The organism is Paenibacillus aceti (assembly GCF_003614185.1).
GTDB lineage: Bacteria > Bacillota > Bacilli > Paenibacillales > Paenibacillaceae > Fontibacillus > Fontibacillus aceti.
Genome location: NZ_KZ987724.1, coordinates 5,252,668 through 5,446,124 on the forward strand (window position 1 = coordinate 5,252,668; position 193,457 = coordinate 5,446,124).

Genomic DNA, 193,457 nt, shown 5'->3' on the forward strand with positions numbered 1-193,457 from the left:
CATTAAAGCGGTACGCGAGCTGGGTTCAGAACGTCGTGAGACAGTTCGGTCCCTATCTGTCGTGGGCGTAGGAAATTTGAGAGGAGCTGTCCTTAGTACGAGAGGACCGGGATGGACGCACCGCTGGTGTACCAGTTGTTCCGCCAGGAGCATAGCTGGGTAGCTAAGTGCGGAAGGGATAAGCGCTGAAAGCATCTAAGCGTGAAGCCCCCCTCAAGATGAGATTTCCCAAGTAGTAAGACCCCTTGAAGACGACGAGGTTGATAGGCCTGAGGTGGAAGTGCAGCAATGTATGGAGCTGACAGGTACTAATCGGTCGAGGGCTTATCCAAAAAACATCTAAATCTGCAAAATGAGTTTCGTATCCAGTTTTCAAGGATTAACCTTGAACGTTTGGTGGCGATGGCGGAGGGGTTCCACACGTACCCATCCCGAACACGACCGTTAAGCCCTCTAGCGCCGATGGTACTTGGACCGAAGGGTCCTGGGAGAGTAGGAAGCCGCCAAGCGAAACCCCTTAGGGGGATTTTTTTTCGCCGGTGTATTTATACATACTAGTTCGTTGAATCGTGTTCCTTTAATGAGGGCCCTTAGCTCAGTTGGTTAGAGCGCACCCCTGATAAGGGTGAGGTCGGTGGTTCGAGTCCACTAGGGCCCATTTTATATCAGTATGGGGCCATAGCTCAGCTGGGAGAGCGCCTGCCTTGCAAGCAGGAGGTCAGGAGTTCGATCCTCCTTGGCTCCACCAATATTCCCTGATAGCTCAGTTGGTAGAGCACTCGACTGTTAATCGAGTTGTCACAGGTTCGAGTCCTGTTCGGGGAGTTGCTTTCCCAGAAGGTGAAGATTTTGCTATTGAAGCTTAATCCATTCGCTTTCTGGGGACCCTAAACACATGGAGAGGTGTCCGAGTTGGCCGAAGGAGCACGATTGGAAATCGTGTAGGCGTCACAAGCGTCTCGAGGGTTCGAATCCCTCTCTCTCCGCCATGATTATCTAGCATGTTATATTTAATGTAAGGCCCGTTGGTCAAGGGGTTAAGACACCTCCCTTTCACGGAGGTAACAGGGGTTCGAATCCCCTACGGGTCACCAAGTATGGAGGCTTAGCTCAGCTGGGAGAGCATCTGCCTTACAAGCAGAGGGTCAGCGGTTCGATCCCGTTAGCCTCCACCATATATTCTAATTGACGCGGGGTGGAGCAGTCCGGTAGCTCGTCGGGCTCATAACCCGAAGGTCGTAGGTTCAAATCCTGCCCCCGCAATTAGCTTCAAGTTTTTTACAACTCAATGAACAACATTATGGCGGTCGTGGCGAAGGGGTTAACGCACCGGATTGTGGCTCCGGCACTCGTGGGTTCAAGTCCCATCGATCGCCCCATTTAATCTCAAAGTAGTTGTTGGGGATTAGCCAAGCGGTAAGGCAACGGACTTTGACTCCGTCACTCATAGGTTCGAATCCTATATCACCAGCCATTTTATGAGCCATTAGCTCAGTTGGTAGAGCACCTGACTTTTAATCAGGGTGTCGAAGGTTCGAGTCCTTCATGGCTCACCAGTATTCTTCAGGAGAATACATTGTGTATGTGCGCGTGTGGCGGAATGGCAGACGCACCAGACTTAGGATCTGGCGTTTCACGACGTGGGGGTTCAAGTCCCTTCACGCGCACCATACTTTGCGGACGTGGCTCAGCGGTAGAGCATCGCCTTGCCAAGGCGAGGGTCGCGGGTTCGATTCCCGTCGTCCGCTCCATTTGCGCCCTTAGCTCAGCTGGATAGAGCGTTTGACTACGAATCAAAAGGTCAGGAGTTCGAATCTCTTAGGGCGCGCCATTTCAATTCAATAACATCATGTTTAACGGGATGTAGCTCAGCTTGGTAGAGCACCTGGTTTGGGACCAGGGGGTCGCATGTTCGAATCGTGTCATCCCGACCATCATTTTGCGGGTGTAGTTCAATGGTAGAACTCCAGCCTTCCAAGCTGGTAGCGTGGGTTCGATTCCCATCACCCGCTTTGTACCTTTTAAGACTCGAAACCCTTATTTCAAGGGTTTTTTGTTTCCATAAAATTCGATAAAGCCCAAACTACTTTCTCGTAGGGGGCGTATTGTGGGGCGAATTTCTGGTTTGTTGATCAAAGTTCTCCTCGAGTATCGCTGTACTCTGAAATAAGTTTGGAATCAATAATACGTCATTAGCAAGCAGATCGGGGATACATTCAATAGATTAGCAGCTAAGCTTCCCCAATCTAATGTTTGATCGAGCCCCTTATCAAGGTGCTTTTTATTTCCCTGCAGGGGGCGGAAAAAGAAGAACACCGACATCATTCGTTCGGTGTTCTTTCGGTTTTAGCTAGTTGGAACCCATACGCCATTTTGGCCGGTATGCAAATTTTCGCTATGGTAATGTGGGAATTCGGGTCCGTAGTAATAGGTACCAGCTGAATCAGAGTATGCACAGTTTGGGGGATTGCATATAACCCCGGGAGCATAATCTGAGGTGGTATCAGCTTTTGCAGCAGCTCTGGTAGTAGTTGAGGCCAGATAAGGGAAGTACCCACTCTGGAGAATGATGTACAGGAAAATGAATAACACTAATATAATCACCGGTGAAGTATCAACTTTGCTCGTACTCAATTGTTTACCTCCTTCAGGTAAATAGTTATTGCAAGATATGAGCGGAGTGGGCTTTTTGACCTGGTCATTTGACCATATTGCGGAAAATTAATAAAAAAGAGCTATGATCATGTCAGGAAACGTGGAGCAATAAATACCGTACTCATGTTGATCTTGAGCTTCTGCTGCTCGGGGCATGGACAGGGAACGGGTAATTGATGAGCAAACTCCTAAACGTTCATAGGAAAATCCCAGATCAATGAAGATCGGTGGGATTGTTGTTTATTCCATATGGCATTCTTATTAGTGATGATGTTCATGGTGGTGGTGTCCGGAGGCTTCAGCCTTCACGGTACACAGAATCGAATTGTCATGACGATGGGCAGAAGTCTCTAATTGAATTGTCATATGATGAATGTTCTTATGTTCAAGCTCATGTTCGATTTGACGGAGCAATCGCTCACTGTCAGCAATGGACATTTGATCATTTACAACTGCATGGCAGGAAAGAGCATTTAACCCGCTTGTAATCGACCAGACGTGCAGGTCATGAACGCTTTGAATTCCTTTTGCATGTTGGAGCGTTTGAATCACTTCGTTCATATCTACATTTTGCGGAGTTCCCTCCATCAGGACATGGAGCCCGGACTTCATAACATAATAACCGCTGCGTAATACGAGTGCGGCAACAATGACACTGGCGAGTGGATCTGCCCAGCCCCAACCGAAGAACATAATCAGCAGCGCGGCAATAATCGCACCCACAGAGCCAAGCATATCACTAATGACATGCAGATATGCTCCACGCATATTCAAGTTTTCTTCCACATCCCCACTGCGCATCATAAACCATGCTACAAAAATATTAACCAGCAAACCAATTGAAGAGATGATCAACATGCCGGTTGAAGCCACTTCAGGCGGGTTTTGAAAACGCTGGATCGCTTCATAGAAAATATAGATTGCAATGAATACGAGCGTCACCCCGTTAAGAACTGCGGCTAATATTTCAAATCGTTTGTAGCCATATGTTTTATTGTAGTTGGCCACCTTTCCGCCGAGGGTAAAAGCCAATAGTGCCACACCAAGTGAGATGGAGTCACTTAACATATGGCCTGCATCAGATAATAACGCAAGGCTGTTGGTAATAAATCCTCCAAATGCCTCAATGATCATATATCCTGTAATAATAATAAAACTTATCAGTAATGCTTTTTTATTTGCACCATGTGTATGGTCATGTCCATGATCGTGTCCCATTATATGTCTCCTCTGCATTATAGATGTACAGCATGCTCAATGGCTTTCCCCAGCAGGTTCATAACGTGATCATCATCTTCTGAATAATACAAGGTAGTGCCTGCTCTTCTAAACTTGACCAATCTTAAGTTTTTCAAAAAACGCAATTGGTGGGAAACGCTCGATTGGCTTAGATTTAGTATCTCCGCAATTTCATTGACGGAATGCTCCCCTTTACACAATAAATGCAAAATGCGGATTCTTGTTGGGTCGCTCAACGCTTTGAAGGTTTGTGAAACGACAAATAACGTTTCTTCATCCAGATTCTGCGCTCCGTCATGAAATGCTTCTTTGTATTCCTGCTCTTCACTCATTTATTACACCCCTCTGTAAGGAAAATTAGATGTATATGAACATATACTCATATTGTCATACATAGATTATAATACTCTGCACGGAATGTCAATCCGCAGGTTTCACATTTATTTCAGTCTTGCCGTTTCTCCAAAGGATCAATCATATGATCATGGGCTCCTCGATTCTCGTTACACTAATCCATCTCTTACATCCTACTTTTATTCAAATATCTAAAATAAAGAGGGATAAACCTTTAATTTGATAAGTTGTTATGTAAACGCTTTATTTCTATAATTTACAAGTAAGGAGGTGAAAAATAGAATTTTCAGGAAGAAAAAACAGTAAAAGTTACGTACTGCAAGTAAAACCGACAGAAGGATGTAGGGTAGGGCGTAGTTGCAATAATATATTAAGGAGGTATTCTATGTTCAAATTTAATAGGAAAATAATGACGGCATTACTCGTAGCAGCGATGAGTTTTAGTATGTTTGCAGTGACCTCCAGTGCAGCAACAGACTATTGGCAAAATTGGACCGATGGTGGCGGAACCGTTAATGCGGTTAATGGATCTGGCGGCAATTATAGTGTGACATGGTCAAACTCCGGCAACTTTGTTGTGGGCAAAGGCTGGGGTACGGGATCACCATCCAGAACCATCAACTACAACGCTGGCGTCTGGGCACCAAATGGCAACGGATATTTGACGCTTTATGGTTGGACAAGAAACTCGCTTATCGAATATTACGTTGTAGATAGCTGGGGAACTTACCGCCCTACTGGAACGTATAAAGGCACTGTATCAAGTGACGGGGGAACGTATGACGTTTATACAAGCATGCGGTACAATGCTCCTTCCATTGACGGTACACAAACTTTCCAACAGTTCTGGAGTGTTCGTCAGTCGAAGAGAGCGACAGGAAGCAACGTTGCTATTACGTTTAGCAACCACGTTAATGCATGGAAAAATTATGGAATGAATTTGGGCAGCAGCTGGTCTTATCAAGTGTTGGCTACAGAAGGATATCAAAGTAGCGGCAGTTCTAACGTAACGGTGTGGTAACAGGTCGACTGTAACCAGGTCGATGAACAATGCCAGGCCGTAGCTTCAAAGTTAAAGTTCTAGAGCTTTCTTAACGCTGAATAGCGCCAAAGGCCTGCCGGCCCACAAGCCGGCGGCCTTAATATATTTATTATCTTCTGTAAATGTCCAAGCTTAACCACTTTTTTCATCTATTTAAAGGAGATATATCCATGAGAAAATTATTCACTTTCCTTCTAGTAGCCCTAGTATTAGTAGTCAGCGCTTGCTCACAAGAGAGGTCTGGGAAAAATGACGCCAATCCCGGTCTTGTCTTTGTAGAAGGTGGGGCAATGACGAACACGAAGTCCAACTACTATGGAAAAAGTGTAACCATATCAAATTTCTACATTGGTAAATATGAGGTCACTCAGAAAGAGTGGGCCGAGGTTATGGGCTACAATCCATCCGGATTCCAGGGAGACCATTTGCCGGTTGAAATGGTAACCTGGTATGACGCGATTGAGTACTGCAATCAGCGAAGCGTCAAAGAGGGCCTGGAGCCATACTACAATATCGATCAGAACAACCAGGATCCGAACAATATGAGTGAGAACGATAATATGAAATGGATAGTAACGATGAATGAAGGGGCTAACGGTTACCGATTGCCGACCGAAGCCGAATGGGAATATGCTGCTGGTGGAGGTCAGTTGAGCAAGAGCTACACCTACAGTGGAAGCGATAAGGCTGATGATGTAGCATGGTATTGGAGAAATGCCGGAAATAAATACTTATCAGGGGACTGGAACTGGCCAATCATAGAAGATAATAAAAATAAAACCCAATCTGTTGGTGCCAAAAAGGCTAACGAGTTAGGGCTCTACGATATGTCAGGCAATGTAAGGGAATGGTGCTGGAACTGGTATGGGGAAGATCTGGACAGCAGAAGCGGATCTTTTCGGGTGGTGAAGGGCGGCGGCTGGATCGGTGATGTTAGCAACAATGAGATTGCTTTCCGCGGCAAGTTCGAGGCGAATGGCCTTGGCCCTGACCAAGGGTTTCGAGTGGCTCGCAGTGAGTAGAATGGATAGGCCGCCATTTCACGCCAGTGACAAGTTGGTGGGGATGGGGGCTTTATTCAATTACAATTCCTATCTAACAATATCCCTGTTTGTCCAATTTTTAGGAGCGGCGGTCGTGGGGGCTGTGGAATGGGACTTCAGGTATGGCATATCTTTAAAGCTCCTCCATGGCAGAAAGCGTAACATTTTTAATTCACACATCAGGTCGATTTGGCTATTGTAAGCAACTTGTTTCTGTTTAAAATTAGGAGTAGATTAAACAATCAATAAAAGGTGAAACCGCCTTTTCGAAATACGTTAGGAAATAATAAGGGGGATCCATTAAATGGACTATACGAAGCTTGGAAATACTGGATTGGATGTATCTCGGATCTGTCTTGGTTGTATGGGCTTCGGTGATGCAGATAAGGGGCACCATCGTTGGGTGCTTCGTGAGGAGCAAGCTCGCCCAATAATCAAAAAAGCTTTAGATAGTGGAATCAATTTTTTTGATACAGCGAATGTATATGCCGACGGGACAAGTGAGGAAATTATTGGAGGGGCTCTAAAGGATTATGCCAATCGAGATGAGATTGTTCTAGCAACCAAGGTTTATAACCGCATGCATCAAGGGCCAAACGGAGCTGGACTTTCCCGCAAAGCGATCATGAGCGAAATCGATAAGAGTCTTAAGAGATTAAAAACCGACTACGTCGATTTGTATCAAATTCATCGTTGGGATTACAATACACCTATTGAAGAGACGATGGAGGCACTGCAGGATGTTGTTAAGGCTGGTAAGGCGAGATACATTGGTGCTTCTGCCATGTACGCCTGGCAGTTCCTGAAGGCGCTGCATGTGGCTGAGAAAAATGGGTGGACACGATTTGTATCCATGCAGAATCATTTAAACCTCATATACCGTGAAGAGGAACGGGAGATGCTGCCACTTTGCAAGGAAGAAAAAATCGGAGTGATTCCTTACAGCCCGCTCGCGGGAGGAAGACTGGCGCGCGAGATAACAACATACCGTGCTGAAACTGATCAAATTGCAAAACAAAAATATGATACAACAGCGGATGCGGATCAAATAGTTGTGGATCGGGTTGTAAGTCTCGCAGAGAAACATGGCGTTCGTCGCGTTCACATCGCACTTGCTTGGCTTCTGCATAAAGAACCGATAACTGCTCCCATCGTTGGGGCAACAAAAATCTCTCATCTCGAAGATGCGGAAGCGGCTCTAACCATTAAATTAACAGCCGAAGAAATTGCGTTTTTGGAAGAACCTTACGTACCGCACCAAGTCGTTGGCCATTATTAATTGAATTATTTGGTACCGCACAGTTTAGCGAATACATATGGAAAACGGGCTTGACGTGTTTTTAAGTCATTGACTGTAGTGAAATAGGGTTCGTCCAGCGAAGCAAATTATCACATAAGGTTACGTAGGAGGTAACAGTTCTGAGCGTTACCTCCTGCTTAATTCCTATTTGAGGAACTTACCTTATGAAATTTTCGGAAAATGCTTTTATTCGATCTACGAAAATTCCTTTCAATTGATCCGTTCCTTCTTTTGGTGCAGCGTGAGCCTTATAACCGCCAAACGATTCAATGCAGATAGCTGCTTCTTTTAGATCGGCGGGGATATTCCGTTCTATTATTTCTTCAGTCTCCTTTGGCTTCTCGTTACAAATGAAGTAACCCATTCTTTTTTTCAATAACTCTTGATGATTTTTTTTGATAAAATCACGAATCGGTTTATATATTTTTCCGTCCCGAACTCCCGCTCCTAAAATGATACGATCGAAATCCTCGATAGCGGGTTTCTCCATTTGAATATTACAAGTTGCACAGTTTGGAATCTCTTCAGCAAGCACTTTTATGCATTGCGCCGCGGCTCCTGTTTTCGTAGCATAGATAACTAGTACAGCCATTTAATTCATCCCTTATCCTTGGTTTTTAGGTGTTTTGTAACAAAACATTATCGCGAGGAGGAGCTATTGCGTGCTTGTAAATGAAGCTGATGAATTTGCTCCTCTAAAACGGCGCTTGCTTTATTCAAGAATTGTGTAATGAGCTCAAGCTCTTCATCTGAATACGATGAAGCCAGCTTGACCATCGCTGCGTGGAGCAGAAGGTATGTCTTACGAACTTCTTCTTTATCCTCATATAGTGGTACAATAATCACTTTGCGACGGTCATGGGGGTCAGGTTGTCTTTGCACAAATCCGTTTTTTTCCAGCCGGTCGATTAATGAAGTAACGCTGCCTGTCGTAAGTCCGGTTAGCCTGGACAGTTCTCCGGCAGTGATAGGACCTTTTTCATGCAGGATATCAACGGATAGAAAGTCATTATTGTAGAGACCTAAGACAGCAGCTACACTTTGCTGGTAAAGTATCGTTCTGTTTCCTAATCCGCGCATACTCATCGTCAGGTTTTCTTGCAACTCCGAGGGTTGTTCAGGTATATTGCTTGACAAAAATAGCCCTCCTTGAATTTTAATAAATCTTGATGATCAAGATACTTAATTATCAAAATACTTTAATATGCTTTTGCTGTCAAATATTTAGCGATAATTGAGATTGCTTTCCACGGCAAGTTAGAGGCGAATGGCTTTGGTCCTGACCAAGGGGTTTCGAGTAGCTCGCAGTGAATAGATAAGGTATATAGCAAAGCAGTTGCGCTTGGACATATTAGACAAACATTGATGTTATAATATTGGGAAGAAAATGATGGAGAGGGACCAGCTATGGACACGAACAAGATAACCTATGAATCAATCGATCATTATATTTCCACGTTTCCACCGGACATTCAGGAGATTCTGGAGAAGATCCGCCAGGTCATTCGTGAAGCGGCACCTGAAGCTGTGGAGAAGATCAGCTACCAAATGCCGACATTTGCGCAACAGGGCAATGTAGTCCATTTTGCAGCGTTCAAGAATCATATTGGCTTCTATCCGGCACCTAGCGGGATTGATGAATTTGAGCAAGAGTTAGCACCTTATAAAGCGGGTAAAGGAACGATCCAGTTCCCTTTCGGCCAGCCAATCCCCTATGACTTGATCACCAAGATTGTGAAGTTCCAAGTGTACGAGAATATAGCCAAAGCCGAACGTAAGGCGAAGCAGAAGAAAAAATAATGTTCTCCGCGGCCGAGGCTGCCATTTAACCCTAGCGATAAGCAGGTAAGAATGGCGGTTTTTTTGCGTGGTAAGAGAGGTAGAGCCTTTGGGTACATATTGTAATTAATTAACAATTAAAAACCCTGTTTATTGAGTCCTTCTTATATACGGAGAGGCAGGAATGTGAGATAATCATAAATGTTTTTTTGCTAAAATAGCCAAGAAGGGAGGAGAACTAGAATGAATGCCATACATCAGCAGGTATTTGATATTTTGAACAGGATGGGAATTGAATATGGGTTTGTGGAACATCCAGCCGTATATACAATAGAAGAAATGGAGCAACTCCCAATAGACAATAGGGAAGCGATTGCGAAAAATCTGTTCATCCGGGATGACAAGAAGAAGAGATATTTTATCATCGTGCTGCAAAAGGAGAAGACCGTTAATCTGAAAAGTTTAAGACAAGGATTAAACTGTCGACCGCTTAGCTTTGCTTCCGAAGAGGATTTGCACAGATACTTGAATCTGAATAAAGGAGCTGTTACCCCCTTAGGGATTTTGAACGATGAGACTCGTAGAGTAGAGGTTGTAATCGATCAAGATATTTTGCAGTTTAACCAAGTTGGAGTACATCGGAATGATAATACTGCAACCATCTGGCTTCGTCCGCAAGATTTAGAAGCAGTCATTAAGAGCCGAGGAAATAAGATTTGTTACATAGAAATCTAGGGCCTGCTAGACTCTAGCGGGTCTTTTTTTGACTTTTTAAGGCAGAGGAATAGAGGAGATTTTTGTTTGACAGAAATAATGGTTTCATCCATAATGTTATTCATACTAATCTTATCTGTTTTATATGAGAAGGGGGAAGAGGCATGAAAAGGTTCCAATCATCTGTAAGAAAATCAATTTGGGCAGGGACATTGGCAGTTCTATTGTTGGTATTAATTGCGGGATGCGCCGGAAACAAAAATGCTCCTGCTGCGAATAAAGATGCTCAGCAAAATGCCAATCAGGAAAAGAACCAAAGTGCTAATACAGGCGAGCCTGCGGCGGGAGGTACCTTTGTCTACGGGCGGCCGGCTTCCGTAAATTCGCTTGATCTGCATAATCAGATTACAGCAAACAATGCTTTTGCCATTGATAAAATATTTGAACCCCTCGTTGCCTTTGATAGCAAAGGCGAGATTGTCGATTGGCTCGCCAAGTCGCATAACATTAGTGACGACGGGCTGGCCTATACCTTTGTGCTGCGCGATGGCCTGAAATTTTCCAACGGGACGGATGTTACTGCGGAGGACGCCGTATTCTCGCTGCAGCGGCATTTGACTGTTGGCGGTCCACTTGCTATAGCGGCCAAGGTTGACACCATCAAAGCGGAGGATAATCACACGCTGGTCATTACGCTGAAGGAGTCGTATACCCCGTTCATCTCCGAGTTGTCCAACTTCTCCAACGGTATCCTTCCGAACAATTTCGGTGGGGTTTCTGAGGAGGAGTTCTTCAAGAAGCCTGTGGGCACAGGGCCCTTCGTTGTAGAGCAATGGGACCCGGCTGGCGATCTGACTTTTGCCAAGAACCCGTACTATTGGCAGGAAGGGAAGCCGTATATGGATAAGCTGGTCTACAAGCTGATAGAAGACGACAGTCAGGCGATCAATCAATTGAAGGCGGGAGAGATCGACGGCATCGAATCGCTTGCTCTGCAAAATGCCGAAGAGATCAAAAATGGCGCTGACACTACCGTAGTAACAAATGGCAGCTGGGTGACTGAACAGTTGTTCTTCAATACGTTAGATCCACATTTCTCCGATGTTCATGTTCGCCGGGCTCTAGCCTTGGCCATCGATCGTGAAGGCTTGACCAAGGCGCTAACCTTCGGCTATGCGCAAACGGCGAATTCATTGCTGCCAACGGCAATCCCATATCATTCAAATGATACGATCAAAGCGTTGAACTTTGATTTGAATGCTGCCAAGGAGGAGTTGGCCAAATCAACCTTCCCTGATGGATTCAGCACAAAATTGCTTGTAGCCTCCGGCAATAGTACAAGGGCCCAAGAGGCGCAAATTATCCAGGCAGCCGGCAAGGAGATCGGGATTAATATCGAGATTGAATCGATTGAATTAGCCACTTTCCGGGAACGATTCTTTGCTTACGATTTCTCGGCTATGCTTAACAGCGGGCAAGCGGATTCTCCTGATGCGAACTCGATTATCGCCTTCCAGACCGATCCGGAAGGATTCAGTAAATCGTACTGGACGCATTATACGAATGAGGAAGTTACCAAGCTCCTGCATGAGGGGCAGAAGACGTCGGATGGGGATGGCCGTGCCAAGGTCTATTCTGATCTGCTGCAAATTGTTGCGGACGAAGTGCCGTACATCCCGCTTTATTATCCGGATATTCTGAAAGGCGTTCGTTCTACAGTCGATGGCTTCGTCGTTCTGCCTAACGGTAGTGTTCGCTTCGAAGAAGTTCATATTAAACAATGATGAGAGTAAGCAAGACGTTAAATAAATCATCGGGAGGCGCTGTATCCGGCAGTTGGCTCATATGGGCTGTTATCCGCGCGTTAGTCGTGATCCTTTGTGTGATGACAGCCGTATTTTTCATCATCCGAATTGTTCCGGGGGACCCCGCAAAAATGATTCTGGGAGAATATAGCACGCCTGAGGCTATCCAGAAGATGCGTCATACGCTGGGGCTGGATCTTCCTCTATGGGAGCAATTCTTCCGCTTCGTAAAGACGCTGTTCACTCAAGGAGATACGGGAAATTCCATTATTGCCGGAACCTCAACCAGAGCTTTAATCGTCGAACGGGCTCCCGTTACCCTGCTTCTGATTGGGATGGCTTGTGTTCTGGCAGTGGTGGTTGCGCTTCTATTAGCTGTGCTCGCTGCTACACACAAGGATCGGCTTGCGGATCACCTAATACGTGTTATCCCTACAATAACGCTGGGCATGCCCGTTTTCTGGGTTGGCTTGCTATTGATCCTGCTCTTTAGCGTCCGTCTTCACTGGTTTCCTGTTGGCGGAATTGGGGAAGGCTGGACCGGAACTTTATACAGTCTTACACTTCCGGCGATTACCGTCGCTTTTTCGCAGATCCCTACACTGGTTCGTTCATTAAGAGCGCAGTTGCTTGAGGTGCTGGAGTCCGATTTTGTAGTTACCTTAAAAGCTGCGGGTATACCGAGCCGGGTAGTTCTGTTTAAGCATGTGCTGCGCAATTCGGCTCTTCCGACACTGATGCTGCTTGGCGTGAATATTTCTTATCTGATCGGCGGTACGCTGGTCGTTGAACAGGTATTTGGCATTAAAGGGATTGGTAGCTTGCTGTTCAGCTCCATCGCGAAACGGGATTTCCCGGTTATTCAAGGAATAGCGCTATATTGCGCGGTATCTGTTGTGATCATCAGTCTTCTGATTGAAATTATATCCTGGTGGCTTGATCCCAGAACGAGGGGAAAACAATGAATTCTATCCAAATAGACTCTCCAAGGCCTATGGGCGGAAGGAAGATAAGCGTAGCAAGCCGGGTATGGAACACTCCCTCACTTCTGGTCGGAGGCCTCATGTTTGCCGTACTTATCGGGCTGGCGGTTTTTATTCCTTTCATTAGTCCTTATCAGCCCTCGGAGCAAAATTTAAGCGCCTTTTTGCAGCATCCGTCTGCCGAACATTGGCTGGGGACGGATCAACTTGGGCGCGACTTGTTTACGAGATTGATCTATGCAGCGCGAACTGATCTAAAAATTATGGTCTTGGCGGAAATCATTCCATTCTGCACGGGTGTATTTCTTGGCATGCTGGCAGGTTATTACGGCAAATGGCTTAATACCCTTATTTCGCTGCTGACGGATACGCTGATCGCGTTTCCTTTTTATTTGATCGTTATTATCGTGGCTTTTGCCAGCGGGGCGGGAGAACGAGGCATTTATATCACTTTTATGCTGGTAGGATGGATCGTATTTGCCCGTGTGGTCAAGGGTCTCAGCGCTTCGTTCCGTGAACAGGAATGGGTCGCATCCGCACAAACTTTAGGATTGCCTGGAGTGAGAATCATCCTGCGCCATTTGCTGCCTAATGTGCTGCCGCAAGCGATTGTGGTCCTGATGACAGACATGATCGGCCTACTTGTGGCTATCGTTACGCTCGGTTATCTCGGCATTGGTATTACACCACCTACCCCGGATTGGGGGACGATGATTGCGGATGGGCGTTCCTTTATTACGACAGCTTGGTGGCTCTCGGCAGTTCCGGGTCTGGCTGTAGTGTATACGGGGATTGCGTTGTCTCTGGTGGGTGACGGCTTGGCAGACTTATGGAGGAAAAAATAATGGCTGCTAACACGGTGTTACAGGTTGAGGCCTTATCGTTGGCCGCAAAATCCAAGAAATTAGTCGAAAATGTCAGCTTCTCGTTGGGTAAAGGAGAGAGCCTCGGTCTGGTTGGCGAATCGGGCTCTGGCAAATCACTTACGCTGCGTGCGATTCTCGGATTGCTTCCCCGCGGTATTGAGCAGACGGGAGGAGTCATCAAGAGCGACGTGAGCAGCGCTATGGTATTTCAAGACCCGAGAGGTGCTCTGGACCCGCTCTGCCCGGTTGTGGCCCAGGTGGCGGAGGTCATTTATTATCGGCAAAAAGCAAGCCGGAAGGCTTCTCGCATTCAAGCGCTCGAATTGCTCGAAATGTTGGGCCTCCCCGATTCCTTGAAGAAATCAGATCGCTATCCGAGTCAGCTCTCGGGCGGTCAATGCCAACGGATCGTCATCGCTATGGCCTTGGCATGCAAGCCGGGCATTCTGCTCTGTGATGAGCCGACGACGGCGCTGGACGTGACTGTACAACGGCAAATTATCGAGACAATCACAAGTTTGCAGCGTGAACTAGGATTTGCCATGGTGTTTGTCACTCATAATCTCGCGATTGCCGCATCCCTATGTCCCAAGCTGTGTGTAATGAAAGAGGGACAGATAGTGGAGCATGACGATACGCTCCGTCTTTTGCAAAACCCTACTAATCCTTACACGCGGATGCTGCTTGATTCGGTGCTTCCTTTACCGGAGCTTGAAGGGAGTGAACAGTGATGGAGCCAGCTTTGCAGTTGAAAAATATAACGGTTCAATATGGCGGGTTTACTGCGCTGGACCATGTTGATCTGAATATCGAGCGGCATACGACCCTTGGCCTAGTCGGAGAATCCGGCTCGGGGAAATCTACCCTGGCCCGTGTCATTGCCGGCTTGATCGCTCCCGATGAGGGGGAGATCGGGCTAGGATCGCAGCCATTGAAGAAGAAGAGAAGCCGTGAGCAGCACAAAAATGTGCAGATGATCTTTCAGAACCCGGATGCGTCGCTGAATCCGAAGCATTCGATCCGGCAGATTTTATCTGAAGCGCTGTTATTTCATAGAATCGTTGAGCGGCGTCAGGTCGAACAGAGGTGTAAAGAGCTCCTGGAGCGTGTTCATATTGAAGAGGGAGCTTTGGACAGATATCCTTATGAATTTTCCGGGGGCCAGCGGCAGCGGATTGCGATTGCGCGCGCATTAAGCGTGGAGCCAAGCCTGCTGATTGCCGATGAACCAACGAGCGCGCTGGATGTGTCTGTTCAACGGAGTGTGCTTGAATTGTTTCATACGCTCAAGGAGGAGCTTAATCTCACCATGCTGTTTATCTCCCATGATTTGGGGGTTATTCATGCGATCAGCGATAACGTAGCGGTTATGAGGCAGGGGAGAGTGATAGAGGTCAATTCCAAGTCTAAATTCTTTGTCCGGCCCGAGACGGATTATAGCCGTGAGCTGTTGTCCGCAGTGCCGCGAATACCAACATCAAGCAGATCAGGAGGTTCATATGAGCAGAGAATTTAAAGGCTATGTACCGCTCTCACAAGTCGAGTTCGATACACTTACCGGGCTGTTCTCCAAACTTTTGCATACGCAGCATCCGCCTGTCATCATTCCCGGGGAAGCGATCTTGGGTATTGAGGCGATGGCAGCAGGGATCGCTGCGCCCGGCAGGACGATTTTGAATATAGTAACCGGCCCTTACGGAAGCTTATTTGGAGGTTGGCTTGAGCGTGGCGGAGCAACCGTTGCCGAGGTGAAGGTTCCTTTTGATGAAGTGGTTACCGTAGAGGCGGTTGCTGCAGCGATTGAGCGGTTTAAGCCATGTGCGCTTTCTTTTGTCCAAGCAGAAGTGGTTACAGGCGGGGCGAACCCCGCTGAAGAGATATTAAAGCTTGCCCGCGACTACAACCTTATTACGGTGATGGATTCCGTCTCAGCGGTCGGGGGAGAGACACTACGGGTGGATGATTGGGGTGTCGACATTGTGGCAGTAGGTGCGCAGAAGGCTTTGGCCGGACCTAACGGCGTTAGCGCGGTCGGTGTCTCACCACGCGGCTGGGAATTCATAGAGTCCAATGCAAATGCGCCGCGTAATTCGATCTTATCCTTGCTCGATTTGAAGCCAGTCTTAGATGATGGAGAAGCGCCAGTGCGTGTTCCTGCTAATCTTCCAACATTGGAGGCCAGGGCACTAATCGCAGCTTTGACCCTTGTTGAGGAAGAAGGCTTGGCACAAGTTATTCGACGTCATCAATTGGCTGCATCCTCTGCCGTTGCCGGCATTAAAGCCTTGGGGCTTGAGCCTTGGCAGAAGGATCGCAGATATTATTCCAAGCTGACGACGACGGTGCGAATTGCCGATGAGCAGAGTTTGCTTATCGAGCGTCCTATTGGCATCGTGGCCCCGGGGGATGGTGAATTGTTCGGCCAGCTTCTGCGGATTAACCATTTCGGGGCTAATGCTAGTCGGCAAAGTGTGGAGGAAGCGATTAAGGGAATCGGTAAGTTAGTAGAAGGGGACGCGGATGCCGCGGTTGAGAGGGTCCGGCAGGTTTGGGAGGCAGGACATGATCAATAAGCATCCGCGGGAGCAAACCTTTAATCGCATATTTATAGCAGGGATCGAGGGAAGACGCTTCAATATTGTGATCGAAGATGGTCGATTCTCCTCTATTGTAGAAACGGAACAGGATCATGATGAGTTGGCTCCGTCGGGACAAGATCTGTGGATCAGTCCGGGGGTCATTGATCTTCATACCCACCTGGCTTGGACGGACTTTGATCATGATGATCAATTGAAGCGCGATGCCCGGGAGATTGAAGCTATGCAAGCTGAAGCCTTTGCGGCTACACTGCGGACCGGTGTAACGACGGCGCGCGATGCGGGCGGGCTCCTTCCAGGCACCGTGGCCCATCTCGTTCAGCATTATGGACAGCCCCTAAGGGTGCAGGCCAGCAGTGATATGCTGGGGGCAGCGGATGCCCGCGGGGTGAAGTATTTGGAGCAACGTATGAAGGAGATCTTCAATACAGGGGCAGGCTGGATTAAGATTATGGCGACAGGCGGTCTTGGTGCACCTGCTGAAAAAGTGCTTGATCCGAATTTTTCGCAGGAAGAGTTCTCTTTCATCGTCCGCCATGCGCATGCACATCATAAAAAGGTGATGGTTCACACCTGGGGTGGAGTAACGATTGACTGGTCTATCCAGGCCAAGGTGGAATCCATCGAGCACGGAATGTACCTGACTGAGGATCAGGCGAACGGGTTAGTTCAATCCGGCGTAGCTTATGTGCCTACTGCTTCAATATATCGCATTGCTGCTGATCCGTCAGGCGTGCTGGCATTGCCTCCGGTCATTTGTGATCGCGCCGCTCGCGCTGTGGAAGCCCATCCTAATGCGATTCGCTATGCCAAGGGGGCGGGAGTCCGCATCGGATTTGGCACGGATTATGCCACGCCCGCGCTTCATGGATACAACCTTCAGGAGCTGGACACGCTGCTGGATTATGGGTTGACCCGGGCTGAAGCGTGGCAGGCAGCCACGGCGGATGCCGCCGAAATTCTCGGCAGCGGCCACGAGTTGGGACAAATCGCCGAAGGATATGTGGCCGATGCGATTATTTATGATGCCGATCCATATCAGGCAGCTGACGCGGCTCAGCTTCGGCAGAGCATGGTCTCCGTCATTACCGGGGCCGCCGAAGCGGATTTGGTATAGGGCGTTGCTCCGTTAGAGTCTAGCTCGCAGCCTTGGGCGCTGCTACGGTATGCGACCAGAGTGGAACTCTGGTGAAACAAGGCATCGTTATTTTGAGCCCAAAGGGTCACCTGGGTCTCTACCGAAATGAGGTATCGTTATTTGAGCTAAACGGACACCCTAGAACTCTAGTGAAACGAGGCATCGTCATTTGAGCCCAAAGGGGCATCGTGAAACTCTAACGAAACGTGGTATCGCTATTTAGCCCAAAAGGGGCCTCTGAAAAATCTAACGAAACAGGGTATCGTTATTTAACCCAGATAGGCCCTTAAAGCCTGTTTTTGCTCCAAATAACGATACGTAGTTTCGTTAGATTTTTTTGTCGCTATTTTTGTGGAAATAACGATTTGTAGTTTCGTTAGAGAAACTCACGGGTGTAGCTTTAGGCTGAGCGGCCAATTGATTCGCATTAGCATTCTCTACAACCAGAAATTAAGGCGGTTTTAGCTGTTGTACCCGTTCATCCATCGGTTTATTTCCCACTACTTTTATCACCGAGACTTATTCTAACTCAGCAAAACGCTGATGCAACCCGATCTCGTCACTAAGCGACAGATCGAACCACTGATTACTCATCCCTTTTTCTCTCCATTAGTCTCATTTTCTTGTCTTGACCTTCACGTAACGTGATCCTTTAAGCTATTTTTGAGAGGCCGACCGCTTCAAAATGGAAGCCATAAATCCGCCCCTCCATAACTCAAAGAAGGGATCATTTATGAAAATTACTGTTGAAGACACTTTAGAACAATATGAGAAGCTGTATGGCTTGGAACCTTGTAACAGAGAGGACTTTTTCCGTTATACGATGATGAAACCGTTCGAGGCGATGTGGAAGTTTATCAATGTGCCGCTTTGCGCTAAAGAGCCGGGCGGTTACGACGTCGTCATGGCAGCGAAAATGCTTGGGTACCTGGACTTAAGCGAGACGGAGACGGGGACTCAAGTTTTACAGAAATTAAAAGAGATCAGCGCCTTATCTACTGCAAAGGAAACGTTGCAAACGTGCATAGACTTTACGCTCCAATATGGACTGAAAATCCATACTGACGAGCTGAAGCTTGGCCTATACATCGCCGATCCCTACAAACTGGAATTGGTCAACGGATACTCCGGATTTGGAGGAATCCCTGGATTTATCCAGGTTGCTATTCACCCTAACGAGTATAATATCCCCAGGATTCCCGCCGTGATCGCGCATGAGTTTCATCATAACATTCGGTTTTCCTATTTTGACTGGGATCAGGGAAACGTGACAGTGGGAGAGTATTTAATTATCGAGGGTTTGGCGGAGTCGTTTGCTCGGGAATTGTACGGACAGGATTCATTAGGCCCTTGGGTAACTTCGCTGAATGAAGAGGATGTGCTGTATTCCATCCAGGTGCTGAAAAACGCGTTGAATATCAAGGGCTTTGCCGAGGTCAGCAGTTACATGTTTGGCGATATCTATGCAAAAGAACAGGGGTATTCCCCTGTTGGATTATCTCCATATGCAGGCTACGCGATAGGTTACAAAGCGGTGCAGTCCTTTATGAACCTTAATCATATAGGAATAGCAGAGGCTACGTTGCTGCAATCGGATGAGATCATTGAGCATTGTGGGCTATTTGATTGAACGGATGATGAAGTGTATCATATCAGCGAGCTTCAGTACAAGAAGAAAATGATAGCTCTTTTGGATCAAATTATAGAACAATGGGACACGGCTTACGCAGTCGGTGTCCCTTTATATTCCTTTCACATGGATGTTCGTATACTTGCTTTCAACCAGCTTAAAGAAATCGGTTTGATTTTCAGACCTTTGCTAAGCTTGAATATTACTATTTGATATGAAAATAAATAACACTTTATTGAAGAACATTATCTGTTACGACTCGTGTATCAGATTGATACTGAATGTAACTAAGCAACAGTTAATACAGAAGAGGCCAATAAATAGCAATGGGATTACCATCGTGGTTTCAAAGTGCAAGTGAGCAGAGGTTGGATTAGGTGGCGACCTGGATTGAGCGTCAACTCGAATTGTGTAAATTCGGTGTTGAATACGTGCTGCATTTGATAACCAATATGAGCCCCAGAAAACTCTAACGAAACGTGGTATCGCTATTCAGGCCAAAAGGGGCACCTGAAAATTCTAACGAAACAGGGTATCGTTATTTAGCGAAAATAGTGGACCAAAGCCTGTTTTTAGCCCAAATAGCGATACGTAGTTTCGTTAGAATTTTTTCACCCTGTTTTCTGCCCAAATAACGATATCCAGTTTCGTTAGATTTGAACCGCGCGCCCTTTTCTAGCCCAAATCGCAAAATGGAGCTTCGTTAGAGCGCTCCCCAGGGTGTGCGAAGGGATGCGAATTTGATCCAGCGGTCGCCTTGTTTTTGCACTCGCTTACCGAATGACTCGCCATATTTATCACTCGAAATGAACGGGCTATTGATACACCCAGATGTTGGTGACGGTCATTACCGCTGGCAGCGCTGTTTCGTCGACCGGGACATTATCATACCAGCCGCCTACAGCCAGGTTAAGCACCAGATAGAACTGCTCATCAAAGGGAGTGATGCCGGGCCGCAGTTCACATTCGGCGTAGCAGTGACCATCGATCAGCCAGCGGATCGAGTCGGCGTTCCATTCCATCGCGTAATCGTGGAATTCGTTGATAGTTCCCTTCTCAAGCTGGTAGGAGAACTCATCGGTAACTTTATGATCCCAATCCTTCCCGTAGTGAAGGGTACCGAATATGTGCTGGGGCAGGCGGCCCTTGGCTTCCAGCATATCGATCTCGCCAGAAGCGGGCCAAGGGCCGTAAGCCTGTTGCTGCGGGAGCAGCCAAACGGCAGGCCATAGTCCATGACCAACGGGAAGCCTGGCGCGAACAACGAGCTTGCCGTAACAGAAGGAGAAATGATCCTTTGTGTCTATACGAGCCGAAGTATAGGCAAAGCGCTGTCCGTTTGCAAGGGTCTCCTCACGGCGCGCGCATAAGTTTAAGCCGGACTGATCTATATACAGATTATGATGATTCCCCGTGTAAAACTGCTGTTCCCCGTTCCCCCAGCCTGGTGCCAGAACATGGCCCAGATCATTCAGCAAGTCGTTGCCCAGGCGAATATTCCATTCCTTCAAATCGGTAGGATGATGTACAAAATCCTGCTGCCAGATTAGTTTATTCATTACATGCACGCTCCTTCCATTTTTTATAGCATACTTCATCCAGACCAAGGGTCAAACGAATCTAAAAAAATGGGATACAGCCCAAAATGATGGCCTTTTTTTCCTATGTGTATTTTCATACGATGGAGTGGAAGGGGGCAAGGCACTATGTTCCAACAGAAAACAGAACGAATCAAGACCTTTATGAGACAATGGCAGCTGCAGAGCATGGTTATTCCGGGGATTGTCTGGATGTTTATCTTTTGCTACATCCCTATGTTTTGGCTAATTATTGCGTTTATGGACTACAACATTGCCAAGCCTATGTTGGAATCGCCCTTTGTAGGGATGAAGCATTTTCAGGACTTTGTAACGGACGACCGTTTCTGGCGATCGATCCGCAATACGCTGGGGATGAGCTCGATTCGTCTGGTGCTGGGCTTTCCCATCCCCATTTTATTTGCTTTACTGCTTAACGAGATCCGCAGCATTCGCTTCAAACGCACGGTGCAGACCATCTCCTATTTACCGCATTTTATTGCCTGGACGATATTCGGCGGCATAATGCTCAATTGGCTGGGGGAGGGCGGTGTGATCAACCAGTTGATGATGGCTTTGGGAATCCAGCAGCGTGAAATTCTGTTTAACAGCGACCCTAAATACTTTTGGTGGATCGCCTTTTTCTCCGATACGCTTAAAGAGACCGGATGGAGCGCCATTATCTACATCGCTGCCATATCTGGCATAGATCCTGGGCTATATGAAGCGGCGGAACTGGATGGGGCGAATCGCTGGCAGCGAATGTGGTACATTACCATCCAGTGCATTCGTCCTACCATTGCCATTTTGTTCATTCTCGCCGTCAGCGGGCTGCTGGGCAGCAACTTTGAACAGATCTTCATGCTGAAGAACAACATGAACATGAAAATGGCGGAAAGCATAGATCTCTACATCTATAACATGGGGCTCGTCTCCGGACGATACTCCTTTTCAACGGCCGTCTTGTTTGCCCGCTCTATTGTGGCATTAGGGCTGCTGTTCCTGGCTAATTTCACATCGAAAAAGCTGAATGGCGAAGGCATTTTTTAGGAAAGGGGGGGATGGAGCCATGGGAAAACGCAGAAAACTTCGCGGCATCAGCCTGTTTGGTGTCTGTAATACCCTATTGATGCTGGCAGTTTGCTTTATTACACTGTATCCGATGTATTTCGTATTCATCAACGCGCTTAATGCGCCGGAACAGGCTTTGCTTGGCACCGTGAACTGGTTCCCGAAAGCGATCTCATTGGACAGCTACCGCGTCGTATTTAATGATGAGCACTTGATGAACGGATTTCTGGTCACCACCTTGCGTACCGTAATTGGAACCGTAGTTCACGTCTTGTTTACTGCTATTGTGGCCTACGGCATGAGTAAATCCAATCTGATCGGCCGTAAGATATACATGAAAATTGCTTTGATTACGATGTTGTTCTCCGGCGGCTTAATTCCTACATTTATACTCATGACCAAGCTGGGGCTCTATGATAATTTCCTGGTTTTCATCATACCGGCGATGTATACCTTTTTTGATATGGTTATTTTCATCAGCTTCTATCGTACAATCCCTGACAGTCTGGAAGAGTCCGCAAAGGTAGACGGAGCTTCCGATTATGGGGTACTGTTCAGAATTGTGTTGCCCAACAGCATGGCCGTCATTGCGACCATCTCGCTATTTGCAGCCGTATACCATTGGAACGACTACTATCAGGGGGTTCTGTACATCCGTTCGCAGGACAAATTACCGCTGCAGACGATGCTATACAAAATTATCGCCGAAAACTCCATGTCGTTCATGCAGCAGCAAGCCATGGCACAATTCGGAGCGAAGCTGCCCGGTAACTCTATCAAGTTTGCTTCCATGATGGTGGCGACTCTACCGATTCTTGCGTTCTATCCCTTTATCCAGCGCTATCTGGTCAAAGGCGTGATGATCGGCGCTATTAAAGGGTAAGCGTCATTTGTCCAAATAACCGCAACCGAAGCAACCTAAGATTTGCTAGGACAGATGATTTATATACAACCATTATCGTTAGCAAGAAAGGATGATCATGTAATGAGACACAAGCACATGAAGCGAAGCATGGCCTTAATCATGGCTGTTGTTCTGATGCTGAGCCTGGCTGCATGTACGGGAAGCAAGAATAGCTCCAATAAGCCGAATTCCCCGCCTGCAGACAATAAGCCCGAGAACACGCAAAATGAGGTCAAGCTGAATCCGGATGAGCCCGGCTGGAAATTGGATACGAGCCCAGTAGAGTTGTCGTGGTTTGTAGGCGCTTCCTGGTATGGCCGTTCCTGGGGGGAGAGCCTGAATTCCAAGTACATTACTGAAAAAACAGGCGTAAAAGTGAACATCGAAGTTCCCTCCGGTGAAGCTAATGAGCATATTACCCTGATGATGACCTCCGGTAAGCTTCCGGACCTGATTACTATGGGCTCTTGGGAAACCGCTGTCAAAAAGCTGTGGGAAGGCGATCATGTGTATGCCTTGAACGAGCTGGCAGACCAGTATGACCCCTACTTCTTTAAAGTAGCCGGGGACGGTACGCTGAAGTGGTATAAGCAAGAAAACGGCAACACCTATGGCATTCCTAATGATTCATACAGCCCGAATCTGATGCATGAAACCGGGATGACTGCAGCCAACCAGACCTTCCTGGTTCGGAAAGACCTGTATGAGGATATGGGCAGTCCGGACTTATCTACTCCGGAAGGCTTCCTGAATGCCCTGCAACTGCTCAAGGATCAGTATTCCGAGTACAAAGGCCAGCCGATTAGCCCCTTCTTTGCCCAGGGGAATGTGCCTTACGGGATGACAGAGTATTTGCAAAATTTGTTGGCTGTCCCGCATGAAAAAGACGGCAAAGTCTACGACCGTATCACCGACCCGGATTACCTGACTTGGCTGAAGACATTCCGTACCGCCTATGAGCGTGGACTGATTAATGTAGATTTTCTGGTAGATTCCGATACCCAGGTCGAGGAAAAAACGAATAATGCCCGTTATTTCATGATGGTTCGCGAGTGGACCGGAATGACGGCGGTGAACCCGATGCTGGCGGCAAGCAGCAATCCGGACTCTTACTACATTGCCGTTGATGGGCCGAAGAACAGCAAAGGTGACAGCGCCAAGCTATTCCCAGGGAATATGGATGGTTGGATGGTCACGATGATTAGCAAATCCTGCGAGAATCCGGAGCGTGCTATTCGCTTTCTAACCTACTTGGCTAGCGAGGAAGGGCAAAAGGATTTATTCCTCGGTCAGGAAGGCGAGACATGGGAAATGGTTGACGGCAAGCCGCAGCTAAAGGCGGATATGGCCCAATTGCTGGATTCCGATATCGAGAAGCTGGAGAAGGAATACGGCATTATGGATACCTACTGGATGATGCGCAACCCTGTAATCGTCGATCAGTGGAGACCGGAGAAAGCCTCAGTCATCAAGCAAATGGCCGATTTCGCCAATGCCCAGGCTGATATTGATGGCGGCATTTACAAAGGATTGGATCCTCTTGGCGATTCCGATGTAGCAGTAAACTGGGCGCGTATCTCTCAAAATTGGGAAGAGGTTATGCCAGAACTGATTACCGCCAAGGATGAGGCTGCCTTTGATAAGATCTTCGAAAGCTTCCTGGCCCGCCGCACAAGCTACGGTTATGACCAGGTGATGGAATACCGTCAGACCGAGCTGGATGCACGAAAGGCTAAAATGGCGGAGTAATCCGGTCTCGTTATGTTGGAATGGATGCCGGCTACATAATGGTGGCTGGCACCCCCACTCCTACCTTCTCTACAAAATGAAGTCAGATGACTTTACGGGCGGGATGTAATATATGGTATATTACAGGGAAGTGGGGGGCACCTAAAATGATGGAATTATTAACAAAAGTCAGAAAAATATACCGTAACTCTCGCATATCTCAAAAGTTGTTCTTAACCTTTAGCATGCTGATAGCTATACCTGCCATTGCAGTATCCTTTTTATTTATACGTATTCAGGAAGCCCAGCTATATAAAGATGCAATGTCTAATGGAAGCAGCCATATCTCACGGATTGATGAGAAGCTGCGCAGTAAAATGGACATAATTGAAAACGCTTCCTCTACGGCATTGACGCAAAAATCCTTTGTAGATTTTATCCATTCCAATATGCGCAGCGATGGTCTGCGGCTGGTAAAATTCAGGCAAAATCAATTTGAGCAGATGCACAACATTATTCAGAGCAATGAGATGATTAGCGAACTCAGCTTCTATGTTGATAATCCTGACCTGTATGAAATCTGGCCGGAAATCTACCATTATGACAAGTTCACGCCGCAAGATTATTGGCAGACACTCCGGGATGAGGGAGGAGCAGCTTACCGCATATTTGCGTTTCAGGATGGGGAGCACACGCTCTCTTACTATCGACTCGTACGTCTTCAGGGTCAGCAGCAGAAGCGTCCCAGCATTATGGAAATTCGCACGCCGCATAATCTGTTTTTCAACGATCTTCTGGAAGAGACAGGAGGAGATTTCTTCTCTGTCGTGATGGAAGGAGGCGATGCATCCCGTTATATCTATAATCCTCAGCATTCATTCTCGCAAGCAGCTGGAGAAGAGCTGGAGCAAATTCTAACCAGCATCCATCGGCAGCTGGATACGCTAGAGCAGAATAGCCCTCTGAAGGTTCAGGTAGGAGGTCAAACCTATTACGCTGTATACCGCTATCTTGTTCCGCTGGATGCCTATGTGGTAGATATTGCTTCACATCAGGCACTGATGAAGGGCCCGCGCAGCTGGTATGCGCTTGTAGTTGTCATTACCCTCTGCGTGCTGTTGCTATTGATGCTCATGGTATCACACACCACGCGGCGCCTTTTTCGCCGGTTGGACAGCGTGCTCTCTTCTATGCGTAAAGTTCGAAAAGGGCAGCTGGATGAGAAAATTGATACAGGGCTGGAAGAAGACGAAACCGGTGACGAGATTGATGAGGTCGCCATTACCTACAATAAAATGCTGGATGAGATTAAACATTTGATGACCCAGGTCGTTGATAAACAATTGATCGCCAAAAACGCACAGCTGCATTCGCTCCATTCGCAAATCAATTCGCATTTTCTCTATAACGCGCTGGAAGCGATTCGGATGCAGGCGGAGGTCCAGCAGCAGCCGGTGATTGCCGAGGCGCTGGTATCGCTAGGTTCATTGCTCCGCTACAGCATGAAATGGAACGGAGATACCGTATCCCTTGGAGAAGAGCTTGCCAACATCCAGAGTTATATCAAATTCATTAACTTTATGGAGGGAGAAGGCTTCGTATTAACGGAGATACTCCCCCAGGAAGTGCTTCTCTACGCGATTCCGAAAATGTGCATGCAGCCCATCGTTGAAAACGCCGTTCATCATGCGGCGCCCAAAGGCGGCGGTGTGCATATCCAGATCACCGTCCGGGTGGAGAATGACAACCTGTTGCTGATCGAAATCGCCGATGACGGCGTGGGCGTCGATCCTCAGACATTGGCCGGCTTGCAAGCTGTATTGCTGGGGGAATCGGATACGCCAATCGTTGCCGGCAAGAACGGATTGGGCTTGGGGAACGTGCATAAACGCTTGCAGTTGAACTATGGCAAAGGCTATGGACTTTGGATAGACAGTGTGCAGGGCGCCTATACTCGCGTAACGATAAGGCTGCCATGGGAAAATGGGAATCTGGGGGGATGGTAGGGATGATTAACATTTTGATTGCCGATGATCAGAAGCATATTCGCGATGGATTGCAGGCTATGCTGCAGCAGTTTCCCCTGGAGCTAGGTTCTATTTACTGCGCTGCCAATGGGGTGGAAGCCCTGCAATTGCTGCGTCAACAAAACATCCAGCTGGTGATTACCGATATCCGGATGCCGGATATGGATGGGCTTGAGTTAATGGCCCGCACCAAAGAGGAGCGTATTAAGGTGGATTATCTGATTATCAGCGGTTATAGTGATTTCGCCTATGCCCAAAGAGCCATTGCCCTCGGAGCGAAGGCCTACCTGCTCAAGCCTGTGAAGCGGGAGGATCTGCAAGCCTCGATCGAGCATGTCATGCAGGAGGTAAGAGCCAGGCAGGCGCTGTCACGCAATATGAAGCATTTGTCTCGCCTGGCTAAGGAGACAGATCGGAAAGAGCTGAGCATGTATATGCAAGGCGCGGCTAACGAAGAGGCATGGATTCTTCAGACTCAGCAGCAAAACCCGCAGCTGTGGAAGAACTATCGCTTGTGCCTGCTGCGTGAGAAGCTGTGGATTAACCAACCGGGAGCAAGCAGTTCCCACAGCATGGAATCAATAGCCTACCGTGTATATGGCAAGCAGGGCTGCATCTGTCTGCAGCATAGTCCACAGCTGATCCTTGCTGTAGACGCATCTGTGGATACGGATGCTTTGCCAGCTGCTCTCAAAGCCGAGCAGATTCGCGCTATTTCAGTGATGACGAGTCCGCAGCAAGGATTAAAAGAGCTGCCGGCCAGCTATGTTCAAGTGATGGAGCTTTACCGCAACAGTTACCTGTTCCCCGAGCAGGACTGTATTTTGCCGGCTCATACGGAGGGACTGGCGCAGCAGTGGCAGCTTCCCTATGAGGAGATTTACGCGCTGTTCCAGCTCATAGGCACCAGAAACAATGTAAAAATCACCGAAGGGATATCCAAGCTGTTCCATAAGGATGTGCTGCAGCGTTATCACATTCGTTATACCCAGGACCTGGGCCGCGTGATGATTCAGATGCTGAGGGAATATGAGCGAGTGATCCGGCCCTACATGGGAGAAGAAGCGTTAGATATAAAATGCTTGCAGAATCTTTTCGATTATCCGGGCATTCGCGACTATATACAGGCGCTGCAGCAGCAGTTGCTTAGGCTGAATCAATTTTATTATGAATTCAAGTGCCATTATCGCAATTCGCAGGACTTAAACGAAGCGATCCGTTTTATCCATGAAAATTACTATAAACCTCTGGATTTAGCCATGGTATCCAACCATGTGTCGCTGAATTATGCGTATTTTTCAAACCTGTTCAAGAAGAATATCGGCAAAGGCTTTGCGGAATACCTGCGCGATGTGCGTATGGGAAAAGCCCGGAAGCTGTTGGCCAAGACCGAACATAAAGTTGTCGAGATCGCTGCTATGGTGGGGTACGAGAGCTACAAGAGCTTTACGCGGGCATTTCGCGATGTGATGAACATGCAGCCCACGGAATATCGCCAACTGATACGGCGCAAGCCTGAGCAATCATTTTTAGAGGAGGATGAATATGAAACGGTGTAGGGAAAAGGTGTTTTCCTTGGTTCTGGCAACAATTCTGATCGTGAGTATGGGATTATTGCCGGCCCCAAAAGTCCAGGCAGATGGAGCGGGGACGACAGTTAGCTCTATGTCTTATTTCTCGCCAGCAGACGGACCTGTGATCTCAAAATCGGGAGTCGGGCAAGCCAGCTATGGGTTTGTTATGCCAATATTTAATGGAGGCTCTGCAACCTGGAATGAGGTGTCCGCTGACATTGGTGTAAACGTGAAAGTGGGCAGCAATTGGGTCGACATTGACAGTGCCGGCGGCTTTATTTACAACCAGAATTGGGGGCATTGGAGCGATGGCGGCTTGTACGGCTATTGGTTCACTCTCTCGGCAACCACGGAGATTCAGCTGTACTCCAAGGCTAACGGGGTTACACTGGACTATACACTCGTATTTCAAAATATCAACAAAACAACGATCACTGCCATGTCACCGACACAAGGACCAGACATTACAGCTGGATTTACGGGCGGTGCGGGCTTTACTTATCCTATTTTCAATAATGACTCAGCCATAATCTATGAAGCCGTGGCCGATGATTTGAAGGTGTATGTGAAGCCTCTAAACAGCAGCACCTGGGTTGATATTGACAATAATGCAGCCAGCGGCTGGATTTACGACAGCAACTTTGGACAATTCACCGAGGGTGGCGGCGGCTATTGGTTTACCGTTACGGAGTCTATTCAGGTGAAATTAGCGTCCAAGACCTCCTCGGCCAACCTGGTGTATACGATCTATTTTAATGAACCTGTGAGGAATTCCTATACGATTACCCCTTATGATGGAACGACATACACAGCGGATGAAAAAGGGGTTATTGGCATACCGCTGCCTAAAATCGACGGGGGAGCGCCGATTGGCACCGAGCTCGGAAACTTCGTATATCAGATCAATGTCAACGGACAATGGGTAGATATGTCGAACTCGGCTCAGAGCGGATTTGTATATGCGGGTAACGGCTACAATAACATGTCGGATGCCAATCAGTGGGGATATTGGGCCGATTATATCTATGGGCTGTGGTTCCAGCCGGTACAGGAGGATATACAGCTGCGTATCGGTTATCCGCTAAATGGGCAATTGGGCGGAAGTATCGGCAGCAACTATGTCTACTATACTTTCATCGGCAATCCGAATGCTCCGCGTCCTGACGTAACCGATCATGAGGATATCGCCATCGGTACTTCAAACGATCCGTCGATTGCGGGCATGACGCTCATTTGGCAGGATGAATTCAATGGAACTCAGTTGGATGCCAGCAAGTGGAATTATGAACTAGGCTATTATATTGGTGATGATCCTAATAGCTGGGGTTGGGGAAATGCGGAGCTGGAGCACTATACGAATAGTGAGCAAAATGTATTCGTACAGGATGGAAAGCTGAATATCAGAGCCTTGAACGATCCAAAGTCTTTCCCGCAAGACCCGAATCGTTATGCGCAGTACTCTTCAGGCAAGATTAATACCAAAGGCCATCTCTCGCTGCAGTATGGCAGAGTTGACTTTAGTGCCAAATTGCCTACAGGCAATGGAATCTGGCCGGCCTTGTGGATGCTTCCGGAAGATGAAGCCTATGGTGCATGGGCTGCTTCCGGGGAAATCGATGTGATGGAAGCGAAGGGACGGTTGCCTGGAACGACCAGCGGTGCGGTGCATTTTGGCGGCCAATGGCCGGTGAATAAATATATTGCCGGCGAATATCACTTCCCTGACGGGCAAACCTTCGCCAATGATTTTCACGTATATACCTTGATCTGGGAAGAGGATAACTTCAAATGGTATGTGGACGGCAAATTCTTTTTTAAAGTTACCAGAGATCAATGGTATTCGGTAGCTGCGCCTAACAATCCGAACGCGCCATTTGATCAGCCTTTTTACATTATTATGAATCTGGCGGTTGGCGGTCATTTTGACGGCGGGCTGGCTCCGAGTCCTGGCGACATCCCGGCAACAATGCAGGTGGATTATGTGCGCGTCTATAAGCCAGGCGGCGGCGAGAATCCCGGGAACATTCCGGTGAGCGGCATCGCTTTGAATCAGACCGATGCCCAGGTGGAAGTAGACCAGCAGGTACAGTTACATGCCAATGTGACGCCAGCGAATGCAACGAATAAGCAAGTCTCATGGACTGTATCCAATGCCAGCGTTGCCTCCGTAAATCAGAACGGCGTGGTGACTGGGCTGGCTCCGGGGACGGCTACAGTAACCGCTGCAACGGTCGATGGCAATAAAACAGCCGTCTGCACCATTACGGTTCTCCCGAAGGCGCCTGCGGTTGTTATCATTGGTGACGAAGTGCGCGGACTGAAGAAGACAGGCGATAACTTGCTGTTTTATGTGAACGGGGCAACCTTTGCCGATTTGCATTACAAGCTGAATAACGGGGGCCAGTTAAACGTAGCCATGATGCCAACGGGGGACGGCAATTATACCTATCCTATCAATAATTTGCAATACGGGGACACGATTGAGTACTTCTTCACCTATAATCCGGGACAAGGGGCGCTGGATACTCCATGGATGACATATGTTCATGCGGTGACTCAAGGAACAGTGGAGTAAATTGAGGAATGGGGGCTGGAGCAAGGTTAAATCAAGCTAAACCAGTCTAGTCTAGTCTGGCCATGGCTAAGCGTGGCTCAACTAGGTAAAACGTAACCAGACCAAGATAAACCTGAACGAGATCAAGTGAGAAAAAGCCAGAACAGAACGGGAACTAGACTTCGCTAAGGTGGCTGAACCAAGGAAAGTCATAGCTAGACTTCGCTAAGCCGGTTAAACCAAGGTAAATCATAGCTAGATTTCGCTAAGGTGGCTGAACCAAGGAAAGTCATAACTAGACTTCGCTAAGGTGGCTGAACCAAGGAAAGTTATAGCTAGACTTCGCTAAGCCGGTTGAACCAAGGTAAATCATAGCTAGATTTCGCTAAGCCGGTTAAACCAAGCCAAACCATAACTGGAACTAGCTAAGCCTGTTAAATCAAGCTGAATCATAGCTAGATCAGGCTAAGTTTGGCTAAACTAATCAAGCTAGTCAAAACCCAACAAGACCAGACTAAAACCAGAACTAAGCCCTGCTTGTACGCATTAACCCAAACCGGTTTTTGAATTGCAGAAAGGGCGTCTCCAAGCCGAAAGACCTTGGGGACGCTCTTTTTTTGCATAAAGGTTGGAAACAGCTTGTTCGCCAGGGATTCTAATGTGCCAAGTTGATTTGTATAATGAAATTATTGGTAACCAGAGTTGTGGATTAGGCAGGGAATATGTGGCAGCAAGATTCTAACGAAACAGGGTATCGTTATTCAAGCCCAAAAGGGCAGCTAAAAATTGTAACGAAACGTGGTATCGCTATTTTGCTAAAATAGGGGCTTAAGGCGAGAATTTACCCCAAATAGCGATACACCGTTTCGTTAGATGTGAAAACCTTCTTATTTCGTGGCAATAGCGATATGTAGTTTCGTTAGCGTGAAGTGGAGCAGAAAGAAATAAGTGGACAGAAAAGTGAAGTGATAAAGATGTTAAGTCAAACCCGGGAAAAAGACTTGAGTAAAATGATGAGCAAGATCCTTCGGCACACGCCTGAGGACTTTGGCGTTGTCCTGGATCCGGAGGATGGCACGTGTTCGATAAGCACCTTACTGGCCGCCATTCAGGCCCAGTCCAGGTGGTTGTGGGTGAAGCAGGAGGATATAGAGCAGGTGGTTCGCAATTCGGACAAACAGCGTTTTGAAATTAAAGCCGACCGTATCAAGGCAAGGTATGGGCATAGTCATGATAAAATACAATATGCCCCGGGAAACCCTCCGGCTATTTTATACCACGGTACGAACATGAGGCATTGCCATTCATTTTGAAGGAAGGACTACGCCCGATGGGCCGGCAGTATGTTCATTTGTCGGAAGGCACCCATTTTGCAGCGTTGGCAGGAAGCCGAAGGGGAGAACTGGTCATGCTTCAGGTTGATACGTCAGCTGCACAGCAGCAGGGGATCATTTTCTATGACGCGGGTAATCAAGTTTGGTTGTCAGATCAAGTGCCGCCGGTCTGTCTTTCGGTTACAAAGTAAAAAACGCACTGTCATGGATACAAACAAACAAATGGGCTCCTGCTGCACAGGGGCCCATTTTGCGTTTATGATCCCTGATGCTCAAGAGGCGTGCCGTGTTGTTCCGTGTTGAATCAGATCAAGTGCCGCCGGTCTGTCTTTCGGTTACAAAATAAAAAACGCACTGTCATGGATATAAACAAACAAATGGGCTCCTGCTGCATAGGGGCCCATTTTGCGTGTATGATCCCTGATGCTCAAGAGGGGTGCCGTGTTGTTCCGTGTGGAATCAGATCAAGTGCCGCCGGTCTGTCTTTCGGTTACAAAGTAAAAAACGCACTGTCATGGATACAAACAAACAAATGGGCTCCTGCTGCACAGGGGCCCATTTTGCGTTCATGATCCCTGATGCTCAAGAGGTGTGCCGTGTTGTTCCGCGTTGAATCAGTTCATTATCCATCTGGTGATTCATTTCTTCCAGCGGCTGCTGCTCAATCTTCTTGATCAGGATGCGGGCAGCCAGCATGCCCATTTCATAAATCGGCTGAGCTACCGTAGATAATTCCGGGTAGACCATTTCTCCAAGCGGAATGCCGTCATATCCAATGATTTGTACCTGATCCGGTACACGAATCCCGCGTTTTTGCATCACGCGAAGCGCGCCTATCGCCATTAAGTCATTGCCGGCAAAGATGCCATCAATATCAGGGTGTGTCTCAAAGATTTTATTTACTGCTTCTGAAGCCTCTTTTAACTGAAAATTTCCGTTAACAATAAGCTTAGGGGTGAACCAATCTAAATCTTCAACCAGATCGAGATACCCCTGGCAGCGTTCCTCTGCAATCCATAATCCTTTTGGCCCCCGAATGTGCATGATCTTGGTACAGCCTTGCTGCAGCAAGGCTTGTACGGCCAAACGCGCACCCTCGCGATTTTTCGAAGAAATAGTGGGTACCGTCTGGAAATTGAAGCGATCCAGGGCAACCAACGGAACCTGTAACTGGTCTATCTCATTCGAGGACAAGGTATTTGTAGCCATAATAAATCCGTCAATGTATTTTTGTTTTAATGTTTGAATGTATTGTCTTTCCACGGCTGGGGAATCATTGGTATTGCAAAGTATCGTAGTGTATCCGTACATTTGCGTTACCTTCTCCACGGCAAGCGCAAGTTCATTAAAGAACGGATTCGTAATATCAGGTACGATGAGAGCGATCGTTTTGGAGGATTTCTTGGATAAACTACGAGCAATATCATTGGGTGTGTATTGTAACATTTCGATAGCTTCATGAACTTTCTGGACCGTATCTTTATGAACATACCCCTTCTGATTAAGGACGCGAGAAACGGTCGCCACGGAAACCCCTGCTAATTTTGAAACATCTCGAATCGTTGGGATTGTTCTCAGCTCCTTTTGTTACTACTTTCTATACTACTATACTTAATAAATATCAGGTATTCAACTGCATCAAACTCCAAAATTAGGATACCGGTTACACAATATTTTATGAAACATGTTACCGGTTCCACATTATTCACATCAATTCTAATAATTTCAAGGAATATACGTATTGACAGCGTTTTAAGATACGTATATTATGATACTCAAATGAGTAACCGATTACACATTTAATAATACGTCGGAAATTGAGAGTCTGGAAATACTCTATTACACCAATTGAGAGGATGTTGAACCGTATGACTGATAAGAAAATCCCTATTATCATTGATACCGATCCAGGGATTGATGATGCCGTTGCTATCGGAGTAGCGTTATTCCATAAGAAGTTGGATGTCAAGCTTCTGTCAACCATTGCCGGGAATGTCTCTGTTGAAAAAACGACGAATAATGCACTCAAACTGGTTGAATTTTTTGATAAGGACATTCCGGTTGCCAAGGGTGCCAATAAACCACTATGTATTCCTTATGAGGACAGCAGCCATATTCATGGAGAATCGGGGATGGGCGGATATGAATTTCCTGAACCGAAGAAGGCGATTCATCCGGAGCATGCCGTTAATGCAATCAGAGAGATGATCATGAATAGCGAAGACAAAGTAACCCTTGTTCCGATTGGCCCTTTGACGAACATCGCTTTATTCCTGACCTTATATCCGGAATGCAAATCACGGATTGAACGGATTGTGCTGATGGGCGGTTCAGCATCTGCGGGCAATCATACGCCAACGGCAGAATACAACATCTTCGCCGATCCGGAAGCTGCCAAGATCGTATTTGCTTCAGGGCTTGATATTACGATGGTAGGACTGGATGTCACAAGCAAGGCCACCTTGAGCCCGGACAATGTAGAGACGATTCGCGATTTGAATGAAACGGGCAGAATGATGTATTCGATGTTCCAGCATTATCGCGGTGGCAGCTTGAGGACTGGGCTGAAAATGCATGATTTATGCGCAATCGCCTATATTGTTAATCCCGAATTATTCAAAACTCAAGTTTGCTTCGTAGATGTCGAGACGTCAGGCACATATACCGCAGGGACTACGATTGTAGATCTGAAAAATCGATATCATAGAGAGCCAAATGCAACGGTGTGCTTGGATATTGATGTAGACGCTTTCAGAGCGTGGGCAGTAGAGCAGTTAGCTAATACCCGATAAAAGGCAGCATTTAGAGAGGAGAATCACTTTGGTAGAACTCATATTCGGTTTAGTTGTAATCGTGCTGGCGGGCTGGATGATTTATAAGAAGGTCAATGCTACGGTTGCATTATTCATTGCGGGTATCCTGCTTCTGTTTGGAGCAGCTATTATGGGGCACCCTGTGTTGCCTGAAGAAGCGACGACTGGCTCTATATGGCTGGATCCGATCAAATCGATTACGCAAAGTTTCGTCAACAACCTGGGAAATATCGGGATGACGATCATGGTTCTGTTTGGCTTTTCGTCGTATATGACTCAGATTGGCGCGAACGAAGTTACAGTCCGCACCTTGATGAAGCCATTATCCGGCATTAAATCAGTTTATGTGTTAGTTCCGGTTATTTTTATCGTAGGGAACCTGTTGTCTCTCGTCGTTCCAAGTGCATCAAGTCTGGCCGTACTTCTGATGGCAACATTGTATCCGGTTCTGAAACGTATCGGAATGTCCGCGCTTACAGCAGGTGCTGTAATTGCGACAACAGCGACGATTATCCCGACTCCTCTAGGTGCGGATAATGTCATTGCGGCTGAGACCTTCGGTATCAATCTGATGGATTATGTATTGAAATATCACGCTGCCATTTCGATTCCTACGTTGATACTCATGACGATTGCACATTACTTCTGGCAGAAATATTTGGACAAGAAGAATCCGGAAACCGATGATATCGATGAATCCAAGCTGACTGCATTACGTGAGGATTTGCCTCCGGCGTTCTATGGGATTCTGCCGATTCTTCCGCTGATTCTGATCACAGTATTTGGTATATTTATTAAATCGATTAACATTGGTCTGGTTGAGATCACGTTTATTTCTCTGATCGTTACAGTTATTATTGAAATTATTCGCAAACGTAAAATCCAGCAAGTGTTCGATGAGCTGATGGTGTTCTTCAAAGGTATGGGGAACGGGCTTGCCATGGTCGTAGCGCTGCTTGTTGCGGCAAGCTTGATGGTTGATGGTCTGAAGGCGCTGGGCATTATTGATATGCTGACCAATTCGGTAAAAGACGTCAATGGGGCAGGAATGATCCTGATGTTCGCTTTCTCAGGGATCACAGCGCTTATTGGTCTGATCAGCGGCGGCGGTCTTGCCGTATTCTACGCTTCGATCGGTTTGCTGCCGGATATCGCACACAATGTGGGTATCAATGGAGTTATGTTGGCCATTCCTATGCAATTGATTGCTAACCTGGTTCGCTCGGTGTCACCGGTAGCTGCAGTTATCATTGTTGTCTGCAGTATTATTGGCAAGAGTCCGATGGCGATTGTGAAACGGACCTCGGTGCCAATTATCGTTGGTATTATAAGTACGTTAGTATTGTCTTATGTGATGTTCTCGTAAAACTGCCCTGAATTCCTGAAATAGATAAACAGAGAGAATATTGTGATTTGGATAGGAGCGAAGCACAAATGAAGAAGATATGCATACTTGGGAGCATCAATATGGATTCCAGCTTATTGCTGGAGTCCCTCCCTGTTGAGGGTGAGACTATATTTGCAACGGACAAAATGGTTGGGCCAGGGGGCAAGGGCTTCAATCAGGCCGTATCGGCTGCAAGGCTAGGAGCGACGGTGCAATTTATCGGTAAAATCGGGCAGGATGAGAATGGCAAGCAGCTTATGGCCACAATGCAACAGGAGGGCATTCTTACAGACCATGTTTATACCGATCCGCATTTGCCTACAGGAGAAGCCCTGATTTTGTTTGCCAACAACGGCAGCAATATGATTGTGGTCAGCGCCGGGTCCAATATGGGGCTGACAACACAGGAAGTTGACCTGTCCAGAGAGAATATCGGGTCATCCGACGTTATTGTCGCCCAGTTTGAAGTTCCGATTCCTGTCATAGAGCATGCTTTTGCATTAGCTAAAGATGCGGGGAAAATCACTGTGCTTAATCCTGCGCCTGCAAAAGAAATTCCGGCCGGATTGCTCAGCGTTACGGATATTCTTATCCCGAACGAAAGCGAGATGCATATCCTGACAGGATGCAATACCACCAGTGAAGATGAGATTGTACAAGGCGCGCATAAGTTAATGGAGCAAGGCGTCGGTTGTGTCATTGTTACGCTGGGTGAACGCGGCAGTCTGATTTGCCATCCGGAGGGCTCTATCGCTGTTCCGGCTGAAAAAGTACAAGCTATCGATACTACGGCGGCGGGCGATAGCTTTATCGGAGCGCTTTGCACCAGATTACAAGGGAATCATCTCAAATCATTGGACAACATTATAGAAGCCGTTAAATTCGCAAGTAAATTTTCATCGATCGTAGTTCAACGTAAAGGGGCATTCCAGTCGATACCTTATGCTCATGAACTTACGAATGGATAGAAATGAGTGGATAGAATGAATATTTTATGGGGACTGCTGGGCTGTTTCGTTGTTTTCGTGATCGCCTATTTGATGTCAGACCATAAGAAAAATATCAATTATCGCACCATTTGTATAGGTTTTCTTATTCAATTATTGTTTGGCTTTATCGTGCTGAAATGGGATCTCGGCAAGCAGGTGATCAGAGCGATATCAGGGGTTATTACGAACTTGTTCCACTACGGGTATGAAGGTCTGGGCTTTGTATTCGGCAGCCTGGCCGACAAGACGATGCCCACAGGCAATATCTTTGCGATTCGCGTGGCCATGCTGGCCGTCTTTATTACTCCTTTGATCGGTATTTTATATCATTTTGGGATCGTCCAGATTTTTATGCGTGTCATTGGCGGGGGACTTGGCAGATTGCTGAAGACAAGCCGGTCTGAATCTTTAGCGGCAGCGGGGAATATTTTTCTGGGACTGCAGGAAATTCCGATTATGATCAAGCCTTATATGAAATACCTGACGCGATCGGAAATGTTCGCGGTTATGGTTGGCGGACTAGCCTCTGTTGCCGGCGGGATCATGGTCGCTTATGCTGCGCTCGGGATACCTATGGAATATTTATTATCCGCGAGCATTATGTCGGCTCCTGCGGGGCTTATTATAGCAAAGATTATAATTCCGGAACGGGAAGTACCCGTCAAGGTTGATATACATGAGCTTGAAGAGAACAAGTCGGGGAAAAAGGAAAGCATCGTTAACATTATTTCAAAAGGCGCTTCTTCCGGTATGAAAATGGCGCTGCAAATTGTGGCTATGCTGATCGCTTTTATATCGATGGTGGCTTTGCTCAACGGGCTGCTTGGGTGGATCGGCGGATGGTTTGGTTTTGGCGAACTGTCACTGCAATTAATTCTGGGCTGGATCTTCTCGCCTATTGCCTTTGCGATTGGTGTTCCTTGGTCAGAGGCTACTATGGCAGGAAGCTTCCTGGGACAGAAGCTTGTGATGAATGAAATGATAGCCTTTGGTTCTTTTGCTGAACAGATGGGACATTTGTCAGACAAGACGGTTGCTATCGTTAGCTTTGCCCTCTGCGGATTTGCCAATATCGGCTCCATGGGGATCATGCTGGGTTCATTTACTTCATTATCCCCTGAGAGAAGCAGTGAGGTAGGTGGGCTTGCATTTAAGGCGGTCATTGCAGGCTCGTTGGCTAATTTGCTGAGCGGGGCAATTGCAGGCATGTTCTTTTAAGCGAAATCAACGCAATGCATCCAATAATCGCTTTAGTCGATTGAAATAATCCTACACGGACTCTGGCGACTGGCAAGCTTGAATAGTTATTGCAAAATGATAGGCTGCAAACGAAATCGGGAATCAGGTTTCCTCTGAAACAGAGCTGTTCCCGATTTTTTGCGGCCTTTTTTGGTCATCCGGGCTGGCCCACGCAAGTCCCTCCCTTTAACCAACTATACGTTCAGCACCATCTCTACCTTCGTGAGATGCTCTTCCATCCGCTGGGAGGCAAGGGGTTCGTCTTGAACGGAAATAGCTTCATAAATCAGCTGATGCTCATTCCATAGCTGCAGTGCAGAGGCGCGTTCGCCGAACAGCCACATGCGCCGGGTGCTGCCTATATGCTTGGCACATTCCTGATGGAACAGGGCAAGCATCGGGACCAGAATCGGATTGTGGCTGGCTTCAGCCAGATAGACATGGAATTGTAAATCCTCCTGCTGACTTCTCTCTTCATCGTCCAGATATTTTTCCATCAGCTTCAGACAAGTGGACATTCGTGTGAGATCCTGTTCCGTTCTTCTTCGCGCCGCGAGTGCGGCTGAGCCGATCTCAACCAGCTTGCGAGCCTCGATCAAGGAGCGGAGCGAATCCATATCGGTGAGGGAGCTGAGCAATTGCTCGGCCGGATTGTGCTCCGGCCTGCGTGCGAAGGTACCTCCACCGTGACGAATATCGAGCCAGCCCATCGCTTTCAGAGCGCTTTGGGCCTCGCGGATCGTGGACCGCCCCACTTGGTATTGCTTGGCCAGCGCCTCCACCGAGGGAAGACGCTGCCCTTCGGCATAGCTGCCGTCTTTTAATAGCTGGAGCAGATGCTCTGTAACGAGTTCGGCCCCTTTTTTCATTTGGATAGGGTACATGATGGATTTCTCCCTGCTTGTTGATGTGAATAAGCTGTATAATCCTCAAATTCTATATTCCTTCAAATTTTAAATTAAGTCTATACATACGCTTTCATTATAAGGTATAATATCCCAAAAGTCATCAGATGACCTGAACAGTTATCCGAATCTAAGCTGCTTCTGTCCAGAATAATTGCTATTGGTTACCGATCAATTCATGGCAATCATCGATTTGTGTGGATTCGACTTCATCTACGATGAAGACAGGAAGAGGAGAGGTGTAAATGATATGCTGGATTCTGAGGTAAGACAGTCATTGCTTCAATGGCTTGGCCAGGAACGGTTCCGAGAGGATCAGGAAACTTTGGTCACCCATTCTTATGATGCTACCCCTATGCTGCAATCGCTGCCTGATGCGGTGGTCTATCCGGAGACGACGGCTGAGGTGCAATCTATATTAAGGCTTGCCAATGAACATCACATCCCAATCGTTCCGCGAGGCGCTGCGAGCAATCTATGCGGCGGCACTGTCCCTGTGCAGGGAGGCATCGTCGTAGCCATATCGCGGATGAATAAGCTGCTGGAGCTGGATACGGACAACCTGACGGCTACCGTACAGCCTGGCTTGAATACGAGGAAGTTCCATCAGGAAGTGGAGCGGCGGGGACTGTTCTATCCGCCAGATCCGAGCAGCATGGTCATCTCTACATTAGGCGGCAACATTATGGAGGGCGCAGGGGGCTTGCGAGGTCTTAAGTATGGCACAACCAAGGATTATGTGATCGGTCTTGAAGCGGTGCTTCCCTCCGGGGAAATAATCCGTACAGGCGGCAAGCTGTACAAGGATGTAGCCGGTTATGACCTGACGAAGCTGTTAGTGGGTTCCGAGGGAACTCTGGCGTTAATTACGGAGGCGACTTTAAAGCTTCTGCCTGCTCCAGGAGTACGTCAGACGATGCTGGTTGCCTTTGCAGATATTTATGGGGCGGCTCGCTCGGTCTCGCGGATTGTTGGCGCGCGGATTATTCCGGCCACGCTGGAAATTATGGACCAGGCCACGATATGTGTGGTAGAGGATTATAATCATATCGGTCTGCCCACGGATGTGCAGGCTATATTGCTGATTGAGCAGGACGGTCAGGAACCGGAGCAGGTGAAGAGGGAGATGACTGATATCAAAAATATCTGTGCGTCGGAAGGGGCCACAGAAATTCGTATGGCACAGGACGAGGCTGAAGCGGAGCAGTTGATGATGGCTCGTCGAAGCGCATTATCTACGCTTGCCCGCATCTCGCCGACGACGATCCTGGAAGATGCGACCGTTCCGCGATCTGCCATCGCCGATATGATCCTGGCAATTAACCGGATTGCTGAGAAGTACCGTGTCAACATATGCACCTTCGGGCATGCCGGGGACGGCAATTTGCATCCTACTTGTACGACAGATGCTCGTAATGAAGAGGAAATACACCGCGTTGAGGAAGCTTTTGCGGAGATCTTCGAGGAGGCGATCTCGATGGGCGGGACGATTACGGGCGAGCATGGGGTCGGAACGGTAAAGGCTCCTTATCTGGAATGGAAGGTAGGGACTGCGGGGATCAGCGTGATGAAGGGCATCAAGCAGGTTTTCGATCCGAACGGCATTATGAACCCGGGCAAGATCTTCGCCAAGCCGTCCCGTAAAAGGCTGGTGATCTCAAAATGAGCAGCCCTAATCCCAAAAAAGAGCGAGATTCATCCTTATTAATGCTACAGCAGGAGCTTACGAAGCAGCTGGATTATAATGAGCTAATGAATTGCATGCGCTGCGGCTTCTGCCAGCCTTCCTGTCCGACCTATCAAGAGACCGGCATCGAAGCTGCGTCGCCGCGGGGGAGAATTGCGCTTATGAAGGCGGTAGCTGACGGTGTAATGGAGCCGAATGAGTCGTTCCGCCAGCAGATCAATCTATGCTTGGGCTGCCGGGCCTGTGAGCCCGTATGCCCATCCGATGTGAAGTACGGTCAGCTGCTGGAACAGACCAAGTCGGTGCTGTTCGAACAGCCGTTTCACTCTGCCAAGACCAAGAAGATGAGTGGGCAGAGGGAAACTGCACCCGGGCCCGGTTATAGCTCTAAATCGGATCGGCCTCCGAACATGAAACGGCTGCATAAGCTGGTTAAGCCTGCCTTCAAGAGCCATCATCGCATGTTGTCTCTTAGCGCTCTGCTAGAGAAATATCAGCGCTCCGGATTACAGCGTTATGCGGCGAAGAAGAAGCTGCTTCGATTTTTGCCAGAGCATTTCCAGACCTTGGAGCGTATCCTGCCGCAGGCTGACAGTCAAGGCGTAGTAAAACGGGTGAAGGCCAGCTTGCTGCCAGCCAAGGGAGAGCGGATCGGAACTGTGGGCATGTTCCGCGGCTGTATCATGGATGTGCTCTTCACCGAAACGAATGTGAATACGGTGAACCTGCTGAGAGAATCCGGGTATGATGTGGTCATTCCTGAAGCGCAGGGCTGCTGCGGAGCATTGTTCTCTCACAGCGGCGATCTGAAGACCGCTCGGCAGTTCGCCAGGAGGAATATCCAGGCCTTTGCCGAGGCCAAGGTCGATTATATTGCCTCTAACGCTGGAGGTTGTGGAGCCATGCTGATTGAATATGATCATCTGCTGAAGGATGATGCGCTGTGGAAACCGCAAGCGGAGCATTTCTCACAGCAGATCAAGGATATAAGCGAGCTGCTGCTCCGTTCAGAGCGATGGAACTCATTAAAATCTGTAGGTGCAGGGCCTGACGATCAAGAATTCATTTCCCAAGAACGTCCCGATCACACACCTCAAGATACAGTTACTTATCAAGACTCCTGCCACCTGAGGAATGTCATGAAGGCAGGCCGGGGACCAAGGCAGCTGCTTCACCTTCTGCCCGATTTGAATTATGTAGAGCTTGAAGGTGCGGAAGGCTGCTGCGGTTCAGCCGGGATTTATAATCTGATGCAGCCGAAGATGGCGAATGATATTTTGGATCACAAAATGGATAAAGTGAATGAGACAGGGGCATCGATCATTCTGACCAGCAATCCCGGCTGTCTGCTGCAGATGAAGATTGGCGTTGAGCGGGAGCAGGCACAGGATCGTCTGAGGGTGATGCATGTGGTTGATTATTTTGCGGAGAAAGTCGAGAAAGTAATGAAATAAGAGTTCATCTCGCGCCCTTAGGGGCGTTTTTTTATATTCATATAGCTGCTTGCTCGTTGACAACGACACTACTCTGCGTTATTATGTAGCGGTACTCAGTAATATTAAGTACCTCAACACATGTCAATATTGTTCTTGTGAGGTGTATGTGTTTGGATAATCTAAGTGAAATGCTCAAAGGAGTGTTGGAGGGAATGGTGCTGGAAATCATCGGACGGGATGAGATTTACGGTTATGAGATTGTAAAGCGGCTCAATGCTCTTGGTTTTGAAGGGATTGCCGAAGGCACCGTTTATGCTTTGTTAGTACGACTGGAAAAAAACAAGCTGGTTCATATCGTGAAAAAGCCGTCCGGAATTGGTCCGCCAAGGAAGTTCTACACTCTCAATGAGCGAGGGCGGGATGAATTGATGTCATTTTGGGCACGATGGGATTTCTTAAACGAACGTATCCAAATTTTAAGAAATAAAGGAGGCAATGAAGGATGAGCTTCAGCAATGAAACACTTCGAAAGATAGATCAGTTTGCCAAGGAACAGGCGCAGCATTATCTGGAGGAGGCGGAGATGACCTATCTGGAAAAGCTGCGGGCCAAAACCAATCAGACCAAACATAAAATCGGCAGGAAATTAACCAGATTTAAGAGCAGCTCGGATCAGGCGCATGAGGCGCGTAATGATATGATCCTCTACATGAGCGATCTGATATCTCAGGGCTTATCGGAAGAGGAAGCTTTTGAAAAGGCAAGGGATAAGCTCGCGGCTTCAGGTGATTCTGATTTCCAAGCCGATCTTCATGAGCGTTTCCGCCAGTATTATGAAAATCGTGATCCTGCAGACTATGAGGCTGTCGGATTATTCTATGGCGGGTTCCTGTTTTTAGGTGTTGCTATCGGTTCCCTGATCGGGTTTCTCACTAGTGGAGGCGTTCCTGCCTTTATGCAAAATGGATGGATCTATACGCTGATCGGTACCGGGGTTGGAGCGATTATTGGCATAGGGCTGGGAGAAATAAGCCATGCGCTTATATCTATGAAGAGAAAGTAGGTGCTGTTTATGTCCTATATGAAAACGGCTCGCCGCAAGAAAGATTTGGGCATCACCGGCTGGATGGCGAAATGGTATGACAATAACACCCGTAAGTCGCGTCTTTCGGAGATGCGGGAATATGCTGATATCGTAAGCGGATATGTTGAAAATGGAGCGGAGTTGCTGGAAGTCGCTCCTGGCCCCGGCTATCTGGCCATCGAGCTAGCGAAGCAAGGCTACTCGGTAACCGGCTTGGAAATCAGCGCGGATTTCGTGGAGATTGAGAAGCGTAACGCCAGAGAAGCTGGCGTAAATGTAGACTTTCGGCAGGGAAATGCCTCTGCAATGCCCTTGGCCGATGGCGTTTATGATTTCATAATTTGCTCCGCTGCGTTCAAAAATTTCAGCGAACCACTGAAGGCTTTGCAGGAAATGTATCGTGTTATCAAGCCCGGCGGTGCGGCGCTTATTCTGGACATGAACCACGAAGCCACGAGTGAGGATATCGAGAACGAAATTCAAAAATCCGGTATGAAAGGCTTTGATCGCTGGTTTGTCAAACTGTCGTTCCAAACTTTTTTGAAGAACGGCGCCTATACCCGCGAAGGGTTCGAGGATCTGATAGCGCAGACAGACTTCCCGAAACATAAGATCGAAAAACACGGAATCGGCTTTCAAGTCTGGCTGTATAAACCAGAGCAGGACAGCCCCAAAAGTATGATTTAACATACCTCCTGTGGGGCTGCCCTCATTTAAAAATATCTGTTATTTTTCGCTTAGCGTCTCCTTGCGGCCAGGCAAGAACTTATTCAGCAAGATAGCCGCCAGGGAAGCGGCCAGGATTGGCGAACCCAGCAAATATTGCACGAAGGTAGGCAAGGAATACAAGTAATCCTTCGGAATAAGCACTAATGCCAAGGTTAGAATCATCGGAATGGCGACGATGTACATCTCTTTCTCGCCGATCCGCTCGTTCTTCATGACCTGTATGCCGTTAATGGCGATAATGCCGCAGACAATGCAGAATACGCCGCCGATGACAGCCGTCGGGATCGATGCAATTAGAGCAGCCAGCTTACCGGAACAGCCAAAGATAACGAACCAGCCACCAACGGCAAGGAAGACTCGGCGGCTGGCAATCCCGGTAATGGAAATAATGCCGGCATTGGTGGAATAGCCTGTAACCGGAGTAGAGCCGAGCAGAGAGGCGATCAGACAGCTAATGCCTTCGCCGATGACCCCTCGGTTAATATTTTGATCGGTTAACGGTTGATCGATGACATTGCTGACAGCGAACCAGGTCCCCGTTGTTTCAGCGAGCAGCACCAGATAAATAATGACCATCGTGATAATAGCCGAGAAATTGAAGGAGAAGCCGAAGTCGGCAAAGGGGATCTGCGGCATGCTGAACCAGTTGGCTTGGCTAACTGCCGAGAAGTCCAGTACTCCCATAAAATTAGCAGCGATACATCCGCCGATTAATGCGAACAGGACGGACATAATCCGGAATAATGATCCTTTGGTCCCTAGCAGGGAACCGAGGATTACAAAGATCAGCAGCACTGCGCCTGAGATTAGGGCCAGCATCACGTTCTGATTGATCGTCGCATCAGCGGCTTCATAAATATTGTCCCTGATCCCCACTGGCAATAAAGACAGACCCACAATAAAAATGATCGTGCCGCCCACAATCGGCGGAATGAAGGATTTGACGATCTTATTGAACACGCCGCTCATCCCCAAAATAATAACGAGAACCGCACCGACAAGGCTGGCGCCCAGCACGGAATTCCAGCCTAGCTGCCCGCCTCCGCTGGCGGCATAGATGCTGACAATTGCGCCAAGCGGAACATACGAAGGACCTTGAGCGATCGGCAGCTTCATGCAGAAGTAGCTCTGCACAATCGTGGCTAACCCCGCAGCGATAAAGGTAGATTGGATCAGTGCGCTGGACTGGTTGGATTGCAAGCCAATCAGCATGGCGATCAGGAAAGGAACCACATAGACGTCCATTGCTAATACATGCTGCAAGCCCAGAAGGGCGGACTTGCCAAATGATACCTTCTGATCGGGCAGAACTGTTAGCTGCGATGAATGGGTTTGAGCTTGCCCCTGGTTGACTGCTTCTGTTTTCACTGGGATGTACACCTCGAATATTATAGTTTTTTTGTATTTTAACGAGAATGAACCTTCATACCCTGTACCCATACTTCACGGATGTTTTCAGGTCTGGCCAGATAGATGATCTTCTCAAAAATCCCATGCCAGTCTTCATTCTCATCAAAGATCGGCAGCTTGGCAGAAGGCATTTTCGTATCGATGATCTGTACATCCCACGCATAATTCTGTTCAAGGCGACCGATCGGCAGGCTTAGACTCTCACCGCCTCCGGCTGTCGCCAGGTAGAACGCTTCATCGACCGTAATCCGCGACTCCGGAACACCGCGCTTATGTGCGGGGAGGGAAGGTCAACACCATCCTCCAGCATTCTCGAAGAGATGACGGCTTGTCTTATATTATCGAACAGACTCGGCGAGAAACCGCCGGATATGTCCGTGCCCAGCCCGATATCAATGCCTTTGCCATGGAAATGGGCAACCGGAATAACGCTATTGGCAAAATAGGCATTCGAGATCGGGCAGTGTGCAATCGCGGTTCCAGTCTCTGCGAATAAATCCGCATCAGGCTCGTCCAGGAAATTGCAATGCGCCATAACCGACTTCTCCCGTAGCAGGCCGAAATCGCGCAATGCAAAGGCATCATTTTTATCCAATCGATCCCGAACATAACCATGCGCCCAATCGCTTTCACTGCAGTGTGACTGGACATAGGCGTCATATTTGTCAGCAAGCTTGCCCAGGCCTCGCAAAGCTTCATCCGTACAGCTGGGAATGAAGCGTGGTGTTACTACGGGATAGACGCCCTGCTTTGCGGTTTTGGCTAGTTCCCGAACGGCGAGAATAAAATCCTCCGTATCCGCCAGTGCTGAATGGGTATCTGCATCACGGTAATATTCCGGGTTTTGCGCCGGATCATCCATCACCACCTTGCCGACGAGTCCGCGTTGTCCTTTCTTCACACAGAGCTCAGCCAGCAATAGACTGGCCTCTTTATGCACGGTAGCAAAATACAGTACGGTCGTTGTCCCGTTCGCGAGCAAAGTGCTGACCAGATCCTCATAGACTTTCTCGGCGAAATCAAGATCCGCAAATTTGGATTCCAGCGGGAAAGTGTACGTATTCAGCCAGTCATAGAGCGGAATGTCCAGGGCTGTCCCGGATTGCGCCCATTGCGGTGCGTGCACATGCAGATCGATGAACCCGGGCAGCAAATACTGGCCCTCAGCCAAACGACGGAAGTTGCTCTTGCCTTGATAGGCCTCCAGCAAAGGCTGGTATTCCGCATCCTCCGGAGCGATGACCTTCTTGATCACGCCCTCTGCATTGATCGCAAACAGATAGTCTTTTAATATTTGAACTTCTTTGGCAGATGTACTGGAAAAAGCAGTTCCTTGAAATAATTGCATATATTGTTCCATAGTTACCGCCTTAATGTTCGTATTTTCATATGATAAAAGCTATTATAATCCGTTAAAACAGATTAGTCCATAACAAAAGACGAATATAGATAACGACTTGTTTAATTGTTGTAGGGAATTCGTTCATTATCTGTAAAATAGAGAGTAAATAATAAAGACGTATCGCTTTATTCTGCATGCAGGTTAAGCGATACGTCTTATTGTTCTGCTCAGGACTAAGGATCAGCTTTCTAACTTTCTAATTAAGAAGGCATTATGATGGCTTTTGTTACATTTAGCTTAGGATAGGAAGTCATAAATTCCGGCAGTTCCTCAAGGTCAATACGATGGCTGATAAGCGGCTCAATTTGCACAATATTCTGCGCAATGAGTGTAATTGCTTCCTCATGGGTGTACGGGTTGATAAAAGAGCCCATAATTCGCAGCTCTTTGCTAAAGACATCGAAGGGCGAGAAGGATGCTTGCGCATCTGGCGAGGCAACTCCGAAGATCAACACCTGTCCTCCTTTACGCGCTGCTTTAATGGCTAACTCGACTGATTCAGTTCGCCCGACACATTCGATGACGAGATCTGCCGAGCTCAGCAGTCCCGCAGCCTCAGTTGGATCAAATGGTGACACGACATTGTCAGCGCCAAGCTTCAGCAGTGCCTCCCGCTTGTTCGGGTTTGGCTCGCTCACGGTGATGTGCGCAACGCCTGCTGCCTTGACAAGCTGGAGGAACAACTGTCCAATGAAGCCGCCGCCTGCGATCAACACATGATGATTCGCCCGCAGCTCCAATTTCTTGTAGCCGTGCAGCACACAGCCAAGCGGCTCGACCATTGCTCCTTCAAGCATACTTAAATGATTCGGTAGCTTGTAGCAGTTGGAAGCGGGAACGATGCATCGCTCAGCCATTCCGCCGTCCCGTGTCACACCAACGGCATTTAGCTTGTCGCACAGGTGAGCCCGCCCATTACGGCAATACTCGCATGCCCCGCAATAGATATTCGGATCAACGGATACCCGGTCTCCCTGCTGTAGAGTAAATACAGCTTCGCCTACGGCCAAGACGACTCCCGAGAGTTCATGGCCCAGCACAATCGGGGGATTTACCTCAGCTGAGCCTGGGTGACCGTGATAAATATGCTGGTCTGTACCGCATATGCCGCAGCAAGCAATTTGAAGCAGAACTTCATGTTTGCCGAGTGCTGGTTCACTCCACTCTTCAACTTTCATATTTAATGCTCCGTGAAGAACTGCAGCCTTCATGCTCCTCATCTCATTTCTCAATAATATTAAAACCGTGTGATGCTATCCCCATTAGTATTTAAGGCGGACACGCGAAGTGTCTCCCAAGGGATCGTCTTGCCATTGACCTGCTTAACTTGAATCTCTTTGATCTGGCCTGGAAGCAGGTCGAAGAAGTTGTCATTCATGACGAACCATTCTTCGTCGAGTTCAAGCTTGACCATACGAGCTGCCTGATCTGTCGATATCCGGACAAGATCGGCTGACTTGTCAACGCTTACCCGCAGCTGCGCTGGATTGAATCGCATGTCCTTATAATCGCGCAAGTAGATGAAGTTATCCTCGGTAATAGAGCTTGCAGAACTGGCTACACATACAACATCTGCGGCATTGGCTTCGGCTGTCAATTCCATTTCCGTTAGCGCAGCAATCTGAAGCTTGCTATTTGCAGGTACCGATACGTCGAATTCGTGGATGGACAACACCGATCCATCCATGCGATACACCGTTAGCCGTACTGTATCTTTGTAGTCATCCAGCCTGTCGTTAATTACCCACAATATCAGGTCTTTCCCCGCATCATGATCCGCAGTGATCAGCACAGGGGCAAAAAACTTGCGCGCATAGTGATACGCCGCCTTCGCGAGTCCATAATAGTCGATAACAGACCAGCTTGTTCCCGGCCAGCAATCGTTCAATTGCCAGAACAGAGCCCCGCTTGTCTCCGGTTTGTTGCGGCGGTAGTGTTCGATGCCGTATTTTAATCCTTCCGCTTGGGTTAGCATAGAGTAGTCCAGATACTCTTCTATATTCCCCGGAGCACCTGTAAATCCTTCCATGAGCAGAATTCCCTTCGCATGATGGATATCCTTATTGCGGTACTTCATCTCATCGCTGCCCCAGAAGAATTGATTCTCGGGGATGTTGCGCTGCAAAGTGTAGCGATTGGATGATGCATGCATGCCGAATTCGCTTGCGAATCGGGTCGTGTCGCCTTTGAACTTCTTGAAGGATAAACCGTCCATGCTATAGTCCTGCAACTGCGGCTGACCGAACTCCCGTGGTTCAATATTGCCATGCCACACTTGCCAGTTATGAGTGTCGCCTTCCTCACGCGAGTTGTGGTCATTCCCCCCGTAAGGAGAACTTGGCCAGAAAGTCCGTGTTGGATCTAGCGTCTCCAGCAGAGCTGGCATCAGCTCGTGGTAAATCTTCTCGCCATAAAATGGATGAGGGATCTCTCCGCTTGAACGAAGCGCCTCGTACAGCCAATCGTTCTCGTTATTCCCGCACCATAAAGCCAGGCAAGTTCGACTACGCAGTCGTTTTACGACTTGCTCGATCTCCCGCCGCACATTATTCATGAAGTTGCGATTATAGTCCGGATATAAGGCACAGGCAAACATGAAGTCCTGCCATACCAGTAAACCAAGCCGATCACATTCATCGTAGAAAATATCGCGTTCATAGATGCCGCCTCCCCAGACACGCAGCATGTTCATATTGGCGTCTTTTGACATATGAATGAGATGTTGGTATCGAGAATCTGGCACAGCAGCCATGAAGCTGTCGATAGGAATCCAGTTGGCTCCTTTGGCAAACAGCTTTACACCATTTAATACGAAGGTAAAGGTCTGCTGTCCATGTTCATCCCGCTGCATAAGTTCAACCGTACGGATGCCAAATGGCTGCTCATGTACGTCAACAGACTTTTCGTTATATAGAAGCGTTACTTTCAAATGGTATAAATACGGTACACCTAGGTCGTGCGTCCACCATAAGGATGGGTTTGAAATGTTTAGATATGCTTCGCTACTTAAGCTATATGCACAAATTGCACCGTCTTGGACCAGTCCATTACAACGATCGAATGGGATTATTTCTGAGGCGACCCGGTTGTTTTCGGTATCGATCAATTCCACATAAGCCGAGCAAGGCTTGTCTTTGTTGAATGACAATACGTCTACTGTTACTTCAACAGCTGCTGCCTTGTCCGTTATTGTTGATGTGCGGGCGAATACGCTATCTATATAAGCGTTGCGGCGCTTGAGGAGATGTACCCCCTTCCAAATACCTGCACATACAAGCCGTGGACCCCAGTCCCATCCATAGTGGTATTGAGCCTTGCGTGTCCAAATTCGCTTCTTGCTGAAACCGGACCAATAATATTGCATTTTGGCTTGAGCATGCAGATGTACGGGATCAATTTTGACGGCAAGGACATTCTTGCCTTTCTTCAATTCACGTGTAACTTCAAATGAATGGGCAATAAACATATTGTCAGTGGAGCCAAGCTCCACCCCGTTCAGGTACACAGTTGCATAAGTATCCAACCCATCGAAGACCAATTCAATGCGTTCCTGGTCATCCTGTTCGCCAAACCACTCAAAGGTGTTGCGATACCACCATACCTTGTCCTCGACCCAGCGCGACTGTTGATCGTTATGTCCATAGAAAGGATCTGCAATAATCCCCCGCTCGATCAACGTGCTGTGCACATCGCCAGGTACTTTGGCAGTCATCCAGAAATAGTCAATATACTCGGGAGAGGCAACCTCCAAATCGCGAGCTTCACCTACATCGAAATCCCGCAGCTTCCAGTTCTCTTGTAGTTCCATATAATTCTCCATTCCGAAGCAAGCCAAAAACCTGAGGCTATACTTATAGTTCCATGATTGAAACTGTCATAATAACATTACAAAAAAATGATAATGTGAATGAATTTAAATTACAAATGATTAGTAATCTCATTACTAAAACATTATTGATTAGCCTTAATTTAATGTCAAATAAATTGCTGTCAAAGGGAGTATAGTTTTTAACAGTACCATTAATACTAATATTGACCGCTTTTTTTTGTAACGTTATAATTATTTGTAATGTTTAAATTTGAATTTGGAAAGGAGGGACTCTCTGATGAAATCTAAAGTAACAATGCAAGATATTGCTGATCAGCTCAATCTCTCCAAAAATTCTGTATCACAGGCTATATCCGGCAAGGATGGAGTAAGCGAAGAGACGAGAAAGCTAATTCTTGATACAGCGGAACAAATGGGTTATATCTACCAGGCGGGACGCAAGAAGAGCCAGACGGATCAGTCTGGATATATTGCTTTAATTGCATCCGACTTTGCTTTTGCCCAAAAGGGCTTTTTTGGTGAAATCTACTTAAGCGTGGAGCAAGAGACGAGACAGCGTGGTAAACAATTGCTAATTCAATCCATTAGCCAAGAATCCGAAGAAGCGCTGATCCTGCCACCCATATTAGAGAATCAAGGTGTAGAAGGTATACTTATCCTCTCTCATCTAAGTACACCTTATATGAATAAGGTGATTTCCAAAGGGCTCCCAACCGTACTGATCGACCATCATTATCCGGCTGTAAAGGCAGATTGCATATTGACGAACAATCGCTTCGCAGCCTATGAAGCCATTCATTATCTGACTGAGCTGGGTCATCGGAATATCGGTTTTGTGGGCGACATCAATTTTTCTCCAAGTTATTATGAACGATATGAGGGATTCCGACTCGCGATGCGGGAAGCTGGGCTTGAAATGCGCAAGGAATGGCTCTTGCTGGATGCAACGGAACAAACTGAATATATGATGAATGCCATCAAATCAATTGCTGATCAACCCACGGCTTGGTTTTGCGTTAACGATGGTCTTGGCTTCATTCTAAATTCGACGTTACAGCAACAGGGCTTTCAAATTCCGCAGCAGGTATCGATTTGCAGTTTCGATAACGGGCAATTGTCCCAATTATCTACACCACTAACTACGACGATGGGAATTGATTTGAAGACATTTGGACGCAAGGCTGTGGAGCAATTATTCTGGAGAATGGATCATAAGCACGAGCCATTTGTGGAAATATTGCTGCCAACTATGCTGATTGCTAGAGAATCGACAACGAGACCAAGAGAGTCAAATGTTTTGATATAATGCTTTGGAACAGACTGCATGGAATTTATTCCTGCGGTCTTTTTTTGTGCTCTTTTACTGTAATTATTAATAATCCTTTGTAATGTTTAAGGTTATCTTTGGGCTATTACTAAGGAAAATTTATAGAAATATAGCTATAATAAGCCCTGCTAACTTTAAAATGTCACCTTAAAATAATGACAGAGAACATTACAAATGTGATTATAGTAACTTGATTTATTTTGATGATAATGTACAATTAATGTTACAATGAGGATTTGGATCATAATCTAATAGATGGATAATCTAAATTTTTTTAATGAAAAAGGATAAGAAGGTGGTCTAAACTAACTAAAATATTTTGTTGGAGAAGCATTAATGGTGGTAATTTACGTTTGACAAGCGGAATTTTATGTTTAATAATGTTTTTAACCGCTTACAATAATTTATAGTAATTAATTTTGTAACGTTACTATATCTTGTTTGTAATACAGGGATAAAAGGAATGAAGTGAGAGCATTTTATTAATGAGGAGGCTATACTATCATGAAAAGGAAACTTTTGCTAATTCTTGCTCTAACTGCGATGGTTGCTAGTGTACTTGGAGGATGTTCGAAAGGCGGAGGTGCTGAAAGTGCAGATGGAGTAATCTCCATCGATTTCTGGGCAGCGCCAAATCCACCCCAACAAGTATTCTGGAAGGAAATGGCTGATAAATATGCTGCCGTTAACCCTAAGGTGAAAGTTAATGTAAGTGCCATCAAAGAATCTCCAAGTTCCGAAGCAAGTATTCAGGCGGCAATTGCAGGCGGCAATGCGCCTACGATTTCCGAAAATATCAACCGTGGCTTCGCCGCTCAGCTGTCTAACAGTAAAGCGCTTGTCGCACTTGAAGAACTGCCACAATTCAAGGAAATCATTGAAAAACGCAACATGGCAGAAACGATTAAGCCTTGGGAATTTGCTGATGGTCATCAATACGTGCTTCCGATCTACTCCAATCCGATGCTGATCGGCTGGCGTACAGATATTCTTAAGGAAATCGGCTATAATGAGCCGCCAAAAACATATAGTGAAGTACTTGATGCAGCAAAGAAGCTAAAAGCAAAATACCCTGATAAATTCATGTGGGGGAAAGGTGCTGACTTGGCTGATCCTACGGCCTGGAAGCGTTGGTTTGATTTCTTCATCATGTATAACGCTGCTTCCGATGGCAACAAATTTATCGAAGGCTCCAATTTTGTAGGTGATGAGAAGGCCGGTATAGAGATGCTTACGTTTGTAAGTGATCTTGTGAAGGAGAAAGCGGTCCTTACCAAGCAGGCAACAGACCCATTTGAAACAGGCTTGGGTGTGTTCACCGATATCGGTCCATGGACGTTTGATATGTGGAAAGAAAAATATCCTGAATTGAAATACAAAGAAAACTATGATCTTACGTTGCCTCCGGTACCAGACAATATGGATCCGGCTGATTCCAAGACTTATGCCGATGCGAAGGGGCTTGTGATCTTTGCAAGCGCTCCGAAAGATAAACAAGAGGCTGCTGCAGAATTCCTCAAATGGGTATATTCCGATAGTGCCAATGATGTTGCTTGGTTCCAAAAAACAAACTTGCCTCCTGCGCGTGACGACTTGATGGAGCTTGAAGAGTTCAAAAATGTCATAGCAGAGAAGCCAGAGCTTGGACCTTTTGCAGAAGCTGTATCCAAGGCAGTTCCTTCTATTGATAATCCACGCTTTAATGAACTGCAAACGTTGATTGGTTCAGAAGCTTTTAACAAAATTGTTCGTGGCGAAATTGATCCGCAGACGGCTTGGAATAATATGAAGAAAGCCATTGAAGGGGAACTTCAGCAATGATCAATAAACAAAATAATCGGTTGGGCTGGCTCTTTGCCAGTCCCTACCTTATTTTTGGACTTATATTTTTCCTGGGCCCGCTCGTCTGGTCGTTCTATCTTGCCTTTACAAATTGGGACTTGATAGCACCGACGTATGATTTTGTGGGGTTCAAAAACTTTGCGAAGGCATTGGCATCACCGGGTGTACAATCTTCGTTCTGGGTTACGTATAAGTTCATGCTGCTATTTGTGCCACTTGTTACTGTGATGTCTTTGGCAGTAGCTGTATTGGTACAGGGGTTGCCAAAGTTAAAGAGCTTGTATCTGATTGGCTTCTTCTTGCCATATCTATCTTCAGGGGTTGTATCTTCTCTGATTGCCAAAGGCTTTTTGTCTTATAACAGCCCTGTAAATCAATTTTTGCGCAATACCTTTGGTTGGGATATTGACTGGCTTGGATCACCTATCTCAGCCCTTGCTATTGTAGGAATTATTCTGGCCTGGAAATTTACCGGTTATTATGCGCTCATACTAACCTCAGGTCTTGAGAGTATTGATCGTGAAGTGTATGAAGCTGCCGCGATTGATGGTGTTACGGATCGTCAGCGGTTCTGGAAAATTACGTTGCCGCTGTTATACCCAGCTCTCTATACAACCTTAATATTATCCTTTGGGGTCACTTTCGGAATATTTACAGAGGTGTACCAGTTAACAGGCGGTGGGCCAAACTATGCAACGAATACATGGCAGATGGAGATCTACAATCAGGCCTTTACGAATCTGCAAGCAGGATATGCATCCGCAATTGCTATCCTGGCGTCTGTAGTGACCTTTATCTCCATTTTCGTGATTAGAAAACTTCTGGAAAGTTGGGGTAAGCGAAATGGTTGGGTCTAAAAGAAAAAGCAAACTTCGTCTTTCAATCCGATATATTGTTGCGACAGCGCTGTTGCTTGTAATGGTCTACCCTTACCTGTATATGGTGCTTAACTCCTTTGCAGATTGGACACAGATTGATAAGCAGCTTGTACCCTCGAAATTTACGTTGAAATCATATGGATGGTTGTTCACGGGTGGAGAAGTTGGTATTGCCAGACCATGGGTGAACTCATTTTTTAACAGTATTCTTGTGTCCTTGGCATCTACGGCTCTTATGATGTTGTTTGGTGTCATGGTAGCATATGCGCTGTCCAAGCTGAATTTCAGAGGACGCGATACGGTGAATAACTTTGTATTGTTCCACATGTTCTTTCCGGCGATTATACTGCTCATCCCTCAGTTTCTCGTGATTCAAAAGGTGGGGCTGTATGATACGTACTGGGCTATGATCATTCCAAAGGCTGTCAGCTTATGGGCGATCTTTATGTACACCAACTTCTTCAAGGCAATTCCTACTGTATTCATTGAAGCGGCAAAGCTTGATGGGGCCTCTGATTTCAAGATTCTGTATCGAATTATGATGCCGATGTCGAGGTCTATCACAGCTGTCATCTTCTTATTCTTGCTGATGGAACGTTGGACAGAACTCCTATGGGATATGCTTGTTGTGCGCAGTGATAATATGCTGACCCTGAACGTACTCTTATCCCAAATGTTCGGACCTTATGGAAGCTATCCGGGTCCTTTGTATGCAGCATCCGTAATTCTTACGGTTCCGATTATCATCATGTTTGCGATCTTTGGTAAGAAGTTCAAGGAAGGCATGCAGTTTAGTCTTAAATAATAGGGTGCCATTATTTTTCATCCTGATGAGCATAGCATGAGGTGGTATTGTGGGAGCAGCGGAGATAGATTCCAAGGTTTTGTGGTGGCGCCGTACTGTTTTCTATGAGATTTACATGCCAAGCTTTTGCGATGGCAACGGAGACGGCGTGGGTGATTTTGTGGGGATAACTTCGAAGCTGGATGATCTAAAGACATTAGGGACCGACGGCATATGGCTAACCCCGTTCTACAAGTCGCCAAAAGTGGATAACGGCTACGATATTGCGGATTATTACAACATGGATCCTGACTATGGAACGATGAAGGACTTTGATGCTTTTATAGAAGCCGCTCATCAGCGTAATATCCGCGTCATCGTGGATCTTGTATTGAACCATACTTCTTCCTCACACCCGTGGTTCCAAGCGTCCAAATCTTCTAAGGACCATCCCAAGCGTGATTGGTATATCTGGAAAGACCCTGTAGATGAAGGCATGCCGAACAACTGGGAGTCTTTCTTTGGGGGTCCGGCCTGGGACTATGACGAAGCAAGCGGACAGTATTACTATCATGCGTTCGCAAAGGAACAAGTCGATTTGAACTGGGCAAATCCAGAAGTCAGAGAAGCCATGAAGGAAGTGATGGGCTTCTGGTTGGATAAGGGCGTAGATGGATTCCGCCTTGATGTCATTAACTTTTTGAAAGTGTCCGCTCAATTCCCAGACAATCCGTATCAGGACAATGGAGAGCAGGATCATCGATATGACAAGGATCAGGACGGAATTCTGGATACGATTCGAGAAATTTGCGAATTCGTTCATCAGCGTGAAGGGGTCTTTATGGTTGGTGAAGTAGGTTCTGAGGATATGTCGCTCCTGAAGCGGTATAGTGGGAATGGTCTTCTTGATGTTGTGTTTAACTTCAACCTGGGTAGTCAGGAGCACTATCAGCCGAACCAGCTGATGGATCAAATTCTTCTGATGGAACAGGTACATCGCCCAGATCAGGTTCCGACCTTGTTTTTCAGCAGTCACGATATGGCAAGGCATATTAGCCGTTTTGGCGAAGGGAATCCTGAACTTGAAGTGCTTCGCGCAAAGCTGATGGCAACCTTTATGCTTACAGGTAAGGGTGTCCCTTTCCTTTATTACGGAGAAGAGGTCGGGATGAGGGATTATTACTGCCCTTGTATTGAGGATATGAGGGATATTCAAGGGCTAACGCATTATCAGTTGGCAAAAGCAGAAGGGTTGTCGGAAGAAGAAGCGCTTCGACGCGCGAATGAGAAGAGCCGTGACAAATCGCGTACCCCGATGCAGTGGGACGGAAGCGAATATGGAGGCTTCTCTAATGTGAAGCCGTGGATCGCGATGGGACCGGGCCATAATCAGATTAATATAGAGGCTGAGCGGACAAAATTGGATTCGATCTATATTTATTATCAGCAACTGCTAATGCTTCGTAAAGATCATCCCTCGCTTGCTGAAGGGGGCTACTCCAATATCGAGTGTAGAGGTAATACGTTGATTTATACGAAAAATATATCAGAAGACGTATCATTTGTTGCGCTCAATTTTGGAGCAGAGTCTGTGGAAATAAGCCTGGCCGAAGTGGAGAACCTTTCGCTTCAATTTGCAATTGCCTCACAGCCTCTGGAGGATGACCAAACAGATAGCAAGATCATATTGCAGGGTCATACTGGCGCAGTATGGATCAGCCGTAAATAAGTTTTTATATTGATCTTATTTTAGTTATTTCATTGATATAGCAAGGGTAAAGAGCAACGAAAACAGGATAGGAAAGGGAGAAATCCACCATGGCATTGTATAAATCCGATGTGAAAACATGTGAAACGTTATTGAAGGAGTACCAGGCGAAGGATTCACTGGCCAAAGACCCAGTAAAACTGAGCTTTACTGGTGTAGGTAACAAGGATGTATATAACATTACGGCTCCTTTTGAAGACCAGGGCGAACTGGTTATTGCAGGCCGTGTGGAATCCAGGGACAGCGAACATTCTGAAATTCATTTCTTTGTTGAAAAGGGTGGGGATTGGGTGCCCCGCGAAGGTGCGCCTGTATTTACCCTTCAGGATCCATTTTTCACTTTTATTCATGGTGAGCTTGTTCTAGGCGGTGTTCAGATATTTCCGCATCCTACACAAAAAAATGCGTTGATGTGGCGGACGGTGTTCTACAAAGGGAGAAGCATTCAGCAATTGACCCCATTTTTTGTTGGTCCGGATGCCATGAAGGATCTTCGTCTAGTGGAGCTTTCCAATGGAGAAATCGGCGTATTTACTCGCCCTCAAGGAGAGAAAGGTGGACGCGGGAAGATTGGCTTCACAACAGCCAGGAGCCTCCAAGAGCTGTCGATCGCACTGGTGAATGACGCCCCGCTGCTTCAAGATCAATTTGTTGATGAGGAATGGGGCGGAGCCAATGAACTTCATATCTTGAAAAATGGACTTGTTGGCGTTCTTGGTCATTTTGCCTCGTTTGATGATGAAGGAAATCGTTATTATTATCCGATGATATTTGCGCTCGATCCTGCAACAGGAGAGTATTCTGACATTGAACTGATAGCGACTCGTAACAAGTTCCTTCCAGGTGCAACGAAGCGTCCGGATTTGGTCGAGGTTGTATTCAGTGGTGGATTGGTGCGAAAAGCGGATGGAACAGCTGATTTGTATGCGGGTATCAGTGATGCTGAAGCGCATCGCTTGACAATTGCTGATCCATTTTTGAAATTTGAGCAAAATTAAGCTTAGGATTGGAGTACGAGACACCATGAATATCTATAGATACGAAGAGAACCCACTGATAACACCTGCCGATGTTAGGCCGCATCGGGATGATTTTGAGGTCATTGGCGCATTCAATGCAGGCGTTGCCGAATACAATGGAGAGATTTTATTGTTGCTTCGTGTGGCAGAACGTCCTATCAGCAAGGATTCGATGATTGTGAAAGCTCCTGTATATAATGTGGAAACGAAGCAGCTTGATATTATCGAATTGCGTAAGGATGACAAGCGATATGACTTCTCCGATCCACGCGTTATTCGCAATGTATCGAAGAGCGCGACGTTCGATTATTTGACCAGCTTATCATATATCCGTATTGCTCGCAGCAAGGACGGGCATCGCTTTACAATTGACGACGAACCGTTGGTATATCCATCCCAGTCCCTTGAGACGTTTGGGATCGAGGACCCGCGTGTGACCCAAATCGGGGATACGTATTACATTTACTTCTCCGCTGTATCTCCGGTTGGTGTTGGCGAATCGATGGTATCGACGAAGGATTTCATAAACTTGACTCACCATGGCATGATTTTTGGACCTGACAACAAGGATGTATTGATCTTCCCGGAGAAGATTAACGGTAAATTCTATGCGCTGCATCGTCCCACGACGAGGAGTACTGGCAATCCGGAGATGTGGATCGCTGAATCTGACAATTTGCTGTATTGGGGCAACCACAAGCACCTGGCAGGTCTTCGTGAAGGCATGTGGGATAGCGGCCGAATGGGCGGAGGCGCAGTTCCATTTAAGACGGAGAAGGGCTGGCTGGAACTTTATCATGGCGCAACACTGGATCATCGCTATTGCATGGGTGCGCTCCTATTGGATCTGAACGATCCATCCAAGGTGCTTGCCCGCTCTGAGCAGCCGATTATGATGCCAGAAGCTGATTATGAAAAGAAGGGCTTCTTCGGCGATGTTGTCTTTTCCTGCGGAGCTGCTGTTCATGGCGATGTTGTGAGAATGTATTACGGTGTATCTGATACATCGATGGCATGTGCCGAACTTAGCGTACAAGAAATTCTCGACAGCTTAAAATTTGAATAAAATATACGGCGCTGATCAATAAGGGACGCCGGCTTAGAACAAACCCCACCATATCTCTGGTGGGGTTTTAGGTTTAAACGGATAGCAACCTGTACTTTTATAATCTTAAGAGAACACATCCAGCCCTTCCATCCTGGACAGGTAGAGCTTGATACGCTGGCGGATGTCTCCAAGCTCTGAATAAGTGACGTTTAGCGCAGTGTGGTAGCAGAAGCTGGGGAAAATCTCGCGATAGACGAAATAACGTGATGGCAGCTTAACCTTTCCATGTCCATTCCATTCCGCCGCGCTTTTGAGGCTAGGGATACTTAATGTATTTTGCCGAATGGTCAGCTGGGTGTTGTCAGACATCATGAAGTTAATAAAGGCTTGAGCTGCCTGCTTATTCCTGGAGTTCCTGTGAATCGCCAGGCCGATGGCAATGACCAGAGTCCGGGGCGTGCCCAGATAGGGCAGCGGCGATATATCATAGGAGAAATCGACGTCCTTGATCTTGTTCAGGCAGAAGTAAGACGTCAGGATCATCGACACCTTCTGCTGGCAAAATAGCATCTCAGCATCGTCATCATTCTCCGATCTGAACGGCGGAAAAACCTGATCGAGCAGTTCCTTAGATATCTGCAAACTCTCGGTAAGCGCGGCTTCATCAAGGTTCAGCTGCTTGTCCTCACCGTTGCTGCGATGAAAGCGGACGTTATTCTGCAGCAGGAAGATAGGCCAGCGATTATCGGATAAATAGTGGAAGAAGAACCCGTGGCGAACTGTACCTTCGGCGAGTAACTTCGCGGTTTTTTTGACGGTATCCCATGTCCAGCTGCTGTCTGGTTCCGCTAGTCCCTTCTCAGAGAAATGCTGTTTATTGTAGCAAAGAATGATCGGCGAGAATAAGAAGGGCTGTACATATAAGTTCCCATCACGCATAAAAGGTTCCGTCAAGACCGGATAGACCCCTTCTATCGGCTGCAGCGGCTCTAATAGCTCAGGTGGGCTGTCAGACTCTGCAAACAGCTCAAAATTCTGATTGTTAATCGCCATTACATCAATGTCATCGGTCTCCATAAAATCTCGCATCGTTGGTTTCGCGTGGCTTGAGGGCATCGGGATCATAGTGACGCGGATCAGCGGATGCTGCTTATGAAATTCGTCCACCAATGCCTTGAGATCAGCTTCCTCGAAAAGCGAGGGATAATATCCGAATTTAATGGATACCCCGGCAGGTGCTTGCCGAATACGATTTCCTACGCGCGGTATTTTCTCAATGAACCCTTCAGATACCAGTAGATCCAATCCCTTGCGTACGGAGTTCTTGCTTAATTGAAACCGCTCGGCTATATCGTTCTCGGAGGGGAGAAAGCTTCCTTCTGCCCAAATTCCGGTTATGATTTCGTTCCTTAATGAAGCCAGCATTTCCTCATAACGTCTTCTAAAGGTAGAGCGCTTGGGACCTTCCGTCATTTCTATACACCTCTATTCCAATAAATACCTTATTATCAAATGATTAATTATATCATTTCTAAAGAAAGGTCAAAAAGTCCACTTTTGATACGAATAGCGATCGAGGCAAATTCAAGGCTGAGCGTCCGCGACACTAATATGGTTCTTGTGTTCAAATTACAATTGACAGCGTTTTCTAACTTAGATTATAATCTGTTGTGAACCAGATAAGCAACATAATTATGTGATTGAAATTAATGATATATTTTATTCTTATAATGACAAAGGAGGGTTATAGCCTGTTTAATGCAGGTTTCTGGAATTATTATGTTATACATCTGGTTCATAGTGGCGGATGTGTTCTCACCTCAAGTGTGAATATTCGTGGATGAATCATAGAAAGGCGGCGTTCCAATATGGAAGCATTGAAAATTCTTGTCACGATGCCGAAGGGCGAAATCTTTGATACCTTCTTCAATGAAGATTTAAAATCGAAGCTGGAAGAGATCGGCGAGGTCATCTGGAATGATAGCACAGCACAATATACCAAATTCCAAATATGTGAGAAAATCAAGGATGTCGATATCTGCGTTACAGGCTGGGGGACGGTGACTTTTGACGAAGAAGTATTAAATCACGCCAATAAGCTTCGTCTAATTGCACATACAGGCGGTTCCGTTAGACCCTATGTTACGGATGCGGCATATGATCGCGGGATTCGTGTGGTAAGCGGCAATGAAGTGTTCGCCGAGTCGGTAGCAGAGAGTGTAATTGCTTATGCATTGGCATCTTTGAGGGATATTCCGCGTTATTCCGGCGATTTGAAGCGGGGAATCTGGCCATCAGGCTTCTATAATAAAGGGCTGTTAGATAAGACGGTAGGCTTGGTAGGCTATGGCATGATCGCGAAGATGGTTGTTGAGATGCTGAAGCCGTTCCACGTCAAGATCAAGGTGTTCTCTCGTCATATTTCTCAGGAGGAATTGACGAAGCATCATATGGAGAAGGCGGAGCTCCCTGAAATATTCTCGACCTGCGATATCGTCTCTATTCATAGCGGCATGACACAGGAAAATTATCATCTGATTACAGAAGAACTGCTTAATATGATGCCTGAAGGTGCTCTTCTTATTAACACGGCACGCGGAGCTGTCATCGATGAAGAAGCTTTGTGCAGAGTGCTTGTGAAGGAGAAGATTCATGCGGTACTTGACGTATACGAAGTTGAGCCGCTGCCGGCTGATCATAAGCTGTTAGAAATGAGGAATGCTATTTTAATGCCGCATATGGGTGGGCCAACGATTGACCGACGTTTGATCGTAACTCGCTCAGTAATTGGAGATATTAAGCTCTTTTTGCTAAACAAGCCTATGAAGTGCGAAATCGATCGCGCCTATGCGGCCAAGATGTCGACCCATTAGAGATTAGAGATAAATAGGAGGGATAAGGATGGAGGTATTCGTCAAGGGTGCGCCGGAGGATGCTCAGGATATTATAGACTTTGCGGATATGGTTTTTAGTAAAAATTCGGGACCACATGATTTTGCTCAATTGGTTCCAAAACTCTATAGTGATGGAGCCGATACGCAGAAGTATCACTATCTGGTCAAAGAGAATGGGAAGATCAAGGCGATGGTCTGCGTACTGCCGGTTACCTGCAATGTAGCAGGCATACCATTGAAGGTTGGATGCATCGGTTCCGTATCCGTGCATCCGCGTTCGCGTGGCAAAGGCTATATGCAGAAGCTGATGAACATGGCAGTGGAAGACATGAAGGCGCAGGGTTATTCCATGAGTGTTCTTGGTGGTCAACGCCAGCGGTATGAGTTTTTTGGCTATGAGCCGGCAGGGATCAAGCTTGAATTTACGTTAACCTCAGATAATATTCGCCATAAATACAAAGGGCTGGATTCAAGCGGAATTCGCTTTGAACCTTTGTTTGATGATAGTTCGCAGCTTGATGATGCTTATCAGTTGTATCAGCAAGGGGTCGTCAACGGGGCTCGAACCAAGGGGCAGTTTGTCACTATTTTGAGAACATGGAAAGCAGAGCCGCTGCTTATTTTAGAGAATAGCAAGTTTATTGGATATGTGGTCTTGTCTAAAGAGGGTAACGGCGTACATGAGCTTGAAATGATTGACCCTACTCTGCTGCCGGTAGTTAGCAAAGCGCTGAGTGCAGAGAGAGGGCTTGACGAGCTTCATTTTACGGTTCCTCCCTATGATCTTGGGAAGATCGCCTTATTAGGCGATGTATGCGACTGGTATAGAACTAGCTTTGAATATAATTATCATATTATGGATTATCCCTCGGTGATCGAGGCGTTCTTGAGATGCAAAGCGCAGAGCAGGATGCTGCAGGACGGCCGTATTGTACTTGGAATTGAAGGCTCTGACATTGTAGAAATCGTTGTGCAAAATAATCAGGTCGTCGTGAACAAATATGATCCTGACCCTACAGACATCCAGGCGCAAATGACCCTGACGAAACGGGAGGCCACTGCTCTGTTTTTCTCTCCGTTAAGCGAATATACGAACGGGAAGCAGACAACACGGCCATTGAACCTTCCTTCGGGCTGGTTGCCACTGCCTTTGTATATCCCGTCATTGGATATCTGCTGACTTGGAAGCCATAAAATGATCTGGAAAGCATAAAAACAACTTTGAGGTTGAGCTTTCAACTTTTCGCACCGCGCGCAGCTCCCAGCGCGCGGTGCATTGCTGTATGACGGCGGTCGGCCAAACCACATTAAGAAGTTGTTTTTTGCCCCAATTGTTGGATAGAGATCGCTTAAACAGTTCGCCGTCGTTTCGTACATCTAACGGAACTCCAAGCCCTTATTTGCGGGAAAAAAGGGTGATTAATTTTCTAACGGAAATGTGAGGCGTTATTTGCTTCAATCGAGCTGAAAAAGGGCGAGAAACACAAAATAAGGTACTCTATTTCCGTTAGATATTGCCAGGCCGTGATTTTGGCGAAATAGCGGCATGTATTTCCGTTAGGGAGAGGAGGAATCAGGAGGAAGCCGTAACTTTTGATGATACGCCGAGCCCCAGGATCTCCGCAGGACTAAGGTACGATGATACGCCGCACCCGGGATTCCCGCAGAACTAAGTTTCAATGATACGCCGCACCTAGGGCTGCCGCAGAACTAAGGTTCGATGATAGCCGCACCTAGGGCTACCGCAGAACTAAGATTTGCTGAAATCTCGCCCCCCAGGGCTGCCGAAGAACTAAGTTTCGATGATACCTCCGCCCCCAGGACCTCCGCGGAACTAAGATTTGCTGAAATCTCGCTCCCCAGGGCTGCCGCAAAACTAAGATCGATGGTGTGCCCGCGGTATCTTCGCAGAGGATAGGTCGCTTAAGCAGCTCGCACACTTATTTCTAACGGAACTCCAAGCCCTTATTTGCGAGAAAAGAGGGTAATTAATTTTCTAACGGAAATGTGAGGCGTTATTTGCTTCAATGGAGCTGAAAAAGGGCGATAAAACGCAAAATAAGGTACTCTATTTCCGTTAGATTCTGCTAGGCTGTAATTTTGGCGAAATAGCGGCATGTATTTCCGTTAGGGAGAGGATAGCCAGAAGGGAGCCGTAACTTTTGATGATACGCCGCCCCCAGGACCTCAGCATAACTAAGGTTCCATGATACCTCGCCCCAGGACCTCAGCAGAACTAAGATACGATGATCCCCCGCGCCCCAGGATATCCTAAGTTCTGATGATGCCCCGCTGCCAGACCTCCGCAGAAAGGAGATAGAGAGCCTGCTTCTGCGGGGGGAGTACCATGTCGATGTCCCGCCTGCCGACGAAGCTGTTTGTCTACCATCCGTCGAATTGGAACGACGCTGGGTGAGTGGGGCGGTTGGAGAAAAGAAAAGCGCCGCTCACAGCCCAATTTCCCAGGGAGTAAAAAATTTTAGTAGTAATTCCGAGTAATCTGATGTAAAATGACAGAAATAAATTTTTCGGAAAATGCTGAGAGTGCAAAGAAGTCTAGAAAGGGTTGGGCATCATGATTACTTTATCCAATATTCAAGTTACCTTCGAAACGGGATCGCAGTCAGTAACCGCCGTTCGGGATGTCAGCTTACACGTTGATGCGGGAGATGTGTATGGCATTGTCGGCTATAGCGGGGCTGGGAAGAGTACGCTGGTCCGTGTGATTAATCTGCTGCAGCGGCCTACGGCAGGAACCGTTGAGGTGAATGGCCGCGATCTGCTGGCCCTGCAGCCCAAGGAATTGCGCTCGGCAAGGAAGAAAATCGGGATGATCTTTCAGCATTTTAATCTGATGAACTCCAGAACGATCTATGACAATGTGGACTATCCATTGAAAAGCTCCAAGCTATCCAAGACCGAGAGAGATCGGAAGGTTAAGCAATTGCTGGAATTGGTAGGCTTATCGGATAAGCTGAATGCCTATCCCTCCCAATTGTCAGGGGGGCAGAAGCAACGGGTAGCTATAGCAAGGGCGTTGGCTAATGATCCGGAGATCTTGCTATGCGATGAAGCGACCAGCGCTCTGGATCCAAAGACGACGCTATCTATTCTCGAGCTGCTGAAGAAATTGAATCAGACGCTGGGTCTGACGATCGTCATTATTACGCACGAAATGCAGGTCGTGAAGGAGATCTGCAACAAGGTGGCCGTGATGGAGGCCGGAAGAATTGTGGAACAAGGCGATATCGTCTCGATCTTCAGCCGCCCGCAAAATACGCTGACTCGCGATTTCATCAATACAGCTACCCATATCGATCAGACGCTGGAGAAGCTTACGCTCCATCCGTCTCTCGTTCATCTGAAGGATAACGATATGCTGTGCAAGATTTCCTACATCGGCGATAGCACAAGCGAACCGGTTATTTCCGAGCTTACCGCCCGGTATCGAGTGAAGACGAATATTCTGTTCGCAAATGTAGAGATTTTACAGCAGACGCCGATCGGCAATCTGATTGTGGTTCTGTCAGGCTCCCCTGGCGATCTGGAGGAAGCTCTACTCTATTTGCAGGCAGCCCAGGTCGATGTTGAAACTATCGATTCCCGACTTCTTGAGGACAGAAAGGTAGGTGAGCCTGTATGAGTGAGTTTTTTACAAAGTATTTCCCTAACATCTGGAATTTAAGAGAGGATATCCTGATAAGTACTTATGAGACGATTTACATGGTGGTCGTTACCTCGTCATTTTCCGTGTTATTCGGGATACTGCTCGGCGTTGTCCTCGTCGCTACAGACCGGGGAGGGATTCTGGAGAACAAGCTGGTGTACAGTGTTCTGGAGAAAATTATTAACCTGTTCAGATCCATTCCGTTCATCATTCTTATCGCGGTTGTCGTGCCGCTGACCCGTCTTATTACGGGGACATCGATCGGCATGAATGCCGCAATCGTACCCTTGGTCATCGGTATCGTGCCTTTCTATGCAAGGCAAATCCAGAATGCGCTGGTCGAGGTCGATCCCGGAATCGTGGAAGCAGCACAATCCATGGGATCGGGGCCGATTGAGATTATTTTTCGCGTATATTTGAAGGAAGGTCTGACCGGAATTATCCGCGCTTCCTCGGTGACGATTATCAACCTGATCGGACTTACGACGATGGCTGGAGCGATTGGCTCGGGCGGCTTGGGCAGCCTGGCGATCAATAAGGGGTACAATCGGTTCCAGTCCGATATTACGCTCGTAGCTACAATTTTGATCTTGATTCTAGTATTCGTCTGCCAATTCATCGGCGATTATTTTACCAAAAAGTCAACGCATTAACACGAGAGCTTAACAGCGGTTTATACAGTATGCCGCTTCTAGCGGAGTACTGAATGAAATATATAACACTACAAAAAAAGGACTGAAGAACAATGGCAAAAGTAGAAAGTTTTCAATTGGACCACACTATCGTAAAGGCGCCTTATGTCAGGGCAGCAGGGCTTGAGCATGATGAGAAGGGCAGCACGGTACAAAAATACGATTTGCGCTTCCTGCAGCCGAATAAAGACGCGATTCCTACTGCGGCGCTTCATACGCTTGAGCATCTGCTCGCTACGTATATGAGAGACGAGGTTCAAGGGATTATCGATATTTCTCCAATGGGATGCAGAACGGGTTATTATCTGATTCTCTGGAATGAGCATGATCCGGAAGAGATCGCCTCCGCACTGGAAAGAACGCTGAAGCGTGTACTGGAAACGACAGAGGTTCCGGCTGTATCCGCACTGGAATGCGGCAATTACAAGGATCACTCCCTCTTCTCCGCACAGGAGTATGCAAAGATTGTATTGGATGCCGGAATTAGTAGAGACCCGTTTGAGAGAGTACTGTAAAGCCTATGATTACGCTGGATTTATCGTATCAGACGGCGGTTGTAACCGGCGGAAAATCGGGAATCGGGCGTGGCATCGTGCAAATTTTGCTGCAAAGCGGCGCCAGAGTCATATCCGCCGATCTTGCTTATGACGAGGAATATAAGGGAGTAGATGGACAGTTGTTTGAGTCCCGCCTGGATCTGTCCAAATCAGAGGATATAGAACGCTGGTCCCGGCTTGTTCTGGAACAGGCCGGTGTTCCGGATATTGTCGTAAACTGTGCAGGCACTTCCACCATGGATTATGTAATTGACAGCAAACTGGAGGATTGGGAAAAGGTATTCTCGATTAACTCCACGGGGTTATACCTGGTATACAAAATATTTGCAAAGGCGATGGTCGATGCTGAAAAGCCGGGAAGGATCATCCAGATCGCCTCGCAGGCCGGTAAGAACGGTTATCGGGCGATGGGCGGATATTGTGCATCCAAGCACGCGGTTCTGGGCTTGACGAAGGTCATGGCAATTGAACTGGCGCGAAATAACATCCTGGTAAATGCGGTATGTCCTGGGATTGTGGAGACCCCGATGAAACATCGGGAGCGGATCGAGGGCGGAATCATCCGCGGGATGACCGCCGAGGAGATCTATGCAGAGGACTGCTCTCAGGTTCCACTGGGGAGAACCGCCGAGGTTCAGGATGTTGCCAATGTTGTATTGTTCCTGGCAAGTCCCTTGTCTTCCTATATGACAGGACAAGCGATCAACGTAACCGGCGGCATGACTATGCACTAGAAATAAACTATGCACTAGAAATAGATAATGCACTAGGATAGATCAACTCGGGATGACTTCATCCACGCCAATGAAGGGTTCAACTTATGAAGATATAAAGGGGGAGAGATCAAATGAGTAAAAGAAAGCTGTGGGGTGGCCTCGCGCTCGGATTGGTATTGATGCTGGTGGTTGCAGGCTGCGGAAGCAAGTCGTCCGGCGACGGGGAGAAGATCGTGGTAGGCTCGATGGGCTCTGACGCTCAGATTTGGAAGCATATTGCTGAATCCCAGGCGGCCAAGGACGCCAAGCTGAATATTGTTGTTAAGGAAATCAATGGCGGCGTTGAGATGAATAACGCGACCAAAGAGGGCGAAGTCGATGTGAATGCTTTTCAATCGTGGGCTTACCTCGTCAGCTACAATAAAGACAGCAATGCCAACCTGGTAGCGGTAGCGACTACTTATCTTGAACCAATGGGCATCTACTCACAGAAGATTAAGGATATTCAGGAAGTTCCGGACGGTGCTCTTGTAGCCCTGGCGGACAACCCGGCCAATACGGCCAGAGGTTTAAGCCTGCTGCAGGCTGCCGGATTGATCAAGCTGAAGGATGGTTTTGATCTGGGGACGGGAACGGCAAGCGATATTGTCGACAACCCTAAAAACCTGAATTTCAAGCTGATCGATGATACAACAGGCCCGCGTGTCATTCAAGACGTGGATCTGGTGTTGATCAGCAATACGGTCGCTCTGGAAGGCGGCTTGAATGTGCTGAAGGACTCTTTGTTCCATGAGGAAATCTCCGTAGACACGAAGAACAGTATCAATATACTGGCGACTACCGCGGAGAAACAGAATGATCCTGGTATTTTGAAGTTAGGCGAATTGTATCACAACGAGGATACGCAGAAATATATTGAGCAGGAGTTCGGCGGCACGAAGGTGCCTGTAGATAAGCCGATCTCATATCTGCAAGAATAGAGAGGGCCCTATGCGGATTGCTATCATAACAGCGATGGAGGAGGAAATGGCTCCTTTTCGCAATCAGGCACAAATTACGGCCAGGACCCAAGTAGGCAAGGTGATTATTGAGGAAGCGGTGTACCGTGGTCAGTCTCTGATCCTCGTGGAGAGCGGCATCGGCAAGGTGAACGCTGCCGTCGCAACCACGCTGCTGATCGAACGCTATCAGCCGGATCTGATTCTCAATTCCGGCTCGGCGGGCGCGTTTGGCGCAAAGCTGAACGTCGGCGATGTCGTCGTCGCTACACAATACATGTATGGCGATGTCGATGCTACCTGCTTCGGCTACGAGCCGGGGCAGGTTCCACAAATGCCAGCGAAATACGACCTTGACGCAGCCTGGCTGGATCACGCGAAGGAAGTGGCGGCAGCGGCTGAGCTTCCGTATTCCCTGGACTTCGGATTAGTATTGACGCTGGATTCATTCATGAGCGAGCCTGAGCGGGTGGAAGGCATCAAATCAACCTTTCCAGCCGTCAAGGTATCGGATATGGAAGGCTTAGGCATTGTACAGGCTGCCGCGCAGTATGGAATCCCGGTATTAGCCGTGAAGGCCGTATCGGATATCGCCGGGCATGGTGATGTAACGGCCAACAGCTTCGATGATCATCTCGATGATGTGGCCACACATGCCGCGCACTTTACCGATCTGCTGGTTCAGCAGCTTCAGTCGGTCTATGTCGGGAGCTGAGCGAGCTTCTGCAACGGTAAGCCCTAGGTGAGGGCATTAGAGTAGCCCCTGTGTCACAACTGATGTTAAGCGATAAAGCCTGCAGATCTGCAGGCTTTATCTTGAATCCTCTTATTTGCCTTCCTCTAAGGCTAGCTTCAGCAGATGGTCGGGTATCTTGAACTTCTCGTTATTAATTAACAGCTCATTAATAAAGTTCGTCTCAGAATGGTGAGCCAGCTTGATCTGATTCACTTCGCGATGAAGCTGCTCCATCTTCTGATCGAGCTCATAGGCAGTATCGGCCGCCAACTTCAAATCCTTCAGCAGCTCATCGGGCACGGACTCGTTGCATTTATAGAAGATTTTATGCTCCAGACTGGCCCAGAAATCCATGGCAATCGTACGGATCTGAATTTCCACACAGACCGGCTCTACCCGGTCGGACATGAATACGGGAACCTCGACGAGCAGATGCAGACTTTTATACCCATTGGGCTTCGGATTCTTAATATAATCTTTGACCGCGACCGTCGTCAGATCCTTCTGGCTTTGCAGCATATCGCTGATCCGGTAAATGTCCGAGATGAAAGAGCAAGTGATCCGAATCCCAGCTATATCTTTAATCGTGTCCTTAATATTCTCCAGCGAGTTGATGCCGCCTTTGCGGTACAGCTTCTTCATAATACTCTCTGGGGTCTTCAATCTGGACTTGGTATGTTCAATGGGATTGTAATCATGCAGCAATTGGAATTCTTCCTGAAGAATATCGATCTTCGTCTCTACTTCCTGCAGCGCAAATTTATACATCATTAGGAATCTTGTTAGCTTTTTTTGCATAGCCTTCATCTGATCAATTGGATTATCTATCATGACTGGTCTTCCTTTTCATTGTAATGTTAATAAATGCATAGCTCTATTATAGCCTAGTCTAAAACCTGATTTCCAGAAAGCCGGAAGTATGCCGGAACTTTAGCGCAGGAATCATAGCAGATGTGGTGGAATATAACTAGGGTGTATGATAGATAGACTAGCCTTTATTCTAAAAATGAGAGAGGGAAGATGCAGAAGATGAAATTCAGTGAATATACCTATGAACGTCCGGATGTTAAGGAATTCGAAATGAAATTCAAGGAGCATTTGAATTCCTTCATTTCTGCGCACAGTTATGAAGAGCAGGATCAAGCGATGTCCGAGATCAATAAGCTGCGCAGCGAGTATGATTCAATGCAGCAGATCTCAATTATTCGCCATTCGATCGACACGAATGATGAGTTCTATAAGGCAGAAAATGATTATTATGACGAGGTTGACCCGATCGTTCAGGAATTTATTAATGATTATTACCGTGCGCTGGTAGGCTCGAGGTTCAGAGCGCAGCTGGAGCAGAAATGGGGACGGCAATTATTTCAGTTAGCTGAATTGTCGCTCAAGTCGTTCAGCCCTGAGATTATCGAGGATTTGCAGCTGGAGAACAAGCTGCAGACAGAATATACTCAACTGATCGCTTCGGCGAAGATTCCGTTCGAGGGAGAGGAGCGTACGCTCGCACAGTTGGTACCTTTCATGCAGTCTACCCATCGTGATCTCCGCAAAAGAGCTGAAGAAGCGCGGAGCAGCTTCTTGGCGGAGCATGAGCAGGAGCTAGACCGTATATACGATGATATGGTGAAGGTTCGGACGAAAATGGCGAAGAAGCTGGGCTATGACAATTTTGTCGAGCTTGCTTATGCACGGATGAGCCGGACTGACTATAATGCCGAAATGGTAGCTAAATTCCGCGACCAAGTGCATAAATATATCGTGCCTGTAACCACGAAGCTGAAGGAGCGCCAGCGTGAGCGCATCGGAGTCGAGTCATTGCTCTACTATGATGAGAATATCAGCTTCAAATCCGGGAATGCGACGCCGAAGGGAGATCCGGACTGGATTGTAAATAACGGCAAGACGATGTACGCTGAGCTATCGCCGGAGACCGATGAGTTCTTTAAGTTTATGCAGGACAGTGAACTGATGGATCTCGTCAGCAAAAAGGGGAAACAGAGCGGAGGCTACTGTACTTATATCAGCGAATATGGTGCGCCGTTTATTTTCTCGAATTTCAATGGGACTTCGGGCGATATCGACGTGCTGACTCATGAAGCTGGCCATGCCTTCCAGGTATATGAGAGCAGACGCTTCCAGGTGCCAGAGTATAGCTTCCCAACGTATGAAGCCTGTGAAATCCACTCGATGAGTATGGAATTCTTCACCTGGCCATGGATGAATCTCTTCTTCAAGGAGGATGCGGACAAATACCGCTTCGATCATCTGGCAAGCGCCTTGATCTTCATTCCTTATGGCGTATCGGTCGATGAATTCCAGCATTTCGTGTATGAGAATCCGGATGCAACGCCAGCGGAGCGCAAACAGGCCTGGCGCGACATTGAGCGCAAATATTTGCCGCATCGGAATTATGCCGATAATGATTACCTGGAGCGCGGCGGTTTCTGGCAGAAGCAAGGCCATATTTACACCACGCCATTCTATTATATTGATTATACGCTGGCGCAAATCTGTGCTTTTCAGTTCTGGAAGAAGATGCATGAGAACCGCGAGGCGGCCTGGGCGGATTACCTGCACCTTTGCCGTCAAGGCGGCAGCTTGTCCTTCACTGAATTGGTGAAGGTGGCGGGGCTGATCTCGCCGTTCGAGGAGGGCTGTGTCACCTCGGTCATCGGCAGTATTGAGGCCTGGCTGGATGAAATGGATGATAAGGCATTGTAGAGACATCTGGTAATGGTAATAGGGTATATACGCATTAAAAGTCGCCAATTTGGCGACTTTTTTTAAATAATGTACTGTATTGCAGGTGCATAAGGTGAGCAAGACAGTATCTGAATATGGAATAATATACAAGGAGCTCATAAGGTTATTTTGCTAATATAACTGTAACAGTCCAACTAAACATCATAATATTGGGGAGAGATAAGAATGAAGAGAGTCATCCTATTAGGACTTATTTTACTGCTTTTTACTGGAGGGACGGTTGCCAGTGCGGCACCAAGTACATATCGTGTCTTAGTCAACGGATATATTGTCACAGATAATACACTGACGCAGTCAGGAACTACTTTAGTTCCATTCAAAATCATATTTAAAGAATTAGGATATGAGGTAACTTATAAAGCAGCGGCCAAGACCGTTCAAGCTGATAAAGAGGGAACTTCAATTACATTAACAGTTGGTAGTACTAAGGCACTTGTCAATGGAAAAGAAACTAAGCTGCCGGTCGCTCCAAAATCTGTCAATGGGGTTACTTATGTACCGCTTCGTTTTGTCGCGAATGTATCCGGTGCGAAGGTGGCATATGATAATGGGCGTAATGCGATTCAAATCGGTGATCAAATTGCCTGGACACAACTAGATAAGCCATCCTTCCAAAATGCTAAATGGGGAATGACTATAGATCAGGTGAAAAAATCGGAAACCACCCCCCTATTGGAAGAGGGTACCAAAAGACCATACCTTCACTATCAGAAGACGAAGTTTGCCGGTTTTGACGCCAACGCTATTTATTTATTTTCGAGTCAACGGACGCTAGACCAAGGGGGATTTTTCATACAAAGCTCCAGTGGGAATAACTACGTACAGGATTATAGGACCTTAACCGCATACTTGACTAAGCAATACGGAGAGCCAACCTTTGAAACTTTGGAAATTTATAAGGAAATGAACGTTGACTATACGGATGAAGAATGGAATCAGTTAGCCTATAGTGATGATGAGTTTGCTTTTGTTGCTAAATGGAGAACAGTCGATTCCGAGGTTATGCTCATAGTTAAGCCGAATTTGCAAGAAATCAGCGATATCCAAATTTCCTACGAGAGCTGGTGGGAATTATAGGACAGTAAATAGATACCTACATTCATCACCTCACCGGACTTATGTGGACTTCAGAGGCGGCCTGGGGGATTACAGCGCGTACCGATGCAGGTACGCGCTGGTTGTATTTTATTTTCTTTAGAAAAAAGTCTCCCAGAACGTGGCCACCGTCAAGCCGATCAGAAGCGCAACCATCAACCACCCCCAAATTCTGCCGAACAGCTTGGTTCGATACTGTCCCATCAATTGCTTATCGCTAGTCATCAGCACCATAAATATGAGCAGGGGAAGCATCAATATTCCGCCTATGACTTGTGTGACAATGGAGATGAGGTTCAGCGGCAAATTCGGAATCAGGATCGCTGCTGCCGCAAAGACCAGGCTACCGATATATACGGCATAGAACTTGGGCGCTTCGGTTATTTTGTCGTTCAAGCTTTTGGACCAGCCGAACAGCTCTGCGATACTCCAGGAGGAAGAGAGGGAGACGGTGATGGAAGCGAGAAATCCCGCATTGAACAGGCCGAGTCCGAACAGAATCGCAGGCCATCTTCCGACCACATTATCAATCGCGCTGATCATCTCCGCCGGACCGGCTTCGCTAATATTCTGTACATGGCCGAATAAGGCTGCCCCGCAAATGATAATGCCAGCCGCGATAATGACCTGGATCATCGAGCCGATCGCTGTATCCAACCGGCTGAATCGCAGATCCTTGGCAGTGACGCCTTTATCGATCGTTCCGCTGCCTTGGAAGAAGATCATCCAGGGAGCGATCGCGTTGCCGATCGTAGCGATAATGAACCACACGAGTCCATCCTTTAAGTATTCAGGTACGTTCCAGGTGGCGAAAGCGCGTCCGATATCGGCCATACTGGGATGGGTCATGGCGGCGACGATGAGGAAGACCACATTGAGAGCGCCGATGAACAGGGCCATCCGTTCCTTGGTCCAATAGCCGGTGAACAGGACGAAGGCGATAATGAGCAGCAGACAGACCAGAGAGCTTAGCCATAACGGGAAACCTAACAGCACTAATCCGGCCGTCATGCCGATAAATTCGGTGATCAGCGTCAGCAGATTTTCAAATGCCAAGGTAGAAATATGATAGTAACCCCAGAAGCGCCCATACCGTTTCAGCGCCAGCCTTGAGAAGCCTTCCTGGGTAACCGCCCCCAGCCGCATGCTCATCTCTTGAATCGTGTAGGCCAGCGGCGCCAAGCAAATCACGAGCGGTACGAATAGGCCTATACCGAATTGCGCTCCCGTCACCGCATAGGCGATTACACCTCCCGCGTCATTATTGGCAATCGCCGCCAGCAATCCAGGACCTAGCAACGCCCATAGAATCCACAGAAAGCGACGCGGCCCCTTTTTAGGGCGATCCACCATCTCTTTGAACTTGGAACGACTCTCTTCCGCTTGAACTTGACTCATGTACGTTCTCACTCCCTCTTGGATGTTAATCATGTTGCAGTCTATTCAGGAGTGTTGAGAAAAGTGCAACGAATTTTGAGCTTATTGCAATAAAGGTTTGCTTCTTAGGCAATGATGTCAATTGTTCCAGACGGACTTAAGCCCATAAGATCCACAATGAGCAACCATTGCTTAGCCTATGGGCTTTCTAATGAACTATCTTAAGTTATGGATTTATGAAGCGGAATCGTCGGTCCGGGACAGACGCTCCATCACAAGCTGGACGGCAATCGCATCATCGACGTAACCGATCGGGAATAAATAATCGGGGATGATATCGACCGCAGAGATGAAATACAGTAATCCGCTGCCGAGTACAGCCTGCTCTTCAGGAGATACGTCCTCGTGGCAATATTGCTCGAACATCCGATTCAACTTCTCAATGAAGGGGCCGGCGCCATTCACCTGCTCTACCTTGGAATGAAAGTCATTGTGTATCATCTGCTTGCCTTCGGTAGTCCGGGCATATTGCTCGTACTTCTCTAATTCCTGCTGCACACGTTCCGTGGTGTACTGCGAGTCGAAGTTGGATGAGGAGGCCAGGATGTCTTGAATCGTATTAATGGAGTAGTGCAGATCGGTGAGCCGTTCTTTTTCCAGCTCATTGCCCTCCAGCAGGGCCGCTTCAACGAGCATGCCCATCGGGACATGCAGATGCTCCGCGAATAGCTTCAGGTGGCTTGGCTTGGCAGATTGCTTGCCATTTACGATCCGAGATATCGTCGCTGTATCGATTCCCGTCAGCACACTCAGCTTCCGCATGGACAGCGAGTTCTTCTGTAGCAACGATTTAAGTACGACACCAAAATTGGATTCCATTGGCGAACCTTCCTCCTCTCTGACCATCATCCCTCTGCTTAGATCAATATATGTTGAAGGAACGGCCTTGTTCATATTTTGTTTCCCTGAAGGGAGTGAATTGTTGATCATTTCTCAACATTTTGCCCTATTGAGATGCACCGATCTCAACACGGCTCATATCCTGTTACTACGACGATAATAACGAGGTGTATGCGAGATGTATCATTGTATTATTTGCTTGCGATCGAGGCTGGAGCTGGCTCCAGAGGATTGGATATTCGGAAAAGAACTCTGCATCAGGCAAAGGTCAGGAACTGAACTGCAGTTGGGAGTCTGTGGTCACTGTAAGCATGAATGCGAGGAGTTAGAGCTGAGTGGCAGGATGAAGAGAAGGAATCCATCGGCGCCCCCCATCGCCCAGTTCCAACTAACGATCGATCATTGGCTGTCTGTATATAATTATATGGCTAAGTTTCAGCAATAGAATGGCAACCAATTAAGTATCACGCCCTCCCCTATGCCACTCGGCACCTGGAAAGCCTGCCCTACTAAGCTGTAACGAAACGATTTCGTAGCAATAACGATATGGAGTTTCGTTAGAGCTCCGGGCCAGATTGTCCATACGATATAGTTAACAGACTCGCGGCAAAAGCCCTGATATCCTTGTGGGATAAGGGATGCAACCACTGGTTGACACTTTGTCAGCTTAACTTGGTAGTCATCCGTAGGGTGATTTTATATGCTGGTCTTGAGGTGATGGATCATGAATTTAGCAGAGAAGCTGCAAAGTTACAGGAAACAAAAGGGGATGTCTCAGGAAAAATTGGCGGAGGTCATCGGGGTATCCAGGCAAGCGGTGTCCAAGTGGGAATCGGGGCAATCCTATCCTGAAATGGATAAAATGATTGCGCTAAGCGATCTGTTCCAGGTCAGCATAGACCATCTAGTGAAGGATCTGTCCGCGGATAGAGGCGCTCTGGCACTCGATCCTGCCCCTGGCAATCAAGCAACTCCTGAAGAATCGTCCCCTTCAAGTACGATCTATGTAAGAAGCTATTTGTACCACTATGAATACAAGAGCAAGGCGACACTGTTCGGGTTACCGTTAGTTCATATTAATTATGGCCGGGGAAAAGTATACGTCGCCAAAGGGATCATCGCGGTGGGCAATATTTCGATCGGCCTCTTGTCGCTGGGAATTTTCGCGCTCGGCGGTATTAGTATCGGGGTGTTGTCGGCGGGTCTCATTTCGTTGGCGGCATTTTCTCTTGGCTTACTGTTGGCTGTCGGTGGTGTGGCGGCAGGAACCTTTGCAATGGGCGGCGTGGCGCTCGGCATCTTTGCCTTTGGCGGCCTGGCCATGGGCATGTTCTCCGTCGGCGGCGCGGCGATCGCTTCCCGGATTGCTATCGGCGGATATGCGAATGCACATATTGCTATAGGGAACGTTGCAAGGGGAGCCTACACCATACTTGTGGAAGATAGTCAATTCAGCGTTATCTATGCCGATCAGGTCAGAGCGCTGATTCATCAGGAATATCCGGGATTATGGAGGCCGATCGTGGAGTGGCTGGTTTGTCTGTTTGCTTAGAGCCTGAATGGAAGCCGGGGATGGCGGAAGAGGCCGCCAATTTCATGCAGGAATTACAAGCTCATCTTAAAATAAAGGATATATGAATTTTGGGATGAAGTAATTATACTTAAGCTTATAGTAATGTAAGGGAAGGATTGAATAACAGATGGCTACGATTAAGGATGTGGCAAAATTAGCGGGGGTTGCATTGTCGACCGCTTCTTATGCATTAAGCGGCAATAATAAAGTCAGCGCCAAGACCCGGGAGAAGGTGCTGGAGGCGGCTCGGCAGCTGAATTATCACAAGAATGGTTTTGCCATGGATTTAAAACGTAGCCGCACGAATACAATCGCCCTGATTCTTGCGGACCTGTCGGGGCCCTTCTACTCGGAGCTGATTCGCGGTGTTCAGGAGGTAGCCTTGTCCAATGGCTATGATCTGATCGCTTGCAGTTCGATCGGTGGGGGGGACTCGACCGCGGTCCGGTTTTTACGTGAGAAGAGGGTAGATGGAGCTGTCGTGCTGGCTTATAACATGTCCGATGAAGTAATGCAGGCCTCGGCGGGGGCTGGCTTCCCGATCATCGCCATGGATCGGATCATTTCGGGTGAAGGCCTGATCAGCATTATTGTGGATGGGGAGTCCGGGGGATACGAAGCAACCCGCTACTTAATGGATAAGGGGCACCGCAAAATCGCTTATATAAGCGGGCCATCTAATTCCTTCGCCAACTCGCTCCGCTATCAAGGATTCCAGCGGGCGATGCAGGAGGGCGGGCTGGAAGAGCAAGCGAAATGGCGGATTAGCGGAGGATTCGTCCGCGATGGCGGATATAAGGCAACGAAGATGATGATGATGCAGGGGGAACTCCCTACGGCTGTATTCTATGGAAATGATGAAATGGCGATCGGTGGACTCAAGGCTTTGGAAGAGGGCGGAATCAGGGTACCGGAGGATATATCCATTATCGGGTTTGACGATATCCAATTGACAGAATTCATTCAGCCGCCGCTGACTACAATACGTCAGCCGATGTATGAATCCGGTTCACTCGCGGGCCATCTGCTGTTTCAGATGCTGAACGGCGAGGAAGTTGACATGTTCTATAAACTGAATGTCAAATTGATCGAGTGCCAATCGGTGAAGGATAGAAGCAAGGTTCAGTCTGAATAGCAGGGGGGCGGCGGTATTCTGGCCGTAGCGCTTAAACATTTTGGGTGAATTAAATATTTTACTCGAAACGTTTCGATTTTCGTGGTAATTTATTAATACATAATCTATTTATATGAATTGATAAATGATTCAAAACGATTCGTTATATCGAGTGGAGGAATTCATCCGTGACAAGTCAACGTATTATGAATTTATTGAAGGAAATGACGCTGGAAGAGAAGGCAGCCCAACTAATGCAGCTAGTAGCTGCTTTCTACGATGACGGTGATGAAGGTCAGATTACGGGACCGATGGAAGCGATGGGGATTAGCGAGGCCGAGGTGAATCGAGCAGGCTCTGTGCTGGGTGTCTCTGAAGCGGAGAAGATCATTAAGATCCAGCAGGCTCATCTAGCCAAGGATAGATTGGGGATACCGCTCTTGTTCATGGCGGATATTGTCCATGGCTTCAAGACGATCTTCCCTATTCCGCTGGCGATGGGCTGCTCCTGGGATACGGAGCTGGCGGAGAGCAGCGCCGCGGTAGCTGCCAAGGAGGCGGCGGTATCAGGGCTGCATGTCACCTTTGCCCCGATGGCAGATCTGGTCCGTGACCCAAGATGGGGCCGGGTGATGGAATCGACCGGCGAAGACCCTTATCTGAACGCTCTCTTCGCAAGAGCGATGGTTAGAGGCTTTCAGGGTAGCGACTTAACCCGTGATACAAGCCATGTGGCCGCCTGTGTGAAGCATTTCGCTGCTTACGGGCTTGCTGAGGGCGGAAGGGATTATAACACGGTCGATTTGTCAGAACGCAGCTTGCGCGAGTATTACTTGCCGGCCTATAAGGCGGCGCTAGATGAGGGCTGCGAGATGGTGATGACCTCGTTCAACACGGTCGATAGCATTCCGGCCAGCGGAAATCGCAAATTGATGCGCGATCTGCTGCGCGGGGAATGGGGCTTTGACGGCGTGCTCATCTCGGATTGGGCGGCGATCCGGGAGATGATCGCTCACGGTGCAGCTGAGGATGATCGCGAAGCGGCGCTCAAGGCGATTACGGCAGGAGTCGATATTGAAATGATGACGCCGACCTATGTCCATCATTTACCGCAATTAGTCGCTGAAGGCTTGGTGGATGAGGCGCTGGTCGATGAAGCGGTGATTCGCATCCTGGAGCTGAAGGAGAAGCTCGGCTTGTTCGACAATCCGCTGCGCGGTGCCGATCCTGAGGCGGAGCGTGAAGTAATCTACTGCGATGCCCATCGCCAGGTCGCGCAGGAGCTGGCCACGAAGTCCTGTGTTCTGCTCAAGAACGAAGGGGTGCTTCCGCTGCATCGGGAACAGAAGGTAGCGGTGGTCGGGCCGTTCGCACAGAACGGTGACATCCTCGGCTCCTGGTCCTGGGCAGGGTCGCGGGAGACTGCGTTACAGCTCGGCGCTTCGATGGTGAAGCTGGCTGGCGACAACGTCGTGCTGGCTGAAGGCAATGGCATCATGTCGATGAGCAAGGAGCAATTGCAGCAGGCGGATGCCGCGGTGCAAGAAGCCGATGTGATCGTGCTCGCCCTGGGCGAAGCCTCTGAGATGAGCGGTGAAGCGAGCAGCCGCAGCAACATCCAGCTGCCTGGGGCCCAGCTTCAGTTAATTCAAGCGATGAAGCGACATGGGAAGCCGCTGGCTGTCGTTCTGTTCAACGGGCGCCCGCTCGATTTACATGGAGTGATCGATCAAGTCGATGCTGTGCTCGAAGCCTGGTTCCCGGGCAGTGAAGGCGGAGCGGCGATCGCCGATTTATTATACGGAGTCGCTAATCCGTCCGGGAAGCTGACGATGTCATTCCCTTACGCGGTGGGACAAATTCCGGTCTATTATAATCACTATAATACGGGTCGTCCGAAACCAGCGGAGGATACAGAAGAGAAGTATGTGTCGCAGTATCTGGATATCCCTAATGCGCCGTTGCTGCCTTTTGGCTATGGATTAAGTTATACGACCTTTGATTATAGTGCGCTTGAATTATCGTCTGAGGTAATGACACCGGAGCAATCACTTAAAGTGACTGTAGAGGTGCGTAATACAGGTGAGTTAAGGGGTGTAGAGACCGTTCAGCTCTATGTTCGCGATATCGCCGGCGAAGTCGTCCGGCCCATGAAGGAGCTCAAGGACTTCCACAAGGTAGACTTGGCCCCGGGAGAGACCGCGAAGGTAGTGTTTGAGCTTGGCGAAGATAAGCTTCGCTATTATCATAGTGACCTATCATTTGCCAGCGACGCTGGCAGCTTCGAGGTATTCGTCGGACCGAACAGTCGCGATACACTGCAAGCGAGGTTCCGTCTTATTAAATAAGTATGACCATACAGCCACTGATGCGCAGTCTCTTGCGCTAGGTGGCTGTAATTCATTTCATGGTTCGAAAGCCCTGATTTTAATATAATCTATCCATGAGGAAGGAAGTGGCTCGGGAGGGAGAGACGAAACTTGAATGAGCAACAGAAGTACCGGATTATATTGCAGGGAATGACCAGCAACAATGTCGCGAAGACCTGCCAGGAATTCGGCATTTCCCGTACCCTGTATTATCGCTGGTACAATGCTTATATTCAGCAGGGAATGGCCGGGTTAAGCGAGAAGGAGCGCAGACCAGTAATGCCGAATCAGGTGGACCGACGCACGGAACGGCTGATTCTACAGTATGTGGCGCGTTTTCCGGAGGATGGGCCGAGACGAATTTACTATGAACTGCAGGAGGAGGGAATACGTGCAGGAGAATCCGGGATATACAATGTGCTGCGCAGGCATGGGCTGAACCGCCGGGAGGAACGGGAGAAGTATGCAGCGGAGATAAGAAGCCGGAAGGGTAGACGAGCAATGAAGACGGAGGCAGGCCGAGCTGTACCGATGAGTGGCAGCGATTATACGGGAGCTGGAGTCGGGGGTGCCGGGACAAGGGGGAAGGAAAGGAACAAGCCGCCTCAGCTCGACTATCGGATGGAGCATCCAGAACATGCGTATCCCGGCTATATATGTCTGCAGACCATTCAATATTTAGGCAAGTTCCCGGAGGTCGGCAGGGTATATCAATATATCATTCTCGATGCTTACTCCAGACTGGCTCTGGTCAAGCTGTACAATCAGAAGTCGTCGATTCACCTGATCGATTTCATGCGTTTCAAGATTATGCCTTTGCTCAGAACCTTCCATCTCAAGATCGATCATCTGGTCGCCAATCGAAGCCAGGAGTTCTCGACCGTCTGGGAGAGGGGAACCCATACATACACAGATTTTTTACATAAAAATAACATCCATTTCATTCCCTTTAGCGCCGGACATGAAATATTCCAACCCTTGCATGAATTCGCCGCAGTATTGATGAACCGTTTCTATCAGCCACTCTGGCAGGAGGGACAGACCGATTCTTTTGCCGTACTTGAGCAGCGTCTCGACCAGTTTATGAAGCATTATAATTACATCCGCCCCCTGGAGGAAGGAAGCAGTAAAGGGCAGATTCCTTCGGATATGGTGCTGAATTACAGAGGAATACAGGAACCATTGCCACTATGGCTGTACACGAGGAGATGATGGAGCATGGGGATGGCTGGAAAAGAGGAGCATATCGGGATCGTAGGTGCGGGGATTTCTGGTCTGGCACTAGCCTATGAATTAGAGTCAAGGGGCTATCGCTATGTAACTGTAATGGAGCAGTCCGATCGGGTCGGGGGCAAATGCTGCTCGATAGAGTATAAGGGGAGAACCTATGAAATGGGGGCGCTGATCGGCCTTCCCTCCTATCAGATGACGATGGAGTATATGGAGCAATTCGATCTGCTGGAGAAGGGACCGCTGCTGGACAGGGGCTTCTTCGATCCGGATGGCAGTAAAATATCGCAAATCCCGCTCGAGCAAATGCCTGATTTTGCCGATGAATTCAAGCGTCTGCCCTCGCTTATGAGCAAATACGAGGCTATCAGACAGCCGGGGTTCAGACAGGTTCCGCCAGAGCTGTATAAGCCTTTCTCCGCTTGGTGTGATGAGAATGGATTGACCGTGTTAAGACAGGTGTTTATGCATTATTTTTGCGCGTTCGGGTTCGGCAATATGGATGATGTTCCTGCGGCTTATGTGATGAAGCTGCTCAACTACGATAATCTGGTGTCATTCATTGAGATCACACATATGATTTCATGGCCCGGAGGCGTTGTTGAACTATCCAAAAGGATGGCAGACTGTGCTTCCGATCTGAGATTGACCTGCGAGGTACAGCGTATTGGGAAGAAGGAGGGGACGGGCCAGCTTAAAGTTGTGACGAATCAGGGGACGCTATATTTTGATAGATTGATCTATACAGCGCCGTTGCAGGAATTAGTACATAAGATGGAGCTGGATGCGGAGGAGTGCAGGCTGCTAGAGAACATAGTATATGAGCGCTTTCGTGTCTATGCTTACCGGGTCGATAACATGCCCAAGCTGTCGGGCTATATTCCTGGCAATATGGGGCAGGGGCATAGAAGGCATATAAGGCCGTTGCCGAGCAGAACTAGGCTAGGGATTGGAGAACAGTGATATAGGCTGTAAAAATGTAAGGGGCTGTCTCAAAAGTCGAGCTTCCGACTTGCAAGACGCCCCTTTTGCGCGCCCTAAAACGTGAACATCCCCTTGTAACGGACAATGATGTCCATTACAAGGGGATTTGTCGCGAGTGGCTTCATCCCCCAAAAGGCTTCATATCCAGCGTATCGACTTTCTCGTTCTTGATGTCCACGCCCATCTGCTTCATAATATCGCGGTAGTGGCCGGCGCGGCGCTGTACTGGGCTGCCCTCGGTTTCCCCGAGATTAGCTTCCAAGCCGTTGAGCACCATGATCGTGATGCCGAAGCCCGGGCTATCCAGACCTAATTTCTTGTCCTCTGGACTAGGCTTCCATCTGCCGACCATGACGTCATGGGCGGAAGGCTTCGGCGCTTGAGGTGTCATCCAGAACAGGATGGCGGTCATGTAGCCAACTTTGCCGTCCTGCGCCACGATCTCGGGATGGTCGAGCAGGACGCTCTTGTCTCCGTAGATAATGGAGCTGAACAGGCCATAGTTGAAGTTCCAGCTCAGCATAATTGGCCCACGGCCGTAATAACGCTTGCCCTCTGTTCCCGGGAACAACTTGGCGCTGGCCGGATCGACGAAGGCGTCCATATTGGCGCCGGTCCTGCCAGCGATATTCTCATTCCAGAACAGCCCCCATTTGAGAGGTCCGCCGGGAGCGGTCGCCCATCCGCCGCCAGTCTCATGTGACAGGTTGGCGAGGAATGCAGCCAGCTCACGCTTGCGGTCTTTCTTGAAGCCTTCCTTCAGGAAGGTTCCGCAATCCACAATCACTGTGTCTATAGGCTTAAGCTTATTCGCGGCCGAATTGAAGTCATCCGAGCGAAGCACCAATGTCTCGACCTTGGCCTCTTTATCCAGTCGATGAATCTCTTGCGCAGATGTGCCTGCGCGGGTACTTATTTTGATCTTAACATTGGAGACTTCTGCCACAGCATTTAGAAGATTGTCATAGGAGAAATAATCGGTTTGATCCGCTTTATAGTATTCTTTGCCTTCCGCGACCTTGAACCATTCCTTGGAGCCCAGTCGGTAGGGAAATAATTGTTCAAAATCTTCTTTGGAGAGAAGTGCCTTGACCGCTACAATCGCTTGATCCGGTAAGTAGTCGGGATCGATGTCATCCCATTCCCGGGCCATATCGATCCGGCTTAGCAGCCGGTTCTCGCCGACCGCCAGGGAGCTGCCTGAATATTGAACCGGCGTGACAATCGGTGAGTTCGCAGAGGCACTGGCCGCTGCTCCGGAGGTATGTAGAGCTGAATTCGAGCCGTATGCCGCAAGAGGGGCGATCAGGAGCGAAGTACCTAGAGCGAGGGTCAGGACGGGACGTAACACCTTCTTCATCAGAGGATACTTACGATTGGACATGCACATTCTCCTTTATGGATTATTTTTGGATAACGCTTACATGGTAGCAACGAGGGAGGTTGTTTGTATATAGGCGCTCTTGCCCACGAAGGTATACGGATACGGCATTCGGTATATATCAGACAGATGTACGGATAATCATGGAGATGACTATCAGCAGGGAGGCTGTTGTAGAAAGGGAGCGGTCCTCTTGTCGAAAAGCTGCTGTTTCGTTCCCTAGACTTATGTCTGTAAGATTAGCTGGACTCGGGCGTGATAGGAAATTAGAATCCGGGATAAAATCTTACAAAGAGGGGGTAATATCTTCTAATCGTAGGGCTGCTGGACGAGCGATATTGGCAGATATCCTATTTCACGAATAATTGTTAGAATATATAGAGAGAAATTATCTAATAAAAGTAGGTTGTTCAAATGGATCAGGATAAGCAAAGATTAAGTATTGAAGCCGCCAGATTATACTATCTTTCGGATTACAGCCAAATGGATATTGCCTCCAAGCTGGGCGTGTCCCGCCCGACCGTCTCCCGCTTGCTGCAATATGCGAAGGAACAGGGCTATGTGCGTATCGATATCTCTGATCCTCTGGAGGATCTGAATGAGCTCGTCTCCCGGCTCAAGCGTAAATATGAGCTGGAGACGGCGCTGGTGTGCTATTCCCCAGTTAACGAATATAAGGAAATCCAGAAGAACATCAGCAAGGCGGCGGCGGATTATCTGCATGAGATTGTCCAGGATGCGGATATTATCGGGGTGACCTGGGGCAGGACGATGCATGCCGTTGCGCTTTCGCTCCAGCAGAAGCAGGTCCGGGGCGTCGAGGTGGTGCAGCTCAAGGGAGGCTTAAGCCACTCGCATGTGAATACTTATGCCGCCGAAACAGTGAACCTGTTCGCATCGGCTTACCATACGATTGCCCGCTATTTGCCGCTGCCCGTCATCTTCGATAGTGTCGCCTTGAAAGAGATGGTGGAGAAGGATCGGCATATTCACCGCATTATCGAGCTTGGCCGCCAGGCGAACATCGCGATATTCACGGTGGGTACGGTCAATGATGATGCGCTCTTATTCCAGCTGGGTTATTTCAATGATGCAGAGAAGCAGCTCTTGCAGGATAAGGGCATCGGCGATATATGCTCCCGCTTCTTCGATGCGGAGGGCAAGCTATGCAGTGAAGAGATTAATAATCGCACGGTAGGGATCGATCTGCCGGATTTGCGCCATAAAGAGAAGTCGATTCTCGTCGCGGGCGGGCAGCGTAAGATCGAAGCGATCCGCGGGGCACTCGTGGGCAAATACGCCAATATTCTTGTGACAGATCAATTTACCGCGCAGGCTCTATTGTAGGCTGAACATAATTTCATGACGTCACTTACATTTGTTCAGATCGCATGTTATGATACTCTTGAAATCAATAAATGGAATCAAATTAATTAATTTGAAGGGGTGTACCAGCATGAACATAGCTCGTATGATCGACCATACCTTGTTGCGTGCAGATGCGACGCAAGCGGAAATTTCCAAGTTGATTGATGAAGCGAAGCAGTATCAATTTGCCTCAGTCTGTGTCAATCCGACATGGGTCGCTTATTCTGCCGAACAGCTCGCTGGCACGGAGGTTAAAGTGTGCACAGTCATCGGTTTCCCGCTTGGCGCCACTATTTCCGAGGTCAAAGCGTTTGAAGCGAAGAAGGCGATCGAGCAGGGAGCACAGGAAGTAGATATGGTCATCAATATCGGCCAATTGAAAGCTGGCAACGATTCATTCGTTCAACAAGATATTGAAGCGGTAGTGAAGGCGGCTGCAGGTCAGGCGCTGGTGAAGGTGATCATCGAGACTTGTCTGCTTACAGATGATGAGAAGGTTCGTGCCTGCGAATTGGCCGTCAAGGCAGGAGCAGATTTCGTGAAAACCTCGACTGGCTTCTCCACAGGCGGCGCGACGGCGGAAGATGTTGCGTTGATGCGTAGAACAGTTGGGCAGCAGGTCGGTGTGAAGGCCTCCGGCGGTGTTCGTAGTCTGGAAGACGTGAACCGAATGATCGAAGCGGGAGCGAGCAGAATCGGCGCCAGCTCTGGCGTAAGCATCATGAAGGGCCTTACGTCATCATCTTCTTATTAAATCGCATATATGCAGGCTGTTGAAGAAGACGGTTCAGTCTGCTGTAGCTCTAACGAAACTCCATATCGTTATTTTCGCAAAATCAGCACTCCCTCAAATCTAACGAAACACCCTATCGTTATTCGGGCAGAAACACGTCATTTAGCCCCTGATTTACTCTAATAGCGATACTACGTTTCGTTAGATTTTGAAATCGCTGCTTTTGGTGCAAATAGCGATGCCTTGTTTCGTTATAATTTAGTCTGGGCAGTGTACATTGTACAATTGCTCGAAAGGAAGGATCGGCCTATGAAGGATAAATTGATTCAAGAGGCCCTGGAAGCGCGGAAGCAGGCCTATACGCCATACTCTCATTTTAAAGTGGGAGCTGCGGTGTTGGCGGACGGGGTTATTTTCCGGGGATGTAATGTGGAGAATGCATCTTATGGCTTGACGAATTGTGCTGAACGAACGGCGGTGTTCAAGGCTGTTTCCGAGGGAAAAAGAAAGATTGAAGCGATCGCGGTCGTCGGGGATACAGAAGGGCCCATCACCCCATGCGGTGCCTGTCGCCAAGTGCTCGCTGAATTCTGCGATAGTGATACCAAGGTCTATTTGACGAATCTAAGCGGGCAGACAGAGGAATGGACGATGTCCCGTCTGCTGCCTGGGGCGTTCTCTGCTGCGGATATGGATAAGGAGAAGGGGTAAGCAGCTTCTCTGTTTGATTTGTAAGCGGTAACAAGAATTCGCGGCTTTCTCTTCCATCGGCCTCAATATGGCCGGAGCCGTGAGAGGCTAAATGAGCAACAAAGTGATGTCGTGGCACGCTTTGGCTTACGTTTGCTGTATGACACTACTAGGGTAAGTGTTTTTTCTACAGATAGGATTTGTCTATTTGCAGAAATTGGTTTACCTTAATTTTATGAGGATGCTCCAGCGACTGCATAGAGTGTGTAGCGTTGTGGATTCCTATAGGTATGAATTAATCCAGGGAAGGGGAGCACAACAATGAAATCATTCAAGAGAATTCACCTGATCGTGATGGACTCCGTAGGGATAGGAGAAGCGCCGGATGCGGCGCAGTTCGATGATGTAGGCTCGGATACGCTAGGTCATATCGCAGAGCAATGCGGGGGCCTGAATATGCCGAATATGTCGAAGCTGGGACTGTCCAATATCCGTCCGATCCCCGGGGTAGCTGTCGCCGACAAGCCCCAAGCGTATTATTGCAAAATGCAGGAGACCTCCCGCGGCAAAGATACGATGACAGGTCACTGGGAGATTATGGGCCTCTATATCGATACCCCGTTCCGTGTATTTCCAGACGGATTTCCGGATGAGCTGATCCAGCGGATCGAAGCGAAGACCGGGCGCAAAGTAATCGGCAATAAGCCAGCCAGTGGTACAGAAATTATTAAAGAGCTCGGTGAGGAGCATGTGAAGACCGGGGCGTTAATTGTATATACATCCGCCGATTCTGTGCTGCAAATTGCCGCCCATGAAGAGGTCGTTCCGCTTGAGGAACTGTATGAAATTTGCGAGTTTTGCCGGGAGATTACGAGAGATGATCCCTATATGCTGGGACGAATTATCGCCCGTCCGTTTGTAGGTGAACCTGGCAACTTCACGCGCACAGCGAACCGTCATGATTATGCCCTTAAGCCATTCGGGCGTACGACGATGAATGAATTGAAGGATCAAGGTTTCGAGGTCATCTCTCTCGGTAAGATCTCCGATATTTATGATGGCGAAGGCATTACGAAGGCGATCAGAACCAAGTCCAATATGGACGGTATGGACAAATTTATCGCCACTCTAGATGAATCATTCACAGGCCTTAGCTTCATTAACCTGGTGGACTTCGATGCTCTGTTCGGGCATCGCCGCGATCCGAAGGGATATGGGCAAGCGCTGGAGGAATTCGATGCGCGACTGCCAGAGGTATTCGCCAAGCTGGGCGAGGATGATCTGCTGCTGATTACGGCGGATCATGGCAATGATCCGACTTATAAAGGAACGGACCATACCCGGGAATATGTGCCGCTGTTGGCCTACTCTCCACGGTTTACAGCGGGGGGAAGCGAGCTGCCGTTACGCGGTACATTTGCGGATATCGCCGCTACGGTAGCAGATAATTTCGGCGTGACTCCTCCTGAATATGGGGAGAGCTTCCTGGCTGATTTGAAATAATTAATCATTGGAGGAATAGGAAATGAGCGTACACATTGGGGCGAAGCAAGGCGAAATTGCAGAGACGATATTACTGCCGGGGGATCCGTTGAGAGCGAAGTTTATCGCTGAGACTTATTTTGAGGATATTACTTGCTATAACGAAGTGCGGGGAATGCTTGGGTTTACCGGAACCTACAAGGGCAAGCGCATCTCGGTACAGGGTACAGGCATGGGGATTCCGACAACGAGTATTTATGTGAATGAACTGATTAATGAATATGGTGTCAAAAATTTATTCCGGGTAGGTACCTGCGGCGCGATGCAGGAGCATGTCCATGTGCGTGATGTCGTGCTCGCTCAGGCTTCCTGCACGGATTCCAGCATGAATCGTCATGTGTTCGGCGGGTATGATTTCTCGCCGATTGCCAGCTTCTCGCTGCTGAAGGCCGCTTATGAGAACGGCGCTGCCAAAGGGCTGACACAGCATGTCGGCAACATCTTCAGCTCGGATATGTTCTATCGCGATGATAAGTCAATTGTGCAGAAGCTGATGGATTATGGTGTGCTTGCGGTAGAAATGGAGACAACTGCTCTGTATTCTCTAGCCGCCAAATTCGGCGTGAATGCCTTGACGATTCTGACGGTCAGCGACCATCTGTTGACTGGAGAAGAGACGACGGCGCAAGAGCGCCAGACGACCTTCCACGATATGATGGAGGTTGCGCTGGAGACGGCTATTTCTCTGTAAAATACCGTCTTAACAACATCTCACCCGGATGCCTCATCCTGGACAATCATTAGTTCAACTTAATTTAGAGTAGAACTTGGGATATACATCAGGAATGGCAACAATACTCTTTGGAGAGCGAGGAAATCGATGATGAGAATGGTTGATTTGATTGCGAAGAAGCGCGACGGCAAAGAGCTGACGACAGAGGAGATCAACTTCATTATTGAAGGTTATACGAACGGGGATATCCCGGACTATCAGATGAGTGCCTTCGCTATGGCGATCTATTTCCGTGACATGACGGAGCGGGAGCGGGCCGATCTGACGATGGCGATGGTGAATTCCGGGGATACGATCGATCTGTCGGCGATTGAAGGCGTTAAGGTGGATAAGCACTCCACTGGCGGCGTGGGCGATACGACGACCCTCGTTCTGGCGCCTCTCGTTGCTGCGCTGGATATTCCGGTAGCGAAGATGTCCGGGCGCGGACTGGGACATACAGGCGGTACAATCGACAAACTTGAATCGATTGAAGGCTTCCATGTAGAGATCAGCAAGGACGAATTCGTGAGCTTGGTCAACAATCACAAGATCGCGGTGATCGGCCAGACCGGCAATCTTACGCCAGCGGACAAGAAGCTGTATGCGCTGCGTGACGTTACGGCAACGGTGAACTCGATTCCGCTGATCGCCAGCTCGATCATGAGCAAGAAGATTGCCGCCGGATCGGATGCGATTGTGCTTGATGTGAAGACCGGCGCGGGTGCATTCATGAAGACGCCGGAGGATGCGAAGGAACTGGCGCATGCGATGGTCAGCATCGGCAACAAGGTCGGGCGCAAGACGATGGCGGTCATCTCCGATATGAGCCAGCCGCTGGGCCGTGCGATCGGCAACTCGCTGGAGGTACAGGAAGCGATCGATACACTGCGCGGGCATGGACCCGCGGATCTTGAGGAGCTTTGTCTTGCCCTGGGCAGACAAATGGTGTATCTCGCTGGCAAAGCATCCTCGTTAGAGGATGCCGAGGAGCAGTTGAAGGAAGTGATCCGCAATGGTCAGGCGCTGGATAAATTCAAGGAATTTATCGCGAACCAAGGCGGAAATCCTGAGGTGGTGGATCATCCGGAGAAATTGCCGCAGGCCGCGTACCGGATCGAGGTTCCGGCTCGTGAAGACGGTGTTGTGGCCGAGATTGTGGCCGACGAGATCGGAACGGCAGCTATGCTGCTCGGCGCAGGCCGTGCGACCAAGGAATCGGAGATCGACCTTGCGGTCGGCCTGATGCTGAACAAGAAGATCGGCGACGCCGTGAAGGCGGGCGAATCCCTCGTCACCATCCACGCGAACCGTGAGAACGTAGACGATGTGGTCGAGAAGATCTACGCCAACATCCGGGTCTGTGATCATGCTGAAGCCCCCGTGCTGGTGCATGAGATCGTGACGGAGTAAGGATAGAGCAGTATGTATAGATAGCGAGCCGAATTTAGGCGCGTGCAGAGCAGGATTACCAGGCCTTTGGCCCGGAATTCTGCTCTGTTTTTGTTACGAAACCATGCCAAACCCGCTAACGAAACTGTGACACGCTATTTGCCCGTAATCGAGGACTTTTTCAATCTAACGAAACACCATATCGTTATTCAGCCTCAAAACGCCCTTTCCACCTCTAAATCCGCCCAATAACGATCCCCAGTTTCGTTAGAATTCCCAGACACCCATTTTGGCTCAAATAGCGATTGTCAGTTTCGTTAGATTTTCGTTAGATTTTCGTTAGAGTGCAGGGGTTCCGTGCAGAATGTCGAATCATCCATATATAAGGGAAATATTGTATTTATGAGTCGGAGATACTTTTGTCTATCGGGGAGGAATAATTAATGCAGTCCATAGCCCATATACGGGAAAGTGATCGTAAGATTCAGACGGTTGAGGAGCATTTGCTAGAGGTTATGAAATTGGCGGAGAAGTATGGAGCGAAATTGCATGTCAGGCATATTGCGGGGTTAGCGGGATTGTTGCATGATTTAGGCAAGTACACCCATCGATTTGTGGAATACATACTGGCTGCGACCGATTCAAACTCTGCGACCAAACCGAGAAGAGGCGAGGTCGATCATTCAACGGCTGGGGGGAAGCTGCTATTCGATTTATTTCACAATAAGGATCACGGTCCTTATAAGATGATTCTTGCAGAGATCGTTGGCAATGCGATCATCTCGCATCACTCCTATCTGAAGGATTTCTGCGGTCCAGACTGGGAGTCGGAATATTTGAAGCGGGTCAAGGAGAAAGTGACAGGACTAGAGGAATACGAGTTGAGTAAAGAGACATTTTTCGAAAATGTAATGAGTGAGCGCGAGTTTAATGACTATGTAGACCGTGCGGCGACCGAGCTGGAACAATTCCTTCAACAAAATAATCCCCAGAACTTTGAATTAAACTGCATGTTTCTAACCAAGTTTATCTTCAGTATGCTGATTGATGCGGATCGTACGAATACGAGGGGATTTGAAGCAAATCAGCCCGATGAAGAAGAACTGGATACGAATGAGCTATTTTCACTTTATTACACCAGATTGATGAAGCACATCGTTGGATTGAAAGATCGGAAGGGTGAAAATCCGAATATAAATCTGTTAAGAAGCAGAATGTCTGACCTATGTGAGCAGTTTGCCTGGAACCCATCGGGGATATACACATTGTCCATTCCTACTGGGGGAGGAAAGACGCTGGCTAGTTTGCGTTATGCGCTAAGACATGCCCAGGAATTCGATAAGCGAAGAATCATTTATGTGCTGCCATATACGACCATTATTGAACAAAATGCTGAAGAAGTTCGTAAGATTCTGGATGATCGGGATCATATTCTGGAGCATCATTCCAATGTGGTAGAAGAGGATAGCCAAGATGAAGACGATGAGTTGCAGGATGGTTACGTAACAGCTGGGCAAAGGCTGAAGCTGGCCAAAGACAACTGGGATGCGCCAATTATTTTTACGACGATGGTACAATTTCTGAATGTGTTCTATGCAAAGGGAAGCCGTAATATCCGCAGACTCCATAATCTATCCAATGCTGTCATTATTTTCGATGAGGTTCAGAAAGTGCCTACGAAATGCGTCTCCCTCTTTAATTTGGCGCTTAATTTCTTGAAAGAGTGTGCTGGGTCAAGTATTGTACTCTGTACGGCAACCCAGCCTGCACTTCATTATGTAGAGAAGGAACTACATCTTAATCAAGAACCTGAAATGATCACTTCTATTGATGATGTGATTGAGGCTTTCAAGCGTGTGGAAATTGTGGATCGTACGATGGAGCCGCTTAATACAGAACAATTAGCTGAATTTGTCCTTGAACGCTTTGATGATCCGAATGGCATCAACAATGTATTGGTCATTTTAAATACGAAGACGGTTGTTAAAAAGCTGTATAACCGACTGAAGGAATTTGAAACTTCGATCCCGATCTATCATCTTAGTACATCCATGTGCTCGAAGCATCGAAGTGATAGATTAGACAAGGTTAAGGAGCATTTAGCAAAAGAAGAGAAGGTCATTTGTGTCAGCACGCAGTTAATTGAAGCCGGGGTGGATATCAGCTTCGACTGTGTCATCCGTTCTTTGGCTGGTTTGGATTCCATTGCGCAGGCGGCTGGAAGATGCAACCGCCATGGAAAAGATCCATTGCGTCAGGTGTATGTCATCGATCATTTAGAGGAGAATCTAAGTAAGCTGCCCGAAATTGAGGACGGGAAGAGTATTGCTCGGACCTTGCTTACGGATTTGAGACGAGATTCGAGCGTGTACGGAGGGCATTTACTGTCACGTGCCGCAATGGAAAGGTATTTTGAAAGTTTCTATACGGAACAGGCAGCAGATCTTGATTATGACATAAAAGAATTAAATAGAAGGAAGATGACGGAGCTGCTATTTGGTCCCAAAGGTGACTCTGATTCTTATTATGCGGATTATAGACATAATAAAGGGGTAAATCTTCCTCTGATGCTGGCCAATAGCTACGGAACTGCTGCTAAGTATTTCGAAGTCATCGATCAAGCGACGACATCGGTAATTGTCCCTTATGGTGAGGGGGAGCGGATCATTACGGATTTGAATGGAAGTCCTTCCATTGATGATCTGACCACACTATTACGATCTGCACAACAATTTACGGTTAATCTATACCGTCATGAGCGTGACCATTTGATTGAGAACGATGGAATCGAGAGCTACTTCGAGGGGCAAGTGTTAGTTTTGCATGAGCGAGCCTATAACGAAGAATTTGGCTGTGACATTGAAAATGATAGCTCCATGGCCTTCCTAGGCTATTAATCAGAGGGAAAAAACCTATCTTCGCTGTTAAATGGCGAGATAGGTTCCCTAATAAAATGCTATATCTTTCAATCCGCGCTAATCACTAGCGACGCTTTATTATAGCATAAAACTGGTGGGCTTAAAATTGAACCTATTAGAATGAAAATTTCATATATCATTTAATTGATAATTCATATAACATTTAATTAGAAATTTGTTGACTCTGATATTTGGAAAGGATACAATATAGGCGTAAGGAAAATATAGGAAGGAGGTAAAACGTGATTAGAAATAGTGTGGAGTTCGAAGTGTATGGGGACTATGCTCTTTTTACTGACCCCTTAACGAAAATGGGCGGGGAGAAGCTGAGCTATCAAATCCCCACATACCAGGCCATGAAAGGTATTCTTGAAAGCGTTTACTGGAAGCCGACCATCATGTATATCATTGATGAAATTCGTGTGATGAACCCGATCCGTATGGAATCCAAGGGAATTAGACCGATTGACTATAGCGGAGGCAATACGCTTGCGAATTATACTTACTTGCGGGATGTCCGCTACCAATGCCGTGCTCACTTTGTGTTTAATCTGAATCGACCTGATATGGAGTTCGATCGTAACGAGCATAAGCATCACAATATCCTGAAGCGATCGATCAAAGCAGGGGGAAGAAGAGATATTTTTCTCGGAGCCCGGGAATGTCAAGGTTATGTTGAACCATGCGTATTTGGTGAGGGAGAAGGATTCTACGACAACTACGAGGGCGAGATTCATTTTGGAACGATGGTCCACGGGATCAATTATCCGGATGAGACGGGACGGAATGAAATGGAGACCAGGCTCTGGAATCCTGTAATGAGGAACGGATATATCGAGTTTATCCCGCCCGAAGATTGCCTACAGGTGCGCAAAATTTCGGATATGCAGCCGAAGATTTTCAATACATCCAATGTAGAATCTGTCCATGATGTGCTGGCGCAGATGGAAGAGGGTGAGAGGCTGTGAGCTGGCTGCTGGATTTATATGAAACTTATAAAGCTAATTCGGGGCGGGTTGGCGTTAAGGAGAAACGATTTATAGACAGGGAGCAGCAGAAGTTCATTGAATACACCTTGCTACCCATCTCACATACAACGCAGACTGCGCATATTGAGGTGAGAGTTACGGAGAGCGGAGACTTCCATTCCGCAGAGGTCATCGACAAGAATGATGCCAATACGCTGATTCCTTGTACGGAGGATTCTGCAAGTCGGGCAGGCTCCAAGGTAGCCCCTTATCCACTGCATGACAAGCTTAGCTATGTAGCAGGTGATTTTACCGCTTATGGTGGTGTAATCAAGAAGGAAGAGCCCTTCAGAGCTTATATTGAGCAGTTGGCAGATTGGGCGAACTCTCCGAATGCACACGAGAATGTGAGGAGCATCTATACTTATCTGAAAAAAGGACGGTTAATCGAGGACCTGGTCGCGGATCGCAAGCTGGCTGTGGATGAACAGGGGCATTTAATAGGCAAATGGGATAAGAAATACGCATCCCTCTATGAAGAAAAACCAGCGATTTTCTCTTCTCTGGCCGGAGAGCAGTCAGACGCTTTTATTCGCTTTACTGTACATTCCACGCGACGGGCTATGAAGAAGACTTGGGACGATCCGGAAATGTACGAGTCCTTTGTGCAGTATTATAACCACAAGTTAGGTGATAAGAAGCTCTGCTATGTGACTGGCGAGATTATGCCCGGTACAAGCAAGCATGCTAACAAAATCAGAAATCCGGCGGATAAGGCAAAATTAATCTCGGCGAATGACAAGACCGGATTTACCTTCCGGGGACGTTACAGTGATAGTGAAGAAGTGGCTAGTATCAGTTACGAAGTGTCACAGAAGGCGCATAACGCGCTCAAATGGCTGATTCATCGGCAAGGGAAGGTCATTGATCAGCGGGTGTTCCTGGTCTGGTCCAATGGTGATGATTCAGACATCGTTCCACCAGAAGACGATACGTATACCTTCCTTCCAGGAGTGGCAGCTACGTTAGCTCAAGGGAAATCCTTCACAAATGATCTGTTAGCCGAGGAGTTATGGAAGGCGCTGGGCGGCTATAAGAACAAATATGCTGATTCTAAGGCGAAGGTCAGTCTACTGGTGCTAGATTCAGCAACAACGGGCCGGATGGCTGTATTGTATTATCGCCATATGGCTCAGCAGGATTATTTTAAGCGATTGGTGGATTGGCATTCAACCTGTGTATGGCTGCACCGCTATCAGAAGAATCAACAGGGGGAGTTTGTGATCTTCTACGGAGCACCAGCGACGCGAGATATCGCCTTCGCGGCCTATGGCTCCAAAGCGGGAGATAAAGTCGTAAAGGGCTTAATGGAACGAATGCTTCCCACCATTATAGACGGACGTCATATACCGATAGATATTGTCAGAAGTGCATTCCAACGGGCTTCCAATCCTGTATCGATGGAGAAATGGGAGTGGGAGAAGACGCTTAGCATAACATGTGCCTTGATAAACTATGGATTGATTCAGAAGAAGGAGGGATACGAGGTGGCGCTAGATAAAGAAAATCAGGATCGGGATTATCTGTTTGGACGGTTGTTGGCTGTTGCGGATGTGCTGGAGAGACGAGCTCTGGGTAATGAGGAGAATCGGGCTAGCAATGCTATTCGATATATGAATTCTTTTGCCCAGCATCCGGCCCGAACGTGGACAACCATTCAAGCGAGTTTACAGCCGTACCAGGCACGTCTAGGTGCGAAGGGGTATTATTTGTCCGGTCTGATCGATGAGATTGCTTCTAAGCTCAAGTTTGAGGATTTTAATAATAAGCCATTGTCAGGTAAGTATCTGTTGGGCTTCTATAGCCAAAGACATGATCTTTATCAAAAGAAAGAAAAAACAGGCGTAGCAAGTGTAGATACCGCTGAACAATCCAATGAAGAGGAGATGGAATAAATGTCAATTCTGGATCATAAAATTGATTTTGCTGTAATTTTCTCGGTAACAAAGGCCAATCCCAACGGAGATCCGCTGAATGGAAACAGACCGCGGCAGAACTATGACGGATATGGGGAGGTTTCGGATGTAGCGCTGAAACGTAAAATCAGAAATCGCCTGCAGGATATGGGGGAATCTATTTTTGTACAATCCAATGATAGAACAACGGATTCTCTGAAAAGTCTGCGAGAGCGTGCGGATGCGAATGAAGCTTTAACTAAAATCATGAAGTCCAAATCCGTCTCCAGTGAAGAGTTTGCCAGCGTGGCCTGTGAGGAATGGATCGATGTGCGTAGTTTTGGACAAGTGTTTGCCTTTAAAGGCAGCGGGGAAAAAGGGGTCTCTGTCGGCGTAAGAGGCCCGGTATCCATCCATACAGCGACTAGCGTGAGCCCGATCGATATCACGAGTATGCAAATTACAAAAAGTGTGAATTCGGAGCCTGGAGATAAGAAGGGTTCGGATACAATGGGGATGAAGCATAGAGTCGACTTCGGTGTATATGTATTCAAAGGTAGCATCAATACTCAATTGGCTGAGAAGACCGGATTTACGAATGAGGATGCGGAGAAGATCAAGGAAGCGCTCGTCAGTCTGTTCGAGAATGATTCCTCGTCTGCCAGACCGGAAGGCAGCATGGAGGTTCATCAGGTTTATTGGTGGGAGCATTCCTCCAAGCTAGGTCAGTATTCCTCGGCTAAGGTACATCGCTCATTGTCTGTTAAGCCACGTAAGGACGAGCCTAAGTCTTTTGAAGACTATGCTGTTGAATTAACCGAATTGGACGGACTCCAGGCTGAGATCATAGATGGCCGTTAATTCTGAAGATGATTATCTCATGTTGTCGGGGATACAGCATTTTCAATTTTGTCGAAGGCAGTGGGCCTTGATCCATATTGAGCAGCAATGGGAGGAGAATGTCAGAACCGTTCAGGGGCAGTATCTCCACCGCAAGGCGGATCAGCCCTTTGTCAGAGAGAAGCGGGGCGATAAGCTCGTCGTAAGAGCGATGCCGGTGAAATCCGATGGCTTGGGAATAACGGGAATCTGTGATGTGGTCGAGTTCATCAGGGATGATCGGGGCGTTGAGATTAGCGGAGCAGAAGGCAAATATATCGCTTATCCAGTGGAATATAAACGGGGAAAGCCGAAGAAGGATGATGCGGACATTCTACAGTTAACTGCACAGGCGCTATGCCTGGAGGATATGCTGCTCTGTGAAATCGACACAGGTTATATGTTTTATAATGAAATTAAACGTCGTGTTGAAGTAGCTCTTACTTCAGAGATGAAGGAGAAGGTACGATCCGTCGTTCGTGAAATGCAGGATTATTATCGGCGGCGGTATACTCCAAAGGTCAAGGCAGGCCCCCATTGCAAAAGCTGCTCCCTTCAATCGATCTGTCTGCCCGAACTTATGACCAAGCGCAGCGTGAAGAGTTATATCGAAGGGAAGATCAGAGAATGAGGAAGCTGCTGAATACGCTGTTTGTCACACAGCCGGAGGTGTATTTATCTCTGGATGGCGATAATATCGTACTGCTCAAGGATCAGGAGAAATTAGGCAGAGTGCCGCTTCACAATCTGGAGTCTATTGTAACCTTTGGTTATACCGGGGCTAGTCCGGCTTTAATGGGGTACTGTGCGGAACGGAATATATCTATTGTTTTTCTGAAAATGAATGGTGAATTTCTGGCCAGGGTCATTGGAGCGAGCAAAGGGAATGTTGTGCTAAGGAAGAAGCAAAGTCTTCTCTCGGACAACGAAAGGGAATCTGCGGTGATCGCCCGTAATTTTATCATCGGTAAAATCTACAATCATAAATGGATGATCGAGAGAATGACTCGGGATTATCCGCTGCGGATTGATGTTGCGGAATTCAAGGAGGCCTCGGAGCATATGTCCTCCATGATGACTGCGATCAGAGAGTGCGAGGATCTGGAGCAGTTACGGGGCCTGGAGGGGCAGGCGGCACTTAGTTATAACAAGCTGTTTGACCATATGATCTTGCAGCAGAAGGAGGATTTTTCTTTCCGTACTCGTTCACGCAGACCTCCGCTGGACCCTGTAAATGCGATGTTGTCGTTAGCATATACGTTGCTGGCTCATGATATGACCTCTGCTCTCGAGGCCGTCGGATTGGATGCGTATATCGGCTTCCTGCATCGCGATCGTCCTGGACGAGCTTCTCTGGCACTCGATGTGATGGAAGAATTGCGCGGGATTTATGCTGATCGGTTCGTACTGTCCTTAATCAATAAAAGAGTAGTCAGTGCGGGGGATTTTGTCCGTAAGGAGAACGGAGCCGTACTGATGACCGATGAAGCTAGGAAGGACTTCTTGGCGGCCTGGCAGACTAAGAAACAAGAGAGTATTGTGCATCCTTTTCTGGGCGAGAAAATATCCTGGGGGCTGGTTCCCCACGCTCAAGCTCTGCTGTTAGCCCGATATCTGCGCGGCGATCTGGACGAATATCCGCCGTTTCTATGGAAGTAGGTGTAGACGATGCTAGTATTGGTCACTTATGATGTAGGTACGACGCATAGTGCTGGGCAGAGAAGACTGCGGCAAGTGTCCAAGGTATGCCAGAATTATGGACAGCGCGTGCAGAACTCCGTGTTTGAATGTGTAGTGGATGCCACAGAATTTGAAGTTCTGAAAATGAAACTGATCGACATCATCGACGAAGAGCAGGACAGCCTACGATTCTACCAGCTTGGCAACAACTATAAGAGCAAGGTAGAGCACGTCGGAATTAAGGAATCCCTCGATCTCGAGGGCCCCTTAATCCTGTAGATGACTCCTGTAAATCCGTGGTGCGAACCCCAAGCGAACATGATTTCCCTAGGGGATTCGCACCACGAAAATCATGGATTATATCCATGTATGTAATAAAATGTAATTATGAGAAACTCTTAAAAGTAGTTTTTTTATGTAAAATGCGGTTTTCGGGCTCTTTTTACCCGAAAATCGGAGTCGCATCCTTCGTGGATGCGTGGATTGAAAGAAGAAAACTTAACCGCTTGGAATCGGGTTGAATTGTCGCATCCTTCGTGGATGCGTGGATTGAAAGACCCGTTCTGTCATTGGTCAACTCAAAACGGTGGAGTCGCATCCTTCGTGGATGCGTGGATTGAAAGTCATTTTAAGGAGGAATCGTGATGAGCGAAGTTAAAGTCGCATCCTTCGTGGATGCGTGGATTGAAAGTTTATCTCCGACCCTATCCCGGACGTACACATCGGTCGCATCCTTCGTGGATGCGTGGATTGAAAGCTAAGCGCCGGGCCGCCATTTCCGCCGCTCCGCCCGCGTCGCATCCTTCGTGGATGCGTGGATTGAAAGCGTTACCTAAGACAGAGAGAGCAGCAGAGAAGTTTGTCGCATCCTTCGTGGATGCGTGGATTGAAAGCACAATTGCTGCGCTCCAGTTGCCTGTGTTGGTGGTCGCATCCTTCGTGGATGCGTGGATTGAAAGACGTATCGATCCGCAGCCTCAAGTTTGTAACTCTGTCGCATCCTTCGTGGATGCGTGGATTGAAAGTTGGATCCCCATAAGCAAATCCATAGGATTCCGGCCAGTCGCATCCTTCGTGGATGCGTGGATTGAAAGGTTTCTCTGCCTCTGCTACATGGAGGGCTACAATGTCGCATCCTTCGTGGATGCGTGGATTGAAAGCGAATCGCAAAAAAGCAGTAACTCCTTCCCCAGCAGTCGCATCCTTCGTGGATGCGTGGATTGAAAGTGAATTGCCACAGAAGGTTGAAAAGATAATACCTCGTCGCATCCTTCGTGGATGCGTGGATTGAAAGATGTCTACTCCTCCCCTGTAAACCAATCAAATCCTTGTCGCATCCTTCGTGGATGCGTGGATTGAAAGATGAATATGGTCTGCGATATGATGGATTAATGGGCGTCGCATCCTTCGTGGATGCGTGGATTGAAAGTTAAAATCTTGGAATCGATTTGAAGCACGCCCAAGGTCGCATCCTTCGTGGATGCGTGGATTGAAAGCACCTACTCTAGCTTTGTCCAGCAGCTTATCTGCAGTCGCATCCTTCGTGGATGCGTGGATTGAAAGGGGCATGTGTACCTATAGCACAGATATTGACGGGTCGCATCCTTCGTGGATGCGTGGATTGAAAGTATTCCGTCCTGTGCTAACCCGTCCATGCAACGATCGTCGCATCCTTCGTGGATGCGTGGATTGAAAGGTTTGTGTCATCTCCTTGTTGTTAATTCTATTATGTCGCATCCTTCGTGGATGCGTGGATTGAAAGTCGCTTCGCCCCTTGACGGACCTGTGCCTGGAACAGGTCGCATCCTTCGTGGATGCGTGGATTGAAAGCCGAATCTCGTCCTCATCAATGCGTTTAATCCGGTCGCATCCTTCGTGGATGCGTGGATTGAAAGTTGCTTCGCGATCTTGATTGCCATCCTCTGAATCCGTCGCATCCTTCGTGGATGCGTGGATTGAAAGCATCTGGCTTTTTACAGCCTTCATGGCCATTAGGAGTCGCATCCTTCGTGGATGCGTGGATTGAAAGTACACAAAATATGGACAGTAGTTGCGTGGAATATAGTCGCATCCTTCGTGGATGCGTGGATTGAAAGCCTAGTTGGCTGCTATTCAAAAAGATTAAAGATGGTCGCATCCTTCGTGGATGCGTGGATTGAAAGCGGAAGGGAAAACGTATACGAAAAGGCACGCTGCGTCGCATCCTTCGTGGATGCGTGGATTGAAAGAAAGAGTCCGGCGCTAAAGTAATTGATACCTTTGCGTCGCATCCTTCGTGGATGCGTGGATTGAAAGAGGCATTAGACCATCTGCAAGATTGACCCTGACCTCGTCGCATCCTTCGTGGATGCGTGGATTGAAAGATTGAAGAAGGATGGGCTCGTCAGGAGCCTGAAAAGTCGCATCCTTCGTGGATGCGTGGATTGAAAGCGTGTGCTGGCGCATTTGGGCCGCCCTGATCTCTGGTCGCATCCTTCGTGGATGCGTGGATTGAAAGGCAGTGGGGTGATTTTCTTAAGCGATGAAACAAGTCGCATCCTTCGTGGATGCGTGGATTGAAAGTCTCCCCATGCACGAATAGTGTAATAGAATCGGTCTTGTCGCATCCCCCGTGGATGCGTGGATTGAAAGGCAAAACGCCATGGCCTGTCTATCGCCAATTGTTGTCGCATCCTTTGTGGATGCGTAGTTTGAAAGCCACCATGCTTTCTAGATCCTCAACGCTTGGCTTGTCGTATCCTACGTGGATTCATGAAAGTAGTTTGAGTTTTGTTAGCGGATCGAGCATGTTTACCCGTAGGTATAGTTCCCAGAGTAGGTACTCAGCTTGAGTGTACGGCTTTGCATGAGAAACTAGTTGTGAAAGAAACAGAAATAAATAACCCGATTTTAGTAATGGAGGAGAAGTGTCTAGAAGAGTTGAATATAATATTGATCAGTTTAAAATAAATGATCTAAGACCGATAAACATTAAGTGCGAACCCCAAGCAAACATAAAATCCCTGGGGGATTCGCACAAAAAAATCTTGATTTTTATCCAAAAATGTGATTAATAAGCAATTATAAAATCTCCAGTATTTTAATTTTAGTAAGAAAGTACCGACTTTTGAATATTTTTGTTCAAAATCGGAGTCACATCCTACACGGATGTGTGGATTGAAAGGTGCGACTTGCTCCGATACTTGTCCAACAATTTCCGTCACATCCTACACGGATGTGTGGATTGAAAGATAAGTTGCCCAGTAATTCAATGCGATTACGATTCGTCACATCCTACACGGATGTGTGGATTGAAAGGACATACACAATTGGCAAATCCGTTACGACTGGTCACATCCTACACGGATGTGTGGATTGAAAGTTTATACGATACACGCCATTAATCTTCGTTTTGAGTCACATCCTACACGGATGTGTGGATTGAAAGCCCCCTATCCAAAAGCGGCCGCCAAGATTTATCAAGTCACATCCTACACGGATGTGTGGATTGAAAGTTTAGGAGGTGATGATTTGAATTTGTTGCCATTAGTCACATCCTACACGGATGTGTGGATTGAAAGTTTTCTTCTACCACGGTCTTTCCCTCCTTTTTTCGTCACATCCTACACGGATGTGTGGATTGAAAGTCGCCTTTGCTCATGTCTTACTCACCCCCTTTCCCGTCACATCCTACACGGATGTGTGGATTGAAAGTCTCAGAGAGAAAATAGTAAAAGGAGACACGTGAGTCACATCCTACACGGATGTGTGGATTGAAAGCTCTAAGTCTGGATGTAAGTAAATAAACTTTTCGTCACATCCTACACGGATGTATGATTGAAAGTAACTTGATATTATGGATAAAATTACCCTAATTGCATCTTTTATAAATAAAACAAGACTTCCTCCACAGGTATAGAATGCGGAAGAAGTCTTGTTCAATTTTGATATAGAAGTTTCATCCTTATTGGGTTAAGGGAGCACGGTTGTTCAACGGTTGCCGAGTTGTTCTTCGATTTCTGCTATGATTGTCCGTCCGCCTTGATCATACCAATCCTTCACGAAATCATCGAAGGAATCGACGGGGATTTCACCAAGAACGATTTTGTAGAAGGTTTCGTTTTCGAATTTGAATAAGGTATCCCATTTCTGCTCCATAGTTGGTGTCATGGATGTAAATTGATTGTAGACCTCTCTATCCATTTGCTGCGTGACAATTTCGCCACCATATAGATAGGCGTGGGGAGCGGCCCAATCGCTAACATTCATCTCTGATCGTTGCTCTCTTCTCAGCCATCTGTTGTAATGTCCCATCATTTCGGGGGATAACGAATATGGCGAGGCTTTCCCCTCAAGCACTTGAACTAGCTCCTTATACTTGCGGGAGACGGCATCGGCATAATCGATGGTTAAATAAAGGGGAGAGAGTGTAATAATCATCGCCGGATCCAATTTATTATACTCTTCATCCGGCAGACGGGAGTCTGATAAAAGCTGGTTCGCATAGACAATCACTGCTTCGGGGTGGGCGAACCCTTTGCGCACGACCAGGTAATATGAACTGACTGGCATTCTCTCTGTGTTATAATGGCCATCGGCATCTGCAATTAAATAAGGCCGCCAATCGGCTGCCGGATCCTCTTTCACTGCTTCGACAATGTTCCAGGGAGCGAACCACGGACCGAAGAACATGCCGCTTCGGCCTGCAACTAACAGATCAAGCGGTTCCGTCCGGTAGGGAAAATCAGGGTCAATTAAGCCGGATGCATACATACTACGAATTGTACTAAGCGCATGCTTCGTCTCGGGTTGGGTGGAGCCATAGACGATCCGCCCGTTGTCATCCTGCATCCACAAACCCGGATAAGCATTATGTGCGGCAAAAATCCCCGTAAAATTAAATATGCCAGCTAAAGCGTAGAGATTTGTTTTGTTTCCGGATAATCCGACCGTATCCTTTAGACCATTGCCGTCGGGATCATCTTCTACGAATGCTTTTGCAATCGCTATGACGTCCTCCATGGTTTGAGGTGGTGCCAGATTGAGTCGGTTCAGCCAATCTTGCCGCACCCACAGCATGCTAATGGAATCAGCATGAATCGAAATATTGGGAAGCGCCATTAACCTGCCATTGATCGTCGCATTTTCCAGCACGCCTTCCCCGGAAGAAGAGTAGATCTCTTTCAAAAGAGTTGAAGCATATTTGTTATAAACATTGCTTAAATCTTCGATTTGATCGTACTCAGCCAACTGCCTGAACATCGGTTCGTCAACGATCATGGCATCCGGCAGTACATTGCTTTCGACAGCTAAATGGAGCTTCTGCGTGTAATTATCGTCGGAAGCGTACCAATCCACCTTAAATTTAATATTTGTCTTCTTATAGTAGTATTCGGTAAATGAATTGTTCTCGATCGTTTCGCCTTCCCGCAGCATCAGACCGGGCGGAACATTTTTAACGATCGACATCTCTACAGGATACGGAAGTCGGAATGGATTCACGGGCGAATCCTGGGTGGTATCGGATGCACCTTCGTCTACTGGGTCCGCCGCAAGGTCGGCAATTTCCCCATGGTAGCATCCCGTCAGAATCATCCCGGAGAACAAAGGCAAGAGCAGTATAAAGAACATTACTCTTGCGGTTACAAGCCTTCGCTTCGCGCTATCGCCGTTACCGCTCTTTTTCATCGCCAATCCTCCTCGACTAGTTCAATGCAGAGATTCTACCTATAATTTGCGAAACTCACTTGGCAGCATCCCGGCCCAGTTGCGAAACACTTTGGAGAAATACTTTTCATTTGGATAGCCGGATTCCATCGCCACCCAATGAATTGGCTTATTGGTCTGCCGCAACAATTTCTCCGAATGCTTCATCCGCACTTCTCTCGTATAATCATTAAAAGTTTGGCCTGTAATATCACGAAAACAGCGGCTGAAATAGCTTCGGCTCATTCCCACTCGTTTAGCTATGTCAGGCAAAGTGATATCGGATTGGAATTCGTCTTGAATGATCGCCTGTGCTTTAACAATGCAATGTATCATCTCGGGTGCATAGGGGATTTCGGCGATTCGACTTCCTACCGCAGTTCTGAACCGTTCAATCCAGGCTAACCAATCCTCCCAGGTTTTCATTCGGTCCACATCGGGTGAGGAGTATGAATTTGGCGTCAGCAATGTCCACTTCTCGCATCCTTTCGTCAATTCGTCTTGCAGCCGGGCGGGAGAAGGCTTAAGCAGCAATGTTTCATCAATTAACGTCGCCCATTCTTCAGCATCGATTGTCCAATTTCCCTCTGCCCATCGACTGAGCAGAGCTTCTGCTCGTTTCTGTTCATCGGAAGCCTGTAACGAGATTTCGAGGCTCGGTAACTGTCCATAGAATGATTGCTGAACGTCCTCTTTTCCCTTACGTTCGCGAATTCTCCGCAGCACTTCATCCATCTTCTCATCTTCTAATTCTATCTTCGTGATATAATCGATCGCTCCCAGCCGAAGCGCTTCTTGAATATAATCGAATTTATCGTGGAAGGTAAGCACGACCATATGGATATGAGAGTAGAGTCGCCGGACTTCTCGCATTAATTCAAGCCCGGACATGACGGGCATATGCAGGTCGGTAATTAACAGATCGACGGGATGACCTGCCATAAATTCTAGCGCTTTCTTCGCACTCTCCGCTTCTCCCACCACTTCCATCCCATGAAGCTTCCACGGCATCATTGCAATAAAGCCTTTACGCACCAAATAATCATCGTCCACAACAAGCACCTTGGTCATTCGCTTCGTTCCTCCTCGCTGGCAATAGGCAGGGTTAATGCAATGCATGTTCCCTTGCCGACTTGGCTGCGAATGTCGAGATTTGCCCGTTCGCCGTATTTGAACTTCATAATCCGATGGACATACCGCAGACCGATGCCCATTCCCACCTGCTTACTATTCTCGCCTTCTAACAATTTCAGAATCTGTTCCTCTGTCATCCCGCTTCCGTTGTCACACACTTTCAATACGATATATGTATCTCCTTGTTTGGAAATATTCACTTCAATTCTCCCGTCCTCCTCATTCAGACCGTGGTATAGTGAATTTTCGACCAACGGTTGTAGAATAAATCGCGGAATAGGCAGATCCAGTGCGTCGGGCTCAGCATACATTTGCACATTAAATTGAAAATTGTAGCGAATCCCTTGCAGTGTCACATAGTTTCTCAGTGCATCCATTTCTTCCTTAATCGTTGAAACCTCTTTTTTACCAAGATTATAATAGAGCACCTTCGTTAACGTCGAGACGAGCCGATCGATATCTTGCTGCCCGTTGGCACGCGCCAGCCAGCGAACCGTGTCCAGGGAATTGTACAGAAAATGAGGGTTGATCTGATGCATGAGCTTCTCCACTTCAAGCTGCGATTTTCTCTGCTCATTAGCGGTCACTTCTGTAATCAATTCGCTGATTCGTTGACTCATACCTCGAAATTCTTCATGTAATCGCTCGAATTCGATCGTAGTAGCGCTTGATTTCAAGGGGCGGGCACGAGCATATTCGTGATTGTCTTTGAAATGCCGGATGTCTCTGCTGAGCAGCATCAGTGGTCGGTAGACGCTTCGCCAGATAAGCCAAGCCAGTAAAAGACCTAGCGCGATAGACAGAATGGCAAACAGAATATACTGTTGCACCCATTGATGAATTTCATGATTGTAAGTCGACTTGGAAATGACAGCTACCACTTTCCAGCCTTGGTTACTCTGTTCCTCGAAGAAATAATTGTCCCTGCCCGTCGTATCCTTCATTTCTTGCTCAAAAAGCGAACCAACCGGGAATTCGGCGGTTTGCTGGCTATAAGCAATTCGATTCTGGTTGTCGATTAGGAGAGTCGAGAAATTCCTTTCGTGTGTATTTAAAATTTCGTCTAGCAGCTTGGGGTCCGTTTCAATATATAAAAATAAATCATCCCTTTCAGGTAGTCGTACCTGTCTTGAGATAGATAACACGTCGTTATTATCTAGCGTACTAACCGATGGATGCGGATTAAAGTAAGTGATTGTTTTGAATTTCATCATCACTGAGAGGTGATCTATATTAAAATCGTCGCGCACACTAAAGGTTTCGAATAATTTCATATCCGTCGTATCCGTTGACTGGAAGAAATAGAACATCAGGCCGATCGAAGGATTCGTAAAGTGCACCAGATTGATCTGGTTCGATATCTCTTCGTGCAGCGCCCGTTTCTCGTAATGACTTGAAAAATTGATATATCGTTCAATGTTTTTACCCACTCTGCCGTCAAAGGTCAACTGCTGTGAAACATGGTTTAACTGATTCAGTGTATTTTCTATGGATGTACGTATTTGCTGTAAGTTGTTAATCACACCTGTTTCCGCTTTATTTTTCAAGATGGAGTACATGGAATAGTAGGAGATCGGACCGATGAATGCGAGCGGAATGATCGTAGAGAGTAATAATAGAAGCGTTAGTCTATGTTTTAAAGAACGGAGTCCGGCTAATCCCATAAGCCTGTGTCCTGTTCGCATGCTGCACACCGCCTCATGTCCGTTTAAGTTCGTATTCTATTATATCACGCTATATAAGGATGAATTGACGGCATGAAGTGAACTAACGTCTCATTCAGGTGCATTTTTGTCTAAATTATTGTGACGCATTCGTCCATTGTAGATCATTGTCCCCTGCAGCAAAGACCGCTTATGCCCTTTGAGCGAAGCTTCTCTGTATATAATGAAAGCGCTTGAAAATATATGAGAAAGTTAGACAAGTTGAAGGAGGTAACAAAAATGAAAAAACAGTGGTTCGCGGGGCTGTTGGTACTGATCATGCTTTTGTTGCAAGCGTGTTCAGACGGGAGCGGCTCGGGTGATTCTCCTGCAGCAGCAGATAAGGGGGGCGAGGGGGACAAAGTCACCATTACTTATGCAATGTGGGATAAAAACATGCAGCCCGCTTATGAGGAAATTATTCGGAAATTCCAAGATGCCAATCCGAATATTGAAGTCAAGTTGGAGCTTACGCCTTGGGAACAATATTGGGTGAAAATGGAGGCGGCAGCTACGGGCAGCGCTCTGCCCGATGTGTTCTGGATGAACGGTCCCAACTTTATGAAGTACGCGCTGAACGAGATGATTGCTCCAATTGGAAATCGGGTAGCTGCGGATGGGATTGATTTGAATAATTACCCGAAAGCGTTAATTGACCTGTATACCTACAACGGACAGCCTTATGCATTGCCAGGATATTACGATACTGTAGCGCTTTACTATAATAAGAAAATATTCGACGATGCTGGCTTGCCTTATCCCGACGATACTTGGGATTGGGCCAAGCATAAGGAGGTAGCCGCTTCATTGACGGATCCTTCTAAGGGGATTTACGGTTTCAGCGCGGAATTGTGGAACCAGGGCGCTTTCTATAATACGATCTTTCAAGCAGGCGGATATGTAATATCTCAAGACAAGAAATCGTCCGGATATGATAAACCTGAAGCGATCGCCGGACTTAAATTTTTGACCAATATGATCCAGGAGGGAATTTCCCCTACCTTTGCTCAGCTAAGTGAGACGCCGGGGCATACGCTGTTCGAATCGGGTAAAAGCGCTTTGTATTTCGGAGGCTCCTGGTATCAAGGGGCTCTGATGAAAGCGGAGGCGCTGAAAGGTAATATCGGCGTTACTCTGCTGCCGAAAGGGGAGAAGCGCGCTACGGTTATGCATGGCGTGGGCTATGCTTTATCCGCAAAAACCAAGCATCCTGAAGAGGCCTGGAAATTCGTCAACTATTTGGGCTCCAGAGAAGCAGCAGAAATTCTAGGAGCTACGGGTACAACGATTCCAGCGTTTAAAGGCACGGAGGGCGCTTGGGTGGAGTCCAATCCCGAGTTGAACTTGCAAGTGTTCATAGATTCTACGGAGTACGGTGTGCCGTTCCCAGTATCCAAGCTGACTTCCCAATGGCAGGAGAAAGAGACTGAAATATTGGGAAGAGCTTGGGAAGGATCGATGAGTATTGAAGATGCGGCTAAGCAGTTGGCCGAGGAGATGAACAAAATTCTATCGATAGAATAATAATTGGCAAGGGCTCGCTGTCGGCTCTGTATCGATACGGGGCCGATTACTATCTTATTTCGAAGGAGAGGTTAAGGAATGAACGCCGAGCATGCAAGCAGGAAGAGCACCGGTATAAGCGGCAATTCCCCCCGACCTCACAGGGGCTTAAGTACGTTCAAACGTCAAGATTATACGTGGGCTTACCTGATGATCGCACCGACAGTGATCGGTTTGCTGATTTTTTATGTGTGGCCTGTTTTTCAAACGATTTTTTTCAGTTTTACGGAGTGGGGCGATTTTGGAAAATATCACTGGTCTGGTGTCGACAATTACAAGAATATGATTCAGGACAGGGAAGTTCTCATGGCATTCCGCAATACGTTTGTCTATACCCTGTTGGTCGTGCCTGTATCGATTGCGTTATCGACGATCATTGCGGTGATGCTTAATCAGAAAATCAAGGGGCAGTCGGTTTACCGCACGCTTTATTTTTTGCCTGTTGTAACGATGCCAGCGGCCATCGGTATGGTCTGGAAATGGTTATACAATACCGAGTATGGTCTAATTAATTATTTGCTCAGTTTGTTGTCTATCAATAAAATAGCGTTCGTTACTGACGCGAATATAGCGCTCTATTCGATTATTGTTGTCGCAATCTGGAGCTCTCTTGGTACTAATATTGTCATTTTACTTTCTGGTCTTCAGGGGATATCCAGCTCATATTACGAGGCAGCGGAGATGGACGGAGCCGGCCCATTGGTGCGCTTTTTCTATATTACACTGCCGTTGTTGACGCCTACGTTGTTTTTTGTGACGATCATGGGATTGATCGCCGCATTTCAAGTGTTCGATTTACTATTCATAATAGTGCAAAATGCAAGCCCTTCCGTGCTGGAGAGCACCCAGAGCGTCGTGTATCTATTCTATAAGTATGCATTTGTGACGAATAATAAGGGTTATGCTGCCGCCATCGCTGTGACGATGTTCGTTGTCATTTTAATAATTACCTCGGTGCAAATGAAATTACAGAAAAAATGGGTTCACTATTAACAAGGAGGGGGAAAGGGAATGTTCGGACGAAACCGTATGCTTGGTCGGCTTGCCATTCACACCGTTCTATGTTTCGGAGCGCTACTAATGGTAGGACCTTTCATCTGGATGCTGCTTACATCGGTCAAGACGTTTAGCGAAGCGGCTCAAGTGCCCCCTGTCATCTTTCCGTCCCGGGTCATATGGGAAAATTACACGGAAGTTTTACGGGTGCTGCCCTTTGATAAATACTACTTCAATACCGCGATCACTACGATCTCGCGAACCTTGGGGCAGGTAGTTTTATGTTCCATGGCTGCTTACGCCTTTGCGAGAATTGAATTTCCGGGAAGAAACTTGATCTTTATGCTTTGTTTATCGGTGTTGATGGTTCCCGGTCAAATTTTCATTATTCCGCAATTTCTTATTATGAAGGATTTGGGCTGGCTGAACTCGCTTCAAGCTTTGATCGTTCCGGGTATCTTTAGCGCATTCGGTACGTTTCTGCTCAGGCAATTCTTCATGACTCTGCCCAAGGATGTGGAGGAAGCTGCGAAATTGGACGGCTGCAATCACTTCCACACTTATTGGCGCATCATGCTGCCGATGGTGAAGCCAGCACTTATTGCTTTAATAATTTTCACTGCGTTGGCTTCCTGGAACGAATTGCTGTGGCCGCTGATCGTGAACACTTCGCCGGACAAGATGACATTGGCTGCCGGGATTGCGTCGTTGAAAGGACAATACACCACCGATTATCCAACGATGATGGCAGGTACTTTAATGGCGACATTGCCGATGATTGTGATGTTCATTGTGCTGCAGAGGTACTTTATCGAAGGGATTGCCTTGACTGGGTCCAAAGGTTGATTCTAAATGAACCAGAGTGTGCCTTTAACCAAGGTTTCATCCATATTTCGGCCTGTTCTAGTAAATTCCTGCGATAATGCAAGCTGTTTCCATGGATAGACCCGATTCCAGAGCTGCGTAGGTTTGTTGGGGCGAGTGTCTATGTGCATAGTGAGGCGACTTCGTATGTGTTCGTCCGTAATTTTACGGTGCGGTTGACGGAGGCGCGTATTGCTGGGGAGAGGCCGTATCGGCCTTTTTTTTACGCGAGTATGTTCATTTTTTACTACATATCACAGATCACTTCCCTCTTTCAACAAGAGTGGTATAATAGGACGGCATAGCTTTTTTTTCGAGGAATAGGGTAATTGGACAGAATAATGCCAAAGAAGTGATGATGCGATGAGCAGTAATACAATGGCTAATTTGAAGCGAAAATCGATATTTTTACTAAATAAATATTTCACCGGGGATTCCCTGGATTATAAACAAATTATAGCTATCATTATTCCGATCCTGGTTGACCAGGCTTTTATTATTTTGATGAGCTTATTGAATACTGCTATGGTCAGTTCGTCTGGGGTTGCAGCGGTCAGCGCCGTCAGCATGGTTGATTCGCTGAATATCTTCCTCATTAACGTGTTCGTGGCTGTAGCTACCGGCGGTACGGTGATCGTGGCGCAATATAAGGGGAGCGGGAATGACCAGATGGTCTCCAAATCCGCGGCTCAGGCGATTTCTGCGGTAGCGATTATATCTCTGTTTTTGAGCGCGCTTGTCATTATATTTCATATGCCGACCTTGAATCTGTTGTTCGGACGAGCGGAAGCTGATGTGCTTCAGAATGCGAAGATCTACCTCATCGGCAGCTGTCTTTCTTATCCGTTCATTGCGATATTTCAAGCGGTGAACGGCGCGCTTCGCGGTGTGGCTGAGACCAAGGCTTGTCTGGGACTGTCGCTGATTATGAACGTCACCTTCCTGATCCTGAACGTACTGTTTATAACAGTATTGGATATGGGAGTTATGGGACTGATTGTATCGATGCTGACGGCCCGGATCTTAGGTATGGTCGCTTCGCTGATCTATCTGTTGAAGTATAACCAGACCCTACGTTTTAAAATTAAAAATGCCCTGCGGCTCAACTTTTCCATCCTGAAGAAGATTATGTTCATCGGGATTCCGTTCGCTGCTGAGCAGATGTTCTTCAATGGTGGCAAGCTGTTGACGCAAACCTTCATCGTGCAATTGGGGACGCTGGCGATAACTGTGAACGCGATTGGCGGTTCCATCTCCTTGCTGTTCCAAATCGGCGCTAATGCGCTAAGCATCGCTATTGTAACGGTAGTGGGCCAATGTATTGGGCGGAGAGATATTGCGGATGCCAGAAAATATGTCAAATCATTTCTCGGACTATCTACGGTATTTTTCATCATTAGCGATCTCATTCTACTGCCGCTGTTCCCGTTGATCGTCAGACTGTTCTCGCCACCTGCGGAGATCATACCGACGATCTTCCAGTTAACGCTGCTGATTGCGATCGCACAGCCTTTGTTCTGGTCGTTCAGCTTTATTACGCCATCGGCGCTGCGGGCTGCCGGAGATTCCAATTTCACCTCGATCTCCTCGCTGCTCTCCATGTGGCTGCTTCGTGTTGTATTGGGGTATTTTCTCGGAATCACCCTCGGATTTGGCATTATGGGCGTATGGATCGCTATGGTTACTGAATGGGTGGTTCGGGGCTCAGTATTTATGTGGAGGTTCAAGGGCGAGAAGTGGTACAGTCGCAAGTTGATTTGATTGGAACACTCGGCAAGGGTTCAGGTCATTCGGAATATTAAATTTGATCATTGTTAGCGAAATCGCTGATGCTCGGATTAAGAGCATCGGCGATTTTTTTGCTTTCTGAGGGTTGAAGCTCCAGCCACTGGAGGTTGTATGCTTGGTTCGAGTAAGCAGCACGAACAGTATACAAGGAGGTTTTAGGTTTATGAGATCTATTGAAATGTTATCAACGATCTTCAATGTTTTATTGCTCGGTTGGATCCTATTTGCGAGAAACAAGACACAGCGAGGACTGCTCATTGGATTTGGTGTTTCTGCTATTCTCGTACTGGCGCATGTGATCGTCGAAGGGATGCGTTGGCAGATGATTCCGGTCTATGCTTTGACTTTGCTCCCCATTCTGGTGTTGGCCTGCAGACGGTTATTCAAGCCACTGAAAGAGAAGGATGGCACTAAGAAAAGATCCTGTATTCGCTGGATATCCACGATAGTTCTGGGCACTCTGTATTCAGCTATCGCCATCGCGCTACCATTCCTGTTGCCGGTCTTTACTTTCGAGCAGCCAACAGGTCCGTACAAGGTTGGTACGGTTACTTATGATTGGAAGGATGAACAACGGGAAGAGACCTTTACATCAGATCCTGATGATAAACGTGAGTTGATGGTACAGATCTGGTACCCTGCCGATGCGCAAACGAAGGGCCGTACAGCCCCTTACATTTCAGACGCGGATGTTTTTGCCGAGGGATACAGTACAATTTTGAATTTGCCGAAGGTTTTGTTCACAACGTTCGGCTATGTGAAGACATATGCCATCCAGTCTGCTGAGTTGTCTCAGGTGGAATCGACCTATCCTGTACTTCTGTTCTCCCATGGATTTAGTGGGCACAAGAATCAGAACACCTTCCAGGTCGAGCAGCTAGCCAGTCATGGTTATATCGTGGTCGGGATCGACCACACCTATAGCAGCACGGCATCTGTCTTTGCGGATGGGCGAGTGGCTCCTTATGTGCAGCAGGATTCGAACTCAGCCTCGTATCTGGATCAAGCTAATGCCGGATGGGTGGAAGATGCGAAGTTTGTGCTCGATCAAGTAGAGAGATTGGCGACCAATGATCCTGATAACCGTTTTACAGGACGGATGGATCTGCAGAATGTGGGGATGTTCGGTCATTCCTTTGGTGGAGCGACGAGCATGCAGATGCTCATGGAGGATGAGAGGATCAAAGCGGCTATGAATCTAGATGGTGTCTTGTATGGCAAGCAGCGGATTCCGGCCGGAGGGTTGGAGAAGCCGTTCCTCATGATGAGTGCGGATGGATCATTGAATAGTGTGCAGCTGATACAAGAACTCGAACTCAGACAGATGATGGAAGGACTGCTTGCGCGGTATGAACATGTAGCCGAAGGCGGCAACTACTGGATGAAGCTCAATCATATGACGCATATGGGTTTCACGGATTTATATCTGCTCTCACCGCTATATGAGCAGATGGATGGTGTGGATGTACGACACGCTCACCGCTTTATTAACGCGTACTCCCTGGATTTTTTCAATCATTATTTGAAGCACCAGCCACTTCAGCTATTAGAGCAGAACATCGGCGAACATCCGGATTTCACGCTGCAAAAAGACTAAAGTCACATTAAACATTGGAATCGTTGAGGGCGCTTGGCCCTCGATGATCCGCGATGATTCGCATGGAGCGATTATTTTTGCCGAAGCCGCCATTGGATGCCTTGATATAAAAGAAGGTTCCCTTTATACAGCTGGTGGTACTGTGGGCTGATGATGGCACATAATGTGTTGCACCGTTCCAGATGCTTGGTTTGGGTGCTCTCAAAATATTCGACAAAGTACCGAAAGAAGTCTTCATCAGGATCTAACGGATCGGAATTTGCATACAGTACGGCCATATCTTCCACAATGGACTGAACCTCCTTGCTCCCCGCAGCGCATTTATTCTTCCATGCATGATTCAATCGCTCCTGAATATGCTTCAGCTTATTTCCCCAGGTGGCAGCATTATAGCGGGGCTGTTGTACAATTCGTGCGAAGAGCAGCTCGACCCGCTTGAGATCTGCTATAAATTGAGGATCGTTGAGGAGCTCCTGCAGTTCCTGCCAGGCGGCTGCCTGCTTGGCCGAAGTCTTGGGGTGATCGACGACGAACTTGTTAAAATAATATAAAAGAGGGTCCCTCCACTCGCTGAGGACGCCCTCGAATAAATGGGCCTCTTCCACTTTGGCCGTGATGAACTGTCTGCGCTTCTCAGCATTAACCTTACGCGCGTTCACCAAATCATGGATGTATCGCAGTGAATCGTCCCCATGTGCCTCTGCTTGACGCAAGATGGCTATCATATTGGCAATCGTGTTCGCCTGTGTCTCTAAGGACTCGATCTGCCAGGCCAGTGCTTTCTCGACAGTTAACTCGCCTGCCATCAACTGATAAATTTCATCAATGCCAAAATCCAAATAACGTAAGGTGGTAACGAGTTCTAACCGCCATATATCATCTGCCGAATACAGTCGATGCCCGCCTTCCGTATAGTCGGTAGGTTTGAGCAGCCCAATCTCGTCGTAGTAGCGAATCGTTTTGACGGTGGACCTGGTCATTTTAGCGACTTCACCGATAGGATACTTCTTGTCCAAATGATGACACCCCCTGTTTGCATTATACGACCTGCGCCCCATAACGGAGATGAGGCTATTCTGCTATGATATAATAAATATACCTATATAAGGAAGCCTTCTATAGAGAGATAGGGAGAGGATCGGATGAGGAGAAAAATTTCGCTGCTGTTTAATCTGGTGTTTTTTATTCCAGCCGTCATTTTAAGTATCATGGTGTGGAAGGATTATTCGGGCCAGCTTGAGGATCAGATTACTCGGGAGCTTTCAGCCGAACGGGAACTGTTCTTTCTGGACCACGGCAATAAAGCGTTGGGGATTACACAAGCTGATGACAGCGGACTGAAGGGTGAACTTTACGACGTTAAAACAGAGAGGCTTATTAAAGAGATCCCTCTCTATTCCAATATACATAGCCAGGTTGTGGCAGCATATCAAAATGGCCGCTTGCTTCTGGTCACGAATAACGCCGAAGATCGGCTGATGATGAATATGATCGATTCCGCAGGCACCGTACAGGAACTGGCACAAGGGCAACTGAATTTATCCGGATTCGTGGATAGCAATGTGTATTCATGGCGGGGCCGGGTCATCGTCTTCGGAACGGATAATAAAATGCCCTATATCGCCGAGGTGCAGCAGGGGAAACTGCACAAGGTTGATCTGAACGATAAGGAGTTGCTACCTTCCAGGCCCATATCTATTTATCCGGTTCGTGAGAGCTTGGAGAGTGGTGCGGCTCTGCCCATGTTCCAGCTGTCACTGCATGATGGACGGACAGCCTATATCAGTGGAGTGCTGAACGATCAGGGTCTACCGTTGACCTATGTCCAAAAGAGTGAAGATGGCCCTTTCGATGTGGAAAAACGCGCAGCGCATCAATTTGCGGAACAGTATGGACGGGATCAGAAGGAACTGCTTAAGGTGGACATTGAATACCCCCAACAAGCCCGGTATTATGATGCGGCAGCAGAGAAATGGGGCGCTGTACTGCCCACGCCAATGCCAGTATATCAGGCGAAGCTGTATCTGCTGAACGAGGAGGAGACCCTGATTGTCGGCTCCAATACGAAGGACGAGGCTGAGGGGCATGTGCTCGGATATCTGTACAACGAGAAGACGAAACAGTTCACGGATGTAGCGGCGATCGTGTCTCTACTTTCTTATGATCAGTTGGACGATCCCGATTTGTATTTCTATAAGGATGCCGGGGAGGATGTGCTGTATTACTCCAATTCGGCCGCTCCTGCTGCATGGATGAATGTGCGCGAAGGGGGATTTGGACTTCTCTATCCCGAGAAGGTTACACAATGGCAGCTTAACCGGGCAGAATATCAGAAATCCTTCCAGACCTTCATGGCTTATTTCAAGCAAGGAAATGAGACGGTGGTTAATTGGGTAATCTGGATCATTATTCCCCTCCTCATGTTTGGGGTAGCTGTTACGTTGCCGCTGATCTTGAACAGGATTTATCAGCAGAAGCTCAAACGGGGGGTTACGACCACAGGCACAATTATCCAAATGTCCGAGACAGGGACCTATATTAATAATCAGCCGTTAGTACGGTTTAGGGTACGTTTTCAGGATGAGGGACTGACGAAAGAGGTAGAGATCAAGAAAGTCCTCTCTCATTTGGATCAGGTACAGGTTGGGGATTTGGTGACGATCAGCTATGATCGCAGCAAGAACAAAGCTCTATTCCTTAGCTGGTCAGATGATATACCGTCTGATACAGGGCGGAACTGAACCGGGAGCCAGGTACGAGTCGATCATGAAGGAGAGATGAAGATGGAGACTTCAAAGGCCATTCATTTGTTAAAATGCCACGCATATGCGCAGGATGATACGGATTTACCGAAAGTATCTGGGGGCTTCCTCGGCAGTCTTCGACCATTTCGGGGTGAGCTGAAGGAAGAGAATTTCCATGAAATGATGATTGTTATACGAGCGCTTGCTGCAAAGCTGGGGGAGCCAGCGCTGGATCGTGAGATGATAGCCTGCTTGTGGAGCATTTGTAAGCTTGGGCGCGCGTGGGCGGTGGAGCCGGAAGGGATGCTGCGTTCGAATGATTTGATGACTGATGAGCAGGTTGAACGTATGGAGAATTGGCTCGATCTGATCTCCTATGCCGTTATGATTTTGCTGGACGATGGGGGCGAGGAAGAAGCATTCTGGGGCTATCGCGAATATGTCTCGGAGCAGCTTGCACCGCTGATGGCGGAGCTTGATGATTTGCTTCCAGAAAAGGCGCTGGAGGCTGAAATCCAGGAGCTGCATGGCGAGTATAAAGAGCGGACAGGGGCGGACGAAGAGAGATTGGCTGCCTTTGAAGCAAAATTCGAGGTGCTGCTGCCCGAGGATTTCCGTAGCTTCTATCGTCTTAAAGACGGTAGTGGGTATGCGTTTCATATCATTTATACGGGGGATGCCGCAATGGACGAATGTATTCCCTTTTACCTAATGTCTCTGGATGAAATGGAGAAGACCAAGAGCTATTTTTGCGAACGGGACGAGCTTTTGGCACAGTATTATTCCGCAGAAGAGATTCAGCGGCTGGCTCCAGAGATTAAGCCTTATTTATTTCATAAACAATGGGTTCCGTTTGCGACCATGGCCGGTGGCTCTCTATATTTAATGCTCGACCTCGATCCATCCGATCAAGGGACATATGGGCAGGTTATCAGCTATGTGCATGACCCGGATTTTGTCTATTATGTAGCGGGTTCCTTCACAGGTTTGCTGCGTGAATCGAACCGGAATTTGAGCTTGATGGATGAAATCGAGTATTGAGCGGGGAGGAGTGACCCCGAAGGAGGCAGTATATTGAAGCAGGTTATTGTCGATAAAATAATGGAACTGGAGCGGGAGCACCAGGTTAAGGTTTTGTTTGCGGTGGAGTCGGGCAGCCGGGCTTGGGGGTTTCCGTCTCAGGATAGTGACTATGATGTACGGTTTGTCTATATCCACCGACCAGAGTGGTATTTGTCCATCGATGAGAAACGGGATGTGATCGAGCTTCCGATTAACGAGCAGTTGGATATCAGCGGCTGGGACATTCGCAAGGCTTTGCGATTATTCCGGAAGTCGAACCCGGCGCTGATGGAGTGGCTTGTCTCGGAGATCCGATACTATGAAGCCTATGGTTTCAGGGAAGAATTGCTTGCATTAAGAGAGCAGGTCTTCTCTCCCCAAGCTTCGGTCTATCACTATTTGCATATGGCAAAGGGGAATTTCCGGGAATATCTACAGGGCGAGCAGGTGAAGATCAAAAAATACTTCTACGTGCTTAGACCGATCCTCGCCTGCCGATGGATTGAAAAGTACAATACGAGTCCGCCGATTCTGTTCCAGGAGCTGGTTCAGGATCTGGTGACGGAGCCAGAGCTGCGAGCCGCGATTGAGGAGCTTTTGCGCAGGAAAATAGCTGGCGAGGAGCTGAATCTCGAGCAGCGTGTCGATGTGATCCATGAATTTGTTGAACGGGAGCTCGAGCATCTATCCGAGTTCGCCAAAGCGGTGCAAGCCAAGCTTGCAGATCCGACAGAGCTTCTGGACGAGTTGTATCGGAAGTACTTGCAGATTGCTTGGGAGTAAATGAATATTCCTAACGAAACGCCATAACGCTATTTGAGCGAAATTGAGGCTTTAAGCGGCTATTCCGGCTAAATAACGATACCCAGGTTCGTTAGAATTTTGAAAGGCCCTTTTTGCTGCGAATAGCGTTACTACGTTTCGTTAGAGCTCGTTAAGCCAGGGCGCTCGCTTATTCCCAACGATAATGCCCCAACAGTTCCTCCGCATGGCTACGGATCTGCTCCACGATTTCCTGGGGTTCGATGACCCGGGCCTCCTTCCCCAATTGAGCAAAAAACTGAGCGGTAAACGGAATTTCATTGTGGTCAATCACCGTGTCGATCAGGCCGACGATTCCATCCTCACGCTCCTGCTCAAGCAAGATCGGCTGATACCAGGGCTTGCTCTGACTTTTCCTGATGCCCTCGCGGGTTAATTCCACCACCAGACGGACGGGCGAGGAGATCGTATAGCTCTGAAGCCACTCCATCAGATTTGTTCCTGCCTTGTAAGTATCCTCAGTAACCTTTATTGATAGAATACGATCCACTCGAAACAGTTGAATCCTACTCTTGTCCATATCATAAGCAGGTGTATACCATAATCCGTCATTTGTATAAACCCCGATCGGTGCCACGTTTCTCGATTTGTCGCCGCTTCTGGATTGATACTCTATAGTGATAACTCGGTGCTCTGTCGCGGCTTCGACCAGCTCTTTTAAATAGGGGGCGCGTAGGCCGCGCTGCGGATTCCAGAAGGATAGCACGGTTTCCAATTGACGGATCTTCTCCCGGGTATCCTCCGGTAGCGCGACAAGCAGCTTTCTTGAAGCAGATTCAATATCGGCATCAAAAGGCAGGGATTCGTAGAACGTCAGAGACCGAAAGGCGAAGAAAATAGACAACGCTTCATTCTCATCGAATAAAACCGGCGGCAGCACCCTGTTCTTCAATGTGCGGTATCCACCGTTGCGGCCTTGCTCCGTGTAGATCGGCACGCCCATTTCGCTGATCTCCAGTAAGTAGCGATGTGCGGTACGGACGGAAACGCCGAACTCATCGGCGACCTCCTGGGCCGTGAAGCTCCGCCGGGAATTCACATACATAATCAGGTCGAACAGCAGCTTGGTCTTGGACAGGATAATCACCTCATAATCCCTTGTCTAAACTAGACAATTATTGACATGTTAAGAGTATATACTGTTCCTTGCAGGTGGTCAAAGGACCTGAAAGGAGTGCAGGACATGAATTCAGAGAATACAGAATCGGGCAGCAAGATCAAGGTGATCGGCGCGCGGGAGAAAAACCTCAAAAATATTAACGTCAGCATCCCCAAAAAACAGATCACCGTATTTGCGGGTGTCTCCGGCTCCGGGAAGTCGGCGCTCGTATTCGATACGTTGGCTGCGGAATCGCAGCGTCAATTAAATGAGACCTATTCGAGCTTTATCCGGCATCGTCTTCCTCATTATGGACAGCCGAATGCGGATGCGATTGAGAATCTACCGGTCGCCATCATTATCAATCAGAAGCGGATCGGCGGAAATTCAAGATCCACGGTGGGCACCATCACAGATATTTACTCTTTGCTCCGCCTACTCTTCTCCCGGATTGGCCAGCCTTATATCGGTGAAGCGGAGGCCTTCTCCTTCAACAATCCGCAGGGGATGTGTGAGAAATGCGAGGGACTTGGCATCGCGAAGGAGATTGATACCCAGCGCCTGTTGGACCGGGAGAAGTCATTGAATGAGGGCGCGATTCTTTTTCCGACTTTCACGCCGGGTGATTTCCGCTGGAAGCGGTACGTCTGCACCGGATTATTCGACAATGATAAGAAGCTGAAGGATTATACGGAAGAGGAATGGGATACGCTGCTGTACAAATCTGGCTTCAAGCCTCCCCATCCGACAGAAGGATGGCCGATGACCTCGCTGTATGAAGGGGTGATTCCTCGCATCATCCGCAGCTTCCTGAGCAAAGATTCCAGGGACTCCAAGCTCTATAAGCAGGAGATTGAGCGTGTGGTGAAGGAAGGGGTATGTCCGGAATGTCAGGGCGCGAGGCTGAACCCCCAGGTATTGGCCTGCCGGATCCGCGGGAAGAACATTGCCGAGTGCACAGCAATGCAGGTCAGTGAGTTGATTGACTTCATGCATACGATCGAGGAGCCGGTGGCGGAGACGATTGTGGCCGCTATTACGCTCCGTCTGCGGCAGATGGTGTCCATCGGCCTGGGGTATTTAACCCTGAACCGCGAGACAGCGACCCTATCGGGCGGCGAATCCCAGCGAATCAAAATGGTGCGGCAGTTGGGGAGCAGCTTAAGCGATCTGGTGTATATTTTCGATGAACCGAGCATCGGCCTGCATCCGCATGACATCGAACGGATTAATACGCTGTTTAAGCGATTAAGAGACAAGGGAAATACCATCGTCATCGTCGAGCATGACCCGGATGTGATTGCGATCGCCGATCATGTGATCGAGATGGGACCGAAGGCGGGAGTGGAAGGCGGACATGTGGTCTATGAAGGGGACTTACCAGGCTTGAGCGCAGCAGAGACATTAACAGGCCAATTTCTAAGGCAGAAGCCCACTTTGAAACGAGAAGTCAGACAGCCTGCCCGCTGGCTATCGATCCGGCATGCTTCCGCACACAATCTAAAAAACGTAGATGTCGATATTCCGGTCGGGGTGATGACAGTCGTAACCGGAGTGGCCGGGTCAGGCAAGAGCACGCTGGTGAACCGGGTGCTCCCCCAATATATTCAAGATTCGGCTTATATCGATCAAGAGCCTATCCACGCCTCCAGCCGTTCGAATATCGCGACTTTTACAGGTATATTCGATCCGATTCGCAAGCTGTTTGCCGCCGCCAATCGGGCGGAGATGTCTCTGTTCAGCTTCAATTCGCAAGGGGCTTGTCCCGAGTGCAAAGGAGCGGGTACGGTATCGACGGATCTGGCCTTCATGGATTCCATTGAGACGGTATGTGAAGCGTGCGAGGGGCGAAGATTTAAGCCGGAAGTTCTGCGCTATCAGCTGCGCGGCAAGAATATCAGCGAAGTGCTGGAGATGACTGTGGAGGAGGCAAACCTCTATTTTGTGGAAAAGGATATTCTGCAGACTCTACAGCGATTACAGGATACGGGAGTTAGTTATGTGTCACTAGGGCAGCCGCTAAGCACCTTGTCGGGAGGTGAACGGCAGCGGGTCAAGCTAGCCAAGGAAATGGACCAGCGCAGGCAAGTGTATGTACTTGACGAGCTGACGACAGGGCTCCATATGTCGGATATCCGCAAGCTGCTAGTAACGGTGAACCGTCTGGTGGATCAAGGCAGTACTGTCATCGTGATCGAGCATAATCTCGATTGGATGACACAAGCGGACTGGATCATCGATCTGGGCCCGGGAGCGGGGCAGCAAGGCGGTGAAGTCATATATGCTGGTAAGCCGCAGGGGCTGCTGCATTGCGAAGCATCGCTGACAGGAAGGTGCTTGCGGAGATACTTGCAACAGTGATCAGGCAGTATGAGAGGTCATGTCTGTCCTAAATGCCGGATCCCCACATATAAATATGTGAAGGGAGAGTGAGGCGAATGGATAAAACAGTGAAGCAATACTACCAGCTTAAACAGCAGCAGAAGGAGATCGAGCAGCAATTGACCGAATTACGCAGCGAGATTATCAACCAGTGTACCGAGCAGGGGCTGTCAGCCCTCGAAGCCGGACATTACAAGGTGAAGCTGGTGCAGCAGGAGCGTAAAGAATATGATGATCAGAAGCTGTACGAAGCGCTGCCGGACCCCGAAGTATGGCGCATGCTGTCTAAGGCAGACCCGTCCAAGGTAGCTAGCTTGATCAAGCTGCGGGTTATCTCCGAAGAAAGTATTAAAGGAACCTATTCATTGAAGAATGTGACATTGCTTCAAGTAGACAAGAAATAAAGCGAGTCCAAGCGATTACGGGGCAGGAGGCCCCGTAATCGCTTGGACTTTTTTGCTCGTTCACTCTGTATAAGTGCAAATATGCAACTATATGACTCCTAAAGGCTCTCTGTAGAAGAAATAACTGCTTTTATGCAACTAATTGGCGGGGTTTCTTTCTATTCGCGGTTAAGGCGAGGAAATAGTAGCATAAGCGCAGTTATTTTCTAATTTAGGAGTGAATTCACTGGGGATAATTGCACTTCTGCAGCTATTTATTCCAGACCGTATCGCTACTACTAACATATTTAGACATAAACCGCGCTATTATCACCCTCTCAGTAGGAAGAAAAGGAGAGCGTTGTCGGGTTTTAGTGTATTATCTCGATAAATTTAATTGTATTAATAGGAGGAAATTTGTAGGAAATATAGAAGTTAATATGATACACAGCTTGGCGAACGAATCTAGGAAAAAATTTTTGAAGGAGATGAGAGTGCTTGAAGAGGAGAATGATAGGTAGTTTGCTAAGCTTCTTATTAGCCTTCACGCTAATACTGCCTGCAGTAGGAGCGCAAGAAGGCGTCTCGCCGGATGCGGGCGGAACGAAGAGGATCATTTCACAGTTAGATCCGGAGAAGGTCTCGCTGGAGTTAAGCGGCCTGGATCAAAGAACTCCACTGAAGAAGCCATCTCAGAGCGCCGAGGCGCTGGGATCGGCGAAGCAGCAAGGCAATGGATTGCAAATTGAGAAGAGTAACCCCCTTGAAGCGACAGCGAATCAAGCGATTCAACCCCAGAGCTATGTTCCCCTCTCAGATAGTACAGAACGCATTTCCGTCATCGTAGAATTACAATCCGAGCCTGTGAAGGTACATGAGGCGAATCGAAGCCCAATGAGCTTCGGCATCGCGCCTTCTTCTCATCTGTTGAAGGTGAAGACAGAGCATCTGAGTTTCAAGAAAGCAGCAGTAAATAAGCTGGATGCTGATATTAACCACGAATATAGCAATATATTCAATGGCTTCTCGTTGGAGATCGCTGCTGACCGGGTGGATGATCTACTGAACATTCCTAGCGTCAAAGCCATCTACCCGAACAACACCGTGTACGCTACGGAGGAGACAGAGCTTGGCGATACAGTTGGAGTTCCCGTTGGCAGTGTACCGTTCATTGGCAGCGAAGCCTTCTGGCAGGACGGTTTTAAAGGGAAAGGTCTCAAGGTAGGGGTTATCGATACGGGTATTGCCCATGATCACCCGGATCTTGAAGGAGCTGTAAATCGGAATAATATAGGTTATGATTTCGTGAATAACGATGGTGATCCTTATGAAACAACGAAGGAAGACTATGAAAAGGCTCATGCACAAGATCCTAGTATCCCGGAATTTGATCCTGAGACCGGTAAGCCCTACTGGACTTCACATGGAAGCCACGTCTCTGGTGTGATCGCTGGCCGAGGCGTAGGTGCGGATGGCCAACCAGGGATTACAGGAGTAGCTCCAGAGGCGGAAATTCACGCTTATAAGGTGCTTGGTCCCTATGGTAAAGGCTCAACGGCGAATGTGATCGCTGGGATTGAGAGAGCTGTAGCAGACAAGATGGATGTCATTAACCTGTCGCTCGGCTCAGAGACGAATAATGAGAAATCCGCAGATTCAGTCGCTGTTAACAATGCGATGGTCGCTGGCACGATTACGGTCATCTCGAACGGCAATAGTGGTCCGGCAGAGGCGACAGTCACCGATCCAGGGACGGCTGAGCTGGTTATCTCCGTAGGCGCATCGAAGCCACCGCTGGTCACGCCGATCCTGAAGATCGAAGGAACCAATGAAGAGTTCGAGGTAGATACTTTTGATAAATCTTCCGGGATTGAGAACTTAACAGAATCCTATCAGCTGGTCGATGTGGGAGTTGGTAAGGTAGAAGACTATGCTGGCAAAGAGTTAAGCGGGAAAATCGCTTATATTCAGCGTGGTGAAATTTCCTTTAGCGACAAAGCGCTCAATGCTATCAACTCCGGCGCTATAGCTGCTTTAGTCTATAACAATGCTCCAGAGGCGTTGGAAAGTGGTACCTTAGGCGATGTTGACGTAACGATTCCGATATATACTCTCTCTGGCACATACGGTAATCAGATTAAGGGTTTACTGGGGACTAATCCGAATTTAGAGGTAAATTTTGATACAAAAATTGAAAAGGATATTATTGCGGGCTTCAGTTCCCGCGGTCCATCCAAGCCATCCTTTGCCATCAAACCGGATATTTCAGCGCCCGGGCTCGGGGTACGCTCCAGTGTCCCGGATTATGAGGGATGGTATGCAGCCCAGAACGGAACAAGCATGGCCGCGCCGCATATTGCTGGGGCCGCAGCTTTGCTTAAAGATAAGTATAGTGGTTTATCTCCGTTCGACATTAAGTCGCTCTTGATGAATAATACTGTGAAGATGACGGATCGTGACGGTAACCCTTATACCCATATGGACCAAGGGGCGGGCCGGGTCGATCTGAATCGAGTATTGCAAGCCAAGGCGGTTGCCGAGGTCGAAGCGAAGACGAACGCAGTCAAGGATGGCGTGAATTTTACCCATTATACAGGCAGCCTTTCCTATGGATATGTGAATCATGGGGAGAGCGCGGAACGCAAGGTGATTGTTAAGGATATTGCGAATACGAATTCATCTTATACGATTAGTACGGAGTGGCGTGATCCTTCTTCTACTCCAATTGAGATAACATTGTCTGAGGAAGAAGTTGAAGTGTCTGCGGGTGGGACAGCTACGTTCACAGTAACCGCTACAGTTGCGACCGAAGCTGTAGATCAGCGTTATGAGGGTGAACTGATCCTGACCGAGGCTGGCGGACATGTGATTCAACTGCCGATTGCCATCTACGTAGGCGAGGCTCCACAACCGATCGATGTGGTGACTAACCTGCAACTGGTGCCGAATATATTCTCACCGAATAATGATGGTTCCGTGGATACTGCGAAGGTTTCCTTCCGGATTAACGAGTATACCGAATACTTCTCATTGGACGTATTCTCGTTAGACAATGTGTGGTTGGGTACGATTATAGAGACGGATGAAGGAATCAAACCGGGCAGCTATAACTTGACAGAGGGCTGGAATGGTACGGTCTATTATGGTACGGAAGAAAGGAAGCTAGCCGACGACGTATATGTACTTGTTCCATTTGTAGGAAATCTGTATGATGAACCGGTTCCGGTAGAATCACAGGTTAGTCCGTTTATTATTGATACCGAGGCTCCAGTGTCTGAGCTAGTGAGCCCAGAAATTGCTGTTAACCGGGGGATCGGAACGATTTCCGGGAAGGTCACTCATGATCTGCTGATCGACTTGAACGATTTATTTAATCTTCCGCTTCGTGAGTTGATCGGTGTTGCAGCGCTTTATGAAGATAGCCATGGAGAACTGCAGCAGGTGAACGGTCAGATCGATGATGATGGTAACTTCTCGATTCAGGTACCGGTAATTCCGGGAGAAAATAGCTTCGAAGTGTATGTCTATGATATTGCAGGCAATGGTATGAATGAACCGGCGCATATTGTGAATTACAATTTAACGGATAACGTAACACCTGTTCTTACACCAGCAGAGGTGGAGGAGAATGGGGATGCCACGCTTAGTGTTAACTTCTCAGTGACGTCCGCCGTTTACTCGGCGAAGTTCGATCTGCTCTACAGCAAGGAACTGACGGATATTAATGTAGCGGAGAGCGAGGAGCTGAAGGAGTACCAAGCGCAGCACAACCCAGATCAAGAGCTGACAGTAACATCGGCGGTCTATGATTACAGCGAGGAATTGAACAGGTATGAGTTCTACACGAGTCTGAATGATGTAGACGGCTACGTTGGCCAAGGCTCGCTGGCTAACTTCAAGATCCATGCGATTCCAGCGGGGCAGTATGCTTTTGAGCTTGCTAATCTCGTGCTGCTGGATCGGGACGGCAATGAAGTTCCGGTAAGTGTGAACGATAAGGCGGAATTGACGGTTCAACCTGTTCAACAGCCGGAATTGTCTGTTGCTCCGCAGTCCTTGTCGTTAAAGACTGGCGAGAGCAGCAAGCTGACCGTTAACTATAAGGCTGCAGATGGTTCGGTAACGGATGTCACTTACGAGGCAGCGTACGCGGTAAGCCATGTGAATATCGCTGCGGTGGAGAAGGGCGTAGTTACGGCCAAGCAGAAGGGCAGTACGGATGTTGAAATTACGTACGAAAATCTGAAGGTTAACGTCGCGGTGACCGTAACGGAATCAAGCCCGGGCGGCGGTAACAATAATGGAGGCGGCAGTAGTGGTGGCGGTAGCAGCAGTGGTGGAGGATCATCAACACCAACGCCTGCACCGAAGCCATCAACTCCAGATGATAGAACAGTCAAGGAACCGCTCAAGGCAGGTGAGCCAACGGTTCTGAAGCTTGCCGGTGGCTTGACGGTGACGATTCCAGCAGGGGCGATTACCTCGCAGGAGGCTGCATTCGTTCAAGGCAGCGCTGCTTCCAAGGAAGATACGGAAGCTCTATTGAGGGGCTTGCAGCTGGGTTCAACGATCAAGGCGCTGGGTATATATTATGATTTCTCTATTCTTGATAAAGACGGAAAAGCGCTTGACAACATCTCTTTCAGCAAGCCGGTAGAAGTGTCTGTTCCGCTTGAAACACTTAACCCTGGCAGCTTGAACGGCGAGAAGATCAATCTGTTCAAAATCGGCGATAAAGGCGTGTTGAGTGGACACACCGGTCGTCTGGCGGATGGTAAAGTGGTCGCTCATTTGAACAGCTTCAGCCGCTACATGTTCATGGCCAAGAATATCGTCTTCAAGGACGTAACGACGGCGAATTATCCATGGGCGGTGAAGGAGATTGAAGTGCTGGCCTCCAAGGATATCGCTACGGGAACTAGTGCAGATGCATTTAGTCCTGGCAAGCAGGTAACACGGGCCGAGTTCGTCTCCTTATTAGTCAGAGCCCTGGAGCTTGGCAAGAGTGAGAACAGCAATACACAGTTCAGCGATGTTGAGTCCGGAAGCTGGTACTATGATGCGGTGCAGACCGCGGTATCGGCGGGATGGATCAACGGCTACGCAGACCATACCTTTGCACCGGACAAGAATATCACTCGCGCCGAAATGGCGGTGATTCTGTCCAGAGTGCTGCAGCATTTAGGCGTGACTGAAGGAACGGATGCATCTGTTCCGGAATATGCCGATCAGGCGGAGATCCAGGCCTGGGCCAAGGCTGCGGTTGCACAGGTAGCGAAGCTGGGCATTATGCAGGGCCGGGGTGAGACCCGCTTTGCTGCGCAGGAGCATACGACCCGCGCCGAAGCTGCGGTAGTAGTCTACCGGATTTTCAAGGGCTACACCAAATAATCAGCGTCATTATAAAACAACTGTCGGGGCGATCTCCGGCAGTTGTTTTTGTTAGCGCGAACTCGAAGTTCTGTTAGTAGAGGAAGGAAAACCGCAGCTATGAAGAGAAAGAGGTAAGAAGAGGAAGAAAGCGGATGCCTATGCAGCGAGTCTTGGCCGTGCTGGGGGGAAGCAAGCCAATCGTAAGGTGTCACTCTCAGCCGCAAAGCTGCAACTCAAATGTCATAAGAGTAACTCGACCGAGCACAGGCACAATTCAGTTGCAATGGTGCAATCTAGCCGTACCAGCACGCAATCCATCATGCCGAAGTCAACTTAACTCTATCATGCTGGAATGTGGTACGTGTTACCTTGGGTTAATGGCAGAACTTTGACTAGAATGGGGAATTGCTAATGAGAAGCTGGTTTACCAAGCATAAGAACGACTCGATTATAAAACTGAACAAGCCGGACGAGCAGACTCAGAAATGCTCCAGATGTAAACGGCGCAAGAAGCTCACATTTTATGCTAATGATTACGGCGTGGTCCGGGGGCTATGCAAAGAGTGCAGGAAGGAAATTGGCGACAAAGAGGAGCTGTATCCGATTTAGTAGATTAGGGTCAGGCTAGGGCTATTGGGGGGAAGTCTCGATTACTCCAAAGCCAGCAAATATCAGACTATTGAAGTCCTAACGAAACAACAGAGCGTTATTTCCTTAAAAATAGCGATAAAAAATTTAACGGTACACAACGCTTGCAGAAATGGTAATCATTTGATTCCAGGAAATTTGTCGAATATAATGGAAAGTATACAAGTTACTAAATACTAGCGCAGAGGTACGTGAACAATGATTAGAAAAATGGAGTTAAAGGACAGAGAAGCTTTTGTCGCAATGGCCAATGAGTTCTATCATTCAGATGCGGTATTGCACAGCATTCCTGAGAGCAACATAGAGAAGACCTTCGATGAGCTCATGGCGGGCAGCCCTTATATTGATGGTTATATCTTTGAATGTGACGGGGAGAAGGCCGGATATTCCCTGCTCTCGATCACTTATTCGAATGAGGCCGGCGGGCTTGTCGTCTGGGTCGAGGAGATTTATATTTTGCCGAAGTTCCAGGGCAGAGGCATTGGCAAGGAGTATATGGACTTTGTTGAAGAGGCTTATAAGGACAAGGCAGCGAGAATTCGCCTAGAGGTCGAGGAAGAGAATGAACGGGCGATTAAGATTTATGAGAAAAAGGGCTATAGACAGCTCGATTACTTGCAAATGTACAAAGGTAAATAGAAAACGTAAGACGGTAGCGCGAGTTATCTTCTTAGGACGGGGATCATTCATAAGGCCTTGATATAGGCACGGGATGATCCCTGTTTGATTTTCATGGGATTAATTTTCAAGGGGAAATACGAGGGGCTGTGTGAGAGAAAAAAATATCGTCTCATGGCGTTCTAACGGTGATTTTGTTATAATATCCAATTAAATCTATTAACTCTGCTCTGGTGAGAATAGTGCGCATTGGAGTAGGACAACAACTGAGTGGGAGGAATTCATAAACATGAGTACATCGCAGTTCTTTGCCAGACCACAGCTTGCCGACTGTGTGCCAGACCTAGTTGCTACGGCTAGAGGAGATAAGAAGGCCACGCTTGTCATCCAGAATGCGAAGCTGGTTAACGTATGCTCAGGAGAAATTCAGGATGGAATATCGATCGGTGTTCAAGGCAGCCGGATTGCATTTGTAGGGGCCGATGCCAGCCATTTGATCGGTGACGAGACGAAGGTGATCGATGCTGCCGGTCGTTACGTAGCTCCTGGCTTGCTGGATGGACATTGCCATATTGAGAGTAGTCAAATTACACCTACCCAATTCGCCCGGGCCGTTCTTCCGAAGGGGACGACAGGCGGATTTTTTGATGCGCATGAGATTACGAATGTACTAGGGCTGCCGGGTCTGAGACTTATGCTTGATGAAGCCAGACAAACCCCACTCGCAGCATATATGCAGGTTGCTTCCTGCGTCCCTTCAACCGGGCCGGATATGGAGACAGCAGGTGCTGAGATCGGTCCTGAAGAGGTTGCCGAAGCCTTCACTTGGGGCCCTGATATGATTGCTCTGGGAGAGGTTATGAACTTCCCGGGCGTTGTATTTGGCGATGAGAAAATGATTGGAGAGATTCAGGCGACGCTGCGGGCTGGTCGAGTAGCTGACGGTCACTATACATGGCCGGTGGATGACTGGAGAATCTCCGCCTATGCGGCTAGCGGAATTACAGGCTGTCACGAAAGCGTGAATGCCGAGGATGTTATCGAGCGTGTCAGAAGAGGCATGTATGCCAAGATGAGACGCGGCTCGGCCTGGCATGATGTGGCTGAATCGATTAAGGCGCATACGGATTATAACATTGATACACGCCGTATGATGCTCGTGACGGACGACCGTAGTCCAGAATCCCTCGTGGATGAAGGGCATATGGATTTCGTCGTTCGCCACGCGATCTCGCAGGGGGTTCGTCCGGTGACTGCCTTCCAAATGGCGACGATCAATACGGCGGAACGCTTCGGCGTGGCGCGTGATGTGGGCACCATTACACCGGCTTCCTTTGCCGATATGATCATTCTGGATGGCAATCTGGCTGATGTTAATGTCGTGATGACGATCGCTGCCGGACAGATTGTCGCTGAGCATGGCAAAATGGCTGTGGAATTGCCTGACTTCACCTATCCGCAGGAGGCGATCCACTCCGTTCACCTTAATCGTCCGGTAACGGAGCAGGATTTTGTAATCGAGGCCCCGATTCCATCCGGTGAATTGACAGCCAGAGCGATTGGCGTGCGCGAGAATCATGTAGATACGACGGAAGATCTCGTATCTGTAAGGATTGAGAACGGCCAGGTCGCTCTTAAGATAGAGGAAGGCTTGTCCAAGCTTGCTGTGATCGAACGCCATAAAGGAACGGGCAACAAGACGGTTGGCCTGGTATCACGGGTTGGCTTCAAAGTACCTGCTGCACTGGCAACCACCGTTGCTCATGACTGTCACAATATCATGGTCATCGGGAACTCCGATGCACTGATGGCCAAGGCAGCGAATACGGTAGCTGAGATGCAGGGTGGTATCGCGGTTGTCACGGAAGACGAAATCGTCAAGCTTCCGCTGCCGGTGGCAGGACTGATGTCTAATGCGCCGTTTGAACAGGTTGCCGAGCAATCTCGCGCGGTGAGCCAGGCGCTGTATCGGGCAGGCTGCACGATGAACTATGCGTTCATGACCTTGTCCTTGCTGGCACTGGTCGTTATCCCTGAGCTGCGCATCTCGGATATCGGCTTGTTCAAGATGACGGAGCAGGGCTTCGTGAAGGTTCCTCTCTTCGTCTAAAGAGCAAGATGAGCTTATTTGACATCCTGGTGTTGACATCGTTACAATAATAAGTAATTGAATAGGAAATCCACTAGGGGAGTCGTGTAGACGACTGAGACAAGATGATTCTTGGACCCTTTGAACCTGATCTAGTTAGCACTAGCGTAGGGAAGTGGAGTCGGACTGATTTGCTTTTTTTAACCCAATGATTAGGCCGCTCCATACCCGGAGCGGTCTTTTTTTGCTATATCAGGGGCTGTATTCGAGCGCGGATTTCCTCATTCAACAAATTAGGAGGTGGGGACATGAGTTTCGCACAAGAGCTTCGTCGTCAGGCCGATCCGATTTTTGAGGCTATTTATGAACATCCCTTTGTAAGAGGGATTGCCAGCGGGGAATTGCAGAAGGAGCAATTAATCCATTATGTGAAGCAGGATTTCGAGTATCTGAACGCCTTTATGCGGATCTATGGTATCGCGATCTTCAAGAGCAGTACCCGTGAGGAAATCGAAATGTTTAACGAGCAAATTGCCTTTGTACTTCACAGTGAGGTGCACCCGCATAATAATTTCTGCCAAGTGGCCGGCGTTACCTATGAGGAGATGCAGGGCTTTCCCCTTGCGCCATCAGCACATCATTATATTCGGCATATGTTGACGGTTGCGCATGAAGGAAGCCTTGGTGAAATTGTGGCCGCGCTGCTGCCTTGCCCATGGACCTATATTGAGATCGGTCAGAGACTGCTCGAAGAGGTCAAGCCGAAGGAGTCGCATCCGTTCTATGATTGGATCTATTTTTATGGTGGGGGAATGTCGGATTTGACCGAGCGCTTCTGCAATTACCTGGATGACTGGGCCGCAAAGGTGACAGAGGCTGAACGAGCACGGATGCGAGAGCATTATCTATTGAGCTGCCAATTGGAGTATATGTTCTGGGATATGGCGTTCAAGCAGCAAGAATGGCCGGTTAGCCTATAAAGGATAGGTCTGGACTCGCGCCCATAGTAGTTGCCTATACGGAATGTGTACCAACAAGCTTGAAAGCCTACAAAGCTTGCGATTATGTATGAATTTTGCAATTGTTTCACTCAAGGATCGAAAATTCCTGCAGGAAAATTATTATGCAAGCGCCTGGAATCTTCACGATGCGATGACAAAAAAGTGAAAAATGGGGTTGATCAGTGTGAATACAATCGAACAAGACATTGCAGCACTTCTGACTAGAGTACAAAATATGCGGCCGCTCGTACATAACATCACGAATGTCGTCGTTACCAATTTCACCGCGAACGGTCTGCTTGCGCTGGGGGCCTCTCCCGTCATGGCCTACGCTCCAGAGGAGGTAGCGGATATGGCGAAGATCGCCGGAGCTGTCGTATTGAACATCGGCACGCTGTCCACTCCGCAGGTGGAGGCGATGATCCTCGCCGGGAAATCCGCGAATCAGCATGGGGTTCCTGTGCTGCTGGACCCTGTAGGGGCGGGGGCGACCCAGTTTCGGACGGAATCAGCGCAGCGAATTTTGCGTGAAGTGCAGGTTGCGTTGATCCGCGGCAATGGAGCGGAGATCGCCAATCTGGTCGGGGAAGCCACGGACATCAAAGGCGTCGATGCCGGTGAGAGCAGTGCGGGTACGAATGCAGATATAGCGCTGCTCGCTGCCCGGAAATTCAATACCGTGGCAGCGATTACGGGAAAGGAGGATGTGATCAGCGATGGAGCCCGCTGCCTGGTGATTAGCGGTGGAGATGCGCTGCTCACCCAGGTCACCGGAGCCGGATGCTTGCTCACCTCAGTGCTAGGGGCGTTCGCTGCGGTTGAGCCGGATATACTGCTCGCTGGAACGGCGGGATTGACCTATTATGGAGCGGCTGCAGCGCGGGCTGCAGAGCGTACAGCTGCACAAGGGCCGGGCAGCTTCCAGATTGCCTTGCTGGATGAGCTGGCCAAGCTGTACCCGCATTCCATCAAGGGATATGCGGCGATTGCCGAGGCCGGGGTCAAGGCGGCTGGAGGTGATGAGTGATGAGTATACCGAAAGCTCTGACAATTGCGGGCTCGGATAGCGGGGGCGGCGCTGGAATACAGGCCGATCTGAAGACTTTTCAAGAGCTGGATGTGTTCGGCATGTCGGCTATTACCGCGATTACCATCCAGAACACGCTCGGCGTGGAGAACGTATATCCGTTGCCGCCGGAGGCGTCAGCCGAGCAGATCAGGGCTGTCGGTTCTGATCTGGGTGTCGATGCACTTAAGACGGGAATGCTGTTCAATGCCGAGATTATTAAGCAGGTGGCTGAGCAAATCTCCATCTTCGGCTGGAAGAACGTCGTTGTCGATCCCGTTATGATCGCCAAGGGCGGAGCAGAGCTGCTGCTACCGGAAGCGATCCAGGCGATGAAGGAGCATCTGCTCCCGCTCGCCTTGATCGTCACGCCGAATATTCCCGAGGCGGAGAGCCTGTCAGGCATCACGATTCGGACGCTGGAGGATCGGCGCGAGGCGGCGAAGCGCATCGCAAATTATGGAGCGAGATCGGTAGTGATTAAGGGCGGACATGGTCAGGGCGAGCAGATTATCGATCTGCTGTATGATGGCAGCTCTTTTACCAGTCTTGGTGGCAGGCGTATAGAGACGAAGCATACACATGGAACGGGCTGTACCTTCTCGGCGGCGATCGCGGCTGGCTTGGCGAAGGGGCAATTGATCGAGCAGGCTGTTGAGGAAGCACGGGCCTTCATTCAGGCGGCGATCGAAGATACGCTGGAGCTGGGGCAAGGGCATGGTCCGACGAATCATTGGGCGTATCGCCGCAGAAAGGAACGGTTCTGATGGATCGAGAAGAAAGGAAAGATCATAGAATTCAGAATAGTCCGGGAATTGAAGGGACGGGCCATCCGCCGGGAGACGATGTCAGGAGCACGGACGGAGGGCATGAAGGATATGGGAGATATGAAGGACATGGAAGATGCGGAGAGTATAGAGGACAAGAGGGGCATGAACTTCATGACCATCATGGAAGGATTCCCTCGGAGCAGATGAGGGCGGCTTTGCAGCTTTATTTGGTAGTGGGTTCAGTGAACTGCAAGGAAGACCCCGTCAAGGTGATGCAGGAGGCGTTGGAGGGCGGGGTCACACTGGTCCAATATAGAGAAAAGGGATCAGGGAGCCTGAACGGAGCAGCAAGGCTGGAGCTGGCCAGACAGCTTCAGGTCCTGTGTCGCCAAGCGGGAGTATCGTTCATCGTCAATGATGATGTAGAGCTGGCGCTGGCGATCGATGCCGATGGGGTTCACATCGGTCAGGAGGATGAAGCAGCCGACAGCGTGCGTGCCCGCATTGGCGAGCGGATACTGGGCGTATCCGCGATCACGGTCGAGGAAGCGTGCCGCGCGATCAGGCAGGGGGCCGATTATCTTGGCATCGGCCCGATTTATCCCACGAGCTCCAAGGAGGATGCTCGTGCGGTGCAGGGCCCGCAGGTGCTGGAGCGGCTGCGGGCTGAGGGCATTGACCTGCCGATCGTGGGGATCGGCGGGATTACTGCGGAGCGCACGGCGGAGGTCGTGTCCGCCGGAGCGGATGGTGTCGCCGTAATATCGGCGATCACCCAGGCGGACGACGCCAATGGCGCTGCGGCTGCGCTCAAGCGCGAGGTTCTTCGCGCGCTTCGTCAAGTACAGCCATAGCCTCATCGCAGGGCTCAGAGGCATAGTGGGCCCTTGCTAACGATAAACGAAACTATGGAACGCTATTTCCTCCAAAACATTGACTAATATATTGTGCGAACCTAACGGACATAAGAAGATGTATCAGGCAAGTCAAATAGCGTCTACCCGTAGTAACACACTAGCGGAGAGACGCTATTTTTGTGCCAAGAGCAAAAGGTTTGCCTCCGCCGTTAGGTTGGGACTCGACTGTGAGCCATTCCATTGCTATGCGACGCTGTTCCATTGTGCTCAAGTGGTCGTGTTTGAGATATCGTATGGAGTGCGATATATTGACAGTATTCACAGATACGATCAATGCAGGGGGCGTAGAATCATTGATAAATATATTAATCGCTGACGATGACCGGCATATTTGCGAGCTGGTTAGCTATCATTTACAGAATGAGGGATATCATGTGATCGAGGCTGCCGATGGCAATGAGGCTTCAGAGCTTATCTTCTCTCGACATATTGATCTAGCTATCGTAGACGTCATGATGCCCGGTAAGGACGGCTTCCAATTATGCGAGGAAATCAGGCGGTATTATGATTTTCCGGTCATATTGTTGACGGCTAAAGATCAGCTGGCGGATAAGGAGCGCGGGTTCTCGGTAGGGACTGATGATTATTTGACGAAGCCCTTTGAACCGCAGGAGCTATTATTTCGGATCAAGGCACTGCTCAGACGTTATCAGCTGGTAAACGCGGAGTCGATTAAGCTCGGAGATACGATCATTAACCGTAAAGGTTATGAAGTGCTTTGTAAGGGGAAGCAGCTGATGCTGCCCTTGAAGGAATTCGAGCTGCTATTTCAGCTGGCCAGTTTTCCGGGACGGATATTTACGCGGGAGGAGCTGATCGAGCTAATCTGGGGGATCGATTTCAATGGGGATGACCGTACGGTGGATGTTCATATCAAAAGATTGCGCGACCGCTTCAAGGACAATCACGATATCGTCTTTACAACGGTACGCGGCGTCGGCTACAAGCTGGAGGCGGCCGATTCATGAGATCGCTGTATATCCGCATTTTATTTACGTCGATTCTTGTTATCCTCGTCAGCAGTTTTACGGCCTTTATCGCGTCGAACATTTATTATCAGCATAAGCTAAAGCCTTATAATGACCAGAAGATCAGCAGGATGGCTGAACAGATTCAAGCCTTCTACGAGACGAATCGGGAGGTTAATCTTAATGATTATATGGAGCATGTTGGCGATTTGGGCTATCAATTATACATTGTGAACGCACAGGGGAACGGTTATTTCTATGGAGGGGAGTTCCGCAGAACATTACTGGATCAGCAGGTGATCAAGAGTGTCATTGACGGACAAGTCTACCACGGGATAGCGAATTTCCCACCGGGGTTGTTCATCACGGGCTTCTTCGACAATGATCTGAAAAATTCGATCGGCGTTCCGCTCAGGACAACGGAGGGTACCTTCGCATTATTTATCCGTCCTAATGTTGAGGTGCAGTTTGGGGAGCTGCGGAATTTCTTCGCGATTATTCTGGTCCTTACCATAGTGATGAGCATCGTTCTGTTCGTATTCAATACACGGTGGGTCGTTCATCCGATCACCAGGCTGACAGAAGCGACCCAAATGCTGGCCCGAGGAAAGTACAACATCAAGCTGGATTTGAAAAGAAAGGATGAGATCGGCGAGTTGGCCAATCATTTCACTCGTATGACGCGAAGTCTCGAGCAGCTCGAGGAGATGCGGCAGGAGTTCGTCTCCAACGTATCCCATGAGATGCAGTCGCCGCTTGCCTCCATCCAGGGCTTCTCCCATACGCTGCTGCATGCCGATTTACCGGAAGAGCAGCGGAGACACTATCTGTCCATTATCGAGGACGAGAGCAAGCGGATGTCGCAGTTAAGCAAGCAACTGCTGATGCTGGCTTCTCTGGATAAAGAGGAGGCGATTCTGGAGAAGAGCAGCTTCGATGTCGGCGATCAGATCCGGCAGGTTCTGTTCATGACCGAATGGAGCTGGCGCGAGAAAGAATTGGCCATCGATATGGATCTTCCCTCGATCATGATCTATGCCGATAGCAGGCTTATGCAGCAGGTGTGGATTAATTTGCTGACGAACAGTATCAAATATACAGAAGTAGGCGGGACGATCTTCGTTCGTCTGAAGCAGCAGGATGACATATGCGTCGTTGAGGTGGAAGATACGGGGATCGGTATTGCAGCGGAGGATATCGCTAATATATTTCAGAGATTCTATCGCGCGGATAAGACGAGAAGTCGTAAGGAAGGCAGTAGCGGTCTGGGGCTTGCGATCACGAACAGAATCATCACTATGCACGGTGGAAGAATTGAGGTTGAGAGTGAGCCTGGCGAGGGATCGGTGTTTCGTGTTATTTTGCCGATGAAGTAATGGTTGTTCATATTGCGTTCATATTCCAGTCCTATAGTTGTTTGCATAAAGAGACCTACTTTACTTATAGGATAGGAGATGAACACAAATGTTTCTAGCAATCCGAGAGATGAAGCATGCCAAGACGCGCTACCTGCTCATTTCACTCATTATGGTTCTCATTGCTTTTCTCGTTCTGTTTGTAACCGGGCTGGCGCAAGGGTTGTCTTACGCTAATGCGTCATCCATTCAAAATATGAAGGCGGACTATTTAATTCTGCAGCAGGATGCAGATCACCGCTTGAACCGTTCGATGATCACGGAAGATACCTGGAAGCAAATCCAACAGGCATCTAGCGATCAGCAGGGCGTCGAATTAAATCCACTAAGCGTCAAAATGACCTCCATCTCCAGAGTGGACGACACTAAGAAAATAGACGCCACCTTCTTCGGGATCGATCCGGAGGGCTCGCTGGCTCCGGTGATCAAGGAAGGGCGGTTGATGGCTGCCGGAGCGGATCATGAAGCGGTCGCTGACAAGACTTTTGCCGATAAGGGACTTAAGCTTGGAGACATGATCGAGGATCAGGCATCGGGGCAGCAATATGAGCTTGTGGGCTTCACGGAGGGCCAATCCTACAGCCATACTCCTGTTATTTTGATGAGCTTCAAAGGGCTGGAGGCTACCGAGGCCGGTAGGCCAGCCACTGTAGGGAGCGCGGCATATAATGCTGTTGCCCTGAGCGGCAGCAAGACGATCGCGGATCAGATCACCAACAAGGTGCAGGGCATTGAAATCGTAAATAAAGATACAGCGCTGAAGGGAATCCCGGGTTACCAGGAGGAGCAGGGCTCTCTGCTTATGATGATTGTATTCCTGTTCATTATCGCTGCCTTCGTGCTGGCTGTTTTCTTCTATGTCATTACGATTCAAAAAATGAACCAGTTCGGGGTTCTCAAAGCCATTGGCGCCAAAAATAGTTATCTCGCTCGTAGTCTGGTGCTGCAGGTGCTGACTTTATCGTTAGTCTGTCTCGCTATCAGTATTTTGCTAACCTATGGCGTCGCAATGGTGCTTCCGGACAGCATGCCGTTCCAATTGAACACGTCGGTGGTTGCCGGATGTGCGGTATTGTTCATCGTGGTGTCCTTACTGGGCTCGCTGTTGTCTCTGTTCCGCGTTGTTAAGGTAGATGCGATTGAAGCGATTGGGAGGGCGATGTAAATGAGTACAGTCATGAATAGAGCGACAGATCACTTGAACAAGCAAATCGATAATCGTGAAAATAGGGCAGCTAAGCTGGCAGGCGCACGAGGCTCTGCTGCGAATACCAAGCTGCTGCTGCAAAATATCAGCAAGGTGTATGGTGATGGGGACACGTCTGTGAAGGTGCTGGATCAAATTTCGCTGGAGGTCAAGGCAGGCGAATTTGTCGCTATCGTGGGACCTTCGGGTGCAGGAAAGAGCACCTTCCTCTCGATTGCCGGAGCGTTATTGTCGCCAACCAGCGGACAAATCTGGATCGGCGATCAGGAGATTAGCCAACTGCCAGAGAAGAAGCTGAATCAAATACGGCTCGACAAGATTGGCTTCGTCTTTCAATCGGCCAACCTGATCCCTTATCTCAGTGTCATCGATCAATTGATTCTGATTGGCGAATTAGCTGGCAAATCACGCAAGGAATCACACGCCAAGGCAGTGCAGCTGCTGCGGGAGCTTGGTCTGGGACATCGCTTGAAGCATTATCCGGACAGCTTATCTGGTGGGGAACGTCAGCGGGTGTCCATCGCCCGGGCATGGATGAATGACCCGGAGATCATTCTCGCGGATGAGCCGACAGCCAGTCTGGACTCTGAGAGAGGCAGAGCCGTGGTAGAGATGCTGGCGGATGAGGTGAAGCAGCGTGGTAAAGCCGCAGTCATGGTCACTCACGACCATCGGATGCTCGATCTGTGCGATAGGATCGTATATATCGAAGATGGCAAGCTGTCGGAGAGAGAAATGTAACGGTTATCCGCTCGAGCTTTGGGCATCAGGCTGCACATGGCTTCTTCAAGGGGGCGTCTCAAAGGTCGATCATCCGACCCGGGGATGCCCCTTTCTTGTGTTCAAACGGGTGGTTAGATCCTGTTTGTCAACCGGGTCTAACGGACAATAATGACCGTTAGCGTTGATTCCTTGGATATACCCGCTTGTAATGGACACTTATGTCCGTTACAAAGGAATAATCGCCCAGAACACCACGTTTCTTCCCTCTAACGGTCATAAGTGACCGTTAGGATAGCGAAACGGCTCCTTTCTAGCTCTAACGGTCATTTTTGTCCGCTTGACAGGTGAGATCAGGCCGAATTTTGAATTTCTACGTGATTTCCACTGTTCCACGTCTAAACTTGCTTTTTCTGTTGAAATGCTCTATAGAAAAATACGAATATCGGCCGGATGATATTGACATTGAAAATTAGGATATTTAATATAAAGTTATGTGTTAGCACTCTGATCGTATGAGTGCTAAGAGGATGATATATCGAAGGGAGATTATTAATTCATGGCTAAGAAGCAGTTCAAAGCAGAATCCAAAAGATTGCTGGAAATGATGATCAACTCCATCTACACGCAGAAGGAGATTTTCCTGAGGGAATTGATCTCTAACTCTAGCGATGCGATCGACAAGATTTACTATAAAGCGCTGACCGATGACAACCTGGTCTTTAACAAGGACGATTACTATATTAAATTAACGGTGGACAAAGAGAACCGTACTTTAATGATTTCCGATACAGGGATCGGGATGACGAAGGAAGATCTGGAGAATAATCTGGGGATTATTGCGAATAGCGGCTCGTTCGCCTTCAAGAATGAGAATGAAGCGAAGGACGGCCATAACATTATCGGCCAATTTGGCGTTGGCTTCTACTCAGCCTTCATGGTGGCCGACGATGTAACGGTGATCAGCCGTGCGCTGGGCAGCGACGAAGCCTATAAATGGCATTCTTCAGGGGCGGACGGTTATACGATCGAGCCAGGGGAGAAGGACACCGTTGGTACGGACATCATCCTCAAGATCAAGCAGAATACAGAAGACGAGCAATATGATGAGTATCTGGAAGAGTATCGCCTGAGATCGATTGTGAAGAAGTATTCCGATTTCATCAGATACCCGATCAAGATGGATATCCATTCCAGCCGTCCGAAAGAAGGCAGCGAGAATGAATTCGAGGATTTCGTAGAGGAGCAAACCGTCAACAGCATGGTGCCGATCTGGCGCAAGAACAAGAGCGAGCTGACGGATGAGGATTACGAGAACTTCTACATGGAGAAGCGCTACGGGTTCGACAAGCCTATTTCACATATCCATATTAAAGCGGACGGCGCTGTCGTCTATAATGCGATCCTGTTCATCCCGGAGAAAACACCATTCGACTATTACACCAAGGAATATGAGAAGGGGCTAGAGCTCTATTCCAATGGCGTGCTGATTATGGACAAATGCGGTGATCTGCTGCCGGACTATTTCAGCTTCGTGAAGGGGATGGTGGATTCTGAAGACCTGTCATTGAACATTTCTCGGGAAATGCTGCAGCATGACCGTCAACTGAAAATGATCGCCAAGAACATCCAGAACAAGATCAAGAGCCAGCTTCAAACCTTGCTTAAGGATGAACGTGATAAGTATGAGAAATTCTACGAGTCCTTCGGCCGTCAATTGAAATTTGGCGTGTATAATGATTATGGCATGCATAAAGAAGTGCTGCAGGATCTGCTGCTGTTCACCTCTTCTATGGAGAAGAAGCTGGTCACTCTGGATGAATACGTATCGAGAATGCCAGAGGATCAGAAGTATATTTACTATGCGGCTGGCGAATCCATCGAGCGTCTTGAGAAGCTTCCGCAGACCGAAATGGTCGCCGATAAGGGCTATGAAATTCTATACTTCACTGATGATATTGATGAGTTCGCGATCAAGATGATCATGAATTACAAAGACAAGCCGTTCAAGTCCGTATCCAGCGGTGATCTGGGGATTGAATCAGAGGCGAATGACGAAGCGGATCAGGCCGACGAGACGGAAAATAAAGATATGTTCGAATATATGAGCACCTTACTCGCAGGCAAGGTTAAGCAGGTTAAAGCTTCCAAGCGCCTGAAATCCCATCCGGTCTGCCTGTCCTCCGAGGGCGAAGTGTCGATCGAGATGGAGAAGGTACTGAATGCAATGCCGAGCGGCCAAGAGGTCAAGGCGGACAAGGTCCTGGAAATTAACATTCATCATGAGGTGTTCCAGGCGATGAAGGATGCCTTTGCGGTCGATAACAAGGAGAAGCTGAACCTGTACACGAACCTGCTGTACAATCAGGCTCTCTTGATCGAAGGCTTGCCGATTGAAGATCCGGTAGATTTCACGAATAACATTTGTAAAATAATGCAGTAAGCGCGGTTGATGTCCTAACTGCTATATCCTGTCCTACGGTTCGAAGTGGGGCAGGATATTTTATATTCAAGGGCAGTGTTATACTGTAGAACAGGTAAGACAATATTAGAATGCTTCAGAGCCTAGCTTGAAGACTAAGGAGATATCGTGATGTCACTTGAAATTGAACGCAAATTTCTGCTGCCGGAGTTTCCGGCGGATATGATTAGAGAAGGCGGGTTGCGGATCGAAAAAGAGCAGATCATCGAGCAGACCTACCTCGCCATGCATGGAGATCAGGAGCTGAGAGTCCGCAAGATACACGATCTGACCAGCGGAAAAATTGAATATACGCATACCTTCAAAAAGGGCTTCGGCGTCGCTCGCGAGGAAGTGGAGTATCCCATCTCCGCGGGGTTATACGAACAGATCATCAATATCCATCAAGCTGTGCCGCTGATTAAAAAGCGGACCACGGCGGTATTGGGAGACCATGTGATCGAAATAGACGATTACGGGCAAATTCAGCTACTGGTGCTGGAAGTGGAATTTGCTTCGATGGAAGAGGCAGAGAGCTTCGCCGCTCCCGAATGGTTCGGTAAGGATATCAGTTCAGATAAGGAGTATAGCAATAAAAAAGTGTGGCTAGAGCTTCAGGCCCGTAAGGGTAGTGGAGTAGAGGAAGCGTAAAAAGAGAAGGAAAGGCAGGGAGCATCTTTCATCTTCGGTGATGTTCCCTGCTTTTTTACTGGGTACTCCAGATTATTTCAATTGCCAATTCGTTACTTTCTTGATAGCGGCATCGGCGTTCTTCAAATCCGTTTCACCCATGCTCAGAAGTGAGCTCCATTGCTTGACGCGGTTTTTGCCATTTGGAGGCGTATTGTACTGATTGGTGTCCACGACTTTGGTGCGCTCTGCATAGAATTTTGTCATAAACGTCTTTTCATCCTTGCTGCTGCCTGAGCGGGACAGGAGGCCTTGCAGGCTGTTGGAGCCGCCCGTAGCGCCCTGGTTCAAGGCGGTGTCAACAAAAGAACCGATGGTCAGGGCCGAAGTGAAGCCGCGTTTTTTGGCCTGATCGACGCTGTATTTAATATAGACATTATAGAAGGTACGCCACATTGCCTCTCTCCAGGCGGAATCATTTTGCAGACTGTTGATCTTTTTCACGAATTTGCTGTCGCTATCGGAAATGACCAGGATGCCGTTTTTCATCTTCCCGTTGATTCCAAGCCGTTTGAGCGCGCCCTCGACGCTTGGGTTGCTGGCACCTTTTGCCCGGTCATATTCTTTGAACAATTCGGGACCATCTGGTCCCTGATCATTAGGCCCGCCTGTCGTTGCTCCGAAAATGCCGATCGTATAGCCGCGGTCATCCCCAATATTTTCACAATAACCGTAAAATTTAGTCCAGTTGAGGTCGTCCTGCTCCGGCTTATTGACGAGCTTCATGATGTTATTCCACTGTTCTCCGTCAAGGCCTGTGTTAGTTTTTAAAAACTGTAGGGTCTGCGGGGAAAACTTGGAGTCATGGTCTTCGGCCAGAGGCACAATCTGCTGAGGGTTAGCCTCATTCTCCAACACAGGTGTCAAAGCCTCGATGGCTTCCGTATCCCCATTGTCAGCAACATACTCTGCATATGCCTTGGTTTGTACCGGTCCAGAAAATGCTGCTATCGAGCCAAGCAGGGCAAAGCTGAGCAGAATCGCCGTAAATCTACCTCCAGGATTGGATCTTTTTTCATTTGTCATTTTCATTCGCAAATCCCTCCATCATTTGTTTTTTGGCGTATTCCTTATTCGATAGTCATTGCAAAAAAATTAAAGCGATTTAACTCTTTAAGCAAATTGGGGTAAAAGATAGGAATAAACTATCTCAGTTATCGTCCTCCTCTCACATATGGATTAAAGCGCTTAAACTTTATGAGGATAAAAAATATCCGTCTTGAACGGACTCAGCATGATGTTGAGGATATTTTATCCCATGCTGCTTGTCACGGTAGTCTGGGATGTAATTTGAGTATACTGGGTAATTCTGGATGTGTATAGAGCTAAAATTAATATTAGGCCGGACAGCAAAAAAAGACCCATTCTCGACATCGCTGCCATTTCTGATCCGAACCGTCTTAGGACATGCTCAGTCAGGGGTTGCTAATGGAATGTCGAGCCAGGGTCTGTCGTCTGTATTCTATTCCAGGGCCAGGTTGTTACGCGGGTCCAGCAGTAAATATTGATAGTTGCTCTTGACGAATTCAAGCACCTTCTCGCTGATGATCTGATGCCCTTCCTTATTCGGATGAATGCCGTCCGTGCAGAGAAATTTGGTGAAATCAGGATACTGGAGAAATGCCCCGCGCACGTCGATGTATTTGGTCTTGGTCAGCTCCGATACCTTCTGGATCGTTGAATTATACCGCTCCTGCCACCAATATATCTTGGTCACGCTGCCGAGCCATTTGAGAATATTCTGCTCCGCATCTGGATTATTCCGGCTCACCCATTTGAAATAATTATCAGCATTCAGGGGAGGCAGGTTCATCAGAACCGGGGTGATCTGCTGCTTCCTCAAATATTCAATCGCTTCCGTCAGCATCTTCTCAAATGTATTGAAATCCGTCTTGGGACTATGCTCTGCGTCGGGATTACTGGCTATTTCATTCCAGTTGAAGTCACAATCATTACCGCCATATTCGATCAGAACGATATTGGGCTTATCCTTCAGCACATCTCGCTTCAGATTGCTCATGCCCTTCATCAGTGTATTACCGAACCTGGCCGTATTTCGTACGACTCCCTTCATTTTCTTCTGCAGGAGTGAGACATAATTATCTTCCAAGATGACGTATTTATTGCGTTCTTCATCATAGATAACTCCCTTGGAGATGGAATCCCCGGAAATCATATATTTAGTATCCTTGCTAATAAACTCAACGTCACGCTCACTCATTGTATTCACCTCATTTTCATCCTTCTTGTTCTATTGTAGATGAGTGCTGGAACGAAATGCAAGTATATCGCTTCCCGATTCATTCTATATTTGATGAAGGGTTTGTGAAAGCTAGACATGTGATGTTTCTCATGAGAAAATGTTGATAGCGTGTTCAATATCGGATATTTTATTAATACTATAGTAAAAAGGGGTTGAACAATATGGTGCGATTCGGAATTATCGGAACGAACTGGATTACGGAGCGCTTTATAGATGCAGCAATGGAAACGGAACGCTTCGCCTTGACGGCAGTATGTTCCCGTACAGAAGAGAAAGGGAGAGCATTTGCTGCCAAATACGGCAATCCTGCTGTATATACGGATGTGTACTCCATGGCATCCAGTTCTGAAATTGATGCTGTGTACATCGCGAGCCCGAATTCCTTCCATATGGAACAGGCTATCATGTGCATGGATCACGGGAAGCATGTATTATGCGAGAAGCCGATGGCATCGAATGCGGCAGAGACACGGAGGATGATTGAGGCTGCGCAGCGCAATAATGTGCTGTTAATGGAAGCGATGAAATCGACGCTGATGCCTAATTTCCGGGTAGTTCAGAACAATTTATACAAGCTGGAGCAAGTACGTAGATATTTTGCAAGCTATTGTCAATACTCCTCCCGCTACGATGCGTATAAGCAGGGAACTATAATGAATACCTTCAAGCCGGAATTCTCGAACGGGGCGTTGATGGATCTGGGAACCTATTGCATCTATCCAATGGTAACCTTGTTCGGCAAGCCGAAGCAGATTAAGGCGAACGGAATTTTGCTATCGACGGGTGTGGACGGCGAAGGCAGCATTATTATGAATTATGATGAGATGGATGCGACGGTGATATATTCCAAGATCGCTGACTCCTATCTGCCGGCGGAGATCCAGGGCGAGAATGGCACGCTGGTGATTGAACGGATCAATCAGCCGTATGATGTGAAGATTATTTATCGCGATGGCACGATCGAGGATTTGCGGCAGCCGCAGATGCAGGAATCGATGTTCTACGAAGCTCGGGAGTTCATTGAGCTGGTGGAGGCAGGACTGCGTGAGAGCAGTGTAAATACGCTCAATCATTCGCTGCTCGTTGCAGAGATTATGGAAGAAGCGAGAAGACAAATGGGGATTATGTTCCCGGCGGACAATTAAATAAATAGTTGCAGAAATACATTTATTCCGGGAAAGTCCTCTTGAAATCAGGCAATAGCTGCGCATATGCAACTATTGCCTGATTTAAGCTTCGATCGAAGGAGAATTACTCTGAATAGTTGTATAACTGCAGCTATATCGCCTGTTTAGGGCATAATGGGGACATATAGTTGTATATGTGCACTTATATCTCGAAACTCAAAAGAACCGTTAGGGTGAGCCTCCCCTCCTGACGGTTCTTTCTGTCTCTTTAAGAGATTCATTATATGTCTATCATACAGAATGGAAGGATGTCCTTATTGGACTTTGACTACAAGAGCGTTGCTGATCTTGCGCCCCGGCGTAGTCAAATATTTGCCATTATAGTACAGTCCGCTGGACGCACCGCCGTCCAGATTCATCGCCTGGTAGGCTCCGGCTTGCTTCATGATCTCTGCGAGCTGTGGAATCGTAGCTCCGCCGGTAGTAAGCAGGATCAGCTTGTGGTCCCGGGTGATGCCCAGTGCGCTGCGGGCACCGCCACCCGTCAGAATCTTCGGGTCCTTGAAGCCCTCCTCGGCTACATTGAGGGAGACCTTGCCGTTCACGACGAGACGTGGTCCTGCCTGCAGCCCGCCCTGGATGCCCCCTGCGGCGAATCGGGCCGGGAAGTCCGCACCGGGGATTAAATCAGCCAGCAGATTGTTGTCGAAGGTAAATACTGTGCGCCGGTCGCCAGAGCTTTTGTGAGCCATGCTTCCCCCGCTGATGATGTAGCCATAAGGCCCTTTGTAATCTCCGGTCGTATAAGCGTCGAAGAAGGTCCCATTAATCGCCACACTTGCTTTGCTGCGCTTGGCGATACTGCTAAGATCCTCCACTTTGCCCGCTTGATCTCCGGCGAGTACAACGTCGAGCGTAACCTTAGGATGCAGGAGCGATACAGTGATCATTTGCGTGCTATAGCTTTTACCACCCACCTTGAACGTTTTGCGTTCGCTGATGATGGGCTTGTCCATTTTGTCATATACAGCTTTCGTTATGTAAGGAAGTGACACCGTACTGACCTGCTCTTCGGAAGCCTGTTCCGAAGCGCTATTATGTAGGATGACGGAAGAAGTATCCTTTGACCACTTGAGCGATAACGAAAAAGAGTCCTTGATGACTTGAAGCGGAACGAAGGTTACGCCCTTCTCGGTGAACGGAGCATCGGTCAGCTTGATCGCTTCGCTGTTCCGAGTCGCCTGCAGCTTGCCCAAGTGCATCGTCAGCTTCGTCTCGTCACGGATGATATCGATCCGCTTCTCGCCAGGTGTCCATACGGTTTTCAATCCGTCCAGACCGTTCAGAGTGCGTAGCGGGATGAAGGCATGATTGCTCTTGTGATCCATAAGTACGAAGTTTTTGGCCGGCGGGGCGGCATAGCTGGCTGGAATCAGGCTGACGAATAGCAGCACCGCGAGCAGAATTGCTTTTTTCATAAAAATAAAGTCTCCTTATGTGGGTATTTAGTATCCCGTATATTATACATGATGAACTAGTGTTCCGGGACTAACCTTTAGGCCTAAAGTCGCTGGTTCAGCCTGGCAGGAATACCCTGATTCGCTGACAACGCTCAACAGCGCTATTGGTTGCCCAATAGCGCTGCAATATCGCTTTAAAATTGGAAGGAGCTACATAGTTCTTCGTTCTTCGCTAGGTATGGATATACATTTTATCGTAATACTCCTCGATCATCCGTCTCGTGGCGAAGGACTCGCGGGTCGTCTCTATGCTCCGGTGCATCATCTCGACCCACTTCGCCCGATTCTCGTAATAGACGGGCAGCACGCGCTGCAGCAGCGTGTTATACAGGGCTTCGCTGTCGTGGCGGTCCAGGGCTTCAATATCGCTCGTCTCGAAGCCGTCGCCGATCTGCCATCCATTCTCGCCGTCGATGCAGGCCTCCGGCCACCAGCCGTCGAGGATGGAGCAGTTGAGGACGCCGTTCATCGCCGCCTTCATCCCGGATGTTCCGCTCGCTTCCAGCGGCCGCCGCGGATTGTTAAGCCAAATGTCTGAGCCGCGGGTTAACTGCGCCCCGATTGTCATATCGTAATTTTCCAGGAAGACAACGCTCTTCGGATACTTCTTCATCATCGCTACGAGATTGCTGACAATTCTCTTGCCGGTGTCATCGAGCGGATGGGCCTTGCCGGAGAAGACGATCTGGATCTTGCCGGATTCCAGATAAGGCGCGATCAGCTCTGGCTTGGAGAAGATCAGATCGCTCCGCTTATAAGGGGCGGCCCGGCGCGAGAAGCCGATCAATAAATGATCCGCACTCAGGCTTATGCCAGATCGCTCCTCGATGAAGCGGATCAGCTCGCGCTTGAGCTCCATATGCGCGGCCCATAGATCGCCATTGCTCTCGTAAGCCTCGGTAATCCTGGGATCGACCCATGTCGGCTTATGAATGGCGTTCGTAATGCTGATGATCTCCGATCTGCCGGATACATCCTGCCACATTTTGTTGGCCGTGATCCCGTGCAGCTTGGCGACACCGTTGGAAATGCGGGACAGTCTTAGCCCGGCGACCGTCATATTGAATGGATTACCGCCGATCTGCTCCATCTGCTCGCGGGTCAAACTGTTGAAGGCAGACATGTATTCGAGCCGATCCAGCGGATGGGCTTCATTGCCCTCGCGAATCGGTGTATGGGTCGTGAATACGACCTCGTCCCGGGTGGCCTGCCAGGCTTCTTCGAAGGAACGGCCGCTGCTCATTTTCTCACGGATCAGTTCAATGGCTGCTAACGCCGCGTGTCCCTCATTGAAGTGATACACATCGACCGGAATTTGCAGTGCCCGCAGCGCTCTTACGCCTCCGATGCCGAGCACAATTTCCTGAGCGATCCGCTCCTCGCCGAACCAGCCGTAGAGCTGGCCGGTAATCCAGCTGTCGCTATTCTGCGGGATATCGGTATCCAGCAAATATAGCGGGTTGTTGCCGAAATGCTCTGTTTTCCAGACCTTGCAGTGGACCTCGGTATTACGGATCGTTACGCTGACCTGAACCCCCGTATCCTCCAGAAAATCATAGCTGTAATTATGGTAAGTATCATAAGGCTTGCCATCGGCACCGATGCATTGATCGGTATATCCTTGCTTCCACTTGATGCCGATGCCTATAATCGGCGCAGCGATATCTCTGGCGCCCTTGATATAATCGCCAGCGAGAATACCGAGACCTCCTGCATATATTTTGAAACTCGATTCTAGTCCGAACTCCATGCTGAAATAAGCTACAGTTGGCAGGTGCTGCTGAGTCATAGCCAATCGCCTCCTTATATCCATGATATGAGGCCGACATCCGGGCGTTACCAGAGGATATCATCCTGCGATATACTTCTCCCCTCCATATTCTGACGATCTTCATCGGCAATAGCCTGAATTTCCTCGGCCCCGATCGTAATGACAGGGTAATTCTCCACGGCCTGCTTCTTCAGCGCTCGCTGCTTGATATACTTCGGGCTTGCCTCTCCCATTTCTTCATCATAGACGAGCAGAATTCCATCCGTCTTGCGGAGCAGCAGCTCGTCTCTGGCTGTGAATTGCCAAGGGCCGCTATAGGGCTCTTTACTGGTGGAGGTGCAGAAGTCAAGCTTGGAGATCAGCTCATGATAATAGGCTTTCTTCTCCTCTTTCCATTGCTGCTCAGGATTGCTGAAGGCGGTGATGATCGCGCATTTAAGCTCGGGGTATTGCCTTCTTAGCTCGATCGCTGCCTCGCAAGCCCAGAGGTCTACGCCGTATTGTCCTGGTGTAATTACCCACTCCAGCCCTTCATCCAGCAGGGGGATCAATCGCGAAATGATCGCCTGACGGATATACGGGATTCCTTCATGTTTACTGTTATATATTCCAAGTTCATGTGCGCGGTAACCTGTAACTAGAAGATTTTTCACAATACTGACTTCCTTTCCGGTGCGATACAGATCACTCCCCATTATAAATGTCTTGATGCGTGAAGGCGATTATACGGGGGCTTTGGCCAGATTCCAAATGTTAACTTGGGTATATTTAGGAACAAAGACCCGTTTATTTTCCGGGAAAATTTAGTTAACATAGGATTTATGTTTTATTAAAGAGGGGAGAAAACCAAATGAAGAAGAAGTGGGTATTAGTATTATTGGGGGCAGCTCTGGCGATGGCGCTTGCAGGTTGCGGCCAGGACAAGAAGGCGGAGGGCAATTCCGCAAATTCAGGAAAAGGGACGAATTCGGCTGCGGCTGAGGCAAGCAGTGATCAAGCGGTACCAACTACAGATGAACTGTTCCAAAAGATGACCGAGGTGACCAAGGATCTGAAGAGTCTGGCGATGACGGCTGACTCCAAGCAAAAGGTAACGATCAAAGCAGGCGAACAGACTCAAGAGCAAAATATAGATATTCAAACTACGGCTGAACTGATTCAGGAGCCGCTGGCTATGGTTCAGGAATTGAAGATGTCCATGGGCGACCAAGGTTCTCAGGAAGTTAAGCAATACATTACCGAAGACGGAATTTACATGAATACAGGCGGAACCTGGGTGAAGGTAACGGATGAGACGATGATCAACAGTGTCAAGGATGCTGCGAAACAGTCGGCTGATCCAGCCAAGCAAATCGAGCAGTTCAAGTCGATCGCCAGCGATATGAAGGTAAGTGAAGAAGGCAGCGACTACTTGCTGACTGCCAATCTATCCGGCGACAACATGAAGGAGCTTGCCAAGTCATTGATGAGCCAAAGCGGCGGTGATACCGCAGCAACAGCGGCAGTGCTTGATCAAATGAATATCGATAATTTCAAAATCCTGTATTATGTTAACAAAGAGTCCTACTTGCCGTCCAAGACAACGGTTGAAATGACGATGGATATGGAAGCGGAAGGACAGAGTGTATCGATGGAGATGAAGATGGATTCCACTTTCTCCAAGTACAATGAGATCGAAGCGATTGAAGTTCCGCAAGAAGCGTTGGATAACGCGGTTGAGCAGTAAAATAAGATGATATCTGACGCATCATTCGTTCGGTATAGTCCGTTCTGAATGGTGCGTTTTACTTTGGAGCCATCGATATTCAGCAAGTCTTGCCCCTATCGTGTATAATAGATTAATAAAGCGGAGCCTGACTGACCTGTGTTGGGATGTTTGAGCTGCGCATAAGTATTGGATGAGGTGTATACATGTTAGACAACAAAGCCCTAGAAGCAACGAACATACAGCACGCAATCATTGGCGATGCAATGAGCAGTCTGCCAGATATTCTGCATAATCTGACCAAGACAAGGCTTGCTGCATTAGCGTCGGTGTATAAGGTGCCTGGCCGTTCCAAAATGAAAAAGGGCGAGCTTGCCGACAAATTGCTGGAATGTATTACAGATAAGGAGGTACTGAAATCCACGCTGCTGATGGCGAGAGCAGAGGAATGGAAACTGTTCAAATCGTTTGTAGAAGAAGCTGTAGTGCAGGACAATTATGTTCCTTATGGCTATTATGCCTATTGGCTGGACCATGGCCTGGTGATCAGTTACTTCTCAGATAGCAAGCTGTATTTGCTAGTGCCAGATGAAGTCAAGTCTGTTTATGCTGAATTGGAAGCAAGCTCGTTCCGTTCCGTTCTTGATAGATATCAGCTTGTCTTCCGCTATATCTCGGCGGCGGCTAATTTTTACGGAGCGATCAAGCCGGATAAGCTGGTTGAAATATTCAATGAGCAGAATGAGGAAGAGATTACCGTTCAAGAGCTTACTTCATTTTACGAGCAGTTCAGCGGTAGAGATCAATTATTCCGGATGTACAGAGGATATTTGATCGTCGAGGATCTGGTGTATTCAGATGATGCTGCGGAATTCAAGCGGCTGCTGAAGAGCATGAAGGGCAAGAGCTACTATGTGCCTGAGAAGGACGAATTGTTAAAATATTCGAACGGTCTTTATTATGAAATGACCCCTCAGCTCACGGCATTGCGAAGCTACATTATTAAGGAATTATGCCAGGATGCCGATATCGTGGATGATTTGATTGATGTAATTCAGTTGGATTGCTCGCTGGAATCTCCAATTCAGGAAATCATGCATGAATTTAAAATAAGGAAGATTGAATTCGATAGTCTGGAGCAGGTGCAGATGGTCACCTATCTCGTGACCGAAGCTTATAATCATACACGTCTGGCTTCCAACGGCGGATACACGCCACTAGAGAGACGGGCGATATCGAAGGAACTGGAGTCAGGATATAGACCAGCAGTGCCTCCATTCCGGGCTCAGGTCAAGAATCAGGTCATTTCGAAGAAAATCGGCCGCAATGATCCTTGTCCGTGCGGAAGCGGGTTGAAGTACAAGAAGTGCTGCGGAAAATAAAAAGAAGACAAACCTGAGGCCGGGGTGCCTCAGGTTTGTTGCTTGCGCTTATTGTGTTAGTGATGGACGGCCATTAGAGTGAATACAGTGTAAAATACAGCGTAGAATATCCCCAGACCAATAATCAGTCCGAAGACATTGCTCTTGGTTTTGCTGCTTCCTGGTTCCCACATCATCATAATCAGCTCCTTTGTCGCTGTCGATGTAATTGTGAACGATTTGTGTCTTAAGTTAATTATTGAACATTTTGTGTCTAAATTCAAACATTTTTTTGAACTTTTTATAAAATATTTTTCTCTTTTGTCTGGAACGTATGTACATTCAGTCTGAATTTGGTTGAATAAGATCATTGGAGATCGTTGAATCACAGTTCTGAATATTCTGCGGTATGCGCTATTCTGTGTTATATTGTGAAATATATAGCATTCTTACTGAAGCATTGCGTGTTCAATCATTCTATGGAAGAAGGGTAAAATGATTATGGGAGAATTCGCAGGGAAGAAATTGAAGTGGGGTATTATGGGGACAGGCCGGGTTGCTGACCAGTTCACGAAGGATCTGGTTCATGTCACTAATGGTGAAGGGTTCGCTGTGGGATCGCGGACGCAAGATAAGGCGGATCAATTCGCCAAGGAGCATGGGCTGCCTCGCGCCTATGGCAGCTATGAACAGTTATTGCAGGACCCGGAAGTCGACGTCATCTACGTGGCGACGCCGCATCCACAGCATCATGACAATGTGATGGCTGCTCTGAAAGCAGGTAAAGCCGTATTATGCGAGAAGCCCTTCATGGTGAATAGCGCCGAGCTGGAGGAGATGATCAAGCTGGCTGGCAAGCGCGGCTTGTTCCTCATGGAAGCAATGTGGACCCGTTTCCTGCCAGCGATTGTGAAGACGAGAGAGTGGATTAAGGAAGGGCGAATCGGTGAGATCAGGCTGGTGAAGGCGGAGTTCGGCTTCTGCACCGACCAGAATCCGGAGGGCAGATTGATGAATCCACAGCTTGGCGGGGGCGCCTTGCTGGATGCCGGTGTCTATCCGCTCTCCTTCGCTTCCATGGTCTTTGGAACCCATCCGGTGAGAATACATAGCGTGGTGAACTTCGGGAAGACCGGTGTGGACGAGCAATTCTCTGTTCTGCTGGATTACGGGGTTGGCAGAAGCGCCTCGCTGCATGGAGCAATCCGGCTCAATCTGACCAATGATGCGTATGTCTATGGAACCGAGGGGATGATCCATGTCCCTTCTTTTGTAAATGCGCGGACAGCTACGCTGCAAGTGGATGGTGCGGAGGATGAAGTATTTCAGGATGATCGTATCTCGACGGGCTACGCTTTTGAAGCGGAAGAGGTAGGCAAATGCCTGCTTCGGGGCGATAAGGAGAGCTCGCATATATCGCTAGGAGAGTCACTGACGATTATGGGCTTGCTCGATCAAATAAGGGATCAATGGAAGCTGAAGTATCCTTTTGAGTAAGAGAGGATTCGTATAGAAAGTAAGAATGGCCGCTTATTCGCTTCATCGGTGCAGATGATTGCGGATAAGCGGCCTATTTTTTTGCGTTGCTATTCCCGAGACACATTGATCAACTCTTCGACGAAGCTCTTCATATTGTTGTTAGATTCATTCAATTGCTCAAGTACATTCATGAAGTCGGTGACCAGTACAGCCTGCTCCTGGGAGGAGTGGGCAATCTGCTCGAAATCTCTCTCCAATTGCTGGATAGATTCCTGGACATTGCGCAATGTTACCGCGATGTTCGCGCTGGCATCCTTGGTGCTGACAGACAACTTCCTCACCTCTTTGGCCACGACGCCAAATCCAGCCCCAGCCTCGCCAACCCGCGCCGCTTCAATAGCGGCATTCAATCCGAGCAGGTTCGTCTGGTCCGAGATCTCCTGAATGAAGCCGACCGTTTCGTTAATCTGCGAGGATTTCTCTACGGCATGACGGGTGTTCGTCATAATATGCTCGCTCGTCGCCGTAAGCTCCTCGGCATGCGCGGCCACCGTCTGCACCATATCTACCAGCTGCTGGGTGATCCCGTTGATGACCTGCATGCCCTCCTCCAGCCGCTGCTGATTTTCATAGGATTCGGCAGTAGCGATAGCGCCGATAATCATTCCTTGTTCATCGCGGACCGGGAAGGCTGTAGCTATGATAGGAAAGCCGTAGACATTTTTCGGAATATGGGTAATCGAGTTCTCACCGCTTAGAGCTTTGCGCAGGTTCTCATCATCCTTCGGGATCGGGGTACCTGGTGTGATGCCAAAATCCAGTTTTTGTGCAGGTGTATAGAATAGAAATTTCTCCAAATCTGTAATGCCGATCATGATGTCTTCCTTGACCAGCCGCTTCATATAGGGTACCGCTGCGATAAGGATGTCTAATTGATTCATATATTTACCTGCCTATCTTTCATAAATTTGAAGTAATTATACTTCTATCGACATAGTTAGACAATGATAGCGTAGGCCTATTTATGGAAGGAGAAGTTAAAGTGCGATAATTAATCAGTATATGCAGCGATTCTAAATTTAAGGATGCGATCATACGCTAAATATATACGATATGATGAACATGGCGGTACCATATTTTGAGTGTTGATTCTTAAGTGAAAAATCATTCTTTGTTGGAGACGGCTTGGTCAGCGGCTTTCGCTTCATGAACCTTCTCATCCAGGCGTTTGAGTTCCCGGGAGAGAAGCTGCAGTACATTGTCCATGCTATTCAGCTTGTCATTCACATTCTGCAACACATATTTGATAAGAATGAAACACAGAGTGACGGGGAATCCAACATTAGCGACAAGGGATACAATATCGGCAACCTGCATGTTCACGCCCTCCTCTCATTGAAGTTTCCTTTCATAGAGCGAGTCATGAATCATCTTCATCTTCTGAGCTTCGATATGATCGCCCTCACTATATAGAGAAAAAATATGGCAATAATACAACCAATAATTTCAAAAAATGTTATAATGATTAACATCCAACATGTTAATGGTTGTAAAACTACCCTCAAAGTTACCCTAATTGGTAGAAGATGAAAGTGGAAGGGGGAGGTAGTCTTGAAAGAACAAAAAACCGCTTATGAGCAATATCGCAAAGAAGTGTACAGGATCGCTTGGAGGGTGCAATATCGGGCAAAAGTTGTGAAAAGACGGGAATGTTCATTCAATGGATACGAGCCGGCCATAACCAGTTTTGCTACATCTTCTGATAATAAAATCGTAGTACAGCAGCTGATCAATGATCTTCCCTCCCATAAGGGAAAGGAGATTATTTTCAAGCTCTTTATGCAGGACAAGACGGAAGGAGAAGTAGCCCGTGAGTTAAATATGACTCAGCAAGGGGTGAACAAATGGAAGCGCAAAATGCTCCAAGAGATGTCCCGGATGATGAGTTCCTGAGATTACTGCAGCTTGCGAAGCAGAATGATGATGAAGCCATTTTGAAGCTGATTGATTTGTTCAAAGGGGATATTTTGCGGGTAAGTAAGTACATTTACACTTCGGAGGAAGACGCCGTTTCTGATATTATTCTAGAGTTACTGGAAATGATCAAAGAGAAGAAGGAATAATGGAGGGGCTGTCCAGAAAGTCAGTGAAAGCTGGCCGCTGGACGCCCCGTTTTTGATGAATGTTAGAAAGTCCCTTCTCTTTGTAAGGGGGCAATCCTCAATGACAATTAGCTCCTGCGTTAAAATCGCTGGTACTGTGGAGGTATCGGCAATTTTTACTGAAAATAAAGATATTTTTTATCGTAAAAAGGAAAATGTTGCTGGTTTGTAGAATATATTCATTTATGTGCGCCTGATGGATTAAAGTTGGCAAGCACATATCAAGAGAGGGAGGAAATAGTGAATGGAGAAAGGCAAGGTATTCATGCCGACGGTTGCTGCATTGCTTGCGGCGATTGCTGGCGCAGTAGTATGGGCTCTGATCATCGTATTCGCGAAGTATGAGCTCGGGATTTTAGCATGGGGGATCGGGTTGCTGACCGCTTTTGCTGTCAGTTTCTTCTCACCGAGAATTACTCCGGTACAGCAGATCATTGCGGTTATTGCTAGTCTGATAGGTATTGTGCTGGGAAAATTTTTTGGGATATCCTACATATTGAATGACGGAATGAGCGGGATGTTCAGCGGCGAATCTATTACATTCTTCACGGAGAATATTATAGAGATGTCAGCCCCGATGGATATTCTATTCATCGTATTGGCTGTTCTGACTGCATGGCAATTGCCAGCCAGATGGGCCAAGAAAAAAGCGGCGGAAAATGCTGCGGATCAGAACGGAAATCCTGCCACACCAGCCGAATAATCTAATCAACATCATCTTTGAGAGTACATAATAGTGACAGCGTCCCTGCATTCTTAGGCGAATGTGGGGGCGCTGTTTTTTATCTTCGCTACATATCCTATGTTATAATATAGAACAAATGTTCCGTAGAAGTGCGTGTTCAGAGCAAATCTCTATTAGGAATCGGCGGGTGAAAAGATGAAGGATCAAGTGAAGATCGCGGTAAGGCCTCTGGTCGAGTATGTGTTCCGCAGCGGGGATTTGGACAGCGGGTTCAGGATGGGAACGGCCCTAACGGAGGGGACGAAGGCGCATCAGCAGGTCCAGCGAAGCTACGGCGAGGCGGATCAGAAGGAAGTATATCTGGCAGCGGAGATTCCCTATGGGGATCTGCTGTTTATTATAGAGGGACGCTGTGACGGGCTGCTGGTTCTGGAGGATGGCTCGGTGATGATTGATGAGATCAAATCGAGTTCTGGAGATATTCCGGCGGCGATGGATGAGACTTATCCGGTTCATTGGGCGCAGGCTAAGTGCTACGCCTACATGTATGCGAGAGAGCATGGGATTGGGCGGATGAAGATTCAACTGACTTATGTGCAGGTGATGACGGGCGAGCAGCGGCGGTTCCAGCAGGAGGTGGGGCTTGCCGAGCTGGAGGCATTTGTGAATGGGGTGGTTACGCAGTATGCGCCTTATGCGCAGATGCTTCGCGACCACCGGGTGGCGCGGGACAGGAGTATTGGTGAGCTGGATTTTCCGTTTGCATCCTTCCGGGACGGGCAGCGCAAATTGGCGGGCGCGGTTTATAAGGTGATCGGCGAGGGGGTGCACTTATTCGCCAAGGCTCCGACGGGGATCGGCAAGACGATCTCGACGATTTTTCCGGCGGTGAAGGCGATGGGAGAGGGGCAGCTGGAGCAGTTCTTCTATTTGACGGCCAAGACGATTACCCGCACGTCGGCGGAGGATACATTCTCTCTGCTGCGAGCCAAGGGCCTGCATCTGCATGTGGTTACGATCACGGCTAAGGAGAAGATTTGTTTTCAGGATCAGGTGAGCTGTCGTAAAGAGGATTGCCCGTTCGCGGACGGGTACTATGACCGGATTAACGGAGCTGTATTGGATATATTGGCGAATGAGACGCTGATCGGGCGGAGGCAGATTGAAGAGTATGCGCGCAAGCACCAGGTCTGTCCCTTTGAATTTTCACTGGATCTCGCTTACGCGGCAGATGTGGTGATTTGCGATTATAACTATATTTTCGATCCCAGAGTATCTCTGAAAAGACTGCTCGCAGAGTCCAAGAGCCGCACCGCGCTGTTGATTGATGAGGCACATAACCTGGTGGACCGGGCCCGCGAGATGTATTCGGCCTCTCTGAATAAAGGGGATTTTCTTGGTCTGCAACGGGAGTATAAAGGGCTGAATGCGGAGGTGCATCAGGCAGCCAAGGCGGTGAATGGCTTCTTCATTCAATTGCGTAAAGATGCGGTTAGCTTAGGTAGGAAAGAGCAAGTGTCCCAGCAGGTGCCCGCGGAGTTGATTGAGTTGGTGGAGCAGTTTGTGCTTGTGGCGGAGCAGGAGCTGAGTTCGCGTCAGGGGGCGGCAGCTATGGGGAGTAAGGGACAGGGAGCTCCAGCGCAGTTCAATGGACGGTTGGAGCAGTCCGTTCTGGTGGCGGAGCAGGGGCAGGCGCAGTTGCTGTTACAGACGTATTTTGCGGCACAGAGCTTCGTTAGAGTCAGCAAGCTGTATGATGAGCGATTTGTGACCTATGCGGAGGTTTCCTCGAAGGAAGTAACTATCAAGCTGTTCTGCCTTGATCCTTCCCACTTGCTGCGAGAGATGGGCAAGGGATTTCGCGCACATATCTACTTCTCGGCGACGTTAACCCCGATGTCCTATTATCGGGATATGCTGGGGGCGAGGGAGCAGGATTATACGTTGTCGTTACCGTCCCCCTTCCATCGTGAGCAGCTTGAAGTGCAGATCGAGCCACTATCGACGCGCTATCATGACCGGGAAGGAACGAAGCTGAAGGTAGCGGAGCTGCTGAGCCAAATGCTGGCCGGGCGTCCGGGCAATTATCTGTTCTTCTTTCCCTCCTATGCTTATATGAATCTCGTCCATGAAGCGTTTATCGCGGCTGAGGCGGCGGATCAAGTCGGGACACGGGTGCTATTGCAGCGGGGGGATATGACGGAGGCGGAACGAGAGGACTTCCTGGCGGCGTTCGATGCTGACAATGGAGGGACACTGGCTGGCTTCGCGGTTATGGGCGGCATTTTCTCCGAGGGGATCGATCTGGTCGGTGACCGCCTGACGGGCGTAGCGATCATTGGAGTAGGCCTGCCGCAGCTCGGCCTGGAGCGGAATATCATCCGCGATTACTTCATTGCACAAGGGAAGAACGGATTCGACTATGCCTATGTCTATCCCGGCATGAACAAGGTACTGCAGGCCGGAGGCCGCCTCATCCGCACCGAGACCGACCAGGGCCGACTGCTGCTGATCGACGACCGCTACCTGCAGCCCCACTATGCAGGGCTGTTGCCGGAGGAGTGGAGGTAGGAAGGGCGGGAGTAGATGGGTGGTGTGGAAAGTAGTCGTATATCCCGAAAAGTAGCTTCATGCAAAGTTGAAAACTGCTAATCTGGCATTCTCAAGAGTGGACTGGCTATTCATCCAACTCTGAAGAATGCCAGACGCCTCTCTACAATATCGATCAATCTTCAGGAATCTGTATCGCTTCGGCTTCTGAAACGGCGATCCAGCCCTCCAGATTGTTCGTGCAGACGAGCAGGTCGGGATAGGCTGCCCAGGCGCGGAGGGAGGCTTCGTCGTCAGGGGTCCATACCATCAGCCGGACGTCTTCATCTCGGCAGCGTTCGATAAAGGACGGGGTAACATAGACATGCTTGACGGACAGATATTTGCCGCGAAGCTCTGCGAGATAAGGGAAGAGGGAAGCCGAAGCTCCATAAGAGATCAGGCCTATGGCGATCTCGGAGTCGAGCTCCCTTACCCGTTCGATGGAGTAATGATCGAAGGAGGAGAGAATGACCTGCTCCTTCATACCCAGACGATGAATAACTTCCAGGACGGTCGCTTCCAAGCCTGGCATGGCATCCCCGGTCTGCTTCAGCTCGATATCAACGGTCAACTGATCCTTCAAGAGCAGCAACGCTTCCTCCAGCGTCGGAATTTGCTCCCCTTCTCCAGCGTCCAATTGCTTTAACTCTTGCAATGTATAAGAACGGACTACCCCTTGTCCGTTCGTTGTTCTATCCAAGGTAGCATCATGGATGACCACCGGTACGCCATCGCTCGTTAACTGCACGTCCAGTTCTAGATGATCGAAGCCCAGTTCGAGCACGGCTCGGAAGCCGCGTAGTGTATTCTCTGGATACTTGAGCGGGTAACCCCGGTGGGCGATTCCGTGTATTTTAGACATTTCTCATACCTCCAATTTCTTTATATATAGCGGTGATAGTGGTCTTTGCGGACTCCTTTTGCGACTCCTTCGTTCCCATCACCCCCATAGACCCCATAATGTAATGTTCCATTGCTTCCAATACGCCTTCGCTATAGCTACTCTCGCAGACGTAGTCAGCAGCTTGCCTCAATTCCTCCGGGCTATTAGCGACAGCCACTCCTATGCCCGCAGCCTGCAGCATCGGCAGGTCATTAAGCTGGTTCCCGATAGCCATCACCTGATCCAATGGAATGTCGAGAATCGTTGCCACCTGCTGCAGGGCAGTACCTTTGCTAACTTGGCCCGGAACCAGCTCCAGATAATTGTCCTCCGATTGAAAAGCCGCGATCGAGGGGTGAAATGCCGGAGAACGGTCTGCAAACTCGGCGAACAAACGGCGGCTGTGTTCAATAGGGCCGAGTAGAATTGCTTTTTCAATCTCACTGCTGCTTTGCTGAATTTCATGGAGACTGATGAGTGAGCAGGTAACGCCTTCTTTTCGTTCATAATCTACGATATTGCTGCTTCGGGCCAAGCTCCACACCTCCTCCCCACAAAAGAGAAGCACATCCAGCCCGTCCTGACAGGCGGCATAGAGCAGATCATATAGGCTGGCGAGTGAAATCCCACAGCGTGCAAGCGTCATCCCATTGGACCGGGCCACCACTGCACCATTGCAGAGAATGACCGGCAGATTGAGCCCAAGCTGCTGGATGATCGGGCGAGCCGTAATGTAAGGTCGGCCAGTCGCCAGGGTGAAGCATCCCCCTTGACGGATGTACTCACGAATGGCAGCGGCGGTCGAGCTTGGCAAGGTATGAGCGGCGGAGAGCAAGGTACCGTCCAAATCGCTAACGATGAGTCGAATTGGATTCACGAACAACATCCCTTCTATATTAGGTCTTCCGCGTCAGTTAGAAGGTTGTCTCTATTCTCCACCGTAACTTGTGCGGCTTAAGAGGCAGCATTAGCCTATTAAACTTTCGAACATATCGAACGACTAAACTTGCTAAGTGCAAATTGAAAAAGGTACTAATAGAAAACTAACTAATAGAAAACTAACTAATAGAAAACTTACTGCAAAAAGTGCAGCTAAATGAGTGACGTCCCGCATCACCAACAGTTTAGTTGTAAAATGTACACTTAAAAACTCCAATTTCCCTCGTTCTACGGTTACGTGTAATTTTAAATGTACTAAATGCACCTGTTACCGCCATGGCCCGCTTGTTCGAGATTCTAAGTGCAGGTTATGCAGTTAGTCGGAGCCGATCGGATGACGTTACAAATGTACTTAAAACCCCGTTTGCCCGCCCGTGCACAGGATCTCAGCAAGATCGCAAGATCGCAGGGTCAGGGATAAGTGCTAATCTACAACTATTCCAGCCATTATGAGCTTAGCCCAGCATATAACTGCTTTTATACACTTATTTGTGCCGATATCCCTTCTAACTGGGTAAAATCACGAAACTAGTTGTATAATCGCAGTTATTTAACGCCATTACAGGGGAACATGCCCAAATAAGTGCACTTCTGCAACTAGTTCATCAAATCCGTAGGGGCGCGCACACAGTCAAGCACTGCGTACTATCTATCCCAGCTACGAGGATCCGCGCCCCCGACCATCTACGAGCCTATCCATGTAAATTACTTAAAGGTCGAATTGGTCATGGCCGAGACGATATGCTTCTGCATGACGGTAAAGACGAGCACGATCGGGATGATCGCCATGACGCTGGCGGCCATGATGATGTGGAAGTACATCGCTTCATCCCCGGCGATAGAGTCGCGCAGCATGGCGATACCGACGGACAGCACGCGCATATTGTTCGTGTTGGTCATAATCAGCGGCCAGAAATAAGAGTTCCAGGATGAGATGAAGGTCAGCACTCCGAGCGTCACAACTGTCGGCTTGGCCATCGGCAGCAGGATGCGATAGAGCATCGTGAACCGGCCGGCACCATCGACGCGGGCGGCTTCCAGCACATCGTTGTTGAGCGACTTGAACGCCTGGCGCAGCAGGAAGATCCCGTAGGCCGAGGCCCCGCTTGGTACGATGAGCGCCCAGAACGTATCGAGCCAGTGCAGCTTCGACATCATGACATAGACCGGCACGAAGGTAACCTGATCAGGGACGATCAGCGCGGCGAGCACGAGGAAGAACAGCACTTCCTTACCCCAGAACCTCCCCTTGGCAAAAGCGAAGGCCGCCATCAACGCAATATTAAGCTGGAGAATCACGATCCCGACCGACATCACCAGGGTGTTGGTGAAAAAGCGGGCGTAGGGAATGATCCGGAATGCCTCGGCATAATTGCTCCAATGGAAGGACTGCGGCCATAGGGTAGGCACCGCCAGCCGCATCTCCGCTTGCGTCTTGAAGGAGCTGATCAGAAGCCAGTAGATCGGGAAACAGATCAAGGCGGTTATCACGACACCAAGCGATGTACGTAAGGAGAAGCGCAGGCGATGCTGCTTCTCTCCAGCCATGCGACTATCCCTCATAATGCACCTGCTTTCTGCTGACAACCCATTGGATGATCGTCAGGACAAGGATGATGACGAATAAGATCATGACCAGAGCCGAGGCTCTGCCGGTCTTGAATTCCGTGAAGGCCATCGTATAGATCCAGTAGACAATTGCATTCGTCGCTTGCAACGGTCCGCCGTTGGTCATAATGTCGATCGACTGGAACACCTGCATGGACGAGATAAAGGTAGTAATGACAAGGAACAGCGTCATCGGCGACAACAAAGGCAGCGTAATGTACCGGAAGCGGCTAAATCCCGATGCTCCGTCGATGGCCGCAGCCTCATAGTATTCATTCGGGATGCCGCGCATGCCGGAGATGAACAGCATCATGGCGAAGCCGACGCCTTTCCAGACCGAAACTGCGACTAATGCAGGCAGCGCTGTGGATGGATTGGTCAGCCACTGGATCGGTTCAAATCCCATCAGCTCAGTGACGCGATTGAGCAGACCGTACTGTCCGTTGTAAATCCAGGTAAATACCATCGCAGCGATGACCATGGAAATATAATGCGGCATGAAGATGATCCCGCGCATGACCGCGTACATTTTAGAGCGAAATACATTGAATAGAAGCGCTAGCAGCAGGCCGATCGTCAAGGTTAACACGACATCCAGCAGCGTATAATGCAGTGTGACTTTGAGCGACTGGTATAGATCCTCATTCTTGAACAGCTTGACATAGTTATCCGCACCGACGAATTTCTTCACCGGCTTGGTCATATTCCAGTTCGTGAAGCTGATATAGACCGAATTCAGCAGCGGGTAATACAAGAACACGGCAAGAAAAATCAGCGCCGGAACAGCGAACATGAAATCCTTCGCTTTCTCGATAAGTCCGAAGTGCTTCCTGGTGGTAGTAGAGGAGACGCCCGCTTTAACGGCCGCCTCCTTGAGCAAAGGAGCAGATTGCGAATTACTGTTCATCATCATTCATAATCCTCAAGAATCTCATTCATTTTCTTGGCGGCGTCCGGCATCAGCTGGGCAGGGTCGGCCTGGTTCAGGATCATCTCGCCGATGACTTCTTTATATTCAGAGCTGAATTCCGGATAAGCCGGGTGCTGCAGACGTGGAGTCACATTGTCGAAGTTATCGAATACCGCCTTATATTGCGGCCAGCGCTGAAAATAAGCCTTGCCTTCTTCGGTTTCAAGCGCCGATTTGCGAGTGGGCAGGTAGCCTACCGATTCCGCCCAGCCGATATTGTTCTCCGCAGCCGTCATGAATTGCACGAACTTCCAAGCGGCTTCCTTCTCCAGGTCGCTAGCCCCGTCCATAATGACGATGCCGGCTCCGCCGATGTTGGAGGTGCGAGTCTGGTCGCCAGGCAGGAAAGATACCCCGACCTCGAAGCTGGCATTCTCACGATAAGTCTTAAGCATAGCCGAGGTATGCTGTACCATGGCAATTTGGCCGCCGAGGAACATTTGCCGCATATTGTCGGAAGCTCCTTTTCCATAGCCCATATGCATCGAACCCTCCTTGATCCACTTCTGGAAATTCTGGATATAGCGTAGTGATTCCGGCGTATCTACAGCTGCTTTGCTCTCTGCATTCAGAATCTGACCACCGCCATTGATCAGCCAAGGATCGTAGTACCAGGTATCCCAGCCGGGGACGGAGAAGGCGTAACGAGTTGTTTTGCCGTCCTTGCGCTCGGTGACTTTTTCATTAAAAGCCTCAATCTCATCCCAGGTCTGCGGCGGTTCTACGCCAAGCTGGTCGAGTAGAGTCTTGTTATAGACGAACACGCTCGTGCTGACGATCAGCGGGAAGCCGAACTGCTTGCCATTGTAGGCATAGGCCTGGAGCATTCCCTTGGCAAAATCATTCGTATCGACGCCATCGCGATTGATCCAAGGCGTCAGATCGGCGAACACACCACTATCTGCAAAGTTAGGCAGGGAGGCCACTTCCACATTGGTTACGGCAGGAACATCGCCGGCGGCGACGGCGGCCTGAAGTTTTTTGTGCAGATCATCATATCCGCCCTGGAACACCGGCTCTACCGTAATATGCGGGTATTTGGCCTGGAAAGCCTCAACCATCTTATTCAAGCCTTCGATCTGGGCATCGCCATGGGCATGCCAATATTGGATCGTAACGGGCGTCGTATCGTCCTTAAGTCCGGAATCGGCTACAGCGGCTGCTGAGTTATTGCCTTTGCCAGACGCATCAGCGTTGCCCGCTGTATTCGTATTGCCACCGCATGCCGCCAGCATTAGAGTGAGGATGATCGCGAGCATCGGGTTAAGCCATTTGATGGTTTTCATGAGGATGAAAACTCCTTTCATGTATCGGGATTTGGATTTTTAAATGAAGAGAAGACACTAAAAAGAGACGATTGATAAACAGCCAAAAGCGCATACCACCCCCTGTAATAGGAATTGCATCATGTGCCCTTGGGTTATCTCATCGTCTCCACCCAAAAATATGTAATTAATAGCCGATTTCGCGGCCAAGATCGGCCGCTTACCAGAACCGCTGGTCGCCGATCGATACATAGTCCGCGCCGCTGTCCAGCGCAGTTATAATTTCCTCATCGTGACGGATCAGACCACCGACGATCAGGGGCCGCTGAATTCGTGCCTTGAGCTCGGCGATAATCCTCGGCATCAGGCCGGGCATCAGCTCGACCTCATCGGGCTGCGCGCTGGCAATCACCTTAATCGCTGTTTCCACTGCAGCGGTGTCAATCGCAAAAATCCGCTGAATCGAGGAGATGCCGGCATGGCGGGCGGCAGTGATCGCATTACTCTTCGTCGATACGATGCCGTCGATACGGAAGGTATCTGCTAAATATTGAATTGCGGAATGATCACGGCCGATGCCGCCGACCATTTCCACATGTACGTATACCTGCTTACCTGCCTGATGCAGCTTGTCCATCATATCGCCCATCTGCAAAATGTCGCCGGTCATTAAGATGACGCGTTCAACCTGGCTGGCTAGGGCGGCGGTGATCTGTTCGGGCTTGGTAATGGAGGCGATGACAGGGAGGCGGGATTCATTCGATTGCTTCATTCTGATGATCCTCTCTCTTCAAGTTGACATGCTTCTATTCTAGATGATGAATATTAGCTCGGGATCAATGCTGTGTTAACGGTATGTAATGCGGGCGTGGAAGATGAAATTCGATTATTTTCATATAAGATTCGGAATATCATTAACACTTTCAAGTAAACTCTGATACTCTTATTAAGGTAACCCCATTGAATCGAGTCTGTGCGGAGTTACAGCCACCTGTCTTGAGCGGGTGGTCGTTTAATTTATGAAGGGAACTTTACATCATGAAAATCATTCGTATTATTGTCCAAGTAATCCTGCTGTATTTGTTCTATTTCGTTGGGGACTATCTGCAAAAGCTGCTGCATCTTCCTGTGTCGGGAAGTATTGTAGGATTGCTGTTGCTCTTTGCTCTATTGCTTCTCAGAGTTATCCCCCTGAAATGGATTGAAGACGGTGCCACAACGATATTAGCCTATCTTCCGTTGTTTTTTATTCCAGCGACGGCTGGGATCGTGAACCATATGGATATTTTTAGTGGGAGAGGTTTATTGTTAATCCTGATCCTTATCGTAAGCAGTGTGCTCACGATGGTCGCAGCTGCACATTCCAGCCATTGGCTTTCTAGCTTGAACAATAAGAGGAGAGTGGGATGGAGTGGCAAGAGATTAAGCGAAAAGGGGAAGGAAATATAATGTTTTTTGTCGCAACAGGTATTGTTCTATTGAATGTAGCTATTTATTTAATGATGTCGGCAGTGTATAAACGATTTCGTATTCCTGTACTTATTCCCGCGCTTACAGCGACAGTGATTATTGTAGGGATACTTGTATATTTTCATATTCCGTATGATACCTATATGATCGGTGGTCAGTGGATTAATAAACTGCTCGGTCCTGCCGTAGTGTCTCTTGCTTACCCTCTATATAAACAACGGAATGTGCTCGTTCAGAATCTCCCGGCGATCCTGGGGGGAACGGTTGTAGGTCTGCTTATAGGGATGTCTAGCGGGCTCCTCTTAGCAGCCGGATTAGGATTCTCAAAATTATACGTCCTCTCTATATTGCCCAAATCGATTACTACACCTGTGGCCATTCAGATTTCAAGTAGTTTAGGTGGGGACTCTTCCTTAACCTCTGTATTTGTCATGATTGCCGGATTTACGGGCGCGATTGGCGGACCTTGGATCATGAAGCTGTTTCGAATTCGAAGCGAAGTTGGAATCGGGATCGGCTTAGGGACGGCTTCTCATGCGCTAGGCACTGCAAAGGCCCTGGAGTACGGTGAAAAATCCGTATCGATGAGCTCGGTGGCGATGACAGTCTGTGCGATTGTAGGTTCATGCATCGGTCCGTTAGTGGTGTGGATGATCTACCCATAAAAGGCCTGACCAGAAAGAAGCGTCCTTCCGTTATGGAGAGGACGCTTCTTATAACTCGTATAGCTTCATAGATAATAGTTGGTCATCGCTTGATCACTGGCTAGAACGGCCTCGCTGTCCAGCTTCTTCTTCAGATAGGTCTTGTCCGACGAGATGAAGATGCTCATGATCAGATCGACGACGAACAGGAACGTAATGTGATTGGACAACAGCGCGCTGTTATTGACGGAGATTTTGTCCGGGACGATGATGCTCAGATCGGCATTCTCCGTAATTGGCGAGGAATCATAGCAGGAGATGGCGATGGTCTTGACCTGGTGAACCTGGGCGATCGCGACCGTCTCCACGATTTCCTTCGTTGAACCGGAGCGGGAGAAGGCGACGACGGCATCTTCCTTGCCGCATTGGGCGGCGGCGATCTTCATAGCGCGACTGTCATTGACTGCTTCCGCCATGATGCCGATAATGGACAGGCGATTCTTCAAGGCAATGGCAGCCAGGTACGAATCGAACATGCCGATAATATAGATGCGCCGGGCTCCCTTCAGCATCTCCACCACCTGACGGAGCTGTTCCTCAGTGACAAGCGCGGATGTATTCACGATCAATTCGTTATAATCAAGCGCAAGCGCATCGATCGGGTTGATCTCCCGACGTTCTTTCTTCTTGGCCTGCATCTCCCGATAGAAGGCATCCTGGGCAAAGGCGATCTTGAAATCATTGAAGCCCTTGAATCCGACCTTCTTACAAAACCGGTTAATACTTGTCTCCGATACGCCGATTTCATTAGCAATGGCGGTAATCGTGTTCCGCGTAATAAAATCCGGATTGTTAATGACGAAATTGGCGATTTGATTTTCACCGTATGTCAATTTTTGAGTCTGGGATACGATTTTCGCGATGACGGCCGGAACCTGTGAAGACATGATACCTCCTCCTGATCTAACGCTGGAAAGACTAATCCGGCGAGTCTGGCAATAGCTTTTCCCATTATATCATACTGAGTGAGGTATTGAGAGTGCGTGATATCCATAATTTACAAGCTGATAGCTGCTGCATGAAATCCTCTTCCTTAAGCTGCCTCTCTTCGATTAAATAAGCATAGTCCAGCAAATTTGGCAGGCAGGGAAGACCGAGCAACTCCTTGCAGAAGGCATGCGCGGCGATCTCGCAGCACTGTACCACACTAGATCGTCTCGTAAATCGTCCCAGCTTAAACACCTCGATCGCTTCCAGCTTCTCATTCGTAAACCTCTGATCCCGGAACTCCAGCCAGTGGTAGAACTCATGCGCCAAGTGGATATCGATTAACAGCTCCAACTCCGTTTCGGGACTGTTGATCCGTTCGCCTAGAATATCCCGGCATACCGTCTGCATTCCCTGAAGTGAGGAGGCGTACAGAATAATCTCCGGCGGTGTCTTGGTGAAATCGATCTGAGCACGGAACGAGACGTTATGGAACTTCCCGGACGCCTCGGTGATCTCGTAACGAAGTCCGGCTTCCCTGCACATGTCGCGAATGCTGCGGCCTTGATAGGCTGTGGCTGCGAAGCGCCCCGACTGAAGCGAGCTATGGACGTAGTAGGGAATCTTTGCTGCGGGTATTTTGTGAAAAAGCGGGTCCTGCCTAAGCTCCATACAGCCGAGTAGTTCATCAGACAGTTCAGATCGTATACCCGGTAAAAGACCTTGCACCGCCACTTCGCATCGCCCTCCTCACAAATTTAAATGATGAACCCCATGCTTATTGATAAGCAATAACCAGCATTTCATCCTCGGGTTTAAGCATCTCGGTCTCGATCTCAAGGATGGACAGAAGCTGCTCTTTCGTCTGCATGCCGGTCAGATCGAGCATCTTCTCCTTGTAAAAGACGAACACCTTCGGAATTGTGGCATTCGCGTCGGAGTAGATCGTGTTATCGTCCAGAAATGAGCTTAGCGCCTCCTGCGCGGATTTGCTCAGCTTCGTATAATGCACATTGCTCTTCTTGAAGCGAACGACGCCTTCACGGTCGAGGACGCTGACCGAGCTGGATTTCTTTTTTAATAGGCCAAAAAAGGATTTCTTCACGTTCTCGCTCACGAACAGGTTCCAGCGTCCAGTCTGTGCAGCAAGCACTGTCGATTCCAGCGGCTGGTCGATAGAACTGGCGGCGATGGCCTTCATGTCATCCACCGACATCGCTTCCTGAGCCAGATCCTTGGAGCGCAGCTCGGTGGAGCCGGTCGCCATGGCGCGGAGAATATTCTTCTGGCTGTCGATCTCAATGCTGACCTCAACCGTCTCCTCGGAAGCGCCGGACTGCACGATGCGCTCGATGATGTCGGCCCGGATCCGCTTGATATCCTCCTCGGTCGGATTGACGACCGTACGCTCCAGTTGCTCCTTAACCATCGCTAACGCGACGCCGATCGTGGACACATAAGGGGCATTGTTGGCGATCTGCGATTTGAAGCCTTCGCGATCGGCCATCGCCGGAATGAGCACCGCGCCGCTGCCGCCGCCGCCGACTAGTGTGACGAAGCTGCGATCCAGCTCATAGTCCGCGATCATCTCGTTGACGGTCTTCATCGTCTTATCGATGGCGATATTCATCACTTGTCTGGCGGCTTCTTCTATGCTTAGTCCAACATGATCAGCTAGCGCATTCCAGGCTTTTAACGCCGCTTCTGTATTTCCCTGGGCATAATCGCCTTCGGGGATGTAATTCAGAATATTGGCGGCTCCGGCGAGCGTATACGAGTATTCCTTGCCTCCGGCGCATTCACAGATGACATATTCGGCCGGGTCGCCTTCGCGCGGGCTGATGAATTTTACCTTCGGATCGACGATATTCTCGGTCGGGGCGAAGGCTTCGTATTCTTTGCCAGCAATATGGGCGCTGCGTGGCCCGACATCCGTGATTTTCCCCCCTGCTATCTTAATCATGCTGCCGCCGGCGATCCCCAGGGTGCGTACATCCAGGGATTGCAGGTAGGTGCGATGACCGCCGACCTCAGCATTCTTGATCATCACTTTCCCGTTCTTGATGACGGATATGTCGACACTGGTTCCGCCGACCTCGAAGAAAATGCCGTCAGAGATCTTCTCATACATCAGCGCCCCGGCCACCCCTGCGGCAAGACCGGATAGCATCGTTAGAATCGGGCGCTTGCGCACCTCGTCGATGCTCATCACGCCGCCATCGCAGCGCATAATCATGAGCTGGGACTGGATGTTGGCATCCTTGACGGATTTCTCGGTCATATTGGCGGTCTCCATCATTTTGGGGATGAGGGAGGCGTTGATCACAGCGGTGCGCGTTCTTGTCTTCAGCCCGTAGAGCTGGCTGATCTCATGCCCGCCGGTGGCATACAGCCCCTTGCGGTTCGCCAGTTCCACCACGCGCAGCTCGTTAGTGGGATCATCCACGCTGTAGGCTTCGGAGGCGACGATCACCTCGGCGCCCTGGGCGGCTAACTCGTCAATCGCGCTGTTGATCTGCTCATCGGTCATGCCCTTGGAATCCAGATAGGTATGGAAGGTATGCAGAAATTTGCCTGGAGCTAGCTCGATATCGCCCGGATTGGATTCGGAGCGGGCGCTGAGCCCGTCGATGCCAGAGCCCATGCCGATGATGCCGACGCGCGCTACATCCCCTTCGAGCAGGGCGTTAGTGGCCTGCGTCGTCCCGTGGGCGATGAAGGTCACGTCCTTGGGCTGGATGCCTCGGCTGTTTAGTATCCGCTCCAGTATTTGCACAATCCCTTTGGCCACGCCGTCCGGGTCATGGTGGGTGGTCGGGATTTTCATTTTCTCGATGACTTTAAATGTCTCATTATCGATCAGCGCCGCGTCGGTAAACGTACCGCCAACGTCAATACCGACCCTTACTTTCGTTCTCCCCATAATGTTCTCCTCCAATGGCGGGTCAAGGACCTTCTGCTCTTTAGCTTTTTATGGAAGCCTTCGAGCAGGGTCCTCGTTCCCCGTTTTTATCTATTTAAAATACCATAAACGATCCTATGACGACGGCGATCAAGACAGAGGCCATGGTCCATGGCAGCGTCTTCTTCAGAATCTCGTTGATATCGCTCTTCGTGAAGTCGGCCACCCATACGTTATGTGAGTTCGTAGGGTCGGAGACGGATTGCACGTTGCTGACTGCACGCAGGGCGAGCATCGCAGCGACTGGCGTCATGCCGGCGGATACGAACAGGGCGGCGATACCGCTGCCAAGGCCCCATACGTTCAGCGGTCCACGGTAGATCGCCAGCGGCGACAGAATCGTGAAGAACAGGATGAACATCAGCGGGCTGCTCGGCAGTACGGACTCAATCAGCGGCGAGATGACCGCCGATACCTGCGGTGACATTACAGAGCTGAGCAGGATGCCGATCCCGATCATCAGTCCCATCGCCCCGGCGACGTCCTGAATTCCTTCCACTAGCGCGCTGGAGAGAATATGAACCGGACGCTTCGGCCAGGTGAGCAGGATCGTTACAAGCGCGCCGGCAATAACGGCCGGAACGATATCGATCTTGAAGATAAAGACGAGCAGCACCGGTACGAGCGGGCTGATCAGCGCAATGGCTGGGACTTTCTTGTCTCCGCCACCAGGTGTTGCGGCGGGCATCGCCCAGGCTTTGCGGCCTTTGCCGTCTTTTTGGATATAGAAGACGATCATGGCCAGGGCAATGACGATCAGCGGGAGCGCCACTACCAGTGTGTAGTTAGCGATCTGTTCAACGGACAACCCGAGCACATCGACATATACCGCCCAGTTGGACACGTTGAACAGGGAGCCGACCCCAACGGCCAGTAGAACCACGATGGAAGCGACGAATTGGGAGATGCCCGCCGTCAGCATAATCGGGATGACGATGGTGCCGACGAGGATGACCATACCCAGTCCTCCAGCCGCGGAAAAAATAATGGATGCAGTGATGAAAAATAGAATAGCTATAAGTATAGGCTTATCTCCGGCCAATTCGGCTGCCTTACGGATAATGGATTTGGTGATGCCGACCTTGTTCAGGATCTGGCCGAACCAGGCACCGAAGATGAGCCCGGCGATCGCGCCGGATAGCTTCATGGAGCCTCCGGCCAGAATGGTCTTGGCGATGGTCGTCGCCTCTGGATCATTCGATAGCAGCGGCACGCCGGCGATGATGGCGAACAGGATTGCCATTAAGGGCAGCGCCAGAATGGTCGGCAGCTTGCGCGTCATCATCAGTCCGACAAACACCAGAAATACGAGCAAAATACCAATGGCTTGCAACCACATTGTCGTTGTCATCTGATTTTATTTCCCCTCTCATAATGGGTGATTGAACAAGTTGAACCAACGACTATCGGATGAAGGCAACCGACTGAAATGTTCCTACGATCGCTGTTGCTCACGAATTTCTATGATTGAGTAGAATCCAACAAGGTAGAAATCCGTTCACAAAGGCGACCACTACGTTTCTTCAGAATCATTTCAGCTAGGTTCAAAATTCTAAAATGTCCTACCCAGTTAGAATTTTGGACCCTTTTGCCAAGACCGTTCTGTCTCCTTAGTTCAACTTATTATTTTAAACTTCCAAGTAAGCCCCTTGCTCTTTGAGAATCTGCTGGACTTTCTTGATATCTACGTCCTGTACGTTCTTGTGCTCGAGTGCCGCGAGGGCTGCGGCCACGCCGCCGCCATGACCGATGGCGCCAGTCGTAGGCGTCGTTCGCATCGCGGCCTGGGCTTCGAAGGTAGCCGAGATGCAGCGGCCGATGACGATCAGGTTAGGCACGGAGGCGGTGATCATGCAGGAATACGGAATGCTGTATACGCCGCCCCATTCCAGCTTCTCATGCTTGGTGCCTTCACCATCGGGGCTATGGATATCGATGGGGTAGCCCGAGTGCGCGATCGTATCCTCGAACAGGCGCTGCTGCAGAATATCCTCGGCCGTCAGCGTGTAGATGCCTTTGATTTGGCGCGATCCGCGCACGCCGATGCTTGGTCCGGTGGACTCGACAACCGCATGCTCAAAGCCAGGGATGTATTTGCGAACAAACAGCTCCAGCTCACGGCACTGCTTGCGGCCTTCCATTTCCGCTTGGCTGAGGCTGTGCGCGTCGGTGGCGTCATAGCCAATAATCCGTGTCGTATTGAGGATGACCTCGCCCGGGTTGTTGGTCTCGAAGAACAGAATATTTTCACGCGGTATGGAGATTTCGCCCCGCTCCTTGGCTTTCCTGAACAGGCTGTCGAAGCCGCCGACAGAAAGGCGAGGGGATTTCTCAATGATGGAGGTGTCCCCGTTATACAGCGGGAAGTCCTCCGGATGAGCGTGAATATATTCCTTGACCCGCGGGATATCGACGTTGTACATTTTCATCTTAAGGGTCATCGGCTGGGTCGCTCCATCGGATTCGCGTCCTTTGGTGTACTCCACCCCGGCTTGAGCCGAGAGGTCGCCGTCACCGGTAGCATCGATGAAGACGTTGGCGTGGATATCGCTAAGCCCGGATTTATTGCAGACCTGTATGCCTGTGATGCGGCCCTCTTCCGTATATACGCCTGCGAGCATGGTGTGGTACAGAATATCGCCGCCGGCTTCCGTGACCATTAGCTCCAGCTCATGCTTCATCGCTTCGGCATCAAACGGGGTAACCGAGTATGTAAATCCGACCGTGTCGAAAATATGCCCCGGCGATTTGCCCAATCGCTTCAGCCGTTTGATCAATTCCCCGGTGAAGCCTTGAATAACCTGTTTCTCGCCAGCATGGAAGGTCATCATCGGACCGACGCCGTTGGCGGTCAGAGTGCCACCGAGGAATCCGTGGGACTCCACGATCAGCGTCTTCGCCCCGGATCTGGATGCGGCAATGGCTGCCATAGCTCCGGAGATGCCTCCGCCCATGACAACTACGTCATACTGCTTCATATGTTCTTCGCTCCTTTTCTCGCATGTTAAAAGCTTGTGTTGCTACTAGGCTATCAAATAAAAACTGGTTTGTAAACGCTTTTAGAAAATAATTTTCTAAATATCCGGAAATGTTGAAAATTGTTTGCTGAATTTTGGAGAATAGAAGTTGAGGTGGATTTTTGAGGAAATAAGGTGAGAAAGGGGCGGTCTCAAAAGTCGATCTTCCGACTTTAAAGACGCCCCTTTTGCGTGCCCAAAATGTGAACATCCCCATGTTCTGGCAGGATCAACACTAACGGACAATGATGTCCGTTAGCGTTGATCCTGTGGCATCCTTGCCCTTGTAACGGACAATAATGTCCATTACCAGGGGAGTTGTCGCGAGAAATTGCATTTTGTGCTTCTAAGGGTCAAAAGTGTCCGTTAGAAGAGCGTAGTTGTTGTTTTCATGCTCTAACGGTCATTTTTGACCGCTTGTTAGTGGAAAGTCCTGGCTCGTTCAGTCGGTTCTCCTTGCGGGGTCTAGAGAAGGTTCACACTGAGTTAGGGATCGTGGCTTTGGCCCACAAAAAAAGTTGGACGGAAAACATGACGTTTCTCCGCCCAACTTTTTATTTTGGAGGCTTATTGGACAGCCCCGATAGATCTCATATGGAGCTGTTATTAAATCGCACTCATAGCATCTTCGACCTCTGTTTTTACCAACGCGTCTACATATTGCAAGCTCAAAGCAAGTCCGTTGTTTGTACCTTTTAATAACAAAGTGATGTGAGTGCCACTTACCTTCCATTTGCTCATAAAATACCCACCATCTTCAAAGGAAATTTGCTCCAGTGTGTCTTTGTTGCTAGCATAGATATTACTTTCTGGTTGTCCGTAACTCTCCGTTAAGTCATAAAGTATGCCATCGTAAATCTCCATTACCATTTCTTCGTCATAACCTGAGATATCAGGCACAAATCCGAGCTTGGCCAGCTTGTGTTTGTAGAACACATATAATTCTTGAGTGTCATCGGCGAAATCTTGATACAATAGCACATGAATGTCGCCTTGTTCACCTTCATCGATCAGTGTACTAGTCCTAGCTACTGATTTAACTTGTTTCGGAGTTGCTCCCCATACCGGAAAGTTAACTAAGGCTGTCGGCTTCTCCCCGATCCAGGCAAAGCTCTCAGAAGAGTCCAGTCCGATCGATTTTCCGGTGAGTTGCTTCACAGCTGATAGCGGGATGTACGTAGTTCCGTTCAATGTCTTAGCAGGGGCAGCTAGATTGGCATCGGAACCGTTGATTTTAGCCTTTTTGCTGCCTATCTTGACGGTGATGAAGGAGCCCGCGGAATTTTTAGCTGTAATGGCTTTGGTCTTTTTATCGACAGTCGTGACATAATTCAGATCAGCCAGGACATCCTTCATCGGAACGAGAGTGACATTCTTCTCAACAACTGCCGGAGTCTTCGCTGACGAGAGATTGCCGTCTACATAGATCGTATAAGATGCAGCAGCGGCGGAAGTCGGGGTAGTGAAAGAGAATAGACCGATCAGAACAGCCAGGCACCCCATAAGCGTGAAGTAAGTAATTTTTCTCATAATGTCTCCTTTTATGTACCTAGGTATGATATGGAATATTCTATTAATATATCATAGATAGAGTGAAGGATGAGGGAGGATTTTCCTGTATGCATTGAAGAAATCTGCTGTTTCATTTATATTCAAGGTAATCTGGAAAAGGAGGTGAAAGGGTAATCCATATTCGGAAAACCGTAGTGCTTGTGGGCTCCCATCTTGCATTTTGCTTGAAAGACGCATTACCGAAATAAACTATTCACGCAAAATGAGAGGGAGGATTCACAATGATAACCTATCAAGTAATGACGGAAGAGCATGTCGATAAATTAAAAGAAATAGATCGCTCCGAGCATATTGATCTGATCTATGAGTTGCAGAACGGTCAGATGACTGAATTGCCGCAGAATCACGAATGTCCGAGTTGGGATGGCGAGCTGCTGCATGAGATGGAGGGAAGATATCTGCTGGAATTGCGCAATGGAGGAATGGCAATCGGTGCGTTCGATGCAGATACGTTAGTGGGATTCGGTGTGCTGGCCCATCAATGGCGGGGAGAGCAGCAGGACCGCCTTCAGGTAGATCTCATGTATGTGTCGCGGAATTATCGCAGACAGGGCATCGGGACGCAGATCATACAGACACTGGCAGAAGAAGCCAAGCGAAGAGGCGCGAAGTACCTCTACATCTCGTCCACGGAGACCCGTTCAGCCGTATCCTTCTACAAGAGCAATGGTGGGCAATTGACGAAGGATGTAGATCCTGAGCTGTTCAAAAAAGAGCCGAAGGATATTCATATGTTAGTTGAGTTGTAGATGTACGGATTGATAAAATAAAGAGCTAATCTATTTACTAAACAGTGTGGTACGGATGAAGTGCTGCACTGTTTTTGCTTCTCATGGAACGAGCCGGAATTCGACTTGGGCTGCGAAGGCTTAAGAAACTTGTAAGAATTGAGAAAGAAAAAAGAGAAGTCCGCCTTGTACTATGAAAGTGCCAGGTAGGTGTTCGATAAAATCGGCTTCTTCATTCACTTCGTGATTAACGGCAGACGAACAGAAATTCTACTATATATTTTTAATGGGAAGGAATTGATGTTTTCGTGAGTTACGCCTTATACAACAAAATGCTACAGTCGCTGTGGATGGCATGGGAGACTGTATTTGAACGTATTACGCCGCTTCGGAGTGTGTACCAGTCGAAATTCGGTATTTGCAAAATTGTCGTTCGCGCCCACCGCGGTAGTTCTATCCGCTTCGAGGATGGGACATACGTACATGCGGGTGATCAAGTCTGTGAAATTCACCTTGATAATCGGGAAGTTCTGCAGTTATCACGGGCGGTCGGGGCAGATCGGGCTGCGATTGTGACGGCGCGCAGGCTGCGCGAAGCGTTGAAGGATATTGGCCGAGCGGTCGATACTGATCCGAAATTGGCAAAGGCAAAGGCCTTGACCGGCATTACCTTGCTGCATCGTGGCATTATTCATGGATTGGGATTCGAGCTGCATCCGCTGGAGACGAAGTGGATGGAGCGGATATCGACTGTATATCTTCGCTTGCTGCTTCGCATGCTTAATCCAGAAGGGGCCAAACGCTTAAAGCAGCAGAGATCGAAGCTTATACCGAAAATGCTCATGATGTCCCGAGCGTCTTTGGTAAATCGATATGCAAGCGGGGTAAAGGCGTAATTATGGACAATCTCATTCCACGTTTGCTCATTTTCTTGATCACGCTTTATATGGGCCTACCTTTCCTACTGACTCGAATATTCGGTTGGGGGGTCTTCCGCAAGGCCAGTCGTAAGCGGGCAGAGCGCCATGTTGCCTTTACATTCGATGATGGACCTGATCCGCGCTATACGCCCAAGCTGCTTGATCTTCTTCGGGACCGAGGCGTGAAGGCAACCTTCTTCGTTCTTGGCAGCAAGGCGGAGAAATATCCGGAATTAGTGAAGCGCATGCACGAGGAAGGACATCAGATCGGCATTCATAATTATACGCATATGCTGAATTGGATCATGTCTCCAAGAAACATACGTCGAAAACACGTTGAGCGTTCTGCAGACATTATCCAACGAATTACGGGAGAACGTCCGACCTACTATCGTCCTCCTTGGGGGATTTTGAATATTGCGGACCTGTTCCTGCTGCGTAAGGCATATCGGCTCGTGTTATGGTCGGTTATCGCGCGCGACTGGAAACTGAATACGGGTGGACATCATTTGCGTCATCTGCTGTCCAAGCATATCCGTCCCGGGGCTGTCATCGTATTGCATGATAGCGGCGATACTCTTGGGGCTGACAGAGAAGCTCCCGGACAAATGCTGACAGTGCTTCGGGACATCCTGTCCGAGACCGAACGAAGAGGCTTGAAGTGCGTGCGCACGGATGAATTGCTGAAGCTGGAGCGTGCAGCGTAAGATCGCAAAAAGAAGGATTATTTACTATCTAAAAGTAGCAAAGCCTTAGAGTGGCAAGGAATCCTAAGAATTAACGTTTAAATGCTGGCAGGTTTGCCGGCATTTTTGCATTTGTAAGGCGGATTCCGTTTGTCTAGACTACTATCCCAGTCGAAGACGATCATTTTTGAAGAGTGGGCGGGCAGCAAAAATATGATGAATAATTTAGTGAAAGTGAAATCAAAGCTCTATTTTGCCGATGAAACAATAGGGGGAATAGTAGAAAGTAATATTTGATGGAGGTCAACATGAAACGATTCATTTCAGCGGTGTTATGCCTTATGTTCATCCTCACGGTGGCTCATTCAGGTACGGTGCAAGCCAAGGGGGATAACGTAAGTGCCATTAGCGAGCAGCACTATACACGTATCGGCGAAGATTACGAAGTATTTGACGACAACGTGTTACTGTCGAAAAGGGACGGGAGCGTTTGGACGTGGGTCATAAATAAAGATTATTTAGAAACTTCAGATTACTATATAGCTGAAATGCTCCAAATTCCGGGCTTGCAGGATGTGAAGCAATTCAGGTACAAATCCCGTGAGAAGAAGAACAGCAGAGAGATTATTAACTACGTTGCATTAAAAAAGGATGGAACCGTATGGTACTGGGACTCCAAAGTTACTGAAACCTACGGTACTACTATACATAGTCCTATGGGAACTCCATCGCCCATCACAGAGTTGAATCATGTCACTTCACTCGTTGCTGATTTTTTTTACGACAATTCTAACTTCAAGACCTTGTTCGTATTAAGATCAGACGGCTCGGTTTGGAGCTGGGGAAGCGAACTAGGCGGCGTCTCGTCGATTCCGATTCAATCCAGGCTGCTTGATGATGTCGTATCCATAAGCTCGGCGAACGGTTTCGCCTATGCAATTAAAAAGGATGGTTCGGTTTGGAAATGGAGCACAAGTGACTACCTTCCGCATAATATCTCTAAAGACAAGAGGCCAGAACAGGTCAAGGGTCTTAGCGATATCGTCAAGATCGAGACGGGCGCTTATCCAAACTTTGCATACAAGAAAGATGGCACGGTTTGGGACTGGTCGGCATATAACTCTGCGAGTGTTCCCGAACAATTACATGGAGCAACCGGCGCGCGAAGTATCGTTGAATTCAGCACGATGCTGCAAGATCGATTTATCGATTCCATTTATGCTTTGCGGACGGATGATCAGCTCTGGTCCGTGTACAACGACGATAAAGTGTTCCAAGGGCTTACAGACATCGTCTCCATACACAATAAAGTCAAGGACAGGTATTCTAAATGGTATTATGCCTTGAAAAAGGATCAGACCTTGTGGGCATGGGAAGATGATTATTATTCCTTGCCCAAGCTGGTTGTGTTTACGAAAGGAACAGTGGCAGGTTATGGCTCTGGCGAAGCAGAGCAACCTACTGGTGGGGTAATAGGCACGCCAACTGGTGATAGATCGGGGACAACAGGCCAACCAACGGATAGTCGGAATGGGACAACAGGTACACCCATCGGGGGTCAAACTGAAAAGACAAAGCAACCGACGGGGAGTCGTCCTGATGCGGGAGATCGAGCAACCGGAGAAACTGGAACAACAAACCAACTAACTGGCGACCGTTCTGAGACAAAAACTCAACCTGCGGTACGGAATTCACCGGAAATTAGCCTGTTTCCGTTTATCACGATGCTGCAGCCGGGCGGACAACAGATCATTACCGCAAGCAATGTGCTTACCGGGACCCAAATAACGTATACCATAGACGATCCGAGCATAGGAACTATATCGAATGTGAATGGCATCCCCGTTATTACCGCGAAAAAATCCGGACAAACTGTTGTACGGGTAACCGCGACCCGAGCCGGTTTTCCAGACGAGACCGCCTATTTCTTGTTGTATGTTGTGGATGGCAGCATACTGTCCAATACGTATCTAACGGCTGTCGGGTCAATTCCTGACGCTGACAGACAGAACCCCGTTATTGTGGAGGGACTGACACAAGCGGGAGAGCTTGTGATCACAGCCGCAAGCAGCGGAGAGGTGGCTCCCGTTAACGGCCAGCTAGTCGTAACGACCGAGTTGATGGACCGCTTAGCAGGCAATGCGTCAAAGGCGAAATTAGCGGTAAAGCAGGCGCTGTCGGAGAACCGAATTACGCTTGCAAGAGAGTTGATCGTGAATGCAGAAATTTTGCCCTCGTCCGGACAAAACGAATATATTTTCAAGCTGTACAAGAATAGCTTCACGGGCCGGAAGGATATCGACTATATTACCATTCAAGCGGGGGATGCGAAGCTGGTGCTGAATGTTGTCACCGCAGATCGTCTGTTCGATTCACGTACGGTGATTGTAATTCGTCTGATCCAAGCAAATAACGGCGGATTTCAAGTGCTATTCTCAGATGAACAAGGTCAGGAGCTACCGAACGTATCAAGTAATATTCTGATCATTCTGCCTGCAAAGCAGACGAATGCAACACATACCAGCGTGTTCTATTCAAATGGTAAAAAGGCGCAGCCGATCGGCGGAAAGTTCAATCCGTCCCAAAACGGCATAGAAGCGGAAATCAACCGTTCCGGAACGTATTTCGTGGACGATAATCCCAAGTCATTCCCTGATGTTGACGATCGAGATCCAGAGCTGCAGCAAGCGGTTCAGTTCCTGGCTTCCAAAGGAATCGTGACCGGGAAAGAGAACGGCAACTTTGAACCCGATTCCCCGCTCACCCGTGCAGAGTTTACGGCTATGCTTGTAAGAGCCTTTTATGCATTGGATGAGACGGCGACGGAGAGCTTCTCCGACGTGCATCCGCCACAATGGCATCATCCCTATATCGCTTCATCAGAGAAAAAACATATCGTCGAAGGTTACCCTGACGGCACGTTCAAGCCGGATAAAACGATATCCCGTGAAGAAATGACCGCCATCGGCGCAAGATACCTGCATGAAAAGAAACATTATTACTACCCTGCGAATCCGGAGGATTACCTGAATCAATTCATAGACAAAGAAACCATCTCCAATTGGGCCAAGCCAACCATGTCCTTGGCTGTGAAGCAGCATCTAATCGATGTTCCTGCCAATAAACGGATTAACGCCCGCGAGGCCGTCACGCGCGGGGAGGCTGCGCGGATGTTGTATAGGCTTTATTTGTTGGTTTGATGGGGGAGGTTATTGAGGGAGAATGTAGAGAGGACTGGATGATGTTGTCCAGTCCTTTTTCATGTAGAGTATTGTCAGTTAAAATCCACTTCCACAGAGCCAAGGTCGTAACACAACACGATCAAAGTCGATCCTTACTTTAACGCAGCGAATTAGCAGGGGACCTTAGGAAGGTAACAAAAGACAAGCTGTTGCATTAACAAAAGTATGTCTTTTTTGATGTAAGCCTTGACTTCTTGCATTTGAGCAGTTTACTTAAATTTTTCAAGACTGTTTTTCATTGAAACGCTTGGAGATATTCGTCTGACCAAGAATATAGTCAATACTTACGTTGTAAAACTCGGATAACTTAATTAACACTGAGCTTGGGACGTCCAAGTTCCCACTTTCATATCGGGAATAGGTTGCCTGAGAGATGTTTAGATAATCTGCCAATTGCTGTTGCGTCAAATCCTTATCCTCACGTAAATCACGTATTCTCTTATACATTCGTTCATCACCCAAGCTAAGTTTAAATTATGCGGAAATTGCATATTGTATTTTATGCACTTTTCGCATAAAATCTATTCATATGGAAACTGCTGGATGTTGATATCTCGAGACTATAGTGATCCTGTCTACCTATTTCTATAAAAGGAGCGAGTAGAATGAAGAATATTTTAGAGGAACTCTACTACGGTAACCTGCATCCCGAAGAGTGTATTATCCCAACTGATCCTGAATATCGTCCTCTCAACAAAAAGATTTCTAAATTGATGGAGGAAGCAAGGGAAAGACTTTCGGAGAAGGATTTCGCAACACTTGAGCAGATTTTGGATTTGACGAGTGACTCTAGTTCCATGGTTACAAGTGCTTCTTTTGTAGAGGGATTCAGGATGGGGGCTTTGGTGATGGTGGAGGTGTTTTGTGGTGGGAGGTTTTTAGGAAGTGAGGTCGATAGGGAGTTTTAGACATAATGATGTGGTATGGATAATGATCTAAGAGCTCTTGCTGATAATATCAGTAGGAGTTTTTGTTGAAAATGAGAGGATTATTTCCCTGCAGATTATTCCAATTCTATAGTACAATAGGCTTATAATAGAGCAGTCAATTGTATTTTGTAGTCGTTCTTAAAATACTCAACATACATATATGGTAGGTGTGCTATGACTAATAAAGTGAATATGAGAGAATTATTTCTTGATATGCAGCAAGAAATGATTATGGAATTAAACAAATTACGTAAGCATGTTACACATGCCCCAACTAAAGGAGATACGGTTGAATTAAGTTGGATCGAGTTTCTAAGTACTTATTTACCTAACCGATATTGCGTAGACACAGCCTTTATTGTAGATAATACTGGTATACGCAGCGATCAGATTGATCTGGTCATTTATGACCAACAATACTCTCCTTTTGTTTTTTGTCATTCTGGTGTTAAGTACATACCTGCTGAGAGCGTTTACGCAATCTTTGAAGTAAAGCAAACACTAAACAAGCAGCACTTATTATATGCAGCTGAGAAGGCAGAATCGGTCCGCGCTCTTGAGCGTACGTCCGTACCTATCATTCATGCCGGTGGGATTTATCCACCAAGACCAACTTTCGACATCGTGGCTGGTCTTATTACTACATCTTCTGACTGGACACTACCATTTGGGAAGCCATTTCAGGAAGTGAATAAAGAGTTAAAGCCTTGGCAACGCCTGAATATCGGTTGTACGTTGGATAGCGGTTCTTTTCTCTTAAAAGCGGATGGGACATTTGATATTAGTTCTAAGGAAGAGTCTTTGATTTTCTTTTTTATTAAATTATTTATTCAACTTCAAAATTTGGGTACCGTGCCTGCAATGGATATTGATTTATATAGTCAGGTGTTAGACTCTATTTAGCGAATTAATCGTATATAGTTGTGCCTAAACTTATGAGAATGTTAGTTAATCAAGAGAGAAATTGAAATTCGATAACACTGAGTCAATGCTAAGGGCACCCTTGGTCGTAAAAAGCAGTAAGCAAAGAAGATGTCAACAAGTGGTTCTACGAGGTTAAGTTCGATGGACTTTTTTTAACCTTGAGGTCCAGTATTAGAACGTTATACGACAGAGTTGATATAAATAAATTTAAATACTCCAAATTAATCATAGGAGAGTAATTATGAGACTAAAAATTGAAGAATGGTTGTCTAATCAAACTGTTTCTGAAGAAGCTCAGAATTTACTTCAAGAGTCAATCGTTTGTTATAAGGCTTCAGCCTACAGAGCTAGTTTTTTATTTTCTTATTTGTTTTTTCAAACGGTATTAAAAGAACGAATATTATCTTCTGAAATACCAGGTGATGTTCCATTATCTAAATGGAATGGAATAATACAAAATTTACGTAACGATGACAAGTGGGATGAAGAAGTTTATGAAGTTGTGAAGAGAGGTTCTGGAAACTGGGTCATATTCAATCTAAATGACGATCTGAGGCAGCAAGTATCATACTGGAAGAATAGACGTAACGATTGTGCACATGCTAAGACAAATGGCATTCAAGCATCACACGTAGAATCATTTTGGGCATTTATTCAATATAATCTTCCAAAGTTTGTGGTGAATGGTGGAAAGGCAGCACTTTTAGAAAAAATAAAAGTACATTTTGATATTGCCTTGACAGCCCCAAATGCAGATTTTGAGTATATTATTCAGGAGATTGTTAATTCGATTTATGAGCATGAGTATAGGAAATTTATTGAAGATATTAATCAGTTATTAGGGGATACATTTTTTGATTCTTCATATGAATCTGAACGTAAAATTAAATTTTGGTTAAGAATATTTGGTTTAAATGAAGCTTTTGATAAATCATTGATTGAGTATCTTCAGGAGAATGAAAAATTATGTAATGCACTATTGAAAAGTGATTCCAGTAAAGTAGTATATTTTAGAGGGCATCCTCAGTTTATTCGTAAACTCTGGTTTGATGGTAAAGTTGATGTAAGTATACTCGCAGCATTGTTTAGAAATAATCTGATCCCAACTGATCAAGAGGAAGAAGCAATAGTAAATTTCATACGTTCTTCTCAGCCAGTATATCCTGAAAGTATTCCAGAAGAAGATATGAATATCTTAGTATCAAAAGGTCTTCCAATAAAATTAAAAAATATTGCATTTGAAGAGCGCTGTATAGGTGTTTTCGATTGGGCGAATCATGCAAAAAGATGGCTAATAGTTTGGTATATTAAAAAGTATGGTATTGATGAGGTAGTTGTTAAGGCGTTGTCAATTACTTTTCAAGGTGCAAATCCGTGGCATCTAAAAGATGCTTTGAAAGAAATTTTCGATGAAGATTCAACACTAAAAGACTCTTATATTCGTATTGCTCAGGATAAAGGGTATCACTTGCCGGAGTTGCTAGGTTTTTAACTTAGTTTTGAGATGTTTAAATGATACATATGTTCAAATTTCTAGGGCTATCCAAAATTATCAAAGAAGTGCTCCGCTTTTTAGCAAAGTTGGGGCATTTCCCCTTTGGTTGTCGGTGGTTAACACAGAAGCATGTCTAGACAATACACGGCTGACCAAGAAAAAAGCTGTCTAAGGCAGGTCGTTAGTAGATACAATAACGTTTTACGAAAGGGATGCAATGCAAATAAATGATAGAACCTAAAGAGAGAGCAAGAGACTTAAAGAAATTGGCTGAAATTGCGAGGCGAATTTCACGAATAGAAAACAAAAAATATGCTACTACACCAAGAACTCTTTACGCGGAGGAATTATTTGAAAAAACACTTTTAAATGTTTATAGCTTTATTAGGCTTTGGCCACATGATAAAGAAAGTAAAAAATTATTTGATGCAAGTTCCCTTGCTAGTTTAGGAAGGAATATTATTGAAACTCATAAAGTATATCATTACATTTGTGAACGAGGTATAAGTCAAGAAGAGTTTGAATTGAGATGGATTATAATGGTATTACATGACGGTTTGGGTAGGGATAGAATACTTAACAAACTAGGTTTTTCTGAAGGTGATGATAATAAACAGGTAAGTATGATGTCTGTATCATTTGCAGAGGGGATATTGAACCAAAATCCTTTATATAATTTATTAGATGAAAAATTGAAGAAGAAAATAATGAAAGGTGAAAAACCATATTTATTTGAAAGAATTTCCAAACGAAAATTTCCAATAAATAAGGAATATGAATCTGGCATATATAATTTGCTTTCGAATAGTGTTCATTCTTTTCCTTTGGGGCTCATTAATTACTCGGGCGGTATCTCTGAGGAATTCCATTTAGGAATGTACCATCTAGTAACTCTTGCAGTAGAAGTTAGTATTATGTATTTTGCTTCTGTAATAGATTCTTATATTGGTCTAAGAAGATTTTCGCATTTAATGAATAAAGATGATTTGAAATTTATAAAAACCATGATTAATAATAAAAATTTTTATGAATGGCTAAATCAAAGAAAAACCAAAGGTATGAATGGCCCTTTTTCATATCAAGGTTAATTTAAGTTTACTTGTAATCCAGAACTCTTCATTATTCTATTGACTAGTAATGGATAGTAATCTTGTATGTATATCGCTCTTTACAATACTGGCAGATTCAGTTGTTGCTTCGAAACTGATGATCCTAGGAAACAGTATATTCTATCTATAGATATTTAAGAGAGGTGAGATTATGGGGAGAACAAATACTTTCTTAAGCGGAACGATTACTGCAGATGAACGGGAGCATTTATATAGTGAGATTTGGACAGAGCCAGTAAAAACCGTGGCTGAAAGGTACGAAATCTCTGATGTAGCTTTGAGAAAGCATTGTATCCGATATGGCATTCCTCTACCACCGAGAGGTTATTGGGAAAAATTAAAGGCTGGTAAATCTGTGCACAAACCGGCGCTTCCTAAAGTAACAAGTGAGTTAAGAAAGCATATCCGTAACTATGTAATCAAGTATAAATATGATGTGAAGAAATTAACGGATGAGGAACTTAAATCAGGAGAGGAAATGTTTTTATTAACAGATGATACTAAAAATTATATTAAAGAAGTTTGCTCGAAAATTACGGTCAAATCCCAGCTTCGTGATCCTCATCCCCTAATTGTCGAGCATCAAGAAGAAATATTATATAGGAAGAAAAGAGATAAGGCAGTTGAGAGGGCCAGTTTCAACTATTTATATCAATCAAGTATTAAAAGTAAGTACAAGGAAAACAAAGCAATTCTCCCCATATTTGTATCTCCCAATCAAGTAAAAAGAGCCTATCGAATTATAGACACCATAATTAAGACATTACCTCATCTAGAGAGTCGGCTTTCTATCGGGCACCAAAAGGATCAGGGTTTTATCGATGTGATGCATGTTACATTCGAATTCGAATTGAAAGAAGTTGAGGAAAAACGAAAGTCTAAAAAACAGACTGAAGAGGCATCTGGAAAACTAGCTCCGTCGTTAGTACTTTCATTTACAGCAAATAGATCTTCATGGAACAGGGAATATTCGGAACAGTTAGAGTATAGAGATACTCCTTCAGAACCTTTGGAAAGCAAGTTGGATTCGGTTATAACCAATTTATTTATATTGGCAAATAGGTTTCTTGCAAAAGATGAATTATATCTCAGGGAACTTGAGAGAAAGTGGGCTGAGGAAGAAAAACAGTACCAGTTAAAGAAACTAAAACGTAGGGAAGAAGAAAATGTAAAAATATTGGAGCAGCTTGTTCAGGAATGGGACCAGTCCAGAAAGTTTAGGGAATTTGCTGAATTTCTTGAAAATGACGCAACAGGAATGCAAGATTCTCAGCAGAAGCAGAAAATTTTAAATAAGGTAAAATGGATAAGAGAAAAAGCAGATTGGCTTGACCCCCTTATAGCAAAAGAAGATGAACTTCTTGGAAAAAGAAAAAGTGCCTTAGATTTACTTGAAGTTGAATAATTAATTATGAATCAAGATGGTGATTTAATGATTGAGGAGATTAGGGAGAAAACCTATGCGGTAATCGTAGCTGTTGAGAATTATCAATTTGGTATTCCGAAGGTTGAGTATGCAAAAAATGACGCTAGTGAATTTCGAAACTGGTTAATAAATGATCTAAAGGTTCCCAATGAGAATATTAAGCTATGGTCTGATAGCAATGTGACTAGATCAGCGCTAACTGAAGAACTTCAATATGATATTTCTAGACTAAGTGAAAATGATAAGTTTATTTTTTACTATGCTGGTCATGGTTTTTTTGATGGTGGTTCTAACAAGATAACGACATGGGATACTCATCAAAACAATCTTAGAGAGACCACTGTTTCACTGAACTGTATATTAATGGAATCTCTAAGAAAATCCAAATGTGATAAAAGCCTGATATTCATAGATGCCTGTGCTAGCAAAATTGGCGAGCAATTATCGAGTAGAGAACTTCTTATCGGTATGAATACTAATGAATTTATCAATTTTGTACATTCAGGCAAATATAGAGGCATGTTTTTATCATGTTCTCGGGAAGAAAAATCATATAGTAGTTCTGTACTTGAGCATGGTATATGGACCTATTTTTTATTAAAAGCTCTCAGAGGTGAAGCGCCTGAAGCAATTATAAAAGAACGATTCGTTACAAATACTTCGTTGTAGAATTATCTTAGTAAAGCAGTACCAGATTTTATTAAAAACGAAACAGATATAACAGGAGTACAAAATCCATGGGCCGAAGTAGCTAGCTCTAATGAATTTACTGTCTGTGAGATTTTTAAAGAAAATAGTGGGATTGATATAGAGTATATTTTTATCCCAGAGAGACTTATGCTCGATATTAATAACGATTTGATAATTGCTCCGCTAAGTGGGCTGGAAAACGATGGACGAAGGTATCCGATGTTTGATTCTGAAGGGCTAAAAGAGTTTGATGTTGAAGCTTTTTGTATAAGAATTAGCAGGGTAAAGAGTGAGATTAAGGGCTTGTTAGAAGAAATAATTGACTTCCTAATGGAATACGAATGGAAAGAAGAAGTATCCTTTGAAAAAGACGATGACAAATTTATGATTTGTGCAAATCTTTATGAAGATAGAGAGAATGAAACGATAACGATTTCACTATGTTTACTATTACGTATCTCTGGTTTTCACCCAATGGGTGATATTATTTTTGAATCGGAATTTAATGTTGAAGAAAATGAGCTAACAATTTCCACAGAAAATAGTGACTTCAATTTAGATGAAGAAGAAATCCAGATTATTTTTTCGGATTGTTGGGACGAAATAAGACAATACCTTTTAATCGAAAAAGAAATTCTAGAGGAAATTTGGGAAGACGAGTAGGTAGTTTAAACAATAAGTTTATTACCTCTGAATCCAAGTAACTTCCTTATTTGAATTTGCATAGCGATATCTAAAGAAATTAGGGAATGGGCAGCTCCAGTGTCGATAACTAAATGATCAATGATCAGAGATTGTCCTTTATAGGCAGCCTTGCTTTAAATTGTCTGTAATATATGGGGCGCCTGACATGCCGCTGAAGGTGCAAGAGACGGGATATACTGGCTTTTATTTTCGGGTGCTTCAGGAAGGGCTTGTATCGAAGTCGGATAGTCTGATTAGAACCAGCCGTCATCCGAAGGGCATTACGATTTCCTATGCTAACCACATCATGCACCGGGATAAGAATGATACAGAAGGGATTAAGAAGATCCTCCAAGTGGAAGAGCTCTCGGCAAGCTGGAGGAAAACATTTGTGAAGCGTCTGGAAGGAAACGTGACGGATACCAAGGAAAGACTGACAGGTAATCAGGGTAAGTAGTGCCACTTTTTGTGATACATACATATCATACATTATTAAATAACTACGGGAAAAGTAAGAATCCACTCCTAATCAAAAAATCCCTCTGTAAAAGCGTTATAAAATGAGCTATAATAAGGTAAGAATAAGTAAGGAGCCGTGCGGTAACACGACTCCAGTGTACAATAACTGCATATAGAGCAGTCGGCCACATAAGATGGGTCGGAAATAGACCGTTATCCTAGGTAGGGCGGTCTATTTCTTTTTCATGTAGGTGAGCAATGCCAGAATGAACATACCAAACATGAACATTAAGGAAAGTGCATCTTTAACCTCCATGGGCATCACCTCCCTTCTGGGAGATTAGCCGACCGCCCTTATAGCCGTATATTGTACTCTAAAAATTATAGCATAATGAACAGAATAAAAGTGAAATAAGAACTCTAATAGCTAAGTGAGTAAATAATAGAATTATGTAACATCCCCCTCTAGTCCTCGTATAACCAAATTTAATCTACACTTCCCTTATATCACGTGAATCCTGATGAATATAGAATAATTTGTGAGTGTATAGTTGGTGTTTTTACATTTCTATCGTAAGTAGGCATTTTTTTTGCCTAATTTCTCTTCTCATTCTAGAATTTCCTAATATTATCTGACTTAGTAGGGTTTATTAGCGAAGGACTAGTAGAGAAGAAAAGTATTGACTTGAATCGAGCATTAAAGTTCCTGAGTTCAATTTTTGTTGTAGCTGCAGTTGGTAGATCGTATTTTGGTGTAAATCCATTTCACGGGCTACTTGCGCAACTGACTTTCCTTCTTCTTGAATCAGTCGAACCGTTTCCATTTTGAATTCTTTGTCGTACTTTTTTGTCATTTCGAACACCTCGAATTAAGATATTTTTATTCTATCTCATTCTCGGTTCTTCGTGTCCACTTTCTAGTCTAGCAACAGGTGTTTTGTGGGGAGGGGAAGAGTACTAGGGAGTGAGGTTAGTAGGGGATTTGGAATATAACAGCTGTAATGTGGATTAAAGATCTATAAGAGCTTCTGCTGATAATATCAGTAGGAGTTTTTTTGTTGAAGGGAAAAGGAATTATTTCCCTCGTATTACTCTTACTTTATAGTAAAATGGGCTTATAGTAGATTTTGACTATTTTGGTTAATGAGGTTCGCGGAATCAATTGTATTTTATGGGATTACGAAGTTCGTGGATAATACGTTATACGACATGGGCATATAAACACTATTAAAAAAGGGAAGGTATACTCATGAAGATTGTTAGCACTCTCGAGCATTATGAACAGCTGATTGATGAAGGTAACGATCCATTAGAAGACTCTCCAATATTACAAGCTTATATGAATAGATGGGATGGTCCCATTTTTTTCGATGCAGTAAAAGCTGACAACAAAATCGTATTAGATGTTGGGGTTGGAACAGGTAGGGTAGCTAAATCAGTTTTAAATGAAGGTTGTCAGTTTCTTGTTGGTATTGATATCTCAAAAAAGACTCTGGATAGAGCAAGGTCTAATTTAGGTACATTTTCAAACATAGAGCTAGTCATGGCAGGTATTAATGATTTTATTCGCCCAGATACTTTTGATCTAGCGTATAGTGTATTGACATTTTTGTACATAGAGGAAAAAGAGAAAGCGTTTCGCAATATTTATAATTCACTTAAGGATAATGGATTATTTGTTTTATCAGTAAGTAAGGATGATGAGTGGTTTGGTTATGGAAGCAGGAAGATAAAGCTTTATCCCATTGAATTAGATGAATATGTTCGTCTTTTTCTATCAACTGGTTTTCAAATTCAATCGATTCAGGAAACTGAAAGTAAATATGCAACAATTATTGTCGGCAAGAAGTAATGTAAGTATCTTCGAAGAGGAAGCAGGACACATGATACGACTTTGGCAAGGTACTATGGAGATAAGCGAACTACTAGGGAATCGATTCAAAACATGTATTATGTAATTTTACGAAGTTCGTGAATATTATTTCTCTGAAGCTTATTATTCTTCACACTAATATAAGTGGCCCAGTATCCAACCGGAGGCGTACGAATAACGACTCTATATTGCAATCTCCGATCCCTCCAAGCCTGCTAAAGAACGATTTGAGAAGCTCAAAGCGTTGGGTATGATCGTGCCGCATACAAAGGATTGGAGAGCAGTATCGTCGCCGATAAAATCATGTCTATCATGGTCGCCATCATGAAATCCGCGGAAGAGACAGTGGATGCCCGGATTGCTAGTGTGAGACAAGCATTGGACAGTGTTGCTTCCGTGAAGCTCGTCTACCAAGATCAGAGTCGACTGCAATCGCTCATCGAATCTCGGTTGCAAGTTCAGATGGAGCTCATGGAATTATCGAAGGGAATCATCGAAGTCTATCAAGCGATGGATCAGAGCGTGAGTGGATTGCTCGAACAATTCGAAGAGGAGCTGCCGTCGAACAATGACTATATTAATGCGGTGATGAATCCGCTGAAACCAATCTTCACTCCTTCGAATATTGGAGCGCTGACCACAAAGATACTAGGAGACTTGCAGCAGAATCGCGTATCGTTGTCCATTATGGAAGACAAGATTAAGAGCCTGATCAATCTTGTGTTCAAGCTATGTGAGGAAGATGCGACGATTATCGAATATCAGCAGAAGCTAATCAATTTGCTCTTATCGCAGCGTGTGGAAGATGTGGTGATCGTAGATAGTATCATCAAAAATTCTCTGCGGATCTTCGTTGGACCTGAGGATACGGGTCGTACGGCTACAGCATTAACGTGGGCGGGCGTAGTATCGCGCCGTCAGAATACACTGTTGCTCGACCTCACTGGGGATTCAAAGTTACGGCAGTATGGCGTGGAGCCGATGGCACTGGATACATTCTTGGAGCAGCGGCTGGAGCAGCAATTGGTCTGTGTTGAAGGGAATCTGAATCAGACGTTGGAGCGTGTCGATGAGGTCGTCGCTGAATTGAAGACGCGATTGAACTATTATGCGCATATTCATGTAATTCTAGATGCAGGACAATCGGAGTTACTCAGTCATCTTGCACCTTCCGCACTGTCTGTTCATTTCATCACAGATGGTACAACACGGGGAACGAAGTTATTGAAGCAGACCATCGAATCTTTCACGGAAGAGAATATTGCGAAGAAAGTGATTCTCATCGATCCGCCGATTGATCCGGTACGCATGAAGCTCGACCTATCAATCGATCCGTTACTTGCGAAACTAATTATTATTCCGCATATCCCGCATATTCGCGCATGTGCATACAATCATACAAAGCCCTATGAGAATAAAGAAGTCATGGCCGTATTCGAAGAAGCATTTCGGTAAATTAGCAATAGATTTAAACGTCTAAAAGGAGATGTGATAAATATGTTTAAGAAAACGTTGATGGCAATTATTGTTGGTACCACTGTATTTACCTCTGCTGGAGTAGCAAGTGCAGCGACTTCTTTACCTGAAGTACGGAAACCGTCCCTAGCAATTGATCTCATTGTAGATGGTAAGAGAGTCACTCTACCAGATACAGAACCGTATATTGACGATGCTGGAAATACGATGGTTCCTATCCGCTTCGTGAGTGAGAAGCTAGGGGCCGATGTCAAGTGGGATAACGCAAACCAAATCGTAACTATTATCCATAAGGGGAATACGATTGTAATGCCAGTAGGGTCGAAAAAGGTCACTGTGAATGGCAGCGAAATCACTCTCGATACAATGGCGATTAAGAAAGAGGGTCGTGTTGTAGTTCCTCTTCGTTTTGTGAGTGAAACTCTCAATACCGAAGTTAAATGGGATGGAGCTTGGAGTGCGGTAAATATCGTAAGTCCAGAGTATCAAAGTAAGATTGATAATGGTGCTGTAACACTAGATCGCTGGGGTCGTGAGCTTAGAGCTAACCAAAACTCTGATGAATGGATTCTTATGAGTGATACTCCTGATAATGTGTATAAGATTGGAAAGTATAAGATTACCCATACGGACACACAGAGACCAGCAAAGGATTATTATAATTTATTCAGTAAAGAAGATCTAGACCGCATA

Annotated in this window: 154 protein-coding genes, 15 tRNA genes, 1 rRNA gene, 3 pseudogenes, 2 CRISPR repeat arrays and 1 riboswitch; of the genes and pseudogenes, 129 read left to right on the top strand and 44 right to left on the bottom strand. The window is 47.7% G+C overall.

The features are described 5' to 3' along the window. Positions 1–392: 392 nt before the first annotated feature. From rrf to BFJ94_RS23615, 16 genes are all read left to right on the top strand, one after another. Positions 393–509: ribosomal RNA gene (rrf, locus tag BFJ94_RS23540) — 5S ribosomal RNA — on the top strand. A gap of 75 nt (positions 510–584) precedes the next feature. Beyond that, positions 585–658 (top strand) — tRNA-Ile (locus BFJ94_RS23545). A 14-nt stretch (positions 659–672) separates the two neighbouring features. Further along, a tRNA-Ala gene (locus BFJ94_RS23550) sits at positions 673–748 on the top strand. A gap of 4 nt (positions 749–752) precedes the next feature. Continuing rightward, positions 753–825 (top strand) — tRNA-Asn (locus BFJ94_RS23555). A gap of 72 nt (positions 826–897) precedes the next feature. Beyond that, positions 898–989: transfer RNA gene (locus BFJ94_RS23560), tRNA-Ser, on the top strand. Positions 990–1,019: 30 nt separating this feature from the next. Further along, positions 1,020–1,094: transfer RNA gene (locus BFJ94_RS23565), tRNA-Glu, on the top strand. 5 nt (positions 1,095–1,099) lie between these two features. Further along, positions 1,100–1,175: transfer RNA gene (locus tag BFJ94_RS23570), tRNA-Val, on the top strand. A 14-nt stretch (positions 1,176–1,189) separates the two neighbouring features. Continuing rightward, positions 1,190–1,263: transfer RNA gene (locus BFJ94_RS23575), tRNA-Met, on the top strand. 40 nt (positions 1,264–1,303) lie between these two features. After that, positions 1,304–1,379: transfer RNA gene (locus tag BFJ94_RS23580), tRNA-His, on the top strand. 20 nt (positions 1,380–1,399) lie between these two features. Continuing rightward, a tRNA-Gln gene (locus tag BFJ94_RS23585) sits at positions 1,400–1,474 on the top strand. A gap of 6 nt (positions 1,475–1,480) precedes the next feature. Then, positions 1,481–1,556: transfer RNA gene (locus BFJ94_RS23590), tRNA-Lys, on the top strand. 30 nt (positions 1,557–1,586) lie between these two features. Further along, positions 1,587–1,670: transfer RNA gene (locus tag BFJ94_RS23595), tRNA-Leu, on the top strand. 6 nt (positions 1,671–1,676) lie between these two features. Beyond that, positions 1,677–1,751: transfer RNA gene (locus BFJ94_RS23600), tRNA-Gly, on the top strand. A gap of 3 nt (positions 1,752–1,754) precedes the next feature. Beyond that, positions 1,755–1,831, top strand: a tRNA-Arg gene (locus tag BFJ94_RS23605). Between the two features lie 26 nt (positions 1,832–1,857). Beyond that, positions 1,858–1,934 (top strand) — tRNA-Pro (locus BFJ94_RS23610). Positions 1,935–1,941: 7 nt separating this feature from the next. Continuing rightward, positions 1,942–2,012, top strand: a tRNA-Gly gene (locus BFJ94_RS23615). A 904-nt stretch (positions 2,013–2,916) separates the two neighbouring features. Here the strand turns inward: BFJ94_RS23615 and BFJ94_RS23620 are convergent. Together BFJ94_RS23620 and BFJ94_RS23625 are read right to left on the bottom strand one after the other, a co-directional pair. Continuing rightward, a complete protein-coding gene (locus BFJ94_RS23620; RefSeq protein WP_120464817.1) occupies positions 2,917–3,873 on the bottom strand; it encodes a cation diffusion facilitator family transporter in 957 nt (318 codons plus the stop codon). 17 nt (positions 3,874–3,890) lie between these two features. Continuing rightward, entirely contained in the window at positions 3,891–4,226 is a 336-nt protein-coding gene (locus BFJ94_RS23625; RefSeq protein ID WP_120464818.1) for an ArsR/SmtB family transcription factor, read from the bottom strand. A 407-nt stretch (positions 4,227–4,633) separates the two neighbouring features. Between BFJ94_RS23625 and xynA the strand changes: the two genes are divergently transcribed. From xynA to BFJ94_RS23640, 3 genes are all read left to right on the top strand, one after another. After that, entirely contained in the window at positions 4,634–5,269 is a 636-nt protein-coding gene (xynA, locus tag BFJ94_RS23630; RefSeq protein ID WP_068782704.1) for an endo-1,4-beta-xylanase XynA, read from the top strand. Between the two features lie 191 nt (positions 5,270–5,460). Continuing rightward, positions 5,461–6,312, top strand: a complete 852-nt coding sequence (locus BFJ94_RS23635; protein WP_120464819.1) for a formylglycine-generating enzyme family protein — start codon at positions 5,461–5,463, stop codon at positions 6,310–6,312. Between the two features lie 325 nt (positions 6,313–6,637). Further along, complete coding sequence (locus BFJ94_RS23640) at positions 6,638–7,612, top strand: aldo/keto reductase (protein ID WP_120464820.1); 975 nt, start codon at positions 6,638–6,640, stop codon at positions 7,610–7,612. Between the two features lie 178 nt (positions 7,613–7,790). On the opposite strand, the gene BFJ94_RS23645 is transcribed toward BFJ94_RS23640, so the two are convergent. Both BFJ94_RS23645 and BFJ94_RS23650 read right to left on the bottom strand, forming a co-directional pair. After that, positions 7,791–8,225: a flavodoxin domain-containing protein gene (locus BFJ94_RS23645; RefSeq protein ID WP_120464821.1), complete on the bottom strand. Its 435-nt coding sequence runs from the start codon at positions 8,223–8,225 to the stop codon at positions 7,791–7,793. Positions 8,226–8,272: 47 nt separating this feature from the next. Continuing rightward, positions 8,273–8,770, bottom strand: coding sequence for a MarR family winged helix-turn-helix transcriptional regulator (locus BFJ94_RS23650; protein ID WP_068782700.1), 498 nt, complete (start codon positions 8,768–8,770; stop codon positions 8,273–8,275). Between the two features lie 270 nt (positions 8,771–9,040). Here BFJ94_RS23650 and BFJ94_RS23655 point away from each other — a divergent pair, with 270 nt between their 5' ends. The 10 genes from BFJ94_RS23655 to BFJ94_RS23700 all read left to right on the top strand — a co-directional run bounded on the left by BFJ94_RS23655 (position 9,041) and on the right by BFJ94_RS23700 (position 19,145). Beyond that, positions 9,041–9,433, top strand: coding sequence for an iron chaperone (locus BFJ94_RS23655; protein WP_120464822.1), 393 nt, complete (start codon positions 9,041–9,043; stop codon positions 9,431–9,433). 222 nt (positions 9,434–9,655) lie between these two features. Next, a complete protein-coding gene (locus BFJ94_RS23660; RefSeq protein WP_120464823.1) occupies positions 9,656–10,147 on the top strand; it encodes a prolyl-tRNA synthetase associated domain-containing protein in 492 nt (163 codons plus the stop codon). Between the two features lie 143 nt (positions 10,148–10,290). Continuing rightward, positions 10,291–11,910 carry an ABC transporter substrate-binding protein gene (locus BFJ94_RS23665; protein WP_120464824.1) on the top strand — a complete coding sequence of 540 codons (1,620 nt, stop codon included), beginning with the start codon at positions 10,291–10,293 and terminating at the stop codon, positions 11,908–11,910. Then, positions 11,907–12,896 (top strand): ABC transporter permease, encoded by a 990-nt coding sequence (locus tag BFJ94_RS23670; protein ID WP_229716874.1) that lies wholly within the window; start codon positions 11,907–11,909, stop codon positions 12,894–12,896. Before BFJ94_RS23665 ends, BFJ94_RS23670 begins: the two co-directional genes overlap by 4 nt. Further along, a complete protein-coding gene (locus BFJ94_RS23675; RefSeq protein ID WP_229716875.1) occupies positions 12,893–13,759 on the top strand; it encodes an ABC transporter permease in 867 nt (288 codons plus the stop codon). Before BFJ94_RS23670 ends, BFJ94_RS23675 begins: the two co-directional genes overlap by 4 nt. Continuing rightward, positions 13,759–14,511 (top strand): ABC transporter ATP-binding protein, encoded by a 753-nt coding sequence (locus BFJ94_RS23680; protein WP_120464825.1) that lies wholly within the window; start codon positions 13,759–13,761, stop codon positions 14,509–14,511. The genes BFJ94_RS23675 and BFJ94_RS23680 overlap by 1 nt, the downstream gene beginning before the upstream one ends. Further along, positions 14,511–15,296, top strand: coding sequence for an ABC transporter ATP-binding protein (locus tag BFJ94_RS23685; protein WP_120464826.1), 786 nt, complete (start codon positions 14,511–14,513; stop codon positions 15,294–15,296). The genes BFJ94_RS23680 and BFJ94_RS23685 overlap by 1 nt, the downstream gene beginning before the upstream one ends. After that, a complete protein-coding gene (locus BFJ94_RS23690; RefSeq protein WP_120464827.1) occupies positions 15,280–16,353 on the top strand; it encodes an aminotransferase class V-fold PLP-dependent enzyme in 1,074 nt (357 codons plus the stop codon). The genes BFJ94_RS23685 and BFJ94_RS23690 overlap by 17 nt, the downstream gene beginning before the upstream one ends. After that, complete coding sequence (locus BFJ94_RS23695) at positions 16,343–17,494, top strand: amidohydrolase family protein (protein WP_120464828.1); 1,152 nt, start codon at positions 16,343–16,345, stop codon at positions 17,492–17,494. The genes BFJ94_RS23690 and BFJ94_RS23695 overlap by 11 nt, the downstream gene beginning before the upstream one ends. Positions 17,495–18,248: 754 nt before the next feature. Next, complete coding sequence (locus BFJ94_RS23700) at positions 18,249–19,145, top strand: DUF2268 domain-containing putative Zn-dependent protease (RefSeq protein ID WP_120464829.1); 897 nt, start codon at positions 18,249–18,251, stop codon at positions 19,143–19,145. 815 nt (positions 19,146–19,960) lie between these two features. Here the strand turns inward: BFJ94_RS23700 and BFJ94_RS23710 are convergent. Next, the gene (locus BFJ94_RS23710) at positions 19,961–20,704 is read right to left on the bottom strand and encodes a glycoside hydrolase family 16 protein (RefSeq protein WP_162944388.1); all 744 of its coding nucleotides are present in this window, start codon (positions 20,702–20,704) and stop codon (positions 19,961–19,963) included. A 147-nt stretch (positions 20,705–20,851) separates the two neighbouring features. On the opposite strand from BFJ94_RS23710, the gene BFJ94_RS23715 reads away from it, so the two are divergent. The 7 genes and pseudogenes from BFJ94_RS23715 (at position 20,852) to BFJ94_RS23745 (ending at position 32,105) form a co-directional block, all read left to right on the top strand. Then, on the top strand, positions 20,852–21,772 hold the full coding sequence (locus BFJ94_RS23715) for an ABC transporter permease (RefSeq protein WP_120464832.1): 921 nt from the start codon (positions 20,852–20,854) through the stop codon (positions 21,770–21,772). Between the two features lie 19 nt (positions 21,773–21,791). Beyond that, the gene (locus BFJ94_RS23720; protein WP_068782687.1) at positions 21,792–22,676 is read left to right on the top strand and encodes a carbohydrate ABC transporter permease; all 885 of its coding nucleotides are present in this window, start codon (positions 21,792–21,794) and stop codon (positions 22,674–22,676) included. A 102-nt stretch (positions 22,677–22,778) separates the two neighbouring features. Continuing rightward, entirely contained in the window at positions 22,779–24,446 is a 1,668-nt protein-coding gene (locus tag BFJ94_RS23725) for an extracellular solute-binding protein (RefSeq protein WP_068782686.1), read from the top strand. Positions 24,447–24,592: 146 nt separating this feature from the next. Continuing rightward, entirely contained in the window at positions 24,593–26,431 is a 1,839-nt protein-coding gene (locus BFJ94_RS23730; RefSeq protein ID WP_162944389.1) for a sensor histidine kinase, read from the top strand. 2 nt (positions 26,432–26,433) lie between these two features. Then, complete coding sequence (locus BFJ94_RS23735) at positions 26,434–28,011, top strand: response regulator transcription factor (protein WP_068782684.1); 1,578 nt, start codon at positions 26,434–26,436, stop codon at positions 28,009–28,011. After that, complete coding sequence (locus BFJ94_RS23740) at positions 27,998–30,601, top strand: family 16 glycosylhydrolase (RefSeq protein WP_229716876.1); 2,604 nt, start codon at positions 27,998–28,000, stop codon at positions 30,599–30,601. Before BFJ94_RS23735 ends, BFJ94_RS23740 begins: the two co-directional genes overlap by 14 nt. Before the next feature lie 953 nt (positions 30,602–31,554). Then, positions 31,555–32,105, top strand: a pseudogene (locus BFJ94_RS23745) (RNA 2'-phosphotransferase). Between the two features lie 391 nt (positions 32,106–32,496). On the opposite strand, the gene BFJ94_RS23750 reads toward BFJ94_RS23745, so the two are convergent. Further along, entirely contained in the window at positions 32,497–33,483 is a 987-nt protein-coding gene (locus BFJ94_RS23750) for a LacI family DNA-binding transcriptional regulator (RefSeq protein WP_120464836.1), read from the bottom strand. A 299-nt stretch (positions 33,484–33,782) separates the two neighbouring features. Between BFJ94_RS23750 and rihC the strand changes: the two genes are divergently transcribed. The 4 genes from rihC to BFJ94_RS23770 all read left to right on the top strand — a co-directional run bounded on the left by rihC (position 33,783) and on the right by BFJ94_RS23770 (position 38,321). After that, the gene (gene rihC, locus BFJ94_RS23755; protein WP_120464837.1) at positions 33,783–34,706 is read left to right on the top strand and encodes a ribonucleoside hydrolase RihC; all 924 of its coding nucleotides are present in this window, start codon (positions 33,783–33,785) and stop codon (positions 34,704–34,706) included. A 28-nt stretch (positions 34,707–34,734) separates the two neighbouring features. Beyond that, positions 34,735–36,093: a C4-dicarboxylate transporter DcuC gene (gene dcuC, locus BFJ94_RS23760; protein ID WP_068782679.1), complete on the top strand. Its 1,359-nt coding sequence runs from the start codon at positions 34,735–34,737 to the stop codon at positions 36,091–36,093. Between the two features lie 68 nt (positions 36,094–36,161). Further along, a complete protein-coding gene (gene rbsK / locus BFJ94_RS23765; protein ID WP_068782678.1) occupies positions 36,162–37,082 on the top strand; it encodes a ribokinase in 921 nt (306 codons plus the stop codon). Between the two features lie 15 nt (positions 37,083–37,097). Continuing rightward, positions 37,098–38,321 (top strand): NupC/NupG family nucleoside CNT transporter, encoded by a 1,224-nt coding sequence (locus tag BFJ94_RS23770; RefSeq protein WP_068782677.1) that lies wholly within the window; start codon positions 37,098–37,100, stop codon positions 38,319–38,321. A 215-nt stretch (positions 38,322–38,536) separates the two neighbouring features. On the opposite strand, the gene BFJ94_RS23775 is transcribed toward BFJ94_RS23770, so the two are convergent. Next, positions 38,537–39,226 (bottom strand): FadR/GntR family transcriptional regulator, encoded by a 690-nt coding sequence (locus tag BFJ94_RS23775; RefSeq protein WP_120464838.1) that lies wholly within the window; start codon positions 39,224–39,226, stop codon positions 38,537–38,539. Between the two features lie 271 nt (positions 39,227–39,497). On the opposite strand from BFJ94_RS23775, the gene BFJ94_RS23780 reads away from it, so the two are divergent. The 5 genes from BFJ94_RS23780 (at position 39,498) to BFJ94_RS23800 (ending at position 44,141) form a co-directional block, all read left to right on the top strand. Beyond that, positions 39,498–40,913: an FAD-binding oxidoreductase gene (locus BFJ94_RS23780; RefSeq protein WP_068782675.1), complete on the top strand. Its 1,416-nt coding sequence runs from the start codon at positions 39,498–39,500 to the stop codon at positions 40,911–40,913. Then, positions 40,910–42,388 carry a (Fe-S)-binding protein gene (locus BFJ94_RS23785; RefSeq protein WP_229716877.1) on the top strand — a complete coding sequence of 493 codons (1,479 nt, stop codon included), beginning with the start codon at positions 40,910–40,912 and terminating at the stop codon, positions 42,386–42,388. The genes BFJ94_RS23780 and BFJ94_RS23785 overlap by 4 nt, the downstream gene beginning before the upstream one ends. A gap of 146 nt (positions 42,389–42,534) precedes the next feature. After that, positions 42,535–42,876 carry a PadR family transcriptional regulator gene (locus BFJ94_RS23790; RefSeq protein ID WP_420707927.1) on the top strand — a complete coding sequence of 114 codons (342 nt, stop codon included), beginning with the start codon at positions 42,535–42,537 and terminating at the stop codon, positions 42,874–42,876. After that, positions 42,873–43,433: a hypothetical protein gene (locus tag BFJ94_RS23795; RefSeq protein WP_120464839.1), complete on the top strand. Its 561-nt coding sequence runs from the start codon at positions 42,873–42,875 to the stop codon at positions 43,431–43,433. The genes BFJ94_RS23790 and BFJ94_RS23795 overlap by 4 nt, the downstream gene beginning before the upstream one ends. 9 nt (positions 43,434–43,442) lie before the next feature. Next, positions 43,443–44,141, top strand: a complete 699-nt coding sequence (locus BFJ94_RS23800) for a class I SAM-dependent methyltransferase (protein ID WP_069188428.1) — start codon at positions 43,443–43,445, stop codon at positions 44,139–44,141. A gap of 39 nt (positions 44,142–44,180) precedes the next feature. Here BFJ94_RS23800 and BFJ94_RS23805 read toward each other — a convergent pair whose 3' ends face one another. The 4 genes and pseudogenes from BFJ94_RS23805 to BFJ94_RS23820 all read right to left on the bottom strand — a co-directional run bounded on the left by BFJ94_RS23805 (position 44,181) and on the right by BFJ94_RS23820 (position 50,803). After that, complete coding sequence (locus BFJ94_RS23805; protein WP_120464840.1) at positions 44,181–45,551, bottom strand: uracil-xanthine permease family protein; 1,371 nt, start codon at positions 45,549–45,551, stop codon at positions 44,181–44,183. Between the two features lie 38 nt (positions 45,552–45,589). Continuing rightward, positions 45,590–46,953: pseudogene (gene guaD, locus BFJ94_RS23810) on the bottom strand (guanine deaminase). Positions 46,954–47,195: 242 nt separating this feature from the next. Continuing rightward, positions 47,196–48,173 (bottom strand): zinc-dependent alcohol dehydrogenase family protein, encoded by a 978-nt coding sequence (locus tag BFJ94_RS23815; RefSeq protein WP_229716878.1) that lies wholly within the window; start codon positions 48,171–48,173, stop codon positions 47,196–47,198. 59 nt (positions 48,174–48,232) lie between these two features. Beyond that, positions 48,233–50,803, bottom strand: coding sequence for a beta-mannosidase (locus tag BFJ94_RS23820; RefSeq protein ID WP_120464842.1), 2,571 nt, complete (start codon positions 50,801–50,803; stop codon positions 48,233–48,235). Between the two features lie 298 nt (positions 50,804–51,101). Between BFJ94_RS23820 and BFJ94_RS23825 the strand changes: the two genes are divergently transcribed. From BFJ94_RS23825 to BFJ94_RS23855, 7 genes are all read left to right on the top strand, one after another. After that, positions 51,102–52,130 (top strand): LacI family DNA-binding transcriptional regulator, encoded by a 1,029-nt coding sequence (locus tag BFJ94_RS23825; RefSeq protein ID WP_068782668.1) that lies wholly within the window; start codon positions 51,102–51,104, stop codon positions 52,128–52,130. A gap of 525 nt (positions 52,131–52,655) precedes the next feature. After that, positions 52,656–53,972 carry an ABC transporter substrate-binding protein gene (locus BFJ94_RS23830; protein ID WP_068782667.1) on the top strand — a complete coding sequence of 439 codons (1,317 nt, stop codon included), beginning with the start codon at positions 52,656–52,658 and terminating at the stop codon, positions 53,970–53,972. Beyond that, entirely contained in the window at positions 53,972–54,850 is an 879-nt protein-coding gene (locus BFJ94_RS23835; RefSeq protein ID WP_229716894.1) for a carbohydrate ABC transporter permease, read from the top strand. The genes BFJ94_RS23830 and BFJ94_RS23835 overlap by 1 nt, the downstream gene beginning before the upstream one ends. Then, a complete protein-coding gene (locus BFJ94_RS23840) occupies positions 54,837–55,676 on the top strand; it encodes a carbohydrate ABC transporter permease (RefSeq protein WP_068782665.1) in 840 nt (279 codons plus the stop codon). Before BFJ94_RS23835 ends, BFJ94_RS23840 begins: the two co-directional genes overlap by 14 nt. A gap of 49 nt (positions 55,677–55,725) precedes the next feature. Beyond that, a complete protein-coding gene (locus BFJ94_RS23845; RefSeq protein ID WP_229716879.1) occupies positions 55,726–57,384 on the top strand; it encodes an alpha-glucosidase in 1,659 nt (552 codons plus the stop codon). Positions 57,385–57,473: 89 nt separating this feature from the next. Then, a complete protein-coding gene (locus tag BFJ94_RS23850; RefSeq protein ID WP_120464844.1) occupies positions 57,474–58,421 on the top strand; it encodes an MTP-1 family protein in 948 nt (315 codons plus the stop codon). A 25-nt stretch (positions 58,422–58,446) separates the two neighbouring features. Then, positions 58,447–59,508: a BtaManbiosPhlase gene (locus BFJ94_RS23855; RefSeq protein ID WP_068782663.1), complete on the top strand. Its 1,062-nt coding sequence runs from the start codon at positions 58,447–58,449 to the stop codon at positions 59,506–59,508. A 105-nt stretch (positions 59,509–59,613) separates the two neighbouring features. Here the strand turns inward: BFJ94_RS23855 and BFJ94_RS23860 are convergent, their stop codons facing one another. Further along, positions 59,614–60,963: an extracellular solute-binding protein gene (locus BFJ94_RS23860; protein WP_120464845.1), complete on the bottom strand. Its 1,350-nt coding sequence runs from the start codon at positions 60,961–60,963 to the stop codon at positions 59,614–59,616. 395 nt (positions 60,964–61,358) lie between these two features. On the opposite strand from BFJ94_RS23860, the gene BFJ94_RS23865 reads away from it, so the two are divergent. The 8 genes from BFJ94_RS23865 (at position 61,359) to BFJ94_RS23900 (ending at position 69,729) form a co-directional block, all read left to right on the top strand. Next, the gene (locus BFJ94_RS23865) at positions 61,359–62,363 is read left to right on the top strand and encodes a hydroxyacid dehydrogenase (protein ID WP_120464846.1); all 1,005 of its coding nucleotides are present in this window, start codon (positions 61,359–61,361) and stop codon (positions 62,361–62,363) included. Between the two features lie 28 nt (positions 62,364–62,391). Further along, positions 62,392–63,564, top strand: a complete 1,173-nt coding sequence (locus BFJ94_RS23870) for a GNAT family N-acetyltransferase (protein WP_120464847.1) — start codon at positions 62,392–62,394, stop codon at positions 63,562–63,564. Positions 63,565–64,959: 1,395 nt separating this feature from the next. Continuing rightward, the gene (locus tag BFJ94_RS23875) at positions 64,960–66,027 is read left to right on the top strand and encodes a methionine ABC transporter ATP-binding protein (protein ID WP_068782659.1); all 1,068 of its coding nucleotides are present in this window, start codon (positions 64,960–64,962) and stop codon (positions 66,025–66,027) included. Next, complete coding sequence (locus BFJ94_RS23880) at positions 66,024–66,704, top strand: methionine ABC transporter permease (protein ID WP_068782658.1); 681 nt, start codon at positions 66,024–66,026, stop codon at positions 66,702–66,704. The genes BFJ94_RS23875 and BFJ94_RS23880 overlap by 4 nt, the downstream gene beginning before the upstream one ends. Positions 66,705–66,796: 92 nt before the next feature. Further along, positions 66,797–67,258, top strand: a complete 462-nt coding sequence (locus tag BFJ94_RS23885; RefSeq protein ID WP_068782657.1) for an S-ribosylhomocysteine lyase — start codon at positions 66,797–66,799, stop codon at positions 67,256–67,258. Positions 67,259–67,263: 5 nt separating this feature from the next. After that, positions 67,264–68,034, top strand: a complete 771-nt coding sequence (locus BFJ94_RS23890) for an SDR family NAD(P)-dependent oxidoreductase (RefSeq protein WP_120464848.1) — start codon at positions 67,264–67,266, stop codon at positions 68,032–68,034. 113 nt (positions 68,035–68,147) lie between these two features. Continuing rightward, positions 68,148–68,996, top strand: a complete 849-nt coding sequence (locus tag BFJ94_RS23895; RefSeq protein ID WP_068782655.1) for a MetQ/NlpA family ABC transporter substrate-binding protein — start codon at positions 68,148–68,150, stop codon at positions 68,994–68,996. Positions 68,997–69,006: 10 nt separating this feature from the next. Then, positions 69,007–69,729, top strand: coding sequence for a 5'-methylthioadenosine/adenosylhomocysteine nucleosidase (locus tag BFJ94_RS23900; RefSeq protein ID WP_120464849.1), 723 nt, complete (start codon positions 69,007–69,009; stop codon positions 69,727–69,729). 111 nt (positions 69,730–69,840) lie between these two features. Here the strand turns inward: BFJ94_RS23900 and BFJ94_RS23905 are convergent, their stop codons facing one another. After that, positions 69,841–70,581, bottom strand: a complete 741-nt coding sequence (locus tag BFJ94_RS23905; RefSeq protein WP_120464850.1) for a GTP pyrophosphokinase — start codon at positions 70,579–70,581, stop codon at positions 69,841–69,843. A gap of 198 nt (positions 70,582–70,779) precedes the next feature. On the opposite strand from BFJ94_RS23905, the gene BFJ94_RS23910 reads away from it, so the two are divergent. Both BFJ94_RS23910 and BFJ94_RS23915 read left to right on the top strand, forming a co-directional pair. Further along, on the top strand, positions 70,780–72,474 hold the full coding sequence (locus BFJ94_RS23910; RefSeq protein ID WP_120465389.1) for a M3 family oligoendopeptidase: 1,695 nt from the start codon (positions 70,780–70,782) through the stop codon (positions 72,472–72,474). Positions 72,475–72,681: 207 nt separating this feature from the next. Next, positions 72,682–73,593, top strand: a complete 912-nt coding sequence (locus BFJ94_RS23915) for a copper amine oxidase N-terminal domain-containing protein (protein WP_120464851.1) — start codon at positions 72,682–72,684, stop codon at positions 73,591–73,593. A gap of 117 nt (positions 73,594–73,710) precedes the next feature. Here the strand turns inward: BFJ94_RS23915 and BFJ94_RS23920 are convergent, their stop codons facing one another. Beyond that, complete coding sequence (locus tag BFJ94_RS23920; RefSeq protein WP_120464852.1) at positions 73,711–75,009, bottom strand: NRAMP family divalent metal transporter; 1,299 nt, start codon at positions 75,007–75,009, stop codon at positions 73,711–73,713. Between the two features lie 213 nt (positions 75,010–75,222). After that, positions 75,223–75,867: a DUF1232 domain-containing protein gene (locus tag BFJ94_RS23925; RefSeq protein WP_120464853.1), complete on the bottom strand. Its 645-nt coding sequence runs from the start codon at positions 75,865–75,867 to the stop codon at positions 75,223–75,225. 745 nt (positions 75,868–76,612) lie between these two features. Here BFJ94_RS23925 and BFJ94_RS23935 point away from each other — a divergent pair. From BFJ94_RS23935 to BFJ94_RS23955, 5 genes are all read left to right on the top strand, one after another. Then, entirely contained in the window at positions 76,613–77,440 is an 828-nt protein-coding gene (locus BFJ94_RS23935; protein WP_120464855.1) for a helix-turn-helix domain-containing protein, read from the top strand. 148 nt (positions 77,441–77,588) lie between these two features. Then, positions 77,589–78,596, top strand: coding sequence for a LacI family DNA-binding transcriptional regulator (locus BFJ94_RS23940; protein WP_120464856.1), 1,008 nt, complete (start codon positions 77,589–77,591; stop codon positions 78,594–78,596). A gap of 185 nt (positions 78,597–78,781) precedes the next feature. Beyond that, the gene (locus tag BFJ94_RS23945; RefSeq protein ID WP_188831401.1) at positions 78,782–80,923 is read left to right on the top strand and encodes a glycoside hydrolase family 3 N-terminal domain-containing protein; all 2,142 of its coding nucleotides are present in this window, start codon (positions 78,782–78,784) and stop codon (positions 80,921–80,923) included. Between the two features lie 132 nt (positions 80,924–81,055). Next, positions 81,056–82,156: a helix-turn-helix domain-containing protein gene (locus BFJ94_RS23950; protein WP_120464858.1), complete on the top strand. Its 1,101-nt coding sequence runs from the start codon at positions 81,056–81,058 to the stop codon at positions 82,154–82,156. A gap of 6 nt (positions 82,157–82,162) precedes the next feature. Continuing rightward, positions 82,163–83,137: an FAD-dependent oxidoreductase gene (locus BFJ94_RS23955; RefSeq protein ID WP_120464859.1), complete on the top strand. Its 975-nt coding sequence runs from the start codon at positions 82,163–82,165 to the stop codon at positions 83,135–83,137. 142 nt (positions 83,138–83,279) lie between these two features. Here BFJ94_RS23955 and BFJ94_RS23960 read toward each other — a convergent pair whose 3' ends face one another. Continuing rightward, the gene (locus BFJ94_RS23960) at positions 83,280–84,542 is read right to left on the bottom strand and encodes a chitinase (protein ID WP_120464860.1); all 1,263 of its coding nucleotides are present in this window, start codon (positions 84,540–84,542) and stop codon (positions 83,280–83,282) included. A 411-nt stretch (positions 84,543–84,953) separates the two neighbouring features. Between BFJ94_RS23960 and deoR the strand changes: the two genes are divergently transcribed. The 13 genes from deoR (at position 84,954) to cas2 (ending at position 99,655) form a co-directional block, all read left to right on the top strand. After that, on the top strand, positions 84,954–85,886 hold the full coding sequence (gene deoR, locus BFJ94_RS23965) for a DNA-binding transcriptional repressor DeoR (protein ID WP_120464861.1): 933 nt from the start codon (positions 84,954–84,956) through the stop codon (positions 85,884–85,886). A gap of 109 nt (positions 85,887–85,995) precedes the next feature. Continuing rightward, positions 85,996–86,661: a deoxyribose-phosphate aldolase gene (deoC, locus tag BFJ94_RS23970; protein ID WP_120464862.1), complete on the top strand. Its 666-nt coding sequence runs from the start codon at positions 85,996–85,998 to the stop codon at positions 86,659–86,661. 288 nt (positions 86,662–86,949) lie between these two features. Next, positions 86,950–87,351, top strand: coding sequence for a cytidine deaminase (locus BFJ94_RS23975; protein WP_120464863.1), 402 nt, complete (start codon positions 86,950–86,952; stop codon positions 87,349–87,351). 300 nt (positions 87,352–87,651) lie between these two features. After that, on the top strand, positions 87,652–88,833 hold the full coding sequence (gene deoB / locus BFJ94_RS23980) for a phosphopentomutase (protein ID WP_120464864.1): 1,182 nt from the start codon (positions 87,652–87,654) through the stop codon (positions 88,831–88,833). A 22-nt stretch (positions 88,834–88,855) separates the two neighbouring features. After that, on the top strand, positions 88,856–89,563 hold the full coding sequence (gene deoD / locus BFJ94_RS23985) for a purine-nucleoside phosphorylase (protein ID WP_120464865.1): 708 nt from the start codon (positions 88,856–88,858) through the stop codon (positions 89,561–89,563). 132 nt (positions 89,564–89,695) lie between these two features. Continuing rightward, on the top strand, positions 89,696–90,997 hold the full coding sequence (locus BFJ94_RS23990; RefSeq protein WP_120465390.1) for a pyrimidine-nucleoside phosphorylase: 1,302 nt from the start codon (positions 89,696–89,698) through the stop codon (positions 90,995–90,997). Between the two features lie 422 nt (positions 90,998–91,419). Then, entirely contained in the window at positions 91,420–93,873 is a 2,454-nt protein-coding gene (gene cas3 / locus BFJ94_RS23995) for a CRISPR-associated helicase Cas3' (protein ID WP_120464866.1), read from the top strand. A 266-nt stretch (positions 93,874–94,139) separates the two neighbouring features. Next, entirely contained in the window at positions 94,140–94,862 is a 723-nt protein-coding gene (gene cas5c, locus BFJ94_RS24000) for a type I-C CRISPR-associated protein Cas5c (protein ID WP_120465391.1), read from the top strand. Then, positions 94,859–96,817, top strand: a complete 1,959-nt coding sequence (gene cas8c / locus BFJ94_RS24005) for a type I-C CRISPR-associated protein Cas8c/Csd1 (RefSeq protein WP_120464867.1) — start codon at positions 94,859–94,861, stop codon at positions 96,815–96,817. Before cas5c ends, cas8c begins: the two co-directional genes overlap by 4 nt. Then, positions 96,818–97,678, top strand: a complete 861-nt coding sequence (gene cas7c, locus BFJ94_RS24010) for a type I-C CRISPR-associated protein Cas7/Csd2 (protein WP_120464868.1) — start codon at positions 96,818–96,820, stop codon at positions 97,676–97,678. It begins immediately after the preceding gene. After that, on the top strand, positions 97,668–98,327 hold the full coding sequence (cas4, locus tag BFJ94_RS24015; RefSeq protein WP_120464869.1) for a CRISPR-associated protein Cas4: 660 nt from the start codon (positions 97,668–97,670) through the stop codon (positions 98,325–98,327). The genes cas7c and cas4 overlap by 11 nt, the downstream gene beginning before the upstream one ends. Beyond that, positions 98,324–99,355: a type I-C CRISPR-associated endonuclease Cas1c gene (gene cas1c, locus BFJ94_RS24020; RefSeq protein ID WP_120464870.1), complete on the top strand. Its 1,032-nt coding sequence runs from the start codon at positions 98,324–98,326 to the stop codon at positions 99,353–99,355. Before cas4 ends, cas1c begins: the two co-directional genes overlap by 4 nt. Before the next feature lie 9 nt (positions 99,356–99,364). Further along, on the top strand, positions 99,365–99,655 hold the full coding sequence (gene cas2 / locus BFJ94_RS24025; protein WP_120464871.1) for a CRISPR-associated endonuclease Cas2: 291 nt from the start codon (positions 99,365–99,367) through the stop codon (positions 99,653–99,655). Positions 99,656–99,834: 179 nt separating this feature from the next. Next, a CRISPR array of direct repeats spans positions 99,835–102,074; the repeat unit is 32 nt; unit sequence GTCGCATCCTTCGTGGATGCGTGGATTGAAAG. 433 nt (positions 102,075–102,507) lie between these two features. Continuing rightward, positions 102,508–103,135: direct repeats of the CRISPR family, unit length 32 nt. Between the two features lie 210 nt (positions 103,136–103,345). Here the strand turns inward: cas2 and BFJ94_RS24030 are convergent. Genes BFJ94_RS24030 through BFJ94_RS24040 form a run of 3 tightly spaced genes read right to left on the bottom strand, consistent with a single transcriptional unit; the run spans position 103,346 to position 107,880 of the window. Then, positions 103,346–105,043 carry an extracellular solute-binding protein gene (locus tag BFJ94_RS24030; RefSeq protein WP_120464872.1) on the bottom strand — a complete coding sequence of 566 codons (1,698 nt, stop codon included), beginning with the start codon at positions 105,041–105,043 and terminating at the stop codon, positions 103,346–103,348. 39 nt (positions 105,044–105,082) lie between these two features. Beyond that, on the bottom strand, positions 105,083–106,132 hold the full coding sequence (locus tag BFJ94_RS24035; protein ID WP_120464873.1) for a response regulator transcription factor: 1,050 nt from the start codon (positions 106,130–106,132) through the stop codon (positions 105,083–105,085). Next, the gene (locus BFJ94_RS24040) at positions 106,129–107,880 is read right to left on the bottom strand and encodes a sensor histidine kinase (protein ID WP_120464874.1); all 1,752 of its coding nucleotides are present in this window, start codon (positions 107,878–107,880) and stop codon (positions 106,129–106,131) included. Before BFJ94_RS24040 ends, BFJ94_RS24035 begins: the two co-directional genes overlap by 4 nt. A 258-nt stretch (positions 107,881–108,138) precedes the next feature. Here BFJ94_RS24040 and BFJ94_RS24045 point away from each other — a divergent pair, with 258 nt between their 5' ends. From BFJ94_RS24045 to BFJ94_RS24070, 5 genes are all read left to right on the top strand, one after another. Then, positions 108,139–109,422 (top strand): ABC transporter substrate-binding protein, encoded by a 1,284-nt coding sequence (locus tag BFJ94_RS24045; RefSeq protein WP_120464875.1) that lies wholly within the window; start codon positions 108,139–108,141, stop codon positions 109,420–109,422. A 78-nt stretch (positions 109,423–109,500) separates the two neighbouring features. Further along, positions 109,501–110,454, top strand: a complete 954-nt coding sequence (locus tag BFJ94_RS24050; protein WP_120464876.1) for a carbohydrate ABC transporter permease — start codon at positions 109,501–109,503, stop codon at positions 110,452–110,454. Positions 110,455–110,472: 18 nt separating this feature from the next. Further along, the gene (locus BFJ94_RS24055; RefSeq protein ID WP_229716881.1) at positions 110,473–111,303 is read left to right on the top strand and encodes a carbohydrate ABC transporter permease; all 831 of its coding nucleotides are present in this window, start codon (positions 110,473–110,475) and stop codon (positions 111,301–111,303) included. Positions 111,304–111,684: 381 nt separating this feature from the next. Next, entirely contained in the window at positions 111,685–113,082 is a 1,398-nt protein-coding gene (locus tag BFJ94_RS24065; RefSeq protein ID WP_120464878.1) for an MATE family efflux transporter, read from the top strand. 190 nt (positions 113,083–113,272) lie between these two features. Next, positions 113,273–114,706: an alpha/beta hydrolase family protein gene (locus BFJ94_RS24070; RefSeq protein ID WP_120464879.1), complete on the top strand. Its 1,434-nt coding sequence runs from the start codon at positions 113,273–113,275 to the stop codon at positions 114,704–114,706. 71 nt (positions 114,707–114,777) lie between these two features. On the opposite strand, the gene BFJ94_RS24075 is transcribed toward BFJ94_RS24070, so the two are convergent. After that, positions 114,778–115,722, bottom strand: coding sequence for a MerR family transcriptional regulator (locus BFJ94_RS24075; protein WP_229716882.1), 945 nt, complete (start codon positions 115,720–115,722; stop codon positions 114,778–114,780). Positions 115,723–115,848: 126 nt separating this feature from the next. On the opposite strand from BFJ94_RS24075, the gene BFJ94_RS24080 reads away from it, so the two are divergent. Genes BFJ94_RS24080 through BFJ94_RS24090 form a run of 3 tightly spaced genes read left to right on the top strand, consistent with a single transcriptional unit; the run spans position 115,849 to position 119,295 of the window. After that, positions 115,849–117,447: a hypothetical protein gene (locus BFJ94_RS24080; protein WP_120464881.1), complete on the top strand. Its 1,599-nt coding sequence runs from the start codon at positions 115,849–115,851 to the stop codon at positions 117,445–117,447. 42 nt (positions 117,448–117,489) lie between these two features. Beyond that, positions 117,490–118,491 (top strand): SMI1/KNR4 family protein, encoded by a 1,002-nt coding sequence (locus tag BFJ94_RS26165; RefSeq protein ID WP_308424660.1) that lies wholly within the window; start codon positions 117,490–117,492, stop codon positions 118,489–118,491. 33 nt (positions 118,492–118,524) lie between these two features. Continuing rightward, positions 118,525–119,295, top strand: a complete 771-nt coding sequence (locus BFJ94_RS24090) for a nucleotidyltransferase domain-containing protein (RefSeq protein WP_120464882.1) — start codon at positions 118,525–118,527, stop codon at positions 119,293–119,295. Between the two features lie 169 nt (positions 119,296–119,464). Here the strand turns inward: BFJ94_RS24090 and BFJ94_RS24095 are convergent, their stop codons facing one another. Beyond that, positions 119,465–120,421 carry a helix-turn-helix transcriptional regulator gene (locus BFJ94_RS24095; protein WP_229716883.1) on the bottom strand — a complete coding sequence of 319 codons (957 nt, stop codon included), beginning with the start codon at positions 120,419–120,421 and terminating at the stop codon, positions 119,465–119,467. A gap of 96 nt (positions 120,422–120,517) precedes the next feature. On the opposite strand from BFJ94_RS24095, the gene BFJ94_RS24100 reads away from it, so the two are divergent. From BFJ94_RS24100 to BFJ94_RS24175, 16 genes are all read left to right on the top strand, one after another. Then, entirely contained in the window at positions 120,518–122,794 is a 2,277-nt protein-coding gene (locus tag BFJ94_RS24100) for an ATP-binding cassette domain-containing protein (protein ID WP_120464883.1), read from the top strand. Positions 122,795–122,871: 77 nt separating this feature from the next. Continuing rightward, positions 122,872–123,219 (top strand): hypothetical protein, encoded by a 348-nt coding sequence (locus BFJ94_RS24105; protein WP_120464884.1) that lies wholly within the window; start codon positions 122,872–122,874, stop codon positions 123,217–123,219. A gap of 477 nt (positions 123,220–123,696) precedes the next feature. Further along, positions 123,697–128,589 carry a S8 family serine peptidase gene (locus BFJ94_RS26100; RefSeq protein WP_162944390.1) on the top strand — a complete coding sequence of 1,631 codons (4,893 nt, stop codon included), beginning with the start codon at positions 123,697–123,699 and terminating at the stop codon, positions 128,587–128,589. A 393-nt stretch (positions 128,590–128,982) separates the two neighbouring features. Then, entirely contained in the window at positions 128,983–129,180 is a 198-nt protein-coding gene (locus BFJ94_RS24115) for a hypothetical protein (protein WP_120464886.1), read from the top strand. A 237-nt stretch (positions 129,181–129,417) separates the two neighbouring features. Continuing rightward, a complete protein-coding gene (locus BFJ94_RS24120; protein ID WP_120464887.1) occupies positions 129,418–129,858 on the top strand; it encodes a GNAT family N-acetyltransferase in 441 nt (146 codons plus the stop codon). A 268-nt stretch (positions 129,859–130,126) separates the two neighbouring features. Next, on the top strand, positions 130,127–131,947 hold the full coding sequence (locus BFJ94_RS24125) for an adenine deaminase (protein ID WP_120464888.1): 1,821 nt from the start codon (positions 130,127–130,129) through the stop codon (positions 131,945–131,947). Between the two features lie 65 nt (positions 131,948–132,012). Next, positions 132,013–132,117, top strand: a riboswitch (TPP riboswitch). 117 nt (positions 132,118–132,234) lie between these two features. Next, entirely contained in the window at positions 132,235–132,906 is a 672-nt protein-coding gene (tenA, locus tag BFJ94_RS24130) for a thiaminase II (protein WP_120464889.1), read from the top strand. Between the two features lie 205 nt (positions 132,907–133,111). After that, a complete protein-coding gene (gene thiM, locus BFJ94_RS24135; RefSeq protein ID WP_229716884.1) occupies positions 133,112–133,954 on the top strand; it encodes a hydroxyethylthiazole kinase in 843 nt (280 codons plus the stop codon). Continuing rightward, complete coding sequence (thiD, locus tag BFJ94_RS24140) at positions 133,954–134,760, top strand: bifunctional hydroxymethylpyrimidine kinase/phosphomethylpyrimidine kinase (RefSeq protein WP_120464891.1); 807 nt, start codon at positions 133,954–133,956, stop codon at positions 134,758–134,760. Before thiM ends, thiD begins: the two co-directional genes overlap by 1 nt. A gap of 206 nt (positions 134,761–134,966) precedes the next feature. Beyond that, positions 134,967–135,617, top strand: a complete 651-nt coding sequence (thiE, locus tag BFJ94_RS24145) for a thiamine phosphate synthase (RefSeq protein WP_120465395.1) — start codon at positions 134,967–134,969, stop codon at positions 135,615–135,617. 356 nt (positions 135,618–135,973) lie between these two features. Further along, the gene (locus tag BFJ94_RS24150) at positions 135,974–136,648 is read left to right on the top strand and encodes a response regulator transcription factor (protein WP_120465396.1); all 675 of its coding nucleotides are present in this window, start codon (positions 135,974–135,976) and stop codon (positions 136,646–136,648) included. Continuing rightward, complete coding sequence (locus BFJ94_RS24155) at positions 136,645–138,024, top strand: sensor histidine kinase (RefSeq protein WP_120464892.1); 1,380 nt, start codon at positions 136,645–136,647, stop codon at positions 138,022–138,024. Before BFJ94_RS24150 ends, BFJ94_RS24155 begins: the two co-directional genes overlap by 4 nt. A gap of 88 nt (positions 138,025–138,112) precedes the next feature. Beyond that, positions 138,113–139,228, top strand: a complete 1,116-nt coding sequence (locus BFJ94_RS24160) for an ABC transporter permease (protein ID WP_120464893.1) — start codon at positions 138,113–138,115, stop codon at positions 139,226–139,228. Then, positions 139,229–140,011, top strand: a complete 783-nt coding sequence (locus BFJ94_RS24165; protein WP_229716885.1) for an ABC transporter ATP-binding protein — start codon at positions 139,229–139,231, stop codon at positions 140,009–140,011. Between the two features lie 538 nt (positions 140,012–140,549). Then, positions 140,550–142,433: a molecular chaperone HtpG gene (gene htpG / locus BFJ94_RS24170; protein WP_120464894.1), complete on the top strand. Its 1,884-nt coding sequence runs from the start codon at positions 140,550–140,552 to the stop codon at positions 142,431–142,433. A 150-nt stretch (positions 142,434–142,583) separates the two neighbouring features. Continuing rightward, the gene (locus tag BFJ94_RS24175; RefSeq protein WP_120464895.1) at positions 142,584–143,102 is read left to right on the top strand and encodes a CYTH domain-containing protein; all 519 of its coding nucleotides are present in this window, start codon (positions 142,584–142,586) and stop codon (positions 143,100–143,102) included. 72 nt (positions 143,103–143,174) lie between these two features. Here the strand turns inward: BFJ94_RS24175 and BFJ94_RS24180 are convergent, their stop codons facing one another. Then, positions 143,175–144,167 (bottom strand): chitosanase, encoded by a 993-nt coding sequence (locus BFJ94_RS24180; protein WP_120465398.1) that lies wholly within the window; start codon positions 144,165–144,167, stop codon positions 143,175–143,177. A 436-nt stretch (positions 144,168–144,603) separates the two neighbouring features. After that, positions 144,604–145,362, bottom strand: coding sequence for an SGNH/GDSL hydrolase family protein (locus tag BFJ94_RS24185; protein ID WP_120464896.1), 759 nt, complete (start codon positions 145,360–145,362; stop codon positions 144,604–144,606). 203 nt (positions 145,363–145,565) lie between these two features. Here BFJ94_RS24185 and BFJ94_RS24190 point away from each other — a divergent pair, with 203 nt between their 5' ends. After that, complete coding sequence (locus tag BFJ94_RS24190) at positions 145,566–146,549, top strand: Gfo/Idh/MocA family protein (protein WP_120464897.1); 984 nt, start codon at positions 145,566–145,568, stop codon at positions 146,547–146,549. A 296-nt stretch (positions 146,550–146,845) separates the two neighbouring features. On the opposite strand, the gene BFJ94_RS24195 is transcribed toward BFJ94_RS24190, so the two are convergent. From BFJ94_RS24195 to BFJ94_RS24205, 3 genes are all read right to left on the bottom strand, one after another. Next, entirely contained in the window at positions 146,846–148,009 is a 1,164-nt protein-coding gene (locus tag BFJ94_RS24195) for a phosphodiester glycosidase family protein (RefSeq protein ID WP_120464898.1), read from the bottom strand. Positions 148,010–148,223: 214 nt separating this feature from the next. Next, positions 148,224–149,840: an alpha-glucan family phosphorylase gene (gene glgP, locus BFJ94_RS24200; RefSeq protein WP_120464899.1), complete on the bottom strand. Its 1,617-nt coding sequence runs from the start codon at positions 149,838–149,840 to the stop codon at positions 148,224–148,226. Positions 149,841–149,887: 47 nt separating this feature from the next. Continuing rightward, complete coding sequence (locus tag BFJ94_RS24205; protein WP_120464900.1) at positions 149,888–150,475, bottom strand: SLOG family protein; 588 nt, start codon at positions 150,473–150,475, stop codon at positions 149,888–149,890. A gap of 197 nt (positions 150,476–150,672) precedes the next feature. On the opposite strand from BFJ94_RS24205, the gene BFJ94_RS24210 reads away from it, so the two are divergent. Continuing rightward, positions 150,673–151,548, top strand: a complete 876-nt coding sequence (locus BFJ94_RS24210) for a DUF6612 family protein (protein WP_120464901.1) — start codon at positions 150,673–150,675, stop codon at positions 151,546–151,548. Positions 151,549–151,733: 185 nt separating this feature from the next. After that, the gene (locus BFJ94_RS24215) at positions 151,734–152,909 is read left to right on the top strand and encodes a YecA family protein (protein WP_120464902.1); all 1,176 of its coding nucleotides are present in this window, start codon (positions 151,734–151,736) and stop codon (positions 152,907–152,909) included. Between the two features lie 56 nt (positions 152,910–152,965). On the opposite strand, the gene BFJ94_RS26105 is transcribed toward BFJ94_RS24215, so the two are convergent. Beyond that, the gene (locus BFJ94_RS26105) at positions 152,966–153,088 is read right to left on the bottom strand and encodes a hypothetical protein (protein WP_268238175.1); all 123 of its coding nucleotides are present in this window, start codon (positions 153,086–153,088) and stop codon (positions 152,966–152,968) included. A 301-nt stretch (positions 153,089–153,389) separates the two neighbouring features. On the opposite strand from BFJ94_RS26105, the gene BFJ94_RS24220 reads away from it, so the two are divergent. Beyond that, complete coding sequence (locus tag BFJ94_RS24220) at positions 153,390–154,385, top strand: Gfo/Idh/MocA family protein (protein ID WP_120465399.1); 996 nt, start codon at positions 153,390–153,392, stop codon at positions 154,383–154,385. Between the two features lie 89 nt (positions 154,386–154,474). Here BFJ94_RS24220 and BFJ94_RS26110 read toward each other — a convergent pair whose 3' ends face one another. Both BFJ94_RS26110 and BFJ94_RS24230 read right to left on the bottom strand, forming a co-directional pair. Next, positions 154,475–155,308: a methyl-accepting chemotaxis protein gene (locus BFJ94_RS26110; protein ID WP_120464903.1), complete on the bottom strand. Its 834-nt coding sequence runs from the start codon at positions 155,306–155,308 to the stop codon at positions 154,475–154,477. A gap of 223 nt (positions 155,309–155,531) precedes the next feature. Then, positions 155,532–155,744 (bottom strand): hypothetical protein, encoded by a 213-nt coding sequence (locus tag BFJ94_RS24230; protein ID WP_120464904.1) that lies wholly within the window; start codon positions 155,742–155,744, stop codon positions 155,532–155,534. Between the two features lie 234 nt (positions 155,745–155,978). Between BFJ94_RS24230 and BFJ94_RS24235 the strand changes: the two genes are divergently transcribed. The 4 genes from BFJ94_RS24235 to BFJ94_RS24250 all read left to right on the top strand — a co-directional run bounded on the left by BFJ94_RS24235 (position 155,979) and on the right by BFJ94_RS24250 (position 159,785). Then, positions 155,979–156,320 (top strand): sigma-70 family RNA polymerase sigma factor, encoded by a 342-nt coding sequence (locus BFJ94_RS24235; protein ID WP_120464905.1) that lies wholly within the window; start codon positions 155,979–155,981, stop codon positions 156,318–156,320. Further along, on the top strand, positions 156,272–156,490 hold the full coding sequence (locus tag BFJ94_RS24240; RefSeq protein WP_120464906.1) for a helix-turn-helix domain-containing protein: 219 nt from the start codon (positions 156,272–156,274) through the stop codon (positions 156,488–156,490). The genes BFJ94_RS24235 and BFJ94_RS24240 overlap by 49 nt, the downstream gene beginning before the upstream one ends. 283 nt (positions 156,491–156,773) lie before the next feature. Continuing rightward, positions 156,774–157,232, top strand: a complete 459-nt coding sequence (locus BFJ94_RS24245) for a hypothetical protein (RefSeq protein WP_120464907.1) — start codon at positions 156,774–156,776, stop codon at positions 157,230–157,232. 177 nt (positions 157,233–157,409) lie between these two features. Beyond that, on the top strand, positions 157,410–159,785 hold the full coding sequence (locus BFJ94_RS24250) for an ATP-dependent DNA helicase (protein ID WP_120464908.1): 2,376 nt from the start codon (positions 157,410–157,412) through the stop codon (positions 159,783–159,785). A gap of 154 nt (positions 159,786–159,939) precedes the next feature. Here the strand turns inward: BFJ94_RS24250 and BFJ94_RS24255 are convergent, their stop codons facing one another. The 6 genes from BFJ94_RS24255 to BFJ94_RS24280 all read right to left on the bottom strand — a co-directional run bounded on the left by BFJ94_RS24255 (position 159,940) and on the right by BFJ94_RS24280 (position 166,243). Then, entirely contained in the window at positions 159,940–160,668 is a 729-nt protein-coding gene (locus BFJ94_RS24255; protein WP_120464909.1) for a glycerophosphodiester phosphodiesterase, read from the bottom strand. Further along, complete coding sequence (locus tag BFJ94_RS24260) at positions 160,661–161,566, bottom strand: HAD family hydrolase (RefSeq protein WP_162944391.1); 906 nt, start codon at positions 161,564–161,566, stop codon at positions 160,661–160,663. Before BFJ94_RS24260 ends, BFJ94_RS24255 begins: the two co-directional genes overlap by 8 nt. Before the next feature lie 767 nt (positions 161,567–162,333). Then, entirely contained in the window at positions 162,334–163,176 is an 843-nt protein-coding gene (locus BFJ94_RS24265; RefSeq protein WP_438803678.1) for a carbohydrate ABC transporter permease, read from the bottom strand. A gap of 4 nt (positions 163,177–163,180) precedes the next feature. Then, positions 163,181–164,143: a carbohydrate ABC transporter permease gene (locus BFJ94_RS24270; RefSeq protein WP_120465400.1), complete on the bottom strand. Its 963-nt coding sequence runs from the start codon at positions 164,141–164,143 to the stop codon at positions 163,181–163,183. Positions 164,144–164,145: 2 nt separating this feature from the next. Continuing rightward, positions 164,146–165,492: an ABC transporter substrate-binding protein gene (locus tag BFJ94_RS24275; protein ID WP_120464912.1), complete on the bottom strand. Its 1,347-nt coding sequence runs from the start codon at positions 165,490–165,492 to the stop codon at positions 164,146–164,148. A 199-nt stretch (positions 165,493–165,691) separates the two neighbouring features. Further along, positions 165,692–166,243 (bottom strand): glycerol-3-phosphate responsive antiterminator, encoded by a 552-nt coding sequence (locus BFJ94_RS24280; RefSeq protein ID WP_120464913.1) that lies wholly within the window; start codon positions 166,241–166,243, stop codon positions 165,692–165,694. Positions 166,244–166,509: 266 nt separating this feature from the next. Between BFJ94_RS24280 and BFJ94_RS24285 the strand changes: the two genes are divergently transcribed. Further along, positions 166,510–166,920, top strand: a complete 411-nt coding sequence (locus BFJ94_RS24285; RefSeq protein WP_120464914.1) for a CidA/LrgA family holin-like protein — start codon at positions 166,510–166,512, stop codon at positions 166,918–166,920. Then, a complete protein-coding gene (locus BFJ94_RS24290; protein ID WP_120464915.1) occupies positions 166,920–167,606 on the top strand; it encodes an LrgB family protein in 687 nt (228 codons plus the stop codon). The genes BFJ94_RS24285 and BFJ94_RS24290 overlap by 1 nt, the downstream gene beginning before the upstream one ends. A 65-nt stretch (positions 167,607–167,671) precedes the next feature. Here BFJ94_RS24290 and BFJ94_RS24295 read toward each other — a convergent pair whose 3' ends face one another. The 6 genes from BFJ94_RS24295 to BFJ94_RS24320 form a co-directional block, all read right to left on the bottom strand. Further along, the gene (locus BFJ94_RS24295) at positions 167,672–168,532 is read right to left on the bottom strand and encodes a MurR/RpiR family transcriptional regulator (protein WP_120464916.1); all 861 of its coding nucleotides are present in this window, start codon (positions 168,530–168,532) and stop codon (positions 167,672–167,674) included. Positions 168,533–168,596: 64 nt separating this feature from the next. Next, the gene (locus BFJ94_RS24300) at positions 168,597–169,307 is read right to left on the bottom strand and encodes a hypothetical protein (protein WP_120464917.1); all 711 of its coding nucleotides are present in this window, start codon (positions 169,305–169,307) and stop codon (positions 168,597–168,599) included. Positions 169,308–169,350: 43 nt separating this feature from the next. Further along, positions 169,351–171,495 carry a hydantoinase/oxoprolinase family protein gene (locus BFJ94_RS24305; RefSeq protein ID WP_120464918.1) on the bottom strand — a complete coding sequence of 715 codons (2,145 nt, stop codon included), beginning with the start codon at positions 171,493–171,495 and terminating at the stop codon, positions 169,351–169,353. 94 nt (positions 171,496–171,589) lie between these two features. Continuing rightward, positions 171,590–172,885 (bottom strand): citrate transporter, encoded by a 1,296-nt coding sequence (locus BFJ94_RS24310; RefSeq protein ID WP_120464919.1) that lies wholly within the window; start codon positions 172,883–172,885, stop codon positions 171,590–171,592. A 277-nt stretch (positions 172,886–173,162) separates the two neighbouring features. Continuing rightward, positions 173,163–174,512, bottom strand: a complete 1,350-nt coding sequence (locus tag BFJ94_RS24315; protein WP_120464920.1) for an FAD-dependent oxidoreductase — start codon at positions 174,510–174,512, stop codon at positions 173,163–173,165. A gap of 645 nt (positions 174,513–175,157) precedes the next feature. Further along, positions 175,158–176,081: a copper amine oxidase N-terminal domain-containing protein gene (locus BFJ94_RS24320; RefSeq protein ID WP_120464921.1), complete on the bottom strand. Its 924-nt coding sequence runs from the start codon at positions 176,079–176,081 to the stop codon at positions 175,158–175,160. A 263-nt stretch (positions 176,082–176,344) separates the two neighbouring features. Here BFJ94_RS24320 and BFJ94_RS24325 point away from each other — a divergent pair, with 263 nt between their 5' ends. From BFJ94_RS24325 to BFJ94_RS24340, 4 genes are all read left to right on the top strand, one after another. After that, on the top strand, positions 176,345–176,872 hold the full coding sequence (locus BFJ94_RS24325) for a GNAT family N-acetyltransferase (RefSeq protein WP_120464922.1): 528 nt from the start codon (positions 176,345–176,347) through the stop codon (positions 176,870–176,872). Between the two features lie 287 nt (positions 176,873–177,159). Next, positions 177,160–177,747 (top strand): YkoP family protein, encoded by a 588-nt coding sequence (locus tag BFJ94_RS24330; protein WP_120464923.1) that lies wholly within the window; start codon positions 177,160–177,162, stop codon positions 177,745–177,747. Between the two features lie 2 nt (positions 177,748–177,749). Beyond that, positions 177,750–178,478 (top strand): polysaccharide deacetylase family protein, encoded by a 729-nt coding sequence (locus tag BFJ94_RS24335; protein ID WP_120464924.1) that lies wholly within the window; start codon positions 177,750–177,752, stop codon positions 178,476–178,478. Between the two features lie 287 nt (positions 178,479–178,765). Then, positions 178,766–181,657: an S-layer homology domain-containing protein gene (locus BFJ94_RS24340; protein ID WP_229716890.1), complete on the top strand. Its 2,892-nt coding sequence runs from the start codon at positions 178,766–178,768 to the stop codon at positions 181,655–181,657. Between the two features lie 264 nt (positions 181,658–181,921). Here the strand turns inward: BFJ94_RS24340 and BFJ94_RS24345 are convergent, their stop codons facing one another. Then, positions 181,922–182,146, bottom strand: coding sequence for a helix-turn-helix domain-containing protein (locus BFJ94_RS24345; RefSeq protein ID WP_120464925.1), 225 nt, complete (start codon positions 182,144–182,146; stop codon positions 181,922–181,924). A 158-nt stretch (positions 182,147–182,304) separates the two neighbouring features. On the opposite strand from BFJ94_RS24345, the gene BFJ94_RS24350 reads away from it, so the two are divergent. The 8 genes and pseudogenes from BFJ94_RS24350 to BFJ94_RS24380 form a co-directional block, all read left to right on the top strand. Beyond that, positions 182,305–182,607, top strand: coding sequence for a DUF6809 family protein (locus BFJ94_RS24350; protein WP_120464926.1), 303 nt, complete (start codon positions 182,305–182,307; stop codon positions 182,605–182,607). Positions 182,608–182,802: 195 nt separating this feature from the next. Then, the gene (locus BFJ94_RS24355) at positions 182,803–183,531 is read left to right on the top strand and encodes a DUF6602 domain-containing protein (protein ID WP_120464927.1); all 729 of its coding nucleotides are present in this window, start codon (positions 182,803–182,805) and stop codon (positions 183,529–183,531) included. Between the two features lie 262 nt (positions 183,532–183,793). Next, positions 183,794–185,044: a hypothetical protein gene (locus BFJ94_RS24360; protein ID WP_120464928.1), complete on the top strand. Its 1,251-nt coding sequence runs from the start codon at positions 183,794–183,796 to the stop codon at positions 185,042–185,044. A gap of 230 nt (positions 185,045–185,274) precedes the next feature. Beyond that, positions 185,275–186,135, top strand: a complete 861-nt coding sequence (locus BFJ94_RS24365; RefSeq protein WP_120464929.1) for a DUF5677 domain-containing protein — start codon at positions 185,275–185,277, stop codon at positions 186,133–186,135. Positions 186,136–186,307: 172 nt separating this feature from the next. Next, the gene (locus BFJ94_RS24370; protein WP_120464930.1) at positions 186,308–187,561 is read left to right on the top strand and encodes a hypothetical protein; all 1,254 of its coding nucleotides are present in this window, start codon (positions 186,308–186,310) and stop codon (positions 187,559–187,561) included. 6 nt (positions 187,562–187,567) lie between these two features. Continuing rightward, entirely contained in the window at positions 187,568–188,251 is a 684-nt protein-coding gene (locus BFJ94_RS25990) for a caspase family protein (protein WP_229716892.1), read from the top strand. 240 nt (positions 188,252–188,491) lie between these two features. Beyond that, positions 188,492–188,935 carry a hypothetical protein gene (locus BFJ94_RS25995; protein ID WP_240431928.1) on the top strand — a complete coding sequence of 148 codons (444 nt, stop codon included), beginning with the start codon at positions 188,492–188,494 and terminating at the stop codon, positions 188,933–188,935. A gap of 142 nt (positions 188,936–189,077) precedes the next feature. After that, positions 189,078–189,413, top strand: a pseudogene (locus tag BFJ94_RS24380) (3-alpha domain-containing protein); the annotation flags it as partial. A gap of 234 nt (positions 189,414–189,647) precedes the next feature. Here the strand turns inward: BFJ94_RS24380 and BFJ94_RS26170 are convergent. Both BFJ94_RS26170 and BFJ94_RS24385 read right to left on the bottom strand, forming a co-directional pair. Beyond that, entirely contained in the window at positions 189,648–189,731 is an 84-nt protein-coding gene (locus BFJ94_RS26170) for a putative holin-like toxin (protein ID WP_220687457.1), read from the bottom strand. 334 nt (positions 189,732–190,065) lie between these two features. Next, positions 190,066–190,269 (bottom strand): transposase, encoded by a 204-nt coding sequence (locus BFJ94_RS24385; protein WP_120464932.1) that lies wholly within the window; start codon positions 190,267–190,269, stop codon positions 190,066–190,068. Positions 190,270–190,664: 395 nt separating this feature from the next. Between BFJ94_RS24385 and BFJ94_RS24390 the strand changes: the two genes are divergently transcribed. The 3 genes from BFJ94_RS24390 to BFJ94_RS24400 form a co-directional block, all read left to right on the top strand. Further along, the gene (locus BFJ94_RS24390; RefSeq protein ID WP_120464933.1) at positions 190,665–191,267 is read left to right on the top strand and encodes a class I SAM-dependent DNA methyltransferase; all 603 of its coding nucleotides are present in this window, start codon (positions 190,665–190,667) and stop codon (positions 191,265–191,267) included. A gap of 294 nt (positions 191,268–191,561) precedes the next feature. Continuing rightward, positions 191,562–192,743: a hypothetical protein gene (locus BFJ94_RS24395; protein WP_162944392.1), complete on the top strand. Its 1,182-nt coding sequence runs from the start codon at positions 191,562–191,564 to the stop codon at positions 192,741–192,743. Between the two features lie 42 nt (positions 192,744–192,785). Next, positions 192,786–193,457, top strand: a 672-nt coding sequence (locus tag BFJ94_RS24400; protein WP_205571050.1) for a copper amine oxidase N-terminal domain-containing protein, incomplete at its 3' end; no start/stop codon positions are given.

Coding starts and splice junctions, on each gene's coding strand:
- BFJ94_RS23620 (WP_120464817.1), bottom strand. CDS start 3,873: ATGGGACACGATCATGGACATGACCATACACATGGTGCAAATAAAAAA.
- BFJ94_RS23625 (WP_120464818.1), bottom strand. CDS start 4,226: ATGAGTGAAGAGCAGGAATACAAAGAAGCATTTCATGACGGAGCGCAG.
- xynA (WP_068782704.1), top strand. CDS start 4,634: ATGTTCAAATTTAATAGGAAAATAATGACGGCATTACTCGTAGCAGCG.
- BFJ94_RS23635 (WP_120464819.1), top strand. CDS start 5,461: ATGAGAAAATTATTCACTTTCCTTCTAGTAGCCCTAGTATTAGTAGTC.
- BFJ94_RS23640 (WP_120464820.1), top strand. CDS start 6,638: ATGGACTATACGAAGCTTGGAAATACTGGATTGGATGTATCTCGGATC.
- BFJ94_RS23645 (WP_120464821.1), bottom strand. CDS start 8,225: ATGGCTGTACTAGTTATCTATGCTACGAAAACAGGAGCCGCGGCGCAA.
- BFJ94_RS23655 (WP_120464822.1), top strand. CDS start 9,041: ATGGACACGAACAAGATAACCTATGAATCAATCGATCATTATATTTCC.
- BFJ94_RS23660 (WP_120464823.1), top strand. CDS start 9,656: ATGAATGCCATACATCAGCAGGTATTTGATATTTTGAACAGGATGGGA.
- BFJ94_RS23665 (WP_120464824.1), top strand. CDS start 10,291: ATGAAAAGGTTCCAATCATCTGTAAGAAAATCAATTTGGGCAGGGACA.
- BFJ94_RS23670 (WP_229716874.1), top strand. CDS start 11,907: ATGATGAGAGTAAGCAAGACGTTAAATAAATCATCGGGAGGCGCTGTA.
- BFJ94_RS23675 (WP_229716875.1), top strand. CDS start 12,893: ATGAATTCTATCCAAATAGACTCTCCAAGGCCTATGGGCGGAAGGAAG.
- BFJ94_RS23680 (WP_120464825.1), top strand. CDS start 13,759: ATGGCTGCTAACACGGTGTTACAGGTTGAGGCCTTATCGTTGGCCGCA.
- BFJ94_RS23685 (WP_120464826.1), top strand. CDS start 14,511: ATGGAGCCAGCTTTGCAGTTGAAAAATATAACGGTTCAATATGGCGGG.
- BFJ94_RS23690 (WP_120464827.1), top strand. CDS start 15,280: ATGAGCAGAGAATTTAAAGGCTATGTACCGCTCTCACAAGTCGAGTTC.
- BFJ94_RS23695 (WP_120464828.1), top strand. CDS start 16,343: ATGATCAATAAGCATCCGCGGGAGCAAACCTTTAATCGCATATTTATA.
- BFJ94_RS23700 (WP_120464829.1), top strand. CDS start 18,249: ATGAAAATTACTGTTGAAGACACTTTAGAACAATATGAGAAGCTGTAT.
- BFJ94_RS23710 (WP_162944388.1), bottom strand. CDS start 20,704: ATGAATAAACTAATCTGGCAGCAGGATTTTGTACATCATCCTACCGAT.
- BFJ94_RS23715 (WP_120464832.1), top strand. CDS start 20,852: ATGTTCCAACAGAAAACAGAACGAATCAAGACCTTTATGAGACAATGG.
- BFJ94_RS23720 (WP_068782687.1), top strand. CDS start 21,792: ATGGGAAAACGCAGAAAACTTCGCGGCATCAGCCTGTTTGGTGTCTGT.
- BFJ94_RS23725 (WP_068782686.1), top strand. CDS start 22,779: ATGAGACACAAGCACATGAAGCGAAGCATGGCCTTAATCATGGCTGTT.
- BFJ94_RS23730 (WP_162944389.1), top strand. CDS start 24,593: ATGATGGAATTATTAACAAAAGTCAGAAAAATATACCGTAACTCTCGC.
- BFJ94_RS23735 (WP_068782684.1), top strand. CDS start 26,434: ATGATTAACATTTTGATTGCCGATGATCAGAAGCATATTCGCGATGGA.
- BFJ94_RS23740 (WP_229716876.1), top strand. CDS start 27,998: ATGAAACGGTGTAGGGAAAAGGTGTTTTCCTTGGTTCTGGCAACAATT.
- rihC (WP_120464837.1), top strand. CDS start 33,783: ATGACTGATAAGAAAATCCCTATTATCATTGATACCGATCCAGGGATT.
- rbsK (WP_068782678.1), top strand. CDS start 36,162: ATGAAGAAGATATGCATACTTGGGAGCATCAATATGGATTCCAGCTTA.
- BFJ94_RS23770 (WP_068782677.1), top strand. CDS start 37,098: ATGAATATTTTATGGGGACTGCTGGGCTGTTTCGTTGTTTTCGTGATC.
- BFJ94_RS23775 (WP_120464838.1), bottom strand. CDS start 39,226: ATGTACCCTATCCAAATGAAAAAAGGGGCCGAACTCGTTACAGAGCAT.
- BFJ94_RS23780 (WP_068782675.1), top strand. CDS start 39,498: ATGCTGGATTCTGAGGTAAGACAGTCATTGCTTCAATGGCTTGGCCAG.
- BFJ94_RS23785 (WP_229716877.1), top strand. CDS start 40,910: ATGAGCAGCCCTAATCCCAAAAAAGAGCGAGATTCATCCTTATTAATG.
- BFJ94_RS23790 (WP_420707927.1), top strand. CDS start 42,535: ATGTGTTTGGATAATCTAAGTGAAATGCTCAAAGGAGTGTTGGAGGGA.
- BFJ94_RS23795 (WP_120464839.1), top strand. CDS start 42,873: ATGAGCTTCAGCAATGAAACACTTCGAAAGATAGATCAGTTTGCCAAG.
- BFJ94_RS23800 (WP_069188428.1), top strand. CDS start 43,443: ATGTCCTATATGAAAACGGCTCGCCGCAAGAAAGATTTGGGCATCACC.
- BFJ94_RS23815 (WP_229716878.1), bottom strand. CDS start 48,173: ATGAAAGTTGAAGAGTGGAGTGAACCAGCACTCGGCAAACATGAAGTT.
- BFJ94_RS23820 (WP_120464842.1), bottom strand. CDS start 50,803: ATGGAACTACAAGAGAACTGGAAGCTGCGGGATTTCGATGTAGGTGAA.
- BFJ94_RS23825 (WP_068782668.1), top strand. CDS start 51,102: ATGAAATCTAAAGTAACAATGCAAGATATTGCTGATCAGCTCAATCTC.
- BFJ94_RS23830 (WP_068782667.1), top strand. CDS start 52,656: ATGAAAAGGAAACTTTTGCTAATTCTTGCTCTAACTGCGATGGTTGCT.
- BFJ94_RS23840 (WP_068782665.1), top strand. CDS start 54,837: ATGGTTGGGTCTAAAAGAAAAAGCAAACTTCGTCTTTCAATCCGATAT.
- BFJ94_RS23850 (WP_120464844.1), top strand. CDS start 57,474: ATGGCATTGTATAAATCCGATGTGAAAACATGTGAAACGTTATTGAAG.
- BFJ94_RS23855 (WP_068782663.1), top strand. CDS start 58,447: ATGAATATCTATAGATACGAAGAGAACCCACTGATAACACCTGCCGAT.
- BFJ94_RS23860 (WP_120464845.1), bottom strand. CDS start 60,963: ATGACGGAAGGTCCCAAGCGCTCTACCTTTAGAAGACGTTATGAGGAA.
- BFJ94_RS23865 (WP_120464846.1), top strand. CDS start 61,359: ATGGAAGCATTGAAAATTCTTGTCACGATGCCGAAGGGCGAAATCTTT.
- BFJ94_RS23870 (WP_120464847.1), top strand. CDS start 62,392: ATGGAGGTATTCGTCAAGGGTGCGCCGGAGGATGCTCAGGATATTATA.
- BFJ94_RS23875 (WP_068782659.1), top strand. CDS start 64,960: ATGATTACTTTATCCAATATTCAAGTTACCTTCGAAACGGGATCGCAG.
- BFJ94_RS23880 (WP_068782658.1), top strand. CDS start 66,024: ATGAGTGAGTTTTTTACAAAGTATTTCCCTAACATCTGGAATTTAAGA.
- BFJ94_RS23885 (WP_068782657.1), top strand. CDS start 66,797: ATGGCAAAAGTAGAAAGTTTTCAATTGGACCACACTATCGTAAAGGCG.
- BFJ94_RS23890 (WP_120464848.1), top strand. CDS start 67,264: ATGATTACGCTGGATTTATCGTATCAGACGGCGGTTGTAACCGGCGGA.
- BFJ94_RS23895 (WP_068782655.1), top strand. CDS start 68,148: ATGAGTAAAAGAAAGCTGTGGGGTGGCCTCGCGCTCGGATTGGTATTG.
- BFJ94_RS23900 (WP_120464849.1), top strand. CDS start 69,007: ATGCGGATTGCTATCATAACAGCGATGGAGGAGGAAATGGCTCCTTTT.
- BFJ94_RS23905 (WP_120464850.1), bottom strand. CDS start 70,581: ATGATAGATAATCCAATTGATCAGATGAAGGCTATGCAAAAAAAGCTA.
- BFJ94_RS23910 (WP_120465389.1), top strand. CDS start 70,780: ATGAAATTCAGTGAATATACCTATGAACGTCCGGATGTTAAGGAATTC.
- BFJ94_RS23915 (WP_120464851.1), top strand. CDS start 72,682: ATGAAGAGAGTCATCCTATTAGGACTTATTTTACTGCTTTTTACTGGA.
- BFJ94_RS23920 (WP_120464852.1), bottom strand. CDS start 75,009: ATGAGTCAAGTTCAAGCGGAAGAGAGTCGTTCCAAGTTCAAAGAGATG.
- BFJ94_RS23925 (WP_120464853.1), bottom strand. CDS start 75,867: ATGGAATCCAATTTTGGTGTCGTACTTAAATCGTTGCTACAGAAGAAC.
- BFJ94_RS23935 (WP_120464855.1), top strand. CDS start 76,613: ATGAATTTAGCAGAGAAGCTGCAAAGTTACAGGAAACAAAAGGGGATG.
- BFJ94_RS23940 (WP_120464856.1), top strand. CDS start 77,589: ATGGCTACGATTAAGGATGTGGCAAAATTAGCGGGGGTTGCATTGTCG.
- BFJ94_RS23945 (WP_188831401.1), top strand. CDS start 78,782: ATGAATTTATTGAAGGAAATGACGCTGGAAGAGAAGGCAGCCCAACTA.
- BFJ94_RS23955 (WP_120464859.1), top strand. CDS start 82,163: ATGGGGATGGCTGGAAAAGAGGAGCATATCGGGATCGTAGGTGCGGGG.
- BFJ94_RS23960 (WP_120464860.1), bottom strand. CDS start 84,542: ATGTCCAATCGTAAGTATCCTCTGATGAAGAAGGTGTTACGTCCCGTC.
- deoR (WP_120464861.1), top strand. CDS start 84,954: ATGGATCAGGATAAGCAAAGATTAAGTATTGAAGCCGCCAGATTATAC.
- deoC (WP_120464862.1), top strand. CDS start 85,996: ATGAACATAGCTCGTATGATCGACCATACCTTGTTGCGTGCAGATGCG.
- BFJ94_RS23975 (WP_120464863.1), top strand. CDS start 86,950: ATGAAGGATAAATTGATTCAAGAGGCCCTGGAAGCGCGGAAGCAGGCC.
- deoB (WP_120464864.1), top strand. CDS start 87,652: ATGAAATCATTCAAGAGAATTCACCTGATCGTGATGGACTCCGTAGGG.
- deoD (WP_120464865.1), top strand. CDS start 88,856: ATGAGCGTACACATTGGGGCGAAGCAAGGCGAAATTGCAGAGACGATA.
- BFJ94_RS23990 (WP_120465390.1), top strand. CDS start 89,696: ATGAGAATGGTTGATTTGATTGCGAAGAAGCGCGACGGCAAAGAGCTG.
- cas3 (WP_120464866.1), top strand. CDS start 91,420: ATGCAGTCCATAGCCCATATACGGGAAAGTGATCGTAAGATTCAGACG.
- cas7c (WP_120464868.1), top strand. CDS start 96,818: ATGTCAATTCTGGATCATAAAATTGATTTTGCTGTAATTTTCTCGGTA.
- cas4 (WP_120464869.1), top strand. CDS start 97,668: ATGGCCGTTAATTCTGAAGATGATTATCTCATGTTGTCGGGGATACAG.
- cas1c (WP_120464870.1), top strand. CDS start 98,324: ATGAGGAAGCTGCTGAATACGCTGTTTGTCACACAGCCGGAGGTGTAT.
- cas2 (WP_120464871.1), top strand. CDS start 99,365: ATGCTAGTATTGGTCACTTATGATGTAGGTACGACGCATAGTGCTGGG.
- BFJ94_RS24030 (WP_120464872.1), bottom strand. CDS start 105,043: ATGAAAAAGAGCGGTAACGGCGATAGCGCGAAGCGAAGGCTTGTAACC.
- BFJ94_RS24035 (WP_120464873.1), bottom strand. CDS start 106,132: ATGACCAAGGTGCTTGTTGTGGACGATGATTATTTGGTGCGTAAAGGC.
- BFJ94_RS24040 (WP_120464874.1), bottom strand. CDS start 107,880: ATGCGAACAGGACACAGGCTTATGGGATTAGCCGGACTCCGTTCTTTA.
- BFJ94_RS24045 (WP_120464875.1), top strand. CDS start 108,139: ATGAAAAAACAGTGGTTCGCGGGGCTGTTGGTACTGATCATGCTTTTG.
- BFJ94_RS24050 (WP_120464876.1), top strand. CDS start 109,501: ATGAACGCCGAGCATGCAAGCAGGAAGAGCACCGGTATAAGCGGCAAT.
- BFJ94_RS24055 (WP_229716881.1), top strand. CDS start 110,473: ATGTTCGGACGAAACCGTATGCTTGGTCGGCTTGCCATTCACACCGTT.
- BFJ94_RS24065 (WP_120464878.1), top strand. CDS start 111,685: ATGAGCAGTAATACAATGGCTAATTTGAAGCGAAAATCGATATTTTTA.
- BFJ94_RS24070 (WP_120464879.1), top strand. CDS start 113,273: ATGAGATCTATTGAAATGTTATCAACGATCTTCAATGTTTTATTGCTC.
- BFJ94_RS24080 (WP_120464881.1), top strand. CDS start 115,849: ATGAGGAGAAAAATTTCGCTGCTGTTTAATCTGGTGTTTTTTATTCCA.
- BFJ94_RS26165 (WP_308424660.1), top strand. CDS start 117,490: ATGGAGACTTCAAAGGCCATTCATTTGTTAAAATGCCACGCATATGCG.
- BFJ94_RS24100 (WP_120464883.1), top strand. CDS start 120,518: ATGAATTCAGAGAATACAGAATCGGGCAGCAAGATCAAGGTGATCGGC.
- BFJ94_RS24105 (WP_120464884.1), top strand. CDS start 122,872: ATGGATAAAACAGTGAAGCAATACTACCAGCTTAAACAGCAGCAGAAG.
- BFJ94_RS24115 (WP_120464886.1), top strand. CDS start 128,983: ATGAGAAGCTGGTTTACCAAGCATAAGAACGACTCGATTATAAAACTG.
- BFJ94_RS24120 (WP_120464887.1), top strand. CDS start 129,418: ATGATTAGAAAAATGGAGTTAAAGGACAGAGAAGCTTTTGTCGCAATG.
- BFJ94_RS24125 (WP_120464888.1), top strand. CDS start 130,127: ATGAGTACATCGCAGTTCTTTGCCAGACCACAGCTTGCCGACTGTGTG.
- tenA (WP_120464889.1), top strand. CDS start 132,235: ATGAGTTTCGCACAAGAGCTTCGTCGTCAGGCCGATCCGATTTTTGAG.
- thiD (WP_120464891.1), top strand. CDS start 133,954: ATGAGTATACCGAAAGCTCTGACAATTGCGGGCTCGGATAGCGGGGGC.
- thiE (WP_120465395.1), top strand. CDS start 134,967: ATGAGGGCGGCTTTGCAGCTTTATTTGGTAGTGGGTTCAGTGAACTGC.
- BFJ94_RS24155 (WP_120464892.1), top strand. CDS start 136,645: ATGAGATCGCTGTATATCCGCATTTTATTTACGTCGATTCTTGTTATC.
- BFJ94_RS24160 (WP_120464893.1), top strand. CDS start 138,113: ATGTTTCTAGCAATCCGAGAGATGAAGCATGCCAAGACGCGCTACCTG.
- BFJ94_RS24165 (WP_229716885.1), top strand. CDS start 139,229: ATGAGTACAGTCATGAATAGAGCGACAGATCACTTGAACAAGCAAATC.
- htpG (WP_120464894.1), top strand. CDS start 140,550: ATGGCTAAGAAGCAGTTCAAAGCAGAATCCAAAAGATTGCTGGAAATG.
- BFJ94_RS24175 (WP_120464895.1), top strand. CDS start 142,584: ATGTCACTTGAAATTGAACGCAAATTTCTGCTGCCGGAGTTTCCGGCG.
- BFJ94_RS24180 (WP_120465398.1), bottom strand. CDS start 144,167: ATGACAAATGAAAAAAGATCCAATCCTGGAGGTAGATTTACGGCGATT.
- BFJ94_RS24185 (WP_120464896.1), bottom strand. CDS start 145,362: ATGAGTGAGCGTGACGTTGAGTTTATTAGCAAGGATACTAAATATATG.
- BFJ94_RS24190 (WP_120464897.1), top strand. CDS start 145,566: ATGGTGCGATTCGGAATTATCGGAACGAACTGGATTACGGAGCGCTTT.
- BFJ94_RS24195 (WP_120464898.1), bottom strand. CDS start 148,009: ATGAAAAAAGCAATTCTGCTCGCGGTGCTGCTATTCGTCAGCCTGATT.
- glgP (WP_120464899.1), bottom strand. CDS start 149,840: ATGACTCAGCAGCACCTGCCAACTGTAGCTTATTTCAGCATGGAGTTC.
- BFJ94_RS24210 (WP_120464901.1), top strand. CDS start 150,673: ATGAAGAAGAAGTGGGTATTAGTATTATTGGGGGCAGCTCTGGCGATG.
- BFJ94_RS24215 (WP_120464902.1), top strand. CDS start 151,734: ATGTTAGACAACAAAGCCCTAGAAGCAACGAACATACAGCACGCAATC.
- BFJ94_RS26105 (WP_268238175.1), bottom strand. CDS start 153,088: ATGATGATGTGGGAACCAGGAAGCAGCAAAACCAAGAGCAATGTCTTC.
- BFJ94_RS24220 (WP_120465399.1), top strand. CDS start 153,390: ATGGGAGAATTCGCAGGGAAGAAATTGAAGTGGGGTATTATGGGGACA.
- BFJ94_RS26110 (WP_120464903.1), bottom strand. CDS start 155,308: ATGAATCAATTAGACATCCTTATCGCAGCGGTACCCTATATGAAGCGG.
- BFJ94_RS24230 (WP_120464904.1), bottom strand. CDS start 155,744: ATGCAGGTTGCCGATATTGTATCCCTTGTCGCTAATGTTGGATTCCCC.
- BFJ94_RS24240 (WP_120464906.1), top strand. CDS start 156,272: ATGGAAGCGCAAAATGCTCCAAGAGATGTCCCGGATGATGAGTTCCTG.
- BFJ94_RS24245 (WP_120464907.1), top strand. CDS start 156,774: ATGGAGAAAGGCAAGGTATTCATGCCGACGGTTGCTGCATTGCTTGCG.
- BFJ94_RS24250 (WP_120464908.1), top strand. CDS start 157,410: ATGAAGGATCAAGTGAAGATCGCGGTAAGGCCTCTGGTCGAGTATGTG.
- BFJ94_RS24255 (WP_120464909.1), bottom strand. CDS start 160,668: ATGTCTAAAATACACGGAATCGCCCACCGGGGTTACCCGCTCAAGTAT.
- BFJ94_RS24265 (WP_438803678.1), bottom strand. CDS start 163,176: ATGGCTGGAGAGAAGCAGCATCGCCTGCGCTTCTCCTTACGTACATCG.
- BFJ94_RS24270 (WP_120465400.1), bottom strand. CDS start 164,143: ATGAACAGTAATTCGCAATCTGCTCCTTTGCTCAAGGAGGCGGCCGTT.
- BFJ94_RS24275 (WP_120464912.1), bottom strand. CDS start 165,492: ATGAAAACCATCAAATGGCTTAACCCGATGCTCGCGATCATCCTCACT.
- BFJ94_RS24280 (WP_120464913.1), bottom strand. CDS start 166,243: ATGAAGCAATCGAATGAATCCCGCCTCCCTGTCATCGCCTCCATTACC.
- BFJ94_RS24285 (WP_120464914.1), top strand. CDS start 166,510: ATGAAAATCATTCGTATTATTGTCCAAGTAATCCTGCTGTATTTGTTC.
- BFJ94_RS24290 (WP_120464915.1), top strand. CDS start 166,920: ATGTTTTTTGTCGCAACAGGTATTGTTCTATTGAATGTAGCTATTTAT.
- BFJ94_RS24295 (WP_120464916.1), bottom strand. CDS start 168,532: ATGTCTTCACAGGTTCCGGCCGTCATCGCGAAAATCGTATCCCAGACT.
- BFJ94_RS24305 (WP_120464918.1), bottom strand. CDS start 171,495: ATGGGGAGAACGAAAGTAAGGGTCGGTATTGACGTTGGCGGTACGTTT.
- BFJ94_RS24310 (WP_120464919.1), bottom strand. CDS start 172,885: ATGACAACGACAATGTGGTTGCAAGCCATTGGTATTTTGCTCGTATTT.
- BFJ94_RS24315 (WP_120464920.1), bottom strand. CDS start 174,512: ATGAAGCAGTATGACGTAGTTGTCATGGGCGGAGGCATCTCCGGAGCT.
- BFJ94_RS24320 (WP_120464921.1), bottom strand. CDS start 176,081: ATGAGAAAAATTACTTACTTCACGCTTATGGGGTGCCTGGCTGTTCTG.
- BFJ94_RS24325 (WP_120464922.1), top strand. CDS start 176,345: ATGATAACCTATCAAGTAATGACGGAAGAGCATGTCGATAAATTAAAA.
- BFJ94_RS24335 (WP_120464924.1), top strand. CDS start 177,750: ATGGACAATCTCATTCCACGTTTGCTCATTTTCTTGATCACGCTTTAT.
- BFJ94_RS24340 (WP_229716890.1), top strand. CDS start 178,766: ATGAAACGATTCATTTCAGCGGTGTTATGCCTTATGTTCATCCTCACG.
- BFJ94_RS24345 (WP_120464925.1), bottom strand. CDS start 182,146: ATGTATAAGAGAATACGTGATTTACGTGAGGATAAGGATTTGACGCAA.
- BFJ94_RS24350 (WP_120464926.1), top strand. CDS start 182,305: ATGAAGAATATTTTAGAGGAACTCTACTACGGTAACCTGCATCCCGAA.
- BFJ94_RS24355 (WP_120464927.1), top strand. CDS start 182,803: ATGACTAATAAAGTGAATATGAGAGAATTATTTCTTGATATGCAGCAA.
- BFJ94_RS24360 (WP_120464928.1), top strand. CDS start 183,794: ATGAGACTAAAAATTGAAGAATGGTTGTCTAATCAAACTGTTTCTGAA.
- BFJ94_RS24365 (WP_120464929.1), top strand. CDS start 185,275: ATGATAGAACCTAAAGAGAGAGCAAGAGACTTAAAGAAATTGGCTGAA.
- BFJ94_RS24370 (WP_120464930.1), top strand. CDS start 186,308: ATGGGGAGAACAAATACTTTCTTAAGCGGAACGATTACTGCAGATGAA.
- BFJ94_RS25990 (WP_229716892.1), top strand. CDS start 187,568: ATGAATCAAGATGGTGATTTAATGATTGAGGAGATTAGGGAGAAAACC.
- BFJ94_RS25995 (WP_240431928.1), top strand. CDS start 188,492: ATGTTTGATTCTGAAGGGCTAAAAGAGTTTGATGTTGAAGCTTTTTGT.
- BFJ94_RS26170 (WP_220687457.1), bottom strand. CDS start 189,731: ATGGAGGTTAAAGATGCACTTTCCTTAATGTTCATGTTTGGTATGTTC.
- BFJ94_RS24385 (WP_120464932.1), bottom strand. CDS start 190,269: ATGACAAAAAAGTACGACAAAGAATTCAAAATGGAAACGGTTCGACTG.
- BFJ94_RS24390 (WP_120464933.1), top strand. CDS start 190,665: ATGAAGATTGTTAGCACTCTCGAGCATTATGAACAGCTGATTGATGAA.